The organism is Pseudoalteromonas shioyasakiensis, assembly GCF_019134595.1.
GTDB classification, from domain to species: Bacteria; Pseudomonadota; Gammaproteobacteria; order Enterobacterales; family Alteromonadaceae; genus Pseudoalteromonas; species Pseudoalteromonas shioyasakiensis_A.
In genome coordinates this window covers 1,310,414-1,541,099 of record NZ_CP077770.1, presented here as the reverse complement: position 1 = coordinate 1,541,099, position 230,686 = coordinate 1,310,414, and the positions used below count along the sequence as shown (strand labels likewise).

214 protein-coding genes, 18 tRNA genes, 1 other RNA gene and 1 pseudogene (1 of these 234 only partly in view) are annotated in these 230,686 nt (G+C 41.5%); 103 read left to right on the top strand and 131 right to left on the bottom strand.

Annotation, left to right across the window (positions count from 1 at the left end; all coding sequences use genetic code 11):
• Positions 1–127 precede the first annotated feature (127 nt).
• Positions 128–709: a thiol peroxidase gene (gene tpx, locus KQP93_RS07245; protein WP_175082181.1), complete on the top strand. Its 582-nt coding sequence runs from the start codon at positions 128–130 to the stop codon at positions 707–709.
• Positions 710–789: 80 nt separating this feature from the next.
• On the opposite strand, the gene adk is transcribed toward tpx, so the two are convergent.
• The 10 genes from adk to KQP93_RS07200 all read right to left on the bottom strand — a co-directional run bounded on the left by adk (position 790) and on the right by KQP93_RS07200 (position 10,219).
• Positions 790–1,434, bottom strand: coding sequence for an adenylate kinase (adk, locus tag KQP93_RS07240; RefSeq protein WP_036967590.1), 645 nt, complete (start codon positions 1,432–1,434; stop codon positions 790–792).
• 179 nt (positions 1,435–1,613) lie between these two features.
• Positions 1,614–3,527, bottom strand: a complete 1,914-nt coding sequence (gene htpG, locus KQP93_RS07235; RefSeq protein WP_217876483.1) for a molecular chaperone HtpG — start codon at positions 3,525–3,527, stop codon at positions 1,614–1,616.
• A gap of 160 nt (positions 3,528–3,687) precedes the next feature.
• Positions 3,688–4,296, bottom strand: coding sequence for a recombination mediator RecR (recR, locus tag KQP93_RS07230; RefSeq protein ID WP_054551546.1), 609 nt, complete (start codon positions 4,294–4,296; stop codon positions 3,688–3,690).
• 10 nt (positions 4,297–4,306) lie between these two features.
• The gene (locus KQP93_RS07225; protein WP_016707773.1) at positions 4,307–4,633 is read right to left on the bottom strand and encodes a YbaB/EbfC family nucleoid-associated protein; all 327 of its coding nucleotides are present in this window, start codon (positions 4,631–4,633) and stop codon (positions 4,307–4,309) included.
• A 59-nt stretch (positions 4,634–4,692) separates the two neighbouring features.
• Positions 4,693–7,143: a DNA polymerase III subunit gamma/tau gene (gene dnaX, locus KQP93_RS07220; protein ID WP_217876482.1), complete on the bottom strand. Its 2,451-nt coding sequence runs from the start codon at positions 7,141–7,143 to the stop codon at positions 4,693–4,695.
• Positions 7,144–7,146: 3 nt separating this feature from the next.
• The gene (apt, locus tag KQP93_RS07215) at positions 7,147–7,692 is read right to left on the bottom strand and encodes an adenine phosphoribosyltransferase (RefSeq protein WP_054551549.1); all 546 of its coding nucleotides are present in this window, start codon (positions 7,690–7,692) and stop codon (positions 7,147–7,149) included.
• Between the two features lie 161 nt (positions 7,693–7,853).
• Positions 7,854–7,976, bottom strand: a complete 123-nt coding sequence (locus KQP93_RS21470; RefSeq protein ID WP_254907726.1) for a hypothetical protein — start codon at positions 7,974–7,976, stop codon at positions 7,854–7,856.
• Positions 7,977–8,061: 85 nt separating this feature from the next.
• A complete protein-coding gene (locus KQP93_RS07210) occupies positions 8,062–8,784 on the bottom strand; it encodes an HvfC family RiPP maturation protein (protein WP_217876755.1) in 723 nt (240 codons plus the stop codon).
• A gap of 28 nt (positions 8,785–8,812) precedes the next feature.
• Positions 8,813–9,676: an HvfB family MNIO-type RiPP peptide maturase gene (locus KQP93_RS07205; protein ID WP_217876481.1), complete on the bottom strand. Its 864-nt coding sequence runs from the start codon at positions 9,674–9,676 to the stop codon at positions 8,813–8,815.
• Positions 9,677–9,730: 54 nt separating this feature from the next.
• The gene (locus KQP93_RS07200; protein ID WP_217876480.1) at positions 9,731–10,219 is read right to left on the bottom strand and encodes an HvfA family oxazolone/thioamide-modified RiPP metallophore; all 489 of its coding nucleotides are present in this window, start codon (positions 10,217–10,219) and stop codon (positions 9,731–9,733) included.
• 173 nt (positions 10,220–10,392) lie between these two features.
• Here KQP93_RS07200 and KQP93_RS07195 point away from each other — a divergent pair, with 173 nt between their 5' ends.
• Positions 10,393–11,370 (top strand): tRNA-dihydrouridine synthase, encoded by a 978-nt coding sequence (locus tag KQP93_RS07195; protein WP_217876479.1) that lies wholly within the window; start codon positions 10,393–10,395, stop codon positions 11,368–11,370.
• 51 nt (positions 11,371–11,421) lie between these two features.
• Complete coding sequence (locus KQP93_RS07190) at positions 11,422–11,757, top strand: TraR/DksA family transcriptional regulator (RefSeq protein ID WP_054561739.1); 336 nt, start codon at positions 11,422–11,424, stop codon at positions 11,755–11,757.
• A gap of 14 nt (positions 11,758–11,771) precedes the next feature.
• Here KQP93_RS07190 and KQP93_RS07185 read toward each other — a convergent pair whose 3' ends face one another.
• The 10 genes from KQP93_RS07185 to pyrC form a co-directional block, all read right to left on the bottom strand.
• A complete protein-coding gene (locus KQP93_RS07185; protein WP_217876478.1) occupies positions 11,772–12,776 on the bottom strand; it encodes a hypothetical protein in 1,005 nt (334 codons plus the stop codon).
• Positions 12,777–12,832: 56 nt separating this feature from the next.
• A complete protein-coding gene (locus KQP93_RS07180) occupies positions 12,833–14,092 on the bottom strand; it encodes a tetratricopeptide repeat protein (RefSeq protein ID WP_217876477.1) in 1,260 nt (419 codons plus the stop codon).
• 11 nt (positions 14,093–14,103) lie between these two features.
• Positions 14,104–14,721 carry an energy transducer TonB gene (locus KQP93_RS07175; RefSeq protein WP_054551556.1) on the bottom strand — a complete coding sequence of 206 codons (618 nt, stop codon included), beginning with the start codon at positions 14,719–14,721 and terminating at the stop codon, positions 14,104–14,106.
• Positions 14,721–15,125: an ExbD/TolR family protein gene (locus KQP93_RS07170; RefSeq protein WP_054551557.1), complete on the bottom strand. Its 405-nt coding sequence runs from the start codon at positions 15,123–15,125 to the stop codon at positions 14,721–14,723. Before KQP93_RS07170 ends, KQP93_RS07175 begins: the two co-directional genes overlap by 1 nt.
• A gap of 14 nt (positions 15,126–15,139) precedes the next feature.
• Complete coding sequence (locus KQP93_RS07165; RefSeq protein WP_054551558.1) at positions 15,140–15,664, bottom strand: MotA/TolQ/ExbB proton channel family protein; 525 nt, start codon at positions 15,662–15,664, stop codon at positions 15,140–15,142.
• A complete protein-coding gene (locus KQP93_RS07160; RefSeq protein WP_217876476.1) occupies positions 15,664–17,028 on the bottom strand; it encodes a MotA/TolQ/ExbB proton channel family protein in 1,365 nt (454 codons plus the stop codon). Before KQP93_RS07160 ends, KQP93_RS07165 begins: the two co-directional genes overlap by 1 nt.
• Before the next feature lie 6 nt (positions 17,029–17,034).
• On the bottom strand, positions 17,035–17,805 hold the full coding sequence (locus tag KQP93_RS07155; RefSeq protein ID WP_062564205.1) for a DUF3450 domain-containing protein: 771 nt from the start codon (positions 17,803–17,805) through the stop codon (positions 17,035–17,037).
• Positions 17,806–18,279: 474 nt separating this feature from the next.
• Positions 18,280–18,894 carry a response regulator transcription factor gene (locus tag KQP93_RS07150; RefSeq protein ID WP_063705929.1) on the bottom strand — a complete coding sequence of 205 codons (615 nt, stop codon included), beginning with the start codon at positions 18,892–18,894 and terminating at the stop codon, positions 18,280–18,282.
• A gap of 433 nt (positions 18,895–19,327) precedes the next feature.
• Entirely contained in the window at positions 19,328–19,537 is a 210-nt protein-coding gene (locus KQP93_RS07145) for a cold-shock protein (protein WP_036967526.1), read from the bottom strand.
• Between the two features lie 342 nt (positions 19,538–19,879).
• Positions 19,880–20,926 carry a dihydroorotase gene (gene pyrC / locus KQP93_RS07140; protein WP_217876475.1) on the bottom strand — a complete coding sequence of 349 codons (1,047 nt, stop codon included), beginning with the start codon at positions 20,924–20,926 and terminating at the stop codon, positions 19,880–19,882.
• A gap of 191 nt (positions 20,927–21,117) precedes the next feature.
• Between pyrC and KQP93_RS07135 the strand changes: the two genes are divergently transcribed.
• Positions 21,118–23,487, top strand: coding sequence for an EAL domain-containing protein (locus KQP93_RS07135; protein WP_217876474.1), 2,370 nt, complete (start codon positions 21,118–21,120; stop codon positions 23,485–23,487).
• A gap of 99 nt (positions 23,488–23,586) precedes the next feature.
• Here the strand turns inward: KQP93_RS07135 and KQP93_RS07130 are convergent, their stop codons facing one another.
• The gene (locus KQP93_RS07130) at positions 23,587–25,866 is read right to left on the bottom strand and encodes an acyl-CoA dehydrogenase (RefSeq protein WP_217876473.1); all 2,280 of its coding nucleotides are present in this window, start codon (positions 25,864–25,866) and stop codon (positions 23,587–23,589) included.
• Between the two features lie 168 nt (positions 25,867–26,034).
• Between KQP93_RS07130 and KQP93_RS07125 the strand changes: the two genes are divergently transcribed.
• Positions 26,035–27,885 carry a M2 family metallopeptidase gene (locus KQP93_RS07125; protein WP_217876472.1) on the top strand — a complete coding sequence of 617 codons (1,851 nt, stop codon included), beginning with the start codon at positions 26,035–26,037 and terminating at the stop codon, positions 27,883–27,885.
• A 57-nt stretch (positions 27,886–27,942) separates the two neighbouring features.
• On the opposite strand, the gene KQP93_RS07120 is transcribed toward KQP93_RS07125, so the two are convergent.
• The 11 genes from KQP93_RS07120 to KQP93_RS07070 form a co-directional block, all read right to left on the bottom strand.
• Complete coding sequence (locus KQP93_RS07120) at positions 27,943–28,731, bottom strand: putative porin (RefSeq protein ID WP_062564210.1); 789 nt, start codon at positions 28,729–28,731, stop codon at positions 27,943–27,945.
• A gap of 220 nt (positions 28,732–28,951) precedes the next feature.
• Positions 28,952–29,326 carry a PH domain-containing protein gene (locus KQP93_RS07115; protein WP_217876471.1) on the bottom strand — a complete coding sequence of 125 codons (375 nt, stop codon included), beginning with the start codon at positions 29,324–29,326 and terminating at the stop codon, positions 28,952–28,954.
• A gap of 2 nt (positions 29,327–29,328) precedes the next feature.
• A complete protein-coding gene (locus KQP93_RS07110) occupies positions 29,329–30,237 on the bottom strand; it encodes an ABC transporter ATP-binding protein (RefSeq protein ID WP_217876470.1) in 909 nt (302 codons plus the stop codon).
• Positions 30,234–31,052, bottom strand: coding sequence for an ABC transporter permease (locus KQP93_RS07105; protein ID WP_217876469.1), 819 nt, complete (start codon positions 31,050–31,052; stop codon positions 30,234–30,236). The genes KQP93_RS07110 and KQP93_RS07105 overlap by 4 nt, the downstream gene beginning before the upstream one ends.
• Before the next feature lie 115 nt (positions 31,053–31,167).
• Entirely contained in the window at positions 31,168–32,346 is a 1,179-nt protein-coding gene (locus KQP93_RS07100; protein WP_105173963.1) for a cystathionine beta-lyase, read from the bottom strand.
• A gap of 19 nt (positions 32,347–32,365) precedes the next feature.
• The gene (gene nudC, locus KQP93_RS07095) at positions 32,366–33,283 is read right to left on the bottom strand and encodes an NAD(+) diphosphatase (RefSeq protein ID WP_217876468.1); all 918 of its coding nucleotides are present in this window, start codon (positions 33,281–33,283) and stop codon (positions 32,366–32,368) included.
• A gap of 114 nt (positions 33,284–33,397) precedes the next feature.
• Positions 33,398–34,192, bottom strand: a complete 795-nt coding sequence (nagB, locus tag KQP93_RS07090) for a glucosamine-6-phosphate deaminase (protein ID WP_217876467.1) — start codon at positions 34,190–34,192, stop codon at positions 33,398–33,400.
• 210 nt (positions 34,193–34,402) lie between these two features.
• A complete protein-coding gene (nagX, locus tag KQP93_RS07085) occupies positions 34,403–35,533 on the bottom strand; it encodes a transmembrane glucosamine N-acetyltransferase NagX (protein ID WP_217876466.1) in 1,131 nt (376 codons plus the stop codon).
• 63 nt (positions 35,534–35,596) lie between these two features.
• A complete protein-coding gene (nagA, locus tag KQP93_RS07080) occupies positions 35,597–36,709 on the bottom strand; it encodes an N-acetylglucosamine-6-phosphate deacetylase (protein ID WP_217876465.1) in 1,113 nt (370 codons plus the stop codon).
• On the bottom strand, positions 36,709–37,623 hold the full coding sequence (nagK, locus tag KQP93_RS07075) for an N-acetylglucosamine kinase (protein ID WP_217876464.1): 915 nt from the start codon (positions 37,621–37,623) through the stop codon (positions 36,709–36,711). Before nagK ends, nagA begins: the two co-directional genes overlap by 1 nt.
• A gap of 370 nt (positions 37,624–37,993) precedes the next feature.
• Positions 37,994–38,488, bottom strand: coding sequence for a LabA-like NYN domain-containing protein (locus KQP93_RS07070; protein ID WP_188727521.1), 495 nt, complete (start codon positions 38,486–38,488; stop codon positions 37,994–37,996).
• A gap of 156 nt (positions 38,489–38,644) precedes the next feature.
• Between KQP93_RS07070 and KQP93_RS07065 the strand changes: the two genes are divergently transcribed.
• Entirely contained in the window at positions 38,645–39,259 is a 615-nt protein-coding gene (locus KQP93_RS07065) for a hypothetical protein (RefSeq protein ID WP_217876463.1), read from the top strand.
• A complete protein-coding gene (locus KQP93_RS07060; protein ID WP_217876462.1) occupies positions 39,256–40,008 on the top strand; it encodes a DUF3307 domain-containing protein in 753 nt (250 codons plus the stop codon). The genes KQP93_RS07065 and KQP93_RS07060 overlap by 4 nt, the downstream gene beginning before the upstream one ends.
• A 53-nt stretch (positions 40,009–40,061) precedes the next feature.
• Here KQP93_RS07060 and KQP93_RS07055 read toward each other — a convergent pair whose 3' ends face one another.
• The 7 genes and pseudogenes from KQP93_RS07055 to aspS all read right to left on the bottom strand — a co-directional run bounded on the left by KQP93_RS07055 (position 40,062) and on the right by aspS (position 46,696).
• Entirely contained in the window at positions 40,062–41,510 is a 1,449-nt protein-coding gene (locus KQP93_RS07055; protein WP_217876461.1) for a DEAD/DEAH box helicase, read from the bottom strand.
• 171 nt (positions 41,511–41,681) lie between these two features.
• The gene (locus tag KQP93_RS07050; RefSeq protein WP_217876460.1) at positions 41,682–42,524 is read right to left on the bottom strand and encodes an isopenicillin N synthase family dioxygenase; all 843 of its coding nucleotides are present in this window, start codon (positions 42,522–42,524) and stop codon (positions 41,682–41,684) included.
• Positions 42,525–42,692: 168 nt separating this feature from the next.
• A pseudogene (locus tag KQP93_RS07045) lies at positions 42,693–43,414 on the bottom strand (alpha/beta hydrolase).
• Positions 43,408–43,992 carry a GNAT family N-acetyltransferase gene (locus tag KQP93_RS07040; RefSeq protein ID WP_217876459.1) on the bottom strand — a complete coding sequence of 195 codons (585 nt, stop codon included), beginning with the start codon at positions 43,990–43,992 and terminating at the stop codon, positions 43,408–43,410. Before KQP93_RS07040 ends, KQP93_RS07045 begins: the two are co-directional and overlap by 7 nt.
• Before the next feature lie 31 nt (positions 43,993–44,023).
• The gene (locus KQP93_RS07035) at positions 44,024–44,614 is read right to left on the bottom strand and encodes a pentapeptide repeat-containing protein (protein WP_440590121.1); all 591 of its coding nucleotides are present in this window, start codon (positions 44,612–44,614) and stop codon (positions 44,024–44,026) included.
• Entirely contained in the window at positions 44,611–44,817 is a 207-nt protein-coding gene (locus KQP93_RS07030) for a hypothetical protein (protein ID WP_217876458.1), read from the bottom strand. The genes KQP93_RS07035 and KQP93_RS07030 overlap by 4 nt, the downstream gene beginning before the upstream one ends.
• A 109-nt stretch (positions 44,818–44,926) precedes the next feature.
• Positions 44,927–46,696: an aspartate--tRNA ligase gene (aspS, locus tag KQP93_RS07025; RefSeq protein ID WP_217876457.1), complete on the bottom strand. Its 1,770-nt coding sequence runs from the start codon at positions 46,694–46,696 to the stop codon at positions 44,927–44,929.
• A gap of 227 nt (positions 46,697–46,923) precedes the next feature.
• Here aspS and KQP93_RS07020 point away from each other — a divergent pair, with 227 nt between their 5' ends.
• Both KQP93_RS07020 and KQP93_RS07015 read left to right on the top strand, forming a co-directional pair.
• Entirely contained in the window at positions 46,924–47,772 is an 849-nt protein-coding gene (locus tag KQP93_RS07020) for a DUF72 domain-containing protein (protein ID WP_217876456.1), read from the top strand.
• 21 nt (positions 47,773–47,793) lie between these two features.
• Positions 47,794–48,288, top strand: coding sequence for a M48 metallopeptidase family protein (locus KQP93_RS07015; RefSeq protein ID WP_217876455.1), 495 nt, complete (start codon positions 47,794–47,796; stop codon positions 48,286–48,288).
• Between the two features lie 37 nt (positions 48,289–48,325).
• On the opposite strand, the gene KQP93_RS07010 is transcribed toward KQP93_RS07015, so the two are convergent.
• The 3 genes from KQP93_RS07010 to KQP93_RS07000 all read right to left on the bottom strand — a co-directional run bounded on the left by KQP93_RS07010 (position 48,326) and on the right by KQP93_RS07000 (position 52,284).
• Positions 48,326–49,342: a DUF5924 family protein gene (locus tag KQP93_RS07010; RefSeq protein ID WP_217876454.1), complete on the bottom strand. Its 1,017-nt coding sequence runs from the start codon at positions 49,340–49,342 to the stop codon at positions 48,326–48,328.
• 132 nt (positions 49,343–49,474) lie between these two features.
• On the bottom strand, positions 49,475–51,370 hold the full coding sequence (locus KQP93_RS07005; protein ID WP_217876453.1) for a GGDEF domain-containing protein: 1,896 nt from the start codon (positions 51,368–51,370) through the stop codon (positions 49,475–49,477).
• Positions 51,371–51,603: 233 nt separating this feature from the next.
• Positions 51,604–52,284, bottom strand: coding sequence for a DUF3334 family protein (locus tag KQP93_RS07000; protein ID WP_054561772.1), 681 nt, complete (start codon positions 52,282–52,284; stop codon positions 51,604–51,606).
• A gap of 118 nt (positions 52,285–52,402) precedes the next feature.
• Here KQP93_RS07000 and cmoA point away from each other — a divergent pair, with 118 nt between their 5' ends.
• From cmoA to KQP93_RS06975, 5 genes are all read left to right on the top strand, one after another.
• The gene (cmoA, locus tag KQP93_RS06995) at positions 52,403–53,128 is read left to right on the top strand and encodes a carboxy-S-adenosyl-L-methionine synthase CmoA (RefSeq protein WP_217876452.1); all 726 of its coding nucleotides are present in this window, start codon (positions 52,403–52,405) and stop codon (positions 53,126–53,128) included.
• 27 nt (positions 53,129–53,155) lie between these two features.
• Positions 53,156–54,124 (top strand): tRNA 5-methoxyuridine(34)/uridine 5-oxyacetic acid(34) synthase CmoB, encoded by a 969-nt coding sequence (cmoB, locus tag KQP93_RS06990; RefSeq protein WP_217876451.1) that lies wholly within the window; start codon positions 53,156–53,158, stop codon positions 54,122–54,124.
• A gap of 199 nt (positions 54,125–54,323) precedes the next feature.
• A complete protein-coding gene (purM, locus tag KQP93_RS06985) occupies positions 54,324–55,376 on the top strand; it encodes a phosphoribosylformylglycinamidine cyclo-ligase (RefSeq protein WP_054551593.1) in 1,053 nt (350 codons plus the stop codon).
• A complete protein-coding gene (gene purN / locus KQP93_RS06980; protein WP_217876450.1) occupies positions 55,376–56,023 on the top strand; it encodes a phosphoribosylglycinamide formyltransferase in 648 nt (215 codons plus the stop codon). The genes purM and purN overlap by 1 nt, the downstream gene beginning before the upstream one ends.
• Positions 55,968–56,774, top strand: coding sequence for a DUF3108 domain-containing protein (locus KQP93_RS06975; protein WP_217876449.1), 807 nt, complete (start codon positions 55,968–55,970; stop codon positions 56,772–56,774). The genes purN and KQP93_RS06975 overlap by 56 nt, the downstream gene beginning before the upstream one ends.
• 15 nt (positions 56,775–56,789) lie before the next feature.
• On the opposite strand, the gene KQP93_RS06970 is transcribed toward KQP93_RS06975, so the two are convergent.
• Positions 56,790–57,554: a class II glutamine amidotransferase gene (locus KQP93_RS06970; protein ID WP_217876448.1), complete on the bottom strand. Its 765-nt coding sequence runs from the start codon at positions 57,552–57,554 to the stop codon at positions 56,790–56,792.
• Positions 57,555–57,890: 336 nt separating this feature from the next.
• Between KQP93_RS06970 and fadE the strand changes: the two genes are divergently transcribed.
• A complete protein-coding gene (gene fadE, locus KQP93_RS06965) occupies positions 57,891–60,347 on the top strand; it encodes an acyl-CoA dehydrogenase FadE (protein ID WP_217876447.1) in 2,457 nt (818 codons plus the stop codon).
• On the opposite strand, the gene KQP93_RS06960 is transcribed toward fadE, so the two are convergent.
• Positions 60,344–61,438, bottom strand: a complete 1,095-nt coding sequence (locus KQP93_RS06960; RefSeq protein ID WP_217876446.1) for a DUF6136 family protein — start codon at positions 61,436–61,438, stop codon at positions 60,344–60,346. The genes fadE and KQP93_RS06960 overlap by 4 nt on opposite strands.
• Positions 61,435–62,025 (bottom strand): ABC transporter ATP-binding protein, encoded by a 591-nt coding sequence (locus KQP93_RS06955; RefSeq protein ID WP_217876445.1) that lies wholly within the window; start codon positions 62,023–62,025, stop codon positions 61,435–61,437. Before KQP93_RS06955 ends, KQP93_RS06960 begins: the two co-directional genes overlap by 4 nt.
• 149 nt (positions 62,026–62,174) lie before the next feature.
• On the opposite strand from KQP93_RS06955, the gene KQP93_RS06950 reads away from it, so the two are divergent.
• The 3 genes from KQP93_RS06950 (at position 62,175) to KQP93_RS06940 (ending at position 65,360) form a co-directional block, all read left to right on the top strand.
• On the top strand, positions 62,175–64,100 hold the full coding sequence (locus tag KQP93_RS06950) for a S9 family peptidase (RefSeq protein WP_175079039.1): 1,926 nt from the start codon (positions 62,175–62,177) through the stop codon (positions 64,098–64,100).
• Positions 64,101–64,402: 302 nt separating this feature from the next.
• A complete protein-coding gene (locus KQP93_RS06945; protein ID WP_054551944.1) occupies positions 64,403–64,840 on the top strand; it encodes a SulA-like leucine-rich domain-containing protein in 438 nt (145 codons plus the stop codon).
• A gap of 40 nt (positions 64,841–64,880) precedes the next feature.
• Complete coding sequence (locus KQP93_RS06940; RefSeq protein WP_054551601.1) at positions 64,881–65,360, top strand: YchJ family protein; 480 nt, start codon at positions 64,881–64,883, stop codon at positions 65,358–65,360.
• Positions 65,361–65,513: 153 nt separating this feature from the next.
• On the opposite strand, the gene KQP93_RS06935 is transcribed toward KQP93_RS06940, so the two are convergent.
• Entirely contained in the window at positions 65,514–66,344 is an 831-nt protein-coding gene (locus tag KQP93_RS06935; protein ID WP_217876444.1) for an alpha/beta hydrolase, read from the bottom strand.
• A 2-nt stretch (positions 66,345–66,346) separates the two neighbouring features.
• Complete coding sequence (locus KQP93_RS06930) at positions 66,347–66,991, bottom strand: alpha/beta fold hydrolase (RefSeq protein ID WP_254907724.1); 645 nt, start codon at positions 66,989–66,991, stop codon at positions 66,347–66,349.
• A 362-nt stretch (positions 66,992–67,353) separates the two neighbouring features.
• Here KQP93_RS06930 and KQP93_RS06925 point away from each other — a divergent pair, with 362 nt between their 5' ends.
• Both KQP93_RS06925 and KQP93_RS06920 read left to right on the top strand, forming a co-directional pair.
• Complete coding sequence (locus tag KQP93_RS06925) at positions 67,354–68,241, top strand: LysR substrate-binding domain-containing protein (protein WP_054551603.1); 888 nt, start codon at positions 67,354–67,356, stop codon at positions 68,239–68,241.
• 55 nt (positions 68,242–68,296) lie between these two features.
• Positions 68,297–69,061, top strand: coding sequence for a YdcF family protein (locus tag KQP93_RS06920; RefSeq protein ID WP_217876443.1), 765 nt, complete (start codon positions 68,297–68,299; stop codon positions 69,059–69,061).
• 5 nt (positions 69,062–69,066) lie between these two features.
• Here KQP93_RS06920 and KQP93_RS06915 read toward each other — a convergent pair whose 3' ends face one another.
• Positions 69,067–69,819, bottom strand: coding sequence for a Nif3-like dinuclear metal center hexameric protein (locus tag KQP93_RS06915; protein ID WP_217876442.1), 753 nt, complete (start codon positions 69,817–69,819; stop codon positions 69,067–69,069).
• Positions 69,820–69,969: 150 nt separating this feature from the next.
• On the opposite strand from KQP93_RS06915, the gene KQP93_RS06910 reads away from it, so the two are divergent.
• Positions 69,970–70,347 carry a hypothetical protein gene (locus KQP93_RS06910; RefSeq protein WP_217876441.1) on the top strand — a complete coding sequence of 126 codons (378 nt, stop codon included), beginning with the start codon at positions 69,970–69,972 and terminating at the stop codon, positions 70,345–70,347.
• A gap of 30 nt (positions 70,348–70,377) precedes the next feature.
• On the opposite strand, the gene KQP93_RS06905 is transcribed toward KQP93_RS06910, so the two are convergent.
• Positions 70,378–70,854 carry an HPP family protein gene (locus KQP93_RS06905; protein ID WP_217876440.1) on the bottom strand — a complete coding sequence of 159 codons (477 nt, stop codon included), beginning with the start codon at positions 70,852–70,854 and terminating at the stop codon, positions 70,378–70,380.
• Between the two features lie 100 nt (positions 70,855–70,954).
• Between KQP93_RS06905 and KQP93_RS06900 the strand changes: the two genes are divergently transcribed.
• Positions 70,955–71,497 carry a TetR/AcrR family transcriptional regulator gene (locus KQP93_RS06900; protein ID WP_217876439.1) on the top strand — a complete coding sequence of 181 codons (543 nt, stop codon included), beginning with the start codon at positions 70,955–70,957 and terminating at the stop codon, positions 71,495–71,497.
• Between the two features lie 54 nt (positions 71,498–71,551).
• Here the strand turns inward: KQP93_RS06900 and KQP93_RS06895 are convergent, their stop codons facing one another.
• The 6 genes from KQP93_RS06895 to KQP93_RS06870 form a co-directional block, all read right to left on the bottom strand.
• The gene (locus tag KQP93_RS06895; RefSeq protein WP_217876438.1) at positions 71,552–74,737 is read right to left on the bottom strand and encodes an amidohydrolase family protein; all 3,186 of its coding nucleotides are present in this window, start codon (positions 74,735–74,737) and stop codon (positions 71,552–71,554) included.
• A gap of 106 nt (positions 74,738–74,843) precedes the next feature.
• On the bottom strand, positions 74,844–75,668 hold the full coding sequence (locus KQP93_RS06890) for a M90 family metallopeptidase (RefSeq protein ID WP_175079034.1): 825 nt from the start codon (positions 75,666–75,668) through the stop codon (positions 74,844–74,846).
• Positions 75,669–75,758: 90 nt separating this feature from the next.
• Positions 75,759–78,632, bottom strand: a complete 2,874-nt coding sequence (locus tag KQP93_RS06885) for a two-component regulator propeller domain-containing protein (protein WP_369598764.1) — start codon at positions 78,630–78,632, stop codon at positions 75,759–75,761.
• Positions 78,633–78,796: 164 nt separating this feature from the next.
• Positions 78,797–79,453: a CatA-like O-acetyltransferase gene (locus tag KQP93_RS06880; RefSeq protein WP_440590119.1), complete on the bottom strand. Its 657-nt coding sequence runs from the start codon at positions 79,451–79,453 to the stop codon at positions 78,797–78,799.
• A 132-nt stretch (positions 79,454–79,585) separates the two neighbouring features.
• A complete protein-coding gene (locus KQP93_RS06875; RefSeq protein ID WP_055021514.1) occupies positions 79,586–80,626 on the bottom strand; it encodes a Leu/Phe/Val dehydrogenase in 1,041 nt (346 codons plus the stop codon).
• A 401-nt stretch (positions 80,627–81,027) separates the two neighbouring features.
• Positions 81,028–82,554: a fumarate hydratase gene (locus tag KQP93_RS06870; RefSeq protein ID WP_054551614.1), complete on the bottom strand. Its 1,527-nt coding sequence runs from the start codon at positions 82,552–82,554 to the stop codon at positions 81,028–81,030.
• A 181-nt stretch (positions 82,555–82,735) separates the two neighbouring features.
• On the opposite strand from KQP93_RS06870, the gene pabB reads away from it, so the two are divergent.
• From pabB to KQP93_RS06855, 3 genes are all read left to right on the top strand, one after another.
• Entirely contained in the window at positions 82,736–84,079 is a 1,344-nt protein-coding gene (pabB, locus tag KQP93_RS06865; protein WP_217876436.1) for an aminodeoxychorismate synthase component I, read from the top strand.
• Positions 84,080–84,096: 17 nt separating this feature from the next.
• A complete protein-coding gene (locus KQP93_RS06860; RefSeq protein WP_217876435.1) occupies positions 84,097–84,675 on the top strand; it encodes an NUDIX hydrolase in 579 nt (192 codons plus the stop codon).
• Positions 84,676–84,776: 101 nt separating this feature from the next.
• A complete protein-coding gene (locus KQP93_RS06855; RefSeq protein ID WP_062566218.1) occupies positions 84,777–86,153 on the top strand; it encodes an L-serine ammonia-lyase in 1,377 nt (458 codons plus the stop codon).
• Between the two features lie 56 nt (positions 86,154–86,209).
• On the opposite strand, the gene cysB is transcribed toward KQP93_RS06855, so the two are convergent.
• Entirely contained in the window at positions 86,210–87,187 is a 978-nt protein-coding gene (gene cysB / locus KQP93_RS06850; protein ID WP_054551618.1) for an HTH-type transcriptional regulator CysB, read from the bottom strand.
• 297 nt (positions 87,188–87,484) lie between these two features.
• Here cysB and KQP93_RS06845 point away from each other — a divergent pair, with 297 nt between their 5' ends.
• Complete coding sequence (locus tag KQP93_RS06845) at positions 87,485–88,243, top strand: hypothetical protein (protein WP_217876434.1); 759 nt, start codon at positions 87,485–87,487, stop codon at positions 88,241–88,243.
• Between the two features lie 26 nt (positions 88,244–88,269).
• Here KQP93_RS06845 and KQP93_RS06840 read toward each other — a convergent pair whose 3' ends face one another.
• A complete protein-coding gene (locus KQP93_RS06840; RefSeq protein ID WP_054551620.1) occupies positions 88,270–89,562 on the bottom strand; it encodes an NCS2 family permease in 1,293 nt (430 codons plus the stop codon).
• A gap of 121 nt (positions 89,563–89,683) precedes the next feature.
• Between KQP93_RS06840 and KQP93_RS06835 the strand changes: the two genes are divergently transcribed.
• A complete protein-coding gene (locus KQP93_RS06835; protein ID WP_217876433.1) occupies positions 89,684–90,148 on the top strand; it encodes a sel1 repeat family protein in 465 nt (154 codons plus the stop codon).
• On the opposite strand, the gene KQP93_RS06830 is transcribed toward KQP93_RS06835, so the two are convergent.
• The 11 genes from KQP93_RS06830 to dnaQ all read right to left on the bottom strand — a co-directional run bounded on the left by KQP93_RS06830 (position 90,078) and on the right by dnaQ (position 94,239).
• Positions 90,078–90,566: a transcriptional regulator gene (locus KQP93_RS06830; RefSeq protein ID WP_217876432.1), complete on the bottom strand. Its 489-nt coding sequence runs from the start codon at positions 90,564–90,566 to the stop codon at positions 90,078–90,080. The genes KQP93_RS06835 and KQP93_RS06830 overlap by 71 nt on opposite strands.
• 169 nt (positions 90,567–90,735) lie before the next feature.
• On the bottom strand, positions 90,736–90,915 hold the full coding sequence (locus tag KQP93_RS06825; RefSeq protein WP_217876431.1) for a helix-turn-helix domain-containing protein: 180 nt from the start codon (positions 90,913–90,915) through the stop codon (positions 90,736–90,738).
• A 377-nt stretch (positions 90,916–91,292) separates the two neighbouring features.
• Positions 91,293–91,369, bottom strand: a tRNA-Asp gene (locus KQP93_RS06820).
• A gap of 50 nt (positions 91,370–91,419) precedes the next feature.
• Positions 91,420–91,496, bottom strand: a tRNA-Asp gene (locus KQP93_RS06815).
• A gap of 31 nt (positions 91,497–91,527) precedes the next feature.
• Positions 91,528–91,604, bottom strand: a tRNA-Asp gene (locus KQP93_RS06810).
• A gap of 37 nt (positions 91,605–91,641) precedes the next feature.
• A tRNA-Asp gene (locus KQP93_RS06805) sits at positions 91,642–91,718 on the bottom strand.
• A gap of 30 nt (positions 91,719–91,748) precedes the next feature.
• Positions 91,749–91,825 (bottom strand) — tRNA-Asp (locus KQP93_RS06800).
• Between the two features lie 41 nt (positions 91,826–91,866).
• Positions 91,867–91,943, bottom strand: a tRNA-Asp gene (locus KQP93_RS06795).
• A 27-nt stretch (positions 91,944–91,970) separates the two neighbouring features.
• Positions 91,971–92,047, bottom strand: a tRNA-Asp gene (locus tag KQP93_RS06790).
• Between the two features lie 98 nt (positions 92,048–92,145).
• Entirely contained in the window at positions 92,146–93,519 is a 1,374-nt protein-coding gene (locus tag KQP93_RS06785) for a TIGR03503 family protein (protein WP_054561794.1), read from the bottom strand.
• A 9-nt stretch (positions 93,520–93,528) separates the two neighbouring features.
• Positions 93,529–94,239: a DNA polymerase III subunit epsilon gene (gene dnaQ / locus KQP93_RS06780; RefSeq protein ID WP_217876430.1), complete on the bottom strand. Its 711-nt coding sequence runs from the start codon at positions 94,237–94,239 to the stop codon at positions 93,529–93,531.
• Between the two features lie 68 nt (positions 94,240–94,307).
• Here dnaQ and rnhA point away from each other — a divergent pair, with 68 nt between their 5' ends.
• Together rnhA and KQP93_RS06770 are read left to right on the top strand one after the other, a co-directional pair.
• Positions 94,308–94,775, top strand: a complete 468-nt coding sequence (gene rnhA / locus KQP93_RS06775; protein ID WP_054561796.1) for a ribonuclease HI — start codon at positions 94,308–94,310, stop codon at positions 94,773–94,775.
• A gap of 89 nt (positions 94,776–94,864) precedes the next feature.
• Positions 94,865–95,728, top strand: coding sequence for an MBL fold metallo-hydrolase (locus KQP93_RS06770; RefSeq protein ID WP_217876429.1), 864 nt, complete (start codon positions 94,865–94,867; stop codon positions 95,726–95,728).
• Here KQP93_RS06770 and KQP93_RS06765 read toward each other — a convergent pair.
• Positions 95,699–96,457 carry a class I SAM-dependent methyltransferase gene (locus KQP93_RS06765; protein WP_054551627.1) on the bottom strand — a complete coding sequence of 253 codons (759 nt, stop codon included), beginning with the start codon at positions 96,455–96,457 and terminating at the stop codon, positions 95,699–95,701. The genes KQP93_RS06770 and KQP93_RS06765 overlap by 30 nt on opposite strands.
• A gap of 53 nt (positions 96,458–96,510) precedes the next feature.
• On the opposite strand from KQP93_RS06765, the gene gloB reads away from it, so the two are divergent.
• Both gloB and KQP93_RS06755 read left to right on the top strand, forming a co-directional pair.
• Entirely contained in the window at positions 96,511–97,284 is a 774-nt protein-coding gene (gene gloB, locus KQP93_RS06760; RefSeq protein WP_217876428.1) for a hydroxyacylglutathione hydrolase, read from the top strand.
• 147 nt (positions 97,285–97,431) lie between these two features.
• Entirely contained in the window at positions 97,432–99,018 is a 1,587-nt protein-coding gene (locus tag KQP93_RS06755) for a LysM peptidoglycan-binding domain-containing protein (protein ID WP_217876427.1), read from the top strand.
• A 56-nt stretch (positions 99,019–99,074) separates the two neighbouring features.
• Here KQP93_RS06755 and speB read toward each other — a convergent pair whose 3' ends face one another.
• From speB to KQP93_RS06730, 5 genes are all read right to left on the bottom strand, one after another.
• On the bottom strand, positions 99,075–99,998 hold the full coding sequence (speB, locus tag KQP93_RS06750) for an agmatinase (RefSeq protein ID WP_063706052.1): 924 nt from the start codon (positions 99,996–99,998) through the stop codon (positions 99,075–99,077).
• A gap of 3 nt (positions 99,999–100,001) precedes the next feature.
• The gene (gene speA / locus KQP93_RS06745) at positions 100,002–101,915 is read right to left on the bottom strand and encodes a biosynthetic arginine decarboxylase (protein WP_135924153.1); all 1,914 of its coding nucleotides are present in this window, start codon (positions 101,913–101,915) and stop codon (positions 100,002–100,004) included.
• 277 nt (positions 101,916–102,192) lie between these two features.
• On the bottom strand, positions 102,193–102,627 hold the full coding sequence (locus tag KQP93_RS06740) for a hypothetical protein (RefSeq protein ID WP_217876426.1): 435 nt from the start codon (positions 102,625–102,627) through the stop codon (positions 102,193–102,195).
• 73 nt (positions 102,628–102,700) lie between these two features.
• Complete coding sequence (locus KQP93_RS06735) at positions 102,701–103,162, bottom strand: GNAT family N-acetyltransferase (RefSeq protein ID WP_217876425.1); 462 nt, start codon at positions 103,160–103,162, stop codon at positions 102,701–102,703.
• A 465-nt stretch (positions 103,163–103,627) separates the two neighbouring features.
• Positions 103,628–104,605: a transposase gene (locus KQP93_RS06730; RefSeq protein WP_217876424.1), complete on the bottom strand. Its 978-nt coding sequence runs from the start codon at positions 104,603–104,605 to the stop codon at positions 103,628–103,630.
• A 269-nt stretch (positions 104,606–104,874) separates the two neighbouring features.
• Here KQP93_RS06730 and cysZ point away from each other — a divergent pair, with 269 nt between their 5' ends.
• Positions 104,875–105,585 (top strand): sulfate transporter CysZ, encoded by a 711-nt coding sequence (gene cysZ / locus KQP93_RS06725; protein WP_217876751.1) that lies wholly within the window; start codon positions 104,875–104,877, stop codon positions 105,583–105,585.
• 78 nt (positions 105,586–105,663) lie between these two features.
• Here cysZ and rlmM read toward each other — a convergent pair whose 3' ends face one another.
• From rlmM to hemA, 12 genes are all read right to left on the bottom strand, one after another.
• Entirely contained in the window at positions 105,664–106,749 is a 1,086-nt protein-coding gene (gene rlmM / locus KQP93_RS06720) for a 23S rRNA (cytidine(2498)-2'-O)-methyltransferase RlmM (protein WP_217876423.1), read from the bottom strand.
• A gap of 9 nt (positions 106,750–106,758) precedes the next feature.
• Positions 106,759–107,127 (bottom strand): DUF423 domain-containing protein, encoded by a 369-nt coding sequence (locus KQP93_RS06715; protein ID WP_054551639.1) that lies wholly within the window; start codon positions 107,125–107,127, stop codon positions 106,759–106,761.
• The gene (locus KQP93_RS06710; RefSeq protein WP_217876422.1) at positions 107,124–107,768 is read right to left on the bottom strand and encodes an alpha/beta family hydrolase; all 645 of its coding nucleotides are present in this window, start codon (positions 107,766–107,768) and stop codon (positions 107,124–107,126) included. Before KQP93_RS06710 ends, KQP93_RS06715 begins: the two co-directional genes overlap by 4 nt.
• A gap of 1 nt (position 107,769) precedes the next feature.
• Positions 107,770–108,666: a transcriptional regulator GcvA gene (locus KQP93_RS06705; protein ID WP_063706073.1), complete on the bottom strand. Its 897-nt coding sequence runs from the start codon at positions 108,664–108,666 to the stop codon at positions 107,770–107,772.
• Positions 108,667–108,761: 95 nt separating this feature from the next.
• Positions 108,762–109,616, bottom strand: coding sequence for a 3-deoxy-8-phosphooctulonate synthase (gene kdsA, locus KQP93_RS06700; protein ID WP_217876421.1), 855 nt, complete (start codon positions 109,614–109,616; stop codon positions 108,762–108,764).
• Between the two features lie 9 nt (positions 109,617–109,625).
• Positions 109,626–110,879, bottom strand: a complete 1,254-nt coding sequence (locus tag KQP93_RS06695) for a DUF819 family protein (RefSeq protein ID WP_217876420.1) — start codon at positions 110,877–110,879, stop codon at positions 109,626–109,628.
• Positions 110,880–110,894: 15 nt separating this feature from the next.
• The gene (locus KQP93_RS06690; protein ID WP_217876419.1) at positions 110,895–111,722 is read right to left on the bottom strand and encodes a tetratricopeptide repeat protein; all 828 of its coding nucleotides are present in this window, start codon (positions 111,720–111,722) and stop codon (positions 110,895–110,897) included.
• 132 nt (positions 111,723–111,854) lie between these two features.
• Positions 111,855–112,229 carry a SirB2 family protein gene (locus KQP93_RS06685; RefSeq protein WP_054561812.1) on the bottom strand — a complete coding sequence of 125 codons (375 nt, stop codon included), beginning with the start codon at positions 112,227–112,229 and terminating at the stop codon, positions 111,855–111,857.
• A gap of 21 nt (positions 112,230–112,250) precedes the next feature.
• Positions 112,251–113,789 carry a DUF3369 domain-containing protein gene (locus KQP93_RS06680; protein WP_217876418.1) on the bottom strand — a complete coding sequence of 513 codons (1,539 nt, stop codon included), beginning with the start codon at positions 113,787–113,789 and terminating at the stop codon, positions 112,251–112,253.
• A gap of 45 nt (positions 113,790–113,834) precedes the next feature.
• A complete protein-coding gene (gene prmC / locus KQP93_RS06675; RefSeq protein WP_217876417.1) occupies positions 113,835–114,677 on the bottom strand; it encodes a peptide chain release factor N(5)-glutamine methyltransferase in 843 nt (280 codons plus the stop codon).
• A gap of 2 nt (positions 114,678–114,679) precedes the next feature.
• Positions 114,680–115,765: a peptide chain release factor 1 gene (prfA, locus tag KQP93_RS06670; protein WP_217876416.1), complete on the bottom strand. Its 1,086-nt coding sequence runs from the start codon at positions 115,763–115,765 to the stop codon at positions 114,680–114,682.
• Between the two features lie 7 nt (positions 115,766–115,772).
• Complete coding sequence (gene hemA / locus KQP93_RS06665) at positions 115,773–117,029, bottom strand: glutamyl-tRNA reductase (RefSeq protein WP_217876415.1); 1,257 nt, start codon at positions 117,027–117,029, stop codon at positions 115,773–115,775.
• An 83-nt stretch (positions 117,030–117,112) separates the two neighbouring features.
• Here hemA and lolB point away from each other — a divergent pair, with 83 nt between their 5' ends.
• The 16 genes from lolB to KQP93_RS06585 all read left to right on the top strand — a co-directional run bounded on the left by lolB (position 117,113) and on the right by KQP93_RS06585 (position 123,964).
• Positions 117,113–117,700 (top strand): lipoprotein insertase outer membrane protein LolB, encoded by a 588-nt coding sequence (gene lolB, locus KQP93_RS06660; RefSeq protein WP_217876414.1) that lies wholly within the window; start codon positions 117,113–117,115, stop codon positions 117,698–117,700.
• A 2-nt stretch (positions 117,701–117,702) separates the two neighbouring features.
• Complete coding sequence (gene ispE / locus KQP93_RS06655) at positions 117,703–118,569, top strand: 4-(cytidine 5'-diphospho)-2-C-methyl-D-erythritol kinase (RefSeq protein WP_217876413.1); 867 nt, start codon at positions 117,703–117,705, stop codon at positions 118,567–118,569.
• 79 nt (positions 118,570–118,648) lie between these two features.
• Complete coding sequence (locus tag KQP93_RS06650) at positions 118,649–119,596, top strand: ribose-phosphate pyrophosphokinase (protein WP_054551652.1); 948 nt, start codon at positions 118,649–118,651, stop codon at positions 119,594–119,596.
• Positions 119,597–119,748: 152 nt separating this feature from the next.
• The gene (locus KQP93_RS06645) at positions 119,749–120,360 is read left to right on the top strand and encodes a 50S ribosomal protein L25/general stress protein Ctc (protein ID WP_130167046.1); all 612 of its coding nucleotides are present in this window, start codon (positions 119,749–119,751) and stop codon (positions 120,358–120,360) included.
• A 19-nt stretch (positions 120,361–120,379) separates the two neighbouring features.
• Entirely contained in the window at positions 120,380–120,964 is a 585-nt protein-coding gene (pth, locus tag KQP93_RS06640; RefSeq protein ID WP_082389177.1) for an aminoacyl-tRNA hydrolase, read from the top strand.
• A 34-nt stretch (positions 120,965–120,998) separates the two neighbouring features.
• The gene (gene ychF, locus KQP93_RS06635) at positions 120,999–122,090 is read left to right on the top strand and encodes a redox-regulated ATPase YchF (protein ID WP_055196903.1); all 1,092 of its coding nucleotides are present in this window, start codon (positions 120,999–121,001) and stop codon (positions 122,088–122,090) included.
• 633 nt (positions 122,091–122,723) lie between these two features.
• Positions 122,724–122,800, top strand: a tRNA-Met gene (locus KQP93_RS06630).
• Positions 122,801–122,859: 59 nt separating this feature from the next.
• Positions 122,860–122,944, top strand: a tRNA-Leu gene (locus KQP93_RS06625).
• 36 nt (positions 122,945–122,980) lie between these two features.
• A tRNA-Gln gene (locus KQP93_RS06620) sits at positions 122,981–123,055 on the top strand.
• Between the two features lie 4 nt (positions 123,056–123,059).
• A tRNA-Met gene (locus KQP93_RS06615) sits at positions 123,060–123,136 on the top strand.
• Between the two features lie 89 nt (positions 123,137–123,225).
• Positions 123,226–123,310 (top strand) — tRNA-Leu (locus tag KQP93_RS06610).
• A 40-nt stretch (positions 123,311–123,350) separates the two neighbouring features.
• A tRNA-Gln gene (locus KQP93_RS06605) sits at positions 123,351–123,425 on the top strand.
• A 70-nt stretch (positions 123,426–123,495) separates the two neighbouring features.
• Positions 123,496–123,580: transfer RNA gene (locus KQP93_RS06600), tRNA-Leu, on the top strand.
• Positions 123,581–123,620: 40 nt separating this feature from the next.
• Positions 123,621–123,695, top strand: a tRNA-Gln gene (locus KQP93_RS06595).
• 71 nt (positions 123,696–123,766) lie between these two features.
• Positions 123,767–123,851 (top strand) — tRNA-Leu (locus KQP93_RS06590).
• Positions 123,852–123,889: 38 nt separating this feature from the next.
• A tRNA-Gln gene (locus KQP93_RS06585) sits at positions 123,890–123,964 on the top strand.
• 257 nt (positions 123,965–124,221) lie between these two features.
• On the opposite strand, the gene KQP93_RS06580 is transcribed toward KQP93_RS06585, so the two are convergent.
• Positions 124,222–125,391 carry an FAD-dependent oxidoreductase gene (locus KQP93_RS06580; RefSeq protein WP_217876412.1) on the bottom strand — a complete coding sequence of 390 codons (1,170 nt, stop codon included), beginning with the start codon at positions 125,389–125,391 and terminating at the stop codon, positions 124,222–124,224.
• Between the two features lie 258 nt (positions 125,392–125,649).
• Between KQP93_RS06580 and miaB the strand changes: the two genes are divergently transcribed.
• Genes miaB through lnt form a run of 5 tightly spaced genes read left to right on the top strand, consistent with a single transcriptional unit; the run spans position 125,650 to position 131,084 of the window.
• On the top strand, positions 125,650–127,095 hold the full coding sequence (gene miaB / locus KQP93_RS06575) for a tRNA (N6-isopentenyl adenosine(37)-C2)-methylthiotransferase MiaB (protein WP_217876411.1): 1,446 nt from the start codon (positions 125,650–125,652) through the stop codon (positions 127,093–127,095).
• 49 nt (positions 127,096–127,144) lie between these two features.
• Complete coding sequence (locus KQP93_RS06570; RefSeq protein WP_054551658.1) at positions 127,145–128,197, top strand: PhoH family protein; 1,053 nt, start codon at positions 127,145–127,147, stop codon at positions 128,195–128,197.
• A complete protein-coding gene (gene ybeY, locus KQP93_RS06565) occupies positions 128,194–128,649 on the top strand; it encodes an rRNA maturation RNase YbeY (protein WP_217876410.1) in 456 nt (151 codons plus the stop codon). Before KQP93_RS06570 ends, ybeY begins: the two co-directional genes overlap by 4 nt.
• 22 nt (positions 128,650–128,671) lie before the next feature.
• Positions 128,672–129,556 carry a CNNM family magnesium/cobalt transport protein CorC gene (gene corC, locus KQP93_RS06560; RefSeq protein WP_054551660.1) on the top strand — a complete coding sequence of 295 codons (885 nt, stop codon included), beginning with the start codon at positions 128,672–128,674 and terminating at the stop codon, positions 129,554–129,556.
• Positions 129,537–131,084 carry an apolipoprotein N-acyltransferase gene (lnt, locus tag KQP93_RS06555; RefSeq protein ID WP_217876409.1) on the top strand — a complete coding sequence of 516 codons (1,548 nt, stop codon included), beginning with the start codon at positions 129,537–129,539 and terminating at the stop codon, positions 131,082–131,084. The genes corC and lnt overlap by 20 nt, the downstream gene beginning before the upstream one ends.
• Positions 131,085–131,123: 39 nt before the next feature.
• Here the strand turns inward: lnt and KQP93_RS06550 are convergent, their stop codons facing one another.
• The 3 genes from KQP93_RS06550 to KQP93_RS06540 all read right to left on the bottom strand — a co-directional run bounded on the left by KQP93_RS06550 (position 131,124) and on the right by KQP93_RS06540 (position 134,527).
• On the bottom strand, positions 131,124–131,600 hold the full coding sequence (locus KQP93_RS06550) for an FKBP-type peptidyl-prolyl cis-trans isomerase (protein ID WP_055020917.1): 477 nt from the start codon (positions 131,598–131,600) through the stop codon (positions 131,124–131,126).
• Positions 131,597–133,999, bottom strand: a complete 2,403-nt coding sequence (locus KQP93_RS06545; protein ID WP_217876408.1) for a Lon protease family protein — start codon at positions 133,997–133,999, stop codon at positions 131,597–131,599. Before KQP93_RS06545 ends, KQP93_RS06550 begins: the two co-directional genes overlap by 4 nt.
• Before the next feature lie 69 nt (positions 134,000–134,068).
• Positions 134,069–134,527, bottom strand: coding sequence for a zinc ribbon-containing protein (locus KQP93_RS06540; protein WP_054551664.1), 459 nt, complete (start codon positions 134,525–134,527; stop codon positions 134,069–134,071).
• A gap of 186 nt (positions 134,528–134,713) precedes the next feature.
• On the opposite strand from KQP93_RS06540, the gene leuS reads away from it, so the two are divergent.
• The 13 genes from leuS (at position 134,714) to lipA (ending at position 147,423) form a co-directional block, all read left to right on the top strand.
• Positions 134,714–137,302, top strand: coding sequence for a leucine--tRNA ligase (gene leuS, locus KQP93_RS06535; protein WP_217876407.1), 2,589 nt, complete (start codon positions 134,714–134,716; stop codon positions 137,300–137,302).
• Position 137,303: 1 nt separating this feature from the next.
• Positions 137,304–137,792 carry an LPS-assembly lipoprotein LptE gene (locus KQP93_RS06530; RefSeq protein ID WP_217876406.1) on the top strand — a complete coding sequence of 163 codons (489 nt, stop codon included), beginning with the start codon at positions 137,304–137,306 and terminating at the stop codon, positions 137,790–137,792.
• Positions 137,792–138,832, top strand: a complete 1,041-nt coding sequence (gene holA, locus KQP93_RS06525) for a DNA polymerase III subunit delta (protein ID WP_217876405.1) — start codon at positions 137,792–137,794, stop codon at positions 138,830–138,832. The genes KQP93_RS06530 and holA overlap by 1 nt, the downstream gene beginning before the upstream one ends.
• A 12-nt stretch (positions 138,833–138,844) precedes the next feature.
• Positions 138,845–139,480 (top strand): nicotinate-nucleotide adenylyltransferase, encoded by a 636-nt coding sequence (gene nadD / locus KQP93_RS06520; protein ID WP_217876404.1) that lies wholly within the window; start codon positions 138,845–138,847, stop codon positions 139,478–139,480.
• A 56-nt stretch (positions 139,481–139,536) separates the two neighbouring features.
• The gene (rsfS, locus tag KQP93_RS06515) at positions 139,537–139,854 is read left to right on the top strand and encodes a ribosome silencing factor (protein ID WP_054551669.1); all 318 of its coding nucleotides are present in this window, start codon (positions 139,537–139,539) and stop codon (positions 139,852–139,854) included.
• 27 nt (positions 139,855–139,881) lie between these two features.
• Positions 139,882–140,352 carry a 23S rRNA (pseudouridine(1915)-N(3))-methyltransferase RlmH gene (gene rlmH / locus KQP93_RS06510; RefSeq protein ID WP_036967350.1) on the top strand — a complete coding sequence of 157 codons (471 nt, stop codon included), beginning with the start codon at positions 139,882–139,884 and terminating at the stop codon, positions 140,350–140,352.
• 8 nt (positions 140,353–140,360) lie between these two features.
• Complete coding sequence (gene mrdA / locus KQP93_RS06505) at positions 140,361–142,241, top strand: penicillin-binding protein 2 (RefSeq protein WP_217876403.1); 1,881 nt, start codon at positions 140,361–140,363, stop codon at positions 142,239–142,241.
• Positions 142,238–143,344 carry a rod shape-determining protein RodA gene (gene rodA / locus KQP93_RS06500; protein ID WP_217876402.1) on the top strand — a complete coding sequence of 369 codons (1,107 nt, stop codon included), beginning with the start codon at positions 142,238–142,240 and terminating at the stop codon, positions 143,342–143,344. The genes mrdA and rodA overlap by 4 nt, the downstream gene beginning before the upstream one ends.
• On the top strand, positions 143,344–144,111 hold the full coding sequence (locus KQP93_RS06495; RefSeq protein ID WP_054561832.1) for a septal ring lytic transglycosylase RlpA family protein: 768 nt from the start codon (positions 143,344–143,346) through the stop codon (positions 144,109–144,111). The genes rodA and KQP93_RS06495 overlap by 1 nt, the downstream gene beginning before the upstream one ends.
• 54 nt (positions 144,112–144,165) lie before the next feature.
• Positions 144,166–145,326 carry a serine hydrolase gene (locus tag KQP93_RS06490; RefSeq protein WP_054551673.1) on the top strand — a complete coding sequence of 387 codons (1,161 nt, stop codon included), beginning with the start codon at positions 144,166–144,168 and terminating at the stop codon, positions 145,324–145,326.
• 183 nt (positions 145,327–145,509) lie between these two features.
• On the top strand, positions 145,510–145,788 hold the full coding sequence (gene ybeD, locus KQP93_RS06485) for a DUF493 family protein YbeD (protein WP_054551674.1): 279 nt from the start codon (positions 145,510–145,512) through the stop codon (positions 145,786–145,788).
• Positions 145,789–145,807: 19 nt separating this feature from the next.
• Positions 145,808–146,461, top strand: coding sequence for a lipoyl(octanoyl) transferase LipB (gene lipB / locus KQP93_RS06480; protein WP_082389180.1), 654 nt, complete (start codon positions 145,808–145,810; stop codon positions 146,459–146,461).
• The gene (gene lipA / locus KQP93_RS06475; RefSeq protein WP_054551675.1) at positions 146,458–147,423 is read left to right on the top strand and encodes a lipoyl synthase; all 966 of its coding nucleotides are present in this window, start codon (positions 146,458–146,460) and stop codon (positions 147,421–147,423) included. The genes lipB and lipA overlap by 4 nt, the downstream gene beginning before the upstream one ends.
• Positions 147,424–147,480: 57 nt before the next feature.
• Here lipA and KQP93_RS06470 read toward each other — a convergent pair whose 3' ends face one another.
• The gene (locus tag KQP93_RS06470) at positions 147,481–148,074 is read right to left on the bottom strand and encodes a TetR/AcrR family transcriptional regulator (RefSeq protein WP_217876401.1); all 594 of its coding nucleotides are present in this window, start codon (positions 148,072–148,074) and stop codon (positions 147,481–147,483) included.
• Positions 148,075–148,249: 175 nt separating this feature from the next.
• Between KQP93_RS06470 and KQP93_RS06465 the strand changes: the two genes are divergently transcribed.
• Together KQP93_RS06465 and KQP93_RS06460 are read left to right on the top strand one after the other, a co-directional pair.
• Positions 148,250–149,269: an MBL fold metallo-hydrolase gene (locus tag KQP93_RS06465; RefSeq protein WP_254907722.1), complete on the top strand. Its 1,020-nt coding sequence runs from the start codon at positions 148,250–148,252 to the stop codon at positions 149,267–149,269.
• 127 nt (positions 149,270–149,396) lie between these two features.
• Positions 149,397–151,022: a M28 family metallopeptidase gene (locus tag KQP93_RS06460; RefSeq protein WP_217876399.1), complete on the top strand. Its 1,626-nt coding sequence runs from the start codon at positions 149,397–149,399 to the stop codon at positions 151,020–151,022.
• A 61-nt stretch (positions 151,023–151,083) separates the two neighbouring features.
• Here KQP93_RS06460 and KQP93_RS06455 read toward each other — a convergent pair whose 3' ends face one another.
• The 4 genes from KQP93_RS06455 to fabB form a co-directional block, all read right to left on the bottom strand.
• Positions 151,084–155,664, bottom strand: coding sequence for a FimV/HubP family polar landmark protein (locus KQP93_RS06455; protein ID WP_217876398.1), 4,581 nt, complete (start codon positions 155,662–155,664; stop codon positions 151,084–151,086).
• A gap of 320 nt (positions 155,665–155,984) precedes the next feature.
• Positions 155,985–157,001 carry an aspartate-semialdehyde dehydrogenase gene (locus KQP93_RS06450; RefSeq protein WP_217876397.1) on the bottom strand — a complete coding sequence of 339 codons (1,017 nt, stop codon included), beginning with the start codon at positions 156,999–157,001 and terminating at the stop codon, positions 155,985–155,987.
• Between the two features lie 32 nt (positions 157,002–157,033).
• The gene (locus KQP93_RS06445; RefSeq protein ID WP_217876396.1) at positions 157,034–158,155 is read right to left on the bottom strand and encodes a 4-phosphoerythronate dehydrogenase; all 1,122 of its coding nucleotides are present in this window, start codon (positions 158,153–158,155) and stop codon (positions 157,034–157,036) included.
• 132 nt (positions 158,156–158,287) lie between these two features.
• Positions 158,288–159,502 carry a beta-ketoacyl-ACP synthase I gene (fabB, locus tag KQP93_RS06440; RefSeq protein WP_217876395.1) on the bottom strand — a complete coding sequence of 405 codons (1,215 nt, stop codon included), beginning with the start codon at positions 159,500–159,502 and terminating at the stop codon, positions 158,288–158,290.
• Between the two features lie 179 nt (positions 159,503–159,681).
• Here fabB and mnmC point away from each other — a divergent pair, with 179 nt between their 5' ends.
• Positions 159,682–161,730 carry a bifunctional tRNA (5-methylaminomethyl-2-thiouridine)(34)-methyltransferase MnmD/FAD-dependent 5-carboxymethylaminomethyl-2-thiouridine(34) oxidoreductase MnmC gene (mnmC, locus tag KQP93_RS06435; RefSeq protein ID WP_217876394.1) on the top strand — a complete coding sequence of 683 codons (2,049 nt, stop codon included), beginning with the start codon at positions 159,682–159,684 and terminating at the stop codon, positions 161,728–161,730.
• Between the two features lie 26 nt (positions 161,731–161,756).
• On the opposite strand, the gene KQP93_RS06430 is transcribed toward mnmC, so the two are convergent.
• The gene (locus tag KQP93_RS06430) at positions 161,757–163,214 is read right to left on the bottom strand and encodes an OmpA family protein (RefSeq protein ID WP_217876393.1); all 1,458 of its coding nucleotides are present in this window, start codon (positions 163,212–163,214) and stop codon (positions 161,757–161,759) included.
• Between the two features lie 142 nt (positions 163,215–163,356).
• Between KQP93_RS06430 and KQP93_RS06425 the strand changes: the two genes are divergently transcribed.
• The 3 genes from KQP93_RS06425 to KQP93_RS06415 all read left to right on the top strand — a co-directional run bounded on the left by KQP93_RS06425 (position 163,357) and on the right by KQP93_RS06415 (position 166,408).
• Positions 163,357–163,992 (top strand): SDR family oxidoreductase, encoded by a 636-nt coding sequence (locus KQP93_RS06425; protein ID WP_217876392.1) that lies wholly within the window; start codon positions 163,357–163,359, stop codon positions 163,990–163,992.
• A 93-nt stretch (positions 163,993–164,085) separates the two neighbouring features.
• Complete coding sequence (locus KQP93_RS06420) at positions 164,086–164,922, top strand: substrate-binding periplasmic protein (protein WP_217876391.1); 837 nt, start codon at positions 164,086–164,088, stop codon at positions 164,920–164,922.
• Between the two features lie 7 nt (positions 164,923–164,929).
• The gene (locus tag KQP93_RS06415) at positions 164,930–166,408 is read left to right on the top strand and encodes a methyl-accepting chemotaxis protein (RefSeq protein ID WP_217876390.1); all 1,479 of its coding nucleotides are present in this window, start codon (positions 164,930–164,932) and stop codon (positions 166,406–166,408) included.
• Here the strand turns inward: KQP93_RS06415 and KQP93_RS06410 are convergent.
• Positions 166,398–167,171, bottom strand: a complete 774-nt coding sequence (locus KQP93_RS06410; RefSeq protein WP_055020932.1) for a sulfite exporter TauE/SafE family protein — start codon at positions 167,169–167,171, stop codon at positions 166,398–166,400. The two genes, KQP93_RS06415 and KQP93_RS06410, sit on opposite strands and share 11 nt — an antisense overlap.
• A 205-nt stretch (positions 167,172–167,376) precedes the next feature.
• Here KQP93_RS06410 and KQP93_RS06405 point away from each other — a divergent pair, with 205 nt between their 5' ends.
• From KQP93_RS06405 to KQP93_RS06385, 5 genes are all read left to right on the top strand, one after another.
• Positions 167,377–168,093, top strand: a complete 717-nt coding sequence (locus tag KQP93_RS06405; protein WP_217876389.1) for an enoyl-CoA hydratase/isomerase family protein — start codon at positions 167,377–167,379, stop codon at positions 168,091–168,093.
• 256 nt (positions 168,094–168,349) lie between these two features.
• The gene (locus KQP93_RS06400) at positions 168,350–168,634 is read left to right on the top strand and encodes a hypothetical protein (RefSeq protein ID WP_217876388.1); all 285 of its coding nucleotides are present in this window, start codon (positions 168,350–168,352) and stop codon (positions 168,632–168,634) included.
• Positions 168,631–169,908: a phospholipase effector Tle1 domain-containing protein gene (locus KQP93_RS06395; protein WP_217876387.1), complete on the top strand. Its 1,278-nt coding sequence runs from the start codon at positions 168,631–168,633 to the stop codon at positions 169,906–169,908. The genes KQP93_RS06400 and KQP93_RS06395 overlap by 4 nt, the downstream gene beginning before the upstream one ends.
• An 11-nt stretch (positions 169,909–169,919) precedes the next feature.
• Positions 169,920–170,489 (top strand): hypothetical protein, encoded by a 570-nt coding sequence (locus tag KQP93_RS06390; protein ID WP_217876386.1) that lies wholly within the window; start codon positions 169,920–169,922, stop codon positions 170,487–170,489.
• Between the two features lie 37 nt (positions 170,490–170,526).
• Positions 170,527–170,991 (top strand): hypothetical protein, encoded by a 465-nt coding sequence (locus tag KQP93_RS06385; RefSeq protein WP_175082107.1) that lies wholly within the window; start codon positions 170,527–170,529, stop codon positions 170,989–170,991.
• Between the two features lie 72 nt (positions 170,992–171,063).
• Here the strand turns inward: KQP93_RS06385 and ssrA are convergent.
• Positions 171,064–171,422, bottom strand: a transfer-messenger RNA (tmRNA) gene (ssrA, locus tag KQP93_RS06380).
• A gap of 334 nt (positions 171,423–171,756) precedes the next feature.
• Between ssrA and KQP93_RS06375 the strand changes: the two genes are divergently transcribed.
• Together KQP93_RS06375 and KQP93_RS06370 are read left to right on the top strand one after the other, a co-directional pair.
• A complete protein-coding gene (locus KQP93_RS06375) occupies positions 171,757–174,102 on the top strand; it encodes a DUF1566 domain-containing protein (protein WP_217876385.1) in 2,346 nt (781 codons plus the stop codon).
• A 319-nt stretch (positions 174,103–174,421) separates the two neighbouring features.
• A complete protein-coding gene (locus KQP93_RS06370) occupies positions 174,422–176,047 on the top strand; it encodes a FapA family protein (protein ID WP_217876384.1) in 1,626 nt (541 codons plus the stop codon).
• Here the strand turns inward: KQP93_RS06370 and rnt are convergent.
• Positions 176,031–176,711 (bottom strand): ribonuclease T, encoded by a 681-nt coding sequence (gene rnt / locus KQP93_RS06365; protein ID WP_217876383.1) that lies wholly within the window; start codon positions 176,709–176,711, stop codon positions 176,031–176,033. The two genes, KQP93_RS06370 and rnt, sit on opposite strands and share 17 nt — an antisense overlap.
• Before the next feature lie 216 nt (positions 176,712–176,927).
• Between rnt and KQP93_RS06360 the strand changes: the two genes are divergently transcribed.
• Complete coding sequence (locus KQP93_RS06360; RefSeq protein WP_217876750.1) at positions 176,928–177,806, top strand: flagellar protein MotY; 879 nt, start codon at positions 176,928–176,930, stop codon at positions 177,804–177,806.
• Positions 177,807–177,827: 21 nt separating this feature from the next.
• On the opposite strand, the gene KQP93_RS06355 is transcribed toward KQP93_RS06360, so the two are convergent.
• On the bottom strand, positions 177,828–178,733 hold the full coding sequence (locus KQP93_RS06355; RefSeq protein WP_217876382.1) for a DMT family transporter: 906 nt from the start codon (positions 178,731–178,733) through the stop codon (positions 177,828–177,830).
• A gap of 406 nt (positions 178,734–179,139) precedes the next feature.
• Between KQP93_RS06355 and KQP93_RS06350 the strand changes: the two genes are divergently transcribed.
• On the top strand, positions 179,140–180,342 hold the full coding sequence (locus KQP93_RS06350) for an aromatic amino acid transport family protein (RefSeq protein WP_082873949.1): 1,203 nt from the start codon (positions 179,140–179,142) through the stop codon (positions 180,340–180,342).
• 224 nt (positions 180,343–180,566) lie between these two features.
• Here the strand turns inward: KQP93_RS06350 and ggt are convergent, their stop codons facing one another.
• The gene (gene ggt / locus KQP93_RS06345) at positions 180,567–182,225 is read right to left on the bottom strand and encodes a gamma-glutamyltransferase (RefSeq protein ID WP_217876381.1); all 1,659 of its coding nucleotides are present in this window, start codon (positions 182,223–182,225) and stop codon (positions 180,567–180,569) included.
• Positions 182,226–182,301: 76 nt separating this feature from the next.
• The gene (locus KQP93_RS06340; RefSeq protein ID WP_217876380.1) at positions 182,302–182,847 is read right to left on the bottom strand and encodes a GNAT family N-acetyltransferase; all 546 of its coding nucleotides are present in this window, start codon (positions 182,845–182,847) and stop codon (positions 182,302–182,304) included.
• Between the two features lie 49 nt (positions 182,848–182,896).
• Between KQP93_RS06340 and KQP93_RS06335 the strand changes: the two genes are divergently transcribed.
• Positions 182,897–183,265, top strand: a complete 369-nt coding sequence (locus tag KQP93_RS06335) for a hypothetical protein (RefSeq protein ID WP_217876379.1) — start codon at positions 182,897–182,899, stop codon at positions 183,263–183,265.
• Positions 183,266–183,306: 41 nt separating this feature from the next.
• Here the strand turns inward: KQP93_RS06335 and KQP93_RS06330 are convergent, their stop codons facing one another.
• On the bottom strand, positions 183,307–185,529 hold the full coding sequence (locus KQP93_RS06330) for a TonB-dependent receptor (RefSeq protein WP_217876378.1): 2,223 nt from the start codon (positions 185,527–185,529) through the stop codon (positions 183,307–183,309).
• Positions 185,530–186,055: 526 nt separating this feature from the next.
• Here KQP93_RS06330 and KQP93_RS06325 point away from each other — a divergent pair.
• From KQP93_RS06325 to KQP93_RS06315, 3 genes are all read left to right on the top strand, one after another.
• Positions 186,056–186,649, top strand: coding sequence for a LuxR C-terminal-related transcriptional regulator (locus tag KQP93_RS06325; RefSeq protein WP_217876377.1), 594 nt, complete (start codon positions 186,056–186,058; stop codon positions 186,647–186,649).
• 211 nt (positions 186,650–186,860) lie between these two features.
• Complete coding sequence (locus KQP93_RS06320; RefSeq protein WP_254907721.1) at positions 186,861–187,703, top strand: VOC family protein; 843 nt, start codon at positions 186,861–186,863, stop codon at positions 187,701–187,703.
• Positions 187,703–187,855, top strand: a complete 153-nt coding sequence (locus KQP93_RS06315) for a hypothetical protein (RefSeq protein WP_167350228.1) — start codon at positions 187,703–187,705, stop codon at positions 187,853–187,855. Before KQP93_RS06320 ends, KQP93_RS06315 begins: the two co-directional genes overlap by 1 nt.
• Before the next feature lie 42 nt (positions 187,856–187,897).
• Here the strand turns inward: KQP93_RS06315 and KQP93_RS06310 are convergent, their stop codons facing one another.
• The 8 genes from KQP93_RS06310 to rlmE all read right to left on the bottom strand — a co-directional run bounded on the left by KQP93_RS06310 (position 187,898) and on the right by rlmE (position 195,306).
• Positions 187,898–188,842, bottom strand: a complete 945-nt coding sequence (locus KQP93_RS06310) for a general glycosylation pathway protein (RefSeq protein WP_217876376.1) — start codon at positions 188,840–188,842, stop codon at positions 187,898–187,900.
• A gap of 197 nt (positions 188,843–189,039) precedes the next feature.
• A tRNA-Leu gene (locus KQP93_RS06305) sits at positions 189,040–189,124 on the bottom strand.
• Between the two features lie 76 nt (positions 189,125–189,200).
• Complete coding sequence (secG, locus tag KQP93_RS06300) at positions 189,201–189,548, bottom strand: preprotein translocase subunit SecG (RefSeq protein WP_217876375.1); 348 nt, start codon at positions 189,546–189,548, stop codon at positions 189,201–189,203.
• Position 189,549: 1 nt separating this feature from the next.
• Entirely contained in the window at positions 189,550–190,299 is a 750-nt protein-coding gene (tpiA, locus tag KQP93_RS06295; RefSeq protein ID WP_217876374.1) for a triose-phosphate isomerase, read from the bottom strand.
• Positions 190,300–190,368: 69 nt separating this feature from the next.
• Positions 190,369–191,724 (bottom strand): phosphoglucosamine mutase, encoded by a 1,356-nt coding sequence (glmM, locus tag KQP93_RS06290; RefSeq protein WP_055196995.1) that lies wholly within the window; start codon positions 191,722–191,724, stop codon positions 190,369–190,371.
• Positions 191,717–192,565, bottom strand: coding sequence for a dihydropteroate synthase (gene folP, locus KQP93_RS06285; RefSeq protein WP_217876373.1), 849 nt, complete (start codon positions 192,563–192,565; stop codon positions 191,717–191,719). Before folP ends, glmM begins: the two co-directional genes overlap by 8 nt.
• Before the next feature lie 107 nt (positions 192,566–192,672).
• Positions 192,673–194,610: an ATP-dependent zinc metalloprotease FtsH gene (ftsH, locus tag KQP93_RS06280; protein WP_254907720.1), complete on the bottom strand. Its 1,938-nt coding sequence runs from the start codon at positions 194,608–194,610 to the stop codon at positions 192,673–192,675.
• Between the two features lie 66 nt (positions 194,611–194,676).
• Positions 194,677–195,306, bottom strand: coding sequence for a 23S rRNA (uridine(2552)-2'-O)-methyltransferase RlmE (rlmE, locus tag KQP93_RS06275; RefSeq protein WP_054551703.1), 630 nt, complete (start codon positions 195,304–195,306; stop codon positions 194,677–194,679).
• Between the two features lie 89 nt (positions 195,307–195,395).
• On the opposite strand from rlmE, the gene yhbY reads away from it, so the two are divergent.
• The gene (yhbY, locus tag KQP93_RS06270; protein WP_217876748.1) at positions 195,396–195,692 is read left to right on the top strand and encodes a ribosome assembly RNA-binding protein YhbY; all 297 of its coding nucleotides are present in this window, start codon (positions 195,396–195,398) and stop codon (positions 195,690–195,692) included.
• Positions 195,693–195,798: 106 nt separating this feature from the next.
• Here the strand turns inward: yhbY and KQP93_RS06265 are convergent, their stop codons facing one another.
• Positions 195,799–196,947: a serine hydrolase domain-containing protein gene (locus KQP93_RS06265; protein WP_217876371.1), complete on the bottom strand. Its 1,149-nt coding sequence runs from the start codon at positions 196,945–196,947 to the stop codon at positions 195,799–195,801.
• Between the two features lie 115 nt (positions 196,948–197,062).
• Between KQP93_RS06265 and KQP93_RS06260 the strand changes: the two genes are divergently transcribed.
• From KQP93_RS06260 to KQP93_RS06235, 6 genes are all read left to right on the top strand, one after another.
• Positions 197,063–197,869, top strand: coding sequence for a hypothetical protein (locus KQP93_RS06260; protein WP_217876370.1), 807 nt, complete (start codon positions 197,063–197,065; stop codon positions 197,867–197,869).
• Between the two features lie 205 nt (positions 197,870–198,074).
• On the top strand, positions 198,075–198,875 hold the full coding sequence (locus KQP93_RS06255) for a MipA/OmpV family protein (protein ID WP_254907719.1): 801 nt from the start codon (positions 198,075–198,077) through the stop codon (positions 198,873–198,875).
• Entirely contained in the window at positions 198,865–199,266 is a 402-nt protein-coding gene (locus tag KQP93_RS06250; RefSeq protein WP_217876368.1) for a DUF3019 domain-containing protein, read from the top strand. The genes KQP93_RS06255 and KQP93_RS06250 overlap by 11 nt, the downstream gene beginning before the upstream one ends.
• A 13-nt stretch (positions 199,267–199,279) precedes the next feature.
• Positions 199,280–199,987 (top strand): response regulator transcription factor, encoded by a 708-nt coding sequence (locus KQP93_RS06245; protein ID WP_217876367.1) that lies wholly within the window; start codon positions 199,280–199,282, stop codon positions 199,985–199,987.
• Between the two features lie 12 nt (positions 199,988–199,999).
• Positions 200,000–201,289 (top strand): ATP-binding protein, encoded by a 1,290-nt coding sequence (locus KQP93_RS06240; RefSeq protein ID WP_217876366.1) that lies wholly within the window; start codon positions 200,000–200,002, stop codon positions 201,287–201,289.
• Positions 201,290–201,462: 173 nt separating this feature from the next.
• Positions 201,463–202,815, top strand: a complete 1,353-nt coding sequence (locus KQP93_RS06235; RefSeq protein ID WP_217876365.1) for a sodium-dependent transporter — start codon at positions 201,463–201,465, stop codon at positions 202,813–202,815.
• A gap of 31 nt (positions 202,816–202,846) precedes the next feature.
• On the opposite strand, the gene KQP93_RS06230 is transcribed toward KQP93_RS06235, so the two are convergent.
• Both KQP93_RS06230 and KQP93_RS06225 read right to left on the bottom strand, forming a co-directional pair.
• A complete protein-coding gene (locus KQP93_RS06230) occupies positions 202,847–203,284 on the bottom strand; it encodes a GNAT family N-acetyltransferase (RefSeq protein WP_217876364.1) in 438 nt (145 codons plus the stop codon).
• Positions 203,285–203,351: 67 nt separating this feature from the next.
• Complete coding sequence (locus tag KQP93_RS06225; RefSeq protein WP_217876363.1) at positions 203,352–204,095, bottom strand: sporulation protein; 744 nt, start codon at positions 204,093–204,095, stop codon at positions 203,352–203,354.
• 221 nt (positions 204,096–204,316) lie between these two features.
• Between KQP93_RS06225 and KQP93_RS06220 the strand changes: the two genes are divergently transcribed.
• The 3 genes from KQP93_RS06220 (at position 204,317) to KQP93_RS06210 (ending at position 206,810) form a co-directional block, all read left to right on the top strand.
• Positions 204,317–205,888, top strand: coding sequence for a cation:proton antiporter family protein (locus tag KQP93_RS06220; protein WP_217876362.1), 1,572 nt, complete (start codon positions 204,317–204,319; stop codon positions 205,886–205,888).
• A gap of 285 nt (positions 205,889–206,173) precedes the next feature.
• Positions 206,174–206,455: a hypothetical protein gene (locus KQP93_RS06215; RefSeq protein WP_054561872.1), complete on the top strand. Its 282-nt coding sequence runs from the start codon at positions 206,174–206,176 to the stop codon at positions 206,453–206,455.
• 136 nt (positions 206,456–206,591) lie between these two features.
• Positions 206,592–206,810 (top strand): DUF3820 family protein, encoded by a 219-nt coding sequence (locus KQP93_RS06210; protein ID WP_217876361.1) that lies wholly within the window; start codon positions 206,592–206,594, stop codon positions 206,808–206,810.
• Between the two features lie 108 nt (positions 206,811–206,918).
• Here KQP93_RS06210 and KQP93_RS06205 read toward each other — a convergent pair whose 3' ends face one another.
• The 6 genes from KQP93_RS06205 to ilvY all read right to left on the bottom strand — a co-directional run bounded on the left by KQP93_RS06205 (position 206,919) and on the right by ilvY (position 212,424).
• Positions 206,919–208,166 carry an ATP-binding protein gene (locus tag KQP93_RS06205; protein ID WP_217876360.1) on the bottom strand — a complete coding sequence of 416 codons (1,248 nt, stop codon included), beginning with the start codon at positions 208,164–208,166 and terminating at the stop codon, positions 206,919–206,921.
• A 6-nt stretch (positions 208,167–208,172) separates the two neighbouring features.
• On the bottom strand, positions 208,173–208,865 hold the full coding sequence (locus tag KQP93_RS06200) for a response regulator (RefSeq protein WP_054562019.1): 693 nt from the start codon (positions 208,863–208,865) through the stop codon (positions 208,173–208,175).
• A gap of 14 nt (positions 208,866–208,879) precedes the next feature.
• Positions 208,880–209,266 carry a DUF3019 domain-containing protein gene (locus KQP93_RS06195; RefSeq protein ID WP_217876359.1) on the bottom strand — a complete coding sequence of 129 codons (387 nt, stop codon included), beginning with the start codon at positions 209,264–209,266 and terminating at the stop codon, positions 208,880–208,882.
• A gap of 1 nt (position 209,267) precedes the next feature.
• Positions 209,268–210,101 carry a MipA/OmpV family protein gene (locus KQP93_RS06190; protein ID WP_217876358.1) on the bottom strand — a complete coding sequence of 278 codons (834 nt, stop codon included), beginning with the start codon at positions 210,099–210,101 and terminating at the stop codon, positions 209,268–209,270.
• Positions 210,102–210,268: 167 nt separating this feature from the next.
• On the bottom strand, positions 210,269–211,246 hold the full coding sequence (locus KQP93_RS06185) for a GGDEF domain-containing protein (RefSeq protein ID WP_254907718.1): 978 nt from the start codon (positions 211,244–211,246) through the stop codon (positions 210,269–210,271).
• Between the two features lie 275 nt (positions 211,247–211,521).
• Positions 211,522–212,424: an HTH-type transcriptional activator IlvY gene (gene ilvY, locus KQP93_RS06180; RefSeq protein WP_217876356.1), complete on the bottom strand. Its 903-nt coding sequence runs from the start codon at positions 212,422–212,424 to the stop codon at positions 211,522–211,524.
• A gap of 146 nt (positions 212,425–212,570) precedes the next feature.
• On the opposite strand from ilvY, the gene ilvC reads away from it, so the two are divergent.
• The 4 genes from ilvC to KQP93_RS06160 all read left to right on the top strand — a co-directional run bounded on the left by ilvC (position 212,571) and on the right by KQP93_RS06160 (position 218,223).
• Complete coding sequence (ilvC, locus tag KQP93_RS06175; RefSeq protein WP_055020946.1) at positions 212,571–214,043, top strand: ketol-acid reductoisomerase; 1,473 nt, start codon at positions 212,571–212,573, stop codon at positions 214,041–214,043.
• Positions 214,044–214,187: 144 nt separating this feature from the next.
• On the top strand, positions 214,188–216,101 hold the full coding sequence (locus tag KQP93_RS06170) for a methyl-accepting chemotaxis protein (protein WP_217876355.1): 1,914 nt from the start codon (positions 214,188–214,190) through the stop codon (positions 216,099–216,101).
• Between the two features lie 84 nt (positions 216,102–216,185).
• Positions 216,186–217,370, top strand: a complete 1,185-nt coding sequence (locus KQP93_RS06165; protein ID WP_217876354.1) for a tetratricopeptide repeat protein — start codon at positions 216,186–216,188, stop codon at positions 217,368–217,370.
• Positions 217,357–218,223 (top strand): M20/M25/M40 family metallo-hydrolase, encoded by an 867-nt coding sequence (locus KQP93_RS06160; protein WP_217876353.1) that lies wholly within the window; start codon positions 217,357–217,359, stop codon positions 218,221–218,223. The genes KQP93_RS06165 and KQP93_RS06160 overlap by 14 nt, the downstream gene beginning before the upstream one ends.
• Here the strand turns inward: KQP93_RS06160 and KQP93_RS06155 are convergent, their stop codons facing one another.
• Positions 218,224–218,541 (bottom strand): GIY-YIG nuclease family protein, encoded by a 318-nt coding sequence (locus KQP93_RS06155; RefSeq protein ID WP_062564301.1) that lies wholly within the window; start codon positions 218,539–218,541, stop codon positions 218,224–218,226. It abuts the gene before it with no gap.
• Positions 218,542–218,658: 117 nt separating this feature from the next.
• Here KQP93_RS06155 and KQP93_RS06150 point away from each other — a divergent pair, with 117 nt between their 5' ends.
• Entirely contained in the window at positions 218,659–219,021 is a 363-nt protein-coding gene (locus KQP93_RS06150; protein WP_063528054.1) for an outer membrane protein assembly factor BamE, read from the top strand.
• Positions 219,022–219,062: 41 nt separating this feature from the next.
• On the opposite strand, the gene KQP93_RS06145 is transcribed toward KQP93_RS06150, so the two are convergent.
• The gene (locus KQP93_RS06145) at positions 219,063–219,389 is read right to left on the bottom strand and encodes an RnfH family protein (protein ID WP_058585457.1); all 327 of its coding nucleotides are present in this window, start codon (positions 219,387–219,389) and stop codon (positions 219,063–219,065) included.
• Positions 219,386–219,826, bottom strand: coding sequence for a type II toxin-antitoxin system RatA family toxin (locus KQP93_RS06140; RefSeq protein WP_217876352.1), 441 nt, complete (start codon positions 219,824–219,826; stop codon positions 219,386–219,388). The genes KQP93_RS06145 and KQP93_RS06140 overlap by 4 nt, the downstream gene beginning before the upstream one ends.
• A 133-nt stretch (positions 219,827–219,959) precedes the next feature.
• Here KQP93_RS06140 and smpB point away from each other — a divergent pair, with 133 nt between their 5' ends.
• Together smpB and KQP93_RS06130 are read left to right on the top strand one after the other, a co-directional pair.
• On the top strand, positions 219,960–220,439 hold the full coding sequence (gene smpB / locus KQP93_RS06135) for an SsrA-binding protein SmpB (protein ID WP_217876351.1): 480 nt from the start codon (positions 219,960–219,962) through the stop codon (positions 220,437–220,439).
• 265 nt (positions 220,440–220,704) lie between these two features.
• Positions 220,705–223,230, top strand: a complete 2,526-nt coding sequence (locus KQP93_RS06130) for a TonB-dependent receptor (RefSeq protein ID WP_254907738.1) — start codon at positions 220,705–220,707, stop codon at positions 223,228–223,230.
• Between the two features lie 68 nt (positions 223,231–223,298).
• Here the strand turns inward: KQP93_RS06130 and KQP93_RS06125 are convergent, their stop codons facing one another.
• Both KQP93_RS06125 and fadR read right to left on the bottom strand, forming a co-directional pair.
• Positions 223,299–223,904 carry a peroxiredoxin C gene (locus KQP93_RS06125; RefSeq protein ID WP_054561886.1) on the bottom strand — a complete coding sequence of 202 codons (606 nt, stop codon included), beginning with the start codon at positions 223,902–223,904 and terminating at the stop codon, positions 223,299–223,301.
• A gap of 285 nt (positions 223,905–224,189) precedes the next feature.
• Complete coding sequence (gene fadR, locus KQP93_RS06120; protein ID WP_217876349.1) at positions 224,190–224,903, bottom strand: fatty acid metabolism transcriptional regulator FadR; 714 nt, start codon at positions 224,901–224,903, stop codon at positions 224,190–224,192.
• Positions 224,904–225,136: 233 nt separating this feature from the next.
• Here fadR and nhaB point away from each other — a divergent pair, with 233 nt between their 5' ends.
• Positions 225,137–226,717 carry a sodium/proton antiporter NhaB gene (gene nhaB / locus KQP93_RS06115; RefSeq protein WP_217876348.1) on the top strand — a complete coding sequence of 527 codons (1,581 nt, stop codon included), beginning with the start codon at positions 225,137–225,139 and terminating at the stop codon, positions 226,715–226,717.
• An 89-nt stretch (positions 226,718–226,806) separates the two neighbouring features.
• Here nhaB and tyrA read toward each other — a convergent pair whose 3' ends face one another.
• From tyrA to ffh, 6 genes are all read right to left on the bottom strand, one after another.
• The gene (tyrA, locus tag KQP93_RS06110; protein ID WP_217876347.1) at positions 226,807–227,940 is read right to left on the bottom strand and encodes a bifunctional chorismate mutase/prephenate dehydrogenase; all 1,134 of its coding nucleotides are present in this window, start codon (positions 227,938–227,940) and stop codon (positions 226,807–226,809) included.
• Between the two features lie 265 nt (positions 227,941–228,205).
• A complete protein-coding gene (gene rplS, locus KQP93_RS06105; RefSeq protein WP_054551733.1) occupies positions 228,206–228,565 on the bottom strand; it encodes a 50S ribosomal protein L19 in 360 nt (119 codons plus the stop codon).
• Between the two features lie 33 nt (positions 228,566–228,598).
• A complete protein-coding gene (gene trmD / locus KQP93_RS06100) occupies positions 228,599–229,366 on the bottom strand; it encodes a tRNA (guanosine(37)-N1)-methyltransferase TrmD (RefSeq protein ID WP_217876346.1) in 768 nt (255 codons plus the stop codon).
• Positions 229,366–229,899, bottom strand: coding sequence for a ribosome maturation factor RimM (rimM, locus tag KQP93_RS06095; protein WP_217876345.1), 534 nt, complete (start codon positions 229,897–229,899; stop codon positions 229,366–229,368). Before rimM ends, trmD begins: the two co-directional genes overlap by 1 nt.
• A gap of 17 nt (positions 229,900–229,916) precedes the next feature.
• Positions 229,917–230,165 (bottom strand): 30S ribosomal protein S16, encoded by a 249-nt coding sequence (gene rpsP, locus KQP93_RS06090; RefSeq protein ID WP_054551736.1) that lies wholly within the window; start codon positions 230,163–230,165, stop codon positions 229,917–229,919.
• 240 nt (positions 230,166–230,405) lie between these two features.
• Positions 230,406–230,686: the 3' end of a signal recognition particle protein gene (ffh, locus tag KQP93_RS06085; protein ID WP_217876344.1), read on the bottom strand. The gene runs 1,096 nt beyond the window's last position; 281 of the gene's 1,377 nt are visible here — the last part of the coding sequence; its start codon lies beyond the right edge, outside the window; its stop codon occupies positions 230,406–230,408.

The window sequence follows — 230,686 nt, the reverse complement described above, 5'->3', positions numbered from 1 at the left end:
ATAGGGTCACGAACACATGTTAATCAAACTACTGGTTATTTACAATTTTAAATTGTACTAATCCTTGGAGCCACCCCATGAGTATAATACACTGGTGTTAAATGCGTTAATTTGAAGGAATCTTATTATGTTACGTCCACTTATATTTGCATTAGGTGCAGTATGCACGTTTAGTTATGCAGGTGATTTATCAGAAAATAGTTTAGATGCTGGTAAGGTTTCTGCCCAGTCTAAGCCGGTCACTTTACTAGGACAAGGTGTTGAAGTTGGTCAAAAAGCGCCTAATTTTAAAGTAGTAGACGGCAGCTTTACCCCCGTCACATTAGACAACTATCAAGGCCAAGCCGTGCTTTTAAGCGTTGTGCCAAGTTTAGACACCGGTGTATGTAGTATTCAAACCAAACACTTTAATGAAAAAGTAGCTTCAGAATACCCAAGTGTGGCGATGCTAACCTTAAGCGCAGACTTACCGTTCGCACAGAAGCGCTTTTGTAAAGCGGAGAATATAGACAAAGTAGTGACTTTATCTGACTCAGTATGGCGTGACTTTGGTAAGAACTACGGTTTGATTATCAAAGATATGGGCTTGTTAACCCGCGCCGTATTTGTGCTCGATAAAGAACATAACATCGTTTACAAGCAGCTTGTCGATAACCTTTCAAAAGAGCCTGATTACGACAGTGCTATTGCGGCATTAAAGAAACTGTAAAGCGCAATTTTACTTGCAGCGAGACAGACACAAAAAAACCGCCCAGAGGCGGTTTTTTATTTGTGATTCTAAAAGGTAAATTAACCTAAAAGCTCACCAAGTTGTTGGCTAACAGCTTCAACAGCTTGAGTACCGTCTAATTTGTGGTACTGAGTGTTGCCTGCTTTCGCTTCAGCTTGGTAGTAATCAACTAATGGTTTAGTTTGGTCGTGGTAAATACCTAAACGCTTACGAACTGTTTCTTCAGTGTCGTCATCACGAATGATTAGGTCTTCACCTGTGATGTCATCTTTGCCATCAACTTTAGGTGGATTATAAACAACGTGATAAACACGACCAGAGCCAGGGTGTACGCGACGGCCGCCCATACGCTCAACGATAATTTCATCAGCAACGTCAAATTCGATAACGTGATCAACTACCACGCCATTCTCTTTCATTGCATCTGCTTGAGGAATAGTACGAGGGAAACCGTCTAGTAAGAAACCTTTTTCGCAATCTGGCTTAGCAATGCGCTCTTTAACTAGACCGATAATAATTTCGTCAGATACTAATTGACCTGCATCCATTACTTTTTTAGCTTCAAGACCAAGTGGTGTACCTTCTTTGATTGCTGCACGCAGCATATCGCCCGTAGAAATTTGTGGAATACCGTATTTGTCCATCAAAAACTGAGCTTGAGTACCTTTACCTGCACCCGGCGCGCCCAAAAGAATAATGCGCATATCATTGTCCTCTGTGTGATACTAATCTTAAAAATGGTCGATCAGTGGAGTTTTGTTTTTAGAGCCTGAATTCTTCCACAACTAAGGCTATACCTCAAGTAACTTATACCAATTGCCTATATTAGCGGCAATAAAAAAGGGAGCCTTGCTCCCTTTTCCAACTCATTCTACTAAAACGCTTATTTACTTAAATCTAGCATAAGTTTGTTCAAACGAGTTACAAAGCCTGCAGGGTCTTTTAAAGTACCGCGCTCAGCAAGTAATGCTTGATCTAGAAGCACTTGTGACCACTGAGCAAACTTGTCTTCATCTTGTTCAACATTTAAGTGTTTAACAAGCTGATGCTCTGGGTTTAGCTCAAAAATTGGCTTTTGCTCAGGGACTGTTTGACCAACTGATTCCATTAACTTTTGCATTTGTGAGCTCATATCGTGCTCATCAGCAACAACACATGCAGGAGAGTCAGTTAGACGGTGTGTAAAGCGTACGTCTTTAACGTTATCACCTAGTGCCGTTTTAATGCGCTCAACTAGGCCTGCAACTTCTTTTTCTGACTCTTCTTGCGCTTTTTTAGTTTCTTCGTCATCCATGTTGCCTAAATCTAAGTCACCACGGGTAATTGACTGGAATGATTTTTCGTTGAACTCTGTTAAGTAGCTCATCATCCACTCATCAACACGGTCGCTTAGAAGCAATACTTCGATGCCCTTCTTACGGAAGATCTCTAAGTGTGGCGAGTTCTTCGCAGCTGCAAATGAATCAGCAACTACATAGTAGATTTTGTCTTGCTCTGGCTTCATACGCTCAATGTATTGATCAAGCGATACATTTTGTGTGCTTTCGTCAGTATGTGTAGAAGCAAAACGCAGTAGCTTAGCAATGGCTTCTTTGTTAGCCGCATCTTCAGCTGGGCCTTCTTTTAACACCTGACCAAACTCGTTCCAGAACGTTTGGTAATCTTCTTCGCGGTTTTTCGCCATACGCTCAAGCATTTTAAGTACGCGCGATGTACAACCTTTACGGATTGCTTGCGTTACTTTGTTGTCTTGTAAGATTTCACGCGACACGTTAAGTGGTAAATCATTTGAATCAAGTAAACCTTTCACAAAACGTAAGTAGCTTGGCATGAACTGCTCAGCGTCATCCATGATGAAAACACGTTGCACATACAGTTTTAAACCTGATTGACGTTCACGGTTCCATAAATCGAAAGGTGCTTTTTTCGGGATGTATAACAAGCTAGTGTATTCAGTTTTACCTTCAACCTTGTTATGTGCCCAACTAAGTGGCTCTTCCCAATCATGACCAATATGCTTATAAAACTCTTTGTACTCTTCGTCTGTTACTTCTGACTTATCGCGAGTCCATAGTGCTGTCGCGCGGTTAATACCTTCCCACTCGCCTGGCTGTGCTGGAATTTTCTCGCCGTCAGGACCTTCAGATTCAGGTACTTCTGCTTTATACATTTCAACTGGAATAGAAATGTGGTCTGAGTATTTAGTTACGATACTACGTAGACGGAACTCATCAGCAAACTCTGTTTCGTCTTCACGAAGGTGAAGAACGATTTCAGTGCCGCGTGATGGTTTATCAATCTCTTGTAATGTGTACTCACCTTCACCTGCAGATTGCCATTCAATACCTTGGCTTTCACCTGCTTTACGAGTACGCACTGTTACTTTGTCAGCAACGATAAATGCTGAGTAAAAACCAACACCAAATTGACCAATCAATTGTGAATCTTTGCTTTGATCACCTGTTAGGTTTTGGAAAAATTCTGCGGTGCCTGATTTTGCAATTGTACCTAGTGAATTGATCACATCTTCACGGCTCATACCAATACCGTTATCAGTAATGGTGACCGTGTTTGCTTCTTTATCGGCACTGATACGTACTTTTAGTTCCGCATCGTTTTCGTATAAATCGCCATTAGAAAGCGCAAGGAAACGTAATTTATCTGCCGCATCTGACGCGTTTGATACAAGCTCACGTAAAAATATTTCTTTATTAGAGTAAAGTGAGTGAATCATAAGGTTAAGCAGCTGTTTAACCTCGGTTTGAAAGCCTAATGTTTCTTTTTGTGCTGCAGTCATTGTGTAAATCTCCAATTAACAAAGTGTCTAATCTGCACTATGACTCTTTATATGGGGCAGGCTTTTTGAACTTCAAGGCAAAAAATTAAATTAGCGGCTAAATTGGGGGCTATACACAAAAAAGCCTGCATAAAGCAGGCTTTTGATACCATATCAGGTATTAATTTTGGTTTACGGCGCGTCGTCCGCTAAATGCGTGCATCAATGTCATACCATCAAGTAAGTCGAGCTCACCACCAACAGGGACACCGTGAGCAATACGAGATGCACCGACCTGATACTTATGACAAAGCTCAGCAATGTAGTGGGCTGTGGTTTCACCTTCAACACTTGGATTGGTCGCTAGGATCACCTCATTAATACCACCTTGTTGCAACTTACTTTCAAGAATATCAAGGCCAATTTCTTTTGGTCCTATGCCATCAATTGGCGACAAGTGACCCATTAAAACAAAGTAAAGACCTTGGTATTGACCAGTTTGCTCAATAGCGAGTACATCGGTTGGTGATTCAACGACACACAATAAACCACTATCTTGGCGTTTAACACTTGAACAAATATCGCATACAGCTTGCTCTGTAAAAGTACGACAAGATTGACAATGCCCTACTTCATCCATTGCCTTGGTTAATGCGTGGCCAAGTTGTTTACCACCTTGACGGTCACGCTCAAGCAAATGAAAAGCAATGCGCTGTGCCGACTTTGGGCCAATGCCCGGCTGGCATCGTAGCGCTTCAATTAGCTGTGTTAAACTAGGAGATAGTTGCATACAAAATCACTTAGAATGGCATTTTCATACCTGGTGGTAATTGCATACCGCCAGTTACTTTGCTCATGCGCTCTTGTGTTTCTTCAGCAACACGACGTACAGCATCATTACACGCTGCCGCTAGTAAATCTTCGATCATGTCTTTGTCGTCTTCCATTAGGCTTTCATCTAATTCAACACGACGTACATTGTGGTTACCAAGCATAGTTACTTTAACTAGGCCTGCACCTGCTTCACCTACTACTTCAAGGTTTGCAATTTCGTCTTGGGCTTTTTGCATGCGCTCTTGCATTTGCTGCGCTTGCTTCATCATGTTACCCATTCCACCTTTAAACATAACTGTCTCTCTTTCTAAACTACTTTAATTGGCATGAAGATAAGGGCTATTGTAACTAATTACAATGCCTGAATACTGTTTTCATCGATTATAGCGCTAAATAACTGCTGAAATTGCACTATATTCTCATCGCTATTTATTACATCAATCGCTTGTTGATGGCGTCCCGCATCGATTTTTTGTTGAATCAAATACGGTGAATCAATTACGCCATCAGCAAACTCGATACTAAGCTCTACATTATGGCCGTAAATTTCACTTAATGCAGCATTGAGTTTTTGTCTAAGCACTGCACTATCTAAATGGCGCTGTGATGAGTCAACTTCGATGTGAAGCTGATTATTCTGCTTGGTAAAAATTGAATGCAGCGCAAATTGGCGCATGCGACCACCAAGCCCCATGCGTTTAATTAAATACGCCCATTCGTCTTGTTCGTGTGCAAATTTAATACTGCTGATCGGGCTTTCAAAATCATCAGGTATCGGAATACTGGCTTCTTCGACTACTGGCTCTGGCGCTTTTTGAGGATTGATCTGCTCAAGTAACTCAGGCGCTAAGTTTTCGGTGATTGTTTGATGCTTTTCTCGAAAGTCGACTTTTTTTACTTTATTACTGCTCTCCCCCGTTTGCTGGGGGATGGGCTTTTTTACTTCAGCAGCCATTGCTTGCTGCTGAGGCTGAATATTGGTCGCGGCTGTGCTTTGTTGCGCTGGCGGCACTGCTTTGGGCTTCGCTTCAGGCTGTGGTTCTGCTTTAGCATTAGTTTGCGTTGCTGCACCACTTAAACGCCCGGCACCTGAAATATTGCGGTCTTGTAAAATACGAGCAATAGCCGACTGCGCCTGACTTTGCTGCTGTTGTAATTGCACTGGTGCAGCTTGCTGTTGCTGAGGCTCAGATGCTTCATTGGCAGTAAAGCCCTGATCATAGGCGCTATTCATCACATCATCGTATTGCGCAGCAAGTGATGGGTCCATTTGTGCTTCATGATCGTCCATGTAATCTTGCGAGGAATACTCTGGTGATGAGTATTCAGCTGCAGGCACTTGCCCTGAGTGGCTTTGCTCTTGCTGTTGTGGCGCAGGTTCAACTTCAGCGGCCATTGCAGTTTCAACAGATTGCTGAGGCTGTTGACCAGCATCAGGCTGCTCTTCTGCTGTTGCTTCAACTTGCTGGGCAGGCTCATGACTATTTGCCGTTTCTGCCTTGGCAGCTTGATTAGGTTCTGCTTGAATAGGCTCAGCTTGTGCTGGCTGAGGCTCTGAAGGAACAGCAGTTGCCTGAGAGCTATGTGCAACTGGTGCTTGCTCTGAAGCTGCTTGCTCACGTTGCGCCGTTGATTTTTTCAAAATATCACGTAGTGCACCGGCACCACTTGGCTTAACCTGCTGCTGGGTATTCGTTGGTGTTTGGCTTTGTGCAAATTGCGTAGGTTGGAATGCAAGCAGTCGCAACATGATCATTTCAAAACCAAGTTTAGCATCGGGTGCCCACTGCAAATCTTTTTTACCATTTAATAGCAATTGGTAGTACACCTGCATCTGCTGTGCATCAGTGGTTTGTGCCACCTGCTCAATAAACTCACGGTTAGTATCATCAAGTGCCGCGGCACTAGGCACGAGTTGCACAAGCTGAATAAGGTGCGTCAGGGCAATTAAATCGTCGAGCAAGGCTACAAAGTTAGGGTTTCGGCTAACAACTGCTTTTACTTCTTGAAGTAATGCATCGCCATCTTGGCACAGTAACGCTGCTAACATGGTTTGGCTATATTGAGTATCCATCAAGCCAAGCATAGTTTGCACTGCCTGATGATTAATATTGCCATTGGTTTGCGCAATTGCTTGGTCTGTAAGACTCAATGCATCACGCATACTACCATCGGCTGCCTTAGCTAAAATAGATAATGATTTATCATCAAAATTTAGCTGTTCTTGATTAAGAACATGGGCAAGCTGGTCATGAATTTCTGATTGCGACAAAGCATTTAAATTAAACTGTAAGCAACGCGATAAAATCGTCACTGGCAGTTTTTGCGGATCGGTTGTCGCTAATAAAAACTTCACATGCTCTGGCGGCTCTTCCAATGTTTTAAGTAATGCATTGAAACTATGCTTTGACAGCATGTGAACTTCATCGATTAGGTATACCTTGTAACGACCACGTGTTGGTGCGTATTGAACGTTATCAAGGATTTCGCGGGTATCTTCTACTTTGGTACGTGATGCCGCATCGATTTCTAACAAATCGATATAACGGCCTGCTTCAATGTCAGTACAACTTGAACATTGGCCGCATGGCTCAGCAGAGATACCCTTATCGCAGTTGAGACTTTTTGCGAATATACGTGCAATGGTTGTTTTACCCACCCCACGGGTTCCAGTAAAGAGATAAGCATGATGGAGTCTATTTTGTGTTAATGCATTAACCAATGCCTGTTTAACATGAGACTGCCCCACTAACTCGTGAAAGGTTTGTGGTCGCCATTTCCTTGCTAGAACCTGATAACTCATTAATTATTCGCCTTCGAATTCAACCAACTTTAAGATTTTGATGCCCATATCAGCAACTCGTTGCTCACCACCCAGCTCAGGTAAAGAAACAACAAATGCGGCATCAGTTGCGTTACCGCCTAGTTTAGCAACTAATTTTGCAGTTGCTTCGATTGTGCCACCTGTCGCTAGTAAGTCATCTACCAGTAACACTTTATCGCCAGGGACAATTGCGTCTGTATGAAGCTCAAGAATATCTTCACCATACTCTAATTGGTAACTTTGTGAAATCACTTCACGAGGAAGCTTGCCTGGTTTACGAACTGGAATGAATGGAATACCTAGTGCGTAAGAAAGTGGTGCACCGAAGATAAAACCACGAGATTCAGTACCGATGATTTTTGTAAAACCTTGGTCTTTATATGCTGCAATAAAGCTGTCGATAGTTGCTTTAAATGCGTCAGCATTAGCCATTAAAGTTGTTACGTCGCGGAACATAATGCCCGGCTTTGGGTAATCAGCGATCGTTGCAATGCTCTGTTTGATGAGCGTTGAAGTTGCTTGAGTCATAATTATACTGCTCAAAAAGTTTATCTAACAAAGCTCGAGAGTATAACATCACCTTAGTAGAAAGTCGGTAGCAAGTTTCGAAATTAATCACTTAACAAGAAATATCAACTATAAAAAAGGCTGCATTATGCAGCCTATTGTCTTAAATTTGCTTGCGCAGATTAAGATAAAGAAGTGATCCAACCAAGAATAGCGTTTAGACAGCCAATGCCACCGAATACAGCTAAAAACGCAATGAAATAAGTTGCATTGAACGGATCTTTAAAGTCTTTATCATTCGACATAGTTACTACCTTTATTTAAGCACGACAAAATAAGGCGCACATAATAGTCGAACTGCCCTCATCAATAAAGAGCTTTAGCCGATTTTTAAACCAATGTATTAGTCACCACAATGCCGCGCTCTGCCATGGCACTTAAGGTATTGAGCGCTCCCTGATACAGCTGCTCTTGGCTAAATTGAGGCGCATGCTCTGCAACTGCTTGGCATACATCATTAAAATCTGCACCCGGCTGAGATTCTATGATACTAAGAAGTAATGCGGTCATCGCATTTGTCGATAAAAATTGTACTTCGTCATCACTATCACGATAAACCACAAAGTAACTTGGTTGTGCCGCAGGTTCACTTGGTTGATTATCTACACTGATGGTATGAACAGGAAAACTGTAACTCAAGTTACGCGCAAGCGAACTTAAGAATAATGCAGAGCTTGTCACTTGATGAGCCGATAAGCTCACTTCTTCTGGCACCTCTTGAGCAACCGATACATCGAGCTCAACCCATTCATAGTGCGCTAGTTCTAACATAAACGCGGGATCATCACTTTGCACTTCATAGTCATTAGCAAGAAAGGCCAAAAACTCCCCTGCAATATCTAAAAAATAAGGAGATTTACAATCATGCTGGCTAAAAAACTGCCTAACGAGGCTATGCCAAGCTTGCTCTGAATATAAACTTTTTAGTACTGGATACGCAGAGCTAACAAACCCATCCACATTATTAAAAAATAAGTCGCGATAAATCGCCATCCGGCGCTCTTCAACATCGCTAGGCTTAGCATGTTGCTGAGGGTCGCGTATATGCGCCATAAACGCTTGCTGCACTTTGGTAAAATTATTAGGCACTGCATTTCACCCTTGCTTGGTTTTGCTTGTTAGCTGTTTGCTGCAGTGCTTCAATGGTTTTCAGCTCAGCTAATAACTCACTCATCGGCGGAATATTAAAATCACGCTCTAACAAGGTAGGAAATACCCCATGAACTTCATAAGCTTTTCCAAGCAATTGCCAAACAGGATCGATAACTGGCGCACCATGGGTATCAACCAGTAAATCTTCGGCCTCAGTGTAGTGGCCCGCAACATGCCCATAGGCAATACGTTTTGTTGGTAAGGCCGCTAAGAATTGCTCAGCGTCGTAACCATGATTAATCGAATTAACGTAAATGTTATTCACGTCGAGCAGCAGTTTACAATCCGCTTCTTCTAAAACAGCATTAGTAAATTCAAGTTCTGTCATTTGTTGGCCAGGGGCGCCATAGTAAGAGACATTTTCGATGGCAATTGGCTGCTCTAGAATATCTTGTACTTGCCTAATACGAGAGGCCACATGTTTAATTGCATCTTCAGTAAATGGTATAGGCATTAAATCGTACATATGCCCTTCGCCCGAGCAGTAGCTTAAGTGTTCGCTGAATAAACGAATATTATGCTCTTTAAAAAAGGCTTTAAGCGATTGCACAAAGTCAATATCAAGCGCTGCTGGTGAACCAATTGATAACGATAAGCCATGGCATACAAAGGCATGTTTTTCGGTAAGCTGTTTAAATTGTTTACCAAAACGTCCCCCAAGCTTTAGCCAGTTTTCTGGCGCAACTTCTAAAAACTCAATGGGTTTTGGAACATCAATGAGCATTTCATCAAGCATTTCTCGGCGCAAACCTAAACCAACCTGCCCAAAACCAGCTACTGATTCTTTTAACATACTACCTCCTACTAAAAAGGGCCTTTACGGCCCTTTTAAAAGCTAAATGAGCGCTTAGTGGTTAGAACCACATTTACCTTCGCCACACTTACCTTCTTTAGCTTTCTTTTTGTCTGCGCCACATTTACCTTCGCCGCACTTACCTTCTTTAGCTGCTTTTTTGTCTGCGCCACATTTACCTTCGCCGCACTTACCTTCTTTAGCTGCTTTTTTGTCTGCGCCACATTTACCTTCGCCGCACTTGCCTTCTTTAGCTGCTTTTTTGTCTGCGCCACATTTACCTTCGCCGCACTTGCCTTCTTTAGCTGCTTTTTTGTCTGCGCCACATTTACCTTCGCCGCACTTACCTTCTTTAGCTGCTTTTTTGTCTGCGCCGCATTTACCTTCGCCACACTTACCTTCAGCGGCATCTAGCTGATAGCCTGCTTGCATTTGCTGAAATTCAAATGGGTTTGCACTGGCATCAGTGGCTGCAAAACTTGACGCACCTACTACAACCGCACCTAATGTTAATGCAATTGAATTTTTCTTAACTGTGTTCATTCGATGACTCGCTTTTTTATAAAGGGTTATTAAACAAGACCCGAGAACTAAAAATTACTTTCAAAATTTTTATAATTATTTTCTGAAAGTGCCTAGAATGCAAATTACGATTTATAAAACAATCCAGAACAGCTAGAATACGCGTCCTAATTTTTGATGAGTTAACAGGTATCATGCGACTAGTTTTAGCACCGATGGAAGGCGTTGTGGATTTTAAAATGCGACAACTCCTAACTGATTTAGGTGGATTTGATTTATGCGTAACGGAGTTTGTTCGCGTCGTTGAAGACACGCTCCCTGAACGCGTGTTTCATCGCTATTGCCCTGAGCTAAAAACAGCTGGCTATACCCGTGCAGGTACACCAGTTCGTATTCAGTTATTAGGTCAAGTTGCCGATGCTTTGGCAGCAAATGCCGTTAAAGCAATAGGCTTAGGCTCGCATGGCATTGACTTAAATTTTGGTTGCCCTGCTAAAACAGTGAACAAAAGTAAAGGTGGTGCGGTACTATTAAAAGACCCTGAGCATATGTACGACATTATCAAAGCCGTACGTGATGCCGTTGATCCTTGTCATGAGGTTAGTGCCAAAATCAGGCTCGGTTTTGATGACGACAGCAATAGCCAAGAAATTGTTGATGCTGTTGTTAGCGCGGGTGCTTCAAGTCTTGCTATTCATGCCAGAACTAAAAGAGATGGTTACAACCCACCGGCATACTGGGAAAAAATCCCCCCGTTGATCAAAGATAAAAATATTTCGGTCGTTGCTAACGGCGAAATTTGGCAAGTTGAAGATGCCATGCTTTGTCAAAAACGCAGTCATTGCCAAGACTTAATGCTTGGTCGTGGTGCATTAGCGATGCCTGATTTAGCAAAACAAATAAAATCTCATGCAAAAAACGAGCATTACACTCCGATGTTATGGGAACATGTGATTTACCACATTATTCATTCATCTATGCACCAAGACGAGAGTAAATGTGAAAAGTATTTTGCTTCTCGTACTAAGCAATGGCTCGGCTATTTAAAACGTCAATATCCACAAGCTAACGCACTTTTTGATGAGATCCGCCGTCTAAAAGCCAAAGATGAAGTTGCAGATGTACTAAGAAAGTACGCGAAAGCGCCGAGTATTGATACAAATCATAATTAGCAAATCGATTTTGTTTGATAATACCAGTATTGCCCACTTGGAAGAAAAGCGATGAACAATACTGAAATTCAAACAAAGTTATCTGCAGAACTTGCGCAGGTTAGACAACGTTTACTCGATATGCTGGCTAATTCTGATCAAGCCTATCATCAGCAACTGCTATCGCAACTCAAGGATAATCCCCCTTCAGACTGGTTAGAGCTGACAGCAAATAATCTCGGTTCTGAGTATCAAATATTGATTGCTCGAATAGAAAAGTTAGAAGCAGCACTATGCCAAATCGATATTGGGCAGTATGGCTATTGCTGTGATTGTGAAGAAAAAATTGATGACGAACGTTTACTCGCAGATCCTGCAAGCCAACGTTGCCGACGTTGCGCTCCATAGAGCGCAGCGCAGTACTAATTTATAAAAATAAAGCTCATCGCAGGATAAAGCACGATATCCTCAATTAACCAATCAGCTTGCTGCTGATCTACACCTAAACGCTTCATCAAGTTAACACGTGCTTGTTGTTCACTCCACGTGTGATAATGAATACCCAAATCAGTTTCCATCATAACTTGCCAGAAGTATTGCTCGCCTTGTGTGAGTTTACGCTTACTTTTGAGCGGGTCGAGATAATCAAGCTGCCAATCAAGGCCTGTGTGCTGATGATTTTCTACAAAATAATTCATTACTAATGGTTTAGCGTGAGAGTCTGATACAGGTAATACAAAATCTGCACTCTGCGATTGCTTTAACGAAGCCTGGATTTCACTTAACCAATTTAAAGGCGGCTTAGTCTCACCACTAAAGTAATTAAGTTTACTTTGGTACCAATCTTTACCATTTGCCAAACCGACTAAACCAAGTTTTGTACGCGGTTTATATTGAGTTAAATATTGATTAAGTTTACTAAGTGCTGCTTGTACACTGTCATCACTATTATCAAGGTGCGATTTGACCATATTATGTAAAAACGTTAATTCGATTTTATTTAATTTCAGATTGCTTTGCTCAGCTGCAATTAACTTTGTTTCAACTAACTCTAGCCAGTTAGCTAATGCATTTTCTGAGTAGTCATCTAATGAACGAGCTTGGCTAATAACATCACGTTGTACAGGCCATACAAAGTAACGCTCAGGATAACGCTCAGCAATAATTAAATAATTTAATTGCGCCTGTTGTGACACATCTAACTTAGTCACTTTTAGTCCTTGATAGGCTTGATGACGCGCTTGCAAATAACTTTCTGAGAAAGGCCAGCTAGCAGCTTCACTTTGCTGTTCTTGAGTCGATAATAAATTATTAATAGTTTGCAGCGCTTGCTGCCCTTCACTAAATGTTTTGAAACCTGATGTTTGCTCAGAGCAAGCTATCAGCATCACACTTGCGACAACTAATAATACGATCTGTCTTAGCATTTTAAAATTCCATAAAAAAAGCCCCAGAGGGGCTTTTTAATTTAAAACAACATCAATTAGATTTTTACACCGTTACGAGCGGCTTTATCTTTGATGAAGGTTGACCAGCTCTTCGCGAAACGACGCGTGCGCGGATCATCCATTGCTTTAGTGATAGCGTTGTAAGCTTGCTTGTACTTCTCTTGGTAATAGTAAGCTTCAGCTAAATCAGAGTAGATAGTTCCTTTTTTGTCAGAACCTAACTCTAATGCCTTGTTCAAACGAACAACGGCTGCACTATAGTTTTGCGATTGTAAAAGTAATGAACCCGCTTTGCGGTAAAGCTCTGCATCGTCATCAAATTTAGCCGCTTCTTCATAGTATTTAGCTGCTTTTTCAATATCTTTAGAGCGGTGGTAGTTAGATGCCACTGCGCTGATATTTTGCTTGTTACGCTTAACTTTTTCTTCGTTGATTGCCTTTTCAAGCACGACTGCTGCTTTATAAGGAATATCAGTTAACGAATAGAAGTTAGAAAGTACTTTGTATTCAACTTCGTTTTCAAAATAGCCATTTTTGTAGGCAACTTCCATGGTCGCTAGACCCTTCTTGAAGTCTTCGGTTTGTAGGTAGTATTTACCTAAACCAACCCAGGCTTTTTTGTCTTCAGGCCAAACACGAACAATCTCTTCAGCTACTTCTACCATTTTTTTGTACTGTTTAAGTTCAAAATAGGCAGCTAGCTTTAATTGGTAAGAAGCTTTAGCAGGTTCTTTTGCCAATTCAATTGCTTTGTCTGCAGCAGGAAGTACGTCTTTGTAAAGTTTTAACTCGTAGTTTGCTTGCGCAATACGCGTATAAACTTTGTCGTCTTCCTCACCTGTGAAGTCCATCCAAGCTGCATAAGCTTCTTTCGCTTTTGCATATTGCTCAGTACCCGCGTACATATCACCTAGAAGTTTTAGGCCTTGCTCTTGGTCAGCAAAGTTTAAAACATCAGGCTTAACTGCCGCTGAGATGTGCTTAATAGCCAATTGGTACTGCTCTTTTTGAGCGTACATTTGGCCTAAGTAACGATCGACTGTTGCCTTATCGAAATCGTCCGAAGGATCAATTTCTTTAAGTAGTGCAATCGCTTCATCAAGCTTATCTTCATTGTACAAGTCAAACGCTTTAATAACTTTCTTACCAACGCGCTCTCCCATAACTTTAGTTTTTGCTTTTTTACGCGCTTCAATCTTCGCGTAATCTGGCGCCGCTAAAGCAGGTGCAGTAAAAGCTACACCTGATAGAGACATAAGAAGCGCAAGTGCTGTTACTTTAGATAAATTTCTCATTACTCGCCTCCTTAGTTGCCTTGGTTAAGTTTAAAGTCTAATTGTACTTGAAGACCAAATTGCTTCTGTGGTTTACCATCGATGATTTTCGGACGGTACTTCCACTTACGTAGCGCACGTTTAGCTTCGCGGTCAAAGATACGTTTAGGATCTGCGTCGATCACTTCAACGTCTTCTACACCACCTACTTCATTGATAGTGAATGAAAGTTGTACCCAACCTTCTTTACCATCACGCGCTGCTTGCGTAGGGTATTTTGGTTCAATACGAACGATAGGTGTCGCGTCACCATCACGTCCAAATGCACCTGGACCACTTAGGCCACCAGCTGTGCTACCCACATCGATGCTTGGCATATTAAATGACAAACCACCAGTGTTCGGGTTGCTGTTTTCCGGCTGAGGCGGCTGCGGCTTAGGCGGCTGCTTTGGCGGTGGCGGAGGCGGAGGCGGAACACGCTTCCTCTCCTGCACCTTAGATTCAGGCGGATTCGTCATAATTTCGACTACAATCTGTTCTTTTTGTTCAGTCGCACGATCAGCTCCACCGGAGATGAGGTACGCCATGAAGTAGAACAAGCCGAAAGTAACTGCCCCACCTGCAATCAGTGAAAACAGAAAACGAATCATTACTGATCTCCAGCTATTGAAATTTTAAGGTTATCACCCGTCGCTTTGATCTGGTCCATAACTTTAACTACTACGCCGTGTTTTGCTTCTTTATCAGCTTGCAAAATTACAACTTCAGTAGGTTGTTCTGCTAATAAACTTTCAAGCTTAGCTGATACACGCTCAACGTCTACTTGTTGTTTATCAATCCAGATCGCACCGTCAGCACGGATAGCAACAAAAATGTTTGCATTTTTTTGCTTCGTAGCTGCAGCTGCTTTAGGTTTATTGACTTCGATACCAGCCTCTTTAACGAACGATGTAGTTACGATAAAGAAAATAAGCATGATAAATACGATGTCAAGCATTGGCGTCATGTCAACCGCTGCTTCTTCTTCTTCACGAAAACGTTGTTTACGTGCCATATTTAATTCTCTCTCTAGTGATGAGGCATGCTATCTACAAGTTTAGCTTTCGCCATTCTCGCTCTCGCTTCTAGACGTGAGCTAAAGAATACTCCAGATAGTGCCGCAACCATTCCAGCCATTGTTGGGATTGTTGCCATTGAAATACCTGATGCCATTAAACGTGCGTTACCAGTACCTTGAGTAGCCATGGTTTCGAAAACCGCGATCATACCCGTTACAGTACCTAATAAGCCGATTAAAGGACAAACAGCTACTAATGTCTTAATCAACAACATACGCTGATCTAATTTTTCAGACGCTTCAGAAATCCATGCTTCACGGATTCTGTGTGCGTACCAAGACGTAGTGTCTTGGCGGGCATCCCACTGAGCTACAATGTTCTTCGTCATACGAGGAAACTCAGCTAGTAGGAACCAATAGCGCTCAATCATTAAAACCCACATAAGAAAGAGTGCTATCGCGACCACGTATAATACCTGGCCGCCTGTGCCAACAAAATCCCTGATAGATTCCCAGATCTCCATCAGGACTAGCATTAGGCTTTCTCCTTCTCCGCGTGAGCAGCGATGATACCAGCGCTTTGCTCATCAAGGACGTGTAGAACCGACTTACTACGACCCGCAACAATTGAGTGAAGTAGAATAAGTGGTAGAGCTGCAATTAGACCTAACGCTGTAGTAACAAGTGCTAGAGAGATATTACCAGCCATGATCTTCGGATCACCTGTACCGAACAATGTGATTGTTTGGAACGTAAGGATCATACCGATTACCGTACCTAGTAGACCTAGTAATGGAGCGATTGCTGCCAAGATCTTGATGATGTTGATACCAGCTTCGATGCGAGGCGTTTCACGTAGGATTGCTTCGTCAAGTTTAAGCTCAAGGTTTTCAACGTCTTGATTCTTGTTGTCAGCGTAAACCTTAAGAATACGACCCAGTGGGTTGTTTGTATTCGGAGTAGAAAGGTTTTTAAGCTGGCTCTTGATCTTAGTGCTAGTAAGCGCAAGATCAATGAAACGAACGATGAAGATAAGTAGACCAACAATAAGTAATACTGTGATGATGTAACCTACTTCAGCACCTTGCTCGTAGTATTCCATTAGTGATTTCTTCTGCGTGTTGATACGTAAGATCGCGCCACGAGTCGGGTCGATGTATACGCCAGCATAGTTATCTGCAGAAGTACCTTCTAAATCGCTGATACCAGCTAGGATGTAGCTATCAGGTTGCTTACCTAGAGGTTGAATCGCTTTAGTTTCTGGAGAGTAGATTAAATAACCGTCGTCAGTTACTAAGTTGAAGTTACCGATACGAGTTACTTGCTTCACAGAAGATGAACCGTCAAGACCTGCAACTTCAGTTTCGAAAGTTGAAACTTTAGCAGACTCAGTCATTTCAGTTTGAAGAGAAATCCAAAGCTCTTCTAGTTCACGAACAGTTGGAAGTTCTTTCGCAGCAGCTAGTGAGCGAAGTACTTCAGCACGTCCTGGTTTTTCAGCAGAAACAAGTGATGCTTCGATTGAACCGATTGCATCAGCAGCTGCACGACGTACAACACCGAACATCTCACCTAATGTACCTTGAGCGTTTAAAAGAGCTTGCTCTTTTTCAGCTAAAGTATTTTCGTTTTGAGCATATTCTTTAGCTAAACGGTCACCACGTGCTTTTTCAGCAGCTAGATCGCTTTTAGCTTTGTTAAGTAACGCTTGCTTGTCAGCACGAGCTGAAAGGAACTCTTGTTCACGTTGCTTATTTAATTTGCCTTCAGAGATACGTTCTTGCTTAACTTGCTCAAGAATTTTGTCTAAAGCATCAGTGTTTGCGTGTGCATTAAGCGCGGTACCTGCAGAAACAGATAGTACTGCTGCAACAGCAAAACCTTTAAATAGTTTCTTCATTATTGATTACTCCGCGCCAAAAATTGGTAGTTTAACAAGTTCTAATGTCGCTTGTTTACGCGCCATACGGATAACTTCTTTAACAGGTTTTAGGTATTCTTCACCTAATTCTTTCCACTGTTTAGTGTTGTTATCCCACACCCACGCGTGCTTAAGGTCAAAAGACTGAGCTACGTAAGTGATACGACCTAAACGACCGAAGTCAACGTTGATGCTTTTACCATCGATCTCAAGAGTACCTTGAGAAGCAGTTACAGCTGAGCTGTATGCAGTTTCAACAGTGTAAGCTTCAAGAACTTGGCGGAATTTTTCAGATGTAGTAACTGATGCTGACGCCATGATGTCACGAAGTCTTTCAACACGTGCAAGACGGTTTTCAAGATTGAACGGAACGTCCGCTTTGATGAATTGCTCAAGCGTATCGATCATGCGATACATCAAAGGCACAACGTTTTGTTTCGTGTTATCGATAGTTGCGATTTGACGGTCAAACGATTCGATTGAAGCGTTTTGGTCAGCGACCAAACGTGCTACGTGATCGTTATAAACCTTCATTAGCTCAGTTTCGTCAACAATGCTACGGTACTCAGCGATTAGCTCTTGAGTTTGACCATATACATTGTCAATTTTAGTTTGAGACTTAACAGCAGCCTTTTGAATTTGTTGACCTGCATCTTGCACATCTTTCAAAGGATCTGCAATCACATTGCTGCTTGCAAATGCAAAAGCGCCAACCAACGCTGATGCTACAAGACTCTTTCTGATTTTAACAGACATAGTTCCCAACCAATTAAGTAATGTTACTTTTATAATTTAATTATCCTCCGAAGAGAACAACCCTGATATCTTTTAATAGATATCAACTCTCCAATAATGCTAAATGCATCAGAGTCTGTCAACTTGATGTTCGGCTTTCATCGGAAAAATTTGGTGACTCGTCGTTGAGATGAAAATAACCAAAACAACGAATTAACAAAAATATAACAGAGGTGTTCATGTGATACTTCTATAGCCCTTTGCTGGCGAACATTGCATTGATGCAAGCTTCAACCTTAAACATAAATGTAACATTTCACCAAATCTGAAAATGCTGAAGAAAAATGAAAAAAAAATTCACTTTGTTCATCTAATAAATCTGTTTAGAAGAATTTTTATTCATCCACTAGCTATTCCTGCTCAATAAGCAGTCAAATCAGACACTAAACACAAGAATGAGGGAGTTGAAATCTCTCACCGCTACGGGTGAGAGATTTAGAATACGGCGCGGTCTTTTACAAGTTTAGCGAGTGATATAATTGAATCAACTTCAAGTTTTTCAAATATTTTCGCTTTGTATGTACTAACCGTTTTGTTACTAATGAAGAGCTTTTCACCTATATCTTTGTTCGATAAACCTTGCAGTAGATAATTCATCACTGCGAGTTCACGTTCAGTGAGTAACTCGTCTATGTCTTTTTCAGACGCTATTAGGTGTTCTTGAGGAAAGAAAGTATAACCCCGCAATATCATTTCAACTGCAGAGGAGATATCTTCAAGGCTTTCGGCCTTGTTAACAAATCCTTGAGCGCCTAGTTTTGCTGCGGTACGAATAATATGCTTGTCTTGCTTAGCAGATAAAAACAATACTTTGCCAGTAAACCCACTACTGACTGCACGCTTATATAAACTAAAGCCATCTGAGTCTTCTAACTCAATGTCTAAAATTGCCAGCGCTACATTATTACTTTTTAAAAACTGCAATGCTTCCTTTTGACTTCCAACAGCTTGTACTTCGTTCACTAGTGTAGACTTAGCGAGTACCATTTTAATTGCTGTTGCCACCATTGGGTGGTCGTCTACCAAAAGTATATTGTTTCCTATGCTCATCGATTAGCAAACCTTCATTATATTTCATCAAACAGGTAAAAGTTACTCAGCATTTTTTCCACATGTGGATAAATTAAGTTTAGCGGGTTATTTCTAGATTGCTGAAAATAACTATAAACTTTTAGCTGATAACATTAAGGCTCGATGAAAACTACTAACTAAACATAACAGGTGATGTCATGTTAAAAATAAATTTCATCAGTACAGCATATAATACTTTAGTTATGGAGAGTAGCTTTTAGGGCATAGAATGCGAAGTTCTAGCTTATTGGCTGATTAATTTAGTCTTAAACAATGCCTTTGGAGGAAGATAATTTCGGTACAATTTATTCGTGTTTATTGAGGGTTTAAACTTGAGGTGTGGCAGGGCATGGAAATGAATTTTGGTGAAACAGAAACTGTTTCACCAAAATGCTTAGGTTCGCATAATAAATTATGCTACTTCTACGTTCTCAGCTTCAGGGCCTTTTTGACCTTGTTTGATGCCGAAAGATACTTGCTGACCTTCGCTTAAAGTGCGGAAGCCTGTACCTGTGATAGCGCTGAAGTGTACGAATACATCAGGGCCATTTTCTTGTTCAATAAAACCGAAACCTTTAGCTTCGTTGAAGAACTTAACTTTACCAGTAACCGTGTTTGACATACCAAATTTTCCTGTAAGTCAATTATTAAAATTCAGCCATAATGGCTCTATCCTCCCTGAGTGAATGCCCAATAAACTTGGGGTAAAGTACAGGAAGAACCAATAACCAAACCGGTAACCGTACAGCCGCACATTATCCGTAAATTCAATACGCAAAAACTCAAAGCAATTTAAGACTAACACATTAAATTGCTTTTAGCTCTATTAATCGAAAATAATTTTAAGGTCAACTGCCTAAACATAAATATATGACAGTACTATTTATAAACAATTAATTATCAATGAAAAAAAGCCCATCAAATAGATGGGCTTTTAAATTCTCAATTTATAGCTTGCTAAAACTTATTTAACTTGCCAATCCATTTGCGCTTCAGCTTTGATTGGTACCACTTCTGAATCGCCTAGTTTATAGCTTGCTGGTACTGTCCAGCTCTCTTTTACCAATGTAATTGTATCTTGGTTTCGAGGCATACCATAGAAGTCAGGGCCAAAGTGGCTCGCGAAACCTTCTAGCTTGTCTAAAGCTCCTGCTTCTTCAAACGCTTCAGCATAAAGCTCAATAGCTGCGTGAGCAGTATAAGCCCCTGCACAACCACAAGCCGCTTCTTTTTTGTCTTTGTAATGTGGTGCAGAATCAGTACCTAAGAAGAATTTTTTGCTACCGCTTGTTGCAGCACCAATTAGCGCTTGCTGATGAATGTTACGCTTTAGAATAGGTAAGCAGTAATAATGCGGGCGAATACCACCTGCGAGCATATGATTACGGTTATAAAGAAGGTGATGAGCAGTAATGGTTGCAGCAACATTCTCTGGTGCATTATTAACAAACTCTACCGCATCTTTTGTCGTGATGTGCTCAAGCACAATTTTAAGACTCGGGAAGTCATTAACCACGTCCGCTAGAATTGTTTCTAGGAATATCTTCTCACGGTCAAAAATATCGATTGATGAATCGGTTACTTCACCATGCACTAGCAGCAACATCCCAACTTCTTGCATTGCCTCAAGTACCGGGTAAATGTTTTTGATTGATGTTACACCCGAATCTGAGTTGGTAGTCGCACCAGCTGGGTACAACTTAGCAGCAACAATTTTACCTGTCGCTTTAGCTTTTTTGATTTCTTCTGGTGTAGTTTTGTCTGTTAGGTAAAGCACCATTAATGGTTCAAAGTTACCTTGTGGGCCCGCTGCTTTAATTCGCTCGTAGTAAGATAAAGCAGTGTCTGTGCAGGTTGCCGGTGGAACAAGGTTCGGCATGATGATCGCGCGCCCCATGTAACGGCTAGCATCACGAACGGTATCAACGAGTTGCTCGCCATCACGTAAATGAATGTGCCAATCATCTGGGCGTGTAATTGTTAGAGTTTGCATCGAATTTAAATCTGACATTGCTTGTTTCCACGGCTAAAGTTAGGGGGATAGCGTAAACATTGAGCAAATAACCTCGCTTATTTACCCAAGTTCATATTCAGGTGCCTAGTTTACACCAGTTCCAGTTTTTTTTGAAAATAACTTTGTGGATAGTTTGATAGTAGGTTAACGTAATAAATTAATACAACATTTCGGTTACCTTTTAATCTATGCCTAAGAGTTTAGACGCTGCTTTTGCACTTGAGGTCAAAACAGACCAACTACATATTATCAATCAGTTCTCATCCTCTGTGATGCAATTAGACACAGTTGAAGAGCTATTAGAGTATGTCACGTCAGAAGTGGTAAGCCGCCTAGGTTTTATAGAGTGTGTTATTTATCTAGCAGACGATAAAACGCGTACCCTTAAAGAAATGGCGTCTATTGGCACTGCAAGCAGCCACGATACTTACCATATCGATCGTACAGAAATCAGCTTTGATCAAGGTATTACTGGGTATGTCGCAAGCACTGGTATACCGTTAATGATTGGCGATGTAAGTAAAGACCCGCGTTATATCGCAGACTCTCGCCCTGCTCTTTCTGAGCTTTGTGTACCATTAGTTTACAAAGAAAAAGTTCTGGGTGTCATTGACTGTGAGCACCCGCAAAAAGATTACTACAACGACGCGCATTTAGAGATTTTATCAACAGTAGCGCATCTATTAAGTGCCAAGATAAATCAGGTTCGCACCGTAGAAGATTTACAGCAAACTGTGATGCAGTTAAACGATGCACAAAAACTAGAACGCTCGATGCTGCAAATAGCCAATCTAACTTATCAATCGAGCGAGCTAGATAGTTTCTTTGAGTCTTTACATGGCATTATTACCTCTTTACTTAGAGCAGATAACTTTTTTATTGGCTTGTATGACAAGCAACTCGATGTGCTTGATTTAGTTTATATTATCGAAGAAGGCGTGCGGTCTAACGCGCACAAGAAAATATCGAAAGAACAACTAAAAGACACTGCATCTTATTATTTATTAAACATCGACCAATCTTTACTTTTTACGAAAGAAGAATTTCAACAGCACATTGATGCGGGTCATTTCAAAATGGTTGGTCGCCAGGCCGAGTCTTGGTTAGGTGTGCCATTTAAAGTAAATGAGCGTATTAGTGGTGTTATCGCTGTACAAAGTTACAGTGAAAGCTATCACTATGACGAACACGACCGTGCCTTACTCACGTATGTGAGCCGTCAAATTAGCATGGCGATAGACCGTCAATTATCGAGACAAGAGCTTGAGCACCGCGCTCTACACGACGAATTAACTGGCCTTGCTAATCGCTCGTTGCTAATTGAACGAATCAAACATGCGATCCTTCGCCTTGCAAGAGCTGATAAGCGCAATCAACATGCCCTACTCTATCTAGACTTTGACCGCTTCAAGAGTATCAATGATTCATTAGGTCACGAGGTTGGCGACCACTTTTTGGTAAAAATCTGTGAGTTGATCTTAGGTACTATTCGCAACACCGACACCTTTGCCCGTTTAGGGGGAGATGAGTTTGCCATTCTTATGGAAAACATCACCGATAAACAGCAAATTAATGATGCCCTTGACCGAATTCAACAGGCTCTCGCTGAGCCTCTCAATATTGACGGCCACCTATTGCAAGCATCTACCAGTATTGGTGTTGCGTTTTGTGAGAGTAGTCGCGATCAAGCGTATAAACTATTACAACATGCCGATGCAGCAATGTACGAGGCGAAGTCGTCTGGACGAGGCAAGGTTAAGTTTTTCAACAATACTATGCGTAAAAAACTTAAAAATCATGCTGATATAGAAAATGATTTACAGCATGGTATTGAGCATGACGATTTTGAGCTCTATTACCAGCCAATTTTTACCATTCAAGACACAAAAGTTGTAGGGTTTGAAGCGCTCGTACGCTGGCACCACCCTAGTAAAGGCTTTGTCTCACCTAACGATTTTATTCCGGTTGCAGAAGACACTGGCCAGATTATTAATCTAGATTTACATTTGCTTGAGCTTGCTGCTAAGCAAATCTCAAAGTGGACGAGTGAAGGTAAAGCATTTGGCCGCATTACTGTGAATGTGTCATCGCGTCATTTTGCGAGCCTCGATTTTGTGGCACAAATTCATGCCTTGTACTCTAAATACATGCTTCCTTTAGGTTCGCTGTGCTTAGAAATCACCGAATCTGGGCTAATTGGTAATTTAGAGCTTGCTACAAAAATCATCAAGGGCCTTGAGCCTCTTGAAGTAAAACTTTGTTTAGATGATTTTGGTACTGGCTACTCTGCGCTTGGTTATTTACACCAATTACCGATTCACATAATGAAAATTGATAAAAGTTTCATTGACCACTTAAACAAAGCGCACAACCCCTTAGTTGATGCCATTTTATCGTTAGCACAGTCGTTAAAGCTCGATGTTGTTGCTGAAGGGATTGAAACAGAAAAACAATTAGCAATTTTAAAACAAACTCAATGTAAATTTGGCCAAGGCTTTTTAAAAGCGAAACCCATGCCAGCTAGTGAAGCAGAAAAAGTCATCGCTAGCGGCCTGTAATACCAATCCTCAATAATACTTAATTAAGCGAATTGGTATAAGCTAATATAAAAAAGCCTTGCAAATGCAAGGCTTTGTTTAATTTAACTTTACAAGAAATTACAGCTCGCCGGGAGCAAAGTTATCAACGGCTATTGCTTTTTTCCGTAGCTCATTGGCTTGATTCATACGCTCTGCTACCGTCTCATTGATTAAGTTTTTCTCTGCTGCTGCGGCAATTGCGCCCTCGAGTTCAAGGTTTTTGGCAATAGTGCCTTCTTTTTGCCATTTACGAAGCTGCTTAAAGTCTTCATGGGTATCTATCATGGTTAAAAAGGCATTTTCCATTACACCTGTCCCTGCATTTTCATCGACATAACAAAGGTGGGTTAATCTGTCTCTAAAGACCCCAGGTTTGCTCATGTGCTCACACATTGTTTGGGCTAACTCATCACTTGGACGGTGGTAGTGATTACCTAGTGGGAACACAATACGTTTTAGTAAAAAATTAACCACAGGATTAGAGAAGTTTTTAAAGAAGCCGTCGAATGCCTGACCAATGCAGAATAACGAATGCTCAACGGCATATTGCACAAATGGTAGGTCAGCTTGCTGACGTCCTTCATCTTCGTAGCGTTTCAATACACATGAAGCAAGGTATAAGTGGCTAAGCACATCACCTAAACGTGCCGAAATCATCTCTTTGCGTTTTAACTCACCGCCTAATACTAACATGGCAACATCAGTACAAAATGCTAAACCACGGCTCATGCGGCTTAACTGTTTGTAGTAAACAGTAGTTGCGCCACATACAGGGGCTTTAGCAAAGTAACTGCGTGTTAAACCGTGCACAAATGCCATACCCGCATTGCTACCTGCAAAAAGAATGTGTTGCAGTAGTAATGAATCAAATTCTTTTAAAGCAACATCATGATCTTCCATTGCTGCTGCTTCCATTTCTTTTAAAACAAACGGATGACAGCGGGTAGCGCCTTGGCCAAAGATCATCAAATTACGAGTAAGAATATTTGCACCTTCAACAGTAATCGATACCGGGATCCCCATATAACCATGGGCTAAATAGTTATTAGGACCAACTTGAATACCTTTACCAGAATGAATGTCCATAGCATCATTCATTACTGTACGACCCATTTCAGTCATATGGTACTTAGCTATAGCGGTAACCACAGACGGACTCAATTTTAAGTCAATCGCCCCTGCGGTCATTAGCCTTGCTGATTCTAAGGTGTAAGTTAATCCACCAATACGTGCCAATGCCTCTTGGACACCCTCAAATTGGCCGATCGAAACACCAAATTGTTGGCGTACGGTTGCATATGCTGATGTCATTCTTGAAGCCAAATGGCCAGTTGCTGTACTAAGTGCCGGTAACGAAATACCGCGGCCTGCACTTAAACATTCAACTAACATTCGCCAGCCTCGACCAGCGCCCTTTTCGCCACCGATGATCCAATCAAGTGGAATAAACACATCTTTACCGTATGTTGTGCCATTCATAAATGCCATGTTTAACGGGTAATGACGCTCACCTGTTTGTACACCTTCGTGATCAGTTGGAATAAGCGCACATGTAATGCCAAGCTCTTTTTTATCACCTAATAAGCCCTCAGGATCGTACATTTTAAATGCAAGACCCAGCACTGTGGCAATTGGCGCAAGGGTGATATAACGTTTTGACCAGTTAAGTTTTAAACCAATCACTTCTTCACCGTTATGCATGCCCTTACAAACCACCCCTGTATCAGGAATACTGCCTGCATCAGACCCAGCCTCAGGACCTGTTAATGCAAAGCAAGGTACATCATCACCCTTAGCCAGGCTTGGCAACCAACGCTCTTGTTGCTCAGTAGTACCATAGTGAAGCAGTAATTCACCTGGACCTAAGCTATTGGGCACCATAACGGTGACCGCAGCGGTTAAGCTCTTAGTGGCAATTTTCGATACGATGGTTGAATTTGCAATCGCCGAAAACTCGCGACCACCAAATTTTTCAGGAATGATTAACGCAAAAAAACCTTCTTTTTTTAGGTAGTCCCACACTTCTTTTGGTAGGTCTTTATCTTTTTGCACAATTTGATAATCATCAAGCATGGCTAACAAGGTTTCGACTTGCTCGCCCATAAATGCGCGTTCTTTTTCGCTGAGTTCAGGTTTAGGAAAACGATGCAGTTTTTGCCAATCAGGGTTACCACTGAATAGTTCACCATCCCACCAAACATCACCTGCTTCCATAGCTTCACGTTCTGTTTGCGATAACGGCGGCAAAACTTTTTTAAACATACTAAACGTAGGTCGTGTGACAAGATTGAGGCGAATGTCTTTCACCGCAAAAATTACAATCACAGCAACCAGTAACAGAATGATTACGGTCGTCATTGTGCAATCCTTTTATTTTAATTAACTGCTTCAAGTATGACTGATCGTGCCATAAATACAACGTAAGCAGCTCTTACTTAGGTTGTTTTCGACTAGGCAGTTTGTTGTTTACTAAGACACTGCTATTATGCATGGGCAATAAATAACAATAAACTTCTAGGGAACGTTATGAAAAAGACTCCATTTAAGCTCAGCATCAGCGCGCTTATGGTCACAAGCGCACTTGCACTTACAGGCTGTAATGATGACGCTGCGAGCAATAAAACAACGACTGCTGAAGTCAAAACAAGCCAAGTAACCGGACAAGATGCCGATAAATTTATCGCCGCTACTGAAAAAGAATTAAGCGCGCTTTATTTAGAGGCAAGCCGTGCTGAGTGGATTTATGCCAACTTCATTACCCATGATACTGCTGAACTATCTGCTGAAGTAAATCGCAAGATGACCGAAGCCGTTGTTCGCCTTGCTAATGAAGCTGCAAAATTCGATAGTTTAGAGCTTGATTACGATGCGCGTCGTAAACTCGATAAACTTAAACTAGCCCTCACCTTACCTGCACCACAAGATGCTGAAAAAACAGCTAAGCTCTCACAATTAGTGGCTGAGCTAGGGGGTATTTATGGTAAAGGTAAATACTGTAAAGAAGATGGTAGCTGTTTAAGCCTTGGCGAGATGACGGCCAAAATGGCAACGAGCCGTGATTACAATGAATTGCTTGATTTATGGCAAGGTTGGCGTCAAGTTTCAAAACCTATGCGCCCGCTTTATGAGCAACAAGTTGCCCTCACCAATGAAGGTGCAAAAGAGCTAGGTTATGCAGATACAGGTGCTATGTGGCGTAGTAAATACGACATGCCAGCCGATGATTTTGCAAAAGAACTCGACCGTATTTGGGGCCAAGTTAAACCGCTTTATGATTCATTACATTGTCACGTTCGTGCCAAGCTAGGTGAAAAATATGGCGAAGATAAAGTACCTCAAGACCAGCCTATCCCTGCACACCTTTTAGGTAATATGTGGGCACAAACGTGGGGTAACATTTACGATGTTGTTGCGCCAGAAAATGCCGATCCTGGTTATGACGTAACAGAACTATTAGCTGAACACGATTACGACGAACTTAAAATGGTACGTGGCGCTGAGAAGTTCTTCACCTCAATGGGTTTTGCGCCATTGCCAGATACCTTCTATGAGCGCTCACTATTCACTAAACCACAAGATCGTGACGTACAGTGTCATGCGTCAGCTTGGAATATTGATAGTAAAGACGACCTACGTATTAAGATGTGTATTCAACGCACAGGTGAAGAATTCTCTGTTATTCACCATGAGTTAGGCCATAACTTCTATCAACGCGCGTACAACACGCAGCCTATTTATTATCAAGAAAGTGCGAACGATGGTTTCCACGAAGCGATTGGTGACACCATTGCTCTTTCTGTAACGCCGGGTTATTTAAAAGAAATTGGTTTATTAGACGAAGTGCCTGATGAATCAAAAGATATCGGCCTGTTAATGAAAATGGCATTAGACAAAGTAGCATTTATCCCATTTGGTTTATTAGTAGACCAATGGCGCTGGAAAGTTTTCTCAGGTGAAGTAACACCAGAGAACTACAACAAAGCGTGGTGGGAATTACGTGAAAAATACCAAGGTGTACAAGCGCCTATCGCACGTAGCGAAGCAGACTTCGATCCAGGTGCCAAGTATCACGTACCAGGAAACACGCCTTACACACGTTATTTCTTAGCGCACATTTTACAATTCGACTTCCACAGAAGTTTATGTGAAATTGCCGGTAACGAAGAAGCGATTCACCGTTGTTCTGTATACAACTCTGCTGAGGCAGGTGAAAAACTAAATGCAATGTTAGAAATGGGCTCAAGCCGCCCATGGCAAGAAGCTCTTGCTACTATCACTGGTAAAGAAGAAATGGATGCAACAGCAATCTTAGATTACTTTGCACCGTTACAAAAATACCTTGATGAGCAAAATGAAGGCCGCCAGTGCGGTTGGTAATGATAAAAACGAAAAAGCCCGCATAATGCGGGCTTTTTTATATCATCAAATTAATGATTAAAACTGTAAGCTTACGTTTGCAAAGTATGCATCGTAGTCTGAGTCATCCCAGTTGTTTGCATAACCTGCTTTTAAACCAACGTTTTTGTTAAAGAAGTGCTGTGCACCAAAGCTGTAGTCATCTTCTTTGTTAAACGTTACAAATGCTGACGTTGCTTTAGAGAAGTAATAGTTAGAACCTAGTTCCCAAGAGCTACCGCTATCGTCTGTATCAGAGATTGTACCTTCAATTGTTAGGTAGTTACCTTGTTGAAGATCCATGAAGTATTTTGCATTTACTGCACGGTAATCAAACTCATCGTCAGCTGTGAATGTGAAACCTAAGTAATCAGTGCTGTTAAGCTGGTGATTGTACTTAAGGTCGAACATTACAGTGTTATCACCGTCTTCTACGTCGATAAATGTCGCTTTAAGAAGAAGGTTAGGATTAAAGAAGTAACCTGCAGACACATTGAATAAATCAGTATCTGAACCGTAATCGTAGTTGCTGTAACCCGCACCAAATACAAAATCTTGTACGAAGTATTCACCACCGATGTTAGTTACATCACCAAAGTCATCATCTGCGTACGAACCAAATACGTTGGTTGTTCTGTTGATGTATTCAAACTGGTCGTATGGACCCATTGTTTTCTTTGGCGCGAAGTAATATGTTGAGTCAACACTTACTGTGTCGTTGCCATCGGTGTCCATGTATCCTAAATGGCTGATTGATTGGTAACTATCCGCAGCAGTCGCGGCAGTTGACAGAAGCATACTCGAAATAATAACTGCTAACTTTTTCATAAACAGATTTCCCTATTAACATTGTTTCATTGCTGTTGAAAACTAGCCTGATGGCTAAGTTGGGCACATGCTAACGTGAGAAAACTGAATGGAAACTTAACTAAGCATTTGTTTTTACTTGATTAATTGTAATAAAGTGTCGGCAAATGTAAAGAAAAAGTTGGCCGAAACTTGCGTCTCTAAGCCAACTTTTAGTGAAAAAATAAAGCTTGTCAGTACCTTATAAAGCAAACTCGCTTATAATTCTATAAACCTCATTAATGTTATCTCCTGCTTTAAAGTCTTTGCTGATTGGCGTTGGATCTGAACCAACCCAAATTTTTAGTTCAGCATCAAGGTCAAAATGCCCAGCACTTTCTTTACTAAACTTAGTTATTTTTGAGTAAGCAATACTCAGCATTTCAACTTTAGAACCAGTAACACCTTGTTTATCAAAAATAATTAATCTTTTATTGGTAAAGATGAACATATCACGAATGACTTTATAGGCTTTTTGTACTGTTTCACCATCAATCAGGGTATTAGCAAGCAGCTCTTCTAAATCATCGTTATCGACTTCACTTGCGTTACCCATTAATCCGCTTAATAGACCCATAATTAGCTCTCCTTATGAAAAATTTGGTTTTCGAGTGTGTGACCATTTACCAGTTGACGATACTGCCAACCTTGTTGATAACAAAAGTGTAGAAGATTGATATCAAAAGGCTCAGCGGTTTTTTCAAACTCGATCACATATTCTTTTGCTTGGCTCATATAAACATGATGTACTTGGGCAAGGCCAGCAAGCTTTGCTTCTACATCATCATATTGTTGATTTAACTGCAGCGTAATAAAGTGTTTATTATCCTGCGTGCTAGAACGGGCTTGATGCTCACTTAACACCCCTTTATCGAGGTGTAAAACCCCAGAGCATAATCGCTCAAGCTCAGTTAAGTCATGGGAGCTTAAAATAAATGTTGCTTCGTTACTTAAAGAACTTACCAGCTCCCTTACCTCACGAGCATGAATTGGATCAAGGCCTGCAGTTGCTTCATCAAGCATCACTATTTCAGGTGAACCAATTAATGCCTGTGCAATCGTCACTCGCTTACGCATACCATGAGAAAGGTCATCTGGTCGCTGCTTAGCCACTTCTGACAAACCAACGAGCTCTAAAACACGAGCCGTTTCTTTTTTACGAACCGCACCACTGAGCCCTTGTAATTGACCATAAAAGTTAAGTTGATGCGCAATACTAAAACGAGGATCAAGCTGGGCATCTTGCGGCAACGCGGTTAGCTTACCAAATAACGCCGCACTGCCTGGGGTATGACCCATCACCGATAGCTTTCCTGAGCTTGGTAATATATAGCCACATAACAAACTGAATAACGTTGTTTTACCCGCACCATTTGGACCAACTAGCGCTACCGGTGCCCCTTTGTTTATCTCAAAGCTAACGTTATCGAGCGCTCGTTTAGCCCCGTAGTTTTTTGACAAGCCTTGTGCTTGAATTAAAACGGTCATAATGAGCTCCTCGCAAAAATTCGTTCACCAGCAACCAGTAGCACTACCGTTTGTAAAAGTGGTAAACCAAGAGCCAATGTGACACCTGCACGCTGACCCGCCATTAAATCAAGTTGATAGCCCGGAAATATGTAATTTAAAACCTCAAATGCAGGCCATTGCCATGTTAGTAAGCCAATCACAATATTACCGCCAGCAAAGAACAAAATAGCCAACACAAATGCAAGACGCGATGAACGGGCAAAGGTATTCAAAAAGCTCATCAAAGCAATAAATGGCATAACCGCAACAAGCAAATAAAATAACAACATAAAGCTTCGTGATAAGCCAGAAAGCAGCAAACTTGGCTCACGATAGCCGAGCATTGCAACCGTTGCCATCAAGGTAACAAATAACAATGCCGCTAAAATGAGTAGCTGCCCTAAAAAGCGGCCAATAATAATTTCTGAACGAGTAGCTCTAAGTGATAAAAAGCGTAACGTACCTCGTTGCCTATCACCCACTGTTTGGTCACTACATAAAAACAAACAAAAGCTTGGGAAACTAAATAAAGCAATCAGCCAGTAAACGGCAAGTTCAGATTCAGGCCAATCAAGTAATTTACTAATGCCAATGGCGCCAAATGCTTGCCTTGCAAAGTCGGCAAAATCAGGTGAGCTAATTAAGGTCACAGATTGGGCAATGGGATAGCGTAAAATAAGTAGCCAACAAATGGCAAAAGCGGCAACCGCCAACAAACCACGTTTGGTCAGAAATAGTCGTACCAGCTCAAATTGGGCAATTTGTGCAAGACGTTTAGGATGTAACTGCGTCACTCATAATCCTTAATGAATTTTATTATTAGAATTACACTAAGTTGAAACAGCTTGAATTACCAGAAAAAAAAGACCCGACAAGCGGGTCTTATGTAACAAAGTATAAACTTTTAACCTAGAGGTGGCTTTCGTACACTGCAAGCGCTTGGTCAAGGTCGGCTAGTAAATCAGCCACATCTTCAAGACCAATGTGTAGCCTTATTACCGGGCCTTGCGACCAACCTGTTTCAGAGCGTAGCCCTTTCATGCTCAGGTTTGCTGTGACTAAACTCTCATAACCACCCCAAGAAAAGCCCATTTTAAAATGGTGCAAGCTATCTAAAAACGCATCAATCGCTTGTTGATTACCTTGCTTCATTACAAATGAAAATAAGCCGTTACTGCCATCAAAATCTCGCTTAAAGAACTCATGACCCGGGCACGTTGCAAAGGCCGGATGGCGAATATGATCAACTAATGGGTGCGTCTCAAGCCATTTAGCCACTTCGATGGCAGCTTGTTCATGCTGTTTTAAACGCACAGCCATAGTACGCAGACCACGTAATGCTAAATAGGCATCATCTGCAGAGGTACATTGACCAAGTAGGTATGAATTTTCTCGAAGGGTTGGCCAATACTTTTTATTAGCAACCGCCACCCCCATCATCACATCAGAGTGACCAACGATGTATTTTGTAGCAGCTTGAATACTAATATCTACGCCATGCTCAAGCGGTCTAAAATGCAGACCATTCCCCCAGGTGTTATCTAGCATGGTCATTACACCGCGCTCATTTGCCTTAGCAACCATGGCTGGCACATCTTGCACTTCCATGGTGATTGAGCCAGGTGACTCTAAAAACAATACGCGAGTGTTATCTTTAATAAGCTCACTAATCCCTGCACCAATTCCCGGCGGGTAATAGGTTGTTTCAATGCCTAATCCAGCCAGTATTTTGTCACAAAAATCACGGGTTGGCTCGTAAGCGGTATCCACCATTAAAATATGATCGCCCGTTTTCACAAACGAGAGTAGTGCATTGCTTATTGCAGCCGCCCCTGATGGATACAGCGCACAGCCTTCGCCGCCTTCAAGTTCAGTAATCGCTTCTTGCAGAGCAAAATGTGTCGTCGTACCGCGACGGCCATAAAATAACGTTTTGTCACCTCGCTTCTTCGCCGCTGCTTTTAAATCAGCCACTGAATCGAATACTACCGTTGATGCACGTTGCACCACAGGGTTCACAACCCCTTGTGTATATGCTTTTTTACGCCCTGCAGAGACGATTTGGGTATTTTTATTTGTCTTTGTCATAATTTGTCCAAGCTGTGCTTTACAGGTTGCGCCAGTGCTCAACCAAAAATCGAGAAATAGAATCTTGTCGGGTTAGTTTAAGGTGACTGCCCTGCTCATGCCATTGGCCGAATTCATTAAGTTCAGCACGGCTAAACCATCTTGCATCGTCTAACTCATCTTTATCTACTTGAATATCTTCTGAAACTGCTGTGGCCATAAAGCCAAACATAATTGATGATGGAAATGGCCAAGGCTGTGAAGCGATGTATTGAATATCTTTCACCGCAACACCAGCTTCTTCCATAACTTCGCGGGCAACGGCCTGCTCTAGTGTTTCACCTGGGTCAACAAAACCAGCAAGAGTTGAAAAAACACCGTCAGGCCAGCTTGCTTGACGGCCTAGCAAGCAGCGCTCAACCCCATCTGAAAAGGTTTTTGTGACTATCATAATCACCGCAGGATCGGTTCGCGGAAAAGTTTGATGCTGGCAAGTTTGGTTCTCACATAAACGTGAATGCCCTGCTTCAACCATGTTATTTTCATGACCACAACGACCACAAAAACGGTGCGTTGCGTGCCAAAAACACAAACCCCTTGCCAGTGCGGCAATCGAACCTTGTTTTAGCTCAACTTGTGGGCCTAACTTGCGAATATCAACAAATTCAGCGCCATTGAGCATAGGCTCAATGAGTGAATCTGGAACATGGCTGACATCTAAAGCAAAATGAGCCACATCATCGTCGTCTAACCCCAATAAAATGCCTTTTGATAAATCGAGATGATCCACTTGAGATAAGCGTAAATAACACACTTCAGGACTGTCTTTAACAAATAAACTTTGATTGTTATTGACCAATAACCAGCGACTCTGAGAATTCATTTGAGCCTTTAACCACTTTGGATCTTTTCGGCGATTTGATGCACGATCCAATGGCATTTGAGAGTAATTCAGCATGGCATTCCTTGAAAATAGTTAACTCGCTAAAACTACCATAAGCGGATGATAAACCCAATTTATTACAGGCATAAAAAAAGCCCAAACTGGGCTTTTTTATTCTCTCTCACAATTTTACAAGGTCGCTAGGTGCGCTTGTAGTTTTTGGTTCTCAGCTTCAATGTGCTGATAGAACTCTAAATCTTCTAATTTACTTGCTGCAGCTTTATCAATGATGATCACCGCATCTTTATGAAGTTGCAGTGCTGAAGCTGGGCATTTAGCCATTAACGGGCCTTCAATCATGGCGTGGACGGCATCCGCTTTACTTGCACCCGTCGCCAAAAGCACTACCTTTTTTGCTTCTAAAATGGTGCCAATACCCATAGTGATTGATAAATGCGGTTGATATTCGCCTTCATCAAAAAATCGCGCATTGTCTTCAATCGTCGCTTTCGTCAGTGTTTTAACACGGGTGCGTGATGTCAAACCTGATGAAGGTTCATTAAAACCGATGTGACCGTTACGGCCAATACCAAGTAGTTGTACGTCAACACCACCAGCGGCTGTGATTTTTTGTTCATACTCAGTACAAGCAACAAGTGGATTTACTGCATCACCTGGCGGTACATGGGTGTTTTGTTTGTCGATATCAACATGGTTAAACAGCTGCTCATTCATAAAGTAGCGGTAGCTTTGTGGATGCTCGCCAGTTAAACCTAAGTATTCGTCTAAGTTAAATGTTGTCGCTTGGCTAAACGAAATATCGCCCGCTTTATTTTTTTCGATCAGTTGTTGATACAAAGCAACAGGTGTTGAACCTGTGGCGAGACCAAGTACCGAGACTGGTTTTTTTAGTAATTGTTTCGCAAAGATGTTGGCACCATACGCTGCAACTTGGGCTGCATCATCAAGAATCACTATTTGCATATCGATTAGCTCTAATTATAAGTTGGAAAAAAATGGGACCTAAAACCCAACCCCACGTGCAATCGAGCTGGGTTTTAGATCAAACCACTGCCAGGATACGATGCAGTAGCTACAACCATTATGACAACGCTGTCATTATCACTTCTAGTTTTATCTTTGTAAAGTAAAAGTGAATAAAAAATTACTATTTATGTTAGTGTTTAATAATTATTAAACACTAACAAAGATCTTACGGCGATACATCCAATGCAATACCAGCATTTGTACTGCTAATAATGCAATCACCGCCATCAGGGGTTGCCATACCTCTGGCACAGCTCGAACCACCCCACCAAATACGCTTTGGCTGACATAGCCCCAATTCACAAGGCTTGACGCTAAATAAATAATAATTGAATTTGCACCTATGATCACAAAAGGATACGCGGCGCGTTGCCCTGGCAGAATATCCACCAGTGCATAAAATACGGCGAGCAATATGGCACTCCAGCCAACGGTTACAAGCACAAATGAGCTGGTCCAAAGTTCTTTATTTACTGGGAACTGTAAATCCCATAACCAACCTAAACACACACTTACCACACCTGCGGCGAACAACAAGGCGGTCATTTTCCACTCACCAATTTTCTGGGCACGAGCCACTAATTGACCTGCAAACACACCCATTAATGCATTGACTATCGCAGGGATATTCGACAATACACCTTCAGGGTCTACCACACGGTTTTGATAACTAATACCTGGTAGTAAGTGCGCATCAAACCATGCATTCCAACTTCCTGCAGCTGAAAGGTCGCCGGCACTGCCACCTGGCACTGGAACAAAACAAAGTAGAAACCAGTAACCCACTAAAATAGCCGCAGCGGTAATAATTTGTGTTCGTAAACTGGTATGCCAAACCAACATTGCACAGAAGAACCACGCAATAGCGATGCGGCCAAGTACACTGGCATAACGAATTTCATCCAACGCCATTGGCATCCCTGTGCCCCAGCCGTGGTTATACAAAATACCTAATAAACACAATAGTAAAAGACGTTTACCCGCCTTGCGGTAATACACTTTGCGCTCATCAAACGGTAAATGGTCAATGCGTTTGGGGGCTAACCCCATCGCCACACCCGATAAGAATATAAACAATGGGAAAATCAGATCGTAAAATGTGAAGCCATGCCAAACACTATGCACGGTGTGTGCTTCAAAAACTTTCCAGCCAGTCCAGCCAGTTAAAACGAAGAGCGCTGCGAATAGTGACTGTCCGCCTAATATCCAAAACATATCCATGCCGCGCAGTGCATCCAGCGATGCCAAACGTTTTCTTGTTGGTTGTGTTGTTGTCATTGTATTACCTTAAATAGAAAAAGCCCCGCGATACAACGGCGGGGTTTTTACCAGGGAAGCTTGTTATAGCGCTTTTCCAGCAATAAAGGTGGCTTGTACATTTTGCTGTGCGTCTAACACAACAAAATCAGCATCAAAACCGCTCAGTAAGCGACCTTTTTTATGTAAACCTAAATATTGTGCAGGATAAAGTGATGCCATACGTAAGCTCTCAGCAAGGCTAACATCCAATGTGTTCACTGTGTTGCGCACCGCACTTGCCATATCAAGTACGCTGCCTGCTAATTCACCGGTCGTTGAATTTAATCGATCGCCAGTACGAATAACTTTACGACCATCAAAAAAATCAAACTCCATATCGTCAGTCCCTACAGGTGGCATTGCATCTGTGACTAACATAATTTTTCCGCGCTGCTTGCTGCGAATTGCTAATTTTGCTGATGAAGGGTGTACATGGTGACCATCAATAATTAAGCCGCACCAGCTGTTATCATCCCAAAGTGCAGCACCAACAACACCAGGCTCTCGTGATGTAAATGCTGACATGGCATTAAATAAGTGGGTAAAACCATCAGCCCCTGCAGCAAGTGCAGCATTGGTGGTCGCAAAGTCTGCATTGGTGTGGCCAATACTCACTTTTACACCACACTCGACTAAGCGTGCGATATCATCAGCACTGACATTCTCAGGTGCTAAGGTAACCATTTTAATGCCTAAGTCTTGGCGGGCGTAAATTGCAAATTCTTGTTCTGTGATTGGACGAATAAATTGCTCGCTGTGGGTGCCTTTTTTCCCTAATGAAAGGTGCGGCCCTTCGAAGTGCACACCCATTACGCCCGGAACACCTTCAGCAATTGCTTGTGCAGTGGCATCGGCCGCTTTTGCCATGACTTCGACTTGGTCGGTAATTAGCGTTGGCATAATCGCTGTTGAACCAAACTGACCATGAGCTTTGGCTATTCTATCTAAGCAATCTGGCGTTTGTTCAGCGTTAAAAAACGCCCCGCCACCGCCATTCACTTGTACATCAATAAAACCGGGTGCCACTAAACCCGTTAATGCAACGGCATTAGCATCTGCTTCAACACGCTTAAACACACCATTGTCGACGCTAAAGTATACGTCAGATAAAAATTCGTCACCGGTAAACAATTTACTTGCATGATAAATCGTCATTACAAACTTACCTCTTGGTTTTGTTCAAGCACGGATTGCTGAGCAAAATACACAGCGCCCATTTCCGGTGGTTGAATAGGAGATTCAACGCGTTTCGCAATATCTTCTGCAAGCCACTTATTTAATGGCTCGGCTAAACCGCCAATCATAGATAAACGTGGCGGGTTATTCTCTAATAAGCGCTGCGCTAATTTGCTAACGTAATCAGCTCCCTCTTTAACAATCGAAACCGCAACTTTGTCATTGTGATTGGCTGCTTCAAATACATAGCGGGCTAATTTGGCAAAACTACTCGAAGGCTGACCAGACATTTTCTCAACAATCGCCATTGCATTGTCAGCTGCAAAATGCTCGGTGATCACGTTAGTCAGATTTGTTGATTCGCCTAGACCATCAAGGTCTAACAAGGTCGCTTTTATTGCTTCAAGACCCATCCAGGCACCACTGCCTTTATCTCCTAGAGCGAAGCCATGACCACCAAAGTTAGTTGTGCGACCATTTACACAAGAAAACCCACAAGAGCCAGTGCCTGTGATGATCACCGCACCATCACTCCCTTCATGGGCGCCAATACAGGCTGTATGTAAGTCAGTGGTGAGGAACATTTGTTTAAATGGATGCTCCCATTCCATAATCTTGTCGTACAAGCTTGGTAGGTTTACGCCTGCTAAACCTAAGCCGGCATAAAGCTGATGAACGGTTTCAAGCGGTAAACCCGCATCACGAAGTGCTAATTGTGTTGAGACCATAATAGATTCGAGAGTACGTTCCAAACCATGTAATGGATTTGCAGGACCACCTAGGCCAGTTCCTAATACACCTTGTTTAACAGAGTAGATAGTTGCTCGGCATTTCGTTCCGCCACCATCAATACCAATAAACAATTGGTCCTCATTCACACTCTTCGCCATCATTTAACGACCCCTAGCCTTCGTTTAGTTTTTGTCTAAATCGCATTATTTTTCTTATCAGAATGCGAAATCATCTCAACCTTTGTTGATTTAATGTTACACAAGAAATGACAGCGTTGTCATTATATTTTTTATAAAAATTCGTATAACTTTCATATTTATTTTTAATTTATTGAATTAAAACGCTTTATTTAAAAGACAAGAAAATTAGAAACCACATCAACAATGTCCTATAACACCTTTATTTATGCTTTTTTGCATAATTTAGTGCGTTGTGCGTGACTATTCCTTTATTTATCATCAAGTGTAGCTAATGTTAGCTTAGCTGAAATAATACTTTAGTTAAACATTTTATTTTTATAGGAATATTTTTTTACCTTGATAGCAGCAGTGAATCATCAATACAATGAAATTCAGCAGCGGCTTGCTTTAAAATATCAGCGGTGAGGTGCTCTGCCCCATAGACATCACACGGTAGCTGATACTTATTTGCTAAGTGACCAAGTAATAATGCAAAATCACCATCACCGGATAGTAATACCATTTTATCGAGCTGCTTGGCATGTTCTAGCATGTCAATGGTAATGCCAACATCCCAATCCCCTTTCGCACTGCCATCTTTGCGCTGAATAAAAGGTTTCAGTTTTACCTCAAAGCCAATTGCGCGCAAAATATTTTGAAACTGCGATTGCTTTTCATCGCCACGGTAAATTGCATACGCAATGGCACAATCGATTTGGTAGCGTTCGCTCATTTGTGCCCAAAAGGCATTGTAGTCAAAATTTTTCTTGTAGCTTTCTCTACAGGTGTAATAAATGTTTTGTACATCTACAAAAATACCGACTCTTGGCTTATCAACTGCTGACATAATTTTTCTGTTCTTTAGTGATTTGTGTTCACTGTAGCATATCTAGGTTGATATTTACGAAAAAGTAACCTAAATTGGTTACATAAAACAAAGTAACCAAATTTGGTTACTTATAGCAATGTAACTAAATTAAGTTACTTAATCTAAGGGATCATAATGATTGCGGTGATCAGCGGTGATTTAATTAAATCACAAAAAATTCCACAACAAGAATACGATGCCATGCTTTATCAGCTTGATCAAAGCTTACGCTTTGTTGCTAAGCGCTTTGATGCAAGCTTCACCATTTATCGTGGTGATGCATTGCAAGTACAGCTAACAGAGCCTGAACTGGTGTGTCATGCAGCCATCTTGTTGTATTTGCAAATGAAGGCAGCCAATTATGAGCTGCGACAAAGCTTGGCTATTGGCTCACTCGACAACCCCCGCGCCGATATAAAAACAGCCACAGGCAGTGCTTATACCTTATCAGGCCGTGGTTTAGATAACATGAGCCAACAACGCTTAGTGTTAAATATTGAAAATAACACCCTTGAAGAAGCCTTTGCGCTTAATATTGCTTTTGTCGAAGTACTGCTTGAAAAAATGAGTCAAAAGCAGGCCAATGCGCTGTTTTATTATTTAACCGCCGAGAACAGCAGCCATGCAGAGCTTGCCAAAGAGCTTAATACTAGCCGAGAGAATGTCACAAAGTTACTCAACCTAGCCCATTATCAACTTATCGAGCGCTTTATAAATTACAGCCAAACCACACTCAAAGGATTGTTATGACCAGTTTTGCTCTATTACTCACCGCGTTAGTACTGGGTCACTTACTTGCTGACTTTTATTGGCAACCAATGAGCTGGGTGCACGACAGGAACAACCGTCATTTTCGTGCCAGTAAGCTCTATTTGCACGTATTAACACACGGCGTGACCTCTTTAGCTGTGCTCACACTGTGGGAATATACATACGGCTGGCAAGAGTTCTCTCGTGTATTGTTAGCAACTGTTGCGATTATGCTAAGCCACTATGTTATCGACTTGGCAAAGTCGTATTCAAATAAAGGCGTAGTGCCGTTTTTACTCGACCAGTTGGCGCATCTTGTTGTAATTGTAATGCTGAGCGTTTGGCTTAGTGATAAGAATGAATTTTATAGTTTAGCGTGGCAGAAGCTGATTGCCCTCGATACCTTGTTTGTTATTGCAGCTTATTTATTGGTGCTTAACCCAAGCTCTGTGTTTATTCGCATGATGCTGGAGAAAATCAATATTCAGATAAACAATGAAGGCAGTATTCCTGCCGCGGGGCATTTTATTGGCTTGCTCGAACGAGTGTTAATGTTGAGCTTTATCTTGCTAGGTGAATACGGCGGCGTGGGCTTTCTGCTAGCGGCCAAATCTATCTTTCGATTCGGTGATTTAAAAGAAAGTAGCGAAAAACAACTCACTGAATATGTCATGCTGGGCACTTTGTTAAGTGTCACCGTGACACTCTTTATTGGTGTCGCCACCTTATATTGCATTAAACTCGTTTAATCGCTTAGAAAAACAAAAAACGCGCAATTGCGCGTTTTTTGTTTTTACTGTTATTAACTATCCGCAGCGGGTTTACGTCTTGGGCGAGATGGCCCCGATACACGCTGACGATTACCCGCAGGTTTATTACCTGCTGGTTTATTGTTATTCGACTTATTAGTGTTGTTAGCACCTTTTGGGTTTTGGCCTTGCTCTTTACCCTTACCCTGCCACTTACCTTGTGAAGGTCGCTTTTGCGATTTAGGTTTTGGCTTTTGTGCAGGTTTTGCTGCACCTTGACCATCTTGAGCTGGTGCTTTTGGTTTTTTCGGTTTCTTTGGCTTTTTCGGCTTAATTGGTCGCGTATCTAGTGGCTTTTCAGCAACCGGCTTACTTGGCTCAAAGCCTGCTTCAGTTGCACGCGGAATAAGCTCACCAATAAAGCGCTCAATACCATATAAATCGTCGGCATCATCAGCTGTTACAAACGATATAGCATGACCCGATGCACCCGCTCGGCCCGTACGGCCTATACGGTGAACGTAATCTTCATAAATATTCGGTAAATCGTAGTTAACAACGTGAGGTAACTCAACAATATCAAGGCCTCGAGCTACAATATCAGTTGCCACTAGTACGCGCACTTCACCCGATTTAAAGCCTTCGAGTGCTTTAACGCGAGCGCCTTGCGATTTATTACCGTGAATCGCAGCGCCAACAATATCATCGCGTTCAAGCTGCTTAACTAAACGGTTCGCACCATGCTTGGTACGGCAAAACACCAATACTTGTTGCCAATCGTTAGTACGGATCAAATGGCTAAGTAATGCTGTTTTACGTGATTTATCTAGCGCATAAACAGATTGAGCAACCGTTTTAGCTGTGGTGTTTTTTGCCGCAACTGAAATTTCAACGGGGTCGTTGATTAGCCCTTTTGCAAGTTCACGAATTTCATCAGAGAAAGTCGCTGAGAACATCAAGTTTTGACGTTTAGCAGGCAATTTAGCAATGATACGTTTGATGTCATGAATAAAGCCCATATCAAGCATACGGTCAGCTTCATCAAGGATCAGCACTTCTAAATCATCAAACTTAACAGCATTTTGATTGTGTAGATCTAATAAACGACCAGGTGTGGCAACTAAAATATCAACACCTTTGCGAAGGCGCATCATTTGCGGATTAATTTTAACGCCACCATAAACAACAAATGAGCTAACATTTGAATGCTTAGCGTATTGCTCAACATTTTCGCTTACTTGTAGAGCCAGCTCACGAGTTGGTGCCAATACTAATGCACGTACTTTGTTGCCACCCGCTTTAGAGCCTTTTGACAAACGCTCAATTAACGGCAGCGTAAAACCTGCTGTTTTACCTGTGCCAGTTTGCGCTGCGGCCATAACATCGCGGCCTTCAATGATCGCAGGGATAGCTTGTGATTGAATAGGCGTTGGTGCTTCATAGCCCTTTTCTAAAACTGCATTTACTAAAGCTGGTGATAAACCTAACCCATCAAAACTCATACTATCTCTCTTTAAAAAATTCAGCCGATACGGCGAAGTGCGCGCATTATACCTAGGATAGTCAATAATGCATGGAATTATTTGCAAACTAGTACTTAATGGTTAACTTAGCAGACAAATTTAAGACATAAAAAAAGCGGCTCAAATGCCGCTTTGTCTTATAACCAATCTTTACTTAACACCAAGTTCGCGTAAACGCTCTTGTAAGTAGCTGTCTGCTGTGTAGCGCTCAGAAAGCACAACATCAGGGCGCGGGTGTAAGAATAGTGGTAACGAAATACGTGATTTCGTTGACGCTTTACCCGTTGGGTTGATCACGCGGTGAATCGTTGATGGAAAGTAACCACCCGACGCTTCTTGTAACATGTCACCAATATTGATGATCAGGTTACCAAAATCACATGGTACGTCTAACCAACCGCCATCTGTTTTTTGTACTTGTAAACCTGGCTCATTTGCCGCAGGTAATACAGTTAGTAAGTTGATGTCACCATGCGCTGCCGCACGGATTGCTCCTGGCTCTTCATCACCTGTCATTGGAGGGTAATGAAGAATACGCAGGAGTGTTTGCTCAGAATTAGCAATCATATCTTTAAGGTCGATAGAGAACTTAGCACGCACTTCTTCTGGTGCTTCAGCTTGAACCCAGCTTAATAATGTTGCTGCAAATTCATTCGCTAAACGGTAGTACTCACGGATTTCTTCTTCTAGCTGTGCTGGAACACGGCCTTTTGGATAAACGTGGTAATACTCTTTAATATCTTTAACGGTAAAGCCTTTTGCAACTTCTGACACTGATGGTGGGAAGTAACCATCTTGTGTTTCTTTTGAAAATAAAAACTCGTGCTTTTGCTCAGAATTAAAGAATTCTTGCCAATTTTTGTAAATAGACTCAACTAATGACTGAGGGATTGGGTGATTTTTTAATACACCGAAACCTGTGTTTCTTAGTGACTCAACAAATTGAGCGGCCGCATCGCCCGATTTATAATCAACGGTAGGTAAATGTTGCATTTGTCTTTTCCAGTGAATAAGGTTCTAGAAGTCAGTGCTAAGCATAGCATTTCTTCATTATAGCGCTTCGCGAGGATAGAGAAACACAGGCAAAAACATAAGGACTTATGTCCGCCCCACCTTGCTTAGCTCCTTAACTTTGATACAGATCAAGCAACAAATCATTTGCTATTTATTAGCAAATAAAAATGCGTTGAGCTCTTTACTCATTCGTTCTACAAGCGCTATTGGGCCACTATCATACATATCGTTATGGCGCCAACCTTTAAGCTTAATTTGCGTCACTGGGTATACAGCGAGCTCTTGCGGGGTTAGCAATACGTTGTTATCTGCTGGGTAATCGCTACCACGTAGTGTCAGTACAGCAATATTTTTGTTTCGCGGGATAAGCATACGACGATGATCAAGGGTGATCAGCTTAGAAACCTTAGCGGGATAAATAGCGGCATATAATGCTGCAATATCTCCCCCATTTGAGTGAGCTGATTAAAGTCATACGCAGGGTATCGCTTTGCAAGTTCTATGGCTAAAAACTCAAGGGTTTGTACACCACGGTGCCAGTTTTCCATGCGTGTGGTCATGTAGGGCGGCTCAGGGTTTAAACTCGGATCACCTTTTAACTCATGAGCAACTTCAACCGTTAAGTAACCATGCTGATGAAATGCCTGCTGGGCAAATTGATAGTCTGTATGTGCCATACCATAGCCTGCCCCAATAAACGCCACGGGGCATTTTTTCTTTATCGTGCATTTGCTATCGGCTGCTGTAATGGTCACCGGAATATGGCGTGTGCGCTCAGTATCAAACAGTGTCTCTGTTTGACTTGCAAAGGCTGTTTGCCCGCTAAGGGTTAACGCGAGCATTAGTGCCGCCTTTTTAATATTTAACATGTTAATTTGAATTCTAAGCTACGTTTAACCATCGGCCACTCACCATCAATAATTGAAAACACCACGGTGTCACGCACGCATCCATCTGCCATTATTTGGTGATTACGAAGAACCCCATCTTGTTTTGCTCCTAAGCGAGCAATGGCATTGCGCGAAGCCTGATTGTGCCAATGGGTACGAAACTCAACGGCAATCACATTAAGTGTTTCAAATGCATAACTCAGCAACAGTTTTTTACAATCAGTATTAACCCCAGTACGCTGAAAACGCTTGGCATACCAGGTATAGCCAATTTCTAAACGGCGGTTTTTACTGTCGATATTACAAAAGCGAGTTGAGCCTATCACCTCATCGGTGTGTTTATCGATAACAGCAAATGGTATTGCGCGACCAAGTGACTGTTGTTCAAACGCCATACTTAAATAATCGTCAACACGTTCTTCATTGGGCACCGAGGTAAACCAAAGGTCCCAAAGCTTTCCATCTGAAGCGGCGTTTACTAAAGCATCACGGTGCTCAAGCGTTAACGGCACTAATTTAACAAATTGACCTTCTAAGGTGATGGGACTTAAATCCATAACTTTCCTTAACCTTAATTAGCAATAATATTTAATCCACCAGCTCTATTTCGAGCCCTGCTAATAAATCCAAAGCGGCATAACGTTCAAATGTGGCCTTACTGATATTGTTAGCTGTTATATCAATGGCGAAGTGGCTGGCACCAATAAAATTAGCTTTACTGAGGTTGGTTTGTTGAAACAAGCTGTCACGAAAGTCCGTATCAGTAAAATCAGCTGAAGATAAATCTGCATGTCTAAAATCAACATCTTTGGCAAAACAGCTACGCATTTTTAAAGCTTTTAAACTAAGTTCAAAAAAGCTGCTGTGGCTAAGTTCACAACCAACAAAACTCACTGGGGCACGGCTGGCGAGTAGCGGCCAATCAACATCAGTAAAGCGCACACTGGTTAATTTACACTGTTTAAAGCTTACTTCTTCAAGCGAGGTGTATCTAAGCCCAAGCGCAGCTAAATTACAGTTTTTAAACTCACACTCTATGAACCGGCAGTTTTCAAACTGGCTATTGCTAAAGTCACAGTCGATAAATTCACATTGCTCAAATTCGCAATGCGAAAATGTTTGCCCTGCAAGGTTTGTTTCAAAGGTGTGTTCAAAATAAAGCGAATGGCTTGCGATCACGCGGTGGTCTCAGTATCTTTTTTAAGCGCAAGTACCGCAATAAAAATAAGACCAAACAAAGGAATTAGCGCTAATAAGCCACCAATAATGGCCACCACGATTGGTGTTGAGGTTTTGCGCTTACCTAAGTAATAGCTGATAGCGGCAAACACAGGGATTAAAATAACAATTATTTGGCCGATTAAAGTTGCATTGATATTCATACTCTTTCCTTGAAGAACATACTAAATATTCATTTAAGCACAAAAAAACCCTAAGGCATACACCTTAGGGTTATTATTCATTAAGCCTTATAATTCAGGTTATTATGAATTATTCAGCGTCTTTCGCTACAACATTAATTGCAAGCTCAGTTAATGCATCTGCATTTGCTTTGCTTGGTGCATCTGTTAATAAACATGATGCTTGAGTTGTTTTAGGGAAAGCAATAACGTCACGAATGTTATCAGTACCGCATAACAACATAACTAAACGGTCAAGACCAAACGCAAGACCTGCATGCGGTGGCGTACCATATTTAAGTGCGTCAAGTAAGAAACCAAACTTGTCTTGTTGCTCTTGCGCATCAATGCCTAAGATTCTGAATGCTGTTTCTTGCATGTCTGCATTGTGAATACGTACCGAACCACCACCAACTTCGTAGCCGTTTAATACCATGTCGTATGCATCTGATAATGCACCTGCAGGGTTTGCTTCAAGCTCTTGGGCAGAAATACCTTTCGGTGCAGTGAATGGGTGGTGAACCGCATGCAATGTACCTTCGTCATCTTCTTCGAACATCGGGAAGTCAACAACCCACAATGGTTTCCAGCTATCTAGATCAGTAATGCCTAAATCAACACCAATCTTAAGGCGTAGCGCACCCATTGCTTCGTTTACAACGTTGCGCTTGTCAGCACCAAATAAAATGATGTCGCCAGATTGTGCGTTAGTACGCTCAAGTAATTGGTTGATCACTTCTTCGTTTAAGAACTTAGCGATTGGTGATTGTACACCTTCAACGCCCGCAGCACGGTCGTTCACTTTCATCCATGCAAGGCCTTTCGCGCCATAGATACCAATGAACTTAGTGTAATCGTCGATTTGCTTACGAGAAAGCTCAGCACCGCCTGGTACAGTTAATACAGCAACACGGCCTTTTTCGTCATTAGCAGGACCAGAGAATACTTTAAACTCAACGTCTTTTACTAAATCAGCAACGTCTACAAGTTGCATTGGGTTACGTAGGTCTGGTTTATCAGAACCATATAAACGCATTGCTTCGCTGTAAGGCATAACTGGGAAGTCGCCTAAGTCAACGTCTAATAATGATTGCCACATTTCACGGATCATTTTCTCAGTCATTGCACGCACTTCATTAGAGCTCATGAATGACGTCTCTAAATCGATTTGTGTGAATTCTGGCTGACGGTCAGCACGTAAGTCTTCGTCACGGAAACACTTAACAATTTGATAGTAACGGTCAAAGCCCGACATCATTAATAATTGTTTAAATAACTGTGGCGACTGAGGTAAAGCGTAGAAGCTTCCTTTATGAACACGGCTAGGTACTAAGTAGTCACGGGCACCTTCTGGTGTTGCTTTTGTTAGTACCGGTGTTTCGATATCTAAGAAACCGTTGTCATCTAAGAAACGACGCACAAAACTGCTCGCTTTTGCACGAAGTTTGATACGGTCGCTCATTTCAAGACGACGTAAATCTAGGTAACGGTATTTTAAGCGGCGCTCTTCAGAGTTTTGCTGATTAAAATCAAGTGGTAATGGCTCTGAACGGTTGATGATAGTTAAGCTTGTGCCTAAAATTTCAACTTCACCTGTTGCCATGTCTTTATTTACTTGGCTATCAGGGCGTGCGCGAACAACACCTTTTAACTGCACACAAAACTCTTGACGTAGTTTATTCGCAGTATCCATTAATCCTTCTACTTCAGGATCAAAAACAACTTGTACTAAACCTTCTCTGTCACGTAAATCGACGAAGATAAGGCCACCAAGGTCACGGCGTTTGTTGATCCAACCACATAGTTCAACTTCTTGATCTACGTGAGATTTATTTAGCTGTCCGCAATATATAGAGCGCATAGTATTCCTGTCAGTTAAAGACTTATAGCCGCCTGCTCTTAAGAGTTCGCTATTTTGAGAGCAAAAGCCACTATACAAAGTAATCATTTAAGGCAGAGCATTATACCCAAACCATCGCAAAATGCGAGTGCCAGCAGTACCTGTCGGGGGCTAAATATATACCCCGACTTCTGAGCAAACATTTCTTTTGATACACTAGCTAAAGTTTAAATTTATTGGTTGATTTAATGCTGTATTTAGGTTGTCCGCAGTGGTCTAGCACCGCATGGAAAGGAAATTTGCTCTCTAGTCACTGTAAAAGCGCCGACATGCTCAGTGAGTATGCGCAATGCTTTAACTCAGTCGAGGGCAACACCAGTTTTTATGCTGACCCAAGTCATGAGTCATTAGTGCGCTGGCATGATGCGGTACCCGAAGACTTTAAATTTACTTTTAAGTTTCATCGGCGTTTTAGTCACGAATTACAACTGACGAATATAACTAGTGAGCTTAATGCATGGCTAAACTTATTTGAGCCAATTTTTGCTAAAACGGGGCAAGTTATGTTGCAGCTACCCCGCGCCTTTGGCCCTGACGCACTGCCACTGCTTGCTAATTTTATTGCACAACTTCCCAAGCAACTTAGCTACGGTGTAGAAGTACGTCACCCCGGCTTTTTTAATAAAGATGATGCTGAAATTCGTTTAAATCAGCTGTTAATTGAAAATAATATAGACCGCATCAGTATGGATACCCGCGCTTTATTTGCTGTTCCCGCCGATACCGATGCACTCATTGATGCGCAAAAGAAAAAGCCTTATTTACCTGTGCATGCCATTGCAACAGGAAATCAGCCTATGCTGCGCTTTGTGATTGCCAGTCTTGAACATGAATATAAGTCGTATTACCAGCCATGGCTGAAAAAAGTAAAGCAATGGCTTGATGAAGGAAAATCCCCCTATTTGTTTTTCCATACCGCAGATAATCGCCAGTCACCACTTTTAGCAAGACAGTTTTGCCAAGATTTAGGTTACAATCACTCCGTGCTTGCGCCGTTTATAGGTGAACGCGAAGCAAGTCAAAGCAGTTTATTTTAGCGCCCGTTTATCAGAGAAAATATGAAAGATTACAGCCGTTATTTTCAAGGTTACCCGCCGCACATCATTGAGCAAGTGTTACAGCTATTTAATGGCGACAGAGCTGCTAACTACCTAAAGGGCAAATACCCTGATGCGCATAGCATTACCAGCGATAAAGCTCTATACATTTACGCCACTGAGCTGAAAAAGCGCTACCTTAAAAATGCCCTGCCTTTTGGCCGTGCCGCATTCAAAAAACAAGGCGATATGGTCACAAATGCCTTAGGTACCCATACTTTTCGTATGCAAGGTAAAACCCGAAAACACGATCTTGCCATTAATAGCGACCTACTTCGCGCACCTGAGCCACTTCTCAAAGCTCTCGTCGTACACGAGCTGGCTCATTTTAAAGAAAAAGACCACAACAAAGCCTTCTATCAACTTTGCTGCCACATGGAGCCGCAATACCATCAACTAGAACTAGATTTAAGAATATTCAGTGTGCTGGTAGGTGAAGGGAAAAACCCTTACTGAAGCTATCAGCTAAAAACTGACGGCTGAAAGCTGACAGCTAAACTTCTGTAACCTCAAACCTTCTCTGCCTTATCAGCTGTCCTGATTCAGTAACTACTTTAACAACCCATTTTCCTGCGGCATTTGCAGGAAAATTGGTTTTATGGCTCCACGCTCGATAGCCCTCTTTACGACCACCAGAAATATCCAAGGCTATACGGTCAACTTCTTTTCGATTATGCACCCAAACATGGAAGATTTTTTCATTTAAACCTCGCGGTGCTTTTACCGCACTAAAACTATATAGACCGTTTTCATGCAAGCTCTGCTCAGTGAGTTTTTCTATTGGCGAAAGTGGTTTACGGGCTTGTTCATCAAGCTGATATGACATACTCATATTGGTTAAACGTAGTGCTGCAGGTGGCACAAAGCTACGTAATTGCCAAAGCCCAGCACCTAATGTACAAAGCAATAACACCAACAGCGGGAAACGCCACCATTTCGCATTCGGCATCAAATTACCAAGACTAGGGACCGTTAAAATAACAGCTGTGATTAACGCAATTTCAAAACTTTGGCTGGTCGTTAACTTTAATAAAATTGGCAAGGTCACCGACAGCACAACAAATAAAGAAAAGCTATGAAACACACTAAACCAGACACTGTGCCTTGCAAGCTTTTTGTAATAGAGGGGATCAACAACAGAAACGAACGCACAAAGTATAATTAAAACGGTGAACGCAGCCTGACCATGGTCCCAAGTAGTCACCGCTAAGAAAAATGGTAAAGCAAAAAACAAACTTTCTTGCTGCACAACTTGCAGCGCAAAGCGCATCACGTTGGGCGACACCGCCACACCAAAACGCTCCTCTACTTTATCTCTTAGCCAGTTATCTATTAACAACCACAACCAAGTGACTAATAACAAAATAGAGATAAGCTGCGAAAACGATTCTTTTCGCTCAACAAAGACATAGCTTGCCACACCACTGCAAAAAGCCAACACCGCCATCAACCCCGGCCGCTTCTGCATCATGAAAACAAATTTAGTTATAAAGTTTTTTAAGTAATTCATGCAATCATCAAATCCATTTAAGGCTTTATGAGTAAAGCATAAATTGGATGAATGTAGGCTTTAAAACGAGCTTTAAGTTCAAAGCTTTAAGCTGTAAGTTTTGAACTTAAAGTAATCGCAATAAGCTGTGGGTTAGACAATTTTAGCCTCAAAACAAGCTGATTCACTTCTAGCACGGCCATTTTCTTTTGCCTTGTATAGAAGCGCATCGCATTGAGCTAACACTTGTTTCAACTCAAAGTCACCACTTGTCTCAATGATTCCTGCAGAGAAGCTAGTAGAAAAGTTAGAAGTTGTTGTGTGCCAATTTATATAGTTTTGAAATGACTCACGTATGTTATCTATCAAAATTTGTGCTTTTTCTTTATCTATTGAGTCTAAAACAAGTAAAAACTCTTCACCGCCAAAACGACTTAATTTATCTGTCTTACGAATACGAGTTTGTACAAAATGACTAAAAGATGTAAGCACTTCATCGCCAGTTAAATGCCCGTAGTTGTCGTTAATTTGTTTAAAGTGATCTAAGTCTAATAAGCAGATGCATTTTAACGAGTTTCGAGGCTTTCTTTTTTCTAACCAAGAATACATAGCTCTTCGATTCATAACTCCAGTTAGAGAATCTGTTTCAGCGATCTTTTTAATAGAAAACTGCCGCCAAATTAACCATGAAATTAAGAAGATTAACATTGTGATTATGAGAGCCATTAAAAGAAAACGCAGGTTTTGTGTTTCAATTTTAAGAGCTTGTTTTTCAGTTTCTGCTTTATATCCCTTGAGGGCCAGTATTTCTATATCTCTTTGTAAGTAATTCCCCACGTTATTCAGAGAGTTATTAAAAGCAGAAAGCATGAAATCTTTTTCAAACTCAAATTTATCCATCATAGCTTTGTTCGCCAGTTCTGGTTTACCCAGAAATTCATAAACTAACTTTTGTAATTCGTTGACATCTCTAAAATCAGACTGACTAAAAATAGAACGGTTAGATTGAATAAACTTCTGAAGGATATCAACAGACTTCTCAGCTTCTGAAAGCTTTCCATTGATGGTATCGAGTAAAGTTTTAACTACTAAGCTGCGTGCTTTTACAGCATAATTATCTGAATTCAGATCCGTTTCAGAATTTCGAAGTAAGGATTGAGCAGTTTTAAGGTCTCCCTCTTGTTGTCTTTTAATTAAAACAGCACTTTTGGCTATTACTGCGTAAAGTTGAGATGACTGTTCTAAACGTTCTTTTTGTACTTTCTGTAAGTAGAAATCTGCGATATTTAACGCTTTGCTGAACTGCTTTGCGTGAGCTAACACAAATGTCATTTCATAGTATGGGGTCGAATTGTCTAACACTTCAAAATATTTATTAGATAAAGCGTAAAGCTGCAATACATAATCTAAGGCAGTTTCGTAAGCCCCCATAGTATAAAAACTTGAAATAATTCTTTGTAGAGCAAACTCTTTCGAATATAAAAACCCAGCCAGGGAATTTTCGTAGGTTGGTAAACTATCAACAGCATATAAATACTCAATCAAACCAGACAGATGATCTTCTCTATATAATGAATAGTATTGTGCCAGATCAGCTGCAACTTGAGCTATTGCTTGCTTATTGTCTAATGCGATTAATTCAGCTTTTAAGTCTTTTAAAGCATCTACTATCGTTAAATCATCAGAGAGATGTAGTTGTACAAAAGTTGCCTTTTGCGCACCATACATTACTGCATCAACCTTTTTTAACTCTTGCCAATCTTGGTCGGTTAAATGAATGGCGACTTTAATGCCTAACTTTTCAGCAAGCGCTCTACGGTGATTGAACACCATAAAATAAAATACTTTTGCTTGGATAGAGTCTACGTTTGCAATTTTCAGATTCTTAGCAGACTTTAAATAACCTTCTTCATCTAGCTGGTTAATCGAATACTGCATTGTTAATTCTATAAAATTGTTAAACCTATTATGCTCTGAGCTCGCAATTGAAATTGAACTAAAAACCAAGAAATAAATTAAAATGCCATTTTTTATAAATTTAAGTACCATTCCTTTGCCTAACTCCAGTAAAGCAAGTTAATAAAATTTAACTATTTGATGCTACCACCAGAAATATAACAATGCACTAAAACATTGAAGTACAATAAAAATAATACTGTTAAATGAAAAATCATCTTTGCAAAATGTCATTAAAAAAGCGCGGTCTGACCCGCGCCTCTATTTTATCTGACGGCTGATAGCTGATAGCTGATAGCTGATAGCTGACAGCTCAAGTCGTTAGGTTACAAACCAAGCTCTGCCATAAAATCATCATCTGCATCGTCTGCTTGTGATGATGCTTTTTGCTTTTCAGCTTTTTGTTTAGCTTCATTTTCGATGATGTCATCCGGGTCAACGGCTTCTGAAATATCAAAATCATGTAGTTTGATAAACTCAGTTTTATCCATTGCCAGTTCTAGATAGAAGATATTTTGCTTCGCTGTAGTGAAAGTCACACGGCGCGCTTGCGGTCTATCCATCGTGGTATCAACAGAGATTTGCACCTGTTTGTTAATAGCCATCATCTTAGGTTGGTTTTGCGTGATAGAAGTATGCAACTGGTCGCGTACTTTTGACGTAAAGTCACCAACGATTTGGTTCATCAGCTCGCCGAGTACGTTTGCCACATCATCTGATAAATGGCTTTGTGCAATTTCGTCTTCTGGCATACCCATGTTACGCATATAGTCATGGTAAATTTCCATGGCTGCTTGCGCTGTGAAGTTTGTTACCACAAGACCGGTAAAGCCACCATCGAACAATACAAAACAGCCAATATCTGGGCGCATACAGGTGCGGGTGATTTTTTGAACCATAGCAGAATAACTAATACTGTTACCGCTTGCTGAAGACAGAACTCCAGTCACTGAATGACACAGAGTTGATAAGATATCTTCTGTACTGATCACTTTGCTTTTTGTCATTAAACTTCTCTTTTTTGTACTTGTTATTGATAATTCTAGCCAAGCTACTGAATTTATCACTGACTATCCAGTTAAAAATGCTAAAATACCGGTATTATTTTTTAAAGAGACTGTTCAAGTGACGCAAAAAGACAGTATTTATGCCACTGAGCAAGCGGTTAAAGACTTTAGCTTTGACCAACATGTAGTAGAAGTTTTCCCTGATATGATCCAGCGCTCGGTGCCAGGTTACGCAACCATTGTTAGCAGCATGGGTAAGCTGGCTGGTGAGTACGCGCAAAGCAATTCAAATCTATACGACTTAGGCTGTTCTCTTGGTGCTGTGACTTTAAGTATGCGCCGTAATATTCGCACTGATAACTGTAATATCATTGCTGTTGATAATTCAGAAGCGATGGTTGAGCGCTGTAAATTACATTTACAAGGTTTTCGCTCAGAGGTGCCGGTCACAGTTACACTGGGTGATATAAACGATTTAGCTATCGAGAATGCCTCTGTGGTCGCGATGAACTTTACACTACAGTTTATTCCACCTGAAAAGCGCCAAGCGGTGCTTGAAAAGATTTACGCAAATTTAAAACCAGGCGGTGTTTTGCTACTGAGCGAAAAAATTAGAGGTGAAAATGAGCAATGCGATAATTTGCTCATTGATTTACACCATGATTTTAAACGTCATAACGGCTATTCAGAGCTTGAGATCAGCCAAAAGCGTACGGCTATCGAAAATGTCATGCGCCCTGATCATTTATCTACCCACTTAAACCGATTAAGTGAAATTGGTTTTAGCCAAACGCAAGTGTGGTATCAATGTTTTAACTTCTGCTCGATGATTGCAATCAAGTAATCATCACAACGATATAAAGAGTATTTCATGTCTCAATGGTTTAACCAATTTTACGCTGCAATTGCACAAAGCCCGCTTAGCCACTGGCTCGAAACTTTGCCTGGTCAATTAAAGCACTGGGAACTAGAAGCCAGCCACGGTGATTTACCGAAATGGCAAAAAGTGCTGAAAAACTTACCTGAGGTAAGCACAAACCATGTAAACCTTCAGGATAAAGTACAAATTGGCACCGGTGATGAGTTATCTGAAGGTCAGCAAAAACAGTTAACGCATTTATTACAGCGCATGATGCCATGGCGTAAAGGGCCATTTAGCTTACACGGTATCGAAATTGATACTGAGTGGCGCAGTGATTGGAAATGGGATCGTTTACTACCTCATATAGAACCGTTAAAAGGCCGCACTGTGCTTGATATTGGCTGTGGCTCGGGTTATCACTTGTGGCGCATGCGCGGTGAAGGCGCAAATTTTGTGGTGGGTATCGATCCATCCGATTTGTTCTTATGCCAATTCCAAGCGATAAAGCATTATCACCAAGATGAAAACGTGCATTTATTACCGTTAGGTGTTGAAGCTCTGCCAGAGCTAAAAGCATTCGATACGGTATTTTCAATGGGTGTTTTATATCACCGTCGCTCACCTATCGACTTTTTAGCGCAATTAAAAGCGCAGCTTCGCCCAGGGGGGGAGTTAGTCCTTGAAACCCTAGTTGTAGAAGGTGATGAGCACACGGTTTTAGTGCCAACCGACCGCTATGCAAAAATGCGTAATGTATGGTTTATCCCAAGCACCGCGGCATTAAAACTATGGATGGAACGCGTTGGCTTTAAAGATGTGCAAGTTAAAGACTGTGCAATCACAACGCTTGAAGAACAACGCAAAACCCAGTGGATGGAAAACGAATCATTAGTCGACTTTTTAGATCCAAATGACACCAGCAAAACCATTGAAGGTTACCCAGCCCCTCTTCGCGCAATTTTAACAGCGAAAGCTTAACAAATAGTGGGAGTTTCGAGTTTCAAGGTTAAAAGTTCATTTGCCTGATACTTTTGCCTTGCAACTTGAAAACAAAAAACCGGACAACTGTCCTTGTCAAGTCGGTTAAAGTGATTTTTCAACTAGCCGCGCCAATGCAATTGTTGTAAAATACGCGCGTTTCTAAGCAACCCACATGCAACTTTTTTGAGGAAAACCTGTGAGCGAACAAAAACAGTCTCTTAGCTATAAAGACGCGGGCGTAGATATCGATGCCGGTAATGCACTTGTTGAGCGTATTAAAGGCGTAGTTAAAAAAACCAGACGTCCTGAAGTAATGGGCGGTATCGGTGGTTTTGGCGCACTTTGCGAACTACCAACTGGCTATAAAGAGCCTGTACTGGTTGCTGGCACAGACGGTGTTGGTACAAAACTACGTTTAGCAATCGATCTTAAAAAGCACGACACAGTGGGTATCGACCTTGTTGCTATGTGTGTAAACGACCTTATTGTACAAGGTGCAGAGCCACTATTTTTCCTTGATTACTATGCAACGGGTAAATTAGACGTAGATACTGCGGCTGATGTTGTAACTGGTATTGGTAAAGGCTGTGAGCTTTCTGGCTGCGCTTTAATCGGTGGTGAAACTGCTGAAATGCCAGGTATGTACGACGGCGAAGACTACGACATGGCTGGTTTCTGTACTGGTGTTGTAGAAAAATCAAAAATTATCGACGGCACTAAAGTTGCTGCAGGCGACCAATTAATCGCCCTTGCATCAAGCGGTCCTCATTCAAATGGCTTCTCATTAATTCGTAAAGTACTTGAAGTATCTGGCGCAGACACAAGCGCTGAGCTTGAAGGCAAAACACTTGGCGATCACCTTTTAGAGCCAACTCGCATCTATGTTAAACAACTACTTGAGCTATTCAAGCAGGTTGACGTTCATGCGTTATCTCACATCACAGGTGGTGGTTTCTGGGAAAACATCCCGCGCGTACTTCCTGAATCTGCAAAGGCAGTAATCAAAGGCGACAGCTGGGAATGGCCTGTAGTTTTCAACTGGTTACAAGAAAACGGCAACATCACAACACACGAAATGTACCGTACATTCAACTGTGGTGTAGGCATGGTTTTAGTTGTTCCAGCTGACAAACTTGAGCAGAGCTTAACAATCCTTAAAGATCTTGGCGAAAATGCATGGCATATCGGTGAGATCCAAGATGCGAAAGCAGGCGAAGAGCAAGTAGAAATTTTAGGTGGTCGTGACTAATGACCCCTTGTCGTCTTGTTGTATTAATTTCTGGTAGCGGTTCAAACCTTCAAGCCATCATCGACGCATGTGCGCGTGGTGAGATAAAGGCCGAAATCGCCGCTGTAATTAGTAATAAAGCCGACGCCTATGGCCTTGAGCGAGCAAAAAATGCAGGTATACAAACACGTGTACTTAGTCATAAAGATTTTGACTCGCGCGAGGCCTATGATGCTGAGTTAATGGACATTATTGACAATTTTGAACCAAATCTAGTTGTATTAGCTGGTTTTATGCGTATTCTTACACCTAGCTTAGTGCAAAAGTTTAAGGGAAAAATGTTGAACATTCACCCTTCTTTGTTGCCTAAGTACCAAGGGCTGAATACCCACCAACGAGCGATAGATGCAAAAGATGACGTTCATGGTGTTAGTGTTCACTTTGTCACAGAAGAGCTAGACGGCGGTCCCGTTGTTCTTCAAGCCAAAGTGCCGGTACTCGAAAACGATACCGCAGAGACACTCGCACAACGTGTTCATCAGCAAGAACATTTAATCTATCCATTGGTGGTCAAGTGGTTCAGTGAACAACGACTCAAGATGGAAGCAGATTATGCAGTTTTTGACGAAAAGAAACTTCCTGCACACGGCGCGCACTACCCAGAATAAAAATCTAAGTGCCCTACTCGCTTGTGTGGGCACTTTATTACTTCCTACCAGTGTTTTAGCTGGCGACCTCACTCAATACCAAGCCAAATACGATGTACTTCGTAAAGGCGAAACCCATGGTAAAGCAGTACGCGAGCTGAAAAAAGCCGCTGACGGTAACTACGTGATCACTTATCACAGTGAAATCGAATGGATGATTTTTTCGGACTCACGAAAAGAAACATCCATGTTTACTTATCATGATCAGAAAATTTCTCCAATGAGTTACACCATGGAGCGCTCAGGTACTGGGCCTGATAAAGAATACAGCTTAAAATTTGATGCGGCGCAAAAACAAGTACAAAGCAATCAAAGTAAATACCCTCTTAAAATTGATTGGTCTGATGAATTTCAAGATTCACTGTCTTATCAAGTGCAAGTTCGCGAAGAGCTAAAACAAGGCAAAACGCAATTATCTTACCCACTGGTTGATAAAAAAGGCAATTTACGTAACTACAACTTTGAAGTTGTCGGCACAGAAATGATTTCACTGCCAATCGGCAATGTAGAAGCGATTAAAGTAAAACGTTTATACGATAACGACAAGCGTCAAGCACTCGCTTGGTTTGCCCCAGAAATGGACTACATGCTAGTCCGTATGTGGAAAGGTGAAAAAGGCGTAGAGCAATTTGAAGTGCAACTTAATTCATTTACCGTGACCACGCCAGTCGCCGTAACAAATAATGAAGTGAGTAATGAAGCGCCTGAGTAGCGCTTCATCTTTTATCTAAATTTTTTCGCCCATTTTAAACAGTGCAAACTCACCTGGCTCCATTTTCTGCCAGCGTTCATCATTGGTGAGTGGTCTTGTTGCAATTACAGTAACCACATCGTTCGGTGTGGTTTCTTTTTGAAAATCAACCACCATATCTGCATCAATTAATGTCGCTTTGCCAAACGGTGCACGGCGTGTGATCCAATGTAAGTTATTGGTGCAATAAGCTAAAACGAAAACACCATCGGTAAGTAGCATATTAAATACGCCTTTTTCACGCAGTGTGTGAGCAAGCTTGGCAGCGTAACGAAATACAGACGCCATATTTGATGGGCGTTTAGGGTATTTTTCGCGAATTTTATCGAGTAGCCAACAAAACGCCAATTCACTGTCGGTATTCCCAACCGGTCGATAGTGATCTGGTTTTAAATCATGATAATTCGATAATTGCCCGTTGTGAGCATATGTAATCTCTCGCCCCCATAACTCGCGGGTAAATGGGTGGGTATTTTCAAGACATACTCGACCACGATTACCTTGGCGAATATGGCTTATCACCGAAATACTTTTTATTGGGTAAGCTTTTACGAGTTTGGCAATTTCTGACTGGCAACTTGGCTCAGGATCTTTAAATGTACGACAGCCTTTACCTTCATAAAAAGTGATGCCCCAGCCATCTTTATGTGGGCCAGTATTACCACCGCGCTCTAATAATCCTGAAAAACTGAAACAAATATCCGTTGGTACGTTGGCCGACATGCCAAGCAACTCACACATAGAACTCTTAACCTATAAAACTAATCGAAGGAAGGCATGATGGGCTGATCCCTGCCTGCGCTCATTGTTAAACATACCGCTAAGGATGGCAACTGCTATGCTGAGATTTTCAGAACTATCTGAGCAATTCACAACTAATCGTAAGTATAACGGCGCTGATTATAAGTAATTACTCAACAATTACTCATCTACTGTAAATGTTTTTGCACTGATAGCTATTTTTAAAATAATAAAACTCACCAAACAAGCCGTTTTAATCCTTGTTCCCCTCTTGATAATTCGCTTTTCTAGCGCTACTCTAAAAGAGGTGGTCTGACCTCTATTAAGGAATAATCAATGACTCTCATATTTTTACTTGGTTTACTCGTGCTGCTTAGTATTGCGAGTTACCACAGAGCAAGCTGGAATACCTGCTTAGGTATTGCCGTTGCGACTTTACTTGTTGGCACATTTGCTGGCGCGTTTGGCGCAATTAGTTGGCTACTATTCTTACTTATCGCTGTGCCACTTTCTGTGACTGGCGTTCGTCAACAATACATCATTAAACCTATCTTCGCTGCTTTCAAAAAAGTAACCCCGACTATGTCGGATACTGAAAAATCAGCAATCGATGCCGGTACTACGTGGTGGGAAGCGGATCTTTTTTGCGGTCGTCCTGACTGGAACAAATTACACCAATACCCAGCACCTAAGCTTACTATCGAAGAACAAGCGTTTATTGATGGTCCAGTTGAAGAAGTGTGCAGCATGCTAGATGACTGGCACGCAACTCACGAACTAACCGATTTACCGCAAGATGTTTGGCAATATCTAAAAGATAATAAATTCTTTGCCATGATCATCAAAAAGGAATTCGGCGGTTTAGAGTTTTCTGCTTATGCACAATCATGTGTACTGCAAAAGTTAACCAGTAAATCGACGCTACTTTCTTCTATCGTAGGTGTACCTAACTCATTAGGTCCGGGCGAATTACTTCAGCACTATGGTACTAAAGAGCAAAAAGATCATTACTTACCACGCTTAGCAAGTGGTCAAGAAATTCCATGTTTTGCTTTAACATCACCAGAAGCCGGTTCTGACGCAAGTGCAATTCCTGATTACGGTGTTGTTTGTAAAGGTCAATGGAACGGCGAAGAAGTTGTTGGTATTAGCCTAACATGGAACAAGCGTTACATTACTCTTGCCCCAGTTGCGACTGTGCTTGGTCTTGCATTTAAACTACAAGATCCTGACGGTTTACTAGGTGATGATAAAGAGCCTGGTATTACCTGTGCGCTTATCCCAACTGACACTCCTGGAGTAGAAATTGGCCGTCGTCACTTCCCGCTAAACGTTCCATTCCAAAATGGTCCTACTCGCGGTAAAGATATCTTCGTACCACTTGATTACATCATTGGTGGCCCGAAAATGGCAGGTCAAGGCTGGCGTATGCTGGTTGAATGTTTATCTGTTGGTCGTGCAATTACATTGCCGTCTAACTCAACAGGTGGCATTAAAACAATTGCGCTTGCAACAGGCTCTTACAGCCGTATTCGTCGTCAATTCCGTTTACCAATTGGTCAAATGGAAGGTGTTGAAGAATCAATGGCAAAACTTGCAGGTTACGCATATAGCTCAGATGCTGCAGTTAGCATGTCTACAGGGGCTGTTGACCTTGGTGAAAAACCATCGGTTGTATCTGCGATTATCAAATACCACTTAACTGAGCAAATGCGTGAAGCAACGATTCACGGCATGGATGTTCATGGTGGTAAAGGCATCATGCTTGGTCCAAACAACTACTTAGGCCGTGGCTACCAAGGTGCGCCAATTGCAATTACCGTTGAAGGTGCAAATATATTAACGCGTAACATGATCATTTATGGTCAAGGTGCAATTCGTTGTCATCCATTTGTGTTAACTGAATTAGGTGCTTGTGCAATTGAAGATCGCGAAGAAGCGCTTGCAGTATTCGATAAAGCGTTAATGGGCCACGTTGGCTTTACTATTTCGAACCTTGTTCGTACTAAGTGGTTAGCATTAACCAATGCTCGTTTCACAAGTGCGCCGTACAAAGACGAAACCGCTGAGTTTTATCGTGTTGCGTCACGTTTCAGTGCATCATTAGCATTAATGTCAGATATCAGCATGGCCGTATTTGGTGGTTCATTAAAACGTAAAGAGCGTATCTCTGCACGTTTAGGTGACTTACTAAGCTACTTATACCTTGTATCTGCAACACTTAAACGTTACAACGACGAAGGCCGTAAAAAAGAAGATTTTGCGCTTGTTCAATGGAGCTGCCAAGATCACCTTTACCACTGCCAACGTGCACTAGCTGACTTAATCAATAACATGCCATCTGCACCACTACGTGCAATGCTAAAAATCATGTTATTCCCATTCGGTCGTCCAGTTCGTAAGCCTACTGATAAGCTGGAGCATAAACTTGCTCACTTATTACAAGTACCGAGCGAAACTCGTAATCGTTTAGCTAACTACATTTACCTTAAAAACGAGCCGCTTAACTTAGTTGGTCGTCAAGAGCAAACGCTGAAAGACATTCTTGAAGTTGAGCCTCTGTTTGACAAGGTATGCCGTGAAAAAGGCGTGAAACTGCCTTTCTTCCAGCTTGATAAAGTAGCGCAAATGGGCCTAGAGGCAGGTATTTTAAGCCAAGCTGAAGCCGACAAACTAGCTGCAGTTGAAAAAGCCCGTCTTGACGTTATTAACGTTGACGACTTTGACCCAGCTGACTTAGTTGCCGGCAGTGTTGCCCGCGGCGAGAGCAATAAAAAAGCTGACGCCGCTTAAGCTAGCAAAACAATTCCAATTGTTATGAAAAACCAAACCAGCGCAAATTGCGCTGGTTTTTTTTGCGCTAAATATTGCTGTACTACACACCATACTGCCCCAATGAGGATGTAAATCAAGTTAGTGCCAAGCATGCTTATCACGACAATTAAAGCAACAGCAAAAAATATAAGGCTCGGTAAAAACTGGCTTATATAAAACGGCTTATCTTGGTTATTGCTTTGAAAGAACAGCCGATATTTTTTAAAAACAGCCAAGCAATCGAACTGCAGCGAGCTTGTTAGCAACACACATACTGAAAAAGCCACTGCTTGTATCAAGTCACTAAAGTCATTACGAACTGCAATTAGCTGTAATAAAGTGAGCAAGCATGCAAGCAATACTGAGCCACGCCATATTAAGCTCCAGCTGTGCTGTATAAAGTAACTAAGCCAAAATAAAGCAAGCGAGTGTACTTTTAACTTATGACTTATTCTTACAGGTGGGAGTAAAATCGAACAGCCGAAAATAGCAACAAAGCCCAAAAAGTACTGCATTGACGTTAAACTAGCTGGCAGTAATACCATTACAGAACTGAGCAATAAACTATAAAAAAGTGCACGAGGCCTGTAAAGAACAAATACTCCACATAACCACTGCAACAACATAAACAGCATAAAATGTGGTACTTGTAGCCATTGCTTTAACGATAGATCTACTGCTATTAGTAAACTGGCAATAAGCCAAGCATTACTTAAAAGTAGTAACTTGCAGTCAACACATACTCGCCAACTGGATTTATAAAGACTTCGCTGAAACGCCCTATTTTGCTCATTTTTAATGGCTGGCGCCATGGCCCATAACATCACCGATTCAAGTAAAAGATAAACCACTGCTAATTTTGCACCGTAAGCAGGTGCTGCATGGCTATCGACTATTTTTCCAAGCCCTAAAAACAAAAGTAAAACCATACCAAGAAATGCAGGGCCTAGTACGAGTGCGAACAGCAAGCTAAAACTCTTTAACTGAGATAGCATGCTTTTGAGAGTGGTCGTATATGCGAGGTATCTATAAGAAAGGAATGACACGTAGCTAGCAAGAGATTCAATCATAATGTTGTGCACTCAAAACCATGCTGTATAAACACCTCAGGTTCGTGGCTTGTAATGATGACTTGCCCATTAGGTTTATCATCTAAGTAGCCATCAAGTAAAGTCAGCAAAAATTGAATACTTGTTTGATCAAGTGCTGCACTCGGTTCATCCAAAAGCAAAAATGGGGCTTGCTTTAAAAAAGCAGTGATAAGCTGGCATTTCTTTTGGTTACCACTCGACAAAGCATTAAAACGAGTATTAAGGTGCTCTGTAAAGTTAAATCCAGTAATGAGTTGCTCAGGCATATCTTTCTTTAACGCCTTGCAACTAAGTTCAATAACTTGTCGCGCGGTTAAAAAATCTGGCAGAGCAATACGGTCGCTAGCAATTGAAACATCGTTTTGCGGCGACTTTAATGCTTCATTATTATATAAAACCTGCCCTGATTGTGGCTTTTCAAGGCCAGCTAGTATCATCAGTAATGTTGTTTTTCCTTTGCCATTCGCTGCCTGTAAACAAACTCGTTTACTTTGTAATTGCTTACTGTAGTTTTCAAAAACGTGGGCTGAAGCAAAGCGCTTATTGAGGTTGTTAATTTCAATCATGTTTATTCCTTTAATAATGAAAAAATAGTAGCACACTCATGTCCCTATTTATTTACATGATTTGTAACAAATATCGAACGGGTAAAACTTGCGTTTAGATTATGAACAGGCAACACTTGATAACGAAAAATTAACAAGGAATAATTACAATGAAACCGAGTTTTCAACTAGCTGCCGTTGCATGCGCACTTAGCCTTGCGCTTGCAGGATGTTCTCAATCAACCCCATCAACAAGTAGCACCGAAAGCGTGCAACAAAGCCAAACTGTAAAACAGTACGACGCTGAAACCTTTTTTGATACAACCTCAATTATGGGCAGCAGCTTTTCACCGAAAGGCGACAAAATACTCGTTAGCAGTGACGAAAGCGGCATTTATAGCCTTTATGAAGTAGATATAAAAACCGCCAAAAAAACCCGCTTAACAGACTTTGAAGACAGTACTTATGCTGTGGCTTATTTCCCTAAAGATGAGCGCGTACTATTTACTAAAGACTCAGGCGGTAACGAGCGTTATCACATCTATGTTCGCGAAACAGATGGCACAGTTAAAGATCTTACGCCGGGTGAAGAAACCCGTGCAGGATTTGCAGGCTTCACAGAAGACGGTAAACACTTTTTTATAACCAGCAATCAGCGTGATGCTAAGTTTATGGACCTATATCGTGTTGATGCTAACAGCTATGAAGTAACGCCTGTTTATCAAAATACTATGGGGCTAGATGTCGGCGCAATCAGCCCTGACGGCCGCTTTATTGCTTTATCGAAAAACAATTCGAACAAAGACAGCGATGTTTTTATTCTCGATACGCGTAAAAAAACACTGAAACCAGAGCTCATTACCCGTCATGACGACGACGCTAAATATGGCCCAGAAACCTTCTCAAGAGACAGTAAATCATTATATTACTCAACCGATGCCAAAGGTGAATTTGCAGAGGTGTGGCGCTATGACTTAACGACCGGCGAGCACAGCCCTGCCCTCAAAGATGAGTGGGATGTGAGCTTTATTTACTTCTCTAAATCTGGCCGTTATCAAGTAAGCGGTGTTAATGCTGACGCAAGCACTAAAGTGTCGATAATTGATACCACCACAGGTAAAGGTATTGCCATGCCATCGCTGCCAGCTGGTAACTTACGTGGTGTGAACTTTTCAGCTGATGAAAAGACCATGGCGTTTTATTTAAATTCAGATACCTCGCCAAGTAACCTATTTGTGTGGCAACTCGGTGAATCAAAAGCTAAACAATTAACCAACACATTAAGTGATGCAATTGATCAAAATGACTTGGTTGAAAGCACAATTGTGCGCTTTAAAAGCTTTGATGGTCTAGAGATCCCTGGGGTTTTATATAAGCCTAAGCAAGCTAACAGCAACAACAAAGTACCTGCTTTAGTTTGGGTACACGGCGGTCCTGGCGGCCAAAGTCGTACAGGATATAGTGCAATGCAGCAGCATCTAGTCAATCATGGTTATGCCATTTTTGCAGTTAATAACCGTGGCAGTTCTGGTTATGGTAAAACCTTCTTCCATTTAGATGATAAAAAACATGGCACTGACGATTTACAAGATATTGTTTACGGTAAAAAACACCTACAAAGCCTAGATTGGGTTGATGCTGATAAAATTGGCATCATGGGGGGCAGCTATGGTGGCTTTATGACCGCCGCAGCACTTGCCTTTGAACCTGAAGAGTTCAAAGTAGGCATTAATATATTTGGTGTAACAAACTGGGTTAGAACCTTAAACTCGATTCCACCATGGTGGGAAAGCTTTAAAAAGGCACTGTATGATGAAATGGGCGACCCAGCGACAGACGGTGAACGTCACCGTGCCATTTCGCCACTATTTCATGCTAAAAACATCACCAAGCCATTAATGGTGATCCAAGGTGCTAACGACCCTCGCGTTTTACAAGTTGAAAGCGATGAACTTGTTGCCGCTGTAAAGGCAAATGGTGTGCCTGTTGAATATGTATTATTCGATGATGAAGGCCATGGTTTTACTAAAAAAGAAAACCGCATAAAAGCCTCAAATGCATACCTTGAGTTCTTAAATACCTACTTAGATAAATAGCAAAATTGCAAAGATAAAGAGCCGGTATTATGCCGGCTTTTTTATGCAAAGCACCTGTATAGAATCAAAATTTAACAGTTTACACAGTACTGTATAAAACACTGTATAGCTTTAATGGTAAATTTTTCACCTTTTCCAACCTTCAAAATAAAACCGTAAACCACTGTTTAATAACAATTAAATAATTTTAACTAAAATAAAACTGAAAAATTGGTTAAAAAATAGCAAAAAAGTACTTGCGCAAAAACACTGTATAAACTACTGTATACACATACTGTATAAACAACCAGTGAGTGAAAGTTATGTTACAGCCAATTACCTTAAGAACAGTTAAAAGCTACCAACAAGATAACGACAAAGCGTCTGTTAATTTAATTCAAATTGAAGACGAAATTTCAGCAACCTTTGAGCTATTAAAAGTATTGCATCATTACAATAGCCAAAATGCATGGACACTATTAATTGCTCCTGATCATGTTCCTAGTAAAGCCTTACTAGATTCGTGTTCGATTGATACCAGCAAACTTCTTGTGATCAGACAAAAACATTTAGTTAATCTTGAATACGTTCTTAGTTCAGCATTACATAACGGTAATTTTGCTGCTGTGATCACATGGACAGATATTGTAAACAATCATCAACTTGATTCGATGAACTTAAACCTTGAGCAGGCATCTGCTAAATTTTATTGTTTTACAAAAAGCGCTCAATTAAACAATTTAGTACCGCAGCCACAATAGGCTTGTTAAAATAACAATTTATAGTTTTAGGTAAGTTGTTATGACATCACTCACACACTCCCTTTGTCCTTGTGGCAGCGAATCGACTTACGAGCTTTGCTGCCAGCCTTTTCATACAGGTGCAAGCCAAGCTGATACGCCAGAGCAACTTATGCGTTCTCGTTTTAGTGCTTACGCACTAAAAGATGCAAAATATGTATTTAGTACCTATGCACAAAGCCAGCAAGCCGCTAACCCTGTTCGCGAAATTAAAGATTTTGCTAATAGCTGCCGTTTTACCAAGCTAAGTGTTTTAGATACTGAGCATAACGAGCAAGAAGGTTTTGTAGAATTTAAAGCTAATTACTTTTACCAAAACTTGTATTGTGAGTTACACGAGAAGTCGCGTTTTATTAAAGAAGATGGCCTTTGGCGTTACCTAGACGGTGATATAACGCCAGTTGCAGATATTAAAATTGGCCGTAACGACGAGTGCCCTTGTGGGAGCGGCAAAAAATATAAAAAGTGTCACGCTCTTTAATTGCTCTGATACCAATCTGCTTAATTAAGTAGTCTATTTTGAGGCAATAAAACCTCGTTGATTACAAGGCAAAAATTTCGTTATTTAGTTGTTCTAAATGAGAAATTTTTAACGCAGTTAGCGACAGGTTTGATCCCTCAAAATGATTAAGTATTATTGCGGGTTGGTATTAACCTGGTAAATCCAGTCTAAGGCTTGGGTAATCGTTGTTGGGAATGCAGTTGCATGGCGTGCCTGAGGGATAACAAATAAATTTGTTGTAACCAGCGCGCCACTTTGATTATTAATTTTAGCTGCTAATTGCCTTGCCCCCGACACCATTTGTTCACCTTCGCTTTCTTCAAGTTCGCCGATACCAATATACACTTTAGTTGCTTTACCTGCGGGTACGACACGCAAAGCTAAAAGGCTGTGCTGCTTAAACCACACTGAAGGACTGCCGATAATATAATTTGAAAAAAGCGAAGGCTCAGTGAATAAGGTATAAGCCGCAAATAAACCGCCAAGTGAGTTACCGACTAACGTACTTTTTTGGGTTGTTCTGAAGTTGGCCTCAATATAAGGCGATACAGTATTTTTTAGGTAGTTTAGATACTGACTAGCTCCGCCAGTTTTACGCTGCCAATTTTTATCTTCAAATGGCGTATAGTCATAAATACGGCTATTAAGCCCTGCTACACCTTTTTGATATCCTACTGCAACGATAATTACCTCTTCTATAGCCCCAGAATTCATCATAAAGCGACTAGCACCAGAGGCAATTGGCAAACTGTAGTTTGCATCTAATAGGTAAACAACTGGGTAACGCTTCTGGTTTTGCTTTTGGTAGCTGCGTGGCAATTTAATCGTAATTGGGTATTCGTTTTCGGTATGTTTATCTTTAAGTAACACAGTATTAGTACGTGGCAAAGTAAACGGCTCAGCATGGCTTACATCGCTCACGCCCAAAACACTGATCACAAAAACGAGCAATATATAAGGCATAATTAATCCTTTAGCCACTTCTTAATTGGTAACAGCCACTCATCTTTTGGTTTATAAAATGCACCATGGGAGAGCCCTGTATTAATGCTTATTTCTTCGAACTTGGTTACGTCACTTCTATCAATTAAAAATTGGCAAGAGCCAACCTGATCTGAGCTCCCAAAGATAGAATACACTTTGCCATAAGCCTTAACTGATGTGTGATTTTTTATAAGGCCTGCACAACCTGCCAATATAATTAAGTTGATACGTGTACGTTTAAGTTCATTGACTGCTAGGATCGACAATGCCCCGCCCCGTGAAAAACCAACCAAACTAATGTTCGACTCAGCAACACCGGCACTGATCAATGCTTCAACATCTGCAGCGAGTTTCTTCGCAAACGTAAATGGTTCAGTGTCTTTTGGCCTGTGATAGGCAATTAAATGATAGCTCTCATCTGTCAGTACTTCTTTTACTGCAATAAAGTCATAAACACCAAAGGTTTTGTGAACAGGCTTAGGGTTTGTCCCTTCGACGATAAAACCATGTGAATAAAAAACATAGTGACCATGCGGGTCAACCTCTGTTGGAAACTGGCTGTAAATAGTGCCAGCGCAAACAGGCAAAACCCAGCATGCACAGAGTAAAAGTACGGTACGTATCACAAGCATTCCTTTAAAAATCACGTTACACCTAATAGAAGATAATAACACCTTAAAAAATAATATCTTAGCAAACAACTAAACCCTACTCTCAGTAATTTTAATTAAATATCAAATTACTAATCGCAAGCTGTATCACGATTTAAACTGCAAGTTTCAACTTGAGGTAAATTCATGGAATTTCATAGTTAAACTACAAAAAACCTTATGACAACGCTGTCAATTATTTATAAAAAGGCGTATTGTAAAAAAGCAGTTAAAATAACCGCAGATTTTAGACGTCTAGACGTTGAAAAAATAAATTCTAAGGCGTAGTATGTTCGTAATCTGAGTTAGACTCACATTTTCCATGAGATTTTTTAAAGATGATTGATATAAAGCACCTAAAAACCATAGCGACCCTTAAAGAAACAGGCTCTTTGGTCAATACCGCCCGTGAGTTGTTTTTAACTCAATCGGCTTTATCGCATCAAATTAAAGATCTCGAGAATAAGTTAGATTGCCAGCTGTTCGAACGTAAAACACAGCCTGTGCGTTTTACTCCGCAAGGTATGCTACTTCTTGAACTTGCTAATGAAGTATTACCTCGTGTTGAGGCAACAAAATGTCGGTTAAAAGAAAGCCTCAACCAGCCAATCTCAAATTTACGTTTAAGCGTTGAGTGTCATGCCTGCTTTCATTGGTTGCTCCCAACCATCAAAGAATTTAATAATTTTTGGCCTGATATTAAAATTGATTACGAGCGCGGCTTTAGTTACGACGCCATTCCAGATTTAATTAATGATGAATTGGATCTAGTGCTGACTTCTGATATTCGTGAACCCGATCAGCTTGAGTATGCTCACCTGTTTGATTTTAAATTAAAACTAATCGTTGCACCGGATCATGAGTTGGCAAAAAAAGCCTATGTCACCGCCCTTGATTTAAAGAACGAAACAATTATTTCGTACCCTATTCCCCGTGAGCGCCAAGATATCTTTAAACATTTTATTCAAAATGCACGCTTTGATGGCACGCTTAAAACGGTTGACCAAGGCTTATTGATATTTCAATTAGTGAGTGCAGGTATGGGGGTTGCAGCATTACCAGACTGGCTAGTCACTCCTTATGAAAGCCAAGGGCTCATTAAGTCTATTCCGTTAGGTGCACTAGGCCTTACTCGACCTATGTATTTAGCGATGAAAAAGAATATGAAAGATAACCCAGTTTATCGCCACTTTTTAAATACATGTAAGCAAAATAACGGTCGCTAAAGCAAGGCAAAAAAACTAACATAGCTGCATCTGTTACAGACAATAGTTTTGATACATGTTTGAAATTAAAAAGATCGTTGGCTCATTATTAATGCCCCTGCCGTTGCTCGGGCTGCTTACTTTAGTGATGGTATTTTTAGCCATTACACATAAACGCAAAGCACTCTATTTTGGCTTTGTTAGTATTTTAACTTTAATGCTGATAAGCACGCCATTTATTGGTCAATCACTGATAGCTGCAAGCAATAACCCAGCTTGGCAATTTAACCAAGCGAAACACCCTAAACTCGATAATATTGTGGTACTTGGCTGCTCAATAATGCCCAACTCGCGCCTTCAAGCAAACCACCAGTTAGGCGATTGCGCGCTTGCTCGATTACTTGAAGGTGTTAAGCTTGCCCATCACTATCCAAATGCCACCCTTTATGTATCAGGAGGCGGCTTTGCTAATACCACCAATAGCCAGCTCATGTTTGAGACAGCAAAAGCGTTAGGTATTTCTGCAACGAGAATTAAACAAAACCCCCTCGCTATGGATACCGCAGAAGAAGCGAAACGACTTGCCATTTATTTAGTCGATAAAAAAACAGCCCTCGTCACCTCAGCAAGCCATATGACGCGAGCGAAAGACTTATTTAATGCACAAGGCATTGATGTGATCCCAGCGGCAACCGACTTTCAAGATTTTAGTCAGTATCCAACGTACAAACAGTTTATACCTAACATTGCAGTACTTGTTGCAGTTACCAGAGTCGCTCATGAAAAAATTGGCAGTGCATGGGTGAGTGTGCGCCGCTGGATTGATCCAGAGGCGCTGTAGAACAATCAGACTGGATTGTCGATATCGATAAACGTCACATCAAAACCATGTTGCTCAGCTAAAAGCTCGCCTAAGGCTTTAATGCCATAACGCTCAGTTGCATGGTGACCAGCTGCAAAAAAGTCGATACCTTGCTCGCGTGAACTATGAATCGTTTGCTCAGAGGCTTCACCTGTAAGATAAGCATCAATCCCTTGAGCAGCCGCTAAATCAATATACCCTTGTCCGCCACCTGTGCACCAAGCGATGGTTTCGACTTTCTCTTTTCTTACCAAACTAGTTAATGGTGCACGGTTAAGTACTTGGGTTATTTTGGCGGCAAATTCTTCACCACTTAAAGGGGTTTTTAAACGCCCTTTTACCGGCACACTATTTGGGCCAGATTCAAGCCCACCTGTGAACTCAATGTCGAGTAACTTAGCCAGTTGCGCGTTATTACCAATTTCAGGGTGTATATCTAGCGGTAAATGATAGCCATATAAGTTAATATCATTATTTAAAAGCGCTGCAATACGGCGCTTTTTCATGCCCGTAATTGGCTGCGATTCCCCTTTCCAGAAATAACCATGGTGTACCAAAATAGTATCTGCATTTTCTGTAATAGCGGCATCAATCAATGCTTGGCTAGCTGTGACCCCCGTCACTATCTTTTTTACTTCGCTCGAACCTTCAACTTGTAAGCCATTTGGGCAAAAATCAGCGATAGAATCAGGTTTAAGAATGTCGTTTAATAATTGAGTAAATTGTTTGCGTTGCATATAAAAATCGTCCTTCAACCCTCTATTTTGTGCAAATTTTGGCGTTTATGAGTGAAAAATGGAAGGAAAATCGCAAAAAATTGAAAAGTAAGCTGAAAATAGGTATAAATATATATTCTTAATCTGTGTTTACAACGTATAGGGTCTCTGATGAGCAAACTAGACAAAACAGAAGTGTTAAATGCCTTCGAAGCAGCATACGAAGCAGCGAATGGTAAGAAACCTGAAATCACAACAAAACCTGGTTGGTATAGCATCGACGGTGGCAAAAATATGCGCCTTGCTGATGTTGCAGCGCTGACTGAAGAGCTCACTTCTGGTAAAACAGCTGAGCCTAAAGCAGAAGAAGCACCTAAAGCACCAGCGAAAAAAACCAAAACTAAAACCGCTGCACCGGCTAAAACAGCTAAGAAAGCACCGTTCACTGTTGTTACAGCAAACGATGACGGTTACAAAGCTGAAGAGCTTTGGATTGTTAACCTAGCTGAAAAAGACCACGATTGTCGTTTACCGCGTGGTGTTGTGTAATCAAATTACACTTAGCAATTTTAAAAACCGCTACTCGTTAGCGGTTTTTTTATGTCTGTTAATTTGGCTAGTTATAACCCATTGGCTAACATGGCCAAACAACACAATAAATACGGTTCCAATCAATACAGGCATCACTAAAAAGTCCCAACTTTCCATAGATTGCATTATCAAAATTGGGTTTGCGCCTGCAGCTGGATGTACTGTGTCCGTCAACAACATTAGGCTAATTGCCAACCCTGTGGCTATAGCAATTTCAACAGGCCCCACACCGGCATAATTTACAAATAAGACACCGATTAGTGCAGTTAAAAAGTGCCCACCGATAACATTCTTCGCTTTAGCTAAAGGACTGTGTGGCACACCAAATACCAACACCGCAGTTGCCCCAAATGGGGCCATCAACCACACACCATAACTTCCTAATTGCTGTAAATAGGCCAACACAAAAATTGCCATACAAGCAAATATACCCGCAATGGCCGCATTGCTTACTTTATTCTCCATAAAACCTCCAAAAGGTAGACCGACTTGTCTACCTGGCAAATGGTAGACAAGTCGGTCTACTTCTGTCAAGCTATCATTAGTCACCCAATCAGGCCTTGTTATGGATAAACGAACACATATTATTTTGACCGCCTTGTCACTTTTTTATCAAAAAGGCATTCATAGTGTGGGAATAAACGAAATCATTAGTGTGGCGGGTGTCGCCAAAAAAACCATGTACCACCATTTCGCAAGTAAAGATGAATTGTTACTCGCGTGCCTTAGTGAGCGCCATAACAGGTTTTTAAATTGGTTAACGCATGCCACCAGCAAGCAAACCACTTTTGAAGAGTTTAAAGCAACGTTGATCAGCTGCCATGAAGCTTGGTTTAATTCTGAAGTAACAGAGTTAGGTGATTTTAATGGCTGTTTATTTATTAACACTGCTGCTGAATTTGCTGATCCTGCAAGTCCAATTAATCAAGCCTGCAAAGAGCATAAAATGGCGGTACAGCAGTTAATAAAACAGCGTTTATCAGCGTGCAATAACATGGATAGTTCGCAGCTAAACTCACAGAGCCACTATTTGATGACGCTTGTTGAGGGCATGATCTGCCAAGCAAAACTAGTAGGAATTAAACTGTTTCCTCACTTAAAACAATAAATAAACAATAAAAAAGCGGCACTATGGCCGCTTTCAATTTAGATTGTCGCTTTGTTAGATTTCTTCAAAATATAACTTTTCGCGTTTTTTCTCACCCACTTCGTTCATGGTTGCAGCATCAAATAAACGACCATTGATCATGGTGTAATCGATTTTATCTGTATCACGAATGTTAGTTAGCGGATTACCGTCTATAACAATTAAATCGGCAAGTTTACCAGGCTCTAGAGAACCGATATTTTTATCAAGGCCAATGTATTTAGCAGGATCTAAGGTTGCTGCACGAATTGCTTCAAGTGGTGTCATACCACCTTGCGCAAACATCCAAATTTCCCAGTGCGCAGCCAAGCCTTCACGTTGACCGTGAGCACCAAGGTTTACTAAAACCCCTAAGTCTTGCAGCTCTTTGGCAACACGGGCATTGTTAAAGTGGTTATAGTGATGATCGGGCGCCTTAACACGACGCATTGAGCGAGGTAAAAGCTGATTCTTTGGTACAAACTTACTTAAGCGTGGATGATTCCACACATCCGTCTTGTCGTACCAATAATTTTCACCCCAAATACCACCGTAAGCTACACCCAGTGTCGGCGTGTACCCTACATCGCTTTGAGACCAAAGCTGGCGAATATCATCGTAAATATTGGCAACAGGAATTGAGTGTTCAATACCCGTATGACCATCAACTACCATAGTTAAGTTGTGCTGCAGTAATGAACCGCCTTCTGGCACAACCATCATTTCAAGTTCACGACCTGCTTCAATAACTTGCTGGCGCTGTTCACGACGAGGTTGGTTATATGATTTAACACTAAACGCACCTACTTTCTTTAAACGCTCAAGATGGAATTTAGCATCTTCTAACGAGTCAATATGAGATGTATAGCCTGGCATATTCGCACCATATAAAATGGTACCCGTTGAGAAAATACGAGGGCCGACAATCATGCCTGCTTTTTGCATTTCACTTGCAGCAAAAATCTCAGTGGTGTCGTTTGATGGATCGTGAATCGTTGTCACGCCTAACGCTAAACCCGCTAAGTTCTTCCAGTTTTGCTGTGGAATGATCTCATCGCTGCCCTGCGAGCCGTGTGCATGCGCATCAACAATACCCGGCATAATCGTCTTACCGGTTACATCAATTACTTCTGCGCCTTTAGGAATAGCAACACTGTCTTTACTGCCAACCGCTTTAATATGCTTACCATCAGTAACAATAACGCCGTTTTCAATAACCTGCTCACCATTCATAGTGATAATGCGCGCACCAGTTAACGCAAAGGTTGATTTAGGCTCGGCCATGGTTTTTGTAAAACCGATGTTGTCGCCGCTTTTAACTTTAAAGTCAGTCTCTGCATTTTGGTTAATATCAAATAAACCCGCTAGGCTTGCATGATATAACTCTGGGCCTAAGCTCCAATAAAGTTTATCGCTTGTGCCACTCCAGCTAATGTTTTCACCCGCGCGAACAGAAAGCTGCTCAATTGGGAATTGGCTATCTTTCGGGCCAATATTAATGGTTTTTCCGCGCTCAACAAATGGCGTAACAAATACTTTAAAACGCTCTGCAAACGCTAAGTATTGGCCATCTGGTGAAACTCTAAACTCTGTAGCATGTTCTGATTCGTAAAGTTTACGAATTTGCTTTGATTCAAGCTCAACAACACTTAATGTTGGTTTCGGCCAAGGGCTCATCACATAAATACGGTCATTAGCTGCACCAAATTGCGGCTGATACCCTGATTTAGTGATTAGCGTCGCTTTACCGCCTTTAGCACTTACTGAGTAAATACCTGGCTCTAATGACCATGTTGGGTTAAGGATGCTGCCGCCAGACGCTTTACGGTAAACAACCGTTTTACCATCAGGGCTGAAAGTTGGCTCTACATATTTACCCGGCTCTTTAGTAATGGTATCGCCACGGCCACTGCGTGCAGATACAACACGTACTGAGCCCTGTTCGTTATCATCCCATGTGGTGTAAACAATCTTCTTACCATCACGAGAGAACTGTGGGAATAATTCAAAGTGGTCGTCTTGCTTGGTCAGGCGCTTCACTTTGCCAGACTCTAAATCACGTTTATAAATATGACCTAGCGCTTCAAATATAGCCGTTTCACCATCCGGTGAAATTTGTACATTGCGCAGCATTTTCACATCAAAATTATCGCTATCGATGTTTTGTGTAAAACGCACAGCTTTTTGAATTTGCTTATTGGTCTCAACTTTAAATGGAATGGTCGAGACAGACTTATCATCGACATCTAGCTTATGAATGGTACCACCCGCCCAAAAAACCAGTTGTTCGTTATCTGGCGTCCAAGCAATTGTTGGATATACGCCATGAATAGCCCATGTCTCTTGCATATCACGCTCAAGCTCGCCATACAGCTTGGTATGCTCACCGGTGTGAAGATCATATAAGTACAAGCTTGTTTGGAAATCATCGCGCTTGATATACGCAAGCTTTTTACCATCTGGTGAAGGTGTAGGTCGAATAGCCCCACCCATGCCATCAATAATTGTTTCAATCTCGCCGGTTTCACGGTCATAGCGTTTAATCTTATAAATACCCGCTACAGAATCTTTAGAGTAATGGAATGTTTTACCCGGCGTTGCATCATGAGAGAAATAAACATAACGACCATCTGGTGAGAACATTGGCTCGCCTAAGTCTTTTTGGTCGTTTTCGCGTGCAGTTAGCTGTACACCTTTACCACCCGCTTTGTGGTAAAGCCATACTTCACCAGCCCCTAAAGATCGGCTTGCAGTAAAGTGCTTACGCGCAACTAAGTAGTCACCATCTGGGCTCCAGGCTGGGCTATTTAACAAACGAAATGTTTCGTTCGTTACGGCTTTTTGGTTTTCACCATTTAAATCCATAACCCAAATGTTATCGCCACCTCCTTGGTCTGAAGTAAACGCAATGTGCTTACCATCAGGGCTAAAGCGTGGCTGCATTTGCCATGCAATATCACTGGTTAATTGCGTTGCAGTTCCACCTGACATTGGCATGGTATAAATATCGCCGAGTAGGTCAAACACCACTGTTTTACCATCAGGGCTAATATCTACGTTCATCCACGTGCCCTGCTCAACACTAATTTTAGCGTCTAGGAATTGGCCTTTTGGTGCGTCCACCTGCCATTTGTCGTCATTTGATTGCTCAGCTGCCGCCACTTGCCCAGTTAGAGCAAGTGAAATAGATACAGCGAGCGCTGTATGAAGCATTTTCTTCATTGAAATCTCACTTTTTATTGTTTTGCTTATATGCACACTTTTAAGATTGCACCAAATAGCATAGCAAGATTCCAGTGATTCGTGTTAAACAGACGTAAATAGTCGACTAATGCCACGCAATCGGATCAAACTGATAAAAGCCAACCAGTAAATGATAAATTTCTGGGTCAAATTGCCTGAGTTCAGCAGGTTTTTCTAAGAAAGTTTCGGTGATAACAGCAAAAAACTCTGCCTCATTGGTCGCGCCATAGCTATGAATAACATGAGGCATGCCATAAGCTAAATGGGTTTTAAGTTGATTAAACGCGCGGCTAAATACTTTTGCCCACTTTTGGTAATCCTCGTTACTCGAAAGCAATGGCGTGCCCGTGGTTTTACCTGTTTCTTGGTCGAGCTGATGGGCAAATTCATGAAATACCAAGTTATGGCCATCACTTGGTAAGCGGTTTCCCTCAAGGACATCATGCCAGCTCAATACCAGCGTTCCGCCCGGCCATGATTCACCTTGACGCACGGTATTGTGATAACTGACAAGCCCTGCATTATCACGGGAAGTTTGCGGGGCATAATACGCACTTGGGTATAAAAGGATCTCTTTTACATTACGATACAGAGGCCACGGTTTATTAAGCACTAAAATACAGGCATCGGCTGCTACAATCAGCTTCATTGCATCATTAAGCTTAAGACCATCACAACCAATAAAGCGTTTTTCATTTAAAAACCAAACGATGTGACGCTCCAGCTTTTCACGATCGGCATCCGTCATCTTTCGGTATATAGGCATATATTTTAACAGCAGATTTTTTTGCTGAACATTGAGGGAATTATTGAGGTATTTTTTTTGCCAAAAGTGATTACGGATATCGTCCCAGCGCCAGTAACACACAACAAAAATTATTAAAAAAAGTATCAAAACCAGGTTAAGCATTACTATCGCCTAAAAAACAATCTTGATACTTTAATGTGTGCAAACAAAAAAAGATCAATTGTTTACACTCATTTTTATTTTAAAAGCTGATTAATCGAGCGTGATACAGCCTTGATTATAAATAATAATTTGGTTTCGACCGTTATTCTTTGCATTGTATAAAGCGTTGTCGGCATGTGCTAACAAGCGGTCGTAGTCAGTAACCTGCGCGTTGTCTGCCACACCAAAACTTACCGTTACAGAAAGGCTATCTGCTAATTCTGAGAAATCGTAACCCGCTATCTCTAAACGGATAATTTCACACAATCTTGCGGCTTCTTCAGCATTTTTGTATGGGAACAACAGGGTAAATTCTTCACCGCCCCAACGCGCCGCATAACCTTCATCAGGGAAATTCATACGCAGTAAGCGTGCAATTTCACAAATCACTTTATCACCAATTAAGTGCGAGAAATTGTCATTAATGAGTTTGAAGTGATCAATATCCATAATGGCAATACTAAGCGTTTTATTGTCACGCTGAAACTGATTAAAGTTTTCAGACAGCCACATATCGAAAGCGCGTCTATTCGGTAATTGCGTTAATTGGTCATGATTCGCTAAATGAGCAAAAGCATCAGCTTGCGTTTGTAAATCATGCATTTGCTGTTCAACTTTTTCCGTTAACTCAATTTCGATGCGCTTATAGTGATATAAGCGGTATTTATAAATAGCATAAGCAGCAAAAAGCACAGCAACTAAGACAAATAACTTAAAGCTGGTTTTTTGCCAAAAATAAGGGGCAATTTTAAAACGCAGAACTTGCTCATTATTTTGCCAGTCACTATTTGGGTAACCTGCACGCACTTTAAAGGTATATTTACCTGGTGGTAAATTGGTGTACTCGGTAATGGCCAAGCGCCCCCTGTCTACCCATTGTTGATTGTAACCACTTAGTTGAGTTTGGTAATTTAACCGCCCAGGCATGATAAAACTTAGCCCAGCGTAGTTAAACGAAACCCGAGAAACCCCAGCAGGTAAACTCAAAACCTCATTACCAACAGGTAAAGTCATGGGTTTTCCATCGACTTCAAAGCTTTCAATAACCGTCGATAATCGTCGTTTACTGGCTTCTTTTAAGCGCTCTGGTGTGGCAATAGCGACGCCTTTGGCTGTAGCAACCCATACTTGACCATCTGAATGAAGCACAGCAGCAGGGTTTGAACCGCCATTTGCTTGCGCGCTTAACATGCCATCGCCTTCATCATAAAGCTGCATCGAAACGCTCATTGGTTGAACTTTTTCAGGGTTATCTAAAAGTGCAACTAGCTGAGCTTTGTTCACTTGAATAACACCACGGTTACTGGTCAACCATAGTGAGTCACCTTGCTCAATCACTTGGAACAGCTTATCGACCGGTAAACCTTGATCTCGACCAAACAAGCTCATTTTATCTGTACTGAGATTGTAACGAACTAAGCCTCTATCCGTCGCAAGCCACATTTTATCGCCATCTAAGTAAAAGCCGAATGCATACTCAGTACTGAACTGCTTTGGAAACTCGAGAGTTTTAAACTGCTTTGTCGCTGGGTCATAAATTGATACACCGACCCCCGTACCGACCCATAACCTGCCGTGGTCATCCTCGACAAGGGCCATAATAAAATCACCAATTAAGCCATCTTCTGTGGTAAATAATTCAGTTTGCCCAGCAGGGTCTATTTTGGTTAAACCACCGGCAGTGCCAATCCATAGGTTATCAACTTTATCGAACAACACAGCGCGAACTTCGTTACTGATCAGGCCATTACTGCGGTTTTTTACTGGGTAAATTTGCCCATTAGCCACTTTCATTAAACCGGCGGTATAAGTACCTAACCAAACGCCGCCCTGCTTATCTTCGGTTAAGCTTAAAACGGATAGTGGATCTTTTTCATAGGCTTGAGTAAGGGTTGTGAGCTTGCCATTTTTAATACGATTTAAGCCATTGCTACTGCCCACCCATAAGCTACCATCAGAATGCGATAACACGGTACGCACATAGTCTGATGCAAGCCCACGACTTTCACTCCAATTTGTAAATGGTGCTTCGCGCAAGCGGAATAACCCAGCATTAGTGCCAACCCAAATGCTTTTTTCGCGGTCTTGCAGTAAAGATAAAATACGGTTGTTGGGTAAGCCATCATCGGCAGCTAAGTTTTCAAGGCCTAAACTGCTGAGTCTGAACACCCCTTTATTGATGGTGCCAAACCACAAATCGCCCTGCGCATCTTCGAGTAAACTAGCAATTGATTCGTTGTTAAGGACGGGATTAATAGCAACAAACTTATTATTTTTCTTTTGCCATGCGCCTTTTTCGGTGCCGACAATCAATGTGCCTGACTCCGTTAGTAATAAGGTAAACACAGAGGCATTTGGAAGCCCAGAGTCCTCACTGACCTTACTAACTTGCTTATTCTTTATTTGATAAAGACCATCACTGGTCGCAGCCCAAATCACGCCTGTTTTGTCTTGTAAAAGACGATAGGCGCTAAGCTTATCAAGCAGTTTTTGCTCAGAGGCAGTTTCAGAAGCGCGGTAAACAATGCCTTGCCCTTCAAGTGCCAGCCATAGCTCACCTTGTTCAGTAACAAGCGCATGATTGACCATGGCTGATGAACTTGGTAATGCTCGCCACCCTCCTTGTGAGCGAAGCGCAATACCGCCACGGGCACCCACGATATATAAATCACCATTATCCATCGGAATCAGGCTGCGTAAGCCAGAATCAGGTAAACCAGGAATTTCTGTTCGAGTAAAAAGTTTAAACTCACGACCATTAAAACGGGCAAGCCCTTCCCAAGTCGCTATCCAAATGTAACCATCTTTGGTTTGCGTAACGCCATTAATGCTATTGTGAGGAAGGCCGGCGCGAGTGCTCCAAGTCTCTGTAAAATAATCACTTAAAGAGAGGCGTGCAGAATCAGCAAAAACGCTGAAACTCAATAAAAGAAAAATACAACTAACTACCCGCACCATAAAACTAAAACCCTGATATTTATTATCGTTCTATTCAGTGATGTAGCTCTGTGAAGCCAAAGTCATCCCTAACTTCAGATAATACTACATTAGTTGCAATTTTTACTCACTTTAATGACATTTAGCAACAATCAATTACAAAAATTCGTAATTTTTTCTTGCAGTATTTTCACAAATCGCGCCACATGCAAGCCATCCATCAAAGCATGATGCACATCGATTGAAAGCGGCATCTTGCCAGTTTGTGAGTCATATTGACCAAACACAAACTTAGGAATACCAAGGCCATGCCCCTCACTTACAGCATGCGAGAAGCCGGTAAAGTTTAACCATGGAAGTACTGAGATATGAATAAGATCAGGCTGCCCTTCTGTTGCAGCAAATGCATCAGAGAAAAACGGTTTTGCTTTACTTGTTTTACCCACAGCAATAGCGTGTTTTGAAAAACCTTCCATCGACGCTTGTTTTTCAAAATAACTAAAGCGAAATGTTTCATCTTCTGCAAGCTCTACCACACTTCCTCTAACCGATGACAGTTGTACCGGTAACGAATCAATAATACGTTGACGTATTGGTGCATAGTCATGACATGCTTCAAGTGTTAGGTATACATAGCTGTGAAAGAACGAATACGGTTCTGCTTTGCACTTGTTGTAAAGAGCCGCCATGTCGAGTGAAACACATACATTAAAATATGGCAGAGAAAATTCTTTGAAAAAAGCGAAATGCTGTTTGCGAGGCCAAGTAGCTAGATCAATAGGTGTGATTTCACAAGATGGAGTTTTCATTAGGTGCCCTCGAGGTTTAAAAACCGAGTTTACCTAGCCTGCGTGACTTCGTCACCTTGATGCGATAAATAACAGAGACAAAAAAGGTGCGACTTGCGCACCTTTTACCTGTAAATTTATCGATTTACTAAATTATAAGCCGTTTTCGATAATTTCTAATGCTAGTTCATCGGCAATTAAATGCGTCGACTTCTGCTCTTTTTCAGAGCGAGCAAAGATTTCTGTTAGCGTATCAAAAATGCCTTCAACGTGTTTCGTTGATGCTTCTGCACTATAACCTTCTGGTGCCGTTTCGTAATAAACGTTGATGATACCACCTGCGTTAATTACGTAATCTGGTGCGTATAAGATACCTTTTTCGCGGATGATCTCACCGTGACGAGACTCTGCTAATTGGTTATTCGCACAACCTGCAATAATTGTTGCTTTTAAACGCGGGATAGTCGTGTCATTTACCGTTGCGCCAAGTGCACATGGTGCATACACATCAACATCTAAGTCGTAGATTTCATCAATACCCACAGCCGTTGCATTGAAGTCATTTACAACACGCTCAACAGCTTGCTCATTGATATCTGTTACAAATAATGTTGCGCCCGCTTCATGTAGGTGTTTACAAAGGCCATAAGCTACTGCACCTAAACCTTGCACGGCTACTTTGATACCAGCAAGGTCTTGATGACCTCGTTGATGTTGTAAAGCTGCTTTAATACCTAAGAATGTACCATACGCTGTGAACGGTGAAGGGTTACCACTTTTACCTTCAAGGCCTAATACATAGTTAGTTTCTTTATTCATGATAGCCACATCATCACAAGTGATGTTTACATCTTCAGCTGAATAGTAGCTACCGCTTAAACGCTCTAACTGACGACCAAATGCACGGAAAAGTTGCTCTGATTTAATTTCTTTAGCATTACCGATGATCACTGACTTACCGCCACCAAATGGTAAACGTGCCACAGCATTTTTGTAGGTCATACCTTTTGATAAACGAAGTGCATCAGTAACAGCATCTTCATCAGTTGTGTAGTCCCACATTCTGCAACCACCAACCGCTGGACCTAACTTGGTATTGTGAACCGCGATAATAGCTTTTAGGCCTGATTCTTTATCTGAACAAAACACCACTTGCTCGTGGTTATCAAAGTCGACTTTATTAAATACAGCCACAGTTAAATACTCCGAAATTTTCTTACCCTAAGGGGTGTGAGCGCTGAAAGTGCCGAGACTTTATCACTTCGTTTGCTCCCTTGCCACTAAATGAGATGATAAAACTAAGCAAAGTTCTCAGGCCGAAATAACAACTCAAAAACTAACACTTTATGGAAAAAATATACCAATCAATGTACGCATTAAGCATTGTTAATTCAAAACAAAATATTAACATTACAAACTTTATTACGTGAACGTAAAGGTAAAGTATAGCGTAAAGAAAAAGTGACAAGAAAAATGTGCCGATCAAGCCAAGTAAAATCGGCTTTTAAAGAGATGTTAGAGAAATAGCTGAGACTGGTCAGAGCTGAAAAAAAACGGCGCAGGTGCGCCGTTTTTTTAAGAGAGTTGCAAGATGGTTACTTTAATTTGCCATCAAGCTCTTCGATTTTTGCTTTCCAAATAGCAGGGCCTTGCGTATGCGCATTGGCGCCTTCACTATCAACAGCAACCGTTACTGGCATATCTTCTACTTCAAACTCGTAGATTGCTTCCATACCTAAATCTTCGAACGCAACAACACGTGCTTTCTTGATTGCTTTAGATACAAGGTAAGCTGCACCACCTACTGCCATTAAGTAGATAGATTTATTGTTTTTGATTGATTCAACTGTTGCAGGACCACGCTCTGCTTTACCAATCATACCGATGATGCCCGTTTTTTCTAACATCATATCAGTGAATTTATCCATACGAGTCGCAGTTGTAGGGCCAGCAGGACCTACCGCTTCATCACCCACTGCATCTACAGGGCCAACGTAGTAGATAAACTTGTTATCAAAATCAACGCCTTCAGGTAACCCTTCACCTGATTGGATCATATCTTGTAGGCGTTTATGTGCTGCATCACGACCCGTTAAGATAGTACCAGACAGAAGAACCGTTTCACCCATCTTCCATTCTTGCGTGTCTTCTTTAGTCAGTGTGTTTAAATCAACACGGCGTGTACCTTCACCTACTTCAAACGTAACTTCTGGCCAATCTTCAAGTTTAGGCGCTTTAAGATCAGCTGGGCCTGAACCATCTAATGTGAAATGAACGTGACGAGTTGCCGCACAGTTCGGGATCATAACCACTGGTTTTGATGCTGCGTGAGTCGGTGCCGTTTTAACTTTCACATCAACTACGGTTGTTAAACCACCAAGGCCTTGTGCACCAATACCTAATTTATTAGCACGTTCGAAGATATCGATACGCATTTTTTCTTCAGTTGTTTCTGCGCCGCGCTCAATCAGCTCGTGAATATCAACCGGATCCATTAATGATTCTTTAGCAAGTACCGCAGCTTTTTCTGCAGTACCACCAATACCTATACCTAGCATGCCAGGTGGACACCAGCCCGCACCCATTGTTGGTAATGTTTTTTCAACCCATGCAGCCACATCATCAGATGGGTTAAGCATAACCATTTTCGTTTTATTTTCTGAGCCGCCGCCCTTCGCTGCCACCATTACTTCTACTTCAGCGCCTGGCACTAAGTCGATATGAACAACTGATGGAGTATTGTCTTTGGTGTTTTTACGCGTACCAGCTGGATCTGCAACAATTGATGCACGTAACGGGTTATCTGGGTTTAAGTATGCGCGACGTGTACCTTCATCAACCATTTGCTGAACAGTCATGTCTGTTTTATCCCACTTAACATCCATACCTACTTTTACGAAACAAGTAATGATACCTGTATCTTGGCACAGTGGACGTTTACCTTCAGCAGACATACGAGAGTTAATTAAAATTTGCGCAATGGCATCTTTTGCCGCTTTGCTTTGCTCTTTGTTGTAAGCTTTTTCTAAGGCTTGTACGAAATCGAGAGGGTGATAAAAAGAAATGTATTGCAATGCATCTTCAATGCTATCAATGAAGTCTTGCTGACGAATTGTACTCATTACGGGTTCCTTAAGTTTTTATCGCGTAGCGCTGTACGTGATCCTGAGTAAACCGGTGACGAAGATTTACTCTACGGGTTAGTCATGGCATCACTATAAAGGAAATCATAACGCTGCCAATCAAATTTAACTTATGATACCCTCCTCGCCCGTTTCGGGCTAGTTATTCAGGGCAATGTAGATGATAAACGATGAAAATTTGTGCATTAAATTAGATTTAAGTGGTGATTGCATCGCGCTATTTAGTCATTTTGCTCATTTGCCCCATGCTGTGTTGCTCGATTCAGCCAATAGCGAGCATGTGAATAGCCGCTTCGATATCATTGCTATTGCACCATTAATGCAATTAGAAGTGCGTGAAAATACATGCTTTGTCGACGGCAAAGCACAATCAAGTGATTGTTTTAGCTTGATGAAAGAAGGTCTTCAAGAGTTTAATCACACAGCTAACCCTAATAACCTACCCTTTACAGGTGGATGGCTTGGCTATTTTGGTTATGACTTAGGTCGTGTGATTGAAAGCATGCCAAGTACTGCCGAAAACGACATTAACATGCCGCAAATGGCTGTAGGCCTTTATCCAGATGCTCTTATTTATGATAAGCAACAGCAAAGCTGGTTTTACGTCTGTCAGCCAAATCATAATCGCTTAGCGCTATATCAGCAGCACCTAAACGAAACACCAGCAAGTGCAGAGTTCGCGCTACAAAGCGACTGGCAATCAAACATGGGTCAAGCCAGCTACAGCGAAAAGTTCGAGAAAATTCAAGCTTATTTAAAAAGTGGTGACTGCTACCAGATCAACCTTGCACAGCGTTTTAAAGCTGAATTTTCAGGTTCAACATGGCAAGCATATAAACAACTTCGAGAAGCCAATAAAGCACCGTTTTCAAGCTATATAAATCACCCTGATGGCGCTATTTTATCTATCTCCCCTGAGCGTTTTATTGCTATTAATCAGGGTCAAATAGAAACCAAGCCAATAAAAGGAACACTCCCTCGTTTGGCTGACGCTAAACAAGACCAAGCGCAAGCAACTCGATTACAACTATCAGAAAAAGACCGCGCAGAAAATGTCATGATTGTTGATCTGCTGCGCAACGATTTAGGAAAAGTGGCTCGCCCAGGTAGTGTCACAGTACCCTCGTTATTTGCCATTGAAAGCTTTCCGGCTGTGCATCATTTAGTAAGTACTGTGCGCGCAGAATTAGCAGATGGCAAAGATGCCGTTGACCAAATTCATGCCGCTTTCCCGGGTGGTTCAATTACTGGAGCGCCGAAAATTCGCGCTATGGAAATCATAGAAGAGCTCGAGCCGCATCGCCGTAGTGTGTACTGCGGCTCAATTGGCTATTTAAGTGCCTGTGGTAACATGGATACTAGTATCACAATTCGTACTTTAGTGTGCCACAAAGGTGCAATCTATTGCTGGGCTGGCGGTGGCATTGTGGCTGATTCAAAGGTCGACTTGGAGTACCAAGAAACTTACGATAAAGTAAATAAGATACTGCCTTTATTAAAGTAAAAGTTGAAATAACTACCTTGAATAGCCAACAAATAATTGCCCGTTTTAGTTTAAGTCAAACTACAGAGCGCCAAGCTACTATTCGCTTTAATGCCGAAAAGCGAGCTAGTGCCGTAATGTTACCTCTGCTTGATGTTAACGACGAAGCACATTTATTGCTTTGCAAACGACCTAGTTATTTACTTCATCACCCAGGGGAGATTTGCTTACCAGGTGGAAAGTATGAAGAGCAAGATGACACGTTACTGCACACAGCCCTTCGAGAGCTCAATGAAGAGCTTAATATTGGCAAACATCAAGTGACTGTCCACGGTAAATTACATCAGTACGCGACCCTAACCGGTTTCACTATTGAGCCTTTTGTGTGTGTACTTAGCGAAGGCACAACATGGCAAGCAGATCCCAACGAAGTTGCTGCCAGTTTTTTACTGCCCTTATCTTATTTAAGTAATCAACAAAATTGGCAACCCCTCCCCTTTGAGCGAAATGGTAAAACCATTACTTTGCAAGGCTTGATGACCCCGCACGGTCTGCTTTGGGGAGCAACAGCCAGCATTATTAATAACTTTATCAAACAGCTCGCCCTACCAGTTTAATTATCCTGCTTTTAGGGTTACACAGACACGTTTAAACGTTATCATGTGGCACCGTTCAAAGGCAGGTAGTATGCCGTTAATAGAAAAATGAGTAGCAAATTATGATCAGTGCATTCGATATGTTTAGTATTGGTATTGGCCCATCTTCATCTCACACTGTTGGCCCAATGCGCGCTTCGCGTTTATTTGTAAACGAACTAGAAGAAAAAAACTTACTTGCAAACGTTACCGATATTAAAGTTGAGCTGTTTGGCTCACTCGGTCAAACAGGTATTGGCCATGGCTCTGGTAAAGCTGTGATCTTAGGCCTTGCCGGTTATGATCCAGAAACCATTGATGCTGATTTAGTCGACGATATCCTCGCAAAAATCGAAAAAGAACAGGTTATTTATTTAAACCAAAGCCATAAAGCCAATTTCCCTAAGCAAGGTGCGATTGTATTCCATCGTCGTAAAACATTACCAAAACATTCAAATGCAATGGAAATCATTGCCAGCCAAAATGGCGAAAAGTTATTCAGTAAAGTGTATTACTCAATCGGTGGCGGCTTTATCGTCAGTGATGATGAGTTCGAGAACGAAAAACAAAAAGCACTCGAAATCCGCGAAGAAAACCCAGCGCCTTATCCGTTTAACACGGCAAAAGAGTTGTTAGAGCTATGCCGTGAATCAGGGTTCAGTGTATCAACGCTTATGATGCACAACGAAAAAACCCTGCGCAGCGAAAAAGACATCAAAGATGAGCTGTTTAATATTTGGCAAGTTATGAAAGCCTGTATTGAGCGCGGTATGCGTACAGAAGGTATCTTACCAGGTGGTTTAAAAGTAAAACGTCGCGCCCCTAGTTTACACCTTAAATTAAATATTGAGGTAAACAACGATCCATTACGTGCTATGGATTGGGTTGATTTATTTGCCCTTGCAGTAAACGAAGAAAACGCTGCTGGCGGCCGTGTTGTTACCGCACCAACCAATGGTGCTGCAGGTATTTTACCAGCGGTATTAATGTATTATCACACGTTCATTAAGGAAGTAGACCGTGATATCGCGACTCGTTACTTATTAACGGCGGCAGCAATTGGTATTTTATATAAAAAGAATGCGTCAATTTCGGGTGCTGAAGTAGGTTGCCAAGGTGAAGTGGGCGTTGCTTGTTCAATGGCAGCGGGTGCACTAACTGAAATCATGGGTGGTAATGTTGTACAGGTTGAAAACGCCGCTGAAATTGGCATGGAGCACAACCTAGGCTTAACCTGTGACCCTGTTGGCGGCCTTGTACAAGTACCGTGTATTGAACGTAATGCGATGGGCTCAATTAAAGCAATTAATGCGTCACGCCTTGCAATGCGTGGTTCTGGCGAGCAAAAAGTGACCCTTGATAAGGTAATTAAAACCATGCTCGACACAGGTAATGATATGAAAACGAAATATAAAGAAACCGCTCGCGGTGGCTTAGCAGTTAATATCATCGAGTGTTAATTTACAGCACGTTTTCAGCATAATAAAAAAGCCGCTTTAAAGCGGCTTTTTCATCTTTATTTTACTGGTAACTCAATGTTTTCGAAGAGCTTATCAACATCTTCTTGGTTACGTAATAAGCTTGCTCGTTCAACCAGTTCTTTCGTTAAATGCGGTGCAAAACGCTCAATAAAATCATACATGTAGCTGCGTAAAAAGCTGCCTTTTCTAAAACCAATTTTAGTGGTGCTCGCTTCAAATAAGTGGCTTGCATCAATACACACTAAATCAGTATCTGTTATTTGATCAATCGCCATAGACGCTACAACACCTACACCCAGACCTAAACGAACATAAGTTTTGATTACATCAGCATCTGTTGCAGTAAAGACAATATGCGGCTCAAGTCCATGTGCATTGAAAGCTTTATCTAATTCAGAACGACCAGTAAAACCAAACACATAAGTAATAAGTGGGTATTTAGCCACATCGGCAACAGTTAAATTATCAGCCTTTTGCGCAAGCGGGTGTGTTTTTGCCACAACAATACTGCGATTCCAGTGATAGCACGGCAACATAACTAAATCAGAATATAAATGCAGCGCCTCAGTCGCAATGGCAAAATCAGCATCACCGCGTGCTGCCGCATCAGAAATTTGCTGTGGCGTACCCTGATGCATGTGCAAAGACACTGCCGGGTACTTTTTCATAAAGCCTTGAATAACATTCGGTAATGCGTAACGCGCCTGAGTATGAGTGGTCGCAATATTAAGTTTACCTTGATCAGGCAAGGTATGCTCATTGGCAACCGCTTTAATACCTTCAACTTTCGACAGTATTTCTCGTGAAATATTAATTATTTCGTTACCGGCACTGGTTACATGGGTAAGGTGTTTGCCACTGCGGCCAAAGATCTGTACACCCAATTCGTCTTCAAGCATACGAACTTGTTTCGAGATCCCCGGTTGCGAGGTAAATAAACTTTCTGCTGTCGCAGAGACATTTAGTTTATGATTTTGGACTTCGACTATATATCTGAGTTGTTGTAGTTTCATGGCTGCATTGTAAACGTTGTTATTGTTTATTTATAAAGGCTGCAAAGCGCAATGCCAAGCGATATTTCATCGCGCTATACATTTATATCGATTGTTTCTAAGGCTAACACATTAAATTACTGCTCGGTAGCCGTGTTTACTCGCAAAATATTCAATAAAGGTGCTAGTTTAGCGCTATACTCATTATAAAGTAGTAATCGTAATAAGTTTATTCGAGATTACTACCGTAAAACTGTTCAGATCTAATCTTTTTAAGGTAAGATAAAAAAATTAGATAGTTAAAACTGAGATTTAGTAATGATTGTTTCTATCATCATCATGCTCATTGTTGCATTAATCGTGATCGCATTATGGGTCAGCGCTGTGCAACAACACAAAGAAAAACAAGAAGCAGAACGCCGTAAAGAGCTTACAAAACAGAAAAAAATCATTGAAGAAGCAGAAGATGTACTGCTTAACAGTGCCAATATCCCCATGTCTGAAAATATTCTGCGTATTATTCAGCGCCGTATTTATGATGCACTTGTTTCAATGGTCGAGCTTTCTCCAAGCTCAAAAGAATTAAAAAACAGACTCAAAGAATCTAAAGAACGCCTAGCCTCTCCTATCGAAGCAAGTAATAGCGATGCATTAGCACTGCCAGATAACGACAAACAATTAATAGCTCTAATTCAAGGTATAAAAAAATTACGAACTGTACTACGCTCAGAGCATGGTAAAGGCAAGGTAGATAGCCAAGTATTTGTTGCTGAAGATAAACGCCTTGAAAAATTACAACTTCGAATCAACGTAGAAAGCCAAATTAAGCGCGGGATCTCAGCTCGTTCAGCAAATATGGTGGGCTCTGCCAGACAGTATTTTGAAAAAGCACTGGCAACACTCAGTTCTGTTAGCTACAGCGATGATTATGTAAACTCCAAAAAGCAAGAAGTTGAAGGTTATTTAGAAACGATTAGCTCTGAGTTGAAAGCATCAAATGCAACGTCATTAAAGAAAAAAGCAGAACAAGAGCAGGACGATTTAGACGTATTATTCGCACCAAAGAAAAAGTGGTAAACCACTTTTTCTTTGCTTTGTGCAAATTAAGATAAAAATGCAAACTTAACAATAAATAGCGCTGTTAATACCCACACACTAATACTGATTTCATCTTTCTTACCACATACCAACTTCACTGCAGTATACGAAATAAAACCAAGAGCGATACCGTGAGCAATCGAGAAAGTTAACGGCGTCATTAATAAAACTACGCTCACCGGAATGGCATCTGTCATATCATCCCAATTTACTAACTTTAAGTTTTGCATCATTAACACTGCAACATACAAAATCGCACCTGCGGTTGCATAAGCTGGGATCATGCCAGCAAGTGGCGCAAAGAACATCATTAACAAGAAACAAATGCCCACAACCACAGCGGTAAGACCTGTACGGCCGCCCACAGAAACACCTGCTACTGATTCAATGTAAGACGTTGTTGTTGACGTACCAAGCATTGAGCCTGCAATAGTTGCTGTGCTGTCGGCACTTAGTGCACGACCTAAACGAGGCATTTTACCTTGTTCATCAGCAATACCTGCTTTTTGCGTTACAGCAACTAAAGTGCCTGAAGTATCGAACAAATCAACAAATAAGAACGCAAAAACCACTGTGAGCATTGAGATTTCGAATGCTGCTGCAAAATCCAATTGCATAAAGGTTGGCGCAATTGAAGGCGGCATTGAAATAATCCCTTGATACTCCACAAGGTCTAAACCAAGCGCAATTGCGGTTACTAATAAAATACTGATAAGTACGCCGCTTTTCATATCGCGGTATAACAGTGCAGCAATAACAAAGAAGCTAAAAATCGCAAGTAGTGGGCCTGGGGCTGTGATATCGCCTAACTGCACTAAGGTTGCAGGGCTTGCTACGATAATACCGGCGTTTTTCAGTGCAATAAGGGCTAAGAAAGCACCGATACCTGTAGCAATGGCACGCTTTAATACCAGAGGAATAGCATCAATGATCCACTCTCTAACCTTAAATAGGCTTAAGAATAAGAAGATACAGCCAGACATAAAAACTGCACCTAATGCAGCTTGCCAAGTGTAGCCCATGCCCAAAACAACACCATAAGTGAAGAAGGCGTTTAAGCCCATACCCGGAGCCAGTGCTAATGGGTAGTTTGCCCATAAACCCATAATAAAACAGCCGATTGCAGCAGCAATACAGGTTGCTACAAATGCTGCACCTTGATCCATTCCCGCTTCTGCGAGCATTGCAGGGTTAACAAATACAATGTAAACCATGGTAATGAATGTTGTGATGCCAGCAATAGTCTCGCGGCGCACAGAGGTGTTGTTTTCAGTGATTTTGAAAAGTCTTTCGAACATGTTGAACTTTAAGTTGAGATTAATTGGCTAATTTTATCATATTTTATCTCAATAAGAGGACATTTTACCTTGCAATGTTCTAAACTAATAAGGTCTTTTATTTCAAAAAAATAACTAAACTATGTCTGATAATTCGCCAGTAGGCTTAGATTTAGAGCAACAGCTTGATAATGTACTTGCCTTTATTACCCAACCCGATAAAGGGTCGGCGCCAAATAAAAGTACTCAATCTGTTGAAAACGTACTAAACAAAGCTTTGTATTATTTAAAAAATGAACAGCCTCCCCTTGCTGCCAAATGGATGCGATTAGCAGCTATGGCGGGCAACCATAGGGCGCAATTTTATATGGGGCTGTTTTTCATCAAAGGGCAAGGTGTACCGCACAGTGTTTTTCATGGCGCGGTGTGGCTAAGTCTGGCAAGTAGCCAAGGTTATGAACCTGCAACGGCTGCACTTGATGATCTTAGAAAACACATTAGTACGCGCAGATTACATGATGCGCAAAGCTATGCAGCTACCCTGTATGAACAAATCCACCAGCAACAGTTTGCTCATTTAATTCCTCACGATCCTGACGCCAGCTAACACGCGTCAGGCTATACAAACGCCTGCCTTGCTCGCCAGGTTCTACGAAAGAAATGCCCTTATAGTCTGCTGAGATAATAAATTTAAAATCATGCCTGCTAATCATTTCACGACGTTTAGCATCTATTTTCTCGCGGCTTTGTTCTACGAGTAGCGTTCGCCAATCATGAAAAATGCCATCAGGTTCATTACCTTTCACTACACCATATGATTTGTACTCATAGAACTTTGTATTGAATAGCTTTTCTTGATGCCCTAAATAAAACATGGCACAGCCTAGTGCACTTAACAGTATGGCAATATAGACGAGTGAACGCTGTTTAATGAATTGCTTATTACTTTGCTGCTTATACCAAGCTTCAATGTCAGGCACATTAATCAACCGAGCTTTATCTACAGAATGTTTTAATGGCTCCATAAATTCGCAAATTGTTAGGTTGAGTGCCGTTATACCAATCCGCTTAATTAAGTAGTCTATTTTGAGGCAATAAAACCTCGTTGATTACAAGGCAAAAATTTCGTTATTTAGTTGTTCTAAATGAGAAATTTTTAACGCAGTTAGCGACAGGTTTTATCCCTCAAAATGATTAAGTATTATTGCGGGTTGGTATTAGTATTGAACGAAATGTGTCATTCGAAGGCACTGATTTATCGTTCTCAAGTTTTGAAAGGTAACTTTGCTCTATCCCCACTTGCTCTGCAAATTCTGGTTGGCTTAGTTTTAGCTCACTGCGATAGTGTTTTAGCTGTGTTCCGAATGTACTCATAACGCATTTCCTTTTTGTTGTGGAGCCGCCATTCTTTGCTATTCATGCAGATATAAAAAGCTGAATAAATAGGAATAATGAAGAATATTAGCAAGATAGGATGAAATATACGAGATACGAGATACGAGATACGAGATACGAGATACGAGATACGAGATACGAGATACGAGATACGAGATACGAGATACGAGATACGAGATACGAGATACGAGATACGAGATACGAGATACGAGATACGAGATACGAGATACGAGATACGAGATACGAGATACGAGATACGAGATACGAGATACGAGATACGAGATACGTTGTCAGTATAAGTAAATAGTAAGGTGTAATGTAAAGACTTATTTAATCATTTGTTTGAGGAAAACAAATGGCGGAGTGGACGGGACTCGAACCCGCGACCCCCGGCGTGACAGGCCGGTATTCTAACCAACTGAACTACCACTCCGCAGTGGTATGTGCATGGGGTAATGCACTTAATTTGTTTATGATATCAAATGGCGGAGTGGACGGGACTCGAACCCGCGACCCCCGGCGTGACAGGCCGGTATTCTAACCAACTGAACTACCACTCCGCAGAGATATCATTGTTATTACTTAATTTGTTGGCGGAGTGGACGGGACTCGAACCCGCGACCCCCGGCGTGACAGGCCGGTATTCTAACCAACTGAACTACCACTCCGCGATACAAATTTTGTAATAAAATAGCGTTTAAATAGTGGCGGAGTGGACGGGACTCGAACCCGCGACCCCCGGCGTGACAGGCCGGTATTCTAACCAACTGAACTACCACTCCGCAGTATCTAATGCTATTTATTTTTCCTATTGGCGGAGTGGACGGGACTCGAACCCGCGACCCCCGGCGTGACAGGCCGGTATTCTAACCAACTGAACTACCACTCCGCAAAGGAAAATGTTTTACAACCATAAGTTGTGTAAGTAATTGGCGGAGTGGACGGGACTCGAACCCGCGACCCCCGGCGTGACAGGCCGGTATTCTAACCAACTGAACTACCACTCCAGCGCATACTTACAAATTGTCGAAAATTGGCGGAGTGGACGGGACTCGAACCCGCGACCCCCGGCGTGACAGGCCGGTATTCTAACCAACTGAACTACCACTCCACATTTTCGTTGCTGACTGAGTCTCCCCTGACAGCGGCGTGAATAATACGAATCACCCTCTGGTTCGTCAAGGGGTTTTTTGTATTTTTACAGGTTTTTTAGTCATCTGACATCGAAAGGTTTAAAATTTCACCTGATTTGTCATTTTTTGAGCCATTTTTGCCAACTTCATTTTCATTCGTTGCTTGCTCATCATTTTCGGTTTGATTTTTTTTCTTTAAAAACGGTAAAGAAATTTTAAATTTCAGCGGTTTCTTCTGAACAAAAATTCTAATTGCCAGCCAACCTAATAAAAGTACGGTTAAATTTCCAACAACAATTAAGGTCACCATCAGCATGGTTGACGCTTTTTGTTCTTCTTCAAGAATTCGTTGTTGCTCTGCTTGCGCTTCTAAATCAATTTCTGGGCGAACAATTTCTGGTACAGCTTCAATTGGTCGCTCAATTTCAAATTTATAAGTCGGTAACGTCGCCATAAACTCACGGTCATTTATGTTGCTACCAAATACAGAAAGCTCAACACTGTATCGTCCCCAATCATAATTTTTAATTGCAAGCTCTCGTGTTTGCGATTTATCTGCATCTAAAGAGAACATTTGCTCTTCATTATTGGGGTAATATATTTTTCCTTGAATAAGTACAGTTTCTGGTTTAACGATTTCAGGATTTAGCGAGATCGTTAAAATGTGGTCATCTTCATCTTGCTCAGCAAGTGCTACTTCATAATCAAAAGGCGGCTCATGCACGACTATCGGTTTTTGCACCACGGTACGCTTTAATATAGGCGTTTCTATATATAGCTCTGGTTGCCACTCTCCTGCCGGAAAGACCAGTTTAAACTCACCGGTAAATACACCATCAAGCGGACGCTCATCAAAGCCGCGGCCATCATCTCTAAAGTCAGTAACACTTTGCGTGCCCGCACCAAAGTTTGCGTAATCACTATTATTAGTGCTGACAAAATCAACGTGCAAACTGATCACATCGCGAAACTGACCAACTTCTATTGGTTCACCATCATTTAATACGCGGCCAGTCAGTTTTACTGTTTCGCCACGAAACAGCATAGGCGGGAGTGGATCAACATTAAGCTCTATTTCACCCAGCACCATAATACGGCTATCTGGCAAGATACTGCCGACCACTTGCCAAGGGCCAGGCATGGGGTTGCTAATGGTGATCAGGTCGTAGCTCAGTTCATCATGCCAGTCGAGGTCATCATTGTTTACTGAGTCAGTAGCGTAATACTTAGTGCCGTCAGGGCGTACTAAAACAACGGCAGGAGCACCGCGCTTACGAAAGAAGAGTAAGGTTACTTTATCGACTTTATGGTCAATACGAAAACGGTTCTCTAGCAGGGGAATTTCATTTTGCACCCCATCACGTTCTAATGGGGTTATTTTATCTTGCTCGTTGGCAAATCCCGCTAAGGGAATTAAACACACTAATCCTGCTAGTAGTTGTTTTCTCATTTTATTACCTTATTCTGCACGCCATAGGCATTGGCCACCCTTTGCAACCAAGTCTAAACGCTCTTTGTGAGCGGCGTGCTCTTGTTCTGTTGCTCTTAATACCACAAGCGGTGCTCTATCAGCACTTAGTCGGCGAATACCACCAGCTTGTTGGGTTGAGCCTTCATCTTTATTTTGATTAAGATTCAGCTTTACTTGCCCACCCGTCATCGACAGGTAAACATCGGCTAAGATCTCAGAATCCAGTAAAGCGCCGTGTAACGTACGCTTTGAGTTATCAATATCGTAACGACGGCAAAGTGCATCAAGGTTATTCTTTTGACCTGGGTGCAAGTCACGCGCCATTTTTAAAGTATCAAGTACACTACATACATCGGCAGTATTCGGAAAACCTTGATTTAACAATGCAAACTCATTATCCATGTGGCCAATATCGAACGCTGCGTTATGAATAACAAGCTCAGCGCCACGAATATACTCTAAAAACTCATGGGCAATTTGGTGGTACAGGGGTTTATCACGCAAAAATTCATTGGTGATACCGTGAACGTCTATTGCTTCTTCTTCTATTTCACGTTGTGGATTGATATACACATGAAAGTTGTTGCCAGTAAGACGGCGATTTACAAGTTCAACACAACCGATTTCAATAATGCGGTGGCCTTGCTTTGGGTCAATACCCGTGGTTTCTGTATCTAAAACTATTTGTCTATGTGCCATATCGTCTTAAGCCTGACTCTGGTATCTTTCTATATTCACTTTATTGTACACAATATCAAGGTAAAACAGTGCAGAAAACCGTAGAGATTTACACCGATGGATCATGTTTAGGAAATCCAGGGCCTGGAGGGTATGGCATCGTGATGCGATACAACGGCCACGAAAAGCAGTTAAGTCAAGGCTACACCCTAACAACAAATAATCGGATGGAAATGCTCGCAGCTATCGTTGCACTAGAAACCCTCACCCGCTCTTGTCACGTCATTCTGACGACCGATAGCCAATATGTGAAACAAGGTATTGAGTCATGGGTTGAAAATTGGAAAAAGCGCGGCTGGAAAACCGCAGCTAAAAAACCAGTTAAGAACGTCGATTTATGGAAACGACTCGATGCTGCCTGCCAACAACACGAGGTAGAATGGCGCTGGGTAAAAGGCCATAGCGGCAATAAATACAATGAGATTGTTGACGATCTTGCCCGCGAAGCAGCTGGCAGCGATCAATTACTTGAAGACACAGGTTACGACGGTAATTAAAAGCCCCTTAAATAAACTTGGCGCAGGTCGTTTTATATTTTTGTTATATGTTATAAGATTTGGCTATAACGAAATATAAAGGATTCATTATGGCTCTGCGCATTCACTCTTTTTTCCATCAACAAAGCGCCACTCTCTGTTACTTAGTCAGTTGCAAAAGCACTAAACAGAGCTTGCTGATTGATGCGCCAGCTGATTTTGATATGCCAAGTGGTGAGTTAAGTTTTACCACCGCCAATGAGATCATCAGCTATATAAAGACTGAGCAGCTGACACTACAATGGCTCCTTGAAACTCATGCCCATGCTGACCATATCACCGCAGCAAGTTACATAAAGCAGCAATTACAAGACACACACCCTTGTAAACTCGGCACGGGTGAAGGGATCACACAAGTGCAACAGCACTTTAGCCAACTTTATAATCTTGATATGCCATGTAATGGTGAACCTTTTGATGCTTTATTTGCTGATAAAGCACAATTTCAATTAGGTGATAACACAGTAGATGTAATTGCCACACCGGGCCATACCCCTGACAGCGTGTGTTTTCACATTGATGGCAATGTATTTGTTGGTGACACTTTCTTTATGCCAGACAGTGGCACGGCCCGCTGTGATTTCCCCGGTGGCAGTGCCGGTGAGTTATATGATTCACTACAGCGAATTTTAGCGTTTCCTGACGATACGCTACTTTGGATGTGTCATGACTATCAACCAGATGGCCGCCCTCTTGCGAACAAAACCACAGTGAAAGAGCAGCGTGAGCAAAACATTCATTTAAAAGGGGATAAACAAAGCTTTATTGAGACTCGGGAAGGCCGTGATGCAATTTTGGCTGTACCAAAGCTGTTGCACCCTTCTATTCAATTAAATATTCGTGCAGGTCAGTATCCAAGTAAAACAGACACGCAACAACACTATTTAGCTATCCCGCTCACAGTGCTGCTTTGATGTTTGCCTGAGCCCTGCTCCTTTTACCGGCGAAAATTGCGGCCTTGCATGCCATTTAGGTTTAATTGGTGTAAGCGGGGCCACACGTTTTCGAGCCACCAGCATATACACACTACCCATTGGCTTTAAATATTGTTGACCAAAACTGCGCCACGCAGCAAAACGTGACAAACGGTTGCCTCTTGCAAGCGATGAATGGATAAATCGCTCGTCCGAAATAATCTCAAAGCCTAATAGATTCAACCAGTCTTTTACTCGTGATGGCGTAAAAAAGCGCCCTGTCCACGGTAGCTTTTGGCGACTAAAAGGTAAAAGCTGCGCCAAGCCACACAGACTAAACGGGTTAAAGCCTGTGATCACCAGATAGCCACCAGGGATTAAAGTACGATGTGCTTCGCGTAAGATATGGTGTGGATCAGAATGATATTCTAAGCAATGCGATAATATGCAAGCATCAACACTGTGCTCATAAAAAGGCAGCTCGTCTACATCCGCAATAACACCGGTAAATAACCCCTGCTCTGCGACACAAACTTGATGCTTAATAGGGCTTTCACTGGTTGCCAGCTCTCCACTTAAATTACCAAGTTTGAGCATGTGATAACCAAACATGCGTGGCAGCCATGGCGTTAGCTTACGTTCAATTTCAGCACGTAAATAGTCACCATGAGGGAACTGCTGCCAAGTGTATGGCTTAGGACCTTCTTGAAAACTAAGGGCTGGTTTCATTTTCTGAGCTCGTTATACTGTGTGTTAACTGTCACTTTATAGAGCAATTAAACATGGTGCAAGTTAAAGCAATTAAAGCCTTTTCTGATAATTACATTTGGTGCATCAGCAATGAAGCTGAACAAACAGCGTGGGTCGTCGACCCAGGTCAAGCAGAGCCTGTTTTAAACTATCTGAGCGAGCATAACTTAACACTTAGCGGTATTTTGATTACTCACCACCATTATGATCATACCGATGGTGTGGCTGCACTGGTTAAGGAGTTTCGTGATATTCCGGTTTATGGGCCAAGACACAGCCCTTTTAAAGGCATCACTCATGGCGTATCAGAAGCGGATAAAGTCACTGTTTATGATTACACCTTTACCGTGCTTGCAACACCTGGTCATACCCTAGACCATGTTTGTTACATTAATGACGAATTAAGTTTTACTGGCGACACCTTATTCAGTGCTGGCTGCGGACGATTATTTGAAGGCATCGCAGAACAAATGTGGCACTCGTTATGTAAGCTAAGAGCCCTGCCAGATGAGTGTAAAATCTACTGCACCCATGAATACACGCAAGCCAACTTAGCCTTCGCAAAAGCCGTTGAACCAAACAATGAGTACTTACTCAGCTACAGTGATAAAGTAGATACGCTGCGAGAAAGCGGCAAAATAAGCTTGCCAACTCAGTTAGGCATTGAAAAACAAATAAATCCATTTTTACGTAGCAATATAGCAACAATCACCGATGAGCTTCCTGATGAGCTAAAAATTAATTTGGATCTCAATGAACCTTGGCAACGCTTTGCAGGTCTCAGAGCCTGGAAAGATAACTTTTAAAAAAACTTAAACGCCGGTAGTTACAATTTTGTATATTTAGATCAGCATCTTGCAATAATAAGCTGACATAAACTGGTCATAAAGTGGCAATATGTTCTCAGAGCAGGTAATATTCGCCGAGTTTTTTTACCTGATGTATGGGTATATATGTATAAGTCTCCTTTAGTTTTATCACTTGCGCTGATTTTAAGTGGCTGTCAATTAACAGCTTCTGATTCAGCAAGTACAGATGTTGCCAACAATAATGTTGAACAACAATTAGACGGCGCAAGTCCGAGCGACATCAATGATGCATTGATGATCAACGCTCAATATCAACAATTAACCGATATTGATGAGCCGCCTCCTGTATTTGATGATGTATGGGAACGTATTCGTTATCAGCTTTCGATTGATGTGCCACAAAACCGCCCAGTTGTTGCTGAGCGTAACTATTATGCACGTCATCAGGCCTATTTAGATCGTATCTCTAAGCGCGCTGAGCCATACCTATACTTTATTGTAGAAGAAGTCGAAAAGCGTCAAATGCCAATCGAAATCGCGCTTTTACCTATTGTAGAAAGTGCGTTTGACCCATTTGGTTATTCACATCGCAGTGCTTCTGGTATCTGGCAATTTATGCCACAAACAGGCGAACGTTTCGATTTAAAACAAAACTGGTGGTATGACGGCCGTCGTGACATTGTGCAATCGACCCGTGCAGCGCTAGATTACTTATCATATTTACACAAAACCTTAGAAGGCGATTGGCTAAATGCCATTGCAGCCTATAACTCAGGTGAAGGCCGTTTACTGCGTGCCATTAAGAAGAACCGTAAAAAGCATTTACCAACGGATTTTTGGTCACTTGATTTACCAAGAGAGACCACTGCCTACGTACCTAAGCTGTTAGCGCTGTCTGATCTAGTAAAACGCAGTGACGAATTTGGTGTTAAGTGGCAACCAATTATTAATGCTCAAGTCGTTGAAGCAGTTAATGTAGGTAGCCAAATTGACTTAGCACTTGCCGCTGACATGGCAGGTATTAGCTTAACAGAGCTTTACCGTTTGAACCCTGGTTTTAATCGCTGGGCGACGGATCCAAATGGCCCACACTTTTTATTATTACCGTCTGATAAAGTTGAAGCGTTTACTGACAAGCTAGCTAAAACAGAGCAAAAAGACCGCCTACGCTGGCAGCAATATGTTGTTGCACGCGGTGACAGTTTATCGGTGATTGCGAAGAAGTTTTCGACAAGCACAAACGCGATTAAAACCCTGAATAAGCTTTCATCGAATACTATTCGTGTTGGTCAGCAATTACTTGTGCCACTGAGCGATGGTGAGATTAATAGCCAGCATTTACCAAAATCAGTTCGTATGGCGGCTAATAAAGCAACACGTAAAAAGCTAAGCCATAAAGTGTCCAGTGGCGATACACTGTGGGATATCAGCCGTGAGTACGATGTGACCATAGCTGAACTTGCAACATGGAATAAACTGAAAAAAGACGCTGTACTGCGTGTTGGTCAAAAGCTAACTGTATATAAAGAAGAAAAGTCGCAACTGGCTGCTACTCAAATCAAAGAGCGCACCATTACTTATAAAGTCCGTCGTGGTGATTCATTAGCACGCATTGCTGCTAAGTTTAATGTGTCTGTAGAAGATATTATTAAATGGAATTCATTAGCTGGGCAAAAATACATTCAACCGGGGCAAAAACTGAAGTTAAAGGTTGATGTAAGAAGTGCTTAATTGCTTCATCTAATATCAAAAAAAGAGCGCCTAATGGCGCTCTTTGTCTCTCTCATTTAGTATTTATGCTTCAAAGCCCATAAGTGTAATAACTCATTGGCAATGGTCGCTGCAGCAATCGCTGTTAGTTCGCTTTGGTCATAGGATGGTGATACTTCAACTACATCCATACCGACCATATTAATGCCTTTCAATGCACGAAGTACTTTAAGTACTTTATCGCTGGTTAAGCCACCACACACTGGGGTGCCTGTCCCTGGAGCAAAAGCTGGATCAAGGCAGTCAATATCAAAGGTTAGATACACTGGTAAGTCACCGACACGTGCTTTAATTTGCTCTGCGATATCTTGCGCTGGCAAATCATTGGCTGCCATTGCATCAATCACCGCAAACTCATGTTTGCTTTGATCAAAATCAGTACGAATACCAATTTGAATACTGTGATCAACATCAATAAGCCCTTCCATCGGCGCATGATAAAACATGGTGCCGTGATCATAGCGAGAGCCATTGCTGTAAGTATCTGTGTGGGCATCAAAATGAACTAATGCCATTTTACCGTGTTGCTTAGCATGGGCACGCAGTAGCGGCAAAGTCACAAAGTGGTCGCCACCTAAACCTAATAATGTTTTACCCTGGCGAAGAATTTGCTCAGCCGCTAATTCTAACTGCGCGGTAAAATATTCTGGGTCGCCTACTGGGTAAGTAAAATCACCCGCATCAGCTAATTTTAAACGCTCAAACAACGGAAACGTCCACGGGTACTTGGTTTCTTCCCATGCGAGGTGCACTGAGGCACGACGAATTGCGTCAGGGCCTAAACGTGCACCAGGGCGACCTGAGGTCGCCAAATCAAATGGTAGACCTAACACCACTACATCGGCATCGATTGCGGTGATGTTCTGCACCATCGGCTGACGTAAAAACGTCATGCCGTTTGAATACAGTGAATGATCTGTGTGGTCAAACAATGTCGACATTGCTTATAACTCTTCTAAATAAGTGTAACCATTTAAGCCAGTTTGCAGCTCATCTAATACGCTTTGCTGCTCAGTTTCTGGCAATTTAGCTGCCACCAGCTGGGCGTAAGATTGCTGGAAGCTTTCTACATCTAAATGTACGTAACGCATCATGTCTGCAACGGTATCACCTTCGTTAACTTCAGTGATTTGCGCCTGACCTTGCTCATCCATTTTTATAATTGCACTGTGTGTGTCGCCAAATAAGTTGTGCATATCACCTAAAATCTCCTGATAAGCACCCACTAAGAAAAAGCCCATTAAATAAGGTTTTTCTTCGCTAAATGCTGGCACAGGTAATGTGCTTTCAATACCTTGACCGTCTACATAGTGCTCCATAGCACCGTCTGAATCACAGGTAATATCAAGTAACACGGCGCGTTTTTGTGGTGCTTCTGTTAAACCACTTAATGGTAGAACAGGAAACACTTGGTCAATACCCCATGCATCCGGTAATGACTGGAATAATGAAAAGTTCACAAAAAACTTATCTGCTAAACGCGCATTTAATTCATCAATAATCGGGCGATGAAAACGGTTTTTGTTATCCATGTGTTTGTTAAGTTCATAACAGACACGTAAGTTAACTTGCTCCGCCCATGCTCGCTCTGTTAAATCTAATAAACCAAGTGCAAATTGATTATGTGCTTCGGCTAAATCGCCTTGGCTATCATGATAAATTTCAATTAATGCACGGTCGTCATTGTCATCACTTAACTGTTGCCATGATGTCCACATGTTTTTTAATAATAGTGGTGCATCAGCGGCTGGCGCTTGAATGTCTTCTGGTACATAGCTTTCGGTGCCAATAACATTCGAGATCAATACAGCATGGTGCGCTGTTAACGCACGACCTGATTCAGAAATAATGCGCGGCATTGGCTGCTCATATAACTTACAGGTATCACCAATGGTGTATACAATGTTATTAGCGTATTCACTTAGGCTGTAGTTCATTGAGTTATGAGACTGGCTGCGTGTACCGTCGTAATCTACCGCTAAACCGCCACCCACATCTAAGCAATCAATTTGTGCACCTAACTTGCGTAACTCACAGTAAAAACGCGCAGCTTCACTCACCCCTAAGCGAACATCGCGGATGTTTGCCATTTGCGAGCCTAAGTGAAAGTGTACAAGTTGGATCAGATCAAGTTGATCAGACGCTTTAAGACGATTAACCACACTGAGTACTTGCGATGCCGACAAACCAAATTTTGATTTTTCGCCACCACTTGCTTGCCACTTGCCCTTACCTTGCGACGCTAAACGTACGCGAATACCAATACGCGGCTTTACGTTTAATTCTTTTGCTTGGCTAAGCACCATGTCTAACTCAGACAGTTTTTCAAGAACAATGTAAACCTTGTGACCTAGCTTTTCGCCAATCAGTGCTAAACGAATGTATTCTTGGTCTTTGTAGCCATTACACACAATGACAGCACTGGTTTTTTCAGCCATTGCTAATACAGTTAATAGCTCAGGTTTACTGCCCGCTTCTAGGCCCAATTGTTTCTTTTCAATATCAGCTTGGCTTGCAACAATTTCTTCAACAACTTCACGCTGTTGGTTTACTTTAATTGGGTAAACAAGCAAATAGTCTTTCGGGTAACCATAATTTTCAATCGCCGTGTTAAATGCCTGACATAAGCTATGTACACGATGATGTAAAATTTGTGGAAAACGAACCAACGCAGGCAAGCTTAAGCCTTTATCTTGTAACTGCTGTGCGATATCGATTAGTGCAATGGTTTGCTCTGGGGCATGGGCCTTTGGCGCAACATACACATCACCTTGATCATTAATACCAAAGAAACCTTGGCTCCAATGACGAACATTGTAACTCGTGCGAGCTTGTTCTAGTGATGTTGTTTCTTTCATCTATCTTTCTCTTTTATTTTAGTAGTGCCGAAATCGGCAAGGGTTGTTGCCGCGCATTAAAAGAAAAATAGTGATTCAAGTCCAACAAGAATTTTTACTCGTAACGAGTGATTTTTGATGTGAAAAACAAATTTATAGACACCCATTGTAATTAGGATTTAAAAAACTCTTTTAAATGGACAGGCACTCAATATGGCAAATGAGAATTTATAAAGGACTGAGAATTTATAAAGGACAGTCACTGTACAGATATATGTTAGTGAACTCTATTTTCATTTCAGTGGACAGGCACTACTTTTGTGATTTCATCAGCTTTAGAAGAGCTTGACCCTAAGCACCTCCATGCTTCATATTGCTCATTGTCATGCCACGTTATACCAATGTACTCTTGCCAGTTATCGAAATCTTTTGTGCGATACTTTTCAACCCCACAACCACCAGCGCCAAAAGAGGTGCGACATATTTTTACAGTAAGATAAATACCATCAAAATTCAGTTGTGATTGCTTATTATTGCAAACACTTAAAGGACGAGTGGGAAATGTAAGAATTACTTTTGTTTTTATGCTGCCATTATGATTGAAGACACCAGTGAGGGAGTGACATGAGTTTAAATAGAACTGAGTGGCATCAATAGTAAGGTCTGGTTGCTTATTTTGAGTAAAATTAGATAGCTGCGGTTTATCACCGCAAGAAGCTATCAACAAAACCATAGTAAAGCACATGATTTGTAAGGAATATTTATAAATTAAGATGTCCTCAGTAAAACATGGCTTAACACTTCAATTACTGGTTAAGCCCTAACTCCATAAATAAGCTTTGTGGATTTTCGCTGTAATTCCCAAACGGGCCACAACGATTGAAACCTAAGTTTTCGTATAGACTGATTGATTCTGTTTGCTTAGGCCCTGTTTCTAACCGAATTAGCGGAATTAGTTGCTCACCTGCTTGATGCAATAAGATTTGCATAATTCGACGTGATAAACCCTTACCACGGTAGCTGGGTTTTACATATAGCCGGCGGATTTCACCGTATGGAGGGTTGCCTTCTTGCATCACGATTGCGCCACATGCAACGATACCATCTTCATTTTTTAAGCCTATAGCATAAACATTAGGCTCAGCTAACTCTTCAACACTTAAAGATTGGGCGGTAGCGACAGGGTATAATGAGTTTATGAGTCGGTCTATATCAGAAAACACGTTTACTACTTCAGGATCATGTGGATTTAAATCGACTAACTGCATAAAACTCCCATTTTTATATGTCGGTTTTGTTAATGATGTTAACAATGATATCGGATATTAGTCTGATCCTCTACTGTTGTTTTCAATATTCATTTTTATAGGTACTGTTCAGACCGCCATAGTATCGCTTAGTTCAACGCTATGTAACTGAAAAAACGCCCAGTTGATAAAAATTAAAGTCCAACCTACACCACCCTATTGAGGATTAATGCTTTCTACTGACAACTTTTACAAAGACAGTCACTTTTTAATTTTAAAGGTAACTAAAAGGACAGGCACTTAAAAATAAAAGCCTTAGAGTTGAAATGAAGTTCATCTTAGTTTCAGTTGCAATGACTTTGCAGAACCGCTTATTTATAAAGCACTCATTTATTCTTAAGTTTTAGGACATATTTCAATATGTATGAGACATTCAGACATACCAAAGCGGTGAACCTAAATCCACCTTAAAAAATCACATAGAAATTAGCTAGCAAACAATAATCGACTATTAGTACAGTTACTTCGTCGCCTGCGCGCAGTTTTACTGCAGTAACTTTCAATAGCACCAACTCGGCCTGCGGCTCCATGAAATAAGTTTTCAAATTGAGTTGTTAGTGTTAACCATTTTTCCGTTTCGAAATTCAGCCTTTCAAGAATAGGAGGTAAATTATGCTCTATATATCCGGGCTTATCCGCGCTGATACAGCGACCAGTTTGCTCCACTAATAATAGGTATGACTTTAACTCAAAAGGTATTCCCTTTGATTTATACTTACTCATACCACCAATAAAACGAGCTAGTAACTTAGGTTGCTTTGACTCCTTCGCGCTCTGGCATCGCTTTTTAAAACTGGTATAGTCCGATTGCTCAGGCGTGCTCGCAGCTTTAGCACGAACAGGGTTTAAATCAACATAGGCCATACACGCCAAAAGTGCTGATTCATCAAGCAATGCTTGGCTCTTAAATCGCCCTTCCCAAAAGTGACCTGTACACTCGTCTTCTTTATTCGCGCGCCTGGCTATATATTCATTAAGCATTCGCATGAACCAACTAATGCTCGAAAGGCGCGCCCTATATTCTGCAACCTCTTTATTTAAGAAGGCTTGCTGACCATCACTTAGCGGCTCACCACAGAGAAACTTTTGACCTAAAGCCGTTGCTTTACTGAGCTTAAACCAGCGTAAAAGAATGGCTTTATCCGATAACCTATTTGCTTTTTTATCATCAACATAAAGCACAAGATGTGTATGATTGCTCATCACCGCATAAGCACATACATCAACGCAAAATATTTTTGCAAGAAAAAACAGACGCTCTTCAACCCACCCTCGACGGTGTTCATATGATTTACCTGTGAGTGCGTCTTCTCCACAAAGGTAGGCACGCCTAACACAACGGGATACGCAGTGATAATACTTGGTGTTCGACAAACAGATTTGCCGCTTCCTTGCTAAAGCCATCGTCCACTCCTTGAACTGATAATTTGAAATACATTAGCTGTATTTAAAGTGTAGACAAAAACTTTTGTGCTGCAAGAGCTCTTAAATGTAGTGACTGTCCATTTAAATTTCTTCCTCTTGATTACAGCTGAAGGTTGAGCTAAAAGTGACTGTCCATGTAAAGAATTAAACACTTTGTTACGGAAAAAAGCTGTTCAAATATCGTTAAAACCATATACTGCAAACAACAAGAAAAAAGATGAGGTTTTCTCGTGCAGTTCACTCAAGGTATGGAATACTTCTTTTCTGGCTTTAAGTTAATTAGCCAAAAAGGGTTGAAACGTTTTGTACTTATTCCTTTATTAATCAATATCCTGCTTTTTGGTAGTTCGCTGTTCTTTTTATATGGCTGGCTTACTGATGGCTTCGCTTACATGAACTCGTTATTACCCGAATGGCTTAGCTGGCTCGAATGGCTAATGTGGCCGATTGCCGTGCTGGTGATTTTATTTAGTTACAGCATGCTCTTCACAGTTATCACTAATTTTATAGCTGCCCCATTCAACGGCCTACTCAGTGAAAAAGTCGAGCTTTACTTAACTGGGCAAAAAATTAATGACGATAGTCTTTTCGATACAATGAAAGATGTGCCACGTATGCTCGGCCGAGAGTGGACAAAACTGTGCTATTACCTGCCGCGTGCCATAGGCTTTTTTATCTTATTGTGGATTTTACCTGTGATCGGGCAAGTTTTATGGGTGCTATTCACCTGTTGGATGTATGCTATCCAATACGAAGACTATGCGTTTGATAACCATAAAATTAGTTTTAATGCCATGAAAAATGACTTAAAGCAAAAGCAAACATTATCATATGGCTTTGGTTTAGCAGTGATGCTATTAACAGCAATCCCCATTGTAAACCTTATTGTTATGCCGGTTGCTGTATGTGGTGGAACCCGGTTATGGGTTGAAAATTACCGCAGTAAATACCGCTCATAACTTTAACCACCTTAAGCTGATTTCAAATAAAAAAGGCCAATCGAATTGCGATTGGCCTTTTTTAATTTCAAATTAATATTAACTGTAAAGGCTCTGTGGCACCTTAGTTACATTTAAATGTACGGTGACTTCTTCACGGTCATGATATAAATGTTTGGCTTGTAATTCGTAACTTACACCATACTTTTCAAGCTCTTCTTTAATCATTTTTAAACACTCGTAAACGCTATCAAAACGTTTTTTCATCGGTAATTTAAGATTAAAAATAAGCTCTTTTGCGTAAGCGTTCACCGCCCAATCTATCATTAGATTGGTCACTTTAGCCGGCTTTTCTACCATGTCACACACTAACCATTGAATATTGCGCTTTTCAGGGCGGTATTTAAAACCATCGACTCTAAAGTGTTTTACCTGGCCAGTTTCCATCAAGTCATCATTCATAGGGCCATTATCGATTGCGCTTACAAACATTCCACGGCGCACCAATTGATAAGTCCAACCACCTGGGCAAGCACCTAAATCAACCCCTCGCATGCCAGGTTGCATACGCTCTTCAGCTTCATGAGGTGGAATAAATACGTTAAAAGCTTCATCGAGTTTTAACGTTGAGCGGCTTGGCGCATCATTAGGCATACGTAAACGCGGAATGCCCATAAAGAATGGCGAATTATTAAATGTATATGAGTAGCCAACATAAGCACTGTCGTTTGCTAAAAATAACACATGCATAACGGGCTTTTTCTCAGCAATTTCACGTGTTACCTTCGAGCGTTTTTCAAGTGACTTTTTCAGTGGCGTCGAAATCTTTTTGCAGAACTTACTCAGCTCTTTACCTTCGTTGGTGTCTGGCGTTTCTGCGCGTAGGTCACCACATTCAGGAAACTCAGCGGCAGCATCAACAATGGCACTTACGCGGTCTTCAAGTGGCATGTTATCGACTAAGGTGCCAGTAAACCATTGGCGAGCAAAAACCATATTTTTGAAATCGACTTTTTTGATGATTTCTTCACCGTGGCTTGCATCAAAACATTCGTAAACAACAATACCCGTATTTGGTTTTGTTTTTACGTAACCAGCAAAGCCTTGTTCAGCAGCTTGAAAAGTAATTTCAGCAGCGGCATCATTTTCAAAACCACTGCGACAATAAATAACTACACTCGACATAGATAACCCTTAAAACTTATATCGTGCTGCTTGAACTAACAAAATAGCCCAACCAATAATAAAACAAACACCGCCAATTGGGGTGATAGGCCCAAGCCATTTCATGCCCGTTAGTGCGAGTAAATACAAACTACCGCTAAATAACACGGTACCTGCGATAAAAAATCCACCAGCCCAGCTTAAGTTCATGCCCCACTTAATTAAGATAGCAATTGCTATCAATGCAAGGCCATGCACCATTTGGTATTCAGCAGCGGTTTTAAAAATTCCAATCGCATACTCAGAAACGCGGCTTTTTAAACCATGAGCAGCAAATGCGCCAAGCATTACTGAAAGCATGCAAAATAAGCTACCAATCATTAAATATAGTTTGATCATTTCGCATCTCCAGCCGCTAAATTCAAAATAAACTGTGCTGCATAATCTGCAGCTTGCTGTAAGTTTTCTTGTTCTGTAATGCCACTTTTTTTGCGAGGTTTTAATGAGTGGTCACCATCTTTGAGAAATTTAATCTCTGGCGGATTAACCATTTCAAGCTCAGCGAGTTCTTGCTGATTCCCAAACGTATCGCGTTCACCTTGCAGCACTAAAAATGGGCATGGCATATCAACAAAATGGTCTATGCGAAGTTTTTCGGGTTTACCCGGTGGGTGAAACGGATAGCCAAAAGCAACCACGCCAGCAATTTGAGCTTGGTCCTGCTCAGTACAAAGCATAGAAGCCATACGCCCACCCATAGATTTACCCCCAATAAATAGTGGCAACTCAGGCTGGCGCTCGGCTAAAACTTCACTAAAGTAGGCAAGTAGCTTAGGAGCGCGCTCGGGTGGCCTACGCTTGCCTGTTTCTTTAGCAATTTGCATATACTGAAAATCAAACAGCGCTACATCAATATCATGCTGACTAATCAAGTTAGCCATTGTTTGCATAAACTCAGAATCACTGCCTGCCCCTGCACCATGGGCAAATATAAACTGTGCACGCGCCTTGCCCGTTGCACTTTTAAACCACTGTAACATGTTAATACTCTTGTTCTTGTTCAACTAAGCTCAGCATCCAGTCTTTGAAAGACACTATTTTGCCAAGCTCTGTTTGCGATTCGCGGATCACTAAATAGTACGCATTTTTACTTTCTAATGAGTGATTAAATGGAATGACGAGTCGTCCCGCATCAATATCGGGTTTTGCTAAAACGCTATTACCAATTGCAACCCCCTGCCCATGTACCGCGGCTTGCAATACCATCGATGAGTGACTAAAAATCGGCCCTTGGTTAACTTGTACATTACGTACACCTGCCGTTTTCATCCAGGTTTTCCAGTTTTTACGTGTCGTATCATGCAATAAGGTATGATTTGCTAAATCACTGGGTTGATTAAGCGGCTTAGGGCCCGTTAACAACAATGGGCTACATAACGGCACTAGGTATTCAGTGTGCAGCTTATAAGTCTGCACGCCACTCCAGTGCCCACGGCCATAGTAGATAGCAATGTCTACATCGTCAGAAAGTGAATTTTCATCCTGATCTTGTGCTTTAATTCGCACGTCTATTTCTGGATGCAATTCATTAAATAAACTAAGTCTGGGTACTAACCATTGAATCGCAAAACTTGGCGTTAAACTTACCGTGAGTGACCCTTTCGCACCTCGGGCTAGTAGTTTTTCTGTGGCATCAATCAGCTGGGTAAAAATTTCTTTTATATCTAAAAAGTAGCCTTGGCCTTCTTCGGTTAACAGCAAAGAACGATTCTTACGTAAAAACAGCTTTAGACCTAAATGCTCTTCAAGGGTTTTAATTTGGTGGCTCACCGCGGCCTGCGTTACATATAGCTCTTCTGCTGCTTTGGTAAAGCTCAAATGGCGGGCAGCGGCTTCGAATGCTTTTAGTGCATTTAAAGGAGGTAAACGACGAGACATAAACACCAAACTTAGAATTAGTTTTTCTTATGCGTCGATTATAGCGATACAAATAAAAAAAGGCGACCATGGTCGCCTATTTCATACTTATATACTTATAAATCGCTTGCGCTGGTATCGAGTGGTGCAAAGCTTTTAACTAAGTCATCAACCGCTTTCATTTGCGATAAGTAACCTTCTAGCTTGCTTAGTGCTAGTGCACACGGGCCATCACATTTTGCTTCATTCGGATTAGGGTGCGCTTCAATAAATAAACCCGCAATACCTAATGCCATACCACTGCGAGCAAGTTCTGCAGCTTGAGCACGGCGGCCATCCGCAGAGTCAGCTCGGCCACCTGGGCGCTGTAATGCGTGTGTTGCATCAAATATAACCGGCGCCATAGGTTTCATGTCATCCATACCTAGCATATCAACCACAAGGTTGTTATAACCAAAGCTGGTGCCACGCTCACACAGTGCAACATTGTTGTTGCCCGCTTCATTAAACTTTTTAATGATATGACGCATTTCGTGTGGTGCTAAAAACTGTGGCTTTTTCACATTGATGATGGCATCAGTTTTTGCCATAGCAACAACTAGGTCAGTTTGACGAGCAAGGAATGCAGGTAACTGAATTACATCAACCACTTCAGCCACAGGCGCAGCTTGATGCGGCTCATGTACGTCGGTGATCAGTGGCACATTAAAAGTAGATTTAATTTCTTCAAATATTTTTAAACCTTCTTCCATGCCCGGGCCACGGTATGAGTTAATTGAAGAGCGATTCGCTTTATCAAAAGAGGCTTTAAAAACGTATGGAATGTTTAGCTTTGATGTTACTTCTACATAATGCTCAGCAATACGCATCGCTAAATCACGTGATTCAAGTACGTTCATACCGCCAAACAATACAAATGGTTTGTCGTTGGCTAATTCAATCTCGTTAATTTTAATTAACTGGTTGTTCATTTCTATTCCTTAAGGTGCAACAGCTTGTAGCATTAATCCACAAATATAAGCCATGTAAGTACCTACACCATAGCCTAAAACAGCAAGTAAAACACCCACTGGCGCAAGTGACGGGTGGAATGCTGATGCGACAACAGGTGCTGATGCCGCGCCGCCTACATTGGCTTGAGAGCCTACTGCCATATAAAACAGTGGTGCTTTAATTAGTTTCGCGACGATTAACATTAAGCTTGCATGGGTAATCATCCAAATCGCACCAAGTACAAAGTACATTGGCGAGTCAAAAATCGCAGTTATATTCATGTGTAAACCAATTGAAGCAACTAAAATATATAAAAAGCTTGATGCTACTTTTGACGCACCAAAAGCTTCAATATGGCGAACTTTAGTAAACGATAAACTAATACCAATTGTGGTAGAGATAACGATTAACCAGAAGAATTTACTGTTTAAACTATATTCTTGTGCCCATGGGAAATTAGCCCCAAAAAACGGACCTAAAAAGTCGGCACAAAAATGCGCAAGGCCTGTAATACCAAAGGCAATAGCGATAATCGTCATGTAATCATTTAAGGTAGGCATGCGCGCATGCTCAGCATGATACTTTTCTACGCGCTCTTTTAAATCTTCAATTGCACGCGTATCTGCACCTGTTTTAGCATCAATCGCCTTATGGTTTGCTGCCATTAATAAAAGTACAGCCATCCATAAGTTAGCTACTATCACATCAACGGTCACCATTGCAGAGAAGATATCACCACCTACATCAAACATTTCTTTCATTGAAGCTTGGTTTGCGCCGCCACCAATCCAGCTGCCGGCAATGGTCGTCATACCACGCCAAACAGCATCAGGGCCATGACCACCCACCGCTTCTGGGTAAACGGCACTCATCACTAAGATAGCCAGTGGGCCACCGATAACAATACCCATGGTGCCTGTTAAAAACATGATCAACGCTTTTGGCCCAAGGTTTAAGATCGCTTTTAAATCAATACTGATAGTAAGCAAGATTAAACAGGCTGGAAGTAAGTAACGAGATGCTACGTAGTAAACGTTTGATGAATGACCATCAACAATCCCAAATGTATTGAGTAATGATGGTAAAAAGTAGCAAAGCAATAATGCCGGTACATATTTATAAAATTTTTGGCAGGCAGCATTATTACTGTGCGAGGTTTTAAAAATAAACCCCAAAATAACGGCAAGCAAACCAAGTACGACTGCGTCATTGGTAATTAGCGCACTGTGGGCGTCAGTCATAAATGTTCCTTTAAATTAGTGGTGTGTATTATTGTTGTCTTCTATTTCAGCAATTTGATGCTGAATAACTTCGATAGCAGGATCATCTGGGCACTCATTAATAAAGTACTGCAAATCATCACGCGCCATTTTTGGGCAATCTAGCTGATTAAGTAAATAGCCGCGGTCACGACGCTCATACGGGTCATCACCAATTAATTCCATCAGCATTTCAACACAATGCAAAGCATGGCCAAATTTACTTTCGCTGATAAACGACCATTTTTGTTGGGCTAGATACAGCTTATAAAGCTCTTCTTCAAAAATCAGTTCAAGCGGTTCTTGCTCATCACCATTTTCTTCACAGGCATTCTCTGGTGTTATGTACCAACTCTGCTGACCTGTGCTTGGCTCAATTAAATAGCCTTCTTCATCACTCATCCCAACGTGAATGTGCACGTCTCCCTGGCTAAGCGTGACTGTGGCATCAAGTTCAGCATGCTGTAATAAATGACAAAGTAAAATTGCCAGCGTTGTTTGTGTACCACTGCGCATAGTAATGGTATAGCTAAAGCTATTTAACGTATACTCTGGCACTTTTAAGCTTGATGAGCTAAACAGCCATTGCTGATAAAAGGTATCAAGTAACTTATCGAGACGCTCATGTGGCTCTTTTAATTCGGCGCAAAGAGCTGTTACCGTATTTTCAAGCTCATTAAGGGTGTCATAACAGGCTGTTAAATCAGCTTGTTGATCCCACTTTAATTCGGCGTCGATACAACGATAAAGCACTTTAGAAGAAAATGCGTCAAAGGCCTCATCTTGATAGGATTCATTTTGATCTTCAAACCAAGGGGTGGTCATTTATACTGCTACATCTCTTTCAAAAACGAACAGCTAGTTTACCTACTTTTGCCCTAAGTTACCAATACTGAGCGATGAGATATAAAAAAGCGGTACGACAGTCAATGCCATCAAATACCGCCTAGAGATTTGTTATAAAAGAAGTGCTGTTTTTGCAGACGCTAAATAACCAATTGCTAATAAAATAAGCGTGGTTATGGCAAGTAATACAACCTTCGCGCCTTGTGCGCTTTGTTTAGCTGCAACAATACCTAGCACAATATAAGCAACCACTAAGATTATCTTTTCTAATAACCAAGATTGTTCAAGTGGGTTAAAACCTGCCATTACAATCAATGCCACGGCAGAAACAAGCAATAAAGTGTCGATACTGTGGCTGCCAATAAACACTACTTTATTTTTTGCCAGAGCGCCCGTCTTTAAGCGTGAAAAAGAACGAACGTAAAATAAGATAATACTCAACACGGCAAATAACATGTGAGTATGTTTTACTGCTAAATAATCCATATGCCCCTAATTTTATTTTAATTAATCTGGATAACGTACAAGTACGTCTTCTATTTCTTTAACGCGCTGATTAAACACTTCGATTAGCTTAGGGTCAAATTGTTTACCCTGTTGCGCATTAATTTCTTTAACTACATCGTCAAGTGACCACGGCTCTTTATAACAACGCTTATGGCGCAGTGCATCAAACACATCAGCTAAGGCTACAATGCGACCTGCAATTGGAATGTCATCACCTTTTAAACCATTCGGATAGCCTGAGCCATCCCAGCGCTCATGGTGCGCTAACGCAATAATCGCCCCAGTATTAACAATGTCACGATTTGAGTCTTTTAAAATTAAATGACCTTTTTCAGCATGTTGCTGCATAATGGCCCACTCTTCGTCGGTAAGTGGCCCAGGCTTATTTAAGATGGCATCAGGAATACCCACTTTACCCACATCATGCAGTGGCGCAGCTAAGCGAATAAGTTCTGCTTCGCGTTTTGATAGACCATAGGCCATGGCAAGTTCATAACAAATGTGCGACACACGTTTTACATGGTTACCTGTTTCTGTTGAACGTTGCTCTAATGCTTCACTGAGCCTAAATACTAACTCTTGTTGTGTTGCTTCGATTTCAGATTGTAACTGTACATTTTCATACGCCAGCTGTACATTTTGCGAGAAAATTTCAATCAAATGGCGCTGAGTGTCGGTTAAATGTTTCGGGATACCAGAAATAAATAACATCGAGTTGTGATTATATTCACTACTGCAATAGGCAAATAAATAGTTCTCACGATAAACAATGGTTTTTTCACTCAGTGCTTGCTGACAGGCTTGTAATTGCTCCTCATCAAGCACTTCTTCAATCGCCTTGCCTTCACTGCGTTCAAACTCACCTCGCCCTGAAAACACCACTAGCTTCTTTTGGTTATCTTGCGGGTTACTAGCAACTAAACTTGTTGCATACATGGCCTGATCAACGGTACCTAGCAATGAGGTAAGTTGTTGCATTACCCCTTCAATAAAGCTCTCAAGTGAATGAGTCGAGAAAATATCGCGCGATGCTTTAATAATTTTTTCAAGGCCTTGGCGAGATTGCTCAATCGATAAAATGTCACGGTAAGAACGTAAACTCGACATCACCACAGTGAACAGTTTTTGTGCTGTTAGTTCAGTTTTTGATTTGTAATCATTGATATCGTAATTAACGATAACTTGACGCTCGGGTGCTTGCCCAGGCTGGCCTGTACGAAGAATGATCCGAATGTGATTATTTTTTGCGGTTTCACGAATAAACTTAGCAACTTTGAGGCCTGCATCGTCAGTTTCCATAACCACATCGAGTAGTACGATAGCCGCATCTGGGTGCTCTTGAATAACTTGCTTGGCTTCTTCACCCGAATAGGCGCTAATGAACTCTAAACGTTTATCTTGAAATTCAAAGTCACTTAACGCAAGCTTTGTTACGGCATGTACTTCTGGCTCGTCATCAACGACGATGACTTTCCAACTACCCTGAACCACCTCACTTACTTCATCAAGTGCTTCATCCGAAAACAAAAAATCATCCATTCTATGGGATCCTCAAAGGCTATGTACGCACAGTGCGCTTTATTGTTATTTAGGCCATTGTGCTAATGTTACACGGTCATTACCGCCAAGATCTTTAATTGTAAGTATATGGCTATACGACATTTGTGCAAAAAATTCTTGTACCTTCACACTTTGTTTGTAGCCATGTTCTATTAAAAGATAGCCATTTGTTGCTAAATAGTCACGTGCGATAGTAATAATTTGTTTAATATCAGCCATACCGTCGTCATCTGCAACTAATGCAGAGAGCGGTTCAAAGCGAACATCACCTTGGCTTAAGTGCTCATCATCATGTTCAATATACGGTGGGTTGCTAACAATTAGGTCAAACTTTTGTGTACTTACTGCACTAAACCAATTGCTTAACGCAAAAGTGGCGTTGTTAATATTGAGTCGTTGTTTGTTCTCTTCGGCAAGCTCAACTGCATCAGCCACTCTATCAACCCCTGTCACCTGCCAATTAGGCATTTCACTGGCTAATGCCAAGGCAATTGCCCCTGTGCCAGTGCCTAAGTCAAGCACGTTTGCAGCAGAAGGTAGCTCAAGGCCTAAAGCATATTCAACTAACGTTTCGGTATCAGGTCTTGGGATCAGAGTTGTTGGATTAACCTTTAAAGGAAGACTCCAAAATTCACGGAAACCAACAATGTGAGCAACTGGTTCACCATTTAAACGACGCTGACATGCTTGTTCAAAATCACGTTGTTGCTGTTCGGTAAGTTGTTTTTCGGGCCAGGTAAATAAGTAGCTACGAGGTTTATCAAGAATGGATAATAACAGGACTTGTGCGTCTAACTTAGCACTGTCGCTGCTAGGCGTTAATAACGCCGTTGCAGCAACAATTGCTTGTTCAATGCTTTGTGGCACGATTATTCATCGCCCATCGCAGCAAGTAAGTCAGCTTGGTGTTCTTGCATTAGAGGTTCGATAACAGTTCCTAAATCACCGGCCACTACTTCATTCAAACGATAAAGTGTTAAATTAATACGGTGATCGGTAATACGACCTTGCGGGTAGTTATAAGTACGAATACGCTCAGAGCGGTCACCACTACCTACTAAGTTACGACGTTCTGACGCTTCAGCCGCTTGACGCTTTTCATCTTCAGCTTGTTGTAAACGTGCACCTAGTACAGACATCGCTTTGGCACGGTTTTTATGCTGCGAACGCTCATCCTGACACTCTACAACCACACCCGTTGGAATGTGCGTAATACGGATTGCTGAGTCAGTTTTATTTACGTGCTGACCACCGGCACCCGATGCACGGAAAGTATCTACTTTAATATCTGCAGAATTAATCTCAATTGCTTCCGCTTCAGGAATTTCTGCCATAACGGCTACAGTACAAGCTGAGGTATGAACACGGCCTTGCGACTCAGTCTCTGGTACACGTTGTACACGGTGCGCACCTGATTCAAACTTAAGCTGACCATACACGCCTTCGCCAGAGATATGCGCAATGACTTCTTTATAACCGCCGTGCTCACCTTCGTTAGTACTTACTACCTCTACTTTCCACTTTTTAGTTTCAGCGTAGCGGCTGTACATACGGAATAAGTCACCTGCGAAGATAGCAGCTTCATCACCACCAGTACCGGCACGAACCTCTAAATAGACGTTATTATTGTCTTTAGGGTCTTTTGGTAGCATTAGAATTTGGATTTCATCTTCTAATGCAATAATTTGTGCTTTTGCTTCTTTGTATTCTTCTTGCGCCATTTCACGCATATCAGGATCAGAGTCTTTTAACATTTCTTCTGCTGTAGCAACATCATCTTGTGCTTGTTGGTAAGCTAAAAATGCTTTTACGATTTCTTCTAATTCTGAGTATTCTTTAGATAAGGCACGAAAGCGATTTTGGTCGCTGATCACAGAGGGGTCGCTTAGTAGCGCTTGCACTTCCTCATAACGCTCAACTAAGGTTTCTAATTTTCTATAAACAGACTCTTTCATTTAACGACTATTCCTGATCAATACCTAACATTTTCTTTAATTGGCTTAACTCCGCTGCTTCACCTTTTTTAGCAGCATCTTGAATGGCACGGGTAGGTGCGTGCATCAAGCGGTTGGTCAGTTTGTTTGCCAACTCGAGTATTACTTTTTCTGCCTCTTTACCTGCTTGTAGCTGGCCAAGGGCTTTTTCGACAAGTTCTGACTTTATATCTTGTACATCGTTGCGATAATGGCGAATAAGATCCACCGAATCGAGTGAACGCAACCACATAGCAAATTCATCGGTACGTGAGCGAATAATAGCTTGCGCTTGCTCCGCAGCCTGCTCACGGGCGGCGATATTCTCGCTTACTATGGCTTGTAAGTCATCAACAGAATACAAATAGGCAGCATCTAATTCGCCTACTTGGCTTTCGATATCACGCGGTACCGCAATATCGATAAATAACATTGGTTTGTGGCGGCGCTTTTTCAGCGCCTGCTCTACCACCCCTTTACCAATAATGGGCAAGGTACTGGCGGTTGAACTAATAACAATATCGGCGTCGTGTAAACGCTCGGGTAACTGGGCAAGTGCAATCACATCCGCGTTAACCTCACTCGCTAACGTTTTAGCGCGTTCAATGGTACGGTTTGCCACCGTTATTTTTTGCGGATCGTTTTGGTATAAGTGCTTAGCAACTAATTCAATCGTCTCACCTGCACCAATTAGCAGTACATTAGTTTTATCTAGTTTGCCGTAAATATGTTTCGCAAGATTAACCGCGGCATAAGCAACAGATACTGCGCTGGCACCAATGTCAGTTTCGGTACGAACTTGTTTTGCCACTGAAAATGTTTTTTGAAACAAGCGGTCAAAGGTTACACCAATGGCATCGTGAGTTTTTGCATTATGGTAGGCTTGTTTTATTTGCCCTAAAATTTGCGGCTCACCGAGTACTAACGAATCTAGACCACAAGACACCCGCATTAAATGATTAATTGCTTCGTGATTTTCATGATAATAGATATTGTTGCTCAGTTCTTGTTCATCCAAACCATGGAAACTGGCTAACCAGTGCAACAAGGTTTGGGAATTACGCTCGGCAAGGCTACAATAGATTTCAGTTCGGTTGCAGGTCGAAACAATAACCGCTTCATTAAAATGCGCATGACCACTTAATTGCTGTAACGCCTCAGACATTTGCTCAGGCGAAAACGCGACTTTTTCGCGTAATTCTACGGATGCGGTTTTGTGATTTATACCAAGTGCTACGATGGTCATATGTACCAAATATTGCTAAGCCCAGCTGTAAAGGCGTTAATTTTACCAAAAATCAGCGGAATATGGAAAGTAAGGAACGACATTTGATTAAACAATATTTGATTTTATTCATGTTTTTTTTATTTATCGGCGGTTGTGCGCAAAAAATTTCAACGGTTGATTACATTTATCCTGACTGGAAAAGCCAATTAGAACAACAAGCTCAGTGGCAAGTACAAGGCAAAATGGCATTTATTAGTACTGAGCAACGCCAATCTGCCAATTTAAATTGGCAACATGATGAGCAATACAGTGAAATGGTGCTAACCAGCTTTATTGGTACCCGTATTCTGTCTTTAAAGCAAAATGCACAAGGCGCTGAGCTTGAGTACAACGATGATGTGTATACCGACCGTGATGCCTCAATGTTGTTATATCGTTTAACCGGTTTTTCAATCCCATTGGATAATGCCGCAAAGTGGCTAAAAGGCACTGTCGAGAACGATCAAGCCAGCTACGATGAGCAAGGCCGCTTAAAAAGTCTTATCTGGCAAGCACACAATGGTCAACAGTGGCAAATAACCTATTCAGATTACATCAAACATGATGGTTATTGGCTTCCTGTTAAGCTCAGCCTCAAAAACCAAAAAATCCGTATTAAAATTCAACTTAATGATTGGCAGTTAAATTAATCATGACACACGCTTCAACCGCTCCGCTAACGTTAATAGCACCAGCAAAACTAAATTTATTTCTTCATATTAATGGCCGCCGTGAAGATGGCTATCATGAACTTGAAACACTGTTCACTTTTTTAGAGTATGGTGACGAGCTTACATTTACTGTCACTAACGACTCTGAAATTAAAGTAACAGGTGATACAAACGGCATTGAGCTTGAAGATAACCTTATATATAAAGCCGCTCGTTTATTACAACAGTACGGTGATTGTAAACACGGCGTGCGTATCGAATTATTAAAGCGCTTGCCGATGGGCGGTGGTGTTGGCGGTGGCTCATCCGATGCAGCAACAACCCTCCTTGCCCTAAATAAGCTATGGGACTGTGATTTAACGCTTACAGAATTAGCAGAGCTTGGGGTGAAATTAGGCGCTGATGTGCCGGTATTTATTAATGGTCACACTGCCATTGCCCATGGTATTGGCGAGCAACTAGAAAATGTTGAGTTACCGCAAAGTTGGTTCTGTGTGGTGCATCCAGGGCAGCATGTAAGCACCGCGAAAATTTTTACCCATCCTGATTTAAAGCGCGACACACCTAAGCTAAAAGCAGACTGGCAAACAGAAAATTTAGGCAATGATTGTGAGGCTTTAGTTAAAAAGCTCTGCCCCGAGGTTGAAAAAGCCCTGCAGTGGTTGCTAAAATACGCCCCGTCAAAGATGACTGGTACAGGCGCTTGCTGCTTTGCTGAGTTTTCAACCGAGGCACAAGCACAACAAGTTTTAGCTCAATTACCAGAAAAATGGACAGGTTTTGTTGCAAGTAGTGCTACACTTTCTCCTGCTCATACAGCATTAAATGCTCACTTTGAAATGAAGTAACGTACAAGTAAATGTTAACCTGCTTTGGTGCCCACCATAGCCTGTTAGTCCCAAAATTCAGTGCCTGAGGAACCCTACCGTGCCTGACATGAAGCTCTTCGCTGGTAACGCAACACCTGAGCTAGCTCAAAAAGTTGCAAAACGTTTGTATATTGAATTAGGCGATGCTGTTGTTGGCCGTTTTAGTGACGGTGAGATCAGTGTTCAAATTAATGAAAATGTTCGTGGCTCTGACGTTTTCATTGTCCAATCAACCTGTAACCCTACTAACGATAACTTAATGGAGCTTATCGTTATGGTTGATGCCCTACGTCGTGCGTCTGCTGGACGTATTACTGCCGTTATCCCTTACTTTGGTTATTCACGTCAAGACCGCCGCGTGCGTTCTGCTCGTGTACCAATTACAGCTAAAGTAGTTGCAGATTTCCTTTCAAGTGTTGGTGTTGACCGCGTTCTAACGGTTGATTTACACGCTGAACAAATCCAAGGTTTCTTCGACGTACCAGTTGATAACGTATTTGGTAGCCCAGTTCTACTTGAAGATATGAAAGAACGCGACTTCGATGACGTTGTTGTTGTTTCTCCTGATATCGGTGGTGTTGTTCGTGCTCGTGCAATCGCTAAGCTATTAAACGACACAGACCTTGCTATTATCGACAAGCGTCGTCCACAAGCAAACGTTTCACAAGTAATGCACATTATTGGTGACGTTGAAGGTCGTGACTGTATCATCGTTGATGACATGATTGATACTGGTGGCACTTTATGTAAAGCAGCAGCAGCGCTTAAAGAACACGGTGCAAAACGCGTATTTGCTTACGCCACTCACCCAGTACTTTCAGGTAATGCAGCTGAGAACATTCGTAACTCAGTCATTGATGAAGTTATTGTAACTGACTCAATCACACTATCTGATGAGCTGAAAGCAATTGATAAAATCAAAGTGCTTACACTTGCAGATATGCTTGCTGAAACAATCCGTCGTATCAGCAACGAAGAATCTATTTCAGCGATGTTTGAACACTAATCAACATCACTGCAATACTAAAAAAAGCACCGCTTAGGTGCTTTTTTTGTAGTCGTTATTTATTTTCCCCGAAAGGGGTGGTATGATAGCGCGCCTTTTGGCTGGGGACCTTGGTCGCAAAGGCCCTAAGACTATTAATTATTGGAGACATTATGTCAACTTACACATACAATGCAGAATTACGTACAGAAACAGGTACTGGTGCGAGCCGCCGCCTACGCCGTGAAGATAAAGTTCCTGCAATCCTTTACGGTGCTGACAAAGAAGCTGCATCAATCGTTCTTGCACACAAAGATATGATCAAAGCGCAAGAAGACGAAGGTTTCTACACGCACATCCTTACTTTAAACATCGGTGGCGAGTCAGTTGAAGCTATCCTTAAAGATATTCAACGTCACCCGTACAAGCCTAAGATCACTCACTTAGACTTCCAACGTGTAGATGCTACTCACAAACTTCACACTAAAGTGCCTGTACACTTCATCGGTGAAGAGAAAGTAACTAAAGCTGGTAACACTGTTGTTCACCAATTAACTGAAATCGAAATCACGTGTCTTCCTAAAGCACTTCCTGAGTTCGTTGAAGTTAACGTTTCAGATTTAGTAGCTGGTGATTCAATCCACCTTTCTGACCTTAAACTTCCTTCAGGTGTTGCATCTGTTGAGCTAACTAAAGGCGCTGATCACGATCAGTCAGTTGTTACTGTTAAAGCTAACAAAGCAGCTCCAGCTGAAGAAGAAGCTTCAGAAGACGCTGCAGAATAATTTTTAAGGTGTAAACACCTTGAATTCTATTCAAATGCTTGTGGGCCTGGCTAATCCAGGCCCCGAATACGCAAACACACGCCATAATGCAGGTGCTTGGTTCATCGAAGAACTGGCTGCACGTTATAACTGCACACTCAAACATGATCCTAAATATCACGGCCTCACTGGCAAAGTGATTATTCAAGGCCAAGAATTTAAATTACTGATCCCTACAACTTATATGAATTTAAGTGGTAAGGCGGTGAGTAGTCTCGCTAATTTCTTTAAAATCCCTGTTGAGAACATTCTCGTTGCTCATGACGAAATGGACTTAGATCCTGGGATTGCAAAACTTAAAAAAGGTGGCGGCCACGGCGGTCATAATGGTTTAAAAGATATTATTGCGAAAATGGCAAACCAAAAAGATTTCATGCGCCTTCGCATAGGCATTGGTCATCCAGGTCACCGAGAAATGGTAACAGGCTGGGTGCTAGGTAAAGCCGCGAAAGACGATCAAGAAAAAATGGACGCCGCCGTTGACGAAGCAGTTCGTTGTATGGAAATACTTGCAAAAGATGGTGTGTTAAAAGCACAAAACAGACTACATTCATTTAAACCTTAATCCGTTTTAATGAAATTACACAAGGTATCTTACTATGGGTTTTAAATGTGGCATCGTTGGTTTGCCAAACGTTGGTAAATCAACTCTATTTAATGCACTAACTAAAGCGGGTATTGAAGCCGCTAACTTCCCTTTCTGTACCATTGAGCCTAACACGGGTGTGGTACCGGTTCCTGATGCGCGCTTAAATGATCTAGCCGCTATCGTAAATCCTCAGCGTATTTTACCAACGACGATGGAATTCGTTGATATTGCCGGTCTAGTAAAAGGCGCATCGAAAGGTGAAGGTTTAGGTAACCAATTCCTAGCAAACATTCGTGAAACAGATGCGATTGGTCACGTTGTTCGTTGTTTTGAAGACGAAAACATTGTTCACGTTGCTGGCACAATTGACCCTGCTGATGATATCGATGTAATTAACACCGAATTAGTACTTGCTGATATGGACAGTGCAGATAAAGCGATTGTTCGTAATGCTAAGAAAGCAAAAGGCGGCGACAAAGACGCTAAAGAGCAAAATGCTGTTTTAGAAAAAGTAAAAGTACACTTAGATGAAGGTTTAACGTTACGTTCTTTAGAACTAACAAAAGAAGAAAAAGCAGCGATTAAGCCGCTTAACTTCTTAACAATCAAACCGACCATGTACATTGCGAACGTGGCAGAAGATGGTTTTGAAAATAATCCTTACCTAGACAAAGTACGTGAAATTGCCGCTGCAGAAGACGCCGTTGTTATTCCAGTATGTGCAGCGATTGAATCTGAGTTATCTGAACTTGAAGAAGAAGATAAGTTAGAATTTATGGCTGACCTAGGTTTAGAAGAGCCAGGTCTTAACTTAGTGATCCGTGGTGGTTACGAGTTACTTAAATTACAAACCTACTTCACTGCTGGCGTTAAAGAAGTACGTGCTTGGACAATCCCAGTAGGTGCCACTGCGCCACAAGCTGCGGGTAAAATCCACACTGACTTTGAGCGCGGCTTTATCCGTGCTCAAACTATCGCATTTGACGACTACATTGAGTTTAAAGGCGAAAGTGGTGCTAAAGATGCGGGTAAGATGCGCCAAGAAGGTAAAGAATACATCGTTAAAGACGGCGATGTGATGAACTTCTTATTTAACGTATAAGCATATTCGCTCATTAGATTTTAAAAGGCTCGTTATTACGAGCCTTTTTTATTGCCTAAATATTCCTAAAACATCAAAGCATGATGAGTGATACTTTTGCTGCCTTGCCTTTGCTTGCTCTCTTTAGTGATGTATTGTCTATTTATGCTGAGCGGTGAGTCGTATATCAACACGTCGAAAGCAAAATGAGTAATAACGACAATTAAATAAGGGGAATTTCAAAGCTCGCAGCCAATTTTGCAACCTATTGAGTGCTCGATCAGCAAATTGTGCATTTTAAAATTAAAAATAAGCCCCCTTAGTGACAAAATGGCCTGTATAAATTCATTCGCTTTCGCTTTTTTGTGTTTAAATCAGCTAAAAGATCACACTAACTAATTTTGACACTTGATTTTTGTATGAAAATCAAGCAACTTTAAATGTACGTTTTAAAACTCTTACAATGTGTTTGGGAATTAAACTCATAAATTGCAGTCAAAAAAACAGCAATTTAAATGAAATTTCGCCACTTAGCTTAATTTTAATGCAAACAAACACTGATAAGCATTTTTTTGCAAAAAAGGTGTTGACGGATTTAGGTCATATCAGCATAATACGCCCCGCACTCAGCGATGAAGTGCTAACAAAAAAGATGGCTAAGTAGCTCAGTTGGTTAGAGCACATCACTCATAATGATGGGGTCACAGGTTCAAATCCCGTCTTAGCCACCATTCTTTTGTTGCTCAATGAAGAGTTTAAAATAACTACCAGTACTTTAAGTACGAATGATGCGGGAGTGGCGGAATTGGTAGACGCGCTGGATTTAGGTTCCAGTAACTTCGGTTGTGAGAGTTCAAGTCTCTCCTTCCGCACCATGTTCTTGATAAGAACTCAAACTATCAAGCTTTTGTTGGGATATCGCCAAGCGGTAAGGCAGCAGGTTTTGATCCTGCCATTCCCAGGTTCAAATCCTGGTATCCCAGCCACGATGGCTAAGTAGCTCAGTTGGTTAGAGCACATCACTCATAATGATGGGGTCACAGGTTCAAATCCCGTCTTAGCCACCATTCTTTCTTTAGAATGGCTCTGCAGGAGTTAAAGCTGCACTCAATGAAGAGTTTAAAATAACTACCAGTACTTTTTTGGTACGAATGATGCGGGAGTGGCGGAATTGGTAGACGCGCTGGATTTAGGTTCCAGTAACTTCGGTTGTGAGAGTTCAAGTCTCTCCTTCCGCACCATGTTCTTGATAGGAACCAAAACTATCAAATTATTCTTTGTTGGGATATCGCCAAGCGGTAAGGCAGCAGGTTTTGATCCTGCCATTCCCAGGTTCAAATCCTGGTATCCCAGCCACTTTCTTAAAGTGATAAAGAATGCTCAATGAAGAGTCTAAAATAACTACCAGTACATTAGTACGAACGATGCGGGAGTGGCGGAATTGGTAGACGCGCTGGATTTAGGTTCCAGTAACTTCGGTTGTGAGAGTTCAAGTCTCTCCTTCCGCACCATGTTCTTGATAAGAACCAAAACTATCAAATTATTCTTTGTTGGGATATCGCCAAGCGGTAAGGCAGCAGGTTTTGATCCTGCCATTCCCAGGTTCAAATCCTGGTATCCCAGCCACTTTCTTAAAGTGATAAAGAATACTCAATGAAGAGTCTAAAATAACTACCAGTACTTTTAGTACAAATGATGCGGGAGTGGCGGAATTGGTAGACGCGCTGGATTTAGGTTCCAGTAACTTCGGTTGTGAGAGTTCAAGTCTCTCCTTCCGCACCATGTTCTTAAGTAGAACTAAAACTCTTCAAGTTTAGCGTTGGGATATCGCCAAGCGGTAAGGCAGCAGGTTTTGATCCTGCCATTCCCAGGTTCAAATCCTGGTATCCCAGCCAACTACTTACTTCCCTTTCAAGTTTCAAGTTTCAAGTTTCAAGTTTCAAGTTTCAAGTTTCAAGTTTCAAGTTTCAAGTTTCAAGTTTCAAGTTTCAAGTTTCAAGTTTCAAGTTTCAAGTTTCAAGTTTCAAGTTTCAAGTTTCAAGTTTCAAGTTTCAAGTTTCAAGTTTCAAGTTTCTCCAAAGTATATTCGGTAATTTTTAGCACAAAAAAACGGGCTAATTTTCATTACCCCGCTTCTTTGTCTTTTGTACGATTAACTTGATGTCCCGCTGATCGCATACTTTAAAACCCAGTTTTTTGCAGGGCCTGTGTTATTAGCAAGCTTTAAAAACTTACTGCGCACCCAGCTCAGTGGTTTAATCTCGTTTGAAAAACCAAAATAACACGCATCCATCATGCTCATCATCAGTAAATTAGCGTGGCGGCGTTTTTTCTCGTAGCGCTTTAATAACGCTTGCTGACCAACATCAGGTTGATCTGCCAAAATATCTGCCAGTGCTACAACATCTTGAAAGCCTAAGTTCACACCTTGCCCAGCAAGCGGGTTAATTGTGTGCGCCGAATCACCCACTAAAACTAAACGTCCGTGCGAATAATCATTGGCATGTTGGCGTGCAAGTGGAAAAACAGCATGCTCAAGTAACTCAAAATCGCCCGGTAATTCAGGGAAATGTTCAATGAGCTTTGCTTTAAGTTGCTCATTCGACAATGTTTGCCACTGCTTTAAAACCGCAGCATCGTGATAACAAATTAAATTAGCATAAGGCGCCTGCATCGGTAGAAACGCTACGGGCCCGGTTGGCGTAAATTGTTGCCACGTTTTTACCTGCTGCGGGGCATCTAATTTGATTAACACGCCCATGCAATGCTGGCCATATTGCCAACCCGTTACACCTAAACCAGCTTTAGTTCGCAATTGTGACTGTCCACCATCTGCAGCAACAACTAAATCAGCGGTATATTGAGTATCGCCATAATGTAAGGTGATTGAATCAGCCGTTTGAGTAATATCCGTAATGGCTGATAACTGCTCTATCACTTCGATGTTGTACTTGGCGAATTGCTGCCAAAGACTTGCTTGAATTAAATTATTTTCGATTAAATGACCTAAATGCGTTTCGCCTATCTCATGGCTATCAAACAATAAATTCTCGCCTTGTTGCTGGTAGGCCTCTAGTTGTTGATAAGGTGCAATACGATTGCGTCTTAGTAACGGCATTGCACCAAGCTCATCAAGTAAATTCTCTGAAAAACGATTAATAGCCGAAATGCGAATATCTACCTTATCTGAGCTTAAAATGTGATCAGCATCGATAAGGTGCTTTTCAATAACGGTGACATCCCTACCCTGCTTAGCCAGTTTTACAGCAGTAGCAGCACCTACCATGCCGCCACCGACAACAATTACCTTATTTTTATTCATTTAATATTCGCTCATTTGGCTATTTAAATACGGGATAAATTGTAACGTAATTCAATATTGTGTGTCAGTGCATTTACCGCTTATGAATTTCAAAACAGTGACTTGTTTGATTTCACACCACAAAGATAAAAACTATACTTGGATCTGTGCGGGTATCCAGCTAAAATACGCGTCCTTTAAGTCGGCATACTTGCCACTTAATCCTGTTTCTAACACATTTTTGTGTCACTACCGAATTGAAAACGAGGCTATATTTCAATGAGTAAAAAGCTGCATATTAAAACCTGGGGTTGTCAGATGAACGAGTACGACTCTCAGAAAATGGCTGATCTACTAGATGCGACTAACGGCTATCAGTTAACTGAAGAAGCTGAAGACGCTGACGTGATCTTACTCAATACCTGTTCAATCCGTGAAAAGGCACAAGAGAAAGTATTCCATCAGCTTGGCCGTTGGAAACTATTAAAAGACGACAAACCTGACTTAATCATTGGTGTTGGTGGCTGTGTTGCATCGCAAGAAGGTGACTCAATTCGTCAACGTGCACCGTTTGTTGATGTAATCTTTGGCCCGCAAACATTACACCGCTTACCTGAAATGATTAAGCAAGTGCAAAGTGGCGACAGCAGCTCGGTAGTTGACGTTTCATTCCCTGAGATTGAAAAGTTCGACCGTTTACCTGAGCCAAAAGCGGAAGGCCCAACTGCGTTTGTATCAATTATGGAAGGTTGTTCTAAATACTGTACATTCTGCGTAGTACCTTACACGCGTGGTGAAGAAGTAAGCCGCCCACTTGATGACGTATTACTTGAAGTTGCCCAACTTGCAGAGCAAGGTGTTCGCGAAGTAAACCTACTTGGTCAAAACGTAAATGCGTATCGTGGTGAAACTCACGACGGTGAAATTTGTTACTTCTCTGACCTACTACGTTATGTCGCTGCGATTGACGGTATTGACCGTATTCGTTACACCACATCACACCCTGTAGAATTTACGCCAGATATCATTGATGCGTACGCAGACGTACCTGAGCTTGTTGACCACCTACACTTACCAGTGCAAAGTGGTTCAGACCGTGTTCTTAACCTTATGAAACGTGGTCACACTGCACTCGAGTACAAATCTACGATTCGTAAGTTACGTAAAATTCGCCCTAACCTAAGCATGTCTTCAGACTTCATCATTGGTTTCCCAGGCGAAAGCAAAGCGGACTTTGAAGCAACTATGAACCTTATCAATGATATTGGTTTTGATATGAGCTTTAGCTTCATCTACAGTGCGCGCCCTGGTACGCCTGCTGCTGATTTACCAGATGACGTAACAGAGCAAGAGAAAAAAGAACGTTTATACATTCTGCAAAACCGTATCACGCAAATGGCGCAGCAAATCAGCCGCCAAATGTTTGATACCGAACAGCGTATCCTAGTTGAAGGTCCTTCTAAGAAGAACCCAATGGAATTACGTGGCCGTACTGAGAACAACCGAGTGGTTAACTTTGAAGGCCCTCACTCAGTGATCGGTCAATTCGTTGATGTACGTATTACAGAAGCATTGCCAAACTCTTTACGTGGTGAATTAATTCGTACAGAATCAGAAATGAACTTACGCCGTGATGTGGCACCTTCAGCGATTTTAAATAAAGCTGCTGAAGCTGAGGCTGCTACGGCCCCTAACGAAATTGGCGTTGCTACTTTCGTACCTTAGGGTGACATTTGGTGCAGGCACAGCCTGCACCCATCAATAGGAAGCAATTTTGAGTAATCAGTTAAAAACATTAGAGATTTATTTAGAACCCGCCGACAACAAACGCCTTTCATCTTTATGTGGTCCGTTTGACGAAAACATTAAGCAAATTGAACGCCGCCTTGGTGTTGAGATTGCACACCGTGATAATTTCTTCAGAGTAACCGGTAAACTGCACCTTGCAGCTGCGGCTGTTGAGATACTAAAAAACCTCTATATTGAAACTCAACCTATTCGCGGCCTGATTGGCGAAATTGAACCTGAAGCCGTACATTTGGCAATTAGCGAATCAAATGCGCTTGAGCAAGATGAAAACCCAGGTGTATATGGCAAAGACATGGTGATTAAAACTCGCCGTGGCGTTATTAAACCGCGCAATGATAATCAAGGCGTGTATGTTGCAAATATTTTGCACCACGATATTACCTTTGGTATTGGCCCGGCCGGTACAGGTAAAACTTATTTAGCGGTTGCTGCAGCTGTTGATGCCTTAGAGCGTCAAGAAATTCGCCGTATTTTATTAACCCGTCCTGCGGTTGAAGCAGGTGAAAAGCTAGGCTTTTTACCAGGTGACTTAAGCCAAAAAATCGACCCGTATTTACGACCTTTATACGATGCGTTATTTGAAATGCTGGGTTTTGAACGAGTTGAAAAACTGATTGAGAAAAACGTGATTGAAGTTGCGCCCCTTGCCTACATGCGTGGCCGTACGCTTAATGACGCATTTATTATTCTTGATGAAAGCCAAAACACCACAGCAGAACAAATGAAAATGTTCTTAACCCGTATTGGTTTTAATTCAAAAGCGGTGATCACGGGTGATATTACACAAGTCGATTTACCGCGCGGTGCCCGCTCAGGCCTACGTCATGCCATCGAAGTATTAAACGGTGTAGATGAAATTAGCTTTAACTTCTTCCAATCACACGATGTGGTTCGCCACCCGGTTGTTGCTCGTATCGTTGAAGCTTATGAGCGTAACGATGAAGCAGAACGTTTAAAACGTGCTGAAAAGCAACGTGCGAAAGAAGCGCAAGCAAACCAACAAGAAGCAAACTCGTGACCGAATTAGATTTACAAATAGCCTGTGAGTTTGACGACTTACCAAGCTTTGAACAATTCCAGCTATGGGCTGACAAAGCCCTTAGCAACTACCGTGAAGATGCAGAGCTGACCATAGTGATCAGCGATGAAACACAAAGCCAGCAGCTCAACAATGATTACCGTGGCAAAGATAAACCGACTAATGTCTTATCTTTTCCGTTTGAAGCACCACCGGGCATTGAGTTACCTTTAGTAGGTGATTTAATCATTTGTCCGGCTATTGTTTTAGCCGAATCAATTGAGCAAGAAAAAACCTTTCACGACCATTTTGCCCATATGGTTATCCATGGATGCTTGCATTTACTTGGATTTGACCATATAAAGGACGAAGATGCACTTGAAATGGAAAGCATAGAAAAGCAATTACTTGCCGATCTGAACATCGCTGACCCATATCGAGACGATATTTAAATTAACGGAGCAATTAGACGCAATGAGCGACGACAACTCGCAAACTAGCCAGGGTTCTTCTGGCAAAACGTGGCTGGGCCGCATAGCCCAAATGTTGCAAGGGGAACCCCAGAATAGAGAAGAGCTGGTAGAAGTAATTGCCGATGCGCAAGAACGCGACCTTATCGACCCTGAAACCAAAGATATGATTGAAGGGGTGCTAGGTGTATCAGAGCTGAAAGTGCGGGACATCATGATCCCACGCTCGCAAATGGTAACCTTAGAGGTTGATACACCATTAGAAGAGCTATTACCTATGATGGTTGATTCAACACATTCACGTTTTCCTGTGGTATGTGAAGACAAAGACCATGTTGAAGGTATTTTATTAGCAAAAGATTTATTACCACTGATCATCAATAAAGATGAGCAACTGCCTTCTTTACGTGAATATTTGCGTCCTGCAGTTGTAGTGCCTGAAAGTAAACGTGTAGACACGCTGCTTAATGAGTTCCGTCAACAACGTTACCACATGGCGATTGTTATTGATGAGTATGGTGGTGTGTCTGGTCTTGTCACTATCGAAGATATCCTTGAAATCATCGTTGGTGAAATCGAAGACGAGCACGATGAAAGTGAAGACCTACAAGATATTCGCCAAGTTGCAAAACACGTTTACGCTGTGCAAGCGTTGACCGAAGTTGATGACTTTAACGAGTATTTTAAAACTGGTTACAGCACCTCAGATGCTGACACCATAGGTGGTATTGTTTTACATGCATTTGGCCACATGCCAAGCCGTGGTGAAACAATCGAGGTAGAAGGCTTACAATTTAAAGTCACTAACGCAGATAACCGCCGTATCTTACAATTGCAAGTCACCATTCCAAAGGCTGATGATAACGACAGTGAAGAAACTGCTAACTAACCTAAGTCACCTTGCAAAAGATAAAAAAGCCTGGCTCGCACTTGTTGCGGGCCTCTTTTTAACCTTAAGTTACGCCCCCTATAACCTATGGTTTATAACTTTTCTTTCCCTTGGTGCTCTACTCTACTGCATTAACCCTCTCGCAAACGGTAAATTAGCCGCTAAACAAAGTGCTAAATATGGCTTTATATTTGGTTTAGGTTGGTTTGGTGCAGGTATAAGCTGGGTACATGTTTCAATAGCGACCTTTGGTGGCATGCCATTAATCGCATCACTTTCGTTAATGGTGCTGCTTTGTGCTTATTTAGCCCTTTATCCTGCATTAGCTACTTGGCTGGCAACTCGCCTTGCTAAAGGCCCATATAGCTTTATATGTTGGTTACTCGCCGCTATAGCAACCACAGAGTACTTACGTGGCACATTGCTAACGGGCTTTCCGTGGCTGAGTTTTGGTTATACGCAAACAGACAGCCCACTTAATTTTTTAGCCCCAGTGATTGGTGAGTTTGGGATTACGCTTGTATGTATGTTAATTGCGTTTGCTTTATATCACCTAGCTAGCAAAGATGGCAAACCACTTATCGCCTCTGTAGCTCTATTAGCTGGCTTATATACGATTGCAAGCAGCAGCCAGCTACACTACCAAGACAAAACCATTAAAACAGTACTGGTGCAGGGCAATATTAAACAGCATCTTCGCTTTGAGCCGTCTGAGTTTTGGACGACTATGAGCAAATACCAAGATATGACTCGCCTACATTGGAATGCTGATTTAATTGTTTGGCCAGAAGCTGCTGTGCCTGAACTTGAAGCTTTATCAACCGAATATTTAACAGGCCTTGATAGTGCCGCAACCTTTAATGACACCGCGCTTATTACCGGTATCGTTGATTACCAATACGACACGCGTAACATTTTTAATACCTTAATAGTGCTTGGTAAAAAAGAACCCGATGACAGTGAAGGCCACTATCAATATTTAGGTAAAAACCGCTATCAAAAGCATCAGTTATTACCTATTGGTGAGTTTGTGCCGTTTCAGGACTTCTTGCGTCCAATTGCGCCACTGTTTGATTTACCTATGTCATCTTTCACTCGTGGCGATGAAGTGCAAAACAATTTACGCGCAAATGGCTTAAATATTTTACCGGCTATTTGCTATGAAATTGCTTTTTCTGAGTTGGTTCGTGGTAATTATCGCAGTGACTCCGACATTTTATTCACGGTGAGTAACGATGCATGGTTTGGTGACTCTCACGGCCCGCATCAACATATGCAAATAGCACGCATGCGCGCCCTAGAGTTACAGCGCCCACTAATTCGTGTGACGAATAATGGTATTAGCGCCGTTTACGACCCTATCGCTAAATCACAATTAGCTATGCCACAATTTAAAGCTGATGTACTTGAGGCCAATATCACTTTAATCAAAGGCGATAGTATTTATAGTCAATACGGCAATTGGCCAGTGTGGGCGGTAGTGATGTTACTCAGTGCTGTTGGTTTGCTTGTTAGGGTTAAGAAATAACAATTAAAAAAGGCTTCATGATGAAGCCTTTTTAACATTTTAAGATTCTATCTTAATCAACTCTACATCAAATATAAGTAGCGAGCCTGCTGGAATGCTGCCTACGCGTTTACGGCCATATGCAAGCTGTGGCGGGATATAAAAGGTAAACTTATCCCCTTCGTTCATTAGCTGTAAGCCCTCAGTCCAACCTGCAATGACTTGATTTAAACCAAAACTGATTGGTGAGTTTCTTACCACTGAGCTGTCAAAAACACTGCCATCCATGAGCGTGCCATGATAGTGAACCTTTACTTTACTGGTTGCACTTGGCTTTGTGTCATTCCCTGAACTTTGCTCAATTTTGTATTGCAGCCCAGATGCGGTTTCATGAACATCGTCAGCTTTACTGTTATTTGCTAAAAAGTCCGCGGCGAGCTTTTCATTTTCAAGGGCTTGTAGCTTCGCCTTTTTACTGTTTTTAAAGATTAAAAAACAAAAAATACCAATGATCAGTAAAAGTATTAAATTAATCATTCTGCGTCCTTCTCATCATCATTGTCACCATTTACGATATCTGCAATATTGGCAAGCCTTGCTAAGGCTAGCGCGTTTATAGAGCCTTCAGGGTAGCCTTCTGCGGTCATTTCACCTGCGTCTTTATCCATTAATAAGCTCAGTGCTTGATCAACCGTTTCAACGGCATAAATATTAAAGCGCCCTTTTTCAACGGCATCGAGTACTTCGTCATCAAGCACTAAATTAACTTGGTTTGATTTAGGAATAATCACCCCTTGCTCACCGGTTAAGCCACGCATTTTACAAAGTTTGAAGAAGCCTTCTATTTTCTCGTTTACGCCACCAATTGATTGCACATCTCCATGCTGGTTAATTGACCCCGTCAGTGCGATAGATTGGCTAATAGGTAAGTTCGTAATGGCTGATATAAGTGCGCACAGCTCTGCTAATGAGGCGCTATCACCGTCGATGTAGCCATAGCTTTGCTCTATTGCGATATTGGCACTGAGCGTTAGGCTAAATTGCTGAGCATACTTATTACCTAAGTAACCAGTTAATAGCATCACCCCTTTTGAGTGAATGGCTTTACCCAGCTCGGCTTCACGTTCAACGTCAATTACGCCATCTGCACCTGCGTACACAGTGGCTGTTATGCGTGCCGGTGTACCAAATGAGGTATCGCCAATGTGCAGCACAGTTAAGCCATTTACTTTGCCCACTGCGTGACCTTCGGTTGCAATTAAAATTTGCCCCTCTTTGATATCACTCAGCATGGTTTCTGAAATTTGCCCTGTACGGTATTGCTTACCAACAATGGCTTCATCTATGTGATGAGCATCAATCACGGTTTGGCCATCTTGTTTGGCATAAAAACTAGCTTCTGCCACTAACTCTAATACATCAGCAAAACGAGCTGAGAGTTTGTTATGGTGCTCAGCTTGGCGATAACTAAACTTTAATAACCTCGCCATGGCCGCTTCATTTACGGTGCAATTGAGTGTTTGCTGACAATATTCAGTCACCTTGGTAATGAACTGATATTGCAGTTTATCGCTACTTGGCAAGTAATAATCAAAGTCAGCAAGGACACGGAATAACTCTGCAAACTCTTCGTCATACTCACCAATGGTGTAATAAAGGTCGCGAGAGCCTAGCAGCACTATTTTTACATCAAGAGGGATCAGTTGCGGGCGTAACGTAAAGCTACTTCCCACAGAGCTGTCTTGATAGGGTAAGTCGTTTTTGATTTGATGCGTTTTTAAAGACAGCTTAAGGCCATCCCACACTTGTGGGTTCGCCATGACTTTCTCAGCATCCATAATCAAATAGCCACCATTAGCACGATGCAGTGCACCTGGCTGAATTGAGCGGTAACTAGTGATAAGCGAGCCTTGCGAAGTCGCATATTCAATTTTGCCGAAAATGTTGCCAAAAGTCGGGTTTGGCTCATACACCACAGGGGCTGCATCGCCCTCTTTGTATTCGACTAGAATATTGGGCGCAAAGAAGTCTGTGAGCATCCCTTTACGGTCAAAGTCTTCTTTGTTTTCGTCGTTTTCATCATCGTCGAGCCATTCAAGTACCGCATCAATGATTTCTTCACGGATGTCTTTTAAATAACGTAATACACCAATGTGCGTAGCGTATTTATGTTCAAGGGCTTTTATTAGTGGCTTAGTAGCAAGCTCAGCAGTTGATTTTTTAAGGTTACGTAGTTTTTCAGATGACTCTCGTTTCCAGCGAGGAAGCTCAATTAATGCTTCGATTAACGCATCTTCAAGCTTTTCGATAACCTCATAAAATTCGATACGCAGTGGCTCATCAAGGGCTGCAAATTCACTGTCGCTCAGTTGTTTACCATTCACTAAAGGCGCAAATCCAACAACACCATTTTCTTCAATCAATGCCACGCTTTGCTCAAGAGCGGCAATTTCAACAGCAGTAATTGCCGCATCGTAAGTATCGGTAAACTCACGGTCGATTGATTTTTTCTTGCGTTGATAACCTGGGTTATCAAAAGCCGCGGGGAATGTATCGAGTACTTCGTCGATAAATGAATCTATATCGTCAGCTAATTGCTTTGATTGACCTGCTTGCATAAATAACGCGATTGGCTCGCGGTGGTCATCATAGTTGTTAACATACAACCACTCATTAGGCGTTGGGCGGTCTTTTGAATGGGCTGTGAGTTTGTCTTTTACTAAGGTGTAACGACCATGAGCCGCTTCACCCATCACATAAACATTGTAACCCGGTAATTCCATTCCGAGTGAAAAGTCGAGGGCACTTTGTGCACGTTGTTGACCAATAAATGGCAACGCTTCTGGATATGGGTTTTGCATACAAGTAGCAACATGACTTGCTGCAATCTTAGGCGCTAACGCAGAAACAGGTAGAGGGATTAGTTTTTTTGTCATTCTAACTTCTTATTTCCCAGTCTTGACTGGGCATTATAGGTAACGCCCAGCACAAGCCTGCGTCACTGATTAAGGTTGTAATGCCTTACGGCGAAAATAAATACCGCCACATTCAGTACAAGGAGTAATTTGCGTAGCATGGTAAACATCGTAACTATGCTGACAATTTTTACATACTAATGTGCCCATGGCTATCCATTCTCCCTCTTGATAAACACCATTGTGTTGAAAATCTTGGTTTAAGGCTTGCCATTCGAGCTGGGTTTTATCTTCAATGTGCGATAACTCATACCAGAGCGATTCTTTAAGCTCTAGCCATGCGAGTGAATCATAGTGACTGTCGTTTTCTTTAATGTGGTCGATATCGCGTTGTAGATAGTCACGATACTGATTGAGCTTTTCTTGTCCTAAGTCTTTAAGTGCTTGCTCTGATTCAACAAATTTTTCCATTGCATCTTTTAGCTCATGATCTTTTACGTCTTTGAGCCATGCACTTAAATCGCTAAGCCAAGATTTATAATCTGCCATCGTTTACTCCTTCAAAAATGATGAAAAATCAATCGTTATTCTAGTTGAGTATAGGTTAACCTGCCCTGAAAATATATTTCCTTGGAAAATTAACAAAAGCGCCTATTTGCCGCTGTGATTAGCATGTATTTTGGGTTATCCTTATCGACAATTTTTTATTAATTTGCAAGAAGTCTGGAATCGTAGATGCAAGAGCAATATAACCCGCAAGACATTGAGTCAAAAGTACAAGCCTACTGGGAAGAAAACCAAGTATTTAAAGTCACTGAAGATGAGAGCAAAGAAAAGTATTACTGCCTATCTATGTTCCCATACCCAAGCGGCCGACTCCACATGGGTCACGTTCGTAACTACACCATTGGTGACGTAGTATCACGCTTCCAACGCTTGCAAGGCAAAAACGTAATGCAACCTATGGGTTGGGATGCGTTTGGTCTACCTGCTGAAAATGCGGCAATCAAAAACAACACAGCACCTGCTAAGTGGACTTACGAAAACATCGATTACATGCGTGACCAGTTAAAGCAATTAGGCTTTGGTTATGATTGGGATCGTGAAATCGCAACATGTCACCCAGAATACTACAAGTGGGAACAGTGGTTCTTCACTAAGCTTTACGAAAAAGGCTTAGTATACAAAAAGATGTCAACAGTAAACTGGGATCCAGTTGACCAAACAGTGCTTGCTAACGAACAAGTTATTGATGGTCGTGGTTGGCGTTCAGGTGCCATTGTTGAGCAAAAAGAAATTCCACAATGGTTCATCAAAATCACTGATTACGCACAAGAGCTACTAGACGATTTAGATAAGCTTGATCACTGGCCTGAGCAAGTTAAAACCATGCAGCGCAACTGGATTGGTCGCTCTGAAGGTTTAGAAATCGAATTTAAGCGTGCTGATAACGAAGATACATTCAGTGTTTATACTACGCGCCCAGATACCTTCATGGGTGTGACATACGTAGCAGTTGCTGCCGGTCACCCAATTGCACAAGAAGCCGCTAAAAACAGCGACGCTGTAGCTATGTTTGTTGATGAGTGTAAAAACACAAAAATCGCTGAAGCAGACATGGCAACCATGGACAAAAAAGGCATTGCAACTGGCTTTTATGCGATTCACCCATTAACAGGTAAGCAAGTACCAATTTGGGTCGCTAACTTTGTATTAATGGATTACGGCTCAGGCGCTGTAATGGCTGTTCCTGCGCACGACCAACGTGACTACGAGTTCGCATCAGCTTATGGCCTTGAAATTGCCCAAGTTATCGCACCAGCTGCAGGTTCTGAAGAAAACGTTGATTTAGACAATCAAGCATACACAGAAAAAGGCGTGTTAGTTAACTCGGGTGAGTTCGATGGTCTTGAGTTTGAAGCAGCATTTAATGCCGTAGCAGATAAACTAGAAGCGCTGGGTGTAGGTGAGCGTAAAGTTAACTTCCGTCTACGTGACTGGGGTGTTAGCCGTCAGCGTTACTGGGGTTCTCCAATCCCAATGTTAAGCGACGAAAATGGTGATGAGCTTGCAGCAACAGATGACATGCTACCCGTTCGCTTACCAGAAGACGTAGTAATGAATGGTGTGACTTCACCAATCAAAGCTGATCCTGAGTGGGCTAAAACAACTGTAAATGGCGCGCCTGCATTCCACGAAACAGATACCTTCGATACCTTCATGGAGTCGTCTTGGTACTACGCTCGTTACTGTAGCCCACGTTTTGACGAAGGCATGATCGAGCCAGGTGCTGCAAATTACTGGTTACCAGTAAACCAATACATTGGTGGTATTGAGCATGCGATCTTGCACTTACTTTACTCGCGTTTCTTCCACAAACTATTACGTGACTTTGGTTTAGTAAACTCAGATGAGCCATTTGAGCGCTTACTATGTCAAGGCATGGTATTAGCAGATACTTTCTATCGTAAAGATGAGAAAGGCGGTGATATCTGGATTTCACCAACTGATGTACAAACTGAAACAGACGACAAAGGTCGTGTTGTTAAAGCGTGGCACAAAGAAGATGGCGAGCCGGTATTCTCTGCTGGCATGAGCAAAATGTCGAAATCGAAAAACAATGGTATCGACCCGCAACAAGTTATTGCCGAGTACGGTGCAGATACAGTTCGTTTATTCATGATGTTTACAGCACCACCAGAGCAAACTCTTGAATGGTCTGATTCAGGTGTTGAAGGTGCAATGCGTTTCTTAAAACGTATTTGGAAGTACGCTGTTGATGTAGAAACAGTAGGCTACCAAGCGCTTGATAAATCAGCGCTAAACAATGACCAAAAAGTACTTCGCCGTGAACTTCATAAAGCAATTGCAAAAGTGACTGATGACGTTGAACGTCGTCAAACATTCAACACTGCAATCGCTGCAATCATGGAAATCTCGAACAAGTTACTTAAGGCACCACTTGCTGATAAACAAGATGTGGCAATTGCAAACGAAGCACTTGAAGCATTACTTATCATGCTTGCGCCTATCACACCGCACATGTGTCACCAGTTATGGCAAGACCTTGGCAAAGAAGGCGATATCTTAGATGCAGCATGGCCAAAAGTTGATGAGTCAGCACTTGTTGAAGATGAGAAGCTAATCATTGTACAAGTTAACGGTAAGCTACGTGCTAAGTTAACAGTGCCTGCAGATGCAACCAAAGAGCAAGTTGAAGCATTAGCATTTGCTGAAGAAAACGTGACTAAGTTCACTGAAGGCGCGACTATCCGTAAAGTAATTTACGTACCTGGCAAACTACTTAACGTGGTTGCTAACTAAGATGGCAGCGCTTCAAGCACTGAAAAACGGACTAGCCCTTGCGCTAGTCTGTTTACTGCTGACAAGTTGTGGCTTTCACTTAAAGAAAGCCTCTAACTTGCCTGACGACTTGAAAGTAATCACCCTTGTTGGGGATGATGAAAAGTCAGCCTTATTCGAATTAGTCGAAAAAGAACTTATTGCAAGTAAAGTTGAGCTTAACCTAGTTGGTAAACACCCAGAGTTGAAAATCCACAGAGATCGCTTAGAGCGTCAAATTCTGTCATTATTTGATAATGGTCAGGTTGCTGAATATGAGCTTGCTTATAGCGTAAGCTATACCCTTAAACGCCCTGGTCAAAAAGCGATTAATCAAAGCTTTGAATTATATCGTAACTACCAAGACGACCCAGACAATGCCCTTGCCAAAGCAAAAGAGCTTGATTTGCTATTAGGCGAAATTCGTAAGCAAGCGAGTCGTCGTATTGTTCGTGAGTTATCACAACTGTAATGCGTTGTTATGCAAACCAGCTTCCTAGCCAGTTAAAAAAAGGCCTAGCGCCTTTTTACATGGTGTTTGGTGAAGAGCCTTATCAAATTGCTCAGTGCGTTATGCAAATTCGCCAAGCAGCTAAACAGCAAGGCTTTGACGAGGTAATAAAATTTACCTTAATGCCGGGTTTTGATTGGCAAGAAATTGTTGCTCAATACCAAAGTATGTCACTGTTCAGCGCTCGTACCTTAATTGAGTTTGATTTAAACGAGCAAAAACCAGGTACGCAAGGCAGCCAAATCTTTAAGCAGCTTGTTGAGCTTGCTAATCCCGATACAATTTTGGTTTTAAAAGGCGCCAAAGCCAGTCAAGATATTCAACGCAGTGCTTGGTTTAAAGCCCTCGATAAGCAAGGCTTATTTGTTCCTTGTTACCCATTAACAGGTAATCACCTGAGCCGCTGGTTAGATGAGCAATGCTACCGTTTAAACTTAAACCTTCATAACAATGCGAAACAAAGCTTAATTGATGCCACTGAAGGTAATTTACTTGCCTGTCATCAAGAGTTAGAAAAGCTATCTTTGCTTTATGGTAGTGAGCTAATTGACCAACAAGCTGTGATGCAAGGGCTACTAAATCAGTCAAAATTTGATATTTTTGATTTGAGTGATGCTTTATTAAATGGCCACGCCGAACAAGCAGTTAAAGTAATGGCTAAACTGGCTACCGATAACACTGAAGCCATGAGTATTTTTTGGGCCATCAATAAAGAAGCCGCTAACTTACTGGCAATGCAACACGGGCGCTTAAGTGGTGCCAATATGGCTGATTTATACAAAAAGTATAATATTTGGAAAAACCAACAAGCTGTTGTACAACAGGCCTTAAACCGCTTAAACATTCAAGTACTCGAACAAATTACCAAACAATTAGCTCAGTTTGATGCCGCATATAAACAAGGCAACCTTGTAGCCCCCTACCAAGCGTTAATGCAAATATGCTTAGTGTTTTGCCAACCTGTGGCGATACCTTTACCTTGCCACCCGGTCTTTGACTAAGAGTAACAATTCATGATTGCTATTTTTGGTGGCACTTTTGATCCAATTCACTTAGGTCATATCAATATGGCCCAGCAGTGTGTTCAGCAGTGCCAACTCGATACCCTTTACTTCATGCCTTGCGCTATTCCTGCCCATAAAGCCAAGCCAGGAATAAGTGATGAGCATCGCATAAACATGCTAAAACTTGCGATTGACGACAATCCGCACTTTGCCATCGATTACCGTGAGCTAAACCGAGAAGGTGCGTCTTATTCTTTGCTGAGTTTAGAAGAGCTTCGTGCAGAAAACCCAGCAGCGCCGATTATGTTTTTAATCGGCATGGATTCATTCAATAGCCTAGATAAATGGTTTAAATGGCAAGAGATTGTCAAACTTTGTCATATTGTGGTGTACCAGCGTCCGGGGCAACACTGCCAAGTTACTGGAGAACTGGCCACTTATAAGGCACATGCCTTAACAGAGCAACTTAGCCAGCTACAACAATCCCCTGCTGGTAAGTTATTCTTTTTAAATGGCTTACAAGTTAATGCAGCCTCAAGCGAAATCAGAAAAAAGCTGCATTTAAATGATGACATCGCGGAACTTTTACCTACCAATGTAAGTCAATACATTGCGCAGCATCATCTTTACCAAACAGATGAATAAATACTGCCTGCGTGATAAAATAACAAATTAAGATTATTTATTTTTGAGAAAACACTTTGGATTCTAAACAACTACTCGCATTTGCCCTTGATAAAGTCGACGATATGAAAGCCCGTGATGTGGTACAGCTTGATGTTCGTGGTAAGTCTGACATTACTGATTACATGTTAGTGTGCTCAGGTAACTCTAAACGCCATGTGCAATCTATTGCTGATCATGTTGCTAAAGAAGCACGCCATGCTGGTGAAGAGCCTCTCGGATACGAAGGCCAAAACGAAGGCGAATGGGTGCTTGTAGACCTAGGTGATGTGGTTGTGCATGTAATGCAAGACCAAACTCGCGACTTCTATGATCTAGAGAAACTTTGGGGCTAACCCTTAGCAAGGACATAGGTAACCATTTTGAAAATACAATTGATTGCTGTTGGCACCAAAATGCCAGCATGGGTTGAAACTGGATTCACAGAATATCAACGTCGCTTCCCACGTGATATGCCCCTTGAGCTAATTGAAATCCCAGCAGGTAAACGTGGTAAAAATGCGGATATCAAACGTATTTTACAACTTGAAGGCGAAAAGACCCTAGCTGCAATCCCTAAAGGCAACCGTATTGTGACGCTAGAGGTCACCGGTAAACCAATGGATACCCATCAGCTGGCAAAAAGTATGGAAAAGTGGCAGCTTGATGGTCGCGATGTCAGCTTATTGATCGGTGGACCAGAAGGCTTAGCACCTGAGTGTATTGCAGCGTCTGAGCAAAAGTGGTCATTATCAAACCTGACACTACCGCACCCTCTAGTGCGCATTATTGTTGCAGAAAGCCTATACCGAGGCTGGAGCTTGAATAACAACCACCCTTATCATCGCGAGTAGTAAAGCCAATGCGAAAACACAGACCCACGATTCGAGACCACTCGGCTGAAGCAAACTTATTTGCTCGCCGAGCATTTGTGGGTTTTGTGTTTGTTACACTGTTAATTGGTGTGTTGTTATCTAACCTATACAACATCCAAGTTATCGAACATCAAGATTATCAAACACGTTCGAACGATAACCGGATCAAAGTTATTCCAATTGCCCCTAACCGTGGGCTTATTTACGACAGAAATGGCGTATTACTGGCTGAAAACAAGCCAGTTTATAATTTAGAAGTGATCCCCGAGGAAGTCGATAACCTTGAAGAGGCGCTGAGCGAAGTTGAAAAAGTTATTGAAATAACTGAGCAACAAAAAGCTGACTTTCTGGATGACATCAAGCACAATCGCCGCTTTAAAAGCCAAGTATTAAAAGCCCGTTTAGACGAAACCGAAGTTGCAAAGTTCTCGGTTAATCAGCATAAGTTTCCTGGCTTTAGTATCGAAGCGCGTTTAGCTCGCTATTACCCTTATGGTGATACCCTTACCCATGCATTAGGTTATGTTGCCAAACTCAACAAAAAAGAACTCACCAAACTAGAAGCAGAAGACCAAGCTACTAACTACCGTGCAACGCACGACATTGGTAAGCTGGGTATCGAAAAGTATTACGAAGAACTCCTTCATGGTGTGGTTGGTTCGCAGCGCGTTGAAGTGAATAACCGTGGCCGAGTTATCCGTACTTTAAGCCTCACGCCACCTGAACCAGGTCACGACTTAGTACTTACTTTGGATATTGGCCTGCAACAAATTGCTCAACATGCCTTAAAAGATATGCGTGGTGCCATTGTGGTACTTGATGCTAAAGATGGCGGCGTTTTAGCGCTCTACTCTAACCCTAGTTATGACCCGAATTTATTTGTCCATGGTATCAGCAGCACAGATTACAAAAAGTTGTTAAACCCAGACCGACCGCTAATTAACCGTACCACGCAAGGGCGTTATGCACCTGCATCTACAGTAAAACCTCATATGTCGATCCTTGCCCTTGAAGAAGGACTGGTAACCGAGCAAACACAAATTTGGGACCCGGGCTTTTTCCAAATTCCTAACGTGGAGCACAAATGGCGTGACTGGAAACGCTGGGGCCACGGTCATGTTGATGTTTATCGTGCTATTGAAGAGTCATGCGATACCTATTTTTACGATGTTGCTTACCGTTTAGGGATCACCAAAATCAGTGACTTTATGACGCAGTTTGGCTTTGGCGAGCTCTCTGGAATCGATATACATGAAGAAACCTCTGCGATAATGCCATCAAAAGAATGGAAAGAAGCCCGCTTTAGAGAGTCATGGTGGCGCGGCGACACTATTTCTGTAGGTATCGGGCAAGGTTATTGGACCGCAACACCAATGCAAATAGCTAATGCTACCAATATATTAGTGAACCGCGGACTCGATCATCCTCCGCACCTTGTACAAGTCGCTAAAAAAGAAAACGAAGTAACGCAAATTAATAATGATGAAAAGCCACCTGTAGTATTAAAAAACCCTCATCATTGGCAAATTGCACTAGATGCGATGCACAACACCGTACATAAAGTCACAGGTACTGCACATAAAGCATTTAAAGGGGCAAATTACGACCCAGCAGGTAAAACGGGTACTGCTCAGGTTGTGAGTATTGCTCAAGGTGAGCGTTACGACGCAAAATCACTTAAAGAGCGCCAACGTGATAACGCTATCTATGTTGGTTTTGCACCCTATAACGATCCACAAATTGTGGTCTCTGTGGTGGTTGAAAACACCGGTGGTGGTAGTACCGTTGGTGCGCCTATTGCGCGTCAATTAATGGATTACTACTTCTCAGCGAACCCGATTCAAATAGCCCAAAGTGACGCGCCATGATCCCATTAAATAAAAAACGCTCAATTTGGCAGCGCCTACACCTCGATTTACCACTTCTTATTGCCCTAATGACGATGATGGTAGCCAGCCTTGCTATTGTTTACAGCGCTAGCGGCCAAGACTCTGCAATGATAATACGCCACGCAACACGTATGTTTGGCGCTATCCTAGGCATGTTTATACTCGCGCAGTTTTCGCCTAACACATTAAAAAGTATGGTCATTCCGCTCTACTGCATAGGGCTTTTGATGCTGGTTGGGGTGTTGTTATTTGGGGTTAGTTCAAAAGGTGCACAGCGCTGGCTTGACTTAGGTGTGACCCGTTTCCAGCCGTCAGAGTTAATGAAAATTGCTGTGCCTATGATGGTTGCATGGTATATCGGCCGTAACCATTTACCGCCAAGAATCATCCATTTAATTATTGGCTTTGCGATTGTAATGGTGCCGACCATTTTGATTAAAGAACAACCCGACTTAGGTACCTCTATTTTAATTGCCAGTTCAGGGATATTTGTATTGTTTTTATCTGGACTAAGTTGGCGCCTTATTGGCTTTTTATCCGCTTCTGTGGGTTTGGCAGCATGGCCGTTTTGGCATTACGTGATGCTTGATTATCAAAAACAACGGGTACTGACCTTTTTAGATCCTGAAAGCGATCCGCTTGGCTCGGGTTACCACATTATTCAATCTAAAATTGCGATAGGTTCTGGTGGCATTGAAGGTAAAGGCTGGCTGCAAGGTACACAATCACAATTAGAATTTTTACCTGAGCGTCATACCGATTTTATCTTTTCTGTACTGAGCGAAGAGTTTGGCCTGTTTGGGGTTTGTTTATTACTTTGTATGTACTTGTTCATTATTGGTCGCGGCTTATACATTGCAGTAAACGCACAAGATGCGTTTGGTAAGTTGCTTGCCGGTGCATTAACACTGACCTTCTTTGTTTATGTATTTGTAAATATTGGCATGGTTTCGGGCTTACTGCCTGTAGTTGGTGTTCCGTTACCTCTAATAAGTTATGGTGGCACCTCAATGGTGACCTTGATGGCCGGATTTGGCATTATCATGTCTATCGCCACCGATAAAAGGATGCTTTTAAAATAATGACACAGCGAGTCAATTACTTACTTATAGCGTTATTTTCTGTGCTGCTAGCAGCGTGTAGCTCTTCATCTCAGCAAGGCCGTTATGCTATGGAGCATGATGCAGCCCCGCTTCGCAAACCAACCGAACTTGAAATGCAAGATGCCATAGTCACCCCGGTTGTAAAAAGCGCAAGCGCTAGTCGCCCTTACGAAGTCCGTGGTAAGCGCTATACACCGATGCTAGATGAAACAGGCTATGCAGAAGAAGGCATTGCTTCGTGGTATGGTCGAAAATTTCACAATTATCACACCTCGAACGGCGAAGTGTACGATATGTTTGCGATGACAGCAGCTCATAAAACACTGCCGCTACCGAGCTTTGCCAGAGTAACAAATTTAGATAACGGAAAATCAGTAATTGTTCGTGTAAACGACCGAGGCCCATTCCATGATGACCGGATTATCGATTTATCTTATTCTGCAGCCTATAAATTAGGTTATTACCGTCAAGGTACAGCCCGTGTTAAGGTTGAGGCTGTTACCCTTGCCAATTCTGCCCCTCGTTTAAGCTACATTCAGGTTGCAGCGGGAAGTACTCTTGCTAATGTTGAGGCGCTCGCGTTTCAACTTCGCCAGCAATATCATGTGCCAACAAACATTGTTGAAAAAGATGGAATCTATCGATTACGTCTTGGTCCAATAAAAGATGCCGCAGAAGCACAAGCAGTTTTAGAAAAGCTAAAACAAAACCAATTTCAGAACGCGTTCTTGCTTTACAGTGAGTAAGACCTTTAGAATAGGTCAACGCAACATGTTTAACTTTAACCATTAATGAGTACGATGAAATCTATAAAATATAAAATCTTAAGTGGCGTTTGTGGCCTTGTTTGCACTGCTAGCGTATTTTCTGCAACAGCCCAAATTATCCCTGCCCCACCTCAAGTTAATGCGAAAGGTTATTTCTTGGTTGATTTCACCACAGGTAAAGTGATTGCCGAAGGCGAAGCAGATACAAAATTAGCACCGGCTAGTTTAACCAAAATGATGACCAGTTATGTAATTGGTACTGAAATCAAAGCAGGTAATATTGCACCAACTGATATGGTTACTGTCAGTGAAAAGGCTTGGGCAAAGAATTTCCCTGAATCATCAAAAATGTTTATCGAAGTCGGTAAGCAGATCAGTGTTGATGACTTAAACCACGGTATCATTATTCAATCAGGTAACGATGCCTGCGTAGCAATGGCTGAACACATTGCTGGTAGTGAAAGCGCATTTGCTGATTTAATGAATGCCCACGCAGAAAAGCTTGGCATGACTAACAGCCACTTCGTAAATAGCCATGGTTTAGATACTAACGAACACTTCACGACACCACGTGATATGGCAACCTTAGGTGCTGCACTTATTCGCGATGTACCAGATGAGTACGAAGTATACGCGAAAAAATCATTCACTTTTAACGGCATCAAGCAATACAACCGTAACTCATTGTTATGGGATGAAAGCATGAACGTTGACGGTATTAAAACTGGTCACACATCAGAAGCGGGTTATAGCTTAGTAACTTCTGCAACTAAAGATGACATGCGTTTAATCGCGGTAGTAATGGGTACAGAAAGCGAACGTGCGCGTAAAGTTGAAAGTAAAAAACTATTAAACTACGGTTTCCGCTTTTTCGAAACAATCACCCCATATAAAGCAGGCGACAGCTTTGCTGAGCAACGTATTTGGATGGGTAACAAAGAAAACGTATCGTTAGGTATCTTAGAAGATACACCTATTACGATTCCACGTGGTCAGCGTAAAAACTTAAAGGCGAACTTTGAGCTTGATAAAACATTAGAAGCGCCGCTTGCTAAAGGTACTAAAGTAGGCACGCTATTCTTACAACTTGAAGGTGAAGAAATTGCGCAATATCCACTAGTTACACTAGAAGAAGTGGAAGAAGGCAGCTTCTTTAGCAAGATCTACGATTACCTACGTTTACAAATTCAGTAATCTGGTCATAAAGTTTATAAACGCCTTGCACCGCAAGGCGTTTTTTTTTGTCTGAAAAATGATAGAATGCGCCCCATATCAGTCGCGCTGGGTCGAGTGCGTCGTAATCTAAGTTTGCTTAACGCCAAGAAATGGCAGAGAACACCTCTATTAAGCACACTCACTGTTTGAGGAGTCACCGTCGTGGTTCAACCTGTAAAAAATACTAAGTTTGACGAGTATTTAGATTTTCCTTGCCCATTCACATTTAAAATCATGGGCTTAGCTAACGTAAATCTAACAGATCAGATCCTAGAAAAGCTGCAACCAATTGCACCTGGCGATTATGCGCCAAAGGTAAAACCAAGCAGCAAAGGTAATTACGAATCTGTAACGCTTGTAGCAACCGTTACAAGTAAAGAGCACATTGAAGAAATTTATAACGTGATCAGCAACATCGATGACGTACGTCACATGCTATAGGCCGATTACGGAGTAAGTCGTGAGCGAAAGAGAATTAATCGTTCGTCAACTAGGTCGTCAGCGTTACATGCCAATTTGGCAAAAAATGCAATCTTTTACCGACACCCGTGATGAGCACACAGCAGATGAAATTTGGCTTGTAGAGCACGAGCCAGTATTTACGCAAGGCCAAGCAGGCAAAGCTGAGCACTTATTAAATACCGGTGATATCGAAGTGATCCAAGTGGATCGTGGTGGTCAAGTTACCTATCACGGACCAGGCCAACAAATGATGTATGTGCTATTCAACTTACGTCGTTTAAACATTGGTGTAAGGGAGCTAGTAACCTGGCTTGAAGAGTGCATTATTGATACGTTAAAAGACTACGACATTGATGCCTACGCGAAAGCGGATGCACCCGGTGTTTACGTTAACGACAGCAAAGTTGCCTCATTAGGCCTTCGCGTTCGCCGCGGTTGCTCTTTCCACGGTTTAGCACTAAACGTAAGTATGGATCTAAGTCCATTTTTACGTATTAATCCATGCGGCTATGCTGGCATGAACATGGTGCAAACAACCGATCTTAACGGTCCGCAAAACCTCGAGCAAGCAGGTGCAGGGCTTGTAAAACACATGATTAAAAAGCTTAATGCTACTGTGGTTAAGCACACTGAAGGGTTTGAAAACGAATGAATAAACCAGTCAAAATGGAACCAGGCGTAAAACTGCGTGATGCAGAAAAAATGGCACTGATCCCAGTTAAAGTTTTACCGACTGAAAAAAACGAAATGTTGCGTAAGCCAGAGTGGCTAAAAATTCGCTTACCAAAATCAACTGAACGTATTGATGGTATTAAACAAGCGATGCGTAAACATGGTTTACACTCAGTGTGTGAAGAGGCTTCGTGCCCTAACCTATCTGAATGTTTCAACCATGGTACTGCAACTTTCATGATCTTAGGTGCTATTTGTACTCGTCGTTGTCCGTTCTGTGATGTTGCCCATGGCCGTCCATTAAAGCCTGACGCAGCTGAGCCAGAAAAGCTAGCGCTGACTATTAAAGACATGAAGCTAAGCTATGTTGTAATCACGTCAGTAGACCGTGATGATTTACGTGATGGTGGTGCACAGCACTTTGCTGACTGTATTCGTGAAATTCGTAAGCATAACCCAGAAATCACGATTGAAATTCTAGTACCTGATTTCCGTGGTCGTATGGACAGAGCCCTTGATATCTTAATCGAGACGCCGCCAGATGTATTTAACCACAACCTAGAAACAGCACCGCGTTTATACAAATTAGCGCGTCCAGGTGCTGACTATAAATGGTCACTTGAGCTGTTACGCCGCTTTAAAGAAGCACATCCAGATGTGAAAACTAAGTCTGGTTTGATGGTAGGTTTAGGTGAAGAAATTAGCGAAATCGAAGAAGTGTTACGTGACTTACGCGAGCATAACGTTGATATGCTAACAGTAGGTCAATACCTACAACCTTCTAAGCACCACTTACCGGTTAAACGCTATGTGCCGCCAGCAGAGTTTGATGCTTTAAAAGATTATGCAGACGAAATTGGCTTTACACATGCGGCCTGTGGTCCATTTGTTCGCTCAAGCTACCATGCTGACCAACAAGCAGCTGGTAAAGAAGTGAAGTAATACTTTTACAATTATTTAAAAGCCCGCATTAAGCGGGCTTTTTTATGTGCCAAAATATCAGCGCCCATAACGCGCTAAGAACATTTTTACAGTTTCGTTTATTACTTTGTTATCGGAGTCGCCTTCTTGGCGCTCAAAGCCATACAGCAACGGATAAAAGATCAGCGACTTTAACTGATACACAAATTGCTTTGCTGCAAACTCAACATCATCAATCGTTAAAACCTGTGCTTGCACACCCGCTTCTAAAAACGCCACCAGATCTTGCATACAGCCCATGTTATTACTGGCTAATGATTTTGCTAAATCAGGCTGCTGTAACATCTGCATAAAAGCGACTTTCGCTACTTTTAAAAACTCTTCAGAGGTCAAAAGCGCCACTTCTTGTTCAGCAATGCGTGTTAACTGCTGTGCAATTGGCACAGCGGCATCAAATACAACCGCTTGCTCTTGGCGAACTTTTTCAAACATAAACACTAGAATGGCTTGAAACAACACATCTTTATTTTCAAAGTGATTATATACGGTACGCTTTGAGGCACCCGCTAAGCTTGCAACCTGATCCATACTGGTATGCTCAACACCCTGCTGGAAAAACAATGTCTCAGCTGCATTCAAAATATCTAATCGTTTTCTCTGTGATAATTTCATGGACCCCTCCGATAAGGGTTACTAGTGTAACGCAAAAATAAAAAATGCACTAGATAGTTTACTTTTATAGCAAACCATGAAAAACTACACCGTGTAGTTTACTTATGGTGACGATATGAAATTTCTAAAATGGCTCGCAATCGCCACTCTGTGCATCGTGATAGGAGTGTTTATTATGAATAATCAATTAGCCGCTGAAGGCGTGAGTGATAACAGCCACTCTGCGCAATTATCTGACGGCAAGTTCCACAATAGCGCTGAGGTAGAAAGACCCAGCTTTAAGAAAACGCTAGGTATCTTCAAACGCTTTATTACAGAAAAGAAAATTGATGCAGAGCCAAAAGGTGAACTGCCTATGCATTCTGTTTCTCATGCACAGCTTGAGCGTTTATCTAATGACACAGTGCATTTTGTGAAATTAGGCCACTCCTCTATTTTAGCGAAAGTGTATGGCGAATACTGGTTATTTGATCCGGTATTTTCAGAACGCGCTTCGCCTTTTTCATTCATGGGGCCAAAGCGCTTTCAGCCAACACCTATCAGCATTCAAGAGTTACCAAACATTGCCAAAGTGTTTATTTCGCACAACCATTATGACCACTTAGATAAAGCAGCAATTAAACAGCTTGTTGATAAAACAGCTTCTTTTTATGTGCCATTAGGAGTCGAAAACGACCTGAACAAATGGGGCGTTGATGAACAAAAAGTCCATACTTTTGATTGGTGGCAAGAGCAAAATATGGCAAATAGCCAAATTGTATTTACACCAACCCAGCACTTCTCTGGCCGAAGTTTAACAGATGGCAATAAAACCCTTTGGGGCTCTTGGGCTATTAAAGTAAATGACAAGCGTTTTTATTTTAGCGGTGACTCTGGCTATTTTGCTGGCTTTAAAGAGATTGGTAATCGCTATGGGCCGTTTGATATCACCTTTATTGAAACCGGCGCTTACGACAAAGATTGGGCTGACATTCACATGACACCAGAACAATCAGTACAAGCTCATCTCGACTTACAAGGTGATGTGATGGTGCCAGTGCATAATGGGACATTCGATCTCGCCTTTCATGCTTGGTATGACCCACTTAGACGTGTTGCTAAAAAAGCAGGACAAGAGCAAGTATCACTGAGTACTCCGCTAGTTGGAGAAGTATTTAAAATTCAAGATAACGCGATTGATAAAGCGTGGTGGTAATATTGACAGGATGAAAGGTGCATTATTATCCTTTCATCTTGAATAATTAGTTATTTGTAGACTCTTTCTGGACAGCCCCCCTTCGCGTCCCATATAGTGAAACTCTGTATAATCAACCAGAAAAACTATGACAACTCACCTTAAGTATGCAAGCTTGGCACTTGCAGTTGGTTTATTTGGCTGCTCTGAGCAACCAACAACAAGCACTGATGAACCAAGCGCTGAAAGCAATGAAACCGTAAACATTGCCAATGTACGCTCACATATTAAAACCCTCGCCTCGGATGAATTCTTAGGCCGCGGCCCTTTAACTGAAGGCGAAACGCTCACTATTAACTATTTAGCCGATGAATATAAAAAACTCGGCCTAAGCGGTAGTTTTAATGGCGAGTTTTTACAGCCAGTTACCATGGCAAAACTCACTCCAGATCAAAACATGACCTTACAAGTGGGTGATTTAAACTTTAATGCTGGCAGTGATTTTACCGCCCGTACCCAGCAAATTAACCCTGAGATCAACATTGATGGCTCTGATGTTGTGTTTGTTGGCTATGGTATTAATGCACCTGAATATAATTGGGATGACTTTGCAGATATTGATGTAAAAGACAAAACAATTATCGTGCTTGTTAATGATCCTGGTTTTGCCACGCAAGACGACGCGCTTTTCACCGGTAATGCTATGACCTACTACGGTCGTTGGACTTACAAATATGAAGAAGGTGCTCGCCAAGGTGCAAAAGCGGTATTTATCGTTCACGAAACGGCACCTGCAGCTTACCCTTGGGGCGTTGTTGAAAGCTCGAACACGGGTAGCAAATATACCTTAATCGACCAAAATAAAAATGCTTCTGACATCCCTGTAATGGGTTGGATTGATGAGAAAGCGGCAAATGAAATCTTTGCTCAAGCAGGCCTTGATTATCAAACTGAAAAAGCCAACGCACTAAAAGCTGACTTTAAACCTGTCGACTTAAAAGCGAAAGCAGCGCTGACACTGAAAAGTGATATCTCTCAAGCGCAATCGCATAATGTTGTTGCAACGCTTAAAGGTAGCGAAACTCCTGATGAGTACATTGTAATTGGTGCGCACTGGGACCACTTTGGTACCAAGCAAACTGATGACGGTGTGAAAATCTACAATGGTGCTGTTGATAACGCATCAGGTAGCGCAGCAACGGTTGAAATAGCCCGTATTCTTACTGAAATGCATAAGAAAAAACCATTTAAACGCTCTATTATCTTTGCCAACTTTACGGCCGAAGAAACAGGGCTTATTGGCTCAGAACAATTCGCTACTGGCGAGATTGTACCAACCAAGCAAATGGTCGCGCTGCTTAATATTGATGGTATGAACGTGCTAGACGGCGTTGACTACATATTACAATACGGTAAAGGCATGTCTGAAATGGAAGACTACCTTGCAGATGCAGCGAAAGCACAAGGTCGTCATGTAAAAATGGACCCGCGTCCTCAAAATGGTTTATTCTTCCGCTCTGATCACTTTTCTCTAGCTAAGCAAGGCGTGCCTAGCTTATTGTTTATGAGTTTAGGTGATACAGATCCAGATTATATCGCGCACAAATATCATAAAGAAGCTGACGACTATTCAGCAGATTGGTCTATGGGCGGTGTTAATCAAGATATTGAACTGATCGTTGATATTGCTGCCAAACTTGCTGATAACGGCGATTGGCCTAAGTGGAAAGCCGAGTCTGATTTCAAAACTCGTCGTTTACAAGACAAGCAATAACCTTCGCTTAGATACAAAAAACCGAGCTAGTTGAAGTTAGCTCGGTTTTTTTGGGATAGTATTACTCGCTAATTTTAGCTTTAAGTGATTGTGCTTCTTCTTGCACTTCATCAGGACCATTGGCGATAACATCTTCAATGGCTTGCAGCGCTGCATCAAAGTCGTCTATTTCGATATATGCCCGAGCTAAATCCAGTTTTGCTGAATAACCACCACTTTCGGCATCAACATCAGTTGGGTTATCACCTGCTAGTAAGTCATTAAAATCACTTAACCCTACATCCATATCAACCTCATCATAAGGTTCATGGTCGAGTGCTTCATCGTCACTTTGTTCAAGTAATGAATCAATATCTACAAACTCATCCGTTGTAGTAGTTTGCTCCTCGGCATCTAATGCCTGTACTTCAGGTTCAACTGGCTGTTCGCTTTCACCCTGTAAGTCTTCATTTAATAGCGCATTAAAATCAACGTCGAACTCACTGGCATCAGCAATATCAGCTTCATCTGGCTCTGCTAATTCATTTAACAGCGCATCAAAGTCTGTTTGAGTAAGGTCAGCCATAAAATCATCATCGATTTCATCGTCTGACAGCTCACTTAAATCAGCCTCGTCAGCTAAATTAGACTCGATATCAGCTAATGTTTGTTCAGCTTCTACGGCATCATCAAGTTCAATATCGTCCAATTCGAATTCAGGGAACTCTTCTAATTCGTCTTGGCTATCAGCCACCTCATCGTCAATTGGCGCTTCGCTCGTTAACTCTGCTGTGCCTTCACTCTGTGATTGATCCGATAAGTCGTCCTCAGGATCAAGAATATCATCTTCTGTAAATTCATTATCAAGCAAGATCTCATCATCAAAATCATCGTCTAGCTGATCAAGCTCATTACCCGTTGCTAATGAATTAGCAAGGTCTTGCTCTGCCTGACTTAACTGTAATGGTGCATCTTCATCTAACTCACCAGAAGTGTCTTCATCAGATTCATCCAATTCAAAACCGGCTTCATCTAGCTCAAGCTCAGGATACTCTTCCAACTCTTGGCTAGGAGTCACGGTATCTTGCTGTAATGGCTCTTCGTCGGCGGTTAAATCAAATTCATCAGTTAGGTCTTCATCTGCTAGCGGATCATCGCCTAAATCAATTTCAACTTCTTCTATGTCTTGATCTGGTTCATCTATTGACCAATCTGGTGCTTCGACATAATCATCTTCTTCACCAATTTCATTTAATAACTCATCGACACTTTTCAGTGACGGATCATCAAATTCGTCAAGGCTATCATCTTCATCTAATAGCTCATCGCTATCTTCATTAAACTCTTGATTAAGCGCCTCATCGATATCAACTTCGTCACTATCATCTGCATCATCAACCAACTCTGATGCAATCGACTCAACATTCATGTCATCAACCGCTTGATCAGCATCAGCTAAATCTTCTAGCGACTCTTGTAGATTCTCATCATGCTCTGCACTGTCACTCTGTTCATGGCTTAAATCTGAGATCTGCGCTTTAGTGTCTTGCTTCAGCTCATTTGCTTGCTGAATAAGCTCTTCAAGTTCATCATCAACGCCAGAGTCCTGCTCATCACTATCATCTTCATCAAGTAATGAGTCGATATCTGCTACATCGAGTTCATCTTCTTGCTCAGCATTGTCATCAAAATCTGAGCTACTTTCATCTGTCAACTCAGGTTCTTCTGACTCGGCATCGACCTCATCAAGTAGTGAGTCGATATCATCAGTATCAAACTCATCGCTTAAATCATCCGTAATAGGCTCTTCGCTAAGCTCTTCAACTGGTTCTTGTTCTGGCTCTTCCTGCGCTTCATCCAATAATGAGTCGATGTCATCGACATCTAAATCATCATCAAGCTCATCTTCGTCAATTAAGTCGTCTACACTAGGTTCTTCAATTGACTCTTCAACCAGCTCTTCAGGTTCAGGCTCTTCTTGAGCTTCATCCAATAGTGAGTCGATGTCATCGACATCTAAATCATCATCAAGCTCATCTTCATCAATTAAATCGTCTGTGCTTGGTTCTTCTACAAACTCTTCAGGCTGCTCTTCAACAAGCTCTGCTTCTGGCTCTGTCTGAGCTTCATCTAATAATGAGTCAATGTCATCAACATCCTGCGAATCATCAAGCTCGTCTTCATCAATTAAATCGTCTGCGCTTGGTTCTTCAACAAGATCTTCAGGCTGCTCCTCAACAAGATCGGCTTCAAGTTCTTGTGCTTCTTCAGACTCTGGCTCTGCTTTTGCCTCATCTACTAATGAATCAATATCATCAACATCAAGGGCATCATCAAGCTCATCTTCATCAATTAAATCGTCTGCACTAGGTTCTTCTATGAGCTCTTCAGGCTGCTCCTCAATAAGCTCCGCTTCAGGCTCTTGCTCTGTTTGAGCTTCATCTAATAGTGAATCAATGTCATCAACATCTAAGTCATCCTCAAGCTCGCCTTCGTCGATTAAGTCGTCTGCGCTTTGTTCTTCAACAAGTTCTTCAGGCTGCTCCTCAGCAAGCTCAACTTCAGGTTCTTGCTCTGCTTGTGCCTCATCTAGTAATGAATCAATGTCATCAACATCGAGAGCATCATCAAGCTCATCTTCATCGATTAAATCGTCTGCGCTTGGTTCTTCGGCTGGCGCTTCTTCTTGAACTTCATCTAATAATGAGTCAATGTCATCAACATCTAGCGCACTATCAAGATCATCGTTTTCTAATGCATCGTTAGCTTCAGCGGCTGGCGCTTCTTCTTGAACTTCATCTAATAATGAATCAATGTCATCAACATCTAGCGCACTATCAAGATCATCGTTTTCTAATGCATCGTTAGCTTCAGCGGCTGACTCTTCTGTTTGCGCTTCATCAATTAAACTGTCGATATCGAAATCATCTTCATCGATGAGCTCATCCGCACTTGGCTCTTCGGCTGGCGCTTCTTCTTGAACTTCATCTAATAGCGAGTCAATGTCATCAACATCCAGCGCATCATCAAGATCATCATTTTCTAATGCATCATTAGCTTCAGCGGCTGGCTCTTCTGTTTGTGTTTCATCAATTAAGCTGTCGATATCAAAATCATCTTCATCGATGAGTTCAGCTTCAACGTTAGTTGATGAGGCATCATTATTTTCATCGAGTAAGTCATCAATATCGTCGAGGTTTACGTCTTGATTAGAATCTGTATTGTTTTGCTCATCAATTAAGCTATCAATGTCAAAATCATCTTCTGCGTCATCTTCTGCGAGCTCTTCACTAAGCGCTGCCATTTCATCATTAGCGTTATCTAACGAGTCATCTTCATCTGTATCAAATAGGTCGTCAATGTCATCAGCACTTAAAATATCACCCGATGAATCTGCTTGAGGCTGCTCACTATCTAGGTCAATTTCATCACCTAAACTGTCGTCATCGGTTTGATCGAAATCTTGCTGTAAAAATGCATCTAAATCATCATCGTCAGCACTACTTGAAGACTCATCATTAAACTCGATGTCATCACTTAATAAACCTTCTAGCTCATCTTGATTTAAAACACTGTCATCTTCATCAAAACTATCATCGATGCTGTCGTCAAAAATGATGTCATCATCTGGCAGCATGTCTTGGTCTAAGTCGTCATCTAAACGCACACTCAAGTCATCATTGTCTTCAACCGGATCAGGAACAAGCGGATCAGTTTCTACAATCGGCTCTAAATCATCATCAGGGTTATAACTTGGGCTTTGTGGTAAAAATTCATCGTCATCGCTGGCATCAGTATCATCACTGGCGCTGTTGCGTTTTTTCAAAAACATCACAACGGCTGCAATGATCAGTAAAGCAGGAATAAACATTAATGCACCGAGAACAAATGGGTTGCTCAGTAAATCTGAAAAACTAAACCCACTGTCCTCTTCAATCTTTTTTGCTTTTTGCTGCTCTATGATTTCATTTTGTTTAGTGATCAGCTCTTTCAGCTGCTTTTGAATTTCACTGTCTTGACCAAGTTGATCACGAACGGTTTCAAGCTCTTTAGAAATACCGGTAAGTTGTTTTTTGAGCTTATTGTTCTCAGCTAAGATTTCTTCAACATTATCAACCGACGATTTAAACTGCTTTTGAAGCTCAACAAGCTGCGTACCCTGCTCAGTTTTAATAGTGTTGATTTCTTGCTTAAGTTCTTGTTTTGCTTCGTCAACATCAACTTTACGGGCTTGAGTTACTTTCTTTTGAGATTCATTAATTTCAGCTGTAGTCAGCGTGCCGTTTTTCTTTTTTTCCCACAGCTCATCATCTTGTTCAGAACGCGCTTTTGCTAACGTCGGGTTGACCGCACGCATTTCTGCAATTGTTGGAATTTTTAGGTATGCGCCATCACGCATATGGTTAAGATTTTGGTCTAAAAATGACGATGGGTTTTTGTCATACAGAGCTTGCATGACCTGATAAATACTTACAGAGTTGTCAGGGCGAATTTTAGCGGCAATGCGCCATAATGTATCGGTCGGTTTAATTGGACCAATAGAGCGCCCCTGCGCACCGTAATCGACACCTTTAGGGCCTTTGAGTGTGGTGCCTTCATCAGAGTATGTCGGTGTTACCACCAATGCAGACGCTAATATGAAGAGTGTTGCTAAACCGCGCATGCTGATCCTTTATGTTTTAAATGTTAACGCAGCAACCTTGGTTGCTTAAACATCAAGTAATTCTTGCAGAATTGATTCTTAATTATGTTTTCTTGCAAGCTCTATTCCAGCTGCAAACTATAACTTAGTTGCCTTGCAATATCTATTGCAACACCTTGATAGTAAATAGCTTAAATATTAGCGGCTGAGAGGCTTTTTTATTGTTATCGTTAAGTTTATACGCTTTTACAGCGTATGCGGCAATAATTTGGCAATGAATTCACAAAAAAAGCGGCAAATTGCCGCTTTTCTCACATTTAGCTCAGTCTAAATCATCAGATTTATAAATAATTTGCGATTAGCTCTTCAGCAATCTGCACACTATTTGTTGCTGCGCCTTTGCGCGTATTATCGCTTACAACCCACATGTTTAAACCATGAGGATGCGAAATATCAGCACGTAAACGACCCACGTATACAGTATCGTTACCACTTGCGTCTGACACTGCTGTTGGGTAGTCGGCTAAATCTTCAATAAATTCAACGCCTGGTGCATCGTTTAATAGCTGCTTAACATGTTCGATATCTACTGGCATACGTGTTTCAATATTAATCGCTTCACTGTGACCAAAGAACACGGGAACACGAACACAGGTAGGGTTAACCACGACACTGTTATCACCTAAGATTTTTTGTGTTTCGTTGACCATTTTCATTTCTTCGCGGGTATAACCGTTCTCTTCAAAGCTGTCGATTTGTGGGATCACGTTAAAAGCAATTTGTTTAGGGAAAACGGCATTATCCATCGGACGCGCATTCATTAAGTTTGCTGTTTGCTTGGCTAGTTCATCAACGGCCTCTTTACCCGCCCCCGATACAGCTTGATAAGTTGATACATTAATGCGGTCAATGCCATAAGCATCATAAATTGGCTTTAGTGCCACCAGCATTTGAATCGTTGAGCAGTTAGGGTTTGCAATGATGTTGCGGTTTCTAAAATCCGCTAAGCTTGATGCATTCACTTCAGGAATAATTAATGGCACATCGTAGTCATTACGAAAGTGTGAGGTATTGTCAATTACCACACAGCCTGCTTCTGCCGCAATCGGTGCGTATTTTTCAGAGACACTGCCGCCTGCTGAAAATAAGCCAATGTGAGCTTGGCTAAAATCAAACTCTTCAACATCGATTACTTCAATGCTGTCACCGCGAAATTGAATTTCTTCGCCAGCACTACGGCTGCTTGCGAGTAAAAATAATTGGTCTACCGGAAACTTACGATCTTCTAAAGTTTCGATAATCTGACGACCCACTAAACCTGTGGCACCTAATACGGCTACATTAAATTTTTGCGACATGTGTTTTCCTCTTTTGAATAAAGCAAATGGCTTTATTCGTTAATTCTAAATCCCAGTGCAGCTAATGCGCCTTCACATGCACTGTTGGCAGCCACCGACAAAGTACTAAACTCTCGTCTTGGCGGGTAATTCTTACGTAAACTATCAAAGCCTTCGCTTGCTAATTTACTGCGTAAAATGCCATCGTCACGACGCACATCATAAATTAAGTGCACCAAGCGACCAATATCGTCTTGGTTAAAGGTTTCACCTAGCGTGACAGAATGGCTAATTGGCTCTGGCAAAAAATCGTCCAGAGACTTAAGCGCTGCGATGCCTTCAAGCTCACACACTTGCTGATACAGCATTTGTGTACCGCGGGCTTTGCCTTCAAGTGTATGCCCAGCAATATGCACGCTGGCATAACGTACATAATCAAGCAGAGATGTCAGTATATTGGGTTCGTTTTCCCAAACATCAAGCACACAATCTAATTTTGCGCCTTGCTCAAACAATGCTAGTAATGCTTCGTTATCAATCACATCACCTCGGCTTGCATTGATAATCGTCATACCCGGCTTAAGTGCTTTTAAGCGCGTTTCGTCTAGCATGTGCAGGGTTTTATGCGGACCTTGTTTAACCAATGGCACGTGAAAAGTCACAATATCAGCTTGAGCTAGTAATGTATCTAACTCAATATGCTCTGCAAGTTCACCGGCTTCATGCTTTGGAGGGTCACATAACAATACATTCATACCAAGCAGGCTAAGCTTATCACGTAAACAGCTACCTATACTGCCAACACCCACTATGCCGATGGTTTTACCTTGTAATGAACTGGCATTTTCTTGGCTCAAGGCATACAAGCAGCTAATAACATACTCAGCAACCGCCACAGCATTACAACCTGGTGCGCTGCTAAATGCGATATTTCGCTCAGCAAGTAACTCGGTATCAATGTGATCAACACCTATGGTTGCTGTGCCCACAAATTTTAATTTATCTGCTTGAGTGAGTAAGGCTTTATCTACATTGGTAACAGAGCGGGTTAACAAGATATCGACCCCGACTAGCTGCTCGGGTTGAAGATTACGGCCATCAAATCGCTCAACATCACCAAAATCGGCAAAGTACTGCTCAACCAATGGCATATTTTGATCTGCAAGAATTTTCATTTGTGTGTCCGAGAGGCAGAAAGTGGCGCTATTGTAGCGAATTTATCAGTATTCGGATAGGTAACAACTAAGACTTTATAACAAATGAAAAAGCCGAGCTATTGCTCGGCTTTAAGCAAATACTGGAGAGGTTTAACCTTTATATTTGCTCATTACTAATGTGGCGTTAGTGCCACCGAAACCGAAGCTGTTAGACATAACTGTATTTAGTTCAACGTCTTTACGCTCAGTTACAATATTTAGACCTTCAGCTTGCTCATCTAGTTCATCAATGTTGATAGATGGAGCAACAAAGTTATTCTCAAGCATTAATAGCGAGAAGATTGCTTCATGAACGCCTGCTGCACCTAGAGCGTGACCTGTCATCGCTTTGGTTGCACTGATCATTGGCGAGTTACCACCAAATACTTCTTGAATAGCGCCAAGCTCTTTCACATCACCAACAGGTGTTGAAGTACCGTGAGTATTTAAGTAATCAATACCGCCTTCAAGATCTTGCATTGCTTGCTTCATACAACGTACAGCGCCTTCACCTGATGGAGCTACCATGTCGTAGCCGTCAGACGTTGCACCGTAACCAGTGATTTCTGCATAAATGTGCGCGCCACGAGCAAGTGCATGCTCAAGCTCTTCAACAACAACGATACCGCCACCACCAGAGATAACGAAACCGTCACGGTTTGCATCGTATGTACGTGATGCTTTCTCTGGTGTTTCATTGTACTTAGTAGACAATGCACCCATTGCATCGAATTCCATTGCTAGCGTCCAGTGAAGCTCTTCACCACCACCTGCAAAGATTACGTCTTGCTTGCCTAGTTGAATTTGCTCAACCGCGTGACCGATACAGTGTGCAGATGTCGCACATGCAGAACTCAGTGAGTAGTTAACACCTTTAATTTTAAATGGTGTTGCAAGACACGCCGAAGTCGTACTCGCCATAGTACGTGGTACCATGTAAGGACCAACACGTTTTACGCCTTTTTCACGTAAAATGTCAGCCGCTTCAACTTGCCATTTAGATGAACCACCACCTGAACCCACTAATAAACCAGTGCGCTCGTTTGAAACTTGATCTTCACTAAGGCCAGCATCTGCAATCGCTTGCGACATTGAGATATAAGCGTATGCAGCAGCATCGCCCATAAAGCGCATTGCTTTACGATCAACAAACTCTTTAACATCAATATCGATTTTGCCAGATACGTTACTACGTAGGTTGTAGTCAGCAAACTCTTGGTTGAACGCGATACCACTACGGCCTTGTTTTAATGATTCTAATACTTCTTCTTTGTTGTTACCGATGCTTGAAACAACACCGATGCCCGTAATAACGGCTCTTCTCATGGGTAATTACCTTAGCTCTATACTAAATTGTGTTCTATTTTACGCTGAAATTACTTTCGAAGTGGTCAGCTTTCTAGCGTACACATGTACTCTGAATGTCTAGCTTATAAATAACGCCAGACTATTTCAAAGAAAACACGTAAAATAATGAAAAAAGTTTGTAGTTAATTAGTTAAACCATGATCAAAAACGCACATATTCATTTTAATCACCTTGGTACCCCTGTCGCCGATCAGTTTGACGATGTTTATTTCTCTAATGACGATGGCTTAGCCGAATCACATTATGTGTTTTATCAACAAAACCATATCCCGCAACGATTACAAAATCATGACCGTAACCACTTTGCGATTGCTGAAACCGGCTTTGGTACAGGGCTTAACTTTTTAAATACCTGGCAGCACTTTGCTGCTCACCTTGATAGGCAGCATGCAGAGCAAGAAGTTCAAAATCAACCCGACCATAGTGGTAAAAAAAGTGTTACCCGCCTGCACTTTATCTCTTTTGAAAAATTTCCTATTAAGCGTGATGACCTTGCTCAAGCACTCAAAGCCTGGCCTAGTTTAAGCAAGTATAGTGAGCAACTAATTGCTCAATACCCAATTAATTTGGCCGGCTGTCATCGCCTTGAATTTGCAGGCGGCAAACTAATACTCGACCTTTATTTTGGTGACGTGCAAGACAGCATTGATGCCATGAGCTATCCAAGTGAAGGAGTTATTGATGCGTGGTATTTAGACGGCTTTGCACCAAGTAAAAACCCAGATATGTGGCAACAGAGTTTGTTCAACAAGATGCGTGCTATCTCAAGAGCAAATGCCACACTCGCCACTTTCACTGCCGCAGGCTTTGTCAGAAGAGGACTCATCGAAGCAGGCTTTAGCATGAGTAAAGCAAAAGGGTATGGTAAAAAGCGCGAAATGCTGATTGGCGAGCTCACTGAGCCTAATGAGCAACAGTCAGGGCCTGCGTATTTTGCTCATCAGCAAAGTAAACTGAGTAATGTGGCTGTTATTGGCGGTGGTATTGCCAGTAGCAGTGTACTGTATTCACTAGCAAAAAGAGGCCTAAAAGCCACGCTTTTTTGCCAAGACGAAGCGCTTGCCATGGGCGCTTCTCACAATGTACAAGGGGCTGTGTATCCGCATTTACAAGCGAAAAATTCACCACACAGTGAAATGTTCGCCCATAGCTTTTTATATGCGATGCGTCTTTACCAACAATTACTTGATGATGGTTTTAACTACCCTCACCAGTGGTGTGGTGTATTACAACATGCGGTTAAACAAGGCCTAGCTGATAAACATCAAAACCTTGCAGATAAAGAACTTTGGCCAGCAGAATTAATGCGTAATGTAAGCGCCGAAGAAGGTGATGAAATTGCCGGTGTAGAAACGGGTTACTCAGGTGTATTCTTTGCAAAAGGTGGCTGGGTAAATCCACCAGCACTGGTTACAGCATTATTTAATGCGGCAAATTCGTTAACTGCGACTACCAATAATAAAATGGACAGTCACTTTAATTGCCATATTGAAAAGCTCGAAAAAACCGCTGACGGCTGGTTACTACACAGCAAAGAGCAAACATTCGGACCATTTAGCGATGTGATTAATTGTGCAGGTGAACACAGTGACCAGTTTAGCCAAACTCAAGCTTTACCTGTTGTTGGTGTGCGCGGCCAAGTCTCGCATGTGCAAGCAAGCGAGCAGTCAAAACGCCTTAAGACCGTGCTTTGCCACAAAGGCTATTTTACTCCTGAATATCAGGGCCATCATTGCATGGGCGCAACCTTTGAAAAAAATTCAAAAAGCCGTGAAGTTAAAGAGCAAGACAACCACACTAATCGAGAACAACTATTAAACTTTTACCCCAACTGCGAGTTTGCTAATAGCTTAGGTGAAATATCGGGAGCGAAAGCAGCTGTAAGGTGCACCTTCATTGACCATTTACCTATGGCAGGCGAATGGGCTGAACAAAGTGATTATGTAAGTGCGTTTGCTAATTTAAGAGTAGGTAAACGTTATCAGTACCAAACGTTAACGAAACCTCACCAAGGCTTGCATGTACTCACTGGCTTTGGCGCAAGAGGCCTGTGCAGTGCCCCCTTGTGTGCTGAGCATTTAATTGCTTGTTTAAACAATGAACCAAGACCATTTAGCGAACGCGTGAGTCAGGCAATTCACCCTGCTCGCTTTATTGTTCGCGACCTAATTCGTAATAAAATTTAAAGGGGCTAAAAAGCCCCTTTTGATTGTTAATTACTTAATCGCTCAACTAGCTCTACGCGTCGGTTTAGCTGACGACCCAAATCATTTTTATTATTAGCAGCTGGCGCATAAGGGCCTACACCATAACCAATTAAACGCGATTCTTTAATGCCATATTGACTCACTAGCGCTTTAACAACCGCTTTTGCTCGCTTAGATGACAACCCTAAATTATATTCTGGGCTCCCTTTATCATCAGTATGACCAACAACGTACAAGTTTAAGCTGTTATTTTTATTTAAAACATCCGCAATCACTTTTAATGACTCCGCTGACTCTGGCTTAATGTCTGATTTATCATGGTCAAAGTAAATGCCATAAATGGCTGCTTTACCTTTTTGCTCGAGCTGCTTTAACACCTGGTCCGGATTGGTTTTAACTAAATCTCCTTGTAAAGGCTCTGTTCTAATTATAACAAGCTGCACTCGCGTAGTGCCTTGGTAATTACCCACAAAAAATGCGACAAAGGTTGTTTGACTTTCTATGGTGCTTTTCATTAACTGATAACGCGGCTGACGATAATAGTTATAAACTTGTTTTACCGACAAGTGATCACCAAGTGCTTGTATTGCCTTACGGTCGTCACCACATGCTTGACGTTCGCAACTAAATACCGTTTCAAAGCCTTCTTTTGTTAAGGCAGACAAATAGTTATGAAAAACCTTAAGGGTTGATACTTTTCTAATCTCATAAGTAATACGAGTGATATCGCCTGTCACATCTTCAGCAGGTAGCGCTTTGTTTTTACGGTTGAATATTCCGGTTGGTAGTGAAAATTCTTCGTAATCAATTTGCTCATAGGCTTCAATAAAACTACCTGGATAACGGCTAAGTAATGGGTGATCGCTTGAGCCTCTAATATCGTCTTTAGGTGCTTTGGAAACTGGATTTGATTGCTGTTTTGCAAAAGCAGCTGTATTGGCTTTTATTAGACCTGTTTCAAGCTCTTTAATCGCAATTGAGCTACTCATAACACGCGTTTTACTGTTGTACTGGCCAACAAATAACGACACGGCAAACTCAGGCTTTTCACCTTTAGTGGCAAGAAGATAATATGGCTTACGATGATAATTATAGAGCTGAAAGTAACCGACTTCCTCTGCAAAATCACTACTGTCACCGCAAGCATCTAGCTGGCAAGAGTAAACAATATTAAAACCATCGGTGAGTAAAGCGTGTTTATAGTTTTCAAATACTTTGAGAGTGGCAATATTGCTTATTTCGTACAAAGTGTGGTTTACATCGCCTATAAAGTCTGTGTAACTAAATCGCTCTGCTGACTTTTTACTGCCATCAAACTGGCTCATTAATTGTGTCTGCTCGCCACTAAGCTTAACCGACTTTTCAACCTCACTATTTGGATAAGGTGATAGCCATTGATTGGCAGATACCGCATTGCAAAATGCTAATGTTAACACCACCAAAAGATTGGAATATATTTTCACTTTAAGTCCTTTTAATTAAATTTGTACCTAATTCAATACTATGCCAAATAATACTTTTTTATTCAAAGCTTGCTTGTACCCCTTTAAAAATAATTCCTCACCCCAAGGTCTTTACTTACACAGCAATTAGAAGGAGTTTGATATGAAGACCTTAATCATTGGCGCAACGGGCCAAATAGGTAAAATGACCACCGAAAAAATGCTAGCAAGTGGCCATGACGTAGTGGCTCTAGTTCGAGATAAAAGAAAGCTAAGTGCGCTTGAAAGTAGTCATTTAACGATTGTAGAACAAGACCTCGAAAACGATTTTAGTCGTGCCTTCGAAGGGGTTGAACAAGTGATTTTTAGCGCGGGTTCTGGCGGCGCTACGGGTGCTGATAAAACCTTACTGATAGATTTATGGGCAGCTGTTAAAGCGATTAATTATGCGGTAGATGCCAAGGTTAAGCACTTTATTATGGTGAGCTCAATCGGTGCTGATGCCCCAGACAACATTGAAAGCAGTATCAAACCGTATTTAGTTGCAAAGCACATGGCTGACCAACATTTAATCAATAGCGAATTAAATTACAGCATTGTCCGACCTGGCACGCTATTAAATGATGCAGCAACGGGGCTATTAACCACCACGCGCCCTGCAACCCGCCAAGATGCGGTGATCAATCGTGAAGATGTAGCAGATACTCTGCTATACCTTACTGAACATACACCGAAAAAACCGCAAGTGTTTGAATTGTTTAATGGTGATAAGTCAATCGACAGCCTTCTGAGCGATTGAATACATATGAATACGTATGCATAAGAAATAAGATTGAGAAACCGCGTAAAGCACTTTAGTTTATTGTTTACATAATAATAACAAAGGTGCTTTATGCGTCATCTTGCTTTTCTTTTTTGCTTTACTTTTACGTCGGCTTGTTTTGCCGCACCGGTAAAAGTACAAAGCTACAGTGGCGATACCTCCCTTCCCCACAAATTACTGATCAGCGCCATTGAACGTGCTGGCTTAGAGTATGTTCACCCTTACGAAACCAATAAAGATATCTCTAATGCACGCATCTTAAACGATGTAAAAAACAACCAGCTTGATGTGATGTGGAGCATGACATCAACTCAGTTAGAGCAAGATTATCAAGCCGTTTATATCCCTTTGTTTCGTGGCTTACTTGGCATGCGAGTCGCGATTGTGAAAGCACAAAATCGCGAACTGTTTAGCTCGGTAACTAGCTTACAAGATTTAAAACGTTACACCGCTGGGCAAGGTAAAACCTGGCCAGATACGAAAATATTAAAAGCAAATCAACTGCCCGTTGTTACCACATTAAAATACCCGAACTTATTTCCAATGCTTGAAGGTGAGCGCTTTGATTACTTCCCACGTGGGGTGAATGAACCTTGGGATGAAATTGCCAATCACTCAGAGCTTAACCTCACTGTTGAGCCGCATTTGGTCATTAAGTACACCGCACCACTTTACTTTTTCGTCAACAAAAACAACCACACGCTACATAAAAAGCTAAATGATGCCCTAAACGAGATGATTGCTGATGGCACATTTAACGCCATGTTTTTGGCAGATAGCCAAGTACAAACGGTTTTATCAAAAGCCAACTTAAGCTCGCGTCGCGTAATTGAGCTAGATAACCCAACGTTATCGTCGAACACACCTAATAAAAATAGCCCTTTGTGGTTTAACCCATTTCAATGAGCGCACAATGAAATCATTAAAATATAAAATGACCTTGGCACTGTCTTTGTGCCTTTTACTGAGCGTGATCTTCGTGGTCAGCGCAAACTATCTGCTCGCAAAGTCGAGTCAAACACAACAATGGCAAGACGACATCACAGCTCTTAATGAGCAAATGCAGGTTATTTTAGCCGAGCCTGTATTCTCTTATGATGAGCCGTTAATCAATCAGATTATTAAAGCCTTTTCGCAAAACAAACATGTACATAGCATTTCAGTGACAGATCATCGCAATAAGCCACTGGCCGCTATTACAAAACAAAGCAATAGCGCATCGGTTAGCAAAACTATTGATTTGCACTATTTAGATAATTTAATTGGTCACATAAAAATTGGTTACTCACAAAAAGCACTGCATAGCACCATTGCTGAGTCGACACGCACCATGTTTATTACCTTGCTGGTCTCTTTTATCGCCTTGGGTGCGGTGATTATTTATATCGTGCGACTGTTAGTGATAAAACCAATCGATAGCGTAAATAACCTTGTTGATGAAATTGTCAAAGGTGAAGGCGACCTTACAAAACGTATTAGCTATCAATCTAATGATGAAATTGGCTATTTGGTTGATGGTTTCAATCGATTTATAGCGCAAGTGCAAGAAATAATTACAGAGCTAGGCAGCACAGCCAGTGAGCTTGAAATGATAGCCAGCACAGTAAACGAAGCCTCAGTGCGCTCTAAAAACGAAGCCGAGCTTGAATATAACCGTACAGATTCAGCAACCAATGCGCTTAGTCAGTTAAGTGAAGCAACCAAAGAGATTGCTCAAGGAGCTAATCAAACTGCGCAGCAAACCACCGACGTTCATCGCTTATGCCAACAAGGCGAACAAAATATGAATGCCAATGGCAACATGGTTGACGAATTAGCTGTACAACTCGACCATACATCAAACGTAGTTAAACAATTAAATGCCAGCAGTAACGAAATCAGCCAAGTGCTCGATGTTATAAAAAGTATTGCCGAGCAAACCAATTTACTGGCTCTAAATGCTGCTATTGAAGCGGCTCGTGCTGGTGAATCTGGTCGTGGCTTTGCTGTGGTAGCCGATGAAGTAAGAGCGCTTGCTAGTAAAACCTATGATTCAACGTCTGAGATTGAGTCGATTATTGTATCTTTACACAATAATACCTCTGATTGTGTAACCGCAACGGAGCAAAGTAAGTCACTAAGCGATAAAGTGAGCCAAGCGAATCAAAAAAGCCAAGCGGTGTTTAAAGATATTGCTAAACAAATCAATACCATTAATCAAATGAACGAGAGCGTGGCGGCAAGTTCTGAAGAGCAAACCAGTGTTACTGCTGATATCTTAAATACCATGCAGCTTATTAACCAAGGCGCTAAGAGCCTATCGCAAGAAGCTCAGCACCTCGATGACACCATAGGCCAACTCAATGAATTAGAACGCGGCATCGTTGCCAAACTGGGTTTGTTTAAATACTAAATGCCATGATCCCCTGCCACGCAAGTTGCAGGGAAAGCACCGTTAACACTAGACGAAAAATCTTTTTAAATTTATCTGACGAAATGCGATGCAATAACTTAAGGCCAAGCCAAGTGCCTAAGGCGCCGCTCAATATCATGAGCATAACCAATGGCAACCACTGCCAAAATGCAAAGCCCACAGCCCCATATAAAATCGCTTTTAAGGTATGTTGCACTGTCATGCAGCTTGAAAAAGTGGCGGTAAATTTAAGCTTATTATAATTATTTACATATAAGCAGCTGCCAACCAAAGGCCCGCTTGCCCCTACAAACATCGAGATAAACGTGGTCCAAAGCCCAGCGAGAACGCGCCATAACTTTGAGGTTTCTCTAAGCTTTGGCGTCACACCCCAAAGTAAATAAAGTACAAAGGCAGCGACCACTATTTTCATTAATTCAAGGGGAATTGATGTGACAATCGTTGAGGCAACCAGCGCTCCTATGACTCCCCCTAAAGAGAAGTACACAAACATAGCGCCATCAATATGTTTAAACGTAAATAAAAAGCGGTTTGCATTAGAGCCTAACTGCACTAACCCATGGACAGGGATAACCACACTCATAGGAAGCATGGATGCCATGATCACTAGCAGCATTAAGCCGCCGCCCGCACCAAAAGCTGCTGAAATCATTGAAGTAAAGCCCGCAACCACAATGAGCATGATTGTGCTGATCGGACTTAATAAATCTCCACCCAAAAACTGCCAACTGATCAAATCCATTGTTACGCTTTAAATAGTGTGTTTGAGCTAACGCTATCATGACTCACCACTATTAGCGACTATTTGAAAAACCCTTTCGACTAAAAGACCATATCAACCAAAAGAGAAGTGAGCCTAAATTCACAACTGGTCAGACTTGTGGTTTATTTTGTTAAACCTATGGGTTATAACTATGCCCACAACACAATAAATTTGAAGGCACAGCATGACACTGATGAATGTAAGTACACAAGGATCTGTTGCTATCTTAACTATGACAACAGCTGAAAATCGCCATAACCCTGCTTTTGCAGAGGCTTTTTTAAATTGCCTTGACGAAATCGAACGTAACCCTGAACACAAAGCACTGGTGATCACTTCAAGCAGCGAAAAATCATGGAGCTTGGGCATAGATACCGATTGGCTTATGCCCGCATTAAAAGCACAAAAATTTGCAGAAGTAAGTGGCTTTATGCACTCGATGGATGCGGTATTTAAACGCCTATTACTCTTCCCAATGCCAGTCATTGCAGCAATTAATGGCCACGCTTTTGGTAATGGCGCAATTTTATCGTGCGCTTGCGATTTTAGGTTTATGCAAAGCGACCGTGGTTTCTTCTGCTTCCCAGAAGTTGATTTATCAATCCCATTTTTACCGGGCATGCTCGCTTTCATTAAAAAAGCCATTCCAGACTATCGTTTTAACGAGATGATGCTAACAGGCCGTCGCGTTACAGCAGGCGAACTTGCCACAGATCATGTAATTGAACAATCTTGCCCAAACAGCGAAGCTTTATTTAATACCGCCCTCGAATTTGCCAGCCAGTTCGATAAAAAACGCGCGATTTTCGCAGAGCACAAAAAGCGCCTACACAAACACATCATCGACACCATTGATATAGAAAACAAACCGATTATTGATGCCGTTCAGTTGGTTGTTTGAACTAGAGAAATTAGAAATCCACCTCCCCTTCAAAGTTTGGAGGGGTTTAACCAATGCCCTCACCTCTTATCAACCTTATAATGAAACAAAAATAAAAGTCCATTTTTCAGCGAATTAGATACCTAAAAAACATAATAAGAAATTTCTGAGTTACATTAAGGGTCGTTAATTCTAAACTTCCAATTGAATATACAACCCATAGCTATTCATGAAGTATCGAAGCTGTTAGCTAGTTTCATTTACTCAAGGAGGAGTTATGGCACTTCATATTTTTAACTTTGATGGCACAGGTAACGAGCCAGAAGACGCCCTACAAATCGTCAAAAAAGGCAAAAAAGAAGACGATAATATTACCAACATTTTGAAGTTTCATTTTATGGCAGGTGGTAATCTTCATGATGATGAGAATAAAGGCCTATCAACACACAGTAATGTCGATAACTGCTTTTATTACCAAGGTGTTGGAACATATGGCAACTGGTGGTCTCGATTAATTAATCAGGGGATATCTCCTGAAAAAAAGACGTCGGAACAATTTTGATAAAAGCGATTAAGGACTTTAATCGAGTTTATCAAAAAGGCGATCAAGTTATTGTTACTGGTTTTTCAAGAGGAGCAGCCTTAGCCCGCCGTTTTTGCTCAAAAATTATTGAAGAATCACCCTTATTAAATAAACAAACAACACCTTTTATTTATTTAGCAGCATTTGATACCGTGGCTAGTATTGGTTTGCCTAACTTAAGTAAAGCAGAACGCCCTGACTATGATGTTGTTTTCGAAGATGGGCATACGATTTCAAAAATAATTAAACAAGCTACTCACCTCATCAGCTTAGATGATAAACGTAAAGCATTTCAACCAACACTAATGAACTATGAAGAAAGCAGAATCACTGAGTTATGGTTTGCAGGTGCACATAGTGATGTCGGTGGAGGTTATTATCGTGATGGCCTATCAGATTTAACGCTTTCTTATCTTATCAATTGGATTGCATACCAAGTTAAAATGTTTGACTTGCTAGATCCTGAATTAAAAATGCCTTCAGAGAAAGCGCTTCAAAAGGCGTTACCATTAAGGTTAAAAAACATGATTGGACTTGATGATCTCCAAAGAGAAGCTACTGCTCTCGGTAAAAATCATCAACAAGATCGCTGGCCAATTGTTGACTGGCTCACTCTTGAGGATCGCGTCTGTTGTGTAATAGATAAAGATAAGCTATCGAGTAAGCATAAACCAGTTATTCATAACTCAATTACCGAACGAATTGCATTCGACAAGGATTACCGCCCTAAGTCTTTAGCAAATGTCTCGCACAATGTATTTTTTGCCTTTAAAAATGGGCCAATAAACGGCTTCGGAGTTAAAGCTTACTGCAATAACCCAAGACCTGTATGGTTTGCATTGGAGGTTGGTGAATCAATTGAGATAGAAGTTGATTCTGCAAAACTATTTAACCACTCAGGTATTTTAGTAGAAACAGGTGAAGTCTATTTAATTACCACTCAAGCAGACGATGTATGGAGCGATGGCAGTATTAAATGCAATGCAGATGGTTGGAATACCGACACTGTCCAGCTTGGTTTAGTGGAACTAACAATCAAGCTTTCTCGCAGGTTAAAGCGAGTTAAATCAGCTGACTGGTTTACTTTATGCTGTTCTGTTGGACGAGATGATAATCAAGCAAAAGCAATAGGCTGCAATGGCGAGTTTAAAGCCAGTAAAGATGGTGAGCTTACTTTTTTTGCTAACGACATTAAGTCAAGAATGGCCAATAACGTTGGTTTTATAACTATTAACGTTAAAAGAATCCAGTGAGAGTTTTGACTATGCAAAGCTACATTAGAAAAATATTACAGCCAGAAAATTTGCCTAACTGGGTTAGTTTAATCGCCATAGTGGCTGTCTTATGGACGCTAAATAGCGAGCTTTCAAGGCAATCACTTGAAGAAACTAAATTAGTAATATTAAAACAGTTGAGCAACACTGCGACCCCAATGAAGCTTGAGCAAGTCATAACTGATGGATACTTGGCGGCAATCTCTGAATTAGTGGCGGATGGTTTAGTCCTCCAAACTTCACAAGGTTACGAAATTAGAAGATACGACCCTAGAATAAAAGATGATATTTCGATTGCTATCAGTTTAGTTTTTGGGGTTGATAATTACAGAGATACTGGCAAAGGGCTGATCCCCCTCGATTGCACACTTTTCAAGAATAGGCATGAAGATGTAATAAAAATCACCAAGTTACTGGAAAGACTTCGCGGTAATAGTGTTGACGAAAATTTTGAAGAATACATTTCTAGTCACAAAGATGTACTTTTCAAACAACTGTATCTAATGACTTACCATCGCAATACTGACTTACAAGCAATGCTAAATTGCTTTGACTTTTAGCATTACTGGGAACATGAATGAATAGAAGGAACACATTATGCCAACTATAGAAGATTTAACCGAAGCGCAATTTGTGAATCTCTTAGAAGAATATTACGCTCCACCAAAAGCACGAAACAAACTTACAGAAGCTGAAGTCAAAGACTTAGCAAGCAAATTGAATGATAAAGTAAATATTCCATTAATTAGCGAAACAAGGGAAGAAAAAATACTGATTAAAGTCATTTTAAGGGTTGATACATTTTTATATGACAACCTGCCAAATGAAATTTACGATTTAGTCAGAAGCTCAGAAAATGGCATTGAAGATGAAGAAGCCACACGACTGATTAATAGGTTATCTATTTTAGCAAACGAAAAAATAAATATTCCTTACATTCCCGAAGCTGCTGAATATGTAGCAATAAAGTTTGTAATTAGAGTCGTAATAAATGCTGCTAGAAAAAATTGGAATTTTGACAGAGCAAAAGCGGCTTCTAATAAAGATTTAATAATTGCATAAGGCAAAGTAAAATTGATGCATTGAAAATTGCGCAATAAAAAAGGCCGCTCTGAGAGCAGCCTTTTTCATATTTGGTGGAGCTGGGGGGATTTGAACCCCCGTCCGAAAAGCCTCGACCTTTGGTACTACATGCTTAGTATCGTCTTTTAGTTAACCTTATACAGCTCGGACGAACACGATCTGCAAAGGCGAGGCCGCTTAGTTTTAGCCCTTCAACCCCGGCCAGGGTTTCCGTAGCGAGTCCGTGTAGGGTGACACTTCAGAACCGGGTCCACAGACATACACCGGAGAAGTGCTAGCGGGCTATTATGCCGCTAGAGCGTAGTTATCGTCGTTTGCGATTACTTTAAATTGCGGCTTTTTTACGAGGCCAACCGCACCTCGACATGCACCTCGGGCGTCTTGAATTCCGTCGAATCCTAATCAGCCCCGATTTTGCCATAAGACATAAATCTTAGAATACTTTTCTATCGCCAGCAAAGCTAGTGATGTTGCGGATTGTAGCGGTATTGTATTGGTTTGACAACCTTTTTATCTTTGATTCGAATTTCTTTAGTGGGTTTAGAAGATTCTCACTAAAAACGATCTAGTCTACTTATGAAATTTCATCACATAAAAAAACAAATAACGAACCTGTACCTAAAAACAATTGTAAATATTTGAAATACAACAGTTTATTTGAAATTTAACTTGTATATAATCCAATTTCCAAATAAGGAAGAACTTAAAAAACAATTAAAAAATAAAAATGGAGATACCTAAACAATGAAAAAGCTAGCTATTGCAACTTTTGTGTCTGCAACATTAACAGCATGTGGCGGAGGGGGAAGCTCAGAGCCTGAAAATAAAAAACCCATTGTTAATAAAGCACCGACAGTCACACTTCAAAGTGAAGGAAGCTACTTAGAACAATCTATCGTATCAATAACAGCGGATGCTACAGACTCTGATGGTTCAATTACTAGCTATGCTTGGTCACAAACAGCTGGAGATGATTTAGCTTTAAGTGCCAAAAGTAGTGAGACCCTATCATTCACAGCACCTACCGTTACATCTAGCACAACTATGAGTTTTGAAGTGACTGTTACAGACAATGATGGGGCTACTGCAAAATCATCTGTAACCTTAACGATTGAACCTGTAAACGAATCTCCTTCTATTTCACTTAATTCTATTGCAGCTGTGAATGAGCAAACAGAAGTTAAATTGTCAGCTAATGCCAATGATGTTGATGGGGAAGTTACCTCAATGTTTTGGGAGCAATTATCAGGTTTGAATGTAGAGATAGATGACAATACGGCTTCAGAAATAACAATCATCACTCCAACAGTAACAGAGAAAGAAACCTTGACCTTTGCAGTCAGCGCAACTGACAACGAAGGAGCAATAACAACAGAAACCGTCTCTTTAGATGTTTTACCAGTTAATATTTCTCCAACATCTGCTGCTGGAGATGACGTCACTGTCAATCCCAATGTTCAAACAACACTATCTGGTTCAGATAGCTTCGACGAAGATGGAAGTATAGTAAGCTACTCTTGGAATCTCTTAACTGAATCTGATTTAACTCTAGAGAATTCAAATTCAGAGCTCTTATCTTTTACACCAAGCAGTGAACTAGAAGGTGAAACACTTGAGTTTGAGCTTACTGTTTCTGATGACGAAGGTGCATCTCACTCTGATACTGTAAATGTATACATTAATAAACACCCAATTGCTGTTGCTGCTGAATATCAAATCGTTGAAACAGGAGTTGAAGTATCACTCGATGCGACAGCAAGTATGGATGATGGACAAATTGTTGAATACAATTGGACGCAATCCGTAGGTTCAACTGTTGTGCTATCAAGTGCCAGCAATATAGCTCCAACCTTTACAGCTAACTTTAATGACGATGAAAAAATTACATTTGAACTAACTGTAACTGATGACATGGGTCTTACGAGTTCGGACTCAGTTGATATTGATGTTGTTAAAATTAATCATTTCGTAAATGACACAGGTGTAAAAGTTAGCGCGACGCAAACGGCTAATGATTCAGAGTGTGTGGTAACAGAAAATAAAGTACATGACTGTGAACAAGGCCGCGATGCAGATACTGAGTTATTAAAAATTGGGGCTGGTGATGCTGGATTTGATTATACTAAATTAGACTCAGATGGTAATGAGCTTAGCGCGAATCAAAGTAGCTGGACTTGTGTTAGAGATAACCATACAGGATTAGTGTGGGAAGTTAAAACTACAGATGGCGGCACTCAGCATAATATGGATACATATAGATGGGGCGGTAAAGGGGCTAAAGGATTTAACGACGATAGCAAGGAAGGAACATATTATGGAGACTGGGACGCTCTTGTCGATTTCGCGAATAACAATTCTTTATGTGGGAAAACAAATTGGAGCATACCATCTAATGAAGAGCTAAACCAACTTGTGCATAAAGGTAAAAGAAATACATATATCGATACAACATACTTTCCAAATACCGTTAATTGGCATTATTGGAGTGCTACCCCATCTGCTAGTGACAACACTGAGGCATGGTTAGTTGACTTTGGTTCTTCATATAAAGCAAATGATGCTAAGTTAGTGCGTACGACTTCAGGCCGTGTAAGACTCGTATCAGGCTCAAAAGTAAATAAAAACTCTTACACTAGTTCTACACACACAGATTCTAGGTATATCATTAGCCAAGATGGAAGTGTCACCGATTTAGATACAGGTCTTATGTGGACTCGTTGCGCCGTTGGTCAAAATTGGGATTTGGAGTCATTGTCATGTGAAGGCGAGATGACTGCTATTTACTGGCATGATTCATTAAATTCTGGAGTTGATTACACATATGCTGGCCATAGCAATTGGCGACTTCCGAATGTAAATGAATTAAAAACAATATTTGATCACTCTAAAACGAGACCATCAGTCAATACAACTGCATTCCCTGCTATTCCATATGACAGTAGCAATAACTTAAGTTTTTGGACTTCGACTCCTGATCTTACCTCTACGGCAATAAAGTCTCTGTCTATAAACTCTGATGGTGATATCAAATCAGACTTCAGATCATCTACAAAAAACTATGTGTTATTAGTCAGAAACCTTCATAACTAGCCATACCAAATAAAGGGGTCAGAATGGCCCCTTATATTTTCAACGCCCCGTAAATGATCAATTTAAGTAAATTAATTCACCTATCTAGCCTATTCATACTCAAGGTATTAATCGGGAAATTTTTGCTAAGTGCCTTTGAATGCTGAATTTTCAAGCAAGAAAAATCAGTTTTTATACATATTTTTACATTTAATGCATACATTATCTTAACATAGTACAAAAGTTGTGCTGAAATAGGAGACGTTGTTACCCTTCTTCAAAAATAACCTGTAGCAACACATAACTATAATAACAGGCAGTTTTTTACAGGGCTTTTCAGATGTCGATGTTTTCATTCGATGAACAAAGCGGCTATGTCTCTTTGTGTGAGCATCCTCGGGATGCGGGTTTTCCTACTACGAGTTCTCAATTAATTGAATTACTTGAGCAGTCTCCTTATGCCAGCTACGAATATATTGATGCCAATATAGGTAAGTTGTTCATCCCTAGCAGCCAATATCAAAACCAATCTTTAGTGGTTGCTAAAGCCGTTGATGCTCACCTTGAAGTTAAAGTTGACGCTAAAAACATGGTAGTTGAAGCAAACCTAACAACTGCCCGTGGCGGTAAAATTGTGAGCATGGATATAGCACAAGAGGTGCTTACAGAGGCAGGTGTTATTAAGGGCATTAGTATGCGGGCGCTTGATACCTTTTTAGGCCAGCAATTTAAACAACCACCCGGTGCACATTACAGCGCAATTGTTGCCCATGGCAGAATGCCCAAAGAAGGCACTGATGCTAAATTCGTGCGCTTATGCTCCACCGCACAAGACCGCGTTCTTAGCCCGCAAGCGACCTCCGGCGGTAAAGTCGACATGCGTAATTTAGGTGCCATTATTACCGTTAAACCCGGCACGCCATTAATGCAGCGAGTTCCTGCAACACCCGGTGAAGATGGCTTTACTGTGTTTGGTGATGTGATGCCTGCAAAACCTGGTAAAGATTTACCCCTTGAGCCATTTGAAGGAACGCGTATTGATCCTAATAATAGCGATATGTTGATTGCCGATGCTAAGGGCGTGCCCGTTGCCCTACCCCGCGGTATGCGCGTGGACGACGTATTGTGCTTTCATCATGTTGATGTAAGTACGGGCCATGTCGAATTTGATGGCAGTGTCATTATCAGCGGTGATGTAAAAGATGGTATGCGCGTCAAAGCCACGGGTGATATCACTGTATTAGGCTTTGTTGAATCAGCCACAATTGAAAGTAAAAGTGAAGTCACCGTGATGCTCGGGGCTGTTGGCAGAAAGCGTGAAAACGTCGAGAACTTTACCTGCAACATCACGGCTTCGCGTACTATCTCTGTTGGTTATGCTCAGTACTGCCATATAAAAACAGAGCAAGATTTATTCATTGAACGCCAAGCTTTACATTGTGATTTAAGTGCTCGCCGCCTTATTCGAGTCGGCAAAGCCAATAACCCGCGAGGCAAAATTATTGGTGGCAATATTTTAGATGCGATGCGAATTGAAACCGGTGAGCTTGGTGCGCCGTCAGGCACTAAAACACGCGTTTTTATAGCTCAGTACTGGCATGATTTACGCCAAAAGCAGCAGCAAATTAATGACTTTGAAAAGTTATTAGCTACAAAAGCCGCAGCTCTACAGCAAGCACGAAAAAAGGCCAGTAAAATACCCGATCCAGCCCAGCGTGCGCATTACATTAATAAGATCACCGCCAGCGAGCAGCAGATTAAAATTAAAACGGCCAATACCAAGAAAAAGAAACACTTAGTGAAAATTAAGATTGCGCGCTTATTAGCAACAAGCCGCTTAAAAGTGAATGAATTAATGCATCCTGGTGTGGAGCTGAAGATAGCGCAAGAGAGTAAACAGTTTTCACGTATTTACCCTCCTAACATGGTGCGTTTTTTTGAGGGCAAAATCACTCAGTCGTTTTAGCGGCTGAGTCTGGCTCTTCTTCTATCGCTTCAGTTTCAGGCAATGGCCAACCACCGAGTTGCTGCCAGCGATTAACGATTAAACAAAACAGTTCTGCTGTGCGCTCGGTATCATACAGTGCTGAGTGAGCTTGTTTATTATCAAACTCAATACCTGCCGCCCTACACGCTTTAGCTAATACTGTTTGACCTAGTGCAAGACCCGCCAATGATGTGGTATCAAAGCTAACAAATGGATGAAATGGCGTGCGCTTAATTTTACAACGCTCAATTGCGGCATTTAAAAAGCCGTGATCAAACGCTGCATTGTGTGCTACTACCACTGAACGCTGACAACCCGCTGCTTTTTGTGCCTTACGCACAACTTTACAGATTTCTTTAATCGCTTCTTCTTCAGGCACTGCACCACGCAGCGCAGAAAAAGGATCAATACCATTAAACTCAATGGCCGCTTGTTCAATATTAGCGCCTTCAAATGGCTCAACATGAAAATGCACAGTATGATCAATACTTAACACACCGTCGTCATCCATTTTCAGTACAGATGCAGCAATTTCTAATAACGCATCGGTGTCTTTGTTAAAACCTGCAGTTTCAACATCAATCACAACGGGAAAAAAGCCACGAAAGCGTTTTGCGAAAAGAGTTTGTTCAGTATTTTCCATAGTCTTCTTGGTTTGCCAGTGTAAGCTGGCTATTATGTCAAAAACCAAGGCTACTCTGCTAGAGTAAATAGTGTGAAATCGTAGATTCTTACTGAATTTTTAGGCACATTACTTGCTTTAAATTAATCAGCTGGCCCTGTGTTTATTGCGCTGATGCAATTAAACACAAAAATTGCCAATTATTTGGCATTGATGATTTGTTGGAGAATTACCGTGATGAAGCTTTCATTACTTCCTTTGAGCCTAGGTCTATTAACCTCAGTTGCAAGCATAAATGCGCATGCAGCCATGCGTGAGTATACCGCTAATGCTGATATGTCGAACTGGCAAATGGTTAAAACATCTCGCTTAGAATGCCAATTAAATCATGAAGTTCCTTACTATGGTGAAGCAATTTTCAGCACCACTGCTAGTAAAAATAAAAACGTAAACTTTAACCTTGATATGGTCGTACGCCCAGACAATTACAGTATTGCAGGCCTAAAAGCCGTACCACCTAGTTGGCGTGCTGGTATGCCTGCTCGCGACTTAGCGAATATGAAGCTATTACGTAAGTTTGACGGCGAGCTTGGCAACAAAACCGCTTGGGAAATGCTGACCGAACTTGAAAAAGGTTACCAACCGACATTTTATTACCAAGACTGGCAAAATAGTGCCGATAAAATTGCCGTTGGTTTATCGAGTGTAAACTTTAAGCAAGCATATTGGGCGTTTTTACAGTGCCGAGATGCAATGCTGCCATACAGCTTTGAAGATATTTCGTTCACAGTGATGAACTATGAGCCTAATACCAGCAAACTTACTAAATCATCACAAAAACGCTTAGATAAAATTGGCGAGTACTTAAAGTACGACACCAACATCGAGTCTATTTCAATATCATCTTACACCGACAGCTACGGTGGTCGCTGGAACAACCTCGAATTATCAAAAAAACGCGCTAAAGCAATTAAGGATTACATTGTTAGCTTAGGGATTGATGAAAGCAAAGTAGATACCGATGGTTACGGTGAAAAGCGCCACGTTGCCAGCAATGACAACATTTTAGACCGAAACAAAAACCGTCGTTTAGTCATTCAAATTGCAAAAATGTAGCCGCCGAAGCGGCTACTAGCCTTAACTCATTTCTACCGACTTCACGCCTTTAAAGCGCTTTAGCCACTTATCGCCAAACTGAAAAAATGCGAGGCTTATCATAATAATGATCGCGCCAACAATCAGTGCTTGGTCAATGGGCTCATCATTAAGCAAACCACCTAAAGCAATTGCAAAACTGGGTGTGATCAGGGTTGTTAATGCGACCGTGCTCGCGTTCAACTTTTGCAATACATGAAAATACGCTAGCGCACCAATTAATGAACCAAACACGCCTAAGTAAACAATTGAGTACAGTGATTTTGCACTCCACATCTGGCTATTAAGTTGGCCATCTACCAGCAACCAAGTAATAAAAAACAGTGGGGTTACAAAAACCAACGCGCCAAATGTGGTGGCCATTGGATGAATAGCAATTCTTACCCGTTTGATCATCACACCGCTCAAACTAAAAAAGCACACAGCCATAAATACATACAACAGACCACTAAGCTGCTCTACTCCCCCTTGAATATGCCGTTGGCTTACTAAAAATAAACCAATTAAAGCACAGCCAAGTGCGCCAAGCTTAATGGCGCTAAACTTAGGTTCGTTCAAGATCTTTTGCGCAAGTAAGCCCGATAAAATAGGCGCAAGTCCAAACATCAATGATATTAAGCCAGAAGGTACGGTTTTAGCGGCCATATAGCTTAATAACATGCCGCCAAAAATACCTATGCTCGAATAACCATAGAGGAATAAAGCTCGGCGATGCCAAGGCACTCGGATATTGGCAACAGCAACGACAAACGAAGCCAACACCAGCCCCACCAGCATGCGTAAAAACACAGCCAGGGTTGGTGCTACCGTTTCACTACTCCAGACAATACCCAGTGGTGTTGTTGACCAAATCACCACCATTAAAAAATATGAGGCTTTAACAGGCACAAGCTTATTCCTTTAAAAAGGCGAAAAAAGCGGAAGAGAATTTAAAAGGGAAATAACCAACCGCTTAGAACGCGGTTAGTAAAACTTACTTAATTAACCGCAGCACATAACAGACCACACGACTGACGAAGTCAGGCGCATACAATTGTTTGTTGGTCGTTGGTTTAGCTGCATCATGGTATTTAATTAAATAAGTTGAAGAAGCTTAAGAATCCGCCTAAATGGTGATTTTGTCAACACGTATACTCATGCTATTTGGCAAAAAGTTTTTTGCTGATTTCAACAGCCTGTTTGCACATGTAAATCATAGGTTACATTTAATTTCTTTGATTTATAACAAAACTATTTAAGTTTTGTTAAACAAGTTATATCTTGCTTGCCTCTCACGAAGTTTAAGGGGCAAAAAGTGCTTAAAAATAAAACAATAGGTAGCATGTTAATTGTTGCTGGCACCACCATAGGTGCAGGGATGCTGGCATTGCCTATCGCCTCCGCAGGGCTTGGTTTCACAACAGCGTTATCACTAATCTTTTTAACTTGGGTCTTAATGACCTACACAGCATTACTGATGCTAGAGCTGCATCAATATGCCGACAGAGATGCAACCCTCAATACGTTAGCTAAATCATGGTTGGGTAAACGTGGGCAATGGGTCGCTAACTTTTCAGTGATGTTTTTGTTTTACGCATTATGCGCTGCGTATATCGCAGGTGGCGGTGCGCAATTACAAGAAAAGCTCAACAATGGTTTATCGCTTTCTTTAGCACCGCAAGTTGGCTCAGTTATTCTGGCTATTGTGATTGGCACTGTGGTGACACTTGGTACCAGCAAAGTCGATAAGCTCAACCGCGTACTGTTCACAATCAAAGTGTGCGTACTAGCCAGCTTATTTTATATGCTGACGCCTTATGTACACGGCCAACACTTACTTGAAATGCCGATTGAACAAGGTCTGATTTTATCTGCAATCCCGGTGGTGTTTACCTCATTTGGTTTTCATGGCTCTATTCCGTCGATTGTGAAATACGTGGGTTTAGATATCAAAACACTTCGCAAAGTAATGGTGGCAGGTGCGGCACTGCCTTTAGTAATTTACATTTTTTGGCAGTTACTTAGCCAAGGCATGATGAGTCAAAGCGACTTACTTCAAAGCCAAGGATTACCAGGTTTTGTAAGCAGTGTTGCTAGCATTGCTCACAGCCCACATGTTGCCACCGCTGTGAACATTTTTGCTGATTTAGCGTTAGCCACGTCTTTCTTAGGCGTGAGTTTAGGTTTATTCGACTTTTTTGCCGATGCATTCAAAAAAGGTGATGGCAGTAAAGATCGAATCAAAACAGCCTTGATCACCTTTATTCCACCACTAGGCTTTGCGCTATTCTATCCACAAGGGTTTATTATGGCACTTGGCTACGCCGCCATTGCGCTGGTTATTTTAGCGGTGTTTTTACCGGTTGCTATGGTCTATAAGCAACGAAGCAGCAAACCTGATGCGGGTTACCAAGTTAAAGGCGGTAATATTGGTTTAGCACTCGCCGCCCTGTTTGGTGTGCTTATTATTAGTGCTCAAGGTTTACAAATGGCAGGGCTTATTCCAGCGATTGGTTAAACACCTCATCAAATAAAAAGCACCCGAGGGTGCTTTTTTTGTACCTGTGTTTAAGGTGTAATACCAATTCGCTTAATTAAGTAGTCTATTTTGAGGCAAGAAAACCTTGTTGATAACAAGGCAAAAATTTCGTTATTTAGTTGTTCTAAATGAGAAATTTTTAACGCAGGTAGCGACAGGTTTAATCCCTCAAAATGATTAAGTATTATTGCGGATTGGTATAATTAAAACACCATTGCTATACCACGGCCAGATGCTTCAGATGCCGCATCTAATTTACCGTCTTTATTGATGATCACATGCATATCACCAAAATGGCGTTCATCAAGTGTATAACCCATTTTCTCAAGCGCTTTAACAACCTTTGGTTCAAGACCAATGTGGTATCTAATCACATTTTTAGGCCATAACTGGTGATGAAAACGTGGGCTGTCTACCACTTGCTCTGCAGTCATATCAAATTCAACCGCATTTAAAATAGACTCATACACAGAGCTAATAATCGTAGTGCCACCCGGTGAGCCTGTTACCATTTTAACTTTGTTATCCTGAAGTAGAATGGTCGGCGTCATTGAGCTCAACATGCGTTTATGAGGTTGAATTTCGTTAGCTTTACCACCAATTGCACCAAATACATTCATCACACCTGGCTTGGCACTAAAGTCGTCCATTTCGTCATTTAAAATAAATCCTGCGCCCGATACAACCACACCACTACCAAAGCTTAAGTTGATGGTCGTGGTATTCGCAACGGCATTGCCCCACTTATCTAGAATAGAAAAATGCGTTGTTTGCTCACTTTCGTGTAAACCCGGTTTAATGTTCTCAGTTGTTGAAATAGCATCTGGACGAATTGTACTTGCACGATTGCTAAGGTAATCATCTGCAAGCAAGGCTATTTTTGGCACTTCATAAAAATCTGGGTCGCCTAAATATTCTGCTCTGTCGGCAAATACGCGTTTACCTACTTCAGCCAAAATATGAACGTAGGTGGTTGAGTTGTGCTCAAGCGTTCCTTTTGGCTTTGCTAAGTCGTACATTTTTAGCCACTGTAAAATAGCAATACCACCTGAACTTGGCGGTGGCGATGTGAGCACTTCGTAACCACGCCAGTTACCCTTAATTGGTGTACGCGACTTAGCTTGATACGCTTTTAAGTCTTGCTCAGTAATAATGCCGCCGTGTTGCTTCATAAATGACGCTATGATTTTCGCTGTCTCACCTTCGTAGAAACCTGCTTTACCTTGATCACGAATACGTTTCAGTGTGGCGGCAAGTTCCGGCTGCTTAAATACCTTATTTGCTTTGGCATCGGCAAAGTAATCAGCAAAGTTAATGTTTACCGACTTTTTGGCCATTCGTGCAATGTAACGCTCAACACTTGCAGCTAGCTTAGGATGCACAATAAAGCCCTGCTCTGCTAACTTAACTGCAGGCTCTACCAGAGTCTTCCACTCTAAGCTTCCGTGCTTTTGATGGGCAAGCCACATGCCAGCAACACTGCCCGGAACACCACTTGCGTGAATACCGTATACTGACATGTTATCAATAACATCGCCTTTATCATCAAGGTACATATCGCGATGAGCTGCAGCAGGGGCTGTTTCGCGGTAATCAATAAAATCACCTTTGCCATCTTTTTGGATCAGCATAAAGCCGCCACCACCAATGTTACCGGCTTCAGGTAAAGTAACCGCTAATACAAACTGTGCCGCAATTGCCGCATCAACGGCGTTGCCGCCTTGCTCTAAAATAGCCCGTGCCGTATCACTGCTGTAACTATCTGGCATCGCGACAGCCGCTTGCTTTGCAAAGCTTGACGGATGAAAGAATATCGCGGTAATGATCAACAGATGTGCCGCGTATTTGACTAAATTTGCCATGGTACTTCCTTATGCTTGATGTTATTTTGACCATTTAGACATGTGTAACCCTTAAGGTCAATTAGTTACGATTAACTTAGCTAAGCTGCTCTTTAGAACATGAATAAAGTACTGCAGGTAATTCACCTTGCTCATCTTTATGGGTATAGTTTTTTACAAACTTAAGCCCCAGTTTTTCCATCACCTTTATTGAGCCTAGATTTTCTTTAAGTGCTGTGGCACTTAGCGACTTTACTTCCTCTGGCTCGCTAACTACTTTGGCAATGGCAAGTGCGGCTTCTGACGCATAGCCCTTACCCCAGCTCATTTGTTTAAAGCGCCAACCAATTTCTAAATCACTAAAATCAGGCTGTTCAAAAAAGCCCATGGGTCTGACTAATACCCAACCGATAAATTCATTGCTCTCGATGATGTTTACTTGCCAAAGCCCCCAGCCTTTTTGCTCATTTCTATAGGCATTCAAGCGAGGAATGAATACCTCTTTAATGCTCTGCATACTGGACACTTTGCCACGAGTGAGATGTTTCATAACTTCAGGGTCGTTATCGAGCTCATAAAGTAGCTTGGCATCATTTTCGTCCATTAACCGAAAACTTAATCGTGCTGTTCTAGCTATATTCATTTTTTATTGCTTATACTGCTTAAGAGTTGATTAACCATTAGAGAAAAATATGAACAAATTAGCAAGTTTAGTTTTATTAGGCTGTATTGCCTTAACAGGATGTGACGATGCCGAGCAAGCCAAGAAAGATGCTAGCGAAGCAAAAGAAGAAGTAAAGCAAGCGCTAAATGACGCTTGGGGCGACGTAAAAGACGCCACCAATGAGTTTAATGACGACTCACTGCAAGAGTTACTCGAAGAAAGTAAGAAAATGGGCTTCAGCATGTATGACGACGGTAAAGAAATTGCCTTAGATGCATGGATTGAGAGTAAAGAAGCGGCTGGTGAGCTGTCTGAAAAAACCAAGCAAAAAGCAAAAGAACTGGCTGAAGAATTAAGAGAAGCGCGCGAAAAACGCGAGCAAGAGAAAAATAATTAAAAAGAAAGGGCAAGTATTTACTTGCCCTTTTTTGTTAGTGATTAAAGCTCAAATTCTTTTTTGAATTTTAATCCAAATTCACTACGGTCATTGCTGCGCATTACGCCAACAAAACCAGATTGTTGTAAACGGCCAACATCGTATACTTCGTTTAACACGTTCTCACCGTAAAGAGTCACTTCAAAGTCACCGTTCGGGTTTAAGTAAGAAATGTTGAAACCCACTAATTCACGAGAATCAATGTGTTCACTTTGGTTGTAAACTGACTGACCTTGCATATCGCTGCGGTATGAGTAATTAGCGTTTACTGCCACTGTGCCACCGTTACTTAAATCAATGAAATAAGAAGGTGCGACCATCACAGTCCAACGTGGTGTAAGTGCTGGTGAATCACCTTTACCAATACCTAAAACGCCGTCATCTACTTCTGTGATTTCTGAATCTAGGTAACCAATTGCGCTACGTAGCGTAAAGTCATCTGTAAACGCAATTGTTGTCTCAAGCTCGATACCTTGTGCTTTAGACTCACCGGCATTTTCTACGATAGTAACGAAACCGCCACCCGCAGTTGGATCTGAGAATGGTAATGCTAGGTCTGTGTAGTCAGTAACAAACACCGCAAGCATCATAGATACGTCTTCATGTACTTGACCTTTAAGGCCTAGCTCGTAGTTAATTGCTTTTGTTTCATCGAAAGAAACAAATTGATCAGGACCACCAAATGGACGCGGTGGGAAACCACCTGTTTGATAACCTTTTTGGATTTGGCCATACACGTTCATGTTATTGCTAAGCTGGTAAGACGCATTTAAATCCCATGTTACTGCATCAAAATCAGCACTTACGTATTTGCGTGTTGCAAACGTTGGGAATAAGGCATCGGCTTCTTTTTTATCTTTCGAATAACGTAGACCACCGCCCACAGTTAAATCGTCGCTTAGGTCATAGCTTGCATTGATATAAGCTGCGTATGAGTTAGTCTCTTGGTTGATATCAAAGTAACCATAATCACCAAAAGACGCTGTAGTACCATCATTCAAAAGGCCATCAGGTGTGTTGAATGGGCTAAATACAAACGGACCAGAACTTGTGAAGCCATCTTCATTAAAGAAGTACAAGCCAGATACAAAGTCCATGTTATCGAAGCTACCATTTAACTGGATTTCGAATGAATATTGATCTGCGCCGCCTTCTTCAGGGAATTCAGATAGGTTAAGGGCAACAGCGTCATCATCAAGACCACCTTCGTATTCTGAGCTACGGTAGCTTGTGATGAACTTAGCTGTGTACGTATTATTGATATCCCAATCAGCTGTTAATGAAGTACCCCAGCCTGAATAAGCCGTCGACTCAATACCCGCTACTGTTGATGCTAAATCATCAGGATCGCTTGGTAACATGTCTTCTGTAAGTAATGGGAAATCACCATTGAATGGATCATTCGGATCAAGTGGCGCCGTTAGCTCAATTGTGTATGGTGACTGGCCTGATTCGTTATCAACACCATCAATTGAGAAAACAAAAGATAAATCGCTGTTTGCTTGCCATTTAAGCGCCATACGACCACTTAATTCTTGCTCTTCACCAATTTCTTTTTCTGGGTTAGCAAGGTTAATCGCTTCACCTACACCATCGCGTTGCTTATAAGACACGCTTGCAGACATGCTTACAGTGTCGGTAAGGCTGTTGTTAAAGTAAACGTCACCGGCTAAACGACCACGGCTACCTACTTTTGCATTTGTAGTCACAATGCCTTCATCACCAGGTTGCTTAGTAATAATATTTACTGCACCACCTAATGTGTTACGACCATACAAAGTACCTTGTGGGCCACGTAATACCTCTACACGCTCAACATTTGGTAATGATAAGTTAGAGCCCATTTGGCGACCAAGGTAAACACCATCTAAGTAAACACCTACACCCGGATCAGTTGTGATCACGTGGTCTTGTAAACCAATACCACGAATAAACACAGATGCATGTGCCGCATTACCTACACCGTAACGAGTGATGTTTAGGTTAGGTACGTATTTACCGATGTCTTCTAGGTTGCTCATGTTCGCTTTATCAATCAGGTTTTCACCGATTGATGTCACTGCTGTTGGCGACTCAAAAATGCTTTCTGTACGCTTACGCGCTGTTACTTCGATTTTTTCGAAAGCATCTTGTTTAGCAGTGGTTTTTTCTTGCTCAGCAAAGGCTGAAGTAGATAATGCAGCAACGATGGCTACAGTTAACTGTGAGAGGTGACGTAATTTCAATTAAAACTCCAAAGGATACCGTGTGTGTATATTTTTACCCGTAAATTTCAGGCATAAAAAAAGACGCTTAGGTATAAGCATCTTTCCTCTGGAGGGGTATTATATGTCAGTTTTGTGAAAATATGTATAATTATTTTAATTTTTATCAAAAACTGTATAAATAAACCACATCACCTCCGTTTTTTCGAATTATAAGTTACTAAATTCTTTGTAAATTAGTAAATAAAAATAAATGTTTAGCACTATGTTATCGCTATAAACTTACTTGGTAACACAATTAAAATGAACGAAAAGTGAACATGTTTTTTATTGCTTTTCAATCAAGTAGAAACAAATTTCAGAAATTTCTCAGCTTCCAAAGAGTACCTAGCTCAGGTAATGTTAAATAAAGTGCAGCCAAGTTAGCAAAAGCTAACTAAACAAAAATGTGTGCAAAATTTTCCTCTGTTGGAATTTCACTTTTTAAACGTAATAATCAGTAACACAATTTACTTGTTATCATTTACCGATAGTTTTTGGCGTGAATATGGATTTTCTTTTTAATAAAAACGCAGCTGATTTTGTGTCACCTGCTTCGACTCTTCCTTACTGTATTGCGAACGATGATAAAACTCTGCTGCTTAATTACGACTCTTTAGACACTTTGACCAACCGTGAATTAATAAGCGAATTTATGAAGGCTCATGGCTATCATCATCTGGTGATTTTTAATATGCCTGATAGAGCGGACGTGCTGCCATTAAAAGACTGGCCAAAGTTAAAAGGGTTATTTTTTAAAAACACCAAAACAGATATTTTTGAACAAGGACTGCAAGAAATTAAAAAGGGAGCACTGTGGTTTCCAAGAATAGTGAGCGATAAATGGATGAGAGAAATGCTCGAAACTGAGCAAAAAAATCACATTCAATCAAATAACTTAACGTTTAAAGAATCTAAAGTGCTGCAATTGCTTTCTTCTGGCGCGAGCTGCCCTCAAATCGCCGATACTTTGTTTATTAGCGAAGCGACCGTGCGAGTTCACTTGCACAAGATTTACCAAAAAATTAATGTTAAAAACAAACAAAAAGCCTTGCAGTGGTGCGAAAGAAATATAGACAAACTCAATAAGCTTGCGGGCTAAATTGCAAGTGAATTGTACCTAGGTAATACCTCATAACTCTGTTTCCACCCTAGAGCCTATAACTTGATCTATACAGCTTTGCTCAAAGCTTTAGGTATTTTTGCAAAATAATTATTTAACTCTTTATCATTTGAGAAATTAGTTTTTGATTGAATAACAAACAAATAATGGTCTATGCTTTTACTTGACCCCATTTTGCAAGGAGCAAACTTTGAAAGTACTCACCCCCTTACGCGCTGCAATTTTAATGGCAGTCACAGCAGTCTCATTGACTGGTTGCCAGCTTACCTCAAGTGAACTACCTGCAATCAGTGATTCAGGAACAAAAAACTCAGGCCACGTTGTGTGGCATGATTTGATCACACCCAATTTGACACAATCTCAAGCATTTTATGGCAGTGTATTTGGTTGGCAATTCGAAGCCGTTAACGACAGCTATACGTTAGCATCATTAAACGGTAAGTTAATTGCAGGCATGGCTGAACTTGATAATAATCAAAATGCCAGCCACTGGCTCAGCCTTATCAGTAGTAAAGACATCGCTGCCGTCAGCGAAAAAACGATCGCTGCCGGTGGTAAAGTATTAGTAAGCAATACCGAAATCAAAGGTCGTGGCACTATTGCTGTATTAGAAGACCCCCAAGGGGCTGTTTTTTCACTGATCAATACCGTTAATGGCGACCCTGAAACTCATCAAACTGATAATGGCTGGATTTGGCAAGAAGTATGGAGTGATAACCCGGAGCAAAGTAAAGCCTTTTACCAATCGCTTGGGGATTATTCAGCACAAAGTAAACCGCTTAACAATGGAAATTACAGTTACTTAGCCTTAAATGGCACACCTGCGATTGGCTTTGTAAAAAAACCAGATGCCGAGATAGGTAACACATGGGTGAATTACATTAAAGTAGCCGATGTTGACGCGACCCTATTAAAAGTAACCGCGGCAGGCGGCATAGTCCTAATGGCACCAAATGACAAAGTACGAAGTGGCAGCGTCGCAATTATTCGTGATCCAGCGGGTGCTGGTATTATAATTCAGGAGCAAATGTAATGAATAAAAAAATGATTCGCTTAGCTGCTCTTGCAGCTGCAATGTTAGCTTTAAATGCCTGCACCCCCTATGCAAGCTTAGATATTAATGCGCCGTTTAAAGTAGGCCCTGTGTACGTTAACCCAAGTATTGGCATTGGCGGTACACTTTAATCAATTTCAGGGCGCTGAGCTGTAAACAAAGCGCCCTATTCATTAGTGTTTTACTTTTAACCGCTGAACTCGTGTAAGCACATCTTCAGCCTTGGCGCCTAGGTAAACGTAAATTGCCAGTGCAATCAACAGACCTACTACAGCAAACATCATCAATACAGCAGGTATAACATACTCAGTTTGCCCGAGTGCAGCTTTAAACATGGTTAGCAAGGCTTCTATCGATACTGCAATCAAAATTGTTGAGATAAAACGTGTGATCGTACGTCTTGTTGAGCTGTGGCGAAAAATATCCTTATGCATGAGGATTTCTTCTTCTAGAATTGTTTTACCTAAATCAAAAATAGCCAACGCTAAAGTAACAAAGATAATAATGGTAAATGGTTTTAGTGGGTCTGACTGAGTGTCTTCGCTTATGACTAAGTCCACCATTCCAGCAAACACTTTATATAGCAGGTAGAACACCAAACAGAACAAGCAAGCGACAATCAAGCCATAACCGACCTTAAAGTAAGGTGTCATTCTGGCTCGCTTAGTGTCTCCCATAATAAACTCAATAAGCTCTGTTAAACACACATCGATAACCAAAAAGTGCTGTTCATCGTTGCCTGAAGGGATTGTTTTGATCACTGAAATACAAAGATGTTTAGTCGCAGTCGAAATATACGGCGAAGTAAAGTGCGGTACGGGCGCAGCAGAGGCGACTAAAAAATAAGGTCGAGCGCTCAAATCTTGCCCAGCCCCAACATGACCCAGTTTCTTTTTGTATTGACGCTTAAAACAAACATTATCACCTTGCTGAATGCCTTGCTCATTCAAACAATATTGTAATTCTAGGAATGGGTATTGGTTGACGAGCTGTTGATATGCTTGCTTATTAGTCAACGATGCTTGAACACTGGCAAGTATAGAAAGAAGAAGTTCATGAATAAGCTGTTGCTGCTCTTCATAGCGTTCTATAGCACTTAAATAACTCATTCTAGCCATCTTGCTTCCTCAAAGTAGTGATACCAATTCTAGTTAAGCAAGGAAGGCTCCAATTTTTATTTCACCTAATAATCAATTAGTTAATTTCGTGCAGAGGAATAACATTAGAATAAAAGCACTATAAAGGTGCGCATTTTGTTTTATGAAGCACTAAAACGAAAAAAGCCGTAACTCAGTGAGTTACAGCTTTTTAATTTTGGTGCGGATGGGGGGACTTGAACCCCCACGGCCGAAGCCACCACCCCCTCAAGATGGCGTGTCTACCAATTCCACCACATCCGCATACAATTCTGTATGTTGTTAAGCTTAACGTTTACTTGAGGAGTGAAAACTGCTTAACGAGAATTAGCAAAGCTAATTAGTTAGGTACGTCAGACGTTTTATCTTCTGTCGCAGGCACATCAGATTGTGCTGGCGTTACAGTTTCAACAGCTGGCGCTTTTTCTATGACTTCCCACTTATCTGTCTCTTTAATTTGACCTGCAGTAAGGTTGCCTAGAACAATACTTAGTACGAAGAAAATCGTCGCTAAGATTGTTGTTGTTTTAGTCATGAAGTTACCAGCACCTGATGAGCCAAACACGGTACCAGAAGCGCCGGCACCAAATGATGAACCCATATCTGCGCCTTTACCTTGTTGGATTAAAACCATACCAACTAATGCTAAAGCAACAATTAAATAAACTACTAATAAAATTTCGTACATCTTATACGGTCCCTTTTGCACTTTCACAGATAGCAGTAAATGAATCTGCTTTAAGACTGGCGCCACCAATAAGGCCGCCGTCTATATCTGGTTGTGCAAATAATAATTCGCTATTTTTTTCATTCACGCTACCACCATATAAGATGGTTAACTGCTGTGCTACGTCGCTATCCGAAGAAGCAACCTTCTCACGGATAAACTTGTGCACGGCTTGCGCTTGCTCAGGAGAGGCAGTCTTACCTGTGCCAATGGCCCAAACGGGCTCGTATGCTACCACAGAATTCTTCAGTGCTGCTACACCTAATTTGCTAATTACAGCATCAATTTGAGCTGCAACCACTAATTCAGTTTCGTTTGCTTCACGTTGCTGCTCACTTTCACCCACACATAGGATAGGAGTTAAGCCAACTTGCTGCGCTCGCGCAAACTTATCTGCAACAACATCATCTGATTCACCGTAAATGCTACGACGTTCAGAATGGCCAACTAGCGTGTAAGTTGCGCCTAAGTCTTTTACTAACTGAGCATCTACTTCACCCGTAAATGCGCCAGGTTGGTTTTCAGAGACTGTTTGCGAACCAAACGTTACGTTTTGTTGCTGCAAAGAACTCAACAATGGGAATGGTGGAAACACCACTATATCCAGTTCATCCGATTGAACATTTTTGATAGCAGTTGATAACTGTTCAACAAGCTCTAGAGAGCCGTTCATTTTCCAATTACCTGCGACCATCGGCTTACGTGTTGCCATTATTCCACTCCACATTAGAAAGCGGGCAAGATACTAACTCGACTTGCCCAAAGTTACAAGAGGTTATTGTTATGCCTGGGTTTGTTTGCTCACAGTTTCGACAACCTCGGCTATTTTACGTGCGCTATCAAGGACAACTTTTTCCTGCTCAGCTTCAACCATTACTCGAACAACAGGCTCTGTACCTGATTTTCGAAGTAATACTCGGCCTGTATCACCTAACTGTTCTTCAACGTGCGCTACCATATCAACTACAGCTTGATCTTGTGTTGGATCGGTACCTTGTGGATAACGAACATTGATCATTTTCATTGGGTATTTTGTAAAACCAGCCCCTAAGTCTTGCAATGTTTTATTCTGCGCAACCATTGCTGCTAACACTTGCAAGCTTGAGATAATGCCATCACCCGTGCTGATTAAATCAAGGTTTAACACGTGACCTGAGCTTTCACCGCCGATTTTCCAGCCATTTTCTTGCAGTAGTTCCATTACGTAACGGTCGCCTACTTTACTGCGAGCGAAACCAATACCGCGCGCTTTTAAGGCATTTTCAAGGCCCATGTTTGACATCACAGTGCCAACGACACCACCACCTAAAATATCGTCATTTGCAGCTTGGCAAGCAATGATATAAACAATGTCATCACCATCAAATACACGCCCATTGTGGTCTACCATCATTACTCGGTCACCATCACCATCGTAAGCAATACCAACATCAGCATTATGCTCTAAAACCTTACGTTTAAGCGTTTCAACATGAGTAGCACCACACTCAAGGTTGATATTTACCCCGTTTGGCTCGCAGGCGTGACAGATTACTTCAGCGCCTAACTCACGCATTACTGATGGTGCAATGTGGTATGTAGCACCATTTGCGCAATCGAGTACTATTTTTAAACCTTCTAGCGATAATCCTTGTGGGAATTGGCTTTTACAAAACTCAATGTAGCGACCATCAGCTGTTTCTAAACGACGCGCTTTACCAAGCTTGTCAGAGGCAACGCAGGTCATTGGCTCATCCATCATAGCTTCTATTTCAAGCTCTACTTCATCAGGTAGTTTTAAGCCTCTGCTTGAAAAGAATTTAATACCGTTATCATGGTAAGGGTTATGAGATGCACTAATCACAATACCCGCTTCAGCACGGAACGTTTGCGTTAAATAAGCAACCGCTGGCGTTGGCATTGGCCCTAACAAAACAACATCAATACCAGCAGCAATCAAACCTGCCTCAAGTGATGTTTCGAGCATATAGCCAGAAATACGGGTGTCTTTACCAATAATGACCTTTTTAGTGCCTATTTTCGATAATACACGGCCTGCAGCCCAACCTAGCTTTAGCGCAAATTCTGGAGTGATTGGGTACTCACCAACCATGCCTCTTACACCGTCCGTGCCAAAATATTTTCTTGTTTTACTCATTTGTAATTCCTTTAGTACATGCTTGCCAAACGTTAAGCACATCAACTGTTTCTTGTACGTCATGAACGCGAATGATTTTAGCACCATTTTGTGCTGCAATCAGCGCGCCGGCAAGGCTTCCCGCTAAGCGTTCATGTGTGTCTCTATTTAATAAATTACCGATCATTGATTTACGAGATAACCCCGCAAGAACCGGTAATTTGAATTGGTTAAATACATCAAACTTATTTAAGATTTCGTAATTATGAGCCAGTGTTTTACCAAAGCCAAAACCTGGGTCTAAAATAATACGCTCAGGCTGAATGCCCGCTTGCTCACACGTTGCTAAACGCTCTGCAAAGAATTCATTAATATCATTAAACAAGTCATTATAATGTGGGTTACTTTGCATAGTGCGAGGCTGACCTTGCATATGCATTAAGCAAATTGCCACCTCTGGGTATTGTGCCAATACCTCTACCGCCCCAAACTCCTGTAATGCTCTGACATCATTGATTATGTCAGCCCCTGCAATTATTGCTTGGCGCATTACTTCACTTTTGCTGGTATCAATCGAAATAATACAATCACTGCTTGCTCTGAGCGCTTTAACTAAAGGAATAACGCGTTCAAGCTCATCTTCAAGAGAAACATCAGGTGCCCCTGGACGAGTTGACTCGCCACCTATATCAATTATTTTTGCACCTTGATTTAATAATGTTTGAGCTTGTTTGACAGCGCTGTCTAGTTGGCAGTAACTTCCACCATCAGAAAATGAATCAGGAGTGACATTTAGAATCCCCATCACCACTGGGGAATCGAGGTGTAAAATACGACCTCGGGGTAACTTAAGAGCGGTCATTTTTACCTTCAAACTTCCATGCATTTGCTCAACAACGTTAGTGAGCCTATTTTATGCTTAAAAAAAAGCCCCGGCATCCGGGGCTTTTGCTTTTTATATTTTAACGACTATTCAGGTTTGTCATCAAGGCTTGTTTCATCCTTTTTTACTGAATCATCCGCTTTTGTCTCATTAACAATAGGCTCAGCTTTCGCACTAGGCTTTTTATCATCTGAGCGACGGTCATGAACATCACGTGGCTCACGAACAGGCTGACGTGCCATTAAGTCATCAATTTGACCCGCATCAATCGTTTCGTATTTCATTAGTGCATCTTTCATCGCATGTAATATATCAATATTATCTTTAAGGATTTGCTCTGCACGTTGATAGTTACGATCTGAGAATAAACGAACTTCTGTGTCGATCACTTTTGCTGTTTCATCAGACATGCTCATAGAACGGCTACCGCCGCCACCCATGTACATTTCGTTTTGATCTTCAGCGTAAAGTAATGGACCTAGTTTTTCACTTAGACCCCATTGGGTAACCATTTTACGAGCAATATCTGTTGCACGCTCAATATCGTTACTTGCACCGGTTGTCACTTTATCTTCACCGTAGATCAGCGCTTCAGCAATACGACCACCGTAAAGACTAGAGATCATTGACTCTAAAAGCTCTTTTGAGTGGCTCACACGGTCTTGCTCAGGCAAGTACATAGTAACACCAAGTGCTCGTCCACGAGGAATGATAGACACTTTATAAACTGGATCATGTTCAGGTACCATACGACCAACAATCGCGTGACCCGCTTCATGGTAAGCAGTCATTTCTTTTTCCTGCTCACTCATCACCATGGTCTTGCGCTCTGCACCCATCATGATTTTATCTTTTGCAGCGTCAAACTCTGCCATGCTTACAACGCGTTTGTTACCACGAGCTGCATATAACGCGGCTTCGTTAACTAAGTTTGCAAGGTCAGCACCAGAGAAACCTGGCGTACCACGCGCAATAACTGCGGCTTCTACGTTGTCGCCTAGTGGTACTTTACGCATGTGAACTTTAAGAATTTGTTCACGACCACGAATATCAGGAAGACCAACAACAACTTGGCGGTCAAAACGACCAGGACGTAATAACGCAGGGTCTAATACATCTGGGCGGTTCGTTGCAGCGATAACGATAATACCTTCGTTACCTTCGAAGCCGTCCATTTCAACAAGCATTTGGTTAAGTGTTTGCTCACGTTCATCGTGACCACCACCCATGCCAGCGCCACGTTTACGGCCTACTGCATCGATTTCATCAATAAAGATGATACAAGGTGCTGCTTTTTTAGCTTGCTCGAACATGTCACGTACACGTGATGCACCAACACCTACAAACATTTCTACGAAATCAGAACCTGAAATTGTGAAAAACGGCACTTTAGCTTCACCAGCTACTGCTTTAGCAAGTAACGTTTTACCCGTACCAGGAGGACCAACCATCAACACGCCTTTCGGGATGCTACCACCTAGCTTTTGGAATTTTGATGGGTCACGTAAGAAATCAACCAGCTCAGTTACATCTTCTTTCGCTTCGTCACAACCAGCAACATCAGCAAAAGTAGTTTTAACTTGGTCTTCACTCATCAGGCGCGCTTTACTCTTACCGAAAGACATTGCGCCTTTACCGCCTCCACCTTGCATTTGACGCATGAAGAAAATCCACACACCAATAAGCAGTAACATCGGGAACCAAGAGATTAAAATGCTAGCGAGGAATGACTGCTCTTCTGGCTTAACGCCTTTTACATTAACGTTGCTTTTTAAAAGATCATTCAAGATGTCTTTATCATACATTGGCATGATTGTTTGAAAGCGCTCACCATTTGATTTAGTACCAGTAATCGTACCTGTGGTGCTTTCAATTGAGACTTCTTGGATAGCGCCACTACGAGCGTCGCTAACAAATTGAGTGTAACTTGTTTGGCGATCTGCCTGATCACCACCATTAAAGCTCTGAAACACTGACATTAGCACTACTGCAATGACCAGCCAGAGTATTAGATTTTTCGCCATATCGCTCAAGGAGTTAACCTCTTGTATCCAATTAATTTAAATTCAACTTAACGCAGCACAACTGTACTACAGTTTGTAGCCTGTCGCCACTATATAAACTTCCCGAGAACGGGCGCGTGATGCATCGGGCTTTCTAATTTTAACCGCTTTAAAGCTATTACGTACTTCCTGCAAGTATTGATCAAATCCTTCGCCTTGGAAGACTTTGACACAAAATGCGCCATTTTTCTTTAAAACTTGGTGGCACATATCTAATGCCAACTCAACTAAGTACATACTACCAGCTTGGTCAACAGATGTATTGCCACTCATATTTGGCGCCATATCAGAAAAAACTACATCAACATTTTTTCCATCAATACGCGTTAAAAGCGCATCAAGCACCGCTTCTTCACGAAAATCGCCTTGTAAGAAGTCAACACCTGCTAAGGAATCCATAGGTAAGATATCACACGCAATTACTTGACCTTTATCACCTACTTTTTCTGCTAAATATTGCGACCAACTACCTGGCGCAGCACCTAAATCAACCACCGTCATCGATGGTTTGATTAATTTATCTTTGTTTTGAATTTCGTCTAATTTGAATACCGCACGAGAGCGCCAACCTTTCTTTTGCGCTTCGTGAACATAAGGATCGTCGAAATGTTCTTTCAGCCAACGCTTAGAACTGGCTGAATGTTTTTTATTTGCCATAAAATTAATACGTAACTAATTAGTAATATTCTCTAGATGGCGTTAGAATACCCTTAATTCAAGCCATATTCAGCAAAATTTGTAACATGATGAAATTATCGAACAAACAAAAGCAGTTTTTAAAAGGCCAAGCGCACAGTTTAAAACCTGTTGTATTACTTGGTGCAAACGGATTAACCGAAGGCGTTTTAGTTGAAATCCAAAGCGCTCTAGAAATTCATGAGCTAATCAAAGTTAAAGTTCCTACAGATGAACGTGAAACTAAAGCATTGATTTTTGATGCAATTGTTCGCGAGACAGGCGCAACAAAACTACAAACAATTGGCCATACAATTGTATTGTATCGCCAAAGCGAAGAGAAAAAGATTCAATTACCACGCGGTTAATACTGCCTTGTGAAATTTCGAATCAGAAAAAGCCAGCATATTTGCTGGCTTTTTTGTAGGCAAAAATAATTTTGCATTAATTTGTAACTAAACTTTATTTGCTAGACTATTTTTGCTCTCGTGTGTACTTAAGAACCCGATTAATAAATTCAGTGGTTAGCTCATTAATTAACCCTGTTTCAGCATTTAGAACTAAGCTAAACCCTATATTTAGATGCGGGAATACTACAATATCGCTGCGATAACCTTGTACCCAACCACTGTGGTAATAAAGTACTTCATCATCATAGTTATAAACACGCCAGCCCAATCCATAGTATGCGTCTTTAACATGACTTCGCCAAACTCGGCGACGAGTTTCTTTTTTTGTATGTGTATAAGGACGGGTTTGCTTAATCAGTGCGTCTAGTGGAAGTACGTCAGGGTATTGTCCTAATTGGGCATTTAACCAAATAGCCATATCATTTGCGCTGGCATTCACACCTGCAGCGGCGGGGACTTTATAGTAGTTCTTCTTTAATCGTGATGTATACCATCGCTTTCTGCCGCGTACATGAGGGTGAGCATAATTATTATCTTTAACCATTCCCTCAAAACCAACACTGGCATCCACCATTTTTAATGGCGCAAAGATATATTCAGAAATCCAATGAGAGTAATCCATCTGTGTCGATTGATAAATCACAGAGTCAATCAAACTAAACATCACATTTTGATAACCGTAGCACTCACTTGGTTTACAAATAGGCTCAACAGTCAATAGTCGCTCGACAATGTCTGGGTAACTCATACGCGACTCAATCAAGTTATCGTATGCATTAGGTACCAAACCACTAGAATGACTAAGAATATGATAAATTTTTAAGTCATCTTTGTAAGCTGTATTAGAAAAAGCAGGAATAAACTTACTTATAGGGTCGTCAATATTAAACTCTCCTTGCGCTGCAAGCTTTGCGGTTAATGAGCCCGCAAAGGTTTTAGAGACTGACGCCAATCGAAAGCGGGTATGTTTATCGACTCTGCGACCTTTTTCTATTTTTGTTCGGCCAATACCGTTAATAAAATCTTCATGACCAATATTTACAATCGCCAGTGAGCCACCTGGGATCCCTTTGCTTCTTAACTTACGAGTAAGGTGTTTATTATAATCAGCAACGAAAGTTTGCCATTGCTTATCACTCGAAGCAGCTTCACCACTTACTAAAAGCAGTAACAAAGAAAAAAGAAAAAGAATTAAAGATAAGCTGTACTTCATTATTTATTTTTTTAAGTCTGTTTAGGAAGTTTCTTATAACATAATATCATGAACTTTTGCCTCGACTAACGTACAATACGCTTAATCTTAATTTTTTATGGGTAGACTATTTTTCATGCGCTTACTTGTAGTTTTGTTTTTTACTTTAATTTCAGCTGGTTGCGCCCTTAAACCAGAACCAGCTCCATTACTTTCGATGCCAAAGAAACCAAGCTTACAAAGCCAACGTTTTCAACTTGAATATCAAACAGAGCATGCAGCTCCTAAAGTGAAGTCAGTACAGTTGCCTGCACATACAGTGAGTAAAAACCAAACTGTGGTGATAATTGCCGACAAAACTAGCGTGACAGATACCCTATATGGTCAGCTTACAGAAGCGCTCACAGCTAAGCAGTTAAAAGTAGTTAAAGAAGGTGCTCAAGCAGACTATACCCTATCTATTCACCAACTTGACCTTGAGCTTATAGAAGACACAGAATATCAATTGGTAACACCACAAAAGCCTCTGCCTTTATTCGATGAAGTTGCAAAACAGTTTCCAGTTCAGCAATGTGCAACTATTTTAGGTCAAGTAAGCATGCGCTTAACTCACAAGAAAACAGGTGATGTTGTGTGGTTTGCAAAGTCATCAATTGACAGCGCAAGCTTTCACCGTGAGCCACTGATTTATAGTTTTGAACAACAGCAGCTAATAAATAATGAACTTGAAGTAGCGAGTTTTGTACATGAACAAAACTCAGAACAAGCGCGTATGGCGCGCATTAATCAAGAAGTGACGATTCCTGCTTATCAAACTATCACGCAAATGACCGCGTTTAAAAAAGAGCAAGGCCCGTGTAACCGTACAGAAATTAGTGCGCTTACGCCTATGATGCAGTACTACCTGAGCAGTATTTTAATTGATAAAATTAAGGTTCAGTAACAGACTTTTGCTGTTTGTCTGCCCATAGGCAAACAGCTTCCCTTCTTGAATTTGCAACACTTTCTTACACATCTAATTCCTACTAGTACATTTTTTTACAGATTACAGGAACTCCTTAACAATATACTATAAGCTATTACCCTTTCTCACAGACAAGGAAGCAACGTTGCGAGCTTACAGTGCCCTATTATTGATATGTTTAATCTTGCTTAGTAACACAAGCCAAGCAAGTAACCGCTATTATGCAGACAATACTCTAGAACCAAGCCAAGGCTTTGCATGGGACTGGGGCATCGGGTTAGGTTACTACATTGAAGATTCTTACCTTGTAGGCATGGATTCATACAATGATGGCATAGAGCCAGATGTACACCTCGCTGTTTCATACGACAGCTTTTACCTCGATTACGATCAAAGCCAACTTAGCGGCGGTTTAACCCTAGGTTACAGTGTTATCGATAAGTTTGAATGGGGCTTAGATATTGTCGGCACCAACGTTCAATCTGGTTTTGATGAAACAGGACTGAACATTTATGGTAACGATGTTATCGAAGAGCTTGAAGGGATCAGAACACGCGACTACGATTTTGATGTCGGCCTTCGCCTATCGCGCCGATTTGAAAATTCGCAAATATCATTTGAGTACTTACATGATATTTCAGGAGCACACAATGGCTGGGTGATGAATTCGTTTTTTAGCCAGATCATCCCTTGGCGAAATTGGGAGTTCCGCTCTGGCGTTGGCTTAAGTGCCTACTCAGAAGACTTTACAAATTACTACTTTGGCATTTCAGAAGCTGAAGCGCTAGAAACTCGCCCTATATATAACCCAGATACCTCTTACAGCCTTATTTTTGAATTTCATGCAGAATACCCAATTAACAGACATTGGGTGTTTTTAACTGGTTGGTTATCGACTTGGTTTTCAAACGATATTCACCAAAGCCCTATAATTTCTCAAGAGTATCAGCATAAAGCCAAGGTAGGCGTGCGTTATGTTTTCTAAGTATTATTTGTGCTTTACCTTATTACTGTCAGGGCCATTACTCGCTGAACAGCAGCCTGCAAATGAGAAAAATTTAAAAAATGAATTAGTTGCACTGCCCGACACTTGCGTAGCGCTACGTGAAGGCAGAAATTGCTATACAGAAGTTGATATAACATGGCATCAGCAGCAAGTTGGTAACTACTGCTTACGTAATACGCAAAGCAAGCACATTATTCAGTGCTGGTTGATGCAACAAAAAGGCTTATTTAGATACCAATTTGATTCAGCGCAAACCATAGGTTTTGAACTTATAAGCAGTGATAACGGTAAGGTTGTCGCAAGCACTGAAATACAATTACAGTGGGTCTATCAAAATCGTCAGAAGAAACGTCGTTGGCGACTGTTCTAAGCAGGAGTAAATAATGGAACATTACGGAACTATCTTATTAGTAGAAGATGATATTTCTCTCGCCAATTGGGTTGCGGAGTATTTAATTGAACAAGGCTACCAAACAACCATATGCCAACGTGGCGACCAAGTGGTTGAACAGGTGCGTAAAACAAACCCAGACTTAGTTTTGTTAGATATTATGCTGCCTGGTCAAGACGGTATAAGTGTATGCCGTGATTTAAGACAGTTTTATCAGGCCCCGATTATTATGCTAACAGCGCGTGATGATGAAATGGATGAAGTGATTGGCCTTGAAGTAGGTGCCAGTGATTACATGATGAAACCCGTTCGCCCTCGCGCTTTATTAGCTCGAATTAAAGCGGCACTTCGCTCTAAATCAGATACACAAGAATCTACAGCAAACTCAGAACTTATCAATGTGGGTAAATTATCAATCAATACTGAGTCACGTACTGTATATTTAGCAAACGAAGAAGTACATATTTCAAGCGCTGAGTACCTTTTACTAAACTATCTAGCCAGTAATGCAGGCCAAGTAGTATCCCGTGACGCAGTATTTAAGGCGACTAAGGGCCGCGAGTATGACGGCTTGGACAGGAGCGTGGATGTGCTGATTTCATCATTACGTAAAAAATTTAATGATGACCCACAGCACCCTGAAAAAATTAAGACCATATGGGGCAAAGGCTATTTACTTGTAGCCACTGCTTGGCAATAACGACTCGCGCCTGTGAAAAAGTTCTATATCTCACTACTCGGCAGTGCCCTGCTATCAATCATTGTTTTGGGTTGGCTAATTGATGCTTTTAGCCAACAAACCCAAGCACCTCAGGATGTGTTTTCTAGCGAAACGCAAATGATTAAAGGCTTTGCAAAACAACTCGCTAAGCATGATGCTAAAGATCGTGAGCGGGCTATTACAGGAATTAACAGTGACTTTGCTGTGCAACTTGAGTATCGCCCTACGCAGTCACTTGCGCTACCTCATTCATTGTTAGCACAAATAACCCAACCTAGTGGTCTCATACTCGAAGATCAACAAGGCTATTACTTACTTTATAGTGAAGCCGCTTTAGGTACGCATCATCTAAAAATGCGTTTAGATAAAGACTTAACACACGAGCAAGGCAACGATGTATTACTCACCTTGTTATTCTACGCTGGGTTATGCGTATTTATGGGCTTTATTATTGCGCCACTTGCCAAGCGTTTAACGGTATTAAACGAAGCCGCACAACGCTTTGCTAAAGGTGATTTAAAAAGCCGTATTCACTTATCTCACTTTACCTATATCAAAGATGTTGAGCTGACATTTAACCGTATGGCGAGTCAAATTGAAAAACTCCTTGATGAAAATAAGTTAATGGCATCAAGTTTATCTCACGATATTCGCACACCTATCGCCTGCTTACGATTTGGTCTAGAGGCAGCGCAAGATTGTAGCAATGACGAAAAACGCCTTGAGTATCTTGCTCGAATGGAAAACGACTTAGATCAAATGGAGTCAATGCTAAAAAGTTACTTGGCATTTGCAACCCTTGAGCAAAAAGCGAATCAGTTGACCTTTAATCATTCTGATCTAGAAACCTATATTCTTACCTTAATTCATCAAATTGAGCCTAAGCTTGAACAACAAAGTTTGCGCATTAATCACTTCGTTGAAGGCGGTGATATTTGTGCTGATTTACACTGGTTAGCTCGGGCCATTGTTAATTTATTAAGTAATGCCTGCGACTTTGCCGAATCTGAAATTTTACTCAGTGCAACCAGTACCAGTGGATCCGTTACCATAAAGATTGAAGATGACGGCCCTGGTGTCAGCGAACAAAACTGGCAAAAAGTATTTAGTCCATTTTTCCAAGAACAAACACATCGAAATCGGGATGGAGAAAGCTACGGGCTTGGCCTTGCAATCGTCGCGAAAGTTGTTGATTGGCATCATGGCACGGTCGAAGTATCAAAAAGTAAGCAGCTAGGTGGCGCGTGTTTTAGCATAACCATCCAAAATAAAAGCCACTAAAGCGGTTTCATTTGTGTTAATTGTTTCGTATTGTAATGCGCAATTGCACGAATTCTACGCTGACAACTCGCACATAACGAAGAACAACGAAAATGCGGATGATTAACCCTTTTTATTTAGTGTTAATTCGAGTAGATTGTCAGCGCCGTCACAAATAGAGAAGTAACAATAATATGAGCGCATCACGTGGGGAGTTCAGCTCCCGCTTTGGATTTATTATGGCTGCAGCAGGCTCTGCTGTTGGCTTAGGAAACATTTGGGGTTTCCCAACACAAACTGCAAGTAATGGCGGTGCCGCGTTTTTAGTGGCTTATTTAGTGTTAGCATTTTGTCTTGCTTATCCTGCTTTAATGGCTGAGTTAGTAATTGGTCGTCATGGTCAAGCTAATGCCGTCACTTCACTTCGAAAAGTAACGAATCAAGCATGGCAAAAGAAGTTCGCCTTCATGGTAGGTTTTGGCGGTATTATTTGTGCGGGTCTAATCCTAAGCTTCTATGCGATTGTGGCTGGCTGGATGCTGAGTGCGACCCTCGAACCCGTTGCGCAATTAGCCGGGCAAGAGCAAGCTGGTACTTGGCTTAGTGAGCAGTCACTATCAAGAAACCTTATATTCACTGGCGTATTTATTATTTTAACCGTTTCGATTATCTCTAAAGGCGTAGAAAACGGCATCGAAAAATGGTCTAAGCGCTTAATGCCTGCCCTGTTAGGTATTTTGTTTATGCTAATCATCTATGTAATGACTCAAGATGGCGCAATGGAAGGTCTAAAAGCGTATTTAGTGCCAGACTTTTCATCGATTTTAAACCCTGAGTTATTAGTTAATGCATTAGGGCAAGCATTTTTCTCATTGTCGCTCGGTACTAGCGTAATGATCATCTACGGCTCATACATTAGCAAAAAAGAAAACTTAGTATCGCTAGGTGCTTATGTGACTTTGATTGATGTATTCATTGCGTTTGTAGCCGGTTTACTGATTATTCCAGCTATGTATGTTGCTCAAGCTCAAGGCGTACAAATTTTCTCTGCCGAGGGCGCACTACTTTCAGAAGACACCTTAGTATTCCAAGTGCTGCCGGCACTATTCACCAGCATGGGTGATGTGGGTATTTTTGTAGGCTTTGCATTTTTTGCGTTAATGAGTATTGCGGCATTAACGTCATCAATATCTATGCTAGAAGCACCTGTTTCGTATGCTGTTGAACGCTTTGCATTAAAGCGTGTGCAAGCAACATGGATAATTGGCGGTATCATTGCACTCATTAGTTTTACAATTGTCTTTAACTTAGGCACGTTATTTGGCTTTGTGATCACTTTAACCACTAAGATTGGTCAACCTATTCTAGGCTTAATGTGTTGTATTTTTGTTGGTTGGATTTGGCATCGCGCGTCATTGCTAAAAGAAATTCAACAAGGGTGCCCTGAAGCTGCCAATAGTTTCTTCTGGAAAGTATGGCCATGGTATATCAAGTTTATTTGCCCACTAGCCATTTCACTCGTATTTGCTAACTCTCTGTTAAGCTAATAAATATTTATGTTTGAAGTGGCCGTTTGGGCTACTTCAAACACATATCCTGATGTGGAATGCCATCTTCTAAGTAATCATCACCCACATTTTCAAAACCAAATTGCTGATAAAACCCTGTTAAATAACACTGAGCACCAATCATAATCGCTTTGTTAGGCCAATGCCCTTTACATGTGTCTATCGCGGTTTGCACTAGCTTGGTTGCGAGTCCTTCACCACGAAATTGCGCTGCTACCAGCACTCGACCAAATGCGCTAAATTGCTCATTCTTTTCATAGCATCGTGCATAGGCTGCCACTTGCTGATCTTTAAACAAGAACACGTGCTGGGTCAGTTCATTGTTATCTACTTCATCAATTTCTGGGTAAGGGCACGTTTGCTCTACCACAAATACATCAACACGCGCCCGTAAGATGGCAAATAACTCATCTTTACTGAGTTCGCTATAACTTTTAACAGAAAACATAACTCTCCTTTTTGAAGACAAAAAACCCAGCCGTAGCTGGGTTTTAACTAACTTAATAGCAGTTAGCCTAAGCAAATAATCGTTCTAGCTGATCACACAGCTGCGATAGATTGACATGATCATGCTCAATTGTTAAATCGACATAACCATCCCCTCTAAAGGCACGGTCAAGCTCAATGAGTACATGAGTTTTGTGCGCTTCAGGAACAAACGACAACTCTATCTCTTGTAGACCAAATAGGCTTCGGCTATTTGGTCGATACTCTAGCTCTTGATAACAACCCGAATGTGATTGGAATGTAGGTGCTCTTAAGAAGCCTTTTTCAACATCCGCTTTTACAAGACTAAAGCCAAGTCTATCCATCGCTTCCATTAACGTGCTTACGGCATCGTTAGGATAAATGTGAAGTGCATCACGATCTGTTGGATCAAGCGCTAAATCGATATCTAGACCTGTTTCAAGCCATACATGTGATTGGTTATAACCAGCGTTAATTTCGGTCATCGGTGTTTCTGAATGCAGGCGTGCTTCAAATGGAATATGTTTTTCCGCGCCCGCTGCAATCGTGCCGATATCTGTAATTCGCCACTTTTCAATCACATGGTTTGTAAAGTACTCACCATCTTCACCTTCGACTTTAACACGCGTCATCAGTGCTAAGTCTAAACCCGATATGTCTTGATCAACATCGCCGCCTTTAATAACTATCACGGCATTAAATTTTTGACCCGGTTGTAAGTGCTCTGTCTCAAGTACAGTGTCAACTTTTGCTGCACCAATACCTACTGATGCAAGGATTTTCTTAAACATCTTTTCTCCTTAAGCCAGCTGCTAACCTATGGCTTAAATTCCTTTGTTAATGCATCTTAACCACAATTAAAAGCTAATGTCAGCGAAAAAATGATGCTTTTGGCGGATTAATCAATAAATCATGTATAAGTGCTTATTTTTTGAACTCTTACTGTCTGATATTGTTTTCCAATAACAAATATTTCGCTACACTCCTAACAAATGAAGTCAAAAGAAAAACTATGGAACTAATCTACTTTGCTACCGCGTTCGTTTGTGGCTTTGCTGTTTATCAGTTAAGGCTCCCCCCTCTTATCGGCTTTTTGTTAGCGGGTTTTGCACTTAACCTATATGGATATAAGACAACCGAGCTGCTGAATACGTTGGCAAGCCTGGGTGTTACTTTGTTATTGTTTAGCATTGGTCTTAAGCTCAAAGTCTCAAACTTAATGAAACCACAAGTTTGGGCACCCGCTTCAATGCATATCGTTTTGAGCAGTACGCTATTTAGTGGTTTTATGTTGTTGCTTGGTGCCCTTGCACTGCCATTATTTAACGAACTCACTTGGCAAAGTGCATTGTTAGTCGGTTTTGCTTTTAGCTTCTCTAGCACTGTTTTTGCCGTAAAAGTACTTGAAGAACGCGGTGAAATGGCAAGCCTCCATGGTAAAATCGCCATTGGTATTTTGGTTATGCAAGATATCTTTGCCGTTATCTTCTTAGCCATCAGCACAGGTAAAGCACCGAACATTTGGGCTTTGGCATTATTAGTGGGTTTACCTATTTTACGCCCAGTGATGTTTTGGGTATTAAATCGCTCAAAACACGGTGAGTTATTACCCCTGTTCGGCTTTTTCTTTGCGCTCGTTATTGGCTATCAAGCCTTCGAATTTTCAGGTCTTAAAGGTGATTTAGGTGCGTTGATTATCGGTATGATGTTCGCGTCGCACAAAAAAGCCGGTGAATTATCAAAATCACTTCTTAATTTAAAAGACGTGTTACTGGTTGGCTTTTTCTTAAATATTGGTTTGAATGCTGAGCTGACCAGCCATGCCGTGATTGTTGCACTCATCATTATTTTAGTCTTGCCATTAAAAGTTGCACTTTATTATGTGCTAACAAACATATTCAAATTACGTGCTCGCACTTCATTATTAAGCGCATTTAGCTTAGCTAATTACAGTGAATTTGGCTTGATTGTCTGCGCTGTTGCAGCCACCAGCAATATGATCACATCTGAATGGCTAGCCGTGATGGCTATCGCTGTGTCAATCACCTTTATTTTAGCTTCGCCATTGAACAAACGCTCAAATGAAGTGTATGTGAAAATAGAACATTGGCTGCTTAAATTTGAAAGCGATAGCCGTCTTGCCGAAGAGTTACCCGTAAATTTAAATGACACTAAAATCGTTATATTTGGTATGGGCCGAATTGGTACAGGTGCCTATGAAACAATCAGTCAAACTCACCCTGACCTTGTTGCTGGAATTGATATTAAGCCAGATGTTGTTGACAAACATATTACCCGAGGCCGCCGTGTGTTACTTGCTGATGCCACTGACCCTGATTTTTGGCAGCGGGTAAACCACTCACATGTGGGTATGGTGATGCTTGCAATGCCAAAACATATGCAAAATATTTTTGCCTTAGAACAACTTCGTGCCTCTGGTTATGAGGGTCAAGTTACGGCAATTGCAAACTATCCAGATCAGCAAAAAGAACTAGAAGATATGGGGGTCGACTCTACTTATAACTTCTATTTAGAAGCGGGTAGCGGCTTCGCAGAGCATGTAAAACAGAAACTTTTCTCTTAATGTAAAAAATAATTCTTGGTACCTTTACATGGTACTGAGAATTATTTTCACTGTATTCAGTTAGTTGGCTAACTAGTTTTCACGGCAAATCAAATCAGTTCCTCTATTGGGTCAAACTTATTTACAAAGCTTTACATCCAGATTAGCAATCCGGATAAAAAAAAGAGTAGAGTTAATTCCAAGGTGCTTAGCTAAGTATCTATTTTTAACACAAAAAAGTTTAACAGTGTTGTGTAGTACCGCTGTTTTTAATTCAGCACTGTTAGATGGATTGAGGTTGTTTAAATGAAAAATAAGTTTACCAACGAATTTTTAGCAAACACGGATGATGCACGTGCCGGGAAACTTTCAGATATTCAGCAGCAACTTGATGAGTTACAAAATAATGGCATGACTGCAATGGATATCAGAACAGTGCTATTCAACAAGATGCTCGATGTATATCAAGTACCAAGCGATCATTTTCTTCGTGATGGTGAAACACCAGAACGAATCGACGACCCAGCTATTGTCGTTAAGCTAAACAAACTTGGCTTCACTAAAAAGCGTCGTCACCAACTACACTAATACGCCGTAATTAATTAGTGGTTGTTATTCTGAGGGCCTACATCCCTCACTAAATAGGCTGTTTCTTGCCCGTCACAGCCTATTTTCTCCCCCCTTTTTACCGTATCATCTAGCTTTAAAATTTTTTGAGATAAAGATGGAACCAGCTCAACTTAAACGCGCCATAAATACTAAAATGCCATTTGGAAAGTATGCTGGTCGCCCTTTATTATTGCTGCCAGAGCCTTATTTAGTCTGGTTTAAACAGCAAGGATTTCCTGATTCCCAGCTAGGTGCACAGCTAGCGATGATGTATGAAGTGAAGCTCAACGGCCTTGAGAAAATGCTAATGCCATTATTAGATGAAAAATATTAAACTTTTTTCGAACTTTTATATTTAAGTGCGGTCTATTACTTTGCTACTTGTTTATTTTTGGTTTTAATCTTTAAAAAGCGCCCTAGGCGCTTTTTTTATGCCTGCAATTTAAAGCGAGTTACTTTTAAACAAATGAATAGTAAATTTTGCCCCGCCCAATTGAGAGTCACTTACCTCAGACTGCCCTTGATGCCAACTGACAATTTTAGCAACTATTGCCAGACCTAACCCAAAGCCACCAGTTTTCTTGTCACGGCTTTTATCTAGACGAGTAAATGGCTTAAATATACTTTGCCACTCAGATTTAGCGATCCCTGGGCCGTCGTCTTCAACACTTATTTGTATCGAATCACCCAACTCTTCAATACTTAGATGAATTTTATGGTTGGCGTATTTTTGTGCATTGCCTAAAAGGTTTTGAATACAACGCGCCATAAAATGCTCGTCACACTCGTAATAAAGCTGCTTAGGTGCAGTCACTGCGACCTCAATGTCAGTAGCAAACTCAAGTTTATTCACCACACTGTTAATAAGCGCTGTCAGGTCACACGAATGGGGCTTTAAGCTTGGTTGGTGTGAGTCAAGTCGTGCGTATTCGAGCATTTCAGACACCAGTGCTTCAAGCTCTGCAATATCAGCCTGCATGTTATCAATGTATGTGTACGACTTTTCATTCTCGATTTGCTCTTCGAGCATGGCAACAGCAAACTTTAAACGCGCAAGGGGCGTTCTAAACTCATGAGAAACGGAGGACGTCAGTTCTTGCTGCGCAGCCAGTAGATACTGAATACGCTCTTGCATCGCGTTTAGGGTATCAGTAATCGGCAGAAAAAATGATTTTGAGGCATCGTGAAGTTCAAAGTCTTGCGATCCTCCTACAGCTTCACAGGCGAGCGTCAATTTATTAAAGTCACGCCACAGTAGCAGGCTCCACAGTCCAATTGGCAAGCCAATCACAGTTAATAATAAAAAGTATGGCCAAACGGAGCTAAAGTTTGGATTTTCAATAGAAAGTGGGCCTACTTGCAAAAGCTGAGTGTCATTAAGAGCTATGTACCAAACCACTTTTTGTTCTTGGTTGAACAAATACAGGTAATGGTCAGTTTGTAGCTGTGTTTTTAGGTCTTCAGGAAGTGCTAGATCGCTGAGGTTTATGATCTCACTTTCGAATTCTTGTTGAAGTGTCGCTAAGCCATTTTCAGTTTGGCTTAATAACCACAGAGATTTACCAAATTCTTGGTCAAGGGCTATTTGTTGTTGGGTTTCTTCGTAGGGCCATAACTGCTCTATGACCCCACTAACAAGAAACAGAGAAACTATTATATAAAGATATAAGCTAGCAAATAGTTTCCCCATTAATAATTACATATCCCATGCGTCAGATACGAAAAGGTAACCTTGTCCCCAAACTGTTTTAATTCGGTATGGTTTATCACTGTTATCACCTAATTTCTTACGGATACGCGATACACGTACGTCAACGGTTCGGTCTAAACCATCATATTGACGACCAATCATATGTTGATGAACATGCTCACGACTTAACACTTCACCAGCATTTGACGCAAGCAACCAAAGCAGCTCAAATTCATGAGAAGTCAGTGTAATTTCACTGCCTTTAAGTGTAACAATGCGGCTAGTTTTATCAATGGTTAAATCGCCAAAGCTAAGCTCTTCTGGCGCTTTGTTTGTAGCTTGACCGCGACGTAACAATGCATTGATACGTGCTAACAATACACGAGGTTCTGCAGGCTTAATTACATAATCATCTGCGCCAAGTTCAAGGCCAATCACTTGGTCAAAGTCCTCACCTTTAGCTGTCAGCATTAAGATAGGTAAGCTAAATTTATCACGTACTTGACGGCAAACGCTAAAGCCATCTTTACCCGGTAACATGACATCTAAAATCATTAAATCAACTGGGTTGTTTTCAAGGTATTCAAATACTTCGTCGCCGCGTTCAAGGACCGCAACATCCAACCCATTATGTTGAAGGTAATCACGTGTTAACTGCTGTAAGCCGAGATCATCTTCAACAAGTAAAATCTTTGCCATTGGTTGCTCCTGAATTAAAAAAAGCTCCACGGTGAGCGTAACCTACGCCTCGTTGTTTTTGCTTCGGTGCTTTGCACTTCGACTTTTGCGGTCGCAATTTTGCTCCCCGTGTGCGGATTGACTAAGGAGTATATTGTTTCAACCTGAACCCGCGCTTTATGGCTATATAGCCCTTTCTTGCTGTCGTTCCAGCATTGAATTTGTTGGTTATTTTGAAACAAACACAGATCTTGAGGTTGTTTAGTTTGCCAGCTGATTTTTAACTCAAGATCACAAAATTCGTGCTGTTGTAATACAACACACACTTTTGGCGTGATATCAAACTGAGTCGCTTGCGCATGGCTTGGGGTAGCCCAAAAAAAAGCAGCAAACACACACAGACTAAAAACAAAATACTTCATATTAAAAAATATGATTGAATCCTATAAATGCAGTCATCGAGTACGTGTGTTCAAAAAGCGGACTGTCATCCACGGCTGAGTAGTCATAATATGCTAAATGAAAACGAAGAGAGTTAGCCTCACTCAGGGGCCAACGGGCGTCGATTTTAGCATAAGGTTGCCAACTACTGCCAACATCTATTTCCCCATATGAGGACTCTTTAGCCGATAAACCATAAAAATAATCATTTAGTCTGGCTGATTTGTACCAAACCCCTAAGCTAGGTGCGACAGATAGGTTTCCTATGCGGTGATGTGATTGCCATTGTAAAGCACTACGAAGGCCTTTATAAACGCCCGAAATATCGGCTAGTGCCTGTAAAGAAATCACATGATTATTATGAATATAGTGATAGCTTAAGCCAGCATCTAATGCCCATCGTCTCTTTTTAATATCATTCGTCGATACCGACTTTTCTGCCAGTTCATTACTGGTGGTCGATTCAACAATAAAGCTATTCGATGTTTGCAGTGCAAAAACATTGCTTGGGTGAAAATCAATAAAAAAACGAGTCTCAGGGTTGAACTCGGTAACAAAATTAACTACATGAGTATCGCTTTCTTGGAATGAATAACCTAAACGGCCATTATCAAAGAACCATTTTTCACCATAAAAAGCAATTTCAGGCAGCACAATTAATGGTAAGTTATCGCCACCATGAAGCGGGTTCGTGATCACCCCTGCTCCCGTATTAATACTTAGGTGCCACTGCTGGGTATCGATCTGTTGATTTGCCACACGGCTTTCACGTTCAGTGCGCGTTGAGTCATCGGCGCTTGCTTGACTTACTAGCATGCCTATCAAGACACAAACCGCTGCGCACATCCTGATCGTTTGAGATTTCATTGTTATTTTACGACCAAAGGGGTTTTGCAATAAGAGCATAATATCAAGATGTGAACAAACTGTCGTTGCAAGGTTACAACTATTCACAAATTTGATACATATATCGATTAAGTTTGTTACTCTTCGACGATTTCGATACGATTTCGACCATGCTCTTTGGCTAAATAGAGCGCTTTATCGGCTTTTGCTATGAGTTGTTCTGGATTACTAGTTTTAGCTTTTATAGCAATACCAAAACTAGCTGTTACTTGGCTTAACACCTTATTAGATTTAGGGTCTTTGATTTGTAATTTGGTTACAGCTTGACGTAGTTGCTGAGTGAAGTTAGTCATGTCACTAATACTGGCAAACTGTGCGGTGAAGCAAAACTCTTCACCACCATAACGATAGGCCTGACCAACACTAGATACATGTTTAAGTAGTTTTGCAGAAACTGCACGCAAAACTTGATCCCCTTTTTGATGACCAAAGGTGTCGTTAAATTGTTTAAAGTGATCGATATCGACCATAGTAAGGACAGCGACTTCTGCTAGGTCATTGGTTTGACAAAACCGCGTGATATCTTCATCAAATTTACCGCGATTATAAAGCCCTGTAAGTGGGTCTTTTTCGGCTTTACTTCTAGACCTAACAAGCTCTTGTTTTAATTCTGTAATTTCAGAGTAAGCCAGCGCAAGCTGATTTTGAAAATCTTGTGCACGACTTTGCAAAGCCGCCGACTCGTCACTTAAGCGCTCTACACAGTCAAGTACATCATCAAAGCCGCTTTCCTGACTTATATCTGCACTAGTTAGTGTGTCACGGCACTCTTGTAAGGCCTGATTAAATTCAGCTGAGTAATTAATGGCTTCATTGATATCTTGATGCACTTTACCAACAACATCATTAAACCCGCCAGATAGCTGATAAAATAATGCCAAGTCGTCCCGAGATAAATACTTGTTGAAAAGATGCTTTGCCTGCTCATGGCTACAGGTATTGTGTTTTTTAATAATACTATCAAGCTCTTCGTTTAAGTCTTGATTCTTTTCGCTAACATAACAATACCAAAGCGCATAATTAAGCGGAGTGATTGGCATTTTGTACTTTACCATTAGAGGAATTGCGAGCTTTAAACAATGGCTCGAGTAGCTTAAAGAATGTTCGGCTTGCGCTGAGAGTATCATGAGTCTAGGCCATGAAAATTTTATTATTTAAATTAAGTTAACAACACAAAAAGAAAAATCAATGAAAAAGGATTTTAGCGGTGTAAAACCAGCAAAAAACACGAAAACTTTTAACAAAAACCAATACTAAATAACTAACAAAATAAACCATTTGTATCAACATAATATAGTTAGCAGTAAAGTCGTAGCCTCTATATTTTAAGCTAAATTGCTTGCTGAGTAAGCGATTGAGCAATACTCCAAATGGCGTTGAGTGCCGGATCATGCCGCTCTTTATTTAAAACAGCTAGACCAATTTCAAATCCTGCAATAGTCTGCTCTGCATCACTCACTATTTGTACTTTATCTTTGAGCGGGCTGTTATCCAGTACAATTTTTGGCACCATGGCAATACCTAAACCTAAACTCACCATAGAAACCATGGCTTCATGGCCTGCAACCTGCGCATATATTCGGCCATGGATATTCTTTTTACGCCACCACTGTTCAAGGCGCTGCCTTGATAACCCCTGCTCAGCAACGATAAATTCTAAATCTGACCAATCAATTTGTTCATTGGCATAAAGCTTTTCGCTGATCGGGCATGCTATTTTTGGTGCTATCAGAACTAATGGTGAGTAACCTACACTGGTAAAGGCAATTTGCCCCGGCAACTTCATAGGTTTTGCAGCAATTGCCATATCTTCATGGCCATCTAAAACACGATTTATTGCAAGAGCAGGATCACCGGTATTGAGGGTAATTTCAATATATGGATGTTGCATTCGCAGTTGCTCGAGTATTTGGTGTAAAAAGCTATACGAAGCTGTTACTGAGCAATAAATACTGACATTGCCATAAACATGCTGTTGCGGCTCTTGCACATTAGCCTTAAAACGATGCCAGTTAGCAAGCGTCGCATTAGCGTACTCAATAAATGACTCACCTTCGCGGGTTAATTTTACGGTGCGATTATCCCGATTAAACAGCACTACCCCAACTTCTTCTTCTAGTTGCTTGATGTTACGGCTCAAAGTTGGCGCACTGATATGGCAGAGCTCACTGGCTCTGGCAAAGTGCAGGGTCTTAGCTAACGCCAAAAAGTAATTAAGATGTTTGTGATCCATATCGCTACCATTTCATTTTATGAAATACTTTAATTCAAATATATCATTTTACGCAAGGTAAAAAATTGCATAGTGTTAACACATACAAAGAACACTACGTCGGTTCTTTGATTTTCTAACAAAATTGTATTTATAGGACACTAACAATGGCGAATTATTTTAATACTCTTCCTTTAAGAGAGCAGTTAGCGCAATTAGCGCAGTGTGAATTTATGGATCCAGCAGAGTTTGCTGATGGTGTAGACGCTTTAAAAGGAAAAAAACTCGTTATTGTCGGTTGTGGCGCACAAGGCCTTAACCAAGGTTTAAATTTACGTGATTCAGGTTTAGATGTTTCTTACACACTTCGTGAATCAGCGATTGCTGAGCGTCGTCAATCTTTCTTAAACGCATCTGAAAATGGTTTTACTGTAGGCACATATGAAGAGCTTATCCCAACAGCAGATGTTGTATTAAACCTAACGCCTGATAAACAACATACGGCTGTTGTAACTGCCATCATGCCGTTAATGAAACAAGGTGCAACACTTGCTTATTCACACGGCTTCAACATTGTTGAAGAAGGCATGCAAATCCGTGAAGACTTAACAGTTATCATGGTTGCACCTAAGTGCCCTGGTTCAGAAGTACGTGAAGAGTACAAACGTGGTTTTGGTGTACCAACATTAATTGCGGTTCACCCAGAGAACGACCCTCAAGGTCATGGTTTAGCGCAAGCAAAAGCGTATGCAGCAGGGACCGGTGGTCATCGTGCAGGTGTATTAAAATCATCATTTATTGCAGAAGTTAAATCTGACTTAATGGGTGAGCAAACGATTCTGTGCGGCATGTTACAAACAGGTTCACTACTTTGCTTCGATAAAATGGTCGAAAAAGGCATTGACGCAAGTTACGCATCAAAACTAATCCAGTACGGTTGGGAAGTAATTACTGAAGCGCTTAAGTATGGTGGTGTGACTAATATGCTTGACCGCTTATCAAACCCAGCAAAAGTGAAAGCGTTCGAATTAAGTGAAGAGCTTAAAACTATTATGCGCCCGCTTTATAACAAGCACATGGACGATATCATCAGCGGCGAATTCTCACGCGGTATGATGGCTGACTGGGCTGAAGATGACGCAAAATTACTAGCATGGCGCGCAGAAACTGCCGAAACTGCATTCGAAAAGCAACAAAATACCGACCAAGAGATCAGCGAGCAAGCATTCTTCGACCAAGGTATTTTAATGGTTGCAATGGTTAAAGCAGGTGTTGAGCTTGCCTTCGAAACCATGACTGCGGCAGGTATCATCGCTGAATCTGCTTACTATGAATCACTACACGAAACGCCGCTTATCGCAAACACCATTGCTCGTAAGAAGCTTTTCGAAATGAACCGAACTATTTCAGATACTGCAGAGTATGGCTGTTACTTATACAACCACGCGTGTTTACCGCTGCTACAAGACTTTATGAAAGGCATCGATACAGATGTGATTGGTAAAGGTCTTGATAGTGCAAGCAACCAGGTTGATAACCAAACCTTGATTGCCGTGAATAAAGCACTACGCGAGCACCCGGTTGAAATCATTGGTAGCAAGCTACGTGGTTACATGTCAGCAATGAAGAAAATTGTTTAACCCTGGAAAGTAAGTTTCGCTTGTTAGAAACCAAGCCCAATTGCTTATATGCTTTGGGCTTTTTTTTTGTCCCTACATTGATTCGTCATCTGTAAAGTGTATGCTAAAATTACTGACTTAAATGTTGTAAACTAAGACACTTTCATGGCGTTAAATCAACTCACCATTACTAAAAAAATCACACTGCTTGGCAGTTCAATTGCTCTCATTGTTGCTGCGTTAATAGGCGCAACAGCGATATACAGTGCAAAACAAATCATCGAAAAACGAATGATAGAATCTGAACTACCTAGCAAACTACAAGCAATTGATAATTATATTACTCACGATATAAATCAAATGATCAGTGCAGCTGAGCAACTCTCTAGTAACGAATTTGTATTAGAGTGGGCGCGTTCAGGCAATACTGATGATAAAACACTGCTAAAAGAACTTAACCGCCTTGTTAAGCAATACGATTTAGCAACCGCTTCGTGGGCTAATCGTGAAACTGCACAATATTGGAACCAAGACGGCTTTTTGCGCGTTTTAACGCAAGAGCAAGATGGTTGGTTTTTTGCGTTTACAAACACCGCACAGCCTTTTTCTATCAGTATCTATCAAGAGTCGCCGACTGATGTGAAAATGTTTGTAAACCACCAGCAAACCAACGGCATTGGTTTAGCAGGCCTTGCTAAAAGCATTGACGATATGCAGGCAATGCTGAAACGCTTCCAAATCGAAGAAACCGGTTTTGTATTTGTTGCAGATAAAAACGGCCTCATTCAACTGCATAAAGATGAGAATAAAGTCGCTAAAGCTAAATTGGATGACGTTTATAAAACGGGCATCACGCGTACTCTGCTAACGCAAAGCGACTTCAATTTACAAGAAATTGATCTTAACGGTGAAGCAACCTTAGTGGCAGCAAGCCCTATTAAAAACACCGATTTATTTGTTATTGCCCAAGTGCCTAAGCACGAAGTATTTTCGAGTATTCAGGTTTTACAATGGCAAATCATCAGCTTTGCAATTGTCATTGCGCTAATCGCAAGTTTTGCTGGTTTAGTGCTTGCACGTACGCTTTCATCGCCGCTGTCGAAAATGGCTGAGTTATTCACCCGTTTAGGCTCTGGTGATGCTAATTTAGCATATAGACTTCCTGACTCTGAGCAACCTGAACTTGCTAACCTATCTGCAGGCTTTAACCAGTTTATCTCTAAGATTGAAACTGCAATTAGCCAAGTTGCTCAAGAAAGTAGTGAAATCAGACAAAGCGCTGATCATGTGTTTCAGCAAGCACAAAAGAACTCAGTAGCGCTTGATAATCAAAAAGAGCAAACTATCTCTGTTGCTGCGGCAATTAATGAAATGGGTGCGACTGTGCAAGAAATTGCCTCAAGCGCAGCTAACACCGCTAAGCTCACTGAGAATAGTAAGCAGAACACTGAACAAAGCCATACTCAGGTAACGCAAAGTAAAGAAGCGATAATAGAGCTGGCATGTGATATCGATAATATCACCGAGCAAGTAAACGAGTTGGCAAATAAAACACAAGCTATCGCAAGTATTGTTGACTCTATTAGAGGGATTTCGGAGCAAACCAATTTGTTAGCACTCAACGCAGCGATTGAGTCTGCACGTGCCGGTGAGCACGGCCGAGGCTTTGCAGTTGTAGCGGATGAAGTAAGAGCGCTTGCAAATCGCACTTCACAATCAACAACTGAAATTCAAACGATGATCAGTGAGCTAACGAACACGTCTGATTTAGTGGTTAATCACATCAACCACTCAAAATCTCAAGCTCAATTAAGCGTTGATGCAATGCAGAGCTCTGTTGAATTACTAAATGCCATTAACGATGCTGCCAATGAAATAAACGATATGGCAACCTTAATAGCAACTGCGACCGAAGAGCAAAGTAATGTAGTGGCAGATGTGGGTCGTAATATTGAGCAAATAAGTGATATTAGTGACAACGTCATGCGTGAACAAATTGATAGTGAACAAGCAATCAAAGACTTAGCAAACAGTGCACAAACTCTTGATGACCTTGTTGCGACGTTTGATAAACGCTGACACGTTTTGTAACAGTTAACCCTGACCCTTTTTCATTCACGGCCTATACTTAAATGGTATTAGGCCAAGAATTAAGAGGGTCAGATGAAATTACCTAGCATTGTTTTAGCCTCAAGCTTTTGCTTATTAACAGCGTGTAGTAGTACAGAAAAGAACACCGCTCCCCCACCACTTGCTTTGACGCAAAGTAATACGTTTACTCAAGCCCCAGTTGAAACTCAACAAGAGATTTTTGCATTAAGCGAACATGTAAAAGAGCAACTTGATAGTGCTTTCCCAAAAGACAGCCGTTCATTGCAAAGCACTAAACGTTTACTGAAGTTCCTGTTACAAAATGGTGATTCGTCTTTATCTTATCAATCTGGTGCGACCTTGACGGCTAGTCAGGCATATTCAAATTTAAACGCCAACTGTTTATCGTTATCGATTTTAGCCTATAGCCTTGCTGACTACCTTGGCCTTGAAGGACAATTTCAAAAAGTGCATATTCCAGAATATTGGGCACTTGATAATGGCTTTAATTTACTCACTGGCCATATCAACTTAAAAGTAAGTGAGGCTCAAAAGCTCGTGGTAAATAGAAAAGTCATTTACCCAGAAGAACGCTCTTTAGTGATAGACTTTGACCCTAACAGCCGCCAAGAAGTATTTAAAACCAGCAACATTAATAAAGCCCGCATCACAGCAATGTTTTATAACAATAAAGGCGCTGCTGCGATGCTAAAACATGATTATGATACTGCTTTTAGCTATTACAAAGCGGCAGTTGATATTGATAGCAACTACTCAGGTGCATGGGGCAACCTTGGGGTGTTATTCAGATTAACGAGTGACTATCAACGTGCTGAAACAGCTTACCAATACGCGATTAGTTTAGATCCAGACAACAATACCGCATTAGGCAATTTAGCAAGACTCTATAACCTGACCGATCGTAAAGAGCAAGGTCAAGCTATATTAGCCAAGCTTGATAATAAACGCCAAGCAAACCCGTATTACCATATTTCTTTAGGTAATGATGCCTATACAACCGCCCGTTACCAAGATGCCATAAAGCACTACAAAAAAGCCCGTGACTTAAATCCAACCCTGCATGATACTGATTTTGGTTTAGCGAGAACCTACTACCAATTAGGTGACTTAAAGCTGGCTAAAAAGTATTTAACTATGGCTAACAATAAAGCAGACTTTGATCATGATAAACAGCGTTACGAGAGTAAATTACAAGCGCTTCGCTCGCATACTGCAAAGCTTATTGATTACCGCTAGTGCTGTACTGATAAGCACTGGGCAAGCATTTGCCAATACAGACTTAGAACACGACATCATAACGCTAACATCGGCTCAATTTGCTGGGCGAAAAACGAATACCGAGGGCGCGAAATTAGCCGCCGACTTCATAGTAGGGCGCTTTGTAGCACTTGGCTATTCGGTTAATGAACAAGGTTTTACTTATCAATCAGGATTCTTTGGCAAGGCTACTGGACGGAACATTATTGCGTCCCAAAATAGCCGCTGTGAAAACTGTAAAAAAGTTATTTTTACTGCCCACTATGATCACCTAGGGCAAAAAGGCAGTCGGCTTTATCCTGGTGCTAATGACAATGCCAGCGGCGTTGCTGCTTTACTTTATTTAGCTAAGCACTTTGCACAAAGCCCCCAGCCCTATCAATTAGTTTTTGTTGCAACAGATGCAGAAGAAAATGGCCTACATGGTAGCGAGTACTTGGTATCGACACTTAATAAAGACGAAATCAAACTTAATATTAATTTAGATATGCTCGTTGTGAACCCACGAAAACCGCGTATCTATGCGTTTTTAGATAAGCAATCATTAGCGCAATATCAAGCTGAGATTAAAGTCCTATCAGATGAGCAGCTCACCTTTATGGCAACTAGCTCGTCAGCGAGGCTGAATCGATTATTTGATCTCAACGTTGATTGGCGCAGAGCAAGTGACCATTATTCATTCGCTAAAGCCGGGATCCCTTATATTTATTTTGGCATCGGACACGATAAACATCATCATCAAAGCACTGACACAGCGGCGCACATTGACTTTACATTGTTCGAATATGCCATGGCGAAGATAGCCCTATTTATTGAAAAGCTTCCAAGTTAGCTATTTGGGTAGTTCAGAGGTTAAAACAAACTGCCTTTTTTGTGCTTTGCTGAGCTTTTTTACGCTTATTTCAAGTTTAGTTGCTTCACTACGATTACCTACCTGCTGTTGATAGATAAGTGTTAAAGGCCCCTTGCCTTTAAGGTTTTTAGCCCCTTTTCCCGCTTGATGCTGCATAAAACGCTTTTCAACATTGGTGCTGATCCCAGTGTACCAGTGACCTAAACGTGTTTGCACTATATACAAATGCCACAGAGCCTCTGAATTTTCGTTGTTTTTTATAGGCTGCTGTAAACTTTCTGGGTTTGCTGTGGTCAAATCTGTGCCTCGTGATTGTTAATCGCATTTCAGTAAAAACAATTACTGAAAAGGGTTTTACCTTCTGTGACTAATCGGTATCATGCAGTGTATAAAAAATAAGGATTCAAACAAATAATGCAGTCGTTTAAAACTTTTTCTTTTTGGTTAGTACTTACCCTTACTTTAAGTGCTACAGCAGGGTGTTCAAGCTGGGTTTACCGAATCAACATTCCTCAAGGTAACTTCTTAGAGCAGTCAGATGTAGATAAGCTTCGTGTAAATATGACTCGCGAGCAAGTACTATATGTACTAGGCAAGCCAGTAGCTGAAGACTCATTTGATAAAAATACCTGGCACTACCTGTACGTATTCAATATTGGTCGCAGTAACGAGCAACGTAAGTCACTCACTATTAACTTTGAAAACGATAAGCTAGTTTCGTTATCGGGTGACTATGAACAACCAAGCGAATTTAATACGCCGCTTGAACAAGAGTAATAGCAGCGCAAATTATTAAGGGTAGCCTAAGCTACCCTTTTTTATGCCTTATTAAGCGGACGCCCACCTGTAATTTTATTAGCACGGCCCTCTTCTTTGGCTTTTTCAGCCCGGCGTCTGCGTGCATCCTTTGGATCAGCAATAAGCGGTCGATAGATTTCTATGCGATCGCCATCTTTTACTTCTTGATGCAGTTTACAAGTACGATTCCAAATCCCAAGCGTTAGGTTATTTGCGTCTATTTCAGGGCACTTATCAATAATACCTGACTTAATCACCGCTTGCTCAGCTGTAGTGCCTACTGGCACTTCTACCAGCAAACTGGTTGCCGTTGTTGGTAAGGCAAAAACCACTTCAACAGTGATCATGGGCGAACTCCATATACAGTTTTAGCACGTTGTGTAAATGCATAAACCATGTTCTTAGCGACTTCGTTAAATACTTTTCCGAAAGCCATCTCAATAAGTTTACTAGCAAATTCAAACTCAAGGTGAAGCTGAACTTTACATGCTTTATCGTCCAGCGGTAAAAAGTGCCATTTGCCTTGCAACTTTTTAAATGGACCATCGACTAAGCGTAGCGCAACAGTTTGCTCATCAATAAAGGTATTTTCGGTAGTGAACCACTTTTTTAAACCCGCTTTTGAGATCTCTAAACTGGCCGTCATGCCACTGGCTTGTTGTGTAACGATTTTAGCATCTGAACAATGTGGTAAAAACTCTGGATAAGCATCAACATCATTCACTAAATCAAACATTTCTTTGCTGCTGTACATTACCAGCGCACTTTTTTCTATTTGCGGCATATTCACTCCCAACTTTGTCGGCGAATTTTAGCAAGCTTTGGCTGTTTCCCCAAATTTTAGTAACACGAAAATATTTGCAAAGCCTTAAAAAAGCGATGTAAAAACGCTGTTTTTACGTATAATATGAGCCACTATGGCTAAGAAAAAATCATCTAAATCGACAACTAATACCATCGCGCTTAACAAAAAAGCGCGTCATGAGTATTTTTTACACGATAAGTTCGAAGCAGGTGTTGAACTACAGGGCTGGGAAGTAAAAAGTATCCGAGCTGGTAAAGTAAACATCTCTGAGACTTATATTCATATTAAAAACGGCGAAGCATTTTTACTTGGCAGTCAAATTCAGCCACTCAATAGTGCTTCTACTCACGTAATTTGCGATCCTCTTCGTTATCGTAAGTTACTTTTAAATAAGCGTGAAATCGATCGTCTTATCGGTGCTACAGAACGCGATGGTTTTTCATTAATCGCGACTGCTATGTACTGGAAAAAATGCTGGGTGAAGTTGGAGTTCCACCTTGCTAAAGGTAAAAAGATGCACGACAAACGTGAAGACGGAAAAAATAAAGATTGGGCGCGTGAAAAAGAACGCCTGATGAAACATAAAGCTTAATTTATGAAATGAGCCTAACCTTTTTGGTAGGCTCGTACCCCTTACCAGCCCTAACTTTCCCCACTTAAGAACTTTAACCCCTTAATAAACCCATACTTTTTTGCTATTTCATTCTCAACCATTTACATGGTATCAATCTTTGTCGTGATTAATTCACAACACTTTCACAATTATACAAGGATTGAAATATATGAAGAACACCCACCGCTTTATACAACGACCTCTCTATGCATTTACAGTTGCCGCATTAGCTGGCACAAGTTTTATGTCTGCTGCTGCAGAGTCAGACGGAGCTGAAAAGGTCGAGCGTATTGAAGTTACAGGTTCTCGCATTAAGCGCTCAGATATTGAAGGGCCATCACCGGTTCAATCAATCAGTCGTGCAGACATCGATAACATGGGCTACGACAACCTACAACAACTATTAGAACGTATGCCAGTTGCAGGTAATGGTACTTTCTCTACTCGCGGTAATAACCAAGACTCTACAGCTAATGGTGCTGCAGCAGTCAGCCTTCGAGGCTTAGGCTCAGACGCAACATTGGTACTTATTAATGGCCGTCGTGTATCTATTAGCGCCTTTGCTGAAAGCATTACTAATTCGTTTGTTGATATCAACTCAATTCCTGTCTCTGCGATTGAGCGTATCGATATTTTAAAGGATGGCGCATCAGCTATTTATGGCTCTGATGCGGTTGCAGGTGTAGTTAATATTATCTTAAAGAAAGATATTAACGGCCTAGAAGTAAACCTTGGATATGGTGGCACTGACGATCCTAACTACGAAGAAAAAACAGCAAGCCTAGTTTGGGGTACCAGTACAGAAAAAAGCAGCGCATCAATTATTATTGATTACTTTAACAACACCGCACTCTCTTCTGATGAAATGGGCCGTTTAGGCACAGCAAACCAAGAACCATACGGTGGTATGGATTTCCGTTCATCGCGCGGTTTCCCTGGCTACTTTTATGTAGATGGCGAAAAAACCATTGATCCGGCCTGTCCGGCGGAAAATGCAACTGCAAGTGGCAGCTGCTTATTTGACTACGGCCCGTATGGTTACGTAACCCCTGCATCTGAGCGTGTCGGTGCTATCTCACAATTTGAATATAACTTTGACAATGGTATTTCAGCCTTCTTAGAGATTGCAGTACAACACAATACGTCGCAAGCTGCAGGCGCCCCTACTCCTCTTGATGAAGATGCAGGCCTTACAGTGCCAGCAAATCACCCTAACAACCCGTTTGGCCAAGATATCGAGATTGGTCGCTACAGAACCGTAGATGCCGGCCCGCGTCAATGGGATATTGAATCAGATACGCTGCGTTTTGTTGCGGGCCTAAAAGGTGAGATCAGTGACTGGAGCTGGGAAGCCGCAGTTCAAAAAGGTCGCAGTAAATCAATGCAAACCGGTGACAGAAGCCAAGGTTGGGTGCGCACTGATTTCTTACAACAAGAAATTGACGCGGGTAACTATAACCCATTTGGTGGCACCTATAATGACCAAGCAGTTATTGACCGTATCACGACAAGCTTAGTGCGCCGTGGTGAGTCTCATATGACTTCATTTGATGCAAATATCAGTGGTGAAGCATTCAGCTTTGGCGATGATGTGGTGATGATGGCTGCAGGTATTGAATACCGTGAAGAAGATGTGAGCGATATTCCAGACGACCAATTCCAACGTGGTTTAATCTTTGGTACTGAATCTGTATCAGCCGCTGCTGAACGCGACCAATATGCAGCTTATATTGAGTTTTCAATTCCGCTCGCTGATAACTTAGAGCTGCAATTAGCAGGTCGTTATGATGACTACAGCGATTTTGGCTCAACAACAAACCCTAAAGTAGCTGTTCGCTGGGCACCTACAGATTCAATCACTGTTCGTGGCTCATGGGCTCAAGGTTTCCGCGCGCCTTCACTAGCACAAATTGGTTTAGGTCCGTCGGAAGAAAGTCAGTTCTTTGTAGATACTTATCGTTGTCAGGCAACGGGACAGGATTGTAATGCTCTTGATTACAACATTCAATTTGCGGGTAACCCTAACCTTGAAGCTGAAGAATCAGAGTCATGGAATGTCGGCTTCATCTGGGCACCTACCGCTGAATTTGGTTTTGGAGTCGATGTATGGAGCATTACACAAGATAATAAGATTGACGAGCAAGAGTTCGGCCCTATCTATGATAACAACTGTAATGACCAAAACAGCACTGTGTGTGTGCGTTTAGCACCACAAAATGGTCAGAGTTTAGGTGTAATCCAAAAAGTTTACAGCACCTTTGAAAACGTCTCATCACAAGAAGTATCGGGTGTCGATGTATCGGCTAACTACACGCATGCGATGAACGATTACGGCTTCTTAAAGTTCAATTTAGAATGGGCTTACCAAAACGAATTTAAGAAAGATGGCCGCGATTACACTGGCGAGTACCGTTACCCTGAAAACCGTTGGATTTTCTCAACAAACTGGGAGATGGGTGACTTCAACACTAATGTGAATGTTAGTTACACTGGCGAGTTTGAAGATACGCCAGATATCGACTTTGATGGTAATTTAGACTTTGATAGCAACACATCACGAATGGTTGATTCACAAACGCTGGTTGATTTACAAACTGCGTATAACTTCTCAGATAAAATCAAACTTTCTGTAGGTGTGAATAACGTGTTTGATGAAGATCCTCCGTTTGCAATCGGTGATGGTGATGGCGACTTATACGGCTATGTATCAAGCGTACATAACCCACGTGGTCGTTATTTCTATACTAAGCTAACAATGCGCTTTAACTAATCTCGTTGAGCTTAAAAACAAAAACCCGCCAATTGGCGGGTTTTTTAATTCTTTAACTAAGGCCTAGATTATAGGTCGCCTTCGTTTTCAGAAAGGAACTTAGCAACACCAGCAGGGCTTGCGTCCATACCTTTTTTGCCTTCAGTCCAACCAGCTGGACATACTTCACCGTGCTCGCTGTGGAACGCTAGCGCGTCAACCATGCGGATCATTTCGTCGATGTTACGGCCTAGTGGAAGGTCGTTAACTACTTGGTGACGTACGTTACCTTCTTCGTCGATTAGGAAAGAACCACGGAAAGCAACACCTGCTTCTGGATGCTCAACGTCGTATGCTTGACAGATTTCGTGTTTAACGTCTGCAACTAGTGCATATTTAACTTGACCAATACCACCGTCAGCAACGGCAGTGTTACGCCATGCATTGTGTGAGAATTGTGAATCGATAGATACACCGATTACTTCAACGCCACGCTTTTGGAATTCTTCAAAACGCTTGTCGAAAGCGATTAGCTCTGAAGGACAAACGAAAGTGAAGTCTAACGGGTAAAAGAAGATAACTGCTTTTTTACCTTTGATAGTTTCTTTTAGGTTGAAGTTTTCAACGATTTCACCGTTACCAAGAACAGCTGCTGCAGTAAAGTCTGGTGCCTGACGGCCAACTAATACACCCATTTTTATCTCCAAATATTTGAGTTTATTTCCAATTGCCTATGCAATACTCACTTAGATATGGTTACTAAAAATCAAAAACCAAGAGTAAGTATTGATAATTTGCAAGATAGTGTAATGAGGTTACAGACAAATGAACAATCGAAAAAAACGATATGCTTAATCGGAAAAATTGATTCGCAATAAACGGGGATTGAGATAACTCTATATTAATGTGCAAATTGACCCACTAAACACAAAAAACCCAGCTTTTAGCTGGGTTCTTAAATGAAATATCAATAAGGACACTTAGTCCATGATATCTTCTGGCATGTCACCACGGATTTGCTGCCAGATTTCACCTGTTTGATGACCATATCTACGCATCATAGAAATCGCACCGTCATGTTCACGACGCTCAGCAAGTACTGTTAGATCTTTATAAAACTGACGCGCTAATTCACGAGTACGAGAATCAGAGAAGTAGTGGCAGCCAATTTTTGAGTAAAAGCCTTTAAAGCCGTTTAAGATAAGCACGTAAATGCGGTTATTACCCGCTACCGCTAATTCATGGTGTACTTTATAATCGTAATCAGCAAATGCTTGAGCACTGTCTTCAAGTTCTTCACTTTGCGATAAAATTTCAATTACACGCTCTGGGGCAAGCTTAATAGCCGCACGGGTATAGATTGCGCTGATATTAGTACGAGCAGAAAGTAATTGGTCTGTAAGCTCTGGCATTTTGTCTTCATCAAGACGTGCTAGCGTCTCTAGAATGTTAAGACCCGAGGTTTCCCAGAAGTTATTTACACGGGTAGGTTTACCGTGTTGAATCGTTAGCCAGCCATCACGGGCTAGACGCTGAAGTACTTCACGTAAAGTTGTACGTGTTACACCAATCAGCTCTGACAATTCACGTTCAGCAGGAAGAATTGAGCCAGGCGGAAAGTCACCATTCCAAATAGATTCAACAATGTATTCTTCAGCAAAACCTGCTGGGCTTTTCGCTTTAAAAATTCTCATCCAATTTCCACTTGAGTTAGCAACTACTTTTACCGCATTTGGTGTTCAACTCACTGATTGTACCAGATGATCAGCAACTAACAAGTAAACTAACTCCGCAGTGCATAAAAATCTACAAGATCTAGTTAAATAAATGACCTTTTGGATTAAAAGTACGCCAAATAACAATACTTTCGATATACTGAATTTCTAATTATTAACAATAACAACCAGCACTATTAAAAGGTACGGCCATGCAGCAGCGCGTTTTACCAGCAATATTTAAAAATTTTTTGGGGACTTCGCCACAGTGGTATAAATACACCATTATTGCGTTTTTACTAATCAACCCGGTGTTATTTCAACTTAACCCTTATCTGGCAGGATGGGTATTAGTGCTAGAGTTTATTTTTACACTCGCCATGGCACTTAAATGTTACCCGCTACAACCGGGAGGCTTATTAGCAATTGAGGCCTTATTTATCGGCATGACAACCGCCGGCCAAGTTGAACATGAAATAGTTCAGAATATCGATGTGATCCTGTTACTTATCTTTATGGTTGCCGGCATCTATTTTATGAAAGACTTGCTTTTGTATATCTTCACAAAGCTGGTTGTTTCGGTGCGAAGTAAAACCGTATTGTCGCTGTCGTTCACGATTGCTGCGGCTTTTTTATCTGCTTTCTTAGATGCGTTAACGGTGATGGCCGTTGTTATTGCTGTCGCGATGGGCTTTTACAGTATTTACCACAAGGTGGCATCAGGAAAAGACTCTAGCAGCGAGCATGATATTAATGACGATAACCAAGTTCGCCCTGTAAACCGTCAAGAGCTTGAAGAGTTTCGTGCTTTTCTTCGTAACTTGTTAATGCATGCATCAATTGGTACTGCCTTAGGCGGTGTATGTACTATGGTAGGCGAGCCACAGAACTTGATCATTGCTGAGCGTGCAGGCTGGTTATTTGGCGAATTTTTCTTCCGAATGTTGCCTATTACTTTACCCGTTATGATTGCAGGTATTGCCACTACCTTCTTACTCGAAAAAACCAAAGCCTTTGGTTACGGCGCAAAACTCCCAGCCCCCATCCACACAATTTTATCGGATCATGCTAAAAAGCTAGAGAAAAAACGCACCACACGCGACAAAGTGAACTTAACTATTCAAGCTTTCATTGCTGTTTGGTTGATCATAGGCTTAGCCCTTCACTTAGCCACAGTTGGTTTAATTGGTTTGTCTGTAATTATTTTTGCCACAGCCAGTGCCGGTATTATTGAAGAGCACCAATTAGGTAAAGCATTTGAAGAAGCCCTACCATTCACAGCATTACTTTGCGTATTCTTCTCAATTGTTGCAGTTATTATCGACCAGCATTTATTTACACCTGTGATCGCATGGGTACTTACCTTTGAAGGTCAACTGCAACTGGTGATGTTCTTTATTGCCAACGGTATTCTTTCGATGGTCAGCGATAACGTTTTCGTGGGTACTGTGTATATCAATGAAGTGGCTGCTGCATTACAGGCAGGTCAAATTACCCGTGACCAGTTTGATTTATTAGCTGTGGCAATTAACACAGGTACTAATTTACCAAGTGTTGCGACTCCTAATGGACAAGCTGCCTTCTTATTCTTGCTTACATCAACATTAGCCCCTGTGTTACGACTATCTTATGGACGCATGGTATACATGGCGCTACCTTATACCATAGTGCTGACGATTGTTGGCTTGAGCATGACCTTATTCAGCCTTTCAGATATGACTGACTTACTGTATCAATGGGGCTTAATCAATCACCACAGCGGTGCGTTACCTGGCTCATTAGGTGGTCATTAGAACGATTATTTAAAGCAATACATTTGAAACTAAAAAGCCCGCTTGATGCGGGCTTTTTGATAGAGCTCTTTTTTCTAGATAAGAGCCGTTTAATCAAGTACTTTCGCGTCGTTTGCTTTATTGAGTAAGCTGCGACTTTGCGTTAAGAAATGCGCTGTCGCATCAGAGAAGTACTCTTTCGCATCAGCAAATGCGGCAATCAATGATGCTTTATCCCCAGCTTTTAGCTTTTCGAGCGTGTCTGCAAAAGTATCTTGGTAGTTGGCAAGCAGTGCTTCTACATCGTCGAATTGCGCTAACATGATGTCAGAGTAAAGCTCTGGCGATTGGGCAAATAAGCGCCCTACCATCATTAACTCTAATTGATAAATGGGTGATGAGCAGCTGCGAAGCTCTGCGAGTGTATGGCTTTGCTTGGCAAGAAACTGGCCATATACAAAGGTGGTTAAGTGGCGCATAACCTGAATGATCTGCATTGCTTCATCGTGCTTTTTAGCATCCATTTCAACTACTTGGCAGCCCCAAACTTGTAGTTGTGCCATTAACCCTTTAGCGACTTCATGATCTCGACCTTCACACACCACAACCGTTTGTTTTACCCAGTGCGAAATATCTGGACCAAACATGGGGTGTAAGCCAACTACCGGGCCGCTATGAGCCGCCATAAGTGCTTTTAAAGGTTTTTGCTTAACAGAGGTAATATCAACCAGCAAACAGTCATCATCAAGTGTCGGTAGCGCTGCGACGACTTGTTCAAGGGCATTAATTGGCACACTGACCAGAACCAATTTTGCCCCTTTTAATATCGCTTCACTTTGTGCTTGCTGTGCTTTATCTAAAATACGAACTTCATAACCTGAACGAGTAAACTGTTGTGCAAAGAGCTGGCCCATTGCACCTTCACCACCCACAATAACAATGGGTGATAACTGAGGCGCAACGCAAGCAAGGCTACCTTGCTGATTCTGATAGGCTTCACGCATCATACGTCGCAAGATGTCCTCAACTAATTCAGGGTTAACCCCTTGTGCGATTGCTTCTTGACGACGTGCCGCGAGTAAGTCAGCCTCGCGATCTGGGGCATGTAATGGTGCACCGATTTGTTGCTTAATTGCGCCTATTTTTTCTGTAATCCCATTACGCTTTGCCAGTAATGCTACCAATTGCGCATCACATTCATCTATTCCTGCTCTTAAATCAGCTAGATCATTCACTGTTACCACGTTACTACACCTCAAACCCTAAAAACGTAAATATTTATATACAAAAAAGTAAAGCTTTTAATACAAATTATAGTAACAGGATAACAGCCAAAGCACAAAGCCCTAACATGCATGTAGCATAGCTTATAAAGGGATAACAGATAATTTAGAAGGGAGTATTTCGGTATTTCTCAGGGAAGGAAAATTTTTTTGTGGTATAAAAACCAAAACGGGTTGCAACCTAAGGCTGCAACCCGTTTTATTTTGCGTTGTAAAACAGCGCGTATTAGTTAAGTTTTTCTCTAATACGTGCAGATTTACCAGAACGCTCACGTAGATAGTAAAGTTTCGCACGGCGAACTGCACCGCGACGTTTAACTGAGATACTATCGATAAGAGGGCTGTGCGTTTGGAATACACGCTCAACACCTTCACCGCTCGAGATTTTACGAACTGTGAATGCTGAGTGAAGACCACGATTACGCTTAGCGATTACAACACCTTCAAAGGCCTGTAGACGCTCTTTGTTACCTTCTTTTACACGTACCTGTACAACTACTGTATCACCAGCGCCGAATGCTGGTACGTCTGTTTTAAGCTGCTCTTCTTCAAGCGCTTTAATAATATTTTGGTTTACTTTTGCCATTATATTTCTCACTTTCCTAGGTGTAACTGTCTTCTAGCCACAAGCTTGTTGGTACTCTTGCTGAAATTCAGCAAGGAGTGCCGCTTGCTCCTCAGTCAGAGCTAGGTTATGCAACAAGTCAGGACGACGAAGCCAAGTTCTACCAAGTGATTGCTTTGTGCGCCACTTAGCGATTTCTTGGTGGTTTCCGCTGAGTAATACAGCAGGCACCTGTTTATCATCCAATGTCTCTGGCCGTGTATAGTGAGGACAATCAAGCAAGCCATTCGAAAATGAATCCTGCTCAGCTGACTGATTATGACCTAACACCCCTGGTACTAATCGTGCTACTGCATCAATTAGCGTCATCGCGGGTAGCTCACCACCACTTAAAATAAAATCACCAATTGACCATTCTTCGTCAACGTATGATTCTATGATTCGCTCATCTATACCTTCATAGCGACCTGCAATTAAAATCAGCTTTTCTGATTGTACAAGCTCGCTTGCACCTTGCTGATCTAATTTGCGCCCTTGCGGGGACATATAAATTACTTTTGCACCATCACCTGCCGCTTTTTTAGCGTCAAGGATAGCTTGTTGCAATGGTTCAACCATCATTAACATGCCAGGACCGCCCCCGTAAGGACGATCATCCACAGTTCTATGCTTATCAGTGGCATAGTCACGTGGGTTCCAACAGTTAAAGTCGATTAGACCATTTTTAACTGCGCGACCTGTTACCCCTTGGGTGGTAATCGCATCAAACATGTCCGGGAAAAGGCTTATCACCCCTACCCATAGCGAACTCGTTTGTGACATTAAAACCCTGGGTCCCAGTCTACGGTAATTTCTCTTGCATCATGTTTAACTTCTTTAATAACAGAATCTGTTAAGAAAGGGATTAAACGCTCTGCTTGGCCAAATGCATCTTTTTTGTTTGCTTTCACAACCAAAACGTCATTTGACCCTGTCTCCATTAGGTCATCAACAGTGCCTAAGTTATAACCTTTATCAGTTATAACAGACATGCCGATCAGATCTCGCCAATAGAATTCACCTTGCGGTAATTCTGGTAGCTGCGCTGCATCTACTGAGATTTCTGCATGGGTTAAAGCCATTGCTTCGTCTCGGTCGTTTACTTGCGCAACTTTAGCGATAAAGCCTTTGTTGTGGCGACGCCAGTCGACCACTTCTAAGGTCTGCCATTTACCTTGTTGCCCTATCAACCATGGGCTGAAATCGAAGATCCCTTCGGGATCATCAGTAAATGAATGCACCTTAAGCCAGCCCTTTATACCATACGGGGCACCGAGCTTTCCTACTGTAATATACGAGGTGTTCTCTTGACTCATGGTTACTCTTACGCCTATTAAGCCGCTTTACGAGCGTCTTTAACTAACTTAGCTACGCGATCTGAAAGAGATGCGCCTTGACCTACCCAGTGATCAACACGAGATAAATCTAAACGTACTTTTTCTTCCTGACCAGAAGCGATTGGGTTAAAGAAACCTACTTTCTCGATGAAGCGACCGTCACGCGAGAAACGGCTATCCGCAACCACAATTTGATAGAAAGGGCGTTTTTTAGCGCCACCACGTTGCAAACGAATAGTTACCATACCGTCCTCTACATTAGATTGACTGTTTTCATTAATAAGATTTACTCCCCAGTACGGGAAGCTGGGGAATTGTACGAGTTTTTTGCAACATTGCAAGTAAGAACTGCTGCAAAATGTAAGTTTAGTTGATTAAACACTGATCTGGGCTTTAAATCTTACATGCAGCTAACAACTACGCATAAATTATCTACAAAAAAAGGAGCTATATGCTCCTTTTTATACACTTAATAAACAGCACTATTAAAATTTAGGGCCGCCACCCATCATACCTGGTGGTAACATGCCTTTCATGCCGCGCATCATTTTCTTCATGCCACCTTTGCCTTTCATCTTCTTCATCATCTTCTGCATTTGCGTAAATTGCTTAAGCAGTTTATTGATTTCTTGCACCTGAGTGCCAGAACCTGCAGCAATACGTTTTTTACGCGAGCCTTTGATGATTTCAGGACGAGCACGCTCTTTTGGCGTCATAGAGTTGATGATAGCTTCCATTTGTACGAAAGTTTTATCACCCATCTGGC

Bases quoted from the DNA above. Each gene is read 5' to 3' on its own strand.
- rodA (WP_217876402.1), top strand. From the start codon at position 142,238: ATGATCCCATTAAATAAAAAACGCTCAATTTGGCAGCGCCTACACCTC.
- KQP93_RS06890 (WP_175079034.1), bottom strand. From the start codon at position 75,668: ATGCTTAACCTGGTTTTGATACTTTTTTTAATAATTTTTGTTGTGTGT.
- KQP93_RS07205 (WP_217876481.1), bottom strand. From the start codon at position 9,676: ATGTTAAAAGAATCAGTAGCTGGTTTTGGGCAGGTTGGTTTAGGTTTG.
- rimM (WP_217876345.1), bottom strand. From the start codon at position 229,899: ATGAGTCAAGAGAACACCTCGTATATTACAGTAGGAAAGCTCGGTGCC.
- KQP93_RS06925 (WP_054551603.1), top strand. From the start codon at position 67,354: ATGATTGATATAAAGCACCTAAAAACCATAGCGACCCTTAAAGAAACA.
- KQP93_RS07210 (WP_217876755.1), bottom strand. From the start codon at position 8,784: ATGGCGCATATACGCGACCCTCAGCAACATGCTAAGCCTAGCGATGTT.
- purN (WP_217876450.1), top strand. From the start codon at position 55,376: ATGACCCCTTGTCGTCTTGTTGTATTAATTTCTGGTAGCGGTTCAAAC.
- KQP93_RS06550 (WP_055020917.1), bottom strand. From the start codon at position 131,600: ATGATTAATTTAATACTTTTACTGATCATTGGTATTTTTTGTTTTTTA.
- KQP93_RS06385 (WP_175082107.1), top strand. From the start codon at position 170,527: ATGCCAACTATAGAAGATTTAACCGAAGCGCAATTTGTGAATCTCTTA.
- KQP93_RS06645 (WP_130167046.1), top strand. From the start codon at position 119,749: ATGTCAACTTACACATACAATGCAGAATTACGTACAGAAACAGGTACT.
- trmD (WP_217876346.1), bottom strand. From the start codon at position 229,366: ATGTCACAAACGAGTTCGCTATGGGTAGGGGTGATAAGCCTTTTCCCG.
- glmM (WP_055196995.1), bottom strand. From the start codon at position 191,724: ATGAGTAAAACAAGAAAATATTTTGGCACGGACGGTGTAAGAGGCATG.
- KQP93_RS06715 (WP_054551639.1), bottom strand. From the start codon at position 107,127: ATGATCAAACTATATTTAATGATTGGTAGCTTATTTTGCATGCTTTCA.
- KQP93_RS07130 (WP_217876473.1), bottom strand. From the start codon at position 25,866: ATGACGACCGTAATCATTCTGTTACTGGTTGCTGTGATTGTAATTTTT.
- KQP93_RS06260 (WP_217876370.1), top strand. From the start codon at position 197,063: ATGCGCTTACTTGTAGTTTTGTTTTTTACTTTAATTTCAGCTGGTTGC.
- KQP93_RS06880 (WP_440590119.1), bottom strand. From the start codon at position 79,453: ATGAAAACTCCATCTTGTGAAATCACACCTATTGATCTAGCTACTTGG.
- fadE (WP_217876447.1), top strand. From the start codon at position 57,891: ATGACTCTCATATTTTTACTTGGTTTACTCGTGCTGCTTAGTATTGCG.
- KQP93_RS06915 (WP_217876442.1), bottom strand. From the start codon at position 69,819: ATGCAACGCAAACAATTTACTCAATTATTAAACGACATTCTTAAACCT.
- rnt (WP_217876383.1), bottom strand. From the start codon at position 176,711: ATGGAAAATACTGAACAAACTCTTTTCGCAAAACGCTTTCGTGGCTTT.
- KQP93_RS06710 (WP_217876422.1), bottom strand. From the start codon at position 107,768: ATGTTACAGTGGTTTAAAAGTGCAACGGGCAAGGCGCGTGCACAGTTT.
- KQP93_RS06540 (WP_054551664.1), bottom strand. From the start codon at position 134,527: ATGGCAGATTATAAATCTTGGCTTAGCGATTTAAGTGCATGGCTCAAA.
- mnmC (WP_217876394.1), top strand. From the start codon at position 159,682: ATGATCAAAAACGCACATATTCATTTTAATCACCTTGGTACCCCTGTC.
- KQP93_RS06835 (WP_217876433.1), top strand. From the start codon at position 89,684: ATGTCTGATAATTCGCCAGTAGGCTTAGATTTAGAGCAACAGCTTGAT.
- KQP93_RS06205 (WP_217876360.1), bottom strand. From the start codon at position 208,166: ATGGGGAAACTATTTGCTAGCTTATATCTTTATATAATAGTTTCTCTG.
- KQP93_RS06935 (WP_217876444.1), bottom strand. From the start codon at position 66,344: ATGCCTTATATATTGCTCGTTTTTGTGATCAGTGTTTTGGGCGTGAGC.
- KQP93_RS06950 (WP_175079039.1), top strand. From the start codon at position 62,175: ATGAAACCGAGTTTTCAACTAGCTGCCGTTGCATGCGCACTTAGCCTT.
- KQP93_RS06225 (WP_217876363.1), bottom strand. From the start codon at position 204,095: ATGTTTAAGAAAATCCTTGCATCAGTAGGTATTGGTGCAGCAAAAGTT.
- KQP93_RS06855 (WP_062566218.1), top strand. From the start codon at position 84,777: ATGATCAGTGCATTCGATATGTTTAGTATTGGTATTGGCCCATCTTCA.
- KQP93_RS06580 (WP_217876412.1), bottom strand. From the start codon at position 125,391: ATGAATAAAAATAAGGTAATTGTTGTCGGTGGCGGCATGGTAGGTGCT.
- speA (WP_135924153.1), bottom strand. From the start codon at position 101,915: ATGAAAGAAACAACATCACTAGAACAAGCTCGCACGAGTTACAATGTT.
- prfA (WP_217876416.1), bottom strand. From the start codon at position 115,765: ATGAAAGAGTCTGTTTATAGAAAATTAGAAACCTTAGTTGAGCGTTAT.
- aspS (WP_217876457.1), bottom strand. From the start codon at position 46,696: ATGCGCTCTATATATTGCGGACAGCTAAATAAATCTCACGTAGATCAA.
- KQP93_RS06765 (WP_054551627.1), bottom strand. From the start codon at position 96,457: ATGAAACCAGCCCTTAGTTTTCAAGAAGGTCCTAAGCCATACACTTGG.
- KQP93_RS07185 (WP_217876478.1), bottom strand. From the start codon at position 12,776: ATGCTAAGACAGATCGTATTATTAGTTGTCGCAAGTGTGATGCTGATA.
- KQP93_RS07030 (WP_217876458.1), bottom strand. From the start codon at position 44,817: ATGAATATCAATGCAACTTTAATCGGCCAAATAATTGTTATTTTAATC.
- KQP93_RS06235 (WP_217876365.1), top strand. From the start codon at position 201,463: ATGAGCGCATCACGTGGGGAGTTCAGCTCCCGCTTTGGATTTATTATG.
- KQP93_RS06185 (WP_254907718.1), bottom strand. From the start codon at position 211,246: ATGGTAAAGTACAAAATGCCAATCACTCCGCTTAATTATGCGCTTTGG.
- KQP93_RS06970 (WP_217876448.1), bottom strand. From the start codon at position 57,554: ATGTGTGAGTTGCTTGGCATGTCGGCCAACGTACCAACGGATATTTGT.
- KQP93_RS07110 (WP_217876470.1), bottom strand. From the start codon at position 30,237: ATGACCGTTTTAATTCAAGCACAAGGCTTGTCAAAAAACTACGGGGCT.
- KQP93_RS06400 (WP_217876388.1), top strand. From the start codon at position 168,350: ATGGCACTTCATATTTTTAACTTTGATGGCACAGGTAACGAGCCAGAA.
- holA (WP_217876405.1), top strand. From the start codon at position 137,792: ATGCGTTGTTATGCAAACCAGCTTCCTAGCCAGTTAAAAAAAGGCCTA.
- KQP93_RS07145 (WP_036967526.1), bottom strand. From the start codon at position 19,537: ATGTCAAACACGGTTACTGGTAAAGTTAAGTTCTTCAACGAAGCTAAA.
- KQP93_RS06460 (WP_217876399.1), top strand. From the start codon at position 149,397: ATGACAACTCACCTTAAGTATGCAAGCTTGGCACTTGCAGTTGGTTTA.
- KQP93_RS06530 (WP_217876406.1), top strand. From the start codon at position 137,304: ATGGCAGCGCTTCAAGCACTGAAAAACGGACTAGCCCTTGCGCTAGTC.
- KQP93_RS06490 (WP_054551673.1), top strand. From the start codon at position 144,166: ATGAAATCTATAAAATATAAAATCTTAAGTGGCGTTTGTGGCCTTGTT.
- KQP93_RS07135 (WP_217876474.1), top strand. From the start codon at position 21,118: ATGCCTAAGAGTTTAGACGCTGCTTTTGCACTTGAGGTCAAAACAGAC.
- KQP93_RS06455 (WP_217876398.1), bottom strand. From the start codon at position 155,664: ATGCGCGGTTTAGCAACACTCTTCATATTAGCGTCTGCATTGGTGGTA.
- KQP93_RS06960 (WP_217876446.1), bottom strand. From the start codon at position 61,438: ATGATTGAATCTCTTGCTAGCTACGTGTCATTCCTTTCTTATAGATAC.
- KQP93_RS07100 (WP_105173963.1), bottom strand. From the start codon at position 32,346: ATGACAAAGACAAATAAAAATACCCAAATCGTCTCTGCAGGGCGTAAA.
- KQP93_RS06370 (WP_217876384.1), top strand. From the start codon at position 174,422: ATGTCGATGTTTTCATTCGATGAACAAAGCGGCTATGTCTCTTTGTGT.
- KQP93_RS07005 (WP_217876453.1), bottom strand. From the start codon at position 51,370: ATGGTACTTAAATTTATAAAAAATGGCATTTTAATTTATTTCTTGGTT.
- KQP93_RS06685 (WP_054561812.1), bottom strand. From the start codon at position 112,229: ATGGATTATTTAGCAGTAAAACATACTCACATGTTATTTGCCGTGTTG.
- KQP93_RS06410 (WP_055020932.1), bottom strand. From the start codon at position 167,171: ATGGATTTGATCAGTTGGCAGTTTTTGGGTGGAGATTTATTAAGTCCG.
- KQP93_RS06265 (WP_217876371.1), bottom strand. From the start codon at position 196,947: ATGAAGTACAGCTTATCTTTAATTCTTTTTCTTTTTTCTTTGTTACTG.
- KQP93_RS06375 (WP_217876385.1), top strand. From the start codon at position 171,757: ATGAAAAAGCTAGCTATTGCAACTTTTGTGTCTGCAACATTAACAGCA.
- KQP93_RS06695 (WP_217876420.1), bottom strand. From the start codon at position 110,879: ATGACTGACGCCCACAGTGCGCTAATTACCAATGACGCAGTCGTACTT.
- KQP93_RS06450 (WP_217876397.1), bottom strand. From the start codon at position 157,001: ATGTCGCAAAAATTTAATGTAGCCGTATTAGGTGCCACAGGTTTAGTG.
- KQP93_RS06425 (WP_217876392.1), top strand. From the start codon at position 163,357: ATGAAGACCTTAATCATTGGCGCAACGGGCCAAATAGGTAAAATGACC.
- KQP93_RS06165 (WP_217876354.1), top strand. From the start codon at position 216,186: ATGAAATTACCTAGCATTGTTTTAGCCTCAAGCTTTTGCTTATTAACA.
- KQP93_RS06190 (WP_217876358.1), bottom strand. From the start codon at position 210,101: ATGCTAGTAAGTCAAGCAAGCGCCGATGACTCAACGCGCACTGAACGT.
- KQP93_RS06215 (WP_054561872.1), top strand. From the start codon at position 206,174: ATGAAAAATAAGTTTACCAACGAATTTTTAGCAAACACGGATGATGCA.
- recR (WP_054551546.1), bottom strand. From the start codon at position 4,296: ATGCAACTATCTCCTAGTTTAACACAGCTAATTGAAGCGCTACGATGC.
- KQP93_RS06445 (WP_217876396.1), bottom strand. From the start codon at position 158,155: ATGAAAATTCTTGCAGATCAAAATATGCCATTGGTTGAGCAGTACTTT.
- dnaQ (WP_217876430.1), bottom strand. From the start codon at position 94,239: ATGGCACATAGACAAATAGTTTTAGATACAGAAACCACGGGTATTGAC.
- KQP93_RS06140 (WP_217876352.1), bottom strand. From the start codon at position 219,826: ATGCCGCAAATAGAAAAAAGTGCGCTGGTAATGTACAGCAGCAAAGAA.
- yhbY (WP_217876748.1), top strand. From the start codon at position 195,396: ATGAAATTATCGAACAAACAAAAGCAGTTTTTAAAAGGCCAAGCGCAC.
- cysZ (WP_217876751.1), top strand. From the start codon at position 104,875: ATGGAATACTTCTTTTCTGGCTTTAAGTTAATTAGCCAAAAAGGGTTG.
- KQP93_RS21470 (WP_254907726.1), bottom strand. From the start codon at position 7,976: ATGTCGAATGATAAAGACTTTAAAGATCCGTTCAATGCAACTTATTTC.
- KQP93_RS07070 (WP_188727521.1), bottom strand. From the start codon at position 38,488: ATGTCAGCAGTTGATAAGCCAAGAGTCGGTATTTTTGTAGATGTACAA.
- miaB (WP_217876411.1), top strand. From the start codon at position 125,650: ATGAGTAAAAAGCTGCATATTAAAACCTGGGGTTGTCAGATGAACGAG.
- KQP93_RS06770 (WP_217876429.1), top strand. From the start codon at position 94,865: ATGGCTCTGCGCATTCACTCTTTTTTCCATCAACAAAGCGCCACTCTC.
- nhaB (WP_217876348.1), top strand. From the start codon at position 225,137: ATGCAGCAGCGCGTTTTACCAGCAATATTTAAAAATTTTTTGGGGACT.
- KQP93_RS06830 (WP_217876432.1), bottom strand. From the start codon at position 90,566: ATGGAGCCATTAAAACATTCTGTAGATAAAGCTCGGTTGATTAATGTG.
- KQP93_RS06740 (WP_217876426.1), bottom strand. From the start codon at position 102,627: ATGGTTTTGTTGATAGCTTCTTGCGGTGATAAACCGCAGCTATCTAAT.
- KQP93_RS07050 (WP_217876460.1), bottom strand. From the start codon at position 42,524: ATGCAACATTTACCTACCGTTGATTATAAATCGGGCGATGCGGCCGCT.
- KQP93_RS06545 (WP_217876408.1), bottom strand. From the start codon at position 133,999: ATGACAAAAAAACTAATCCCTCTACCTGTTTCTGCGTTAGCGCCTAAG.
- KQP93_RS07165 (WP_054551558.1), bottom strand. From the start codon at position 15,664: ATGCTAGTCCTGATGGAGATCTGGGAATCTATCAGGGATTTTGTTGGC.
- lipA (WP_054551675.1), top strand. From the start codon at position 146,458: ATGAATAAACCAGTCAAAATGGAACCAGGCGTAAAACTGCGTGATGCA.
- KQP93_RS07010 (WP_217876454.1), bottom strand. From the start codon at position 49,342: ATGAATTACTTAAAAAACTTTATAACTAAATTTGTTTTCATGATGCAG.
- KQP93_RS07180 (WP_217876477.1), bottom strand. From the start codon at position 14,092: ATGAGAAATTTATCTAAAGTAACAGCACTTGCGCTTCTTATGTCTCTA.
- KQP93_RS06310 (WP_217876376.1), bottom strand. From the start codon at position 188,842: ATGGCTAGAATGAGTTATTTAAGTGCTATAGAACGCTATGAAGAGCAG.
- KQP93_RS06315 (WP_167350228.1), top strand. From the start codon at position 187,703: ATGAATAAAAAAATGATTCGCTTAGCTGCTCTTGCAGCTGCAATGTTA.
- KQP93_RS07175 (WP_054551556.1), bottom strand. From the start codon at position 14,721: ATGATTCGTTTTCTGTTTTCACTGATTGCAGGTGGGGCAGTTACTTTC.
- KQP93_RS07155 (WP_062564205.1), bottom strand. From the start codon at position 17,805: ATGTCTGTTAAAATCAGAAAGAGTCTTGTAGCATCAGCGTTGGTTGGC.
- KQP93_RS06130 (WP_254907738.1), top strand. From the start codon at position 220,705: ATGTCTGCTGCTGCAGAGTCAGACGGAGCTGAAAAGGTCGAGCGTATT.
- nudC (WP_217876468.1), bottom strand. From the start codon at position 33,283: ATGCTGAATTACTCTCAAATGCCATTGGATCGTGCATCAAATCGCCGA.
- pabB (WP_217876436.1), top strand. From the start codon at position 82,736: ATGATAAACGATGAAAATTTGTGCATTAAATTAGATTTAAGTGGTGAT.
- ggt (WP_217876381.1), bottom strand. From the start codon at position 182,225: ATGGCAAATTTAGTCAAATACGCGGCACATCTGTTGATCATTACCGCG.
- KQP93_RS06785 (WP_054561794.1), bottom strand. From the start codon at position 93,519: ATGAGAAAACAACTACTAGCAGGATTAGTGTGTTTAATTCCCTTAGCG.
- KQP93_RS07160 (WP_217876476.1), bottom strand. From the start codon at position 17,028: ATGAAGAAACTATTTAAAGGTTTTGCTGTTGCAGCAGTACTATCTGTT.
- nagA (WP_217876465.1), bottom strand. From the start codon at position 36,709: ATGACGATTTATCATGCAAGTAAATTGTTTACCGGTGACGAATTTTTA.
- KQP93_RS07195 (WP_217876479.1), top strand. From the start codon at position 10,393: ATGCGACTAGTTTTAGCACCGATGGAAGGCGTTGTGGATTTTAAAATG.
- KQP93_RS06420 (WP_217876391.1), top strand. From the start codon at position 164,086: ATGCGTCATCTTGCTTTTCTTTTTTGCTTTACTTTTACGTCGGCTTGT.
- KQP93_RS06900 (WP_217876439.1), top strand. From the start codon at position 70,955: ATGGATAAACGAACACATATTATTTTGACCGCCTTGTCACTTTTTTAT.
- KQP93_RS07225 (WP_016707773.1), bottom strand. From the start codon at position 4,633: ATGTTTAAAGGTGGAATGGGTAACATGATGAAGCAAGCGCAGCAAATG.
- KQP93_RS06895 (WP_217876438.1), bottom strand. From the start codon at position 74,737: ATGAAGAAAATGCTTCATACAGCGCTCGCTGTATCTATTTCACTTGCT.
- mrdA (WP_217876403.1), top strand. From the start codon at position 140,361: ATGCGAAAACACAGACCCACGATTCGAGACCACTCGGCTGAAGCAAAC.
- KQP93_RS06170 (WP_217876355.1), top strand. From the start codon at position 214,188: ATGGCGTTAAATCAACTCACCATTACTAAAAAAATCACACTGCTTGGC.
- fabB (WP_217876395.1), bottom strand. From the start codon at position 159,502: ATGAGAAGAGCCGTTATTACGGGCATCGGTGTTGTTTCAAGCATCGGT.
- KQP93_RS07060 (WP_217876462.1), top strand. From the start codon at position 39,256: ATGACCAGTTTTGCTCTATTACTCACCGCGTTAGTACTGGGTCACTTA.
- KQP93_RS06975 (WP_217876449.1), top strand. From the start codon at position 55,968: ATGCAGTTTTTGACGAAAAGAAACTTCCTGCACACGGCGCGCACTACC.
- KQP93_RS06250 (WP_217876368.1), top strand. From the start codon at position 198,865: ATGTTTTCTAAGTATTATTTGTGCTTTACCTTATTACTGTCAGGGCCA.
- KQP93_RS06220 (WP_217876362.1), top strand. From the start codon at position 204,317: ATGGAACTAATCTACTTTGCTACCGCGTTCGTTTGTGGCTTTGCTGTT.
- KQP93_RS07065 (WP_217876463.1), top strand. From the start codon at position 38,645: ATGATTGCGGTGATCAGCGGTGATTTAATTAAATCACAAAAAATTCCA.
- adk (WP_036967590.1), bottom strand. From the start codon at position 1,434: ATGCGCATTATTCTTTTGGGCGCGCCGGGTGCAGGTAAAGGTACTCAA.
- ispE (WP_217876413.1), top strand. From the start codon at position 117,703: ATGACACACGCTTCAACCGCTCCGCTAACGTTAATAGCACCAGCAAAA.
- KQP93_RS07120 (WP_062564210.1), bottom strand. From the start codon at position 28,731: ATGAAAAAGTTAGCAGTTATTATTTCGAGTATGCTTCTGTCAACTGCC.
- smpB (WP_217876351.1), top strand. From the start codon at position 219,960: ATGGCTAAGAAAAAATCATCTAAATCGACAACTAATACCATCGCGCTT.
- KQP93_RS06945 (WP_054551944.1), top strand. From the start codon at position 64,403: ATGTTACAGCCAATTACCTTAAGAACAGTTAAAAGCTACCAACAAGAT.
- KQP93_RS06840 (WP_054551620.1), bottom strand. From the start codon at position 89,562: ATGTTCGAAAGACTTTTCAAAATCACTGAAAACAACACCTCTGTGCGC.
- KQP93_RS06905 (WP_217876440.1), bottom strand. From the start codon at position 70,854: ATGGAGAATAAAGTAAGCAATGCGGCCATTGCGGGTATATTTGCTTGT.
- cysB (WP_054551618.1), bottom strand. From the start codon at position 87,187: ATGAAACTACAACAACTCAGATATATAGTCGAAGTCCAAAATCATAAA.
- KQP93_RS07040 (WP_217876459.1), bottom strand. From the start codon at position 43,992: ATGGATTTAAGTCCCATCACCTTAGAAGGTCAATTTGTTAAATTAGTG.
- htpG (WP_217876483.1), bottom strand. From the start codon at position 3,527: ATGACTGCAGCACAAAAAGAAACATTAGGCTTTCAAACCGAGGTTAAA.
- nadD (WP_217876404.1), top strand. From the start codon at position 138,845: ATGATTGCTATTTTTGGTGGCACTTTTGATCCAATTCACTTAGGTCAT.
- kdsA (WP_217876421.1), bottom strand. From the start codon at position 109,616: ATGAACAACCAGTTAATTAAAATTAACGAGATTGAATTAGCCAACGAC.
- hemA (WP_217876415.1), bottom strand. From the start codon at position 117,029: ATGACCATCGTAGCACTTGGTATAAATCACAAAACCGCATCCGTAGAA.
- ilvY (WP_217876356.1), bottom strand. From the start codon at position 212,424: ATGGATCACAAACATCTTAATTACTTTTTGGCGTTAGCTAAGACCCTG.
- KQP93_RS06920 (WP_217876443.1), top strand. From the start codon at position 68,297: ATGTTTGAAATTAAAAAGATCGTTGGCTCATTATTAATGCCCCTGCCG.
- KQP93_RS06910 (WP_217876441.1), top strand. From the start codon at position 69,970: ATGAGCAAACTAGACAAAACAGAAGTGTTAAATGCCTTCGAAGCAGCA.
- KQP93_RS07200 (WP_217876480.1), bottom strand. From the start codon at position 10,219: ATGAACACAGTTAAGAAAAATTCAATTGCATTAACATTAGGTGCGGTT.
- KQP93_RS07170 (WP_054551557.1), bottom strand. From the start codon at position 15,125: ATGGCACGTAAACAACGTTTTCGTGAAGAAGAAGAAGCAGCGGTTGAC.
- KQP93_RS06470 (WP_217876401.1), bottom strand. From the start codon at position 148,074: ATGAAATTATCACAGAGAAAACGATTAGATATTTTGAATGCAGCTGAG.
- KQP93_RS06360 (WP_217876750.1), top strand. From the start codon at position 176,928: ATGAAGCTTTCATTACTTCCTTTGAGCCTAGGTCTATTAACCTCAGTT.
- KQP93_RS06200 (WP_054562019.1), bottom strand. From the start codon at position 208,865: ATGGCAAAGATTTTACTTGTTGAAGATGATCTCGGCTTACAGCAGTTA.
- tpx (WP_175082181.1), top strand. From the start codon at position 128: ATGTTACGTCCACTTATATTTGCATTAGGTGCAGTATGCACGTTTAGT.
- KQP93_RS06230 (WP_217876364.1), bottom strand. From the start codon at position 203,284: ATGTTTTCTGTTAAAAGTTATAGCGAACTCAGTAAAGATGAGTTATTT.
- KQP93_RS06940 (WP_054551601.1), top strand. From the start codon at position 64,881: ATGACATCACTCACACACTCCCTTTGTCCTTGTGGCAGCGAATCGACT.
- ftsH (WP_254907720.1), bottom strand. From the start codon at position 194,610: ATGGCGAAAAATCTAATACTCTGGCTGGTCATTGCAGTAGTGCTAATG.
- KQP93_RS07020 (WP_217876456.1), top strand. From the start codon at position 46,924: ATGCTGTATTTAGGTTGTCCGCAGTGGTCTAGCACCGCATGGAAAGGA.
- tpiA (WP_217876374.1), bottom strand. From the start codon at position 190,299: ATGGCAACACGTAAGCCGATGGTCGCAGGTAATTGGAAAATGAACGGC.
- KQP93_RS06825 (WP_217876431.1), bottom strand. From the start codon at position 90,915: ATGAGTACATTCGGAACACAGCTAAAACACTATCGCAGTGAGCTAAAA.
- gloB (WP_217876428.1), top strand. From the start codon at position 96,511: ATGGTGCAAGTTAAAGCAATTAAAGCCTTTTCTGATAATTACATTTGG.
- secG (WP_217876375.1), bottom strand. From the start codon at position 189,548: ATGTACGAAATTTTATTAGTAGTTTATTTAATTGTTGCTTTAGCATTA.
- apt (WP_054551549.1), bottom strand. From the start codon at position 7,692: ATGACTCAAGCAACTTCAACGCTCATCAAACAGAGCATTGCAACGATC.
- nagX (WP_217876466.1), bottom strand. From the start codon at position 35,533: ATGACAACAACACAACCAACAAGAAAACGTTTGGCATCGCTGGATGCA.
- KQP93_RS07115 (WP_217876471.1), bottom strand. From the start codon at position 29,326: ATGGGTCTATTAAGCGGATTAATGGGTAACGCAAGTGAAGTCGATAAC.
- nagB (WP_217876467.1), bottom strand. From the start codon at position 34,192: ATGCAAATAGTGATTCTTGATGATGCAGCCCAAGTTGCAGCGTATGGT.
- nagK (WP_217876464.1), bottom strand. From the start codon at position 37,623: ATGATGGCGAAGAGTGTGAATGAGGACCAATTGTTTATTGGTATTGAT.
- KQP93_RS06755 (WP_217876427.1), top strand. From the start codon at position 97,432: ATGTATAAGTCTCCTTTAGTTTTATCACTTGCGCTGATTTTAAGTGGC.
- KQP93_RS06245 (WP_217876367.1), top strand. From the start codon at position 199,280: ATGGAACATTACGGAACTATCTTATTAGTAGAAGATGATATTTCTCTC.
- KQP93_RS06690 (WP_217876419.1), bottom strand. From the start codon at position 111,722: ATGACCACCCCTTGGTTTGAAGATCAAAATGAATCCTATCAAGATGAG.
- corC (WP_054551660.1), top strand. From the start codon at position 128,672: ATGAGCGACGACAACTCGCAAACTAGCCAGGGTTCTTCTGGCAAAACG.
- ychF (WP_055196903.1), top strand. From the start codon at position 120,999: ATGGGTTTTAAATGTGGCATCGTTGGTTTGCCAAACGTTGGTAAATCA.
- KQP93_RS07125 (WP_217876472.1), top strand. From the start codon at position 26,035: ATGAAAAAGACTCCATTTAAGCTCAGCATCAGCGCGCTTATGGTCACA.
- dnaX (WP_217876482.1), bottom strand. From the start codon at position 7,143: ATGAGTTATCAGGTTCTAGCAAGGAAATGGCGACCACAAACCTTTCAC.
- KQP93_RS06150 (WP_063528054.1), top strand. From the start codon at position 218,659: ATGCAGTCGTTTAAAACTTTTTCTTTTTGGTTAGTACTTACCCTTACT.
- rpsP (WP_054551736.1), bottom strand. From the start codon at position 230,165: ATGGTAACTATTCGTTTGCAACGTGGTGGCGCTAAAAAACGCCCTTTC.
- KQP93_RS07015 (WP_217876455.1), top strand. From the start codon at position 47,794: ATGAAAGATTACAGCCGTTATTTTCAAGGTTACCCGCCGCACATCATT.
- KQP93_RS07150 (WP_063705929.1), bottom strand. From the start codon at position 18,894: ATGAGCATAGGAAACAATATACTTTTGGTAGACGACCACCCAATGGTG.
- KQP93_RS06125 (WP_054561886.1), bottom strand. From the start codon at position 223,904: ATGGGTGTATTAGTTGGCCGTCAGGCACCAGACTTTACTGCAGCAGCT.
- rlmM (WP_217876423.1), bottom strand. From the start codon at position 106,749: ATGTCGAGTGTAGTTATTTATTGTCGCAGTGGTTTTGAAAATGATGCC.
- KQP93_RS06340 (WP_217876380.1), bottom strand. From the start codon at position 182,847: ATGAATATAGCTAGAACAGCACGATTAAGTTTTCGGTTAATGGACGAA.
- KQP93_RS07000 (WP_054561772.1), bottom strand. From the start codon at position 52,284: ATGACAAAAAGCAAAGTGATCAGTACAGAAGATATCTTATCAACTCTG.
- rlmE (WP_054551703.1), bottom strand. From the start codon at position 195,306: ATGGCAAATAAAAAACATTCAGCCAGTTCTAAGCGTTGGCTGAAAGAA.
- folP (WP_217876373.1), bottom strand. From the start codon at position 192,565: ATGACCGCTCTTAAGTTACCCCGAGGTCGTATTTTACACCTCGATTCC.
- cmoB (WP_217876451.1), top strand. From the start codon at position 53,156: ATGTCTCAATGGTTTAACCAATTTTACGCTGCAATTGCACAAAGCCCG.
- KQP93_RS07190 (WP_054561739.1), top strand. From the start codon at position 11,422: ATGAACAATACTGAAATTCAAACAAAGTTATCTGCAGAACTTGCGCAG.
- KQP93_RS06405 (WP_217876389.1), top strand. From the start codon at position 167,377: ATGACACTGATGAATGTAAGTACACAAGGATCTGTTGCTATCTTAACT.
- fadR (WP_217876349.1), bottom strand. From the start codon at position 224,903: ATGAGAATTTTTAAAGCGAAAAGCCCAGCAGGTTTTGCTGAAGAATAC.
- leuS (WP_217876407.1), top strand. From the start codon at position 134,714: ATGCAAGAGCAATATAACCCGCAAGACATTGAGTCAAAAGTACAAGCC.
- KQP93_RS06465 (WP_254907722.1), top strand. From the start codon at position 148,250: ATGAATAATCAATTAGCCGCTGAAGGCGTGAGTGATAACAGCCACTCT.
- KQP93_RS06735 (WP_217876425.1), bottom strand. From the start codon at position 103,162: ATGCAGTTAGTCGATTTAAATCCACATGATCCTGAAGTAGTAAACGTG.
- KQP93_RS06870 (WP_054551614.1), bottom strand. From the start codon at position 82,554: ATGAGTACAATTCGTCAGCAAGACTTCATTGATAGCATTGAAGATGCA.
- ilvC (WP_055020946.1), top strand. From the start codon at position 212,571: ATGGCGAATTATTTTAATACTCTTCCTTTAAGAGAGCAGTTAGCGCAA.
- KQP93_RS06145 (WP_058585457.1), bottom strand. From the start codon at position 219,389: ATGATCACTGTTGAAGTGGTTTTTGCCTTACCAACAACGGCAACCAGT.
- pyrC (WP_217876475.1), bottom strand. From the start codon at position 20,926: ATGTCAGATTTAAATTCGATGCAAACTCTAACAATTACACGCCCAGAT.
- rplS (WP_054551733.1), bottom strand. From the start codon at position 228,565: ATGGCAAAAGTAAACCAAAATATTATTAAAGCGCTTGAAGAAGAGCAG.
- KQP93_RS06210 (WP_217876361.1), top strand. From the start codon at position 206,592: ATGGAACCAGCTCAACTTAAACGCGCCATAAATACTAAAATGCCATTT.
- KQP93_RS06845 (WP_217876434.1), top strand. From the start codon at position 87,485: ATGATTGTTTCTATCATCATCATGCTCATTGTTGCATTAATCGTGATC.
- KQP93_RS06705 (WP_063706073.1), bottom strand. From the start codon at position 108,666: ATGTCTCGTCGTTTACCTCCTTTAAATGCACTAAAAGCATTCGAAGCC.
- KQP93_RS07055 (WP_217876461.1), bottom strand. From the start codon at position 41,510: ATGAGTTTTGATGGGTTAGGTTTATCACCAGCTTTAGTAAATGCAGTT.
- KQP93_RS06195 (WP_217876359.1), bottom strand. From the start codon at position 209,266: ATGAAGTATTTTGTTTTTAGTCTGTGTGTGTTTGCTGCTTTTTTTTGG.
- KQP93_RS06730 (WP_217876424.1), bottom strand. From the start codon at position 104,605: ATGGCTTTAGCAAGGAAGCGGCAAATCTGTTTGTCGAACACCAAGTAT.
- KQP93_RS06495 (WP_054561832.1), top strand. From the start codon at position 143,344: ATGACACAGCGAGTCAATTACTTACTTATAGCGTTATTTTCTGTGCTG.
- KQP93_RS06335 (WP_217876379.1), top strand. From the start codon at position 182,897: ATGAACAAATTAGCAAGTTTAGTTTTATTAGGCTGTATTGCCTTAACA.
- KQP93_RS06415 (WP_217876390.1), top strand. From the start codon at position 164,930: ATGAAATCATTAAAATATAAAATGACCTTGGCACTGTCTTTGTGCCTT.
- KQP93_RS06390 (WP_217876386.1), top strand. From the start codon at position 169,920: ATGCAAAGCTACATTAGAAAAATATTACAGCCAGAAAATTTGCCTAAC.
- KQP93_RS06680 (WP_217876418.1), bottom strand. From the start codon at position 113,789: ATGGATGATTTTTTGTTTTCGGATGAAGCACTTGATGAAGTAAGTGAG.
- KQP93_RS06955 (WP_217876445.1), bottom strand. From the start codon at position 62,025: ATGATTGAAATTAACAACCTCAATAAGCGCTTTGCTTCAGCCCACGTT.
- speB (WP_063706052.1), bottom strand. From the start codon at position 99,998: ATGTCGACATTGTTTGACCACACAGATCATTCACTGTATTCAAACGGC.
- KQP93_RS06325 (WP_217876377.1), top strand. From the start codon at position 186,056: ATGGATTTTCTTTTTAATAAAAACGCAGCTGATTTTGTGTCACCTGCT.